At 44.4% G+C, this 230,686-nt stretch carries 204 protein-coding genes, 4 tRNA genes and 1 riboswitch (1 of these 209 cut by a window edge); of the genes, 100 read left to right on the top strand and 108 right to left on the bottom strand.

Translation table 11 applies throughout. The features are described from left to right. The 4 genes from tgt to ACYFDN_RS13520 form a co-directional block, all read right to left on the bottom strand. Window positions 1-430 carry the 5' end (the start) of a tRNA guanosine(34) transglycosylase Tgt gene (gene tgt, locus ACYFDN_RS13535; protein ID WP_152779321.1) on the bottom strand. It extends 695 nt beyond the left edge of the window, so only the first 430 of its 1,125 coding nucleotides appear in the window; its start codon is at window positions 428-430; its stop codon lies beyond the left edge, outside the window. Between the two features lie 87 nt (window positions 431-517). After that, window positions 518-1,564 (bottom strand): tRNA preQ1(34) S-adenosylmethionine ribosyltransferase-isomerase QueA, encoded by a 1,047-nt coding sequence (gene queA, locus ACYFDN_RS13530; RefSeq protein ID WP_483511558.1) that lies wholly within the window; start codon window positions 1,562-1,564, stop codon window positions 518-520. Window positions 1,565-1,641: 77 nt separating this feature from the next. Then, window positions 1,642-2,592 carry a S1 family peptidase gene (locus ACYFDN_RS13525; protein ID WP_483511557.1) on the bottom strand — a complete coding sequence of 317 codons (951 nt, stop codon included), beginning with the start codon at window positions 2,590-2,592 and terminating at the stop codon, window positions 1,642-1,644. A 4-nt stretch (window positions 2,593-2,596) separates the two neighbouring features. Continuing rightward, complete coding sequence (locus ACYFDN_RS13520; RefSeq protein WP_249483617.1) at window positions 2,597-3,250, bottom strand: SanA/YdcF family protein; 654 nt, start codon at window positions 3,248-3,250, stop codon at window positions 2,597-2,599. A 210-nt stretch (window positions 3,251-3,460) separates the two neighbouring features. On the opposite strand from ACYFDN_RS13520, the gene ACYFDN_RS13515 reads away from it, so the two are divergent. After that, a complete protein-coding gene (locus ACYFDN_RS13515) occupies window positions 3,461-3,997 on the top strand; it encodes a cytochrome b (protein WP_483511556.1) in 537 nt (178 codons plus the stop codon). 71 nt (window positions 3,998-4,068) lie between these two features. Here the strand turns inward: ACYFDN_RS13515 and ACYFDN_RS13510 are convergent, their stop codons facing one another. Further along, window positions 4,069-6,435 (bottom strand): helicase-related protein, encoded by a 2,367-nt coding sequence (locus ACYFDN_RS13510; protein WP_483511555.1) that lies wholly within the window; start codon window positions 6,433-6,435, stop codon window positions 4,069-4,071. A gap of 175 nt (window positions 6,436-6,610) precedes the next feature. Between ACYFDN_RS13510 and ACYFDN_RS13505 the strand changes: the two genes are divergently transcribed. Next, on the top strand, window positions 6,611-7,663 hold the full coding sequence (locus ACYFDN_RS13505; RefSeq protein WP_040307039.1) for an aldo/keto reductase: 1,053 nt from the start codon (window positions 6,611-6,613) through the stop codon (window positions 7,661-7,663). 36 nt (window positions 7,664-7,699) lie between these two features. Here ACYFDN_RS13505 and ACYFDN_RS13500 read toward each other — a convergent pair whose 3' ends face one another. Next, on the bottom strand, window positions 7,700-9,142 hold the full coding sequence (locus ACYFDN_RS13500) for a DUF2867 domain-containing protein (protein ID WP_483511553.1): 1,443 nt from the start codon (window positions 9,140-9,142) through the stop codon (window positions 7,700-7,702). 375 nt (window positions 9,143-9,517) lie between these two features. Beyond that, on the bottom strand, window positions 9,518-10,393 hold the full coding sequence (locus ACYFDN_RS13495) for an AraC family transcriptional regulator (RefSeq protein ID WP_483511551.1): 876 nt from the start codon (window positions 10,391-10,393) through the stop codon (window positions 9,518-9,520). Between the two features lie 91 nt (window positions 10,394-10,484). On the opposite strand from ACYFDN_RS13495, the gene ACYFDN_RS13490 reads away from it, so the two are divergent. Together ACYFDN_RS13490 and ACYFDN_RS13485 are read left to right on the top strand one after the other, a co-directional pair. Next, entirely contained in the window at window positions 10,485-12,095 is a 1,611-nt protein-coding gene (locus ACYFDN_RS13490; protein WP_483511549.1) for a glycoside hydrolase family 43 protein, read from the top strand. Between the two features lie 173 nt (window positions 12,096-12,268). Then, window positions 12,269-12,634: a hypothetical protein gene (locus ACYFDN_RS13485; RefSeq protein WP_483511547.1), complete on the top strand. Its 366-nt coding sequence runs from the start codon at window positions 12,269-12,271 to the stop codon at window positions 12,632-12,634. Window positions 12,635-12,870: 236 nt separating this feature from the next. Here ACYFDN_RS13485 and ACYFDN_RS13480 read toward each other — a convergent pair whose 3' ends face one another. Continuing rightward, entirely contained in the window at window positions 12,871-13,716 is an 846-nt protein-coding gene (locus ACYFDN_RS13480) for a hypothetical protein (RefSeq protein WP_483511546.1), read from the bottom strand. Next, window positions 13,713-14,825 carry a hypothetical protein gene (locus ACYFDN_RS13475; protein WP_483511545.1) on the bottom strand — a complete coding sequence of 371 codons (1,113 nt, stop codon included), beginning with the start codon at window positions 14,823-14,825 and terminating at the stop codon, window positions 13,713-13,715. The genes ACYFDN_RS13480 and ACYFDN_RS13475 overlap by 4 nt, the downstream gene beginning before the upstream one ends. Before the next feature lie 268 nt (window positions 14,826-15,093). On the opposite strand from ACYFDN_RS13475, the gene ACYFDN_RS13470 reads away from it, so the two are divergent. Both ACYFDN_RS13470 and ACYFDN_RS13465 read left to right on the top strand, forming a co-directional pair. After that, window positions 15,094-15,750, top strand: a complete 657-nt coding sequence (locus tag ACYFDN_RS13470) for a tRNA-uridine aminocarboxypropyltransferase (RefSeq protein WP_483511544.1) — start codon at window positions 15,094-15,096, stop codon at window positions 15,748-15,750. A 412-nt stretch (window positions 15,751-16,162) separates the two neighbouring features. Beyond that, complete coding sequence (locus ACYFDN_RS13465; RefSeq protein WP_016401263.1) at window positions 16,163-16,369, top strand: cold-shock protein; 207 nt, start codon at window positions 16,163-16,165, stop codon at window positions 16,367-16,369. Window positions 16,370-16,426: 57 nt separating this feature from the next. Here ACYFDN_RS13465 and ACYFDN_RS13460 read toward each other — a convergent pair whose 3' ends face one another. The 4 genes from ACYFDN_RS13460 to ACYFDN_RS13445 form a co-directional block, all read right to left on the bottom strand. Continuing rightward, window positions 16,427-16,894 (bottom strand): GNAT family N-acetyltransferase, encoded by a 468-nt coding sequence (locus tag ACYFDN_RS13460; RefSeq protein WP_483511543.1) that lies wholly within the window; start codon window positions 16,892-16,894, stop codon window positions 16,427-16,429. Between the two features lie 8 nt (window positions 16,895-16,902). Continuing rightward, window positions 16,903-17,778 carry a bifunctional transcriptional activator/DNA repair enzyme AdaA gene (locus ACYFDN_RS13455; RefSeq protein ID WP_483511542.1) on the bottom strand — a complete coding sequence of 292 codons (876 nt, stop codon included), beginning with the start codon at window positions 17,776-17,778 and terminating at the stop codon, window positions 16,903-16,905. Window positions 17,779-17,899: 121 nt separating this feature from the next. Next, on the bottom strand, window positions 17,900-18,457 hold the full coding sequence (locus tag ACYFDN_RS13450) for a substrate-binding periplasmic protein (protein WP_483511540.1): 558 nt from the start codon (window positions 18,455-18,457) through the stop codon (window positions 17,900-17,902). Between the two features lie 311 nt (window positions 18,458-18,768). Continuing rightward, window positions 18,769-20,940, bottom strand: a complete 2,172-nt coding sequence (locus ACYFDN_RS13445; RefSeq protein WP_483511539.1) for a bifunctional 2',3'-cyclic-nucleotide 2'-phosphodiesterase/3'-nucleotidase — start codon at window positions 20,938-20,940, stop codon at window positions 18,769-18,771. A 298-nt stretch (window positions 20,941-21,238) separates the two neighbouring features. Here ACYFDN_RS13445 and ACYFDN_RS13440 point away from each other — a divergent pair, with 298 nt between their 5' ends. Next, window positions 21,239-22,402, top strand: coding sequence for a 3-phenylpropionate MFS transporter (locus tag ACYFDN_RS13440; RefSeq protein WP_483511537.1), 1,164 nt, complete (start codon window positions 21,239-21,241; stop codon window positions 22,400-22,402). 139 nt (window positions 22,403-22,541) lie between these two features. On the opposite strand, the gene ACYFDN_RS13435 is transcribed toward ACYFDN_RS13440, so the two are convergent. Continuing rightward, window positions 22,542-24,260, bottom strand: coding sequence for a carbohydrate-binding module family 20 domain-containing protein (locus ACYFDN_RS13435; RefSeq protein ID WP_483511535.1), 1,719 nt, complete (start codon window positions 24,258-24,260; stop codon window positions 22,542-22,544). A 973-nt stretch (window positions 24,261-25,233) separates the two neighbouring features. On the opposite strand from ACYFDN_RS13435, the gene ACYFDN_RS13430 reads away from it, so the two are divergent. Both ACYFDN_RS13430 and ACYFDN_RS13425 read left to right on the top strand, forming a co-directional pair. Then, window positions 25,234-26,661 carry a YcjX family GTP-binding protein gene (locus ACYFDN_RS13430; protein WP_483511534.1) on the top strand — a complete coding sequence of 476 codons (1,428 nt, stop codon included), beginning with the start codon at window positions 25,234-25,236 and terminating at the stop codon, window positions 26,659-26,661. Then, complete coding sequence (locus ACYFDN_RS13425) at window positions 26,658-27,692, top strand: YcjF family protein (protein WP_483511533.1); 1,035 nt, start codon at window positions 26,658-26,660, stop codon at window positions 27,690-27,692. The genes ACYFDN_RS13430 and ACYFDN_RS13425 overlap by 4 nt, the downstream gene beginning before the upstream one ends. 139 nt (window positions 27,693-27,831) lie before the next feature. On the opposite strand, the gene ACYFDN_RS13420 is transcribed toward ACYFDN_RS13425, so the two are convergent. The 6 genes from ACYFDN_RS13420 to ACYFDN_RS13395 form a co-directional block, all read right to left on the bottom strand. After that, window positions 27,832-28,524 (bottom strand): aspartate/glutamate racemase family protein, encoded by a 693-nt coding sequence (locus ACYFDN_RS13420; protein ID WP_483511531.1) that lies wholly within the window; start codon window positions 28,522-28,524, stop codon window positions 27,832-27,834. Beyond that, complete coding sequence (locus ACYFDN_RS13415; protein ID WP_483511529.1) at window positions 28,521-29,243, bottom strand: ABC transporter ATP-binding protein; 723 nt, start codon at window positions 29,241-29,243, stop codon at window positions 28,521-28,523. The genes ACYFDN_RS13420 and ACYFDN_RS13415 overlap by 4 nt, the downstream gene beginning before the upstream one ends. A 3-nt stretch (window positions 29,244-29,246) precedes the next feature. Then, the gene (locus ACYFDN_RS13410; protein ID WP_221077220.1) at window positions 29,247-30,029 is read right to left on the bottom strand and encodes an ABC transporter ATP-binding protein; all 783 of its coding nucleotides are present in this window, start codon (window positions 30,027-30,029) and stop codon (window positions 29,247-29,249) included. After that, the gene (locus ACYFDN_RS13405; RefSeq protein WP_483511528.1) at window positions 30,026-30,997 is read right to left on the bottom strand and encodes a branched-chain amino acid ABC transporter permease; all 972 of its coding nucleotides are present in this window, start codon (window positions 30,995-30,997) and stop codon (window positions 30,026-30,028) included. Before ACYFDN_RS13405 ends, ACYFDN_RS13410 begins: the two co-directional genes overlap by 4 nt. A gap of 2 nt (window positions 30,998-30,999) precedes the next feature. Further along, on the bottom strand, window positions 31,000-31,869 hold the full coding sequence (locus ACYFDN_RS13400; protein ID WP_221076614.1) for a branched-chain amino acid ABC transporter permease: 870 nt from the start codon (window positions 31,867-31,869) through the stop codon (window positions 31,000-31,002). A gap of 76 nt (window positions 31,870-31,945) precedes the next feature. After that, window positions 31,946-33,133, bottom strand: coding sequence for an ABC transporter substrate-binding protein (locus ACYFDN_RS13395; RefSeq protein WP_483511527.1), 1,188 nt, complete (start codon window positions 33,131-33,133; stop codon window positions 31,946-31,948). Between the two features lie 343 nt (window positions 33,134-33,476). Between ACYFDN_RS13395 and ACYFDN_RS13390 the strand changes: the two genes are divergently transcribed. Beyond that, entirely contained in the window at window positions 33,477-34,166 is a 690-nt protein-coding gene (locus tag ACYFDN_RS13390; RefSeq protein WP_483511525.1) for a GntR family transcriptional regulator, read from the top strand. 493 nt (window positions 34,167-34,659) lie between these two features. Here ACYFDN_RS13390 and ACYFDN_RS13385 read toward each other — a convergent pair whose 3' ends face one another. Both ACYFDN_RS13385 and ACYFDN_RS13380 read right to left on the bottom strand, forming a co-directional pair. Continuing rightward, on the bottom strand, window positions 34,660-36,000 hold the full coding sequence (locus ACYFDN_RS13385; RefSeq protein WP_483511524.1) for a GNAT family N-acetyltransferase: 1,341 nt from the start codon (window positions 35,998-36,000) through the stop codon (window positions 34,660-34,662). A 42-nt stretch (window positions 36,001-36,042) separates the two neighbouring features. After that, window positions 36,043-36,531, bottom strand: a complete 489-nt coding sequence (locus ACYFDN_RS13380; protein WP_483511523.1) for a GNAT family N-acetyltransferase — start codon at window positions 36,529-36,531, stop codon at window positions 36,043-36,045. 235 nt (window positions 36,532-36,766) lie between these two features. Here ACYFDN_RS13380 and yidA point away from each other — a divergent pair, with 235 nt between their 5' ends. The 17 genes from yidA (at window position 36,767) to ACYFDN_RS13295 (ending at window position 51,068) form a co-directional block, all read left to right on the top strand. Continuing rightward, window positions 36,767-37,591, top strand: a complete 825-nt coding sequence (yidA, locus tag ACYFDN_RS13375; protein ID WP_483511522.1) for a sugar-phosphatase — start codon at window positions 36,767-36,769, stop codon at window positions 37,589-37,591. Window positions 37,592-37,923: 332 nt separating this feature from the next. Next, on the top strand, window positions 37,924-38,214 hold the full coding sequence (locus tag ACYFDN_RS13370) for a hypothetical protein (protein WP_016401275.1): 291 nt from the start codon (window positions 37,924-37,926) through the stop codon (window positions 38,212-38,214). Between the two features lie 414 nt (window positions 38,215-38,628). Then, the gene (phnC, locus tag ACYFDN_RS13365) at window positions 38,629-39,453 is read left to right on the top strand and encodes a phosphonate ABC transporter ATP-binding protein (protein ID WP_483511521.1); all 825 of its coding nucleotides are present in this window, start codon (window positions 38,629-38,631) and stop codon (window positions 39,451-39,453) included. A 26-nt stretch (window positions 39,454-39,479) separates the two neighbouring features. Continuing rightward, on the top strand, window positions 39,480-40,487 hold the full coding sequence (phnD, locus tag ACYFDN_RS13360; protein ID WP_483511520.1) for a phosphonate ABC transporter substrate-binding protein: 1,008 nt from the start codon (window positions 39,480-39,482) through the stop codon (window positions 40,485-40,487). Between the two features lie 69 nt (window positions 40,488-40,556). Next, a complete protein-coding gene (gene phnE / locus ACYFDN_RS13355; protein WP_016401278.1) occupies window positions 40,557-41,345 on the top strand; it encodes a phosphonate ABC transporter, permease protein PhnE in 789 nt (262 codons plus the stop codon). An 11-nt stretch (window positions 41,346-41,356) separates the two neighbouring features. Further along, window positions 41,357-42,055: a phosphonate metabolism transcriptional regulator PhnF gene (phnF, locus tag ACYFDN_RS13350; protein ID WP_483511519.1), complete on the top strand. Its 699-nt coding sequence runs from the start codon at window positions 41,357-41,359 to the stop codon at window positions 42,053-42,055. Continuing rightward, entirely contained in the window at window positions 42,052-42,522 is a 471-nt protein-coding gene (phnG, locus tag ACYFDN_RS13345; RefSeq protein WP_483511518.1) for a phosphonate C-P lyase system protein PhnG, read from the top strand. The genes phnF and phnG overlap by 4 nt, the downstream gene beginning before the upstream one ends. Further along, complete coding sequence (phnH, locus tag ACYFDN_RS13340) at window positions 42,522-43,121, top strand: phosphonate C-P lyase system protein PhnH (protein WP_483511517.1); 600 nt, start codon at window positions 42,522-42,524, stop codon at window positions 43,119-43,121. Before phnG ends, phnH begins: the two co-directional genes overlap by 1 nt. Then, complete coding sequence (locus ACYFDN_RS13335; protein WP_338621738.1) at window positions 43,121-44,242, top strand: carbon-phosphorus lyase complex subunit; 1,122 nt, start codon at window positions 43,121-43,123, stop codon at window positions 44,240-44,242. The genes phnH and ACYFDN_RS13335 overlap by 1 nt, the downstream gene beginning before the upstream one ends. After that, window positions 44,229-45,128, top strand: a complete 900-nt coding sequence (locus ACYFDN_RS13330; protein ID WP_472590521.1) for an alpha-D-ribose 1-methylphosphonate 5-phosphate C-P-lyase PhnJ — start codon at window positions 44,229-44,231, stop codon at window positions 45,126-45,128. Before ACYFDN_RS13335 ends, ACYFDN_RS13330 begins: the two co-directional genes overlap by 14 nt. Continuing rightward, entirely contained in the window at window positions 45,112-45,936 is an 825-nt protein-coding gene (gene phnK / locus ACYFDN_RS13325) for a phosphonate C-P lyase system protein PhnK (protein ID WP_483511516.1), read from the top strand. The genes ACYFDN_RS13330 and phnK overlap by 17 nt, the downstream gene beginning before the upstream one ends. Before the next feature lie 24 nt (window positions 45,937-45,960). Further along, complete coding sequence (phnL, locus tag ACYFDN_RS13320) at window positions 45,961-46,662, top strand: phosphonate C-P lyase system protein PhnL (RefSeq protein ID WP_483511515.1); 702 nt, start codon at window positions 45,961-45,963, stop codon at window positions 46,660-46,662. A 4-nt stretch (window positions 46,663-46,666) separates the two neighbouring features. Beyond that, window positions 46,667-47,803: an alpha-D-ribose 1-methylphosphonate 5-triphosphate diphosphatase gene (phnM, locus tag ACYFDN_RS13315; RefSeq protein ID WP_221076601.1), complete on the top strand. Its 1,137-nt coding sequence runs from the start codon at window positions 46,667-46,669 to the stop codon at window positions 47,801-47,803. Then, window positions 47,803-48,405 (top strand): ribose 1,5-bisphosphokinase, encoded by a 603-nt coding sequence (gene phnN / locus ACYFDN_RS13310; RefSeq protein WP_483511513.1) that lies wholly within the window; start codon window positions 47,803-47,805, stop codon window positions 48,403-48,405. The genes phnM and phnN overlap by 1 nt, the downstream gene beginning before the upstream one ends. Further along, window positions 48,402-49,154, top strand: a complete 753-nt coding sequence (gene phnP / locus ACYFDN_RS13305) for a phosphonate metabolism protein PhnP (protein WP_483511512.1) — start codon at window positions 48,402-48,404, stop codon at window positions 49,152-49,154. The genes phnN and phnP overlap by 4 nt, the downstream gene beginning before the upstream one ends. Before the next feature lie 16 nt (window positions 49,155-49,170). Next, the gene (locus ACYFDN_RS13300) at window positions 49,171-49,824 is read left to right on the top strand and encodes a DapH/DapD/GlmU-related protein (RefSeq protein WP_483511511.1); all 654 of its coding nucleotides are present in this window, start codon (window positions 49,171-49,173) and stop codon (window positions 49,822-49,824) included. Continuing rightward, entirely contained in the window at window positions 49,824-51,068 is a 1,245-nt protein-coding gene (locus ACYFDN_RS13295) for an MFS transporter (RefSeq protein WP_483511510.1), read from the top strand. Before ACYFDN_RS13300 ends, ACYFDN_RS13295 begins: the two co-directional genes overlap by 1 nt. Here the strand turns inward: ACYFDN_RS13295 and ACYFDN_RS13290 are convergent. The 5 genes from ACYFDN_RS13290 to ACYFDN_RS13270 form a co-directional block, all read right to left on the bottom strand. Further along, window positions 51,041-51,652: a porin family protein gene (locus tag ACYFDN_RS13290; protein WP_016401291.1), complete on the bottom strand. Its 612-nt coding sequence runs from the start codon at window positions 51,650-51,652 to the stop codon at window positions 51,041-51,043. The two genes, ACYFDN_RS13295 and ACYFDN_RS13290, sit on opposite strands and share 28 nt — an antisense overlap. Before the next feature lie 187 nt (window positions 51,653-51,839). Further along, window positions 51,840-64,550: a VCBS domain-containing protein gene (locus ACYFDN_RS13285; protein WP_483511508.1), complete on the bottom strand. Its 12,711-nt coding sequence runs from the start codon at window positions 64,548-64,550 to the stop codon at window positions 51,840-51,842. A 12-nt stretch (window positions 64,551-64,562) separates the two neighbouring features. Next, the gene (locus ACYFDN_RS13280) at window positions 64,563-65,888 is read right to left on the bottom strand and encodes an HlyD family type I secretion periplasmic adaptor subunit (protein WP_152779394.1); all 1,326 of its coding nucleotides are present in this window, start codon (window positions 65,886-65,888) and stop codon (window positions 64,563-64,565) included. A 2-nt stretch (window positions 65,889-65,890) separates the two neighbouring features. Further along, window positions 65,891-67,942, bottom strand: a complete 2,052-nt coding sequence (locus ACYFDN_RS13275; protein WP_406609051.1) for a peptidase domain-containing ABC transporter — start codon at window positions 67,940-67,942, stop codon at window positions 65,891-65,893. Window position 67,943: 1 nt separating this feature from the next. Further along, on the bottom strand, window positions 67,944-69,596 hold the full coding sequence (locus ACYFDN_RS13270) for an ABC transporter transmembrane domain-containing protein (protein WP_483511506.1): 1,653 nt from the start codon (window positions 69,594-69,596) through the stop codon (window positions 67,944-67,946). Between the two features lie 246 nt (window positions 69,597-69,842). On the opposite strand from ACYFDN_RS13270, the gene ACYFDN_RS13265 reads away from it, so the two are divergent. The 4 genes from ACYFDN_RS13265 to putP all read left to right on the top strand — a co-directional run bounded on the left by ACYFDN_RS13265 (window position 69,843) and on the right by putP (window position 76,472). After that, entirely contained in the window at window positions 69,843-70,610 is a 768-nt protein-coding gene (locus ACYFDN_RS13265) for a helix-turn-helix domain-containing protein (protein WP_406609053.1), read from the top strand. 432 nt (window positions 70,611-71,042) lie between these two features. Beyond that, window positions 71,043-74,195, top strand: coding sequence for a bifunctional proline dehydrogenase/L-glutamate gamma-semialdehyde dehydrogenase PutA (putA, locus tag ACYFDN_RS13260; RefSeq protein ID WP_483511505.1), 3,153 nt, complete (start codon window positions 71,043-71,045; stop codon window positions 74,193-74,195). Between the two features lies 1 nt (window position 74,196). Next, a complete protein-coding gene (locus tag ACYFDN_RS13255; RefSeq protein WP_483511504.1) occupies window positions 74,197-74,895 on the top strand; it encodes a hypothetical protein in 699 nt (232 codons plus the stop codon). A gap of 80 nt (window positions 74,896-74,975) precedes the next feature. After that, complete coding sequence (gene putP, locus ACYFDN_RS13250) at window positions 74,976-76,472, top strand: sodium/proline symporter PutP (RefSeq protein ID WP_016402819.1); 1,497 nt, start codon at window positions 74,976-74,978, stop codon at window positions 76,470-76,472. A gap of 112 nt (window positions 76,473-76,584) precedes the next feature. Here the strand turns inward: putP and ACYFDN_RS13245 are convergent, their stop codons facing one another. Together ACYFDN_RS13245 and ACYFDN_RS13240 are read right to left on the bottom strand one after the other, a co-directional pair. Next, complete coding sequence (locus tag ACYFDN_RS13245; RefSeq protein WP_483511503.1) at window positions 76,585-76,914, bottom strand: YggL 50S ribosome-binding family protein; 330 nt, start codon at window positions 76,912-76,914, stop codon at window positions 76,585-76,587. A 106-nt stretch (window positions 76,915-77,020) separates the two neighbouring features. Next, window positions 77,021-78,235, bottom strand: coding sequence for a DUF3644 domain-containing protein (locus tag ACYFDN_RS13240; protein ID WP_483511502.1), 1,215 nt, complete (start codon window positions 78,233-78,235; stop codon window positions 77,021-77,023). A gap of 533 nt (window positions 78,236-78,768) precedes the next feature. Between ACYFDN_RS13240 and ACYFDN_RS13235 the strand changes: the two genes are divergently transcribed. After that, window positions 78,769-81,447 carry a polysaccharide lyase 6 family protein gene (locus tag ACYFDN_RS13235; protein WP_483511501.1) on the top strand — a complete coding sequence of 893 codons (2,679 nt, stop codon included), beginning with the start codon at window positions 78,769-78,771 and terminating at the stop codon, window positions 81,445-81,447. Window positions 81,448-81,504: 57 nt separating this feature from the next. Here the strand turns inward: ACYFDN_RS13235 and ACYFDN_RS13230 are convergent, their stop codons facing one another. From ACYFDN_RS13230 to ACYFDN_RS13200, 7 genes are all read right to left on the bottom strand, one after another. Next, entirely contained in the window at window positions 81,505-82,941 is a 1,437-nt protein-coding gene (locus ACYFDN_RS13230) for a right-handed parallel beta-helix repeat-containing protein (protein WP_483511500.1), read from the bottom strand. A gap of 361 nt (window positions 82,942-83,302) precedes the next feature. Next, a complete protein-coding gene (locus tag ACYFDN_RS13225) occupies window positions 83,303-84,262 on the bottom strand; it encodes a GGDEF domain-containing protein (protein ID WP_483511498.1) in 960 nt (319 codons plus the stop codon). A gap of 218 nt (window positions 84,263-84,480) precedes the next feature. After that, the gene (locus tag ACYFDN_RS13220) at window positions 84,481-85,416 is read right to left on the bottom strand and encodes an alpha/beta fold hydrolase (RefSeq protein ID WP_483511497.1); all 936 of its coding nucleotides are present in this window, start codon (window positions 85,414-85,416) and stop codon (window positions 84,481-84,483) included. A gap of 160 nt (window positions 85,417-85,576) precedes the next feature. Next, entirely contained in the window at window positions 85,577-86,257 is a 681-nt protein-coding gene (locus ACYFDN_RS13215) for a tetratricopeptide repeat protein (protein WP_483511496.1), read from the bottom strand. Window positions 86,258-86,458: 201 nt separating this feature from the next. After that, window positions 86,459-87,631: a glycerophosphodiester phosphodiesterase family protein gene (locus tag ACYFDN_RS13210; RefSeq protein ID WP_483511495.1), complete on the bottom strand. Its 1,173-nt coding sequence runs from the start codon at window positions 87,629-87,631 to the stop codon at window positions 86,459-86,461. A 215-nt stretch (window positions 87,632-87,846) separates the two neighbouring features. Further along, on the bottom strand, window positions 87,847-88,494 hold the full coding sequence (locus tag ACYFDN_RS13205; RefSeq protein WP_483511494.1) for a tetratricopeptide repeat protein: 648 nt from the start codon (window positions 88,492-88,494) through the stop codon (window positions 87,847-87,849). Window positions 88,495-88,705: 211 nt separating this feature from the next. Beyond that, window positions 88,706-89,701, bottom strand: coding sequence for an AraC family transcriptional regulator (locus ACYFDN_RS13200; protein WP_483511493.1), 996 nt, complete (start codon window positions 89,699-89,701; stop codon window positions 88,706-88,708). A 166-nt stretch (window positions 89,702-89,867) separates the two neighbouring features. On the opposite strand from ACYFDN_RS13200, the gene ACYFDN_RS13195 reads away from it, so the two are divergent. Then, entirely contained in the window at window positions 89,868-90,437 is a 570-nt protein-coding gene (locus tag ACYFDN_RS13195; RefSeq protein ID WP_016402808.1) for a lipid-binding SYLF domain-containing protein, read from the top strand. An 86-nt stretch (window positions 90,438-90,523) separates the two neighbouring features. On the opposite strand, the gene ACYFDN_RS13190 is transcribed toward ACYFDN_RS13195, so the two are convergent. From ACYFDN_RS13190 to ACYFDN_RS13180, 3 genes are all read right to left on the bottom strand, one after another. After that, on the bottom strand, window positions 90,524-90,949 hold the full coding sequence (locus ACYFDN_RS13190) for an N-acetyltransferase (protein WP_483511492.1): 426 nt from the start codon (window positions 90,947-90,949) through the stop codon (window positions 90,524-90,526). Between the two features lie 159 nt (window positions 90,950-91,108). Further along, window positions 91,109-91,789: a helix-turn-helix transcriptional regulator gene (locus ACYFDN_RS13185; protein WP_040307408.1), complete on the bottom strand. Its 681-nt coding sequence runs from the start codon at window positions 91,787-91,789 to the stop codon at window positions 91,109-91,111. Between the two features lie 87 nt (window positions 91,790-91,876). Then, on the bottom strand, window positions 91,877-92,260 hold the full coding sequence (locus tag ACYFDN_RS13180) for a VOC family protein (RefSeq protein WP_483511491.1): 384 nt from the start codon (window positions 92,258-92,260) through the stop codon (window positions 91,877-91,879). Between the two features lie 249 nt (window positions 92,261-92,509). Between ACYFDN_RS13180 and ACYFDN_RS13175 the strand changes: the two genes are divergently transcribed. The 5 genes from ACYFDN_RS13175 to ACYFDN_RS13155 all read left to right on the top strand — a co-directional run bounded on the left by ACYFDN_RS13175 (window position 92,510) and on the right by ACYFDN_RS13155 (window position 99,644). Continuing rightward, on the top strand, window positions 92,510-94,915 hold the full coding sequence (locus ACYFDN_RS13175; protein ID WP_483511489.1) for a M48 family metallopeptidase: 2,406 nt from the start codon (window positions 92,510-92,512) through the stop codon (window positions 94,913-94,915). A 582-nt stretch (window positions 94,916-95,497) separates the two neighbouring features. After that, window positions 95,498-96,322 carry an AraC family transcriptional regulator gene (locus tag ACYFDN_RS13170; RefSeq protein ID WP_483511488.1) on the top strand — a complete coding sequence of 275 codons (825 nt, stop codon included), beginning with the start codon at window positions 95,498-95,500 and terminating at the stop codon, window positions 96,320-96,322. A gap of 35 nt (window positions 96,323-96,357) precedes the next feature. Continuing rightward, entirely contained in the window at window positions 96,358-97,080 is a 723-nt protein-coding gene (locus ACYFDN_RS13165) for an AzlC family ABC transporter permease (protein WP_483511486.1), read from the top strand. Continuing rightward, a complete protein-coding gene (locus ACYFDN_RS13160; RefSeq protein ID WP_483511484.1) occupies window positions 97,077-97,379 on the top strand; it encodes an AzlD domain-containing protein in 303 nt (100 codons plus the stop codon). Before ACYFDN_RS13165 ends, ACYFDN_RS13160 begins: the two co-directional genes overlap by 4 nt. A gap of 267 nt (window positions 97,380-97,646) precedes the next feature. Next, window positions 97,647-99,644: a BCCT family transporter gene (locus ACYFDN_RS13155; protein WP_483511483.1), complete on the top strand. Its 1,998-nt coding sequence runs from the start codon at window positions 97,647-97,649 to the stop codon at window positions 99,642-99,644. Window positions 99,645-99,703: 59 nt separating this feature from the next. On the opposite strand, the gene ACYFDN_RS13150 is transcribed toward ACYFDN_RS13155, so the two are convergent. Next, the gene (locus tag ACYFDN_RS13150) at window positions 99,704-100,084 is read right to left on the bottom strand and encodes a SpoIIAA family protein (protein WP_152779438.1); all 381 of its coding nucleotides are present in this window, start codon (window positions 100,082-100,084) and stop codon (window positions 99,704-99,706) included. 130 nt (window positions 100,085-100,214) lie between these two features. On the opposite strand from ACYFDN_RS13150, the gene ACYFDN_RS13145 reads away from it, so the two are divergent. After that, entirely contained in the window at window positions 100,215-100,625 is a 411-nt protein-coding gene (locus ACYFDN_RS13145; RefSeq protein WP_483511481.1) for a ribosome recycling factor family protein, read from the top strand. A 53-nt stretch (window positions 100,626-100,678) separates the two neighbouring features. Here ACYFDN_RS13145 and ACYFDN_RS13140 read toward each other — a convergent pair whose 3' ends face one another. Beyond that, complete coding sequence (locus ACYFDN_RS13140) at window positions 100,679-103,699, bottom strand: carbohydrate-binding protein (protein WP_483511479.1); 3,021 nt, start codon at window positions 103,697-103,699, stop codon at window positions 100,679-100,681. 597 nt (window positions 103,700-104,296) lie between these two features. On the opposite strand from ACYFDN_RS13140, the gene yiaY reads away from it, so the two are divergent. Together yiaY and ACYFDN_RS13130 are read left to right on the top strand one after the other, a co-directional pair. Continuing rightward, on the top strand, window positions 104,297-105,445 hold the full coding sequence (yiaY, locus tag ACYFDN_RS13135; RefSeq protein ID WP_152779442.1) for an L-threonine dehydrogenase: 1,149 nt from the start codon (window positions 104,297-104,299) through the stop codon (window positions 105,443-105,445). 191 nt (window positions 105,446-105,636) lie between these two features. After that, window positions 105,637-106,494, top strand: coding sequence for an AraC family transcriptional regulator (locus ACYFDN_RS13130; protein ID WP_016402792.1), 858 nt, complete (start codon window positions 105,637-105,639; stop codon window positions 106,492-106,494). Between the two features lie 322 nt (window positions 106,495-106,816). Here ACYFDN_RS13130 and ACYFDN_RS13125 read toward each other — a convergent pair whose 3' ends face one another. The 3 genes from ACYFDN_RS13125 to ACYFDN_RS13115 are packed head-to-tail and all read right to left on the bottom strand — an operon-like array spanning window position 106,817 to window position 110,174. Further along, a complete protein-coding gene (locus ACYFDN_RS13125) occupies window positions 106,817-108,766 on the bottom strand; it encodes a RecQ family ATP-dependent DNA helicase (RefSeq protein WP_483511478.1) in 1,950 nt (649 codons plus the stop codon). A 33-nt stretch (window positions 108,767-108,799) separates the two neighbouring features. Further along, window positions 108,800-109,540: a hypothetical protein gene (locus ACYFDN_RS13120; RefSeq protein ID WP_338621770.1), complete on the bottom strand. Its 741-nt coding sequence runs from the start codon at window positions 109,538-109,540 to the stop codon at window positions 108,800-108,802. Beyond that, entirely contained in the window at window positions 109,512-110,174 is a 663-nt protein-coding gene (locus ACYFDN_RS13115) for a nucleotidyl cyclase domain-containing protein (RefSeq protein WP_338621771.1), read from the bottom strand. The genes ACYFDN_RS13120 and ACYFDN_RS13115 overlap by 29 nt, the downstream gene beginning before the upstream one ends. A 578-nt stretch (window positions 110,175-110,752) precedes the next feature. Here ACYFDN_RS13115 and ACYFDN_RS13110 point away from each other — a divergent pair. Continuing rightward, window positions 110,753-112,213, top strand: coding sequence for a polysaccharide lyase family 7 protein (locus ACYFDN_RS13110; protein WP_406609075.1), 1,461 nt, complete (start codon window positions 110,753-110,755; stop codon window positions 112,211-112,213). A gap of 575 nt (window positions 112,214-112,788) precedes the next feature. Beyond that, a complete protein-coding gene (locus tag ACYFDN_RS13105; RefSeq protein ID WP_472590489.1) occupies window positions 112,789-113,286 on the top strand; it encodes a hypothetical protein in 498 nt (165 codons plus the stop codon). Between the two features lie 200 nt (window positions 113,287-113,486). On the opposite strand, the gene ACYFDN_RS13100 is transcribed toward ACYFDN_RS13105, so the two are convergent. The 6 genes from ACYFDN_RS13100 to ACYFDN_RS13075 all read right to left on the bottom strand — a co-directional run bounded on the left by ACYFDN_RS13100 (window position 113,487) and on the right by ACYFDN_RS13075 (window position 118,813). Next, window positions 113,487-114,695 carry an MFS transporter gene (locus ACYFDN_RS13100; RefSeq protein ID WP_483511476.1) on the bottom strand — a complete coding sequence of 403 codons (1,209 nt, stop codon included), beginning with the start codon at window positions 114,693-114,695 and terminating at the stop codon, window positions 113,487-113,489. 13 nt (window positions 114,696-114,708) lie between these two features. Continuing rightward, complete coding sequence (locus tag ACYFDN_RS13095; RefSeq protein ID WP_152779466.1) at window positions 114,709-114,894, bottom strand: hypothetical protein; 186 nt, start codon at window positions 114,892-114,894, stop codon at window positions 114,709-114,711. Between the two features lie 233 nt (window positions 114,895-115,127). Then, window positions 115,128-116,621, bottom strand: coding sequence for a sensor histidine kinase (locus tag ACYFDN_RS13090; RefSeq protein WP_152779468.1), 1,494 nt, complete (start codon window positions 116,619-116,621; stop codon window positions 115,128-115,130). After that, a complete protein-coding gene (locus ACYFDN_RS13085; RefSeq protein ID WP_016402779.1) occupies window positions 116,611-117,312 on the bottom strand; it encodes a response regulator transcription factor in 702 nt (233 codons plus the stop codon). Before ACYFDN_RS13085 ends, ACYFDN_RS13090 begins: the two co-directional genes overlap by 11 nt. A gap of 81 nt (window positions 117,313-117,393) precedes the next feature. Next, on the bottom strand, window positions 117,394-118,101 hold the full coding sequence (locus ACYFDN_RS13080) for a spondin domain-containing protein (protein ID WP_338621782.1): 708 nt from the start codon (window positions 118,099-118,101) through the stop codon (window positions 117,394-117,396). 13 nt (window positions 118,102-118,114) lie between these two features. Continuing rightward, complete coding sequence (locus ACYFDN_RS13075; protein WP_152779472.1) at window positions 118,115-118,813, bottom strand: spondin domain-containing protein; 699 nt, start codon at window positions 118,811-118,813, stop codon at window positions 118,115-118,117. A 436-nt stretch (window positions 118,814-119,249) separates the two neighbouring features. Between ACYFDN_RS13075 and ACYFDN_RS13070 the strand changes: the two genes are divergently transcribed. From ACYFDN_RS13070 to ACYFDN_RS13040, 7 genes are all read left to right on the top strand, one after another. Beyond that, window positions 119,250-120,038 (top strand): transporter substrate-binding domain-containing protein, encoded by a 789-nt coding sequence (locus ACYFDN_RS13070; protein WP_483511473.1) that lies wholly within the window; start codon window positions 119,250-119,252, stop codon window positions 120,036-120,038. A gap of 11 nt (window positions 120,039-120,049) precedes the next feature. Then, on the top strand, window positions 120,050-120,718 hold the full coding sequence (locus ACYFDN_RS13065) for an amino acid ABC transporter permease (protein ID WP_016402775.1): 669 nt from the start codon (window positions 120,050-120,052) through the stop codon (window positions 120,716-120,718). Between the two features lie 12 nt (window positions 120,719-120,730). Then, the gene (locus tag ACYFDN_RS13060) at window positions 120,731-121,381 is read left to right on the top strand and encodes an amino acid ABC transporter permease (protein WP_221076555.1); all 651 of its coding nucleotides are present in this window, start codon (window positions 120,731-120,733) and stop codon (window positions 121,379-121,381) included. Next, window positions 121,374-122,096, top strand: a complete 723-nt coding sequence (locus ACYFDN_RS13055) for an amino acid ABC transporter ATP-binding protein (protein WP_281423345.1) — start codon at window positions 121,374-121,376, stop codon at window positions 122,094-122,096. Before ACYFDN_RS13060 ends, ACYFDN_RS13055 begins: the two co-directional genes overlap by 8 nt. 40 nt (window positions 122,097-122,136) lie before the next feature. Continuing rightward, window positions 122,137-122,964, top strand: coding sequence for a MurR/RpiR family transcriptional regulator (locus ACYFDN_RS13050; RefSeq protein WP_483511471.1), 828 nt, complete (start codon window positions 122,137-122,139; stop codon window positions 122,962-122,964). 126 nt (window positions 122,965-123,090) lie between these two features. Further along, window positions 123,091-124,098, top strand: coding sequence for an allantoicase (gene alc / locus ACYFDN_RS13045; protein ID WP_483511470.1), 1,008 nt, complete (start codon window positions 123,091-123,093; stop codon window positions 124,096-124,098). A gap of 9 nt (window positions 124,099-124,107) precedes the next feature. Continuing rightward, window positions 124,108-124,599, top strand: coding sequence for an ureidoglycolate lyase (locus ACYFDN_RS13040; RefSeq protein WP_483511468.1), 492 nt, complete (start codon window positions 124,108-124,110; stop codon window positions 124,597-124,599). On the opposite strand, the gene ACYFDN_RS13035 is transcribed toward ACYFDN_RS13040, so the two are convergent. Beyond that, window positions 124,591-125,475: a LysR family transcriptional regulator gene (locus tag ACYFDN_RS13035; protein ID WP_483511467.1), complete on the bottom strand. Its 885-nt coding sequence runs from the start codon at window positions 125,473-125,475 to the stop codon at window positions 124,591-124,593. The genes ACYFDN_RS13040 and ACYFDN_RS13035 overlap by 9 nt on opposite strands. 106 nt (window positions 125,476-125,581) lie before the next feature. On the opposite strand from ACYFDN_RS13035, the gene ACYFDN_RS13030 reads away from it, so the two are divergent. After that, on the top strand, window positions 125,582-126,196 hold the full coding sequence (locus tag ACYFDN_RS13030; protein ID WP_483511465.1) for a class I SAM-dependent methyltransferase: 615 nt from the start codon (window positions 125,582-125,584) through the stop codon (window positions 126,194-126,196). On the opposite strand, the gene ACYFDN_RS13025 is transcribed toward ACYFDN_RS13030, so the two are convergent. After that, the gene (locus tag ACYFDN_RS13025; RefSeq protein ID WP_483511463.1) at window positions 126,193-126,735 is read right to left on the bottom strand and encodes an NUDIX domain-containing protein; all 543 of its coding nucleotides are present in this window, start codon (window positions 126,733-126,735) and stop codon (window positions 126,193-126,195) included. The genes ACYFDN_RS13030 and ACYFDN_RS13025 overlap by 4 nt on opposite strands. Window positions 126,736-127,014: 279 nt before the next feature. Here ACYFDN_RS13025 and ACYFDN_RS13020 point away from each other — a divergent pair, with 279 nt between their 5' ends. Next, window positions 127,015-128,253 (top strand): nidogen-like domain-containing protein, encoded by a 1,239-nt coding sequence (locus ACYFDN_RS13020; protein ID WP_483511462.1) that lies wholly within the window; start codon window positions 127,015-127,017, stop codon window positions 128,251-128,253. Window positions 128,254-128,308: 55 nt separating this feature from the next. Next, entirely contained in the window at window positions 128,309-128,767 is a 459-nt protein-coding gene (locus ACYFDN_RS13015) for an invasion associated locus B family protein (RefSeq protein ID WP_152779487.1), read from the top strand. Between the two features lie 98 nt (window positions 128,768-128,865). Here ACYFDN_RS13015 and ACYFDN_RS13010 read toward each other — a convergent pair whose 3' ends face one another. Next, window positions 128,866-129,954 carry an alkene reductase gene (locus ACYFDN_RS13010; protein ID WP_483511460.1) on the bottom strand — a complete coding sequence of 363 codons (1,089 nt, stop codon included), beginning with the start codon at window positions 129,952-129,954 and terminating at the stop codon, window positions 128,866-128,868. 50 nt (window positions 129,955-130,004) lie between these two features. After that, a complete protein-coding gene (locus tag ACYFDN_RS13005; protein WP_483511459.1) occupies window positions 130,005-130,676 on the bottom strand; it encodes a glutathione S-transferase family protein in 672 nt (223 codons plus the stop codon). Between the two features lie 157 nt (window positions 130,677-130,833). On the opposite strand from ACYFDN_RS13005, the gene ACYFDN_RS13000 reads away from it, so the two are divergent. Further along, a complete protein-coding gene (locus ACYFDN_RS13000) occupies window positions 130,834-131,202 on the top strand; it encodes a winged helix-turn-helix transcriptional regulator (RefSeq protein ID WP_016402764.1) in 369 nt (122 codons plus the stop codon). 1 nt (window position 131,203) lies between these two features. Here ACYFDN_RS13000 and ACYFDN_RS12995 read toward each other — a convergent pair whose 3' ends face one another. After that, window positions 131,204-132,571 (bottom strand): aminotransferase-like domain-containing protein, encoded by a 1,368-nt coding sequence (locus tag ACYFDN_RS12995; protein WP_483511458.1) that lies wholly within the window; start codon window positions 132,569-132,571, stop codon window positions 131,204-131,206. Window positions 132,572-132,737: 166 nt separating this feature from the next. Here ACYFDN_RS12995 and ACYFDN_RS12990 point away from each other — a divergent pair, with 166 nt between their 5' ends. The 3 genes from ACYFDN_RS12990 to ACYFDN_RS12980 all read left to right on the top strand — a co-directional run bounded on the left by ACYFDN_RS12990 (window position 132,738) and on the right by ACYFDN_RS12980 (window position 135,343). Further along, a complete protein-coding gene (locus ACYFDN_RS12990) occupies window positions 132,738-133,427 on the top strand; it encodes a hypothetical protein (protein WP_483511457.1) in 690 nt (229 codons plus the stop codon). 189 nt (window positions 133,428-133,616) lie between these two features. Then, window positions 133,617-134,504 carry an NAD(P)-dependent oxidoreductase gene (locus tag ACYFDN_RS12985; protein ID WP_483511456.1) on the top strand — a complete coding sequence of 296 codons (888 nt, stop codon included), beginning with the start codon at window positions 133,617-133,619 and terminating at the stop codon, window positions 134,502-134,504. 461 nt (window positions 134,505-134,965) lie between these two features. Beyond that, entirely contained in the window at window positions 134,966-135,343 is a 378-nt protein-coding gene (locus ACYFDN_RS12980) for a hypothetical protein (RefSeq protein ID WP_016402760.1), read from the top strand. Window positions 135,344-135,421: 78 nt separating this feature from the next. On the opposite strand, the gene ACYFDN_RS12975 is transcribed toward ACYFDN_RS12980, so the two are convergent. The 3 genes from ACYFDN_RS12975 to ACYFDN_RS12965 all read right to left on the bottom strand — a co-directional run bounded on the left by ACYFDN_RS12975 (window position 135,422) and on the right by ACYFDN_RS12965 (window position 137,336). Further along, window positions 135,422-136,084: a cation efflux transmembrane domain-containing protein gene (locus tag ACYFDN_RS12975; RefSeq protein WP_472590472.1), complete on the bottom strand. Its 663-nt coding sequence runs from the start codon at window positions 136,082-136,084 to the stop codon at window positions 135,422-135,424. A 149-nt stretch (window positions 136,085-136,233) separates the two neighbouring features. Continuing rightward, window positions 136,234-136,452: a DUF6500 family protein gene (locus ACYFDN_RS12970; RefSeq protein WP_016402758.1), complete on the bottom strand. Its 219-nt coding sequence runs from the start codon at window positions 136,450-136,452 to the stop codon at window positions 136,234-136,236. Window positions 136,453-136,460: 8 nt separating this feature from the next. Continuing rightward, window positions 136,461-137,336: a WYL domain-containing protein gene (locus ACYFDN_RS12965; RefSeq protein WP_051147640.1), complete on the bottom strand. Its 876-nt coding sequence runs from the start codon at window positions 137,334-137,336 to the stop codon at window positions 136,461-136,463. A gap of 395 nt (window positions 137,337-137,731) precedes the next feature. On the opposite strand from ACYFDN_RS12965, the gene ACYFDN_RS12960 reads away from it, so the two are divergent. Next, on the top strand, window positions 137,732-139,111 hold the full coding sequence (locus ACYFDN_RS12960; protein WP_483511455.1) for a glycosyl hydrolase family 8: 1,380 nt from the start codon (window positions 137,732-137,734) through the stop codon (window positions 139,109-139,111). Between the two features lie 34 nt (window positions 139,112-139,145). Here the strand turns inward: ACYFDN_RS12960 and ACYFDN_RS12955 are convergent, their stop codons facing one another. After that, complete coding sequence (locus tag ACYFDN_RS12955; protein WP_483511454.1) at window positions 139,146-140,156, bottom strand: MBL fold metallo-hydrolase; 1,011 nt, start codon at window positions 140,154-140,156, stop codon at window positions 139,146-139,148. A gap of 288 nt (window positions 140,157-140,444) precedes the next feature. Further along, window positions 140,445-143,645 carry a diguanylate cyclase gene (locus ACYFDN_RS12950; protein WP_483511453.1) on the bottom strand — a complete coding sequence of 1,067 codons (3,201 nt, stop codon included), beginning with the start codon at window positions 143,643-143,645 and terminating at the stop codon, window positions 140,445-140,447. Window positions 143,646-143,917: 272 nt separating this feature from the next. Between ACYFDN_RS12950 and ACYFDN_RS12945 the strand changes: the two genes are divergently transcribed. Both ACYFDN_RS12945 and ACYFDN_RS12940 read left to right on the top strand, forming a co-directional pair. Beyond that, entirely contained in the window at window positions 143,918-144,916 is a 999-nt protein-coding gene (locus ACYFDN_RS12945; protein ID WP_483511451.1) for an oxidoreductase family protein, read from the top strand. Then, the gene (locus ACYFDN_RS12940; protein ID WP_483511449.1) at window positions 144,909-145,871 is read left to right on the top strand and encodes a 3'(2'),5'-bisphosphate nucleotidase CysQ family protein; all 963 of its coding nucleotides are present in this window, start codon (window positions 144,909-144,911) and stop codon (window positions 145,869-145,871) included. The genes ACYFDN_RS12945 and ACYFDN_RS12940 overlap by 8 nt, the downstream gene beginning before the upstream one ends. Window positions 145,872-145,896: 25 nt before the next feature. On the opposite strand, the gene ACYFDN_RS12935 is transcribed toward ACYFDN_RS12940, so the two are convergent. Beyond that, entirely contained in the window at window positions 145,897-146,343 is a 447-nt protein-coding gene (locus ACYFDN_RS12935; protein ID WP_483511447.1) for a PaaI family thioesterase, read from the bottom strand. Window positions 146,344-146,464: 121 nt separating this feature from the next. On the opposite strand from ACYFDN_RS12935, the gene ACYFDN_RS12930 reads away from it, so the two are divergent. From ACYFDN_RS12930 to ACYFDN_RS12905, 6 genes are all read left to right on the top strand, one after another. Continuing rightward, window positions 146,465-146,755: a DUF134 domain-containing protein gene (locus tag ACYFDN_RS12930; protein WP_483511445.1), complete on the top strand. Its 291-nt coding sequence runs from the start codon at window positions 146,465-146,467 to the stop codon at window positions 146,753-146,755. Beyond that, on the top strand, window positions 146,752-147,192 hold the full coding sequence (locus ACYFDN_RS12925) for a NifB/NifX family molybdenum-iron cluster-binding protein (RefSeq protein WP_483511444.1): 441 nt from the start codon (window positions 146,752-146,754) through the stop codon (window positions 147,190-147,192). The genes ACYFDN_RS12930 and ACYFDN_RS12925 overlap by 4 nt, the downstream gene beginning before the upstream one ends. Window positions 147,193-147,340: 148 nt before the next feature. Continuing rightward, complete coding sequence (locus ACYFDN_RS12920; protein WP_483511443.1) at window positions 147,341-147,916, top strand: YdeI/OmpD-associated family protein; 576 nt, start codon at window positions 147,341-147,343, stop codon at window positions 147,914-147,916. 49 nt (window positions 147,917-147,965) lie between these two features. Next, window positions 147,966-148,466 (top strand): DUF6653 family protein, encoded by a 501-nt coding sequence (locus ACYFDN_RS12915; protein ID WP_472590463.1) that lies wholly within the window; start codon window positions 147,966-147,968, stop codon window positions 148,464-148,466. Window positions 148,467-148,483: 17 nt separating this feature from the next. Continuing rightward, window positions 148,484-148,837 (top strand): VOC family protein, encoded by a 354-nt coding sequence (locus tag ACYFDN_RS12910; protein ID WP_483511441.1) that lies wholly within the window; start codon window positions 148,484-148,486, stop codon window positions 148,835-148,837. Next, the gene (locus ACYFDN_RS12905) at window positions 148,834-149,757 is read left to right on the top strand and encodes an arginase family protein (RefSeq protein WP_483511440.1); all 924 of its coding nucleotides are present in this window, start codon (window positions 148,834-148,836) and stop codon (window positions 149,755-149,757) included. Before ACYFDN_RS12910 ends, ACYFDN_RS12905 begins: the two co-directional genes overlap by 4 nt. A gap of 745 nt (window positions 149,758-150,502) precedes the next feature. On the opposite strand, the gene oppF is transcribed toward ACYFDN_RS12905, so the two are convergent. From oppF to ACYFDN_RS12880, 5 genes are all read right to left on the bottom strand, one after another. Then, window positions 150,503-151,492 (bottom strand): murein tripeptide/oligopeptide ABC transporter ATP binding protein OppF, encoded by a 990-nt coding sequence (gene oppF, locus ACYFDN_RS12900; protein ID WP_483511439.1) that lies wholly within the window; start codon window positions 151,490-151,492, stop codon window positions 150,503-150,505. Between the two features lies 1 nt (window position 151,493). Next, window positions 151,494-152,468 carry an oligopeptide ABC transporter ATP-binding protein OppD gene (gene oppD / locus ACYFDN_RS12895; protein ID WP_016402740.1) on the bottom strand — a complete coding sequence of 325 codons (975 nt, stop codon included), beginning with the start codon at window positions 152,466-152,468 and terminating at the stop codon, window positions 151,494-151,496. Between the two features lie 15 nt (window positions 152,469-152,483). Beyond that, window positions 152,484-153,392 (bottom strand): oligopeptide ABC transporter permease OppC, encoded by a 909-nt coding sequence (oppC, locus tag ACYFDN_RS12890; RefSeq protein ID WP_016402739.1) that lies wholly within the window; start codon window positions 153,390-153,392, stop codon window positions 152,484-152,486. Window positions 153,393-153,401: 9 nt separating this feature from the next. Beyond that, window positions 153,402-154,322 carry an oligopeptide ABC transporter permease OppB gene (oppB, locus tag ACYFDN_RS12885; RefSeq protein ID WP_016402738.1) on the bottom strand — a complete coding sequence of 307 codons (921 nt, stop codon included), beginning with the start codon at window positions 154,320-154,322 and terminating at the stop codon, window positions 153,402-153,404. Between the two features lie 99 nt (window positions 154,323-154,421). Next, window positions 154,422-156,050 carry an ABC transporter substrate-binding protein gene (locus ACYFDN_RS12880; RefSeq protein ID WP_483511438.1) on the bottom strand — a complete coding sequence of 543 codons (1,629 nt, stop codon included), beginning with the start codon at window positions 156,048-156,050 and terminating at the stop codon, window positions 154,422-154,424. Between the two features lie 568 nt (window positions 156,051-156,618). Between ACYFDN_RS12880 and adhE the strand changes: the two genes are divergently transcribed. Together adhE and ACYFDN_RS12870 are read left to right on the top strand one after the other, a co-directional pair. Then, entirely contained in the window at window positions 156,619-159,291 is a 2,673-nt protein-coding gene (gene adhE / locus ACYFDN_RS12875; RefSeq protein ID WP_483511437.1) for a bifunctional acetaldehyde-CoA/alcohol dehydrogenase, read from the top strand. A gap of 120 nt (window positions 159,292-159,411) precedes the next feature. Further along, a complete protein-coding gene (locus ACYFDN_RS12870; RefSeq protein ID WP_483511436.1) occupies window positions 159,412-160,164 on the top strand; it encodes a DUF3108 domain-containing protein in 753 nt (250 codons plus the stop codon). Window positions 160,165-160,232: 68 nt separating this feature from the next. Here the strand turns inward: ACYFDN_RS12870 and ACYFDN_RS12865 are convergent, their stop codons facing one another. Continuing rightward, window positions 160,233-161,183 carry a LysR substrate-binding domain-containing protein gene (locus tag ACYFDN_RS12865; protein ID WP_483511435.1) on the bottom strand — a complete coding sequence of 317 codons (951 nt, stop codon included), beginning with the start codon at window positions 161,181-161,183 and terminating at the stop codon, window positions 160,233-160,235. 97 nt (window positions 161,184-161,280) lie between these two features. On the opposite strand from ACYFDN_RS12865, the gene ACYFDN_RS12860 reads away from it, so the two are divergent. The 7 genes from ACYFDN_RS12860 to ACYFDN_RS12830 all read left to right on the top strand — a co-directional run bounded on the left by ACYFDN_RS12860 (window position 161,281) and on the right by ACYFDN_RS12830 (window position 166,671). Then, window positions 161,281-161,499, top strand: coding sequence for a DUF1127 domain-containing protein (locus ACYFDN_RS12860; protein ID WP_483511433.1), 219 nt, complete (start codon window positions 161,281-161,283; stop codon window positions 161,497-161,499). Window positions 161,500-161,872: 373 nt separating this feature from the next. Next, window positions 161,873-162,541, top strand: a complete 669-nt coding sequence (locus ACYFDN_RS12855; RefSeq protein ID WP_483511431.1) for a PilZ domain-containing protein — start codon at window positions 161,873-161,875, stop codon at window positions 162,539-162,541. Next, on the top strand, window positions 162,538-163,371 hold the full coding sequence (locus ACYFDN_RS12850; protein WP_483511429.1) for an SDR family oxidoreductase: 834 nt from the start codon (window positions 162,538-162,540) through the stop codon (window positions 163,369-163,371). The genes ACYFDN_RS12855 and ACYFDN_RS12850 overlap by 4 nt, the downstream gene beginning before the upstream one ends. 63 nt (window positions 163,372-163,434) lie before the next feature. After that, window positions 163,435-164,310 carry a TraB/GumN family protein gene (locus ACYFDN_RS12845; RefSeq protein ID WP_483511427.1) on the top strand — a complete coding sequence of 292 codons (876 nt, stop codon included), beginning with the start codon at window positions 163,435-163,437 and terminating at the stop codon, window positions 164,308-164,310. A 68-nt stretch (window positions 164,311-164,378) separates the two neighbouring features. Further along, on the top strand, window positions 164,379-164,522 hold the full coding sequence (locus ACYFDN_RS12840) for a DUF3149 domain-containing protein (protein ID WP_152779542.1): 144 nt from the start codon (window positions 164,379-164,381) through the stop codon (window positions 164,520-164,522). Between the two features lie 72 nt (window positions 164,523-164,594). After that, a complete protein-coding gene (gene smrA / locus ACYFDN_RS12835; protein ID WP_016404055.1) occupies window positions 164,595-165,170 on the top strand; it encodes a DNA endonuclease SmrA in 576 nt (191 codons plus the stop codon). A gap of 13 nt (window positions 165,171-165,183) precedes the next feature. After that, a complete protein-coding gene (locus ACYFDN_RS12830) occupies window positions 165,184-166,671 on the top strand; it encodes a carboxypeptidase M32 (protein WP_483511426.1) in 1,488 nt (495 codons plus the stop codon). 44 nt (window positions 166,672-166,715) lie between these two features. Here the strand turns inward: ACYFDN_RS12830 and ACYFDN_RS12825 are convergent, their stop codons facing one another. Beyond that, complete coding sequence (locus ACYFDN_RS12825; protein ID WP_152779546.1) at window positions 166,716-167,624, bottom strand: LysR family transcriptional regulator; 909 nt, start codon at window positions 167,622-167,624, stop codon at window positions 166,716-166,718. 106 nt (window positions 167,625-167,730) lie between these two features. Between ACYFDN_RS12825 and ACYFDN_RS12820 the strand changes: the two genes are divergently transcribed. Next, entirely contained in the window at window positions 167,731-168,486 is a 756-nt protein-coding gene (locus ACYFDN_RS12820) for an SDR family NAD(P)-dependent oxidoreductase (protein WP_483511424.1), read from the top strand. A gap of 57 nt (window positions 168,487-168,543) precedes the next feature. On the opposite strand, the gene ACYFDN_RS12815 is transcribed toward ACYFDN_RS12820, so the two are convergent. Then, a complete protein-coding gene (locus ACYFDN_RS12815) occupies window positions 168,544-168,864 on the bottom strand; it encodes a hypothetical protein (protein WP_483511422.1) in 321 nt (106 codons plus the stop codon). Window positions 168,865-169,123: 259 nt separating this feature from the next. On the opposite strand from ACYFDN_RS12815, the gene ACYFDN_RS12810 reads away from it, so the two are divergent. Next, window positions 169,124-170,218, top strand: coding sequence for a ketoacyl-ACP synthase III (locus ACYFDN_RS12810; protein ID WP_220721540.1), 1,095 nt, complete (start codon window positions 169,124-169,126; stop codon window positions 170,216-170,218). An 85-nt stretch (window positions 170,219-170,303) separates the two neighbouring features. On the opposite strand, the gene ACYFDN_RS12805 is transcribed toward ACYFDN_RS12810, so the two are convergent. From ACYFDN_RS12805 to cobT, 4 genes are read right to left on the bottom strand one after another with little or no spacing between them, the layout of a single operon-like run. Next, on the bottom strand, window positions 170,304-170,738 hold the full coding sequence (locus tag ACYFDN_RS12805) for a lysozyme inhibitor LprI family protein (RefSeq protein ID WP_483511421.1): 435 nt from the start codon (window positions 170,736-170,738) through the stop codon (window positions 170,304-170,306). Next, window positions 170,719-171,303, bottom strand: coding sequence for a histidine phosphatase family protein (locus ACYFDN_RS12800; RefSeq protein ID WP_483511419.1), 585 nt, complete (start codon window positions 171,301-171,303; stop codon window positions 170,719-170,721). The genes ACYFDN_RS12805 and ACYFDN_RS12800 overlap by 20 nt, the downstream gene beginning before the upstream one ends. Next, the gene (locus tag ACYFDN_RS12795) at window positions 171,300-172,103 is read right to left on the bottom strand and encodes an adenosylcobinamide-GDP ribazoletransferase (protein ID WP_483511418.1); all 804 of its coding nucleotides are present in this window, start codon (window positions 172,101-172,103) and stop codon (window positions 171,300-171,302) included. The genes ACYFDN_RS12800 and ACYFDN_RS12795 overlap by 4 nt, the downstream gene beginning before the upstream one ends. Further along, the gene (gene cobT, locus ACYFDN_RS12790; protein ID WP_483511416.1) at window positions 172,090-173,130 is read right to left on the bottom strand and encodes a nicotinate-nucleotide--dimethylbenzimidazole phosphoribosyltransferase; all 1,041 of its coding nucleotides are present in this window, start codon (window positions 173,128-173,130) and stop codon (window positions 172,090-172,092) included. Before cobT ends, ACYFDN_RS12795 begins: the two co-directional genes overlap by 14 nt. Window positions 173,131-173,270: 140 nt before the next feature. Between cobT and ACYFDN_RS12785 the strand changes: the two genes are divergently transcribed. The 3 genes from ACYFDN_RS12785 (at window position 173,271) to purU (ending at window position 176,173) form a co-directional block, all read left to right on the top strand. Continuing rightward, the gene (locus ACYFDN_RS12785; protein WP_483511414.1) at window positions 173,271-174,752 is read left to right on the top strand and encodes a DUF3369 domain-containing protein; all 1,482 of its coding nucleotides are present in this window, start codon (window positions 173,271-173,273) and stop codon (window positions 174,750-174,752) included. Between the two features lie 94 nt (window positions 174,753-174,846). After that, window positions 174,847-175,308, top strand: a complete 462-nt coding sequence (locus tag ACYFDN_RS12780; protein ID WP_249483608.1) for a YchJ family protein — start codon at window positions 174,847-174,849, stop codon at window positions 175,306-175,308. 28 nt (window positions 175,309-175,336) lie between these two features. Next, the gene (purU, locus tag ACYFDN_RS12775; RefSeq protein WP_016403715.1) at window positions 175,337-176,173 is read left to right on the top strand and encodes a formyltetrahydrofolate deformylase; all 837 of its coding nucleotides are present in this window, start codon (window positions 175,337-175,339) and stop codon (window positions 176,171-176,173) included. Here the strand turns inward: purU and ACYFDN_RS12770 are convergent. Continuing rightward, the gene (locus ACYFDN_RS12770; RefSeq protein ID WP_472590446.1) at window positions 176,170-176,700 is read right to left on the bottom strand and encodes a VC2046/SO_2500 family protein; all 531 of its coding nucleotides are present in this window, start codon (window positions 176,698-176,700) and stop codon (window positions 176,170-176,172) included. The two genes, purU and ACYFDN_RS12770, sit on opposite strands and share 4 nt — an antisense overlap. 164 nt (window positions 176,701-176,864) lie before the next feature. On the opposite strand from ACYFDN_RS12770, the gene ACYFDN_RS12765 reads away from it, so the two are divergent. The 4 genes from ACYFDN_RS12765 to bamJ all read left to right on the top strand — a co-directional run bounded on the left by ACYFDN_RS12765 (window position 176,865) and on the right by bamJ (window position 180,850). Then, window positions 176,865-176,948: transfer RNA gene (locus ACYFDN_RS12765), tRNA-Tyr, on the top strand. 290 nt (window positions 176,949-177,238) lie between these two features. After that, a riboswitch (cyclic di-GMP riboswitch) is annotated at window positions 177,239-177,322 on the bottom strand. A gap of 169 nt (window positions 177,323-177,491) precedes the next feature. Then, a complete protein-coding gene (locus tag ACYFDN_RS12760) occupies window positions 177,492-179,147 on the top strand; it encodes a response regulator (RefSeq protein ID WP_483511413.1) in 1,656 nt (551 codons plus the stop codon). A 135-nt stretch (window positions 179,148-179,282) separates the two neighbouring features. Further along, entirely contained in the window at window positions 179,283-180,263 is a 981-nt protein-coding gene (locus tag ACYFDN_RS12755) for an ion channel (RefSeq protein ID WP_483511412.1), read from the top strand. A gap of 107 nt (window positions 180,264-180,370) precedes the next feature. Next, window positions 180,371-180,850, top strand: coding sequence for a BamJ family beta-barrel-assembly machinery protein (bamJ, locus tag ACYFDN_RS12750; RefSeq protein WP_016403710.1), 480 nt, complete (start codon window positions 180,371-180,373; stop codon window positions 180,848-180,850). 72 nt (window positions 180,851-180,922) lie between these two features. Here the strand turns inward: bamJ and ACYFDN_RS12745 are convergent, their stop codons facing one another. The 6 genes from ACYFDN_RS12745 to ACYFDN_RS12720 all read right to left on the bottom strand — a co-directional run bounded on the left by ACYFDN_RS12745 (window position 180,923) and on the right by ACYFDN_RS12720 (window position 186,525). Continuing rightward, window positions 180,923-182,158: a cystathionine gamma-synthase family protein gene (locus tag ACYFDN_RS12745; protein ID WP_483511411.1), complete on the bottom strand. Its 1,236-nt coding sequence runs from the start codon at window positions 182,156-182,158 to the stop codon at window positions 180,923-180,925. A 91-nt stretch (window positions 182,159-182,249) separates the two neighbouring features. After that, on the bottom strand, window positions 182,250-183,392 hold the full coding sequence (gene iadA / locus ACYFDN_RS12740) for a beta-aspartyl-peptidase (RefSeq protein ID WP_483511409.1): 1,143 nt from the start codon (window positions 183,390-183,392) through the stop codon (window positions 182,250-182,252). A 52-nt stretch (window positions 183,393-183,444) separates the two neighbouring features. Next, window positions 183,445-184,164, bottom strand: a complete 720-nt coding sequence (locus ACYFDN_RS12735) for an ABC transporter permease (RefSeq protein ID WP_483511408.1) — start codon at window positions 184,162-184,164, stop codon at window positions 183,445-183,447. A 10-nt stretch (window positions 184,165-184,174) separates the two neighbouring features. Continuing rightward, window positions 184,175-184,873 (bottom strand): ABC transporter permease, encoded by a 699-nt coding sequence (locus ACYFDN_RS12730; protein WP_016403706.1) that lies wholly within the window; start codon window positions 184,871-184,873, stop codon window positions 184,175-184,177. Window positions 184,874-184,930: 57 nt separating this feature from the next. Further along, a complete protein-coding gene (locus ACYFDN_RS12725) occupies window positions 184,931-185,695 on the bottom strand; it encodes a transporter substrate-binding domain-containing protein (RefSeq protein WP_472590441.1) in 765 nt (254 codons plus the stop codon). 59 nt (window positions 185,696-185,754) lie between these two features. Continuing rightward, window positions 185,755-186,525 (bottom strand): ABC transporter ATP-binding protein, encoded by a 771-nt coding sequence (locus ACYFDN_RS12720; RefSeq protein ID WP_016403704.1) that lies wholly within the window; start codon window positions 186,523-186,525, stop codon window positions 185,755-185,757. An 850-nt stretch (window positions 186,526-187,375) separates the two neighbouring features. On the opposite strand from ACYFDN_RS12720, the gene ACYFDN_RS12715 reads away from it, so the two are divergent. The 4 genes from ACYFDN_RS12715 to rlmA all read left to right on the top strand — a co-directional run bounded on the left by ACYFDN_RS12715 (window position 187,376) and on the right by rlmA (window position 192,977). Continuing rightward, complete coding sequence (locus tag ACYFDN_RS12715; protein WP_338621840.1) at window positions 187,376-188,917, top strand: DUF3360 family protein; 1,542 nt, start codon at window positions 187,376-187,378, stop codon at window positions 188,915-188,917. A gap of 124 nt (window positions 188,918-189,041) precedes the next feature. Then, a complete protein-coding gene (gene pflB, locus ACYFDN_RS12710) occupies window positions 189,042-191,324 on the top strand; it encodes a formate C-acetyltransferase (RefSeq protein WP_016403701.1) in 2,283 nt (760 codons plus the stop codon). A 90-nt stretch (window positions 191,325-191,414) separates the two neighbouring features. Continuing rightward, the gene (gene pflA / locus ACYFDN_RS12705) at window positions 191,415-192,155 is read left to right on the top strand and encodes a pyruvate formate lyase 1-activating protein (RefSeq protein ID WP_483511405.1); all 741 of its coding nucleotides are present in this window, start codon (window positions 191,415-191,417) and stop codon (window positions 192,153-192,155) included. A 24-nt stretch (window positions 192,156-192,179) separates the two neighbouring features. Then, window positions 192,180-192,977, top strand: coding sequence for a 23S rRNA (guanine(745)-N(1))-methyltransferase (rlmA, locus tag ACYFDN_RS12700; RefSeq protein ID WP_483511404.1), 798 nt, complete (start codon window positions 192,180-192,182; stop codon window positions 192,975-192,977). A gap of 60 nt (window positions 192,978-193,037) precedes the next feature. On the opposite strand, the gene ACYFDN_RS12695 is transcribed toward rlmA, so the two are convergent. Then, window positions 193,038-194,912 carry a carbohydrate-binding protein gene (locus ACYFDN_RS12695; protein ID WP_483511403.1) on the bottom strand — a complete coding sequence of 625 codons (1,875 nt, stop codon included), beginning with the start codon at window positions 194,910-194,912 and terminating at the stop codon, window positions 193,038-193,040. 505 nt (window positions 194,913-195,417) lie between these two features. Further along, entirely contained in the window at window positions 195,418-195,876 is a 459-nt protein-coding gene (gene yfbV, locus ACYFDN_RS12690; RefSeq protein WP_483511401.1) for a terminus macrodomain insulation protein YfbV, read from the bottom strand. A 304-nt stretch (window positions 195,877-196,180) separates the two neighbouring features. On the opposite strand from yfbV, the gene ACYFDN_RS12685 reads away from it, so the two are divergent. Together ACYFDN_RS12685 and pta are read left to right on the top strand one after the other, a co-directional pair. Further along, complete coding sequence (locus tag ACYFDN_RS12685) at window positions 196,181-197,383, top strand: acetate kinase (RefSeq protein WP_338621843.1); 1,203 nt, start codon at window positions 196,181-196,183, stop codon at window positions 197,381-197,383. A 67-nt stretch (window positions 197,384-197,450) separates the two neighbouring features. Further along, complete coding sequence (gene pta / locus ACYFDN_RS12680; protein ID WP_040307631.1) at window positions 197,451-199,586, top strand: phosphate acetyltransferase; 2,136 nt, start codon at window positions 197,451-197,453, stop codon at window positions 199,584-199,586. Window positions 199,587-199,651: 65 nt separating this feature from the next. On the opposite strand, the gene ACYFDN_RS12675 is transcribed toward pta, so the two are convergent. The 8 genes from ACYFDN_RS12675 to ACYFDN_RS12640 all read right to left on the bottom strand — a co-directional run bounded on the left by ACYFDN_RS12675 (window position 199,652) and on the right by ACYFDN_RS12640 (window position 206,022). Continuing rightward, complete coding sequence (locus ACYFDN_RS12675) at window positions 199,652-200,218, bottom strand: hypothetical protein (protein ID WP_016403692.1); 567 nt, start codon at window positions 200,216-200,218, stop codon at window positions 199,652-199,654. A 1-nt stretch (window position 200,219) separates the two neighbouring features. Then, a complete protein-coding gene (locus tag ACYFDN_RS12670) occupies window positions 200,220-200,735 on the bottom strand; it encodes an RNA polymerase sigma factor (protein ID WP_016403691.1) in 516 nt (171 codons plus the stop codon). Between the two features lie 77 nt (window positions 200,736-200,812). Next, window positions 200,813-201,718, bottom strand: a complete 906-nt coding sequence (locus ACYFDN_RS12665; RefSeq protein WP_483511399.1) for a DoxX family protein — start codon at window positions 201,716-201,718, stop codon at window positions 200,813-200,815. Between the two features lie 393 nt (window positions 201,719-202,111). Next, window positions 202,112-202,465: a P-II family nitrogen regulator gene (locus ACYFDN_RS12660; RefSeq protein ID WP_483511397.1), complete on the bottom strand. Its 354-nt coding sequence runs from the start codon at window positions 202,463-202,465 to the stop codon at window positions 202,112-202,114. Beyond that, window positions 202,455-203,252 (bottom strand): DUF1538 domain-containing protein, encoded by a 798-nt coding sequence (locus ACYFDN_RS12655; protein WP_152779585.1) that lies wholly within the window; start codon window positions 203,250-203,252, stop codon window positions 202,455-202,457. The genes ACYFDN_RS12660 and ACYFDN_RS12655 overlap by 11 nt, the downstream gene beginning before the upstream one ends. Further along, window positions 203,249-203,983, bottom strand: a complete 735-nt coding sequence (locus ACYFDN_RS12650; RefSeq protein ID WP_016403914.1) for a DUF1538 domain-containing protein — start codon at window positions 203,981-203,983, stop codon at window positions 203,249-203,251. The genes ACYFDN_RS12655 and ACYFDN_RS12650 overlap by 4 nt, the downstream gene beginning before the upstream one ends. 112 nt (window positions 203,984-204,095) lie before the next feature. Then, window positions 204,096-204,977: a class I SAM-dependent methyltransferase gene (locus ACYFDN_RS12645; protein WP_483511395.1), complete on the bottom strand. Its 882-nt coding sequence runs from the start codon at window positions 204,975-204,977 to the stop codon at window positions 204,096-204,098. Beyond that, window positions 204,967-206,022 (bottom strand): AI-2E family transporter, encoded by a 1,056-nt coding sequence (locus tag ACYFDN_RS12640; protein ID WP_483511394.1) that lies wholly within the window; start codon window positions 206,020-206,022, stop codon window positions 204,967-204,969. Before ACYFDN_RS12640 ends, ACYFDN_RS12645 begins: the two co-directional genes overlap by 11 nt. Before the next feature lie 100 nt (window positions 206,023-206,122). Between ACYFDN_RS12640 and ACYFDN_RS12635 the strand changes: the two genes are divergently transcribed. Beyond that, a complete protein-coding gene (locus ACYFDN_RS12635; RefSeq protein WP_483511393.1) occupies window positions 206,123-206,614 on the top strand; it encodes a 2-amino-4-hydroxy-6-hydroxymethyldihydropteridine diphosphokinase in 492 nt (163 codons plus the stop codon). Here ACYFDN_RS12635 and ACYFDN_RS12630 read toward each other — a convergent pair. Continuing rightward, window positions 206,561-207,274: an SDR family NAD(P)-dependent oxidoreductase gene (locus ACYFDN_RS12630; protein ID WP_483511392.1), complete on the bottom strand. Its 714-nt coding sequence runs from the start codon at window positions 207,272-207,274 to the stop codon at window positions 206,561-206,563. The genes ACYFDN_RS12635 and ACYFDN_RS12630 overlap by 54 nt on opposite strands. An 85-nt stretch (window positions 207,275-207,359) precedes the next feature. Here ACYFDN_RS12630 and ACYFDN_RS12625 point away from each other — a divergent pair, with 85 nt between their 5' ends. Next, window positions 207,360-208,262, top strand: a complete 903-nt coding sequence (locus ACYFDN_RS12625; RefSeq protein ID WP_472590430.1) for a TIGR01777 family oxidoreductase — start codon at window positions 207,360-207,362, stop codon at window positions 208,260-208,262. 6 nt (window positions 208,263-208,268) lie between these two features. Here ACYFDN_RS12625 and ACYFDN_RS12620 read toward each other — a convergent pair whose 3' ends face one another. Next, entirely contained in the window at window positions 208,269-209,081 is an 813-nt protein-coding gene (locus ACYFDN_RS12620; protein ID WP_483511391.1) for a hypothetical protein, read from the bottom strand. 101 nt (window positions 209,082-209,182) lie between these two features. After that, on the bottom strand, window positions 209,183-209,866 hold the full coding sequence (locus ACYFDN_RS12615) for a DNA-3-methyladenine glycosylase I (protein ID WP_016403920.1): 684 nt from the start codon (window positions 209,864-209,866) through the stop codon (window positions 209,183-209,185). Window positions 209,867-210,063: 197 nt separating this feature from the next. Between ACYFDN_RS12615 and ACYFDN_RS12610 the strand changes: the two genes are divergently transcribed. Both ACYFDN_RS12610 and ACYFDN_RS12605 read left to right on the top strand, forming a co-directional pair. Continuing rightward, window positions 210,064-211,038: an acetylxylan esterase gene (locus ACYFDN_RS12610; protein ID WP_483511390.1), complete on the top strand. Its 975-nt coding sequence runs from the start codon at window positions 210,064-210,066 to the stop codon at window positions 211,036-211,038. Next, the gene (locus ACYFDN_RS12605; protein WP_406609136.1) at window positions 211,031-211,759 is read left to right on the top strand and encodes an esterase family protein; all 729 of its coding nucleotides are present in this window, start codon (window positions 211,031-211,033) and stop codon (window positions 211,757-211,759) included. The genes ACYFDN_RS12610 and ACYFDN_RS12605 overlap by 8 nt, the downstream gene beginning before the upstream one ends. A gap of 209 nt (window positions 211,760-211,968) precedes the next feature. Here ACYFDN_RS12605 and ACYFDN_RS12600 read toward each other — a convergent pair whose 3' ends face one another. The 5 genes from ACYFDN_RS12600 to ACYFDN_RS12580 form a co-directional block, all read right to left on the bottom strand. After that, window positions 211,969-212,472, bottom strand: a complete 504-nt coding sequence (locus tag ACYFDN_RS12600) for a hypothetical protein (protein WP_483511388.1) — start codon at window positions 212,470-212,472, stop codon at window positions 211,969-211,971. Between the two features lie 178 nt (window positions 212,473-212,650). Further along, window positions 212,651-213,649 carry a CobW family GTP-binding protein gene (locus ACYFDN_RS12595; protein WP_338621854.1) on the bottom strand — a complete coding sequence of 333 codons (999 nt, stop codon included), beginning with the start codon at window positions 213,647-213,649 and terminating at the stop codon, window positions 212,651-212,653. Window positions 213,650-213,830: 181 nt separating this feature from the next. Continuing rightward, on the bottom strand, window positions 213,831-214,241 hold the full coding sequence (locus ACYFDN_RS12590) for a MerC domain-containing protein (protein ID WP_406609138.1): 411 nt from the start codon (window positions 214,239-214,241) through the stop codon (window positions 213,831-213,833). A gap of 30 nt (window positions 214,242-214,271) precedes the next feature. Then, window positions 214,272-214,745 carry a Fur family transcriptional regulator gene (locus tag ACYFDN_RS12585; protein ID WP_406609139.1) on the bottom strand — a complete coding sequence of 158 codons (474 nt, stop codon included), beginning with the start codon at window positions 214,743-214,745 and terminating at the stop codon, window positions 214,272-214,274. A 236-nt stretch (window positions 214,746-214,981) separates the two neighbouring features. Further along, a complete protein-coding gene (locus ACYFDN_RS12580; RefSeq protein ID WP_483511387.1) occupies window positions 214,982-216,841 on the bottom strand; it encodes a TIGR00341 family protein in 1,860 nt (619 codons plus the stop codon). 440 nt (window positions 216,842-217,281) lie between these two features. On the opposite strand from ACYFDN_RS12580, the gene ACYFDN_RS12575 reads away from it, so the two are divergent. The 3 genes from ACYFDN_RS12575 to ACYFDN_RS12565 all read left to right on the top strand — a co-directional run bounded on the left by ACYFDN_RS12575 (window position 217,282) and on the right by ACYFDN_RS12565 (window position 219,869). Next, on the top strand, window positions 217,282-218,076 hold the full coding sequence (locus tag ACYFDN_RS12575) for a transporter substrate-binding domain-containing protein (RefSeq protein ID WP_016403930.1): 795 nt from the start codon (window positions 217,282-217,284) through the stop codon (window positions 218,074-218,076). A 100-nt stretch (window positions 218,077-218,176) separates the two neighbouring features. Beyond that, complete coding sequence (locus ACYFDN_RS12570; RefSeq protein ID WP_152779609.1) at window positions 218,177-219,124, top strand: amino acid ABC transporter permease; 948 nt, start codon at window positions 218,177-218,179, stop codon at window positions 219,122-219,124. A 19-nt stretch (window positions 219,125-219,143) separates the two neighbouring features. Next, a complete protein-coding gene (locus tag ACYFDN_RS12565; RefSeq protein ID WP_040307693.1) occupies window positions 219,144-219,869 on the top strand; it encodes an amino acid ABC transporter ATP-binding protein in 726 nt (241 codons plus the stop codon). 73 nt (window positions 219,870-219,942) lie between these two features. Here ACYFDN_RS12565 and ACYFDN_RS12560 read toward each other — a convergent pair whose 3' ends face one another. Continuing rightward, entirely contained in the window at window positions 219,943-220,809 is an 867-nt protein-coding gene (locus ACYFDN_RS12560) for a LysR family transcriptional regulator (RefSeq protein ID WP_483511385.1), read from the bottom strand. A 155-nt stretch (window positions 220,810-220,964) separates the two neighbouring features. Here ACYFDN_RS12560 and ACYFDN_RS12555 point away from each other — a divergent pair, with 155 nt between their 5' ends. Both ACYFDN_RS12555 and ACYFDN_RS12550 read left to right on the top strand, forming a co-directional pair. After that, window positions 220,965-221,687, top strand: coding sequence for a sulfite exporter TauE/SafE family protein (locus ACYFDN_RS12555; protein WP_249483604.1), 723 nt, complete (start codon window positions 220,965-220,967; stop codon window positions 221,685-221,687). 188 nt (window positions 221,688-221,875) lie between these two features. Next, window positions 221,876-222,367: a VOC family protein gene (locus ACYFDN_RS12550; protein ID WP_152779615.1), complete on the top strand. Its 492-nt coding sequence runs from the start codon at window positions 221,876-221,878 to the stop codon at window positions 222,365-222,367. 57 nt (window positions 222,368-222,424) lie between these two features. Here ACYFDN_RS12550 and ACYFDN_RS12545 read toward each other — a convergent pair whose 3' ends face one another. From ACYFDN_RS12545 to gltX, 9 genes are all read right to left on the bottom strand, one after another. Continuing rightward, complete coding sequence (locus ACYFDN_RS12545) at window positions 222,425-223,279, bottom strand: DUF3626 domain-containing protein (RefSeq protein WP_483511383.1); 855 nt, start codon at window positions 223,277-223,279, stop codon at window positions 222,425-222,427. Between the two features lie 239 nt (window positions 223,280-223,518). Then, a complete protein-coding gene (locus ACYFDN_RS12540) occupies window positions 223,519-224,514 on the bottom strand; it encodes a GGGtGRT protein (RefSeq protein WP_152779619.1) in 996 nt (331 codons plus the stop codon). 11 nt (window positions 224,515-224,525) lie between these two features. Continuing rightward, window positions 224,526-225,218: an iron-sulfur cluster assembly scaffold protein gene (locus ACYFDN_RS12535; RefSeq protein ID WP_221076469.1), complete on the bottom strand. Its 693-nt coding sequence runs from the start codon at window positions 225,216-225,218 to the stop codon at window positions 224,526-224,528. Between the two features lie 131 nt (window positions 225,219-225,349). After that, a complete protein-coding gene (locus ACYFDN_RS12530; RefSeq protein WP_483511381.1) occupies window positions 225,350-225,751 on the bottom strand; it encodes a hypothetical protein in 402 nt (133 codons plus the stop codon). Window positions 225,752-225,874: 123 nt separating this feature from the next. After that, window positions 225,875-225,950, bottom strand: a tRNA-Ala gene (locus ACYFDN_RS12525). A gap of 21 nt (window positions 225,951-225,971) precedes the next feature. Further along, window positions 225,972-226,047, bottom strand: a tRNA-Ala gene (locus ACYFDN_RS12520). 143 nt (window positions 226,048-226,190) lie between these two features. Then, on the bottom strand, window positions 226,191-227,888 hold the full coding sequence (locus ACYFDN_RS12515; RefSeq protein ID WP_483511380.1) for a SpoIIE family protein phosphatase: 1,698 nt from the start codon (window positions 227,886-227,888) through the stop codon (window positions 226,191-226,193). After that, complete coding sequence (locus ACYFDN_RS12510) at window positions 227,888-228,199, bottom strand: STAS domain-containing protein (protein ID WP_016403941.1); 312 nt, start codon at window positions 228,197-228,199, stop codon at window positions 227,888-227,890. Before ACYFDN_RS12510 ends, ACYFDN_RS12515 begins: the two co-directional genes overlap by 1 nt. A 613-nt stretch (window positions 228,200-228,812) precedes the next feature. Further along, window positions 228,813-230,300 (bottom strand): glutamate--tRNA ligase, encoded by a 1,488-nt coding sequence (gene gltX / locus ACYFDN_RS12505; protein WP_406609145.1) that lies wholly within the window; start codon window positions 230,298-230,300, stop codon window positions 228,813-228,815. A gap of 229 nt (window positions 230,301-230,529) precedes the next feature. Here gltX and ACYFDN_RS12500 point away from each other — a divergent pair. Beyond that, window positions 230,530-230,605, top strand: a tRNA-Val gene (locus tag ACYFDN_RS12500). Window positions 230,606-230,686 lie beyond the last annotated feature (81 nt).

Here is a 230,686-nt window from a genome sequence, read left to right as displayed (position 1 = left end):
CATCAAAAATCATCACTACGTCGGAGCCCAAATCATTTTGGATCTCCATAGATTTTTCTGGTGTTAAGAAGATTTTATCGCCGTTTACTGGGTTGCGAAAATGTACGCCTTCCTCAGTAATATTGCGAATATCGCCCAGGCTAAATACTTGGAAACCGCCGGAGTCAGTAAGAATAGGTCCTTGCCAGTTCATAAAATCATGTAAATCACCGTGAGCTTTCATCACTTCTTGGCCTGGGCGAAGCCACAGGTGGAAGGTATTACCTAGTAATATCTCAGCACCCGTTGCACTTACTTCTTCTGGAGTCATGCCTTTTACAGTTCCGTAAGTACCCACAGGCATAAACGCAGGGGTTTCTACTGTGCCACGTTCAAACACTAAACGGCCGCGACGTGCTTTACCGTCTTGTGCCAATAATTCATATTTCATAACTTACCTCAGATCGGAAAAACAGTCCGATTCAGATTGCTTCAAATAAGCGCTTAGATAATTGTCTAATCGCCAAAATAGGGTTAACTAAGCGTCTTTACGCTCAATAAACATGGCATCGCCATAACTAAAAAACCGGTAACGCTGCTCTATAGCGGCTTGATAAGCTCTAGTCACATTATCTTTACCGGCAAACGCCGAAATCAGCATGATCAATGTAGACTCAGGCAGGTGGAAGTTGGTGACCATGGCATCCACCAACTCAAATTGATAACCAGGATAAATAAAAATATCGGTTTCGGCCGCGTAGGCTTGTAAAGCTTGCCCCTTGCCCTTGGCATCTTTAGCCGCGCTTTCTAACGAACGAACTGAAGTTGTACCCACTGCAATCACTCTGCCACCAGCGGCTTTAGCTTTAGCGATTTTAGCTACAACACCCTCGCCAACTTCGGCGTATTCAGAATGCATAACATGCTCATCTACCGACTCAACTTTCACCGGCTGAAAAGTACCAGCACCAACATGCAAGGTAACAAAAGCAATATCTGCACCCTTGTCTTGGATTTGTTGCATCAAGGCGTCATCAAAGTGCAAGCCCGCCGTTGGCGCTGCAACAGCACCGGGCTTTTCATTGTAAACCGTTTGGTAACGTTCCTTATCGGCATCTTCATCGGGTCTGTCGATATAAGGAGGTAATGGCATGTGGCCGTAGGCTTCAAGCAGTTCTAACACTGTTCGCTGGTCATCAAAGCGTAATTCGAACAAGGCATCATGGCGAGCTAGCATGGTAGCATCAAACGCGTCGGCCAAACGCAGGGCTGAACCGGATTTAGGCGATTTAGAGCAGCGAACATGCGCAAGCACTCTATGTTCATCTAAAACACGCTCAATCAGCACTTCAAGTTTTCCGCCACTCGCTTTTTGACCGAACAAACGCGCAGGAATAACCCGAGTATTGTTAAAAACCAATAAATCGTTAGCTTGGATATGGTTTAGTAGGTCTGGAAACTGCTGATGTTGTAGCTCACCAGTATTACCATTAAGACACAATAAACGACTATCACGACGTTGCTGTTTTGGATAACGAGCGATTAACTCATCGGGGAGTTCAAAAGAAAAATCGGCAACACGCATTAGGCTAAAAACTCTGTGGGCTATTCAATAATAAACAAGGCCGCAATTTTAGTGATTGCGGCCTGTAATAGCAAGGATTAGCGCTTGAAATGCTGTGCTTTGCTAGGCCGCCGCAATAGCCACAAAGGCAAGCTCAAAATCAATAGCCACCAACTGGCGCCACCACCGCTTGACGAGGGAGTATCCGCTATACTGCAATTTAAGCTGCTATCGCCAGCAATACTGGCTGTATCGGTGATCCAAGTACAAACTGTGCCTATATCGGCATACACGCCTGCACTGCCTTGGCAAGATAGATTCCCCCAACTCACCAAACCTAATAAACGATGTTGCTCTTGCTCTTCAATAAAAACCGGACCACCGCTATCACCAGAACAGGCGTCTTGGTTAGTACCATAGGCACAAAACATTTGCTCGGTAATTGAAGAAGCCGACCACTCATCTTCGCAACGGCTCTCGCTTATCAAACTCAGGTTACCTTGCTGTAACACGTCTGGATAAATTGGATTCAAAGGGTCAGTATTGGTTCGCCCAAAGCCAACCACCTGCATAAAGCCACCAATATTGAGCGCATCGGTCACCTTATTGGCATTAAGAATCACCGGCGTTACGCTTTGCGCTTCTGTTAATCGTAATAGGCTAACATCATAATCAAAAGCAGGACCAGAATCGGAAGGATTAACATAGCTTGGGTGCTGATAAACCTCGCTTACTTGCAAGGCATCGGGATGTGCACTATTGGCAAACTGATAATTGCCCAACAACACTTTGACTTCTGAAGCTGCAATCGTTCGGTTTAGTCGGCTGGAGTCAAAAGTACAATGAGCGGCTGTTAACACCCAGCGTTCGCCAATTAACACTCCACCACAGCGTGATGAACCAAGAAAAACTTGAGCCATCCACGGATAATTAGCTGGTGCATCATTACCACCAACAATAAATGGGACAATATCGGATTCAGCTTTAAGCGAAGTACTTACACCCAACAAAAAGGACAAAACCACTAGCCACACTTTTGTAATCTTCATTTGCTTATTCTTCGTTGTTTTCACGAATTGTGACGTGTTCAGGATCACCCAAAAAATGCGGTTCAGCTTGCAATACATGTAAATCAATCAAGGCCTTAGTCCTCGCTAATACCTCTCGTAATCTAACCCGCCAGTGAAAAGCTTGCGGTGCATCGTCTACCACATAACCATAAGCTTCAATGCCATATTGATTAGCGATGTATAAAGCCCGTTCCACATGAAATTGCTGCGACACAATAATTATAGCCTGTTGGCCAAACACTTCTTTAGCTCTCACAATAGAATCGAAAGTACGAAACCCTGCATAATCCAAAGCAATATGCTCACGTGGCACGTTCAAACGTAGCACGTCGTTTAACATGGTTATAGGTTCATTATAATAGCGGGTAGCATTGTCGCCACTTAAGATTAGCGCCTGAACCTTATTGGTATGGTATAGCTTAGCAGCAGCTTCAACTCGAAAGGTATAATAAGTATTTAGTCGCTTACCCACATACTTACTTGTGCCCAAAACTAAAGCAACAGGCTGAGGCGGCAGTTGTTGCATATCGCGAAACCACTGCCCGGAAACTTGGCGAGAAATGTAACGGTCTACAGCCACTAGGCAAGACAGCACCACGATAACCATTAGCAACACCACGCCAAGGAATCGTTTCACCGCATGTACTCCGACCATAATCTACAATTAAAGCCATGCTAGCATAGCCAAACTTGGCAACCCAGTGACTAGGAAGGTTTTTGTTAGAAAAAAGTTTTATCAACAATACCTTGGCAAGTTTCAAAGGCTTCGTAAAGAAGCGTAAAAATAGTTTACATAAACAGATAATTTGCTAACTTAAGCCACAATTAAAGTAATGGTATTTAACATATGAACTTAACAAATAGCCCGCAGCGCTTTGGACTTTTCAGTAAACTCATTCACTGGTTGATGGCACTACTTATTTTAAGCTTAATTGCCATTGCACTTTATATGGATACCTTGCCTAGAGGGCCAGAGAAGTTTGAACTATATGACCTTCATAAAGGTTTAGGCTTAATTGCCATAGCAGCGATAGCACTACGAATTGTTTGGCATCGCGTAAGCAAAGTACCCGCTCCTATCGGCGAAGGGATAAAGCTTAAGATGGCACATCTTGGCCACATTGCTTTATATTTGCTGATGTTAGCAATGCCTATTTCTGGCTTGATTATGTCCTTGTCTGGCGGTCATGATGTGAAATTTTTTGGCTTGTTCACGATAGCGGGTTTTGCAGAAAAAAATGAATCGCTTAACGAGATTGGCTCGGCTATTCACCATTACGGCGGCCAGCTTCTCTATGTGGTGCTTGCAGTGCATGTACTCGCAGCTTTATATCACCACTTCATTCTAAAAGACGACACGCTAAAACGAATGACCTCTAAATAGAAAACACCTTTATTAGCGACTCGCAGTTAAGCCAAACAGCTTGCTGCGAGCTTCAACTAATACCAATCACACTAAGTAAGTGCCACTCGCTTACTTGCTTTAACATAAAACACTCGCCAGCCTGCCCATGTAGGCAGCTCCCAACGTTTAGGCCCCGCCTTACGACCGCCAGAAGCATAGTGAACAATCACTTGTTTTGAGCCTGCTTTATACTCAACATCCAGTTTTAAGTCTGCCAAAACTAACTGTCGCGGGTAACGTTGCTCAAAGTCTTCGCGTTGCCATTGGGGGATCCCCTCAAAGACAAAATCTGTAGCTTCGATTAAACTAAAGTCCTCGGCATTTTCTACGCCTAATAAAGCCAATTGAGAACTCAACCACTCTAGAGAATCTACTTGGTCACCTGCTCCACCGCCGTGTTTCTCACCAAGGCTTACCCATAAGTTCCAAGCTGCAATATCTTGAATACAACCTAGTTGGCTAAAGCCAGACTGTTGATTGGCGAGGATCCGCTTAGCCAGCGCTTGGCGATAGTCTTCAGCACTTAAGGCCACTTTTTCACTACCTATCACCCTGCCTGCATACACTCGTTGCATGAGCTGAGAGCCATCAGCAGCAACACTGGTTTTGCTTTGTAGCTCGCCAAAGCGGTGTTTTGCTAACAAATCTACACTCACCGGCGCTAAGCACAAACCAATGTTGTTTAGCTGCTTTACTCCTCGCCCGGGTAAACTGTAGAGGTCAAACACCACTGCAGCCAATTGAGCATCATCAAATAAGCTTTCTCTGCCAACTTGCAACTCTGCAATTCCATTTCCCATCGCATTGGTGCGCTTTTCTCGCCTCACATATACCAGTTCTTTAGCCCCGACTAACAAGGCTTCTAGCAGTTTTTCGCGGCTATAGTTTTTTGCATAAGCAAGATCATCTAAAGCCATTACTGAACGTAGTTGCTCGGCTAACTCCTGCGCTTGACTTAAAGCGTCTTGGTTTACCGTTAGTTCATCTGGCCAAGTTTTCCCGCGTAGCAGATCTAGTGTAATGCTCATATCACAATGTAAAGGTTGCCACTGGCTCAATACTTTTAAAGCATGTTCCGATTTTGGCTTTTGATAAAGGCTACGATTAATACTTAAGGCCGCAGCCAAGTCGAGCATAGCCTCGCGCTCCGGCCCCTTGGGGACAAGGTTGACCAGATGCGAAAAATAACTGTCAATTGGTAAGTTTAATAAGCGTTGGCCATGTTCACTTAAACAGTCTTCGGTGCGCAAAGCCTGCATTCGATTGAGCCGAACACTCGCAATGCTTAATGACTTTTCAGGCAATGCTTCAAGAAATTGAAGCTTTGCTAAAGCGTGATGACAGCTTGCCGCAAATAGCATCGGCTCTAACAACTCTTCACGCTGCAATTGTGGTGGCGTTACACTTTCTAGCGGCGCAAACTCCCCCCATAAACGGTAACAATGGCCTGCACATACTCGCCCTGCTCGGCCGCGTCGCTGCTCGGCACTGGCACGCGACACCCGCTCTAAACTCAATACCGTTCTGCCGGCGCGTTGCTTGGTGCGCCGCTCTAGGCCAGAATCAATCACACTGGTAATTCTAGGAATGGTTAAACTGGTTTCGGCAACGTTTGTTGCAAGAATAACTCGCCTTATCCGTTGTTCGCTGCTGTTGTCTAATAGGGTTTTACGCTCTTGCGCGCTAATACTTGCGTGCAGTGGCAACACCTCAGCATCAAGCCCATTCAAGCTAGCTTGACAGGCTTGAATCTCTGCTCTGCCCGGCAAGAACACCAATATATCGCCCTCATCCTTTAGCAAAGCCTTCTCAACAGCCTGCTTAACTGATTCGGTAACTCGTCGGCTATCTGGTAGATGATGAGATTCTCGCGCTTCATAACTCACACTAACTGGGAACTCCCTCCCAGTAGTTTTGAGCACCTTCGCAGCCAAATATTCACTCAACTTATTGCCTTGCAAGGTAGCAGAAGTGACCACCACTTTAAGCGGTAAAGACTTAGCTAAAGCTAACAACAAATCAGAATCCCAACGGCGCTCATGAAATTCATCAATAATCAGCACTGCATAATCAGCAAGTTTATTTTCAGCTAACCAACGCAGGGCGATCCCGGGAGTGACAAAAGCAATATCAGTATTTTCATTAACGCTTGAGTGGAAGCGAATTGAATAACCCACCTTATGTGGCGAGCCGCTTAAAGCCAGCTGCTCAGAGACATAAGTGGATAACGCCTCACAAGCTATTCGCCGTGGTTGCACCACCAACACCTTACCCAAGTTAGCCGCCCACACCGGCAAACGGGTGGACTTGCCTGAGCCAGTGGCAGCTTCTACCACCAAATGATCATGAGCAAGTTGCTCAACAAAACGCGTTTGCAGGGAATCAATAGGTAATGATGAGGGTTTGTAGTTGCTCACGTAATATCCGATAGCTCATTTGAAACGTTGGCATATTACCCTTAAGCAAACTTTATCGCGAATACTAGCCATGTGAATCAGCTTATCTACCATCAAGAATTATTTGTACTTGCTTTCACAATTAGCCATCACCTAAGCTAACTGCTTGTGCGCTAACCCGATTAATGGACCTAACATGAATTTTTCTAAACTTGGCAGCAGTAACTTATCAGTTTCGCGAGTGTGCTTAGGCAGTATGACCTGGGGCCTACAAAATAATCAGCAAGACGCTAATCAACAGATTGATTACGCCCTAAGCCAAGGGGTTAATTTTATTGATACAGCAGAAATGTACGCCGTTCCACCTTCTCCAGATACCTACGGCAAAACCGAAGCCATTATTGGCAATTGGCTTGCGGCCAACAAGCAGAAACGTAACGATGTAATTATTGCGACTAAAATTGCCGGTGCTGGCTTGCCTTGGGTTCGTAATGGCGGCCCTATTAATGGTGAAGAAGTGGTAGCAGCAGTAGATGCCTCATTAAAGCGTTTACAAACCGACTATATTGATTTGTACCAACTGCACTGGCCTAATCGCTCCACTCCACACTTTGGTAAACACTGGCCGAACCATATTCAACCAACCGCGATAGATGCAGCCGACCATCAAGCGCAGATGCTAGATATTCTGCAAGGTTTGCAACGCTGTGTAGAAGCCGGAAAAATTCGTCACTGCGGTTTATCTGATGATACCCCATGGGGTATTAATACCTACCTAAAGCTGAGTGAACAACATAACTTGCCGCGAATGGTGTCAATTCAAAACGAGTTTAGCTTGTTACACGCTAAAGATTGGCCCTATTTAATTGAAAATTGTGTGCAAGAGGATATTGCTTATTTGCCTTGGTCTCCGCTAGCAGGGGGGATGCTTAGTGGTAAATATGCCAACGGTGCTCGCCCAGAAGGCAGCCGCTGGACCTTTATGCAACGCAACGGAATTTTCCGTGATACTGAACTTGCACACCAAGCGGTTGCAGCCTATGCCGACTTAGCAGCCCATTATGGCTATACGCCTGCGCAATTGGCCTTAGCTTGGTGTGACCAAGTAGACGGAGTGAGCTCTACCATTATTGGTGCCACCAGCATGCAGCAGTTAGAAGAAGACATTGCCGCATTTGCTATGCCTTTAAGTGAGAAGGCAATGGCCGACATTGGTGAAGTATTTAAACGCTACCCAGCACCTTACTAGGGTTTAAGTCCACCATTTGTCGTGATTAATGGTGGACTACTTTTGTTCTTCAGCTTGCTGATTTTGCTCTGCCAACTTGGCCATGTTTTTAGTCATCCCCCAGAGTAACCAGCTATGCCAAGGCGCAAAAAAGTACCAATATACTAGGCCCCAAAAACCGGCCGGATGCCAATACAAAGCCACTTCCAGTTGGTGTTTATTTTCACTCAAAGGCTCGATACTAATTTGCATACCGCCGCCCCCGGGCGCTTTCATACCAAAGCGCATTACTAAACATTCATCTTCTTCAACACTCAAGATGGTCCAAGAATCGACTCGCTCTCCTACCCGTAGCGTTCGATAATCACTGCGCCCGTGTTCTCTGCCTTTTCCTCCAACAGCAAAATCCATCCATTCGCGCATAGCCCACAGCACATCGAAATAAAAGTAACGATGCTTACCCCCTAGTAGATTTATTACTCGCCAGATATTTGCTGCAGAGGCATTCACCGTGACGGTTTTTTTTGCCGCTTTGGCATAAAAGCCATGCAATGAGGAAAAGTTTCTGAAGGTCGGCACGCCATCTTGCCAGCGCTTAGGGTAAGTATGTACTTGCTCCTCTTCAAATACCTGCGCAATGGCATCATCAATCGGCATTAATTTTTGAGGAATTAAGCCACGTAACACGTCTGGTTTTGCCTCTAGCTGCTCAGCTAATCCAGCAATTAAAGCCTTAGCCAAACTTTGTGGCACAGAGGTAATTAAACCTAAAACGGTGCAAGCAAGCTTAATTGGAAGACCTGGTAGCACCATAATTTTTATCGACTTATTTAAATGCTTAGCTATGCGTAACATAAGCTGTCGATAGCTTAACCATTCTGGGCCTGCAGCATCTAATACCATCCCGGCCGTTTCTGGCATATTGGCGAGTTTAACCAAGTAATGGAGCACGTTTTCCAAGGCTATTGGCGGCGCTTTAGTCTCAATGGCTTTAGGTACAAATGCTAAAGGCATATGCCCCACCAAGTCGCGCATCACCTCAAAAGCTGCTGAACCCGGTGTAATAATAATGCCAGCGCGCAGCTCGGTAACTGCAACGCCACTTGAGGCCAAAGCTTCACCAGTCGCTATACGTGCAAGCATGTGCTCAGACTTGGGTTTAACCGACACTAAGCTGCCCATATAAATAATACGCTGGACCTCGGCCGCAGCTGCTGCATCTGCAAGGTTTTTCGCGGCAATCGCTTCTAGTTCGCTATGGGCCTGACCATCGCTCATGCCATGCATTAGGTAATACACAAGATCAACGTCTTCCAGTGCATCTGGCAGGCTACTAGGCTCCAGCAAATCTAAGGTAAAGCGCGGACAACTTAACTCTGGCCAAGGCGCTGGTTTATTAGGATCGCGCGAACTAACACTCACATGATGACCAGCACCAACCAAAGCCGGCACCAGCTTTCGGCCAATAGTACCCAATGCTCCAATAACCAGTATTCGCATTAAACAACCCTAATCTACTGTTAATACCAATCGTACTAAGTAACTGTTCATTCTATCTGGTTAAAATACTCGATAACTGCGTTAGAATTTTTGATTGTAGAATAACTACTTATCGAAAAATTCTGCCTTGTTCTCGAGCATTTTTCCTGCGATATTTCTGATCCCTTACTTAGTGTGATTGGTATAAATTTGTTAACTACAGCCTAGCTGAATTTTCTCACAATTTAAGAGAAGTTTTTCTAAGCAACTAAAATAACAGTATTTTCTAGCTGGATTATGAAGGTTAACTAACAAGACTTGGAGGCTGCAACTTGCAACAGTTTAATGCTTATTGATGCACACCAAAATTATAGCGGATTAGCTATTCAACCTTACTTAACCAAAAGACAACACAGTTTGAGTAGATTGGCGAAACTGACCCGGTGACATGCCCATTACTTGCTTAAACTTGGCACAAAAATAAGCGCTATCGGAAAACTCACAAGCATAAGCTATTTGGGTAATGCTTTGTTTACTGTCGCTGAGCATAGCAACTGCGGTATTAATTTTTCGTTTAAGTAAATAATCTTTATAGTTTTGGGCAAACAAAGACTTAAATACCCGTGAAAAATGGTATCTCGACATACCACAAATATCAGCGGCTTGTTGCAAGCTTAAGTTAAGAGTTTGGTGGTTCTCTAGATGGTGAAGCAAGGGGATGATTTTTGCCAAGCCTTTGTTTTCTTTTAATACGGTAGCATTTTTTTCGGTACTAAATTGGCAACGAGATTGCTGGCCGGCCAAAAACAAAAATAATGTGCGCAATAAGCTATGCGCCAAATTCCGTCCATCATTGTTGTTATCTACGTTCTCTAACCAAGCAAACTGGCTATGTAAGTACCCTGCTTGCTGGTCATTAAGTTGCAACACTAAAGGCTTCTCTAATTGAGAGGCCACATCCAATAAGGCTAACTCGCTATATAAATATCGCTGAAACTGCAGCAGACTAAACTGTCGCTCCTCACCTTGCATCTCCATTTCGTGCATCGCCAATGAAGGAACAAATACCAGTGAATTATCGTTTAACTCTATTGATTGCCCGTCGATCCCTACCTGCCCTTTGATCTTTTTAAACAACATAACCTCGCACAACATGTGAAAGTGAGTTGGAATCTCTAAACTAGGTTCATCAATAATGTGAAAACGGCGCAAATAGTAGGATTTTCCCTGAGGAAGGTGGATGTTTTCAAAACTGAGAGGATGCGCAGCCATAATAGCAATATTTTTATACTTTAAAGCCTATAACTTACATATAAGCACAATTTAAAGCAATAAATTACCAGTACAAACTTTAGGAGTAACTATGGCTACTATTACTAACCCTATTCTTACTGGTTTTCGTCCCGATCCATCGATTATCCGCGTTGAAGACGATTACTACATTGCTACCTCTACTTTCGAATGGTTTCCGGGCATCATGCTCCACCACTCTAAAGATCTAGTGAACTGGCGAATTATCGGCCATGTACTTAACACCGTTGACCACCTAGATATGCGAGGCATGGATAACTCCGAAGGTGTATACGCGCCAGCATTAAGTTATGCCGATGGCAAGTTTTGGTGCTGTTTCTCTAACGTGCATTCTTGTCGTGGCGGTACTTGGATGTCTACTCCCAGCTATGTGGTAAGCGCCGAAGACATTCGCGGCCCATGGAGTAAACCAGTATCTATAGGTAATTATGGCTTCGACCCATCACTGTTTCATGATGACGATGGCAAAAAATACATGGTAAACATGGTGTGGGATGGCCGCAAAAAAACTGACTTTTTTGGTGGCATTGTTCTACAAGAGTTTGATGCCGAGTTAGGCCAACTAGTTGGCGAAGAAAAAATAGTATTTAGCGGTACCAAGCTGGGCTGTACTGAAGGGCCACAAATTCTTAAAAAAGATGGCTGGTATTATCTTATCACTGCAGAAGGCGGTACATCATACGACCATGCAGTCACTGTTTGTCGCGCCAAAAATGTTTGGGGCCCCTATGAGCTGCATCCAGAAAACCCAATTCTAACGTCTCGCCACCAAGATGACGCCGAGTTACAACGTGCGGGTCATGGCTTTTTAGTAGAAACCCAAAATGGCGAATGGTATTTATCGCACCTATGTGGCCGCCCAATTAGCGACCCAGAAAATCCTAAAGAGACATCAAAATATGCCCAAGGTCGCTGTACCTTAGGTCGAGAGACCGCATTACAAAACGTAGAGTGGCGTGATAACTGGCCATATGTTGTAGGCGGTACAACCCCAAGACTAGAGATCCAAGCGCCAAAACTAGCAGCTCAACCTTGGCCGGTTGAAGCAAGCCGTGATGACTTTGATGGCAACACCTTAGCGGTAAAATACCAATCACTAAAAGACCCATTTGAAGAATCATGGATATCTTTAAGCAAGCGACCGGGTTATCTGCGCCTAGCAGGCCGTGACTACTTGTACTCACGCTACAACCAAAGCATGTTGGCGCAGCGAGTTACCGCATTTAACTGTATCAGCGAAACCGCTGTAGAGTTTGATCCCCGCTCACCACGGCAAATGGCAGGTTTGGTAGCTTACTACTCACGTGGCGGACACTACTTTTTAAAAACCTCAGCTAACGATGCTGGCGAACAAATCATTCAAGTTGTGGGCGACATTGATGATAAGTACCAAGAATACACCGACGAAATCATTATTGGCCGCAGTAAACGGGTTTACATGCGCCTAGAGCAACGTACTCAGTGGTATCAATTTAGCTATTCTTTAGACGAAAAAGTTTGGCAAACCATTGGTGAGCCTTTAAATGCCACTCACTTATCAGATGAAGGCAGCAACGATGTGTTTCGCTTCACAGGCTCATTTGTCGGTTTATTTACTAGTGACCTAACAGGTAAGCAGATTGAAGCCGACTTTGATTACTTCGACTATCAAACATTAAGTTAGTCTGAAAATACCCCAGTTAGATTGCGCTATTTAGAGTACTAGCTAGTGCGATCTAACTCTTAGTTTCAACCATTGAACTAAGTATAAAACGGTTATTTTGATTTAAATCAGTATCTTGCTTTATAGAGCTTGCCACACTCGCTGCATCATTTTTAACCACTAAGCAGCACAGTATGCAATCTTCAATTCGTTGGTTTCTCGCCCCTTGTTGTATTTGTTTTCTGCTTAGTGCTGCCCACTTCTACCATGCTCACCAGCAAATTTACGTTGCGCTATGTATTATGGGACTGTGTAGTGTTTTGATTCGCCACCCAATTTGCTTACGACTAAACCAGTGTGCCATGTTGCTACTCACTGCCGAATGGATTAATACCATCGCAGAAATCTACGTTGTTCGCAGCGCCTATGACCAACCTTGGTTACGCATGGCATTCATCCTTGGTGCTGTTTCTTTATTGCACCTTGCCACAGCCTTATTGTTCCAGCATTACAAAATTCGCCGCTACTTTGGTTACCCCAGGCAGTTCTTGTTTCGCTAACGCAGTTGGCTTGATACTAGATCTAATACGGCAACTAAGGGTTAATCTACTTCTTATCGCCTCTACCGATTGAGTCGACATCAACAACCTAACAATCCGACAACAGTCGCTTAGAAAAGTGAACCAAATATCGATTCACCCATCCCCGCAGAAATTAACCCTGAAGCGTTCTGCTTCTGACCACTATTCGATGTCATTAGGCAAGCAAAGTTATGCGCTTTGTTTGCCTGTTCGTTTTATATCGTAGGTATTTGACTCACTAAGCTCAGGCCGGTATCGCTAACATCGAGTTGAATAACTCCAGACTCACCTACCAGCATTAATCCCTGCTCAGTGGCTATCACGTCCTTACAAGAAAATACATCATTAAGTGCTTGCCTAGTAAGTACGTGGCTAAATTCAGCTGATTCTTCAGGGTTTGCCTCGAGTACTAAAGGAACCAGTCCTTCGGCAGCATCACAAACATAGAGCGTCCCCTCTCGAAGTGCTAAGCCAATGGGCTCGGCTAACTCTCGGTACTCTGCCATTGATGCACTGTTAGGTCTTACACTAGAGGCACCTTCATCAATTTCTTCTTGAGTTGGCGGAACATAAGCTAGGATATCGCTAATATTTTCAACAAATATTCCATCCATAAAGGTGATTTCGTTACTACCATCTCTGGTGGTGTAATAAGCCACTCCGTCGTGAGCGATGACTGGATCATAGGCAACTAAATGACGAAGCTGTGCGATAAACTCAACGGGATTATCTAGGCCACCAGTGGAGCGATAAATGTCTACACCACTTGAATGGCCGACCATCACATGGCTATCGTCATACACGTGTAAGGTTTCAGCTATCCAAGAATAACTATCAACATAATCAGCAGATAAAAACTCTTCGGAGCGAAGTATCGAAACTTTTTGGTTCATATCTATCGCATGAAGATCGCCTTGAAATTCAACTAAAGCTGCAAGAGAGCCAACCTGCCCAGTTCCGCTATATACTACGGTGCCACCACTTGAGCTTGAATCTGAATCACAAGCTGCCATTAGTACTATTGCAATCGGTACACTAAGTCTTTTAATAAGCGTTTTCATAGCAGCTCCTCTAATGGCCAAAAGTAGAAGGATTTACCATTGGCATTTTTATAACCAATCACCAAACCAATTTCGTAATCCAAGTACACAGATTCATACTCTTCAGAACTGTCACTAAACTTTGCAAATATGGTGGCTTGAGGAGACAAGCGATCATAGTTGGGGTAATTTAAGGCGAGCTCTTGAGTAGTAATGCTGTTCAAATTATTAAAATCAATCAGAACTAAATCCGTTAAAGCAGCAACAACCAGCATGCCTTGGTGAATTAGCACATCAGAAGCACCATGCACATGAACAAAGCCTAAATATACTGGCGCTTCACGATTGGTATTATCGAAAATGTAGACACCACGCAGCTCAGAAATAATAAACATGTAGTGCTGATAGAGATAGATTTTTCCGGAATTCTCTAAGCCCGTAAACTCTTCAACCCTTGAGCCAGCATCGATATAAGCTTGTGTTAAGGCATTGCTATTTTCAGCGCTAAAGCTAACTTGCTTCTCGCCTCTAAAGCTTTCCCAGTCCAAGTATATTGGCTCAATGGCGCAAATAGCTTCGCTTTGATCTGGGTAAGTACAAATGTATCTAGCCTTTTGATCAACTGTTGGTGATTGGTAGCTACCTAGCATCATTCCACTGCCAACAACTACCGCAAGAGGGATAGCAAATTGGCTTTTCTTCGACTTAACAATTGCTTTTTGATTATGCTGAAAAAGCCAAATGGTAGAGAAAATAGTCGCCATAATAAGCGCTGCTACGTCCATCCATTCAAAATTGCCATAGCTTAAAACCCCCAATGTTTCAGTAGCTTGGCCAAACTCAAAAGCGAGATCAACAGCTAACCAACATATAGGTATTGCTAACCAACGTTTTCCTTCAGTTCCTAATAAACCTGCGGTGAACAAGCTCATGCCCACTACGTGCAGAAAACTAGGGAACCACTCTGAGGCATAGCGAGGGAGCATAATGGGATTTGCAGAAAACTTTATCCACTGATAGGCCGGAAGCGCATCAAACAGTATTTGAGGCTCCCTAAAATTGGCATAAAACAACATGCCTATTACCCCGGTAAAAATTCCCCACCAAAACAAACTGGGAGATTTAATCATAGTTACTTCCTTGTACAACAAAACTAAACAAAGCAACCTTAACAAAAAGCTCAACAAAGCCAATAAGCCCATGATTAAACGTTGATAATCATACAAGATGAATATTAAAGATGTGAATGAAAGCGCTATCAAAGCTATTCATTTAACAGGAACATTTGGAGGTACCGCTTATTTACCAATGCAAACAACAGGCAACTACCACTAGCTTGTTCGTGTTGAGCTAAGGCTTAGCGTATACTTGCTTCCTTTTACTTACGCCCTATCGCTTGTGAATCGCTTTCTAGAACTCTACGCTCAGCGCAAAGCTGCTGCCACTACCCAATTTAAAGGCCGAGGGGCACGCCGAGTGCGTTGCCAAACCTGTCAAATGCCTCAGCAGCACTGCTTTTGTGAGCAAGCTATTTTACAAGATAGTGATTGTGGTTTTGTGCTACTCATGCACAACATGGAGGTTTTGCGCCCCAGTAATACTGGCCGATTTATTGCGGACCTAATCCCAGACACCTACGCATTCATCTGGCAACGAACCGAACCTTGTGAAGATTTATTAGCACTTTGCCAGCAACAACAATGGCAACCCTATGTGGTATTCCCTGCCGCGTTTAGCCAACCAGAGAGAGTTCATTACAAGGTAGAGCTTAAAGCAGGCCAAAAGCCGCTATTCATTATGCTCGATGGCAGCTGGCGCGAGGCCAGAAAAATGTTTCACCAAAGTCCTTGGTTAGACAAGTTTCCTGTGATTTCAATTAACCCTGAACAAGCTTCCAGCTATGGGCTGCGTTCTCGGCCAATAAAGGGTCAATGGGCCACCGCTGAAGTAGCAGCTCAGTTATTAGCGATGAGCGGTGAAGCAAGCAATGGCAAACAACTTGCGCAGCGTTTTAGTCAATTTACCCAGCAAACCCTCGCAGGTAGAAACTGCTAACTCGAGTCGCTTGATCTTCTAAGCTGATTTATCCAGCAGTTTGTTGGGTATTTAATACAAGCTCGCGGCTTTAATAGGTAGCTAGGCTGTACATTCCTTGCCATGCATTAAACGACTTCACCTCGAACAAAATTCAACCACCAAGGGTGAACGGCCCCTAGTGTTAACCACCAGTTTTTACTCAATTTAACAGCGAATTAAACTACTACTTTCGTGAGATACATCACGCATTGAAAACGTTATCAAGCAAAAGTGCTTTTGCCACGTTTTGTCACTATGCCTAGGCCTTTAGTTGTTGTTATGATGTTGTCGCTTGATAAGACAGCGCATAATTTGAACAAAATTACTAAGCCCTGCAGAGCAAGCAAACTTAAAAATATAGAGTATTATTTCAATTGTTTCAGGAGACATAATGTCTAAGAGCACTGGTACCGTTAAGTGGTTTAACGAAAAGAAAGGTTTTGGTTTCATTTCTCAACAATCTGGCGCAGATGTGTTTGTACACTTCCGTGCAATTTTAGGAGATGGCTTTAAATCACTTGAAGAAGGCCAGAAAGTAGCATTTGACGTTGAAGACGGTCAAAAAGGCCCACAAGCGGCCAACGTTGAGGTTGTATAAACAACTTCTAGAAGCATAACCTTGGGATTAGGTTATGCTTCCTATTTCTTTACTGCCCTACTTTAGCTTCATTGTATAAATATGCTGTGGCCCCGCTGGCCCTCCCCGATACAATACTTCACTGTCTTTAAATCCACACTTTTTATATAAAGCCTGCGCAGCGTGATTGCGGCAATTGACCGTTAAGCATAAAAATTCAAAACCTGAATGTAACCGAGAGACATAATCCTTAAGCAGCAAACCCGCTTGATACCCATAACCTCTTCCTTGGTGACGATGGTCGATGAAAAATGACCTCAACAATACAGCCTTGTTCAGTGGCAAAGTTTGGTGATATGGATAATGCTGATCAATCACAAAAAAACCGACTAATTGTTTTTCAACCATCATCACATGTGCTGATTGTTGCTCACTCAGTTGTTGTAAAATATCTGCGATATTTTTTACGTAATTTTGCTGCTCTGGAGCAACTTGTAGCGCCAAAACCTGCGCTACATATTGTTCTGCAAAAGGCTGCAAATTCATCTCTGGCCTCATGCATTCTCCCCATATTGATTACTTTGCTCAGCCAATAACGCTTCGCGGCCCATCATTAATTGTTTTCTATCTAGCCCCCAGCGATAACCACCCAAAGCACCACTACTGCGAATAACACGGTGACAAGGGATGATAAATGCGATGGGATTTTTTGCGACGGCGCTGGCAACTGCGCGAGTCGCATTGGCCGAGCTCACTTGCTGTGCCAAAAACTGGTAAGAACACAAATTGCCGCTAGGCACTTTTAACAAAGCTTGCCACACTTGCAACTGAAAGTTTGTTCCTTTTAGCCATAACGATAAAGCTTGTTTGGGAGGCGCTTTTTGGCTAAATATCTGAGTTAACAAGGGCCTTATCGCATCATCATCATGAATACACTTGGCTTTAGGCCACGCCTTGATGAGCTCTTCCAATGGTATTTGCTGCTCTGCTTCACAGAAACTTAACTGGCAAATCCCTCTATGCGTAGTCGCAATAAATGCACAACCAAAGGGCGTGATTCCCCAACCATAATGAATAGTTAAACCTTCACCTTGAGCCTTAGCCTCACCAGGTGTTACCGCTTCAATGTTTACAAATAAGTCGTATAAACGGGCACCGCTTGATAAGCCAACATCGTAAGCAAGCTCTAATACCGAGCGTGATTCAAACAACTGCTCGCGCGCTTTTTGCAAGGTGAGATACTGCAAAAAGCGCTTTGGCGATACCCCAGCCCATTGGCTAAATAAACGCTGCAAGTGAGACTCGCTCAACCCTATGTCTTCGGCCAAATCTTTAAGTTCTGGTTGCTGCTGTTGGTGTTCAACTAAATAGGCCATTGCTTGGCTTATTTGCTGATACTCTCGATGCGATTGCAATGGACTTTGCTCCATAACGTTTCCTCACTAGCCTTTAATCGCAACTTTAACCTAATTGAATCATAGGCTCGACCCGATAATTGCAAAATAAGAGATTAGGAAATGTTGAGCAGTAAAATTAGAAAGCACCTTTTGGTTAGTAGCCAGAATTCAGCACCTGTTGTTCAGCTTGTTCGATAACTTGGGCTAACTCGCCAGACCTAAGCATCGCTTGAATCACCTCATCCACTTTCGCGACTAAGTGACGCTCTCGTTCATGAATATAATGATAGAGCGGAAACACCGCCAACGGCGCCGAATAAGCGATATGTTCGTTAAGTTTTAATCGCTTCGAAGCGACTAAACCATCAACTTTATTAGTGAGTGCCACATCTGCTCGCCCTCGGTGAACAAAGCTTAGGAGTTTGTCAGTACTACTTAATTGCTCAACATACTTGTGATTAGCAGTAACATCGGCAGTATGTTTAACCCCTCTCACTACTACCAGTTTATATCGCTCTAAGTCAGACAAGGTAGATATTGCTAGCGCTCGTTCGCTTAAGTAAAACGCGGTGGTGTTCAGTGAATAATAAGGAGTTGGCACACGAACCAATTGCGGGTTCTGCTCTCCATAACTCCATATTCGCATCACTTCACCATCGAGCATGCCATTTGATGCTTCTAACTGGGCTCGTTTAGCCGGTAAAAGGTTCACCTCTATGCTTAAACCCAATTTTTTGTAGACCGAAGTTAATACAACAATCCCAACTTTTTGCTCAAATAGATGCTCAATAGCGGCGTACTTATAAGGGCCTTCGGCAAAGACCGAAGAACAAAATAGAAAACAGAAAACAAGCGCAATTTGACGAATACCTCACTCCTTATGATTAGCGGACTTATCAAGATTAACCAATAAGTTCTCCACTAATATTAGACTAGGCTTGGTTAACCGACCGACAAAAAAAGACGCACCGTTGTGCGCCTTGTGTCATTACTGCAAGCAAGCTTTTGAGTGCTTACATCAACTTAATCGAAGGTGTAGGTAAATACCCTAAAGCCTTCATTGTCTGCCACATTGTCAAACTCTTCAGTCGGCGTAACCCGAGGCAAATAGGTATTTGCAAAACTCTCTGCCGCCTCTAGGTGCGAAGACAGAAACTCAACGGTAACTCCACTTGGACCTATCAGCGTAAAGTTATGCGCATTGGGAAACTCTAATATGTCATTAGGGTCGGCAAGATCATCAGATTTTGCGTTCAAGTAGTTGTTCACTAGGTCACGATTAGAATCCACTTCATCTTCATGAGCAATGCGCGCGTTTGCCACACCAGGCATCCAACTTTGCGATGCGCGGTAGTTATTTGTTACAACATAAAGCTTTTTAGTTAAGTCATTTTCTAACGCTTCACCAGCATACATAATGTTACTAATTCTGCGGCTGTCAGTTTGAATTAAGTTACCATTTGCATCGTAGACTAACTCGCCTATTTCGTTAACTTGGTAGCGAGGAGCTTGGCTAACATCAATGCTATAAGTGAGAAGACTATCGCCATCGGCGTCAAAGCCGCCAAAGAACACATCAAAATTGTAGCTACGGAACTGTTGGTGCAATAAGCGATCACCCTCTTCAGCAACGGTTTGGTATTGCTGAGCAACAATCACTTCCATCCACTCGATAAGATCAGCCACTGTCAACTCAAGTACAGCAGGGGTATTGTTATCAAATACGTAAAGATCTGCCACACTCGCGCGAGTTAACGCATCACCGTCGATGTTGGTATAGTCTTCGCGACCTCCGCGACCACCTTTAAAGGGAGCAGATACCGACAACATAGTAATACTTGAATCTAACACGCCATCATCTTGCCAAGACAAGCCTTGAGAATATTGCGCTTCGTTCACGATTTGCACAGAAATATCTGACTCAACGGCCGAAAAGTAGCTGTTAATTGGCTCATCAATATTGCCTATTTCTTCAGCCATGAAGTCCATGGTTCCTTCATGGTCTGAACTCACTAAATAGTTGACCATTTCATCTTGCAGATAAGGGTCATCTTTTAATGAACGTAAACTCGCGCTGCTCGATTTAACGGCCCAAGTTTCACCTCTGTCAGAGCTTCTTAAGGTTAAATCAATCACCCCAAGGTGATTCCCCCAAAAGCCTGGCATTACGGCGGGTTTACCGAAAATCTTGCCATTAGGCGCATCAACACCTTCCATACCGTCGTAGGTATTGCTTGTTGTTGGGAAGTTGTTGTGGTCATGGCCAAACATCAAGGCATCAATACCGTCAACTTGCGCTAACTGCCAAGAAGCGTTGTCCATAAAGTCTTCATCTCGATCGCCGCCAGACAAACCAGAATGCGGAATAGCAACAATGATATCAGCGCCTTCAGCTTTCATTTTTGGCACATAGTGCTCGGCTGTCATCTTAATATCAGCAAGCATCACCTTACATTCAAGGTAGCGCTTATCCCAATTCAAAATATTAGGCGGAGTGAAACCAATAACCCCAACTTTAACCGTGTAAGTGCCGCCATCTGTAGCAGTAAAATCACGCTCAAGAATTTCATAAGGCGTGAAGTAAGGTTCAAATTGCTCGAAAAATGCAGCGTAGTTACCCGCAAAGTGTTTATCGATATCTACCGCACAAGTCTCTTCATCTACAGCAACATTATTGGTTGGTTGTTTGCCTTCAAACTGATAAACGTTAGCGTTAATGTAAGGAAAATTAGCACCTGAAGTTGCTGCGGCTAGGTAATCTAGCCCATAGTTAAATTCATGATTACCAATGTTACCCACATCGTAGCCTAGGTAATTCATGGCCTTATAAACCGGGTGAACGTTTCGCTCGAGATAAGCGACTCCTAAATTAGCAACGTAATCACCCATCGGGCTACCTTGAATCAAGTCACCGTTGTCAAACAACATGCTGTTTAGCGCTTCCGCTCGCGCTTCCTTAATCAATACCGCTGTACGAGCTAAGCCATAATCTTGAGGGCTCAAGGCATTGTCTTTTGGAGAAGCGAAGTAATTATAAGGCTTCATGTTTGAGTGCAAATCGGTGGTTTCCATCAAACGAAGCTCCATCTCCAATTCATTGTAAGAATTGTTGCTGGAGTTGTCCCAACATGCAGTCAAGCTCACGGTAATGGCTGATGCAAGCAGCAGTTTATTCAGCGGAAAATGATTATCCATTTCAATCTCTAAGTTAAGGTAGTGTAAAAATCGACTACACCATAGGGACCGCAGGTTTCAGTTTTATTAATTGATAAATAAAGTATTTTTAGCATGATTGTTTTACATTTATTGGCTAGATAGCGTTACTAACTAGCTTGCAAGGCACGCCCAGCCCACACTGAGCAGACCACACAAAAGCATCAAATAATTATCACTCTGCAAATCCACCCTAAGACAAATTTCACTTTAGTATTCGCTTTGTTATTTGGAGATAAAGGCTATAATGCCGCCATATTGCAGTACAAGGTTCGGTAGTGTGTTTAAACCTAAAGCAGCCAGTTGGATAAGTTTATATTTTTCAGGATTGTTCTTTGCCTGGGGGATCTTTTTGCCGTTTTGGGCGCTGTGGCTCGAAAGTGAAGGCTTAGATCCTAGCCAAATTGGTATGTTGCTCGGCTTTAGCATGCTGGCACGTTTTCTCGGCAATGTGCTGCTTATGCCGCGAATTAAATCCGCTAAACACCTTTTGCCAGGCGTTCGCTGGGTAAGCTTTGCCAGCATTTTAGTCGTCGCTAGCTTGTGCTGGTTAAACGGCTACTTTTGGCTAACAGTGCTCACGCTTGCCGCTAACTTTTTTATTGCCACCTTAATTCCCCTCGGTGATGCTGTTGCTACTAAGTGGGTAAGCCAGCTGCAACTAGACTACGGCCGCGTTCGGGTATTTGGCTCTATTGCATTTATTGTCTCTTCTACCCTTTTAGGGCTTGGCCTCACTTACTTTTCTCACTCATTAATCTTATATGCAACGCTTGCTTCTTTGGTTGTGATGTGGGGCTTAAGCTTGCTAACGCCCGACAGCCCGTTAGTCGATGATGAAAATGACGGTGAACCAGTAAGCAGCAAGCTATGGCCGGTACTTAAACAAACACACGCACTAAAATTTGTGGCAGTAACCGCGTTAATTCAAGGCTCACACGCTGCATACTATGCCTACAGCACGCTTTATTGGAAAAGCATTGGCTATGCAGAATCAACCATCGGTTACCTATGGTCTATCGGTGTGGCATTAGAAATGAGCATTCTTATCTTTGGCAGTAAATGGTTTAAAAGCTGGAATGCCAACAAAATGTTTTTGCTTGCGGCAGTGGGCGGAGTTATCCGCTGGGGTATTTTTGGTAGCACCGAAGCATTGCCACTGATGATGCTATCGCAAGGCTTGCACGCCTTAACTTTTGCACTTACCCAACTCGCTGCGATTAAATACATCGCATCAGAAGCACCAAGCTCTCAAGCTATCCCGCTGCAGGCATTGTACTCGGCAATCGCGCTAAATATGGGAACCGCCCTACTCACCTTCCTCAGTAGCGCCTTATATGAGCCAATGGGTTCGGGGATTTTTCTAATCATGGGCGGCTTGTCTGCGCTGGCCATTCCGCTATTGTTACTTAACGCTAAGTCAGCTAAAGCCAGCAACTCGTGATTAAGCACCAGCGACAAATTAGCAATGCTGAGTAACAAAAAATCCGAGTGTAATGATTTACACTCGGATTTGTTTTTTAGCTACTGCCTAGCCATAGCTTTGACTAGCGGTACAGTAGTACTACAAAGCAAGCCTTGGTTTAAAAGCTACCTGCAGTTGAAGCACCATTACCGGTGTTCACCGCGTTGTTAGCACCCGATTGCCACTGAATAACATTGCTAGGGTCAGTTTCGTTACGAATAATACATTTCCATTCGATATCCGTCGCTTTAGGAAGCTTGATGGTACCAGTCCAAGTTGGGTAGCTTGTTGGGCTTAACAACACCGCGCTAGCAGCTTGCCAGTTACCCAATGCAGCATTATTACCAACCGCATAAACGCTATCGCCCATATTGGTATTGCCATTGTTACAAGTGAAGCTAACGTCTACTTCATCTGTTGGATCAATTACGCCACCGGTTTCTGCCAGCCACATTCTTGCTGAGCCAGCTGGAACATTCACAGTGTGGTAAGAACTGTTAACCTTAAAGCTTGAACCACTGAATACATCAACATAGTTTTTAGCGCTGTTTAAATTACTCGCGTTAATACTAATGTCTTTCGCATAGCCACATTTGTTAATACCCATTACGCCAGCATCGCCACGGCGCAAAACAATGGCACATTGATCGCTATACAGTACTTCTTCGTCGGCACCTTGAACGCCATTGTGGAATTTAACCATGGCTTTAAGGTTGTCTTGTTTGTAATCATTTACCCAACGGCCATTATCAACACCGGTCGCATCACTAAATACCATTGGCACACCTTCTTGGCGACCCATAATATAAGCGTAAGCAAGGTGTTCATTAGCTTCACTCATAATCTGGTAGCGGAAGCCGTCATTACTTGGGATGTCGTGGGTAATGGTAAAGGTAAGAGCTCGAATACCATCAATCGCTCCGCCCCAAGACTTAGGGTTAGCTAAGGCTTCTAAGCTACCGTTAACATCAAAAGCATCACGTAATGTTTTTAATAGTGGGAAATCATAAGCGCTATGCGAGGTTTCACGTAGGTAAGGTTCTAAGAAGGTATCGTAATCAGCATTACCTGCACCAGCACCAGTGATAATCTCACCAAATAAATACATATCTTGCTTGATGTTAGCGTCGAACACTTGGTTGATATGCCAAGTAGTCATGTGTTTGGCAGCATCAATTCGAAAGCCAGTAACACCCATGTTCTTAATGGCTTGAACATAGCTTTTTTGCTGTGCACGAACCCAGTCATTAGGATCTAAATCTGGTAAACCTGGGTCGCCATTACCACCACAAATACGGCCGTTCATTGATTCCCAAACATCTGTCCAGTTGGTGATACAGAAGCCGGCGTGGAAATCACCAGGAGAAAACAGGTTATTATTTAAATCACCAAACAGTTTTTGTCTATTCCAGTAATCACTGTTACTTGCATAGTTATTGAGGGTATCGCTGCCTGGGAAGTAGGTAGAGTTTCCACGCTCATTGGCCATCTGATTAATTACGATATCAGCATAGGTATTTACTCCGTGCGCTTTCAAGGCATTAATCATGTTTTGGAAATCTTCTTTATTACCGCGGTTGTTATCGATGACTCGATAATCTTGTGGCTGATAGCGTGCCCACCATTGGGTGTTGCTACTATCCGACTTCAGTGGCGGCGCGACTAAGACATTCTTGTAACCAATATCTGCGATTTCAGCTGCCTTTTCGGCTACCTCTGAATATCGCCAATCAAAGGCATGTAAAATAACATCGGCACTGGCCAGCTGTGAAAACACAGCCAATGAAGTACCCAATAGACACGTATTTATTGCATTCGCTTTAGTTTTGTATTTCATTATTAGTAAATCCTTTCCCATGATTACTATATTTAATGAACACAAAGACCAATTTATAGAATTAAATTATATTGTTACGACAACGTTTAAAACAGCAGAAGCATTCAATACATTATTTCTTAGTGCTATTTTTCTTTTACTTTAAGTGAGAGGTACAAAACCGCTCTGTAATCTTGCTTGCAAGCTAAGTCATAATATCTGCATTGTGGAGATCTCCACTATTTTAACGCTGCATCACTGGTCCTTGTGGCTAATTGAGAGTTTATAACTCTTTCGTTTACTGCCTTATCGACGCCGATAACATCAACAAAACATCAACTTCAGGTAATTTACTGACATATCGGTGTGTGTCAACGAAGAGCAAAGGAGATATTCTAAAGTGTGAAGCAAGTGCCTATTACAGCGAGAAATTATTTAATATTACCTAAGAAGAAAGTAATCAAACAATTAAAGCAAAGCTTTTACTGCTAATAAAAGCGAGCTCACCATACAATATTTAAAACATCTATAAATATTGAAATTTTTAATTACATTTATTTTTTCCAATTAAAATTATTATTCCCTTCTTTATTTATCGTTACTATCAAATTACCTCAATGGGATGTAGTGAAAAGCTTGCAAGGAAACAACACTTGCAGCTAGCCAGCCCTTAGATGAACAAAGTTTAATCTTGCCACCAGCCAAACTTTGGTACATTAGGGCCTAGGCGAAAACCAGCTGAGCTTAGCCCCCTAACTTGAATCTTGGGTGATAAGCCCTGATATTAATTAGAGCTTGTTGATCATTCGAGCTGTTATTTTCGGCAGTAAGCAGAGTCGTTTATCCAAGGCAAAGGCTTGACGTACGGTTAGCGTAAATAAGAAGCCAGTAACAGATTAGAAGTGCGCTGAAAATGATGCTGTCTCGAACTCAATTTTGCCACGAACGGTCAATAGACCCTAGTAATCACCCATAAAAGGTTGCAGCTGTATTCATGAATTTTTCTCGACTATCTAGCGTTAAAACGAAAGCCGATGACCTAGCTAAGCTAACTATGGATAAACACATGCGTTTAGCGGTAACGGGCTTAAGTGGCGCAGGCAAAACCGCCTTTATCACCTCCCTAGTCAATCAGTTGCTATTGGGTGCAGAGAACCACCAACTGCCCTTATGGAAGTTAGCCCGTGAACACCGTTTTTTAGGGGCTAAACGCACCCAGCAGCCGCACTTGCATGTAGCCAGTTTTGATTACCAAGGTGGAATGGATGCACTACAAAGCCAGCCGCCACGCTGGCCTTCGCCCACTCACGGGGTGAGTGAAATACGCCTCAAGTTGCGATATACCCCACAATCAATGCTGTGGAGAAAGCTCAACAACACCGCCACACTCAACCTAGATATTGTTGACTACCCTGGCGAGTGGCTACTTGATCTGCCCTTACTTGAGCAAAGTTATGCTCAATGGTGCGAACATATAGAAAGCAGTTTGCAGGACTCGCGCAAAACCGAACTCGCCAGTACTTGGCAAACTATGGTGCAGGACTTAGATATTCATAGCACTGCCGACGAAAATCGCATGGCCGACATTGCCAATACTTACACCGACTACTTGCACCAATGCAAACAACACCTAGGCATGCACCACATTCAGCCGGGTCGATTTGTACTACCCGGTGAGTTGGCGGGTGCGCCAGTGCTGGCATTTTTCCCGCTACCAGCAGCGCTGGCAAATAGTCCTAGCAAAGATAAAAAACAACATAAACAATCATATCTAGGCTTGTTAGAACAACGTTTTGAATACTACAAAGAGCATGTAGTAAAGCAGTTTTACCAGCAGCACTTTATCAAGTTTGACCGACAGATCGTGCTGGTGGATTGCTTAAGCCCTCTCAATAGCGGCCACGATAGTTTTTGCGATATGCAGTTAGCAGTAAACCAAATCTTGCACAGCTTTAACTATGGAAAAACCAGTTTACTGCGCCGCTTGTTTGCTCCCAAAATCGACAAACTTCTGTTTTCCGCCACTAAAGCCGACCATGTAAGCATCGATCAACACAACAACTTGGTGCAACTTCTAAGTGAAGTCGTCGCTGAAGGCAAACGCCATGTGAAATTTGAAGGCATTACCACCGACACTATGGCCTTAGCCTCTATTAAAGCCACACAAAGCGGTAAAGCCCAGCTGAATGGAGAAAGCATTTCTGCCATTAAAGGTATATTGCAAAGTGACGTAGAGAGCCAGCAACAAACCACCTTGTTTCCTGGTGAAGTGCCTAGCCAGTTACCCCAGCAAGATTTTTGGCAGCAACAAGGCTTCGAGTTTAGTCCTTTTCAAGCGCCAATCACTAGCCCTTATCAGGCTCTACCTCATCACCGTATCGACCAAGCGATTGAGTTTTTGCTAGGAGATAAATTTAAATGAATACCCCTATAAAGCAGCGCCAAGTGCTGCATACCGATGAAATCCCAAATGAACAAGCTGAAGAGACACAAGGCAAGCCTGCCCCATTGGCCAGTAAACAAGTGCTCGATGAAGAGCTAAATTGGCAAGAAGACGACACTCTGGAGCAATTAGAACCTCTAGACATTGAACTGCATCCGAAAAAAGCCAGCCCTTGGTTAAAATACGGCTTTAGCGCCGCCTTAGTTATCGCCTTTGGAGAAATGGCGCTAAGCCTTAGTGAACTTTGGCAAAGCTCGCCAACTCGCGGGGCAATATATAGCGCAGTATTAGCCAACATTGTGATGGGTTTAGGAGCAATAAGCTTTAGAGAATTAGCCAAACTACGCCGCCTTAAACACTATCAAAAAGAACACCAACTAGGCGCTGCCTTACTTGACCAAGAGAGCAGTGATGGTTCAAAAGCTAAAGCCTACTGTGAAAAGCTGGCCAAGCTACAAGGCTTAACCGACAGCCAAGAATACTTGAGCTGGAAGAATTGGCTAAGTGACGGTCATACCAACAAAGAGATCGTAAGCTTATACAGCGAAACGGTATTAAGCCCCTTAGATAATCGCGCCAAACAAGTGATTAGCAAATGGTCTAGCGAAGCGGCAGTATTGGTTGCAATAAGCCCCTTAGCACTAGTCGATATGCTAATTATCTTTTGGCGCAATATCAAAATGATTGAAGCCGTTGCCAAAATTTATGGCGTAGAACTGGGTTACTTAAGTCGAATAAAGCTTATCAAACAAGTATTTTCTAACATGATTTACGCAGCTGCGAGCGAAGTTGTAGCCGATGTAGGCAGTGACTTATTAGGCGCAGAACTGACTGCCAAATTATCTGCCAAAGCAGCGCAAGGCATCGGTGCTGGTTTGCTTACTGCCCGCCTTGGTTTCAAAACTATGGAGCAAGTTAGGCCAATACCTTGGACACTCAACAACAAACCCAAGACTCAACAGCTAAAAGGGATTTTACTGGAAAAGATAAAACAGAAAATCGCTAATTAAGCCACCATGGCCGGAAGATTTAGATCATTAGCGCAGATCGCTAGCAACTCACTCTGCTAGGTTTCTGCGCTAGTTGTTTACTCAGCTAAACTCCAAACAATAATGCGTGATGTAAGTGGGTTTAATTATGGCGCTAATTTCACTTTTCAACGGCTTGCGCATACCCACCGAGCTTAGAGGTTTTTAGTCCTAGTTTAATTAGGCTCTCTGCTAAAGATACAGCACAGCTAACCCCGTCTAATACAGGCAAATTATATTTTTTCTGCAGTTTAGTCGCCAAGTCAGTCATGCCCGCACAGCCCAAAACGATAGCTTCAGCATTATCTATAGCAATTGCTTGTTCTATTTCTAAAGAGATCTTGGCCACCGCCTGTGGGTTGTGCTTCTCTAAAGCTAACACTTCAACCTCTGAAGCACGCACATTTATACATTTTTTGCTTAAACCATATAAAGATACATTTTGTTCTAGCAAAGGAACCGAGCGGGCTAAAGTTGTCACCACAGAGAACTTATTCGATATTAACGAGGCCATATGGTAAGCAGCTTCCCCAATACCTATAACGGGTTTGTCTGTTAAACAACGTACCGCGTTAAGGCCTGTATCATCAAAGCAAGCGATGATAATAGCATCGTATGGCGGGCTACTTTTGATTGCAGCTAACATGCCAGGCACACTTAGTGCGCCATCATAATACCCTTCAATTGAAGCAGGCCCCTGCAAAGAATGCCTAGCAATTACTTTTGTGCCCTCACTAGATATTGCATTAGCAGACTGGGCAATTTTGTCAGTCATTTCAGCAGAAGTATTAGGGTTCACCAGCAAAATATTCATACTTCTCCACCTAAATAAGCTGCTTTTATTCGTTCATCATTTATTAAACTGGCAGACTCACCTTCTAGTACAACCTTTCCCGTAGATAAGGCGTAGGTTCGTTTAGAGATAGACATGGCCATTCGGCTATTTTGTTCTACCAAAAGCACGCTAACATCTTGGTCTCGTGAAATGGCAACAATTGAGCGAGCGATGTCTTGCACTAATTTAGGGGCAATCCCCAAGCTTGGCTCATCTAACAACAAAACTTGTGGTTTGGCCATAAGTGCCCTGCCAATCACCATCATTTGCTGCTCGCCGCCTGAAAGTGTGCTTGCTTGCTGGTGATAGCGTTCCCTTAATCGAGGAAAGCGCTCTAATACGCTGTCTAAAGTATTCGCTATGTCGGTTTTATCGCTACGAGTAAACGCCCCCATAAGTAAGTTATCTTTAATAGACATTAGAGGAAAAATCCGCCGACCTTCAGGTACCATCGCGATACCATCTTTAACAATACTTGCAGCGGATGTGCCATCTAAGCGCTGCCCTTGATAGTAAATGGCGCCCGAATGGATACTCGATAAGCCCGTTATAGCCCGCAATATAGAAGACTTACCGGCGCCATTTGCCCCAATCAAAGCAACTGTTTCCCCCTTATTAAGACTTATCGACACACCTTTTAGAGCGTAAACATGATCGTAATAAAGCTCTACATTTTCAAAGCGAAGTATTTCTTCCATTAGTTACATCCCAATTGCGGCGTCTTCAGAGCCTAAATAAGCTTCAATAACTTTTGGATTATTTTGAATTTCTGAAGGTGAACCCTCAGCAATTTTTTGCCCAAAGTTAATAACTACAACGCGGTCTGAAATTTTCATAACGGCTGGCATATCATGTTCAACCAACAGAACAGTCACATTGCGCTCGTCTCTTAAGCGTTTAACTAAATTAACCATTTTCATGGTTTCATCATGATTCATCCCAGCGAAAGGCTCATCAAGCAAAAGCACTAGAGGATCAGTCGCCAAGCCTATTGCCATACCTAATGCTCGCAAATGTCCTTGAGGTAAATTGGAGGCCAGTTCATCTCTAATACTGCCCATGTCCAAAAACTCAATAATGCTATCGGCAGACTTACCAAAACTTTTTTCGTCTTCACGTGCCGCTGCAGTACCCAAGAAAAAACCAAATAGTGATGCCTTAGACCTTAAGTGGTGTGCCGCTACAATGTTTTCTTTTACTGTCATTGAACGAAACACTGTTGTTTCCTGAAATGTTCTAACTACCCCTTTACGCGCCACAATATGGGGAGAAAGGTTATTGATACGCTCGCCATTTAGCAGCACTTCACCACTGCTGGTACTTAAAAAAGAAGATATCAATTGGAATAGTGTTGATTTACCTGCGCCATTTGGCCCAATAACAGACAGTATTTCACCTTGCGCAACGTCAAAGCTAACTTCGTTAACTGCCGTTAAACCACCAAATCGTTTGGTAATAGCTCGTAGTTCTAATAGCTTATTCATGTGCGCCTCTTTTTACGTTCTATAAGGCTTAATACCCCATTTGGTAATACCAACATCAACAAAATGAGTAAGCTGGAGAAAATAAGCATTTGGTATTTCCCGGCTGTAAACAATAAATCCCAACCAAAATACAGCATTAACGTGCCTAACATGGGTCCAAACACATAACCCAAACCACCTAAAAAGCAGTTAAGCATAAAGTTAACACTATCAGCCACTTGGAAGGATGATGGATAAACTGATTGCGAAATTGCCACAAAACTTGCACCAGCAATGCCACCAAAAAATGACGATATTGAATAAGTAACTACCCGTAAATATGCGGTATTAACTCCAATAGAAGCCGACAGTTCTTCGTTTTGCTGCAAGGAGCGACATAAGTGCCCGAGACGCGAATTAACCAATCGCCAGGTCACAGCAAAAACCGCTATCATTAGCGACACCGACATCATATAAAACGCTATCTTCGGGTTATCTAACTCAGCAAAACCAGGGATAATTGTTACACCCATAAGCTGAACTGCTTCAGGTAATGGAATTGAAGTGATGCCTTTAGCGCCTTGGGTAATAGGCAATGCCAGAGCGGTTAATCTCATAACCTCAGTTAATACCAAGGTTACCATCGCAAAATACACCCCGCGCAAGCGCAAAATGGGTAAACCGATAACCACTGAAAGCAATGCGCAAAAAAGTCCAGCTAACGGTAAAGTAAGCCAAAAATTTAGTTGATATTGGGTGATCAGGATTGCTGATACATAACCACCGGCCAACGCAAATGCCCCCTGGCCAATGTTTATCCTGCCAATATAGAAAGTGAGCCATACTCCGGCTGAAGCTATAGACAATAATGCTACAGAGGTAAGGGTATAATAAAAATCGCTACGACCGCTGATTTCAATTGCCAGTGGAACCACAAAATAGACCGACACAAAAAACGCAAGGCAAGCTAAAATATTATGTTTATTCATTTTTAGCCCCATGGTTTACCCATAAGCCCTTGTGGACGTATGGCTAAAAAAATCATTAATGAAACAAAAATGACAAGGTAAGTAATATCTCCATATTGAGACAATACCGATAAACCTACACTTTCGAGCATCCCCAAGATAAATCCACCCGCAATAGCGCCTGAGATAACCCCTGCACCACCAATCATGATCATCATAAAGGCCTTAATTGAAGCCGGCCCTCCCATACCAAGATTGATTCCTGTGATAGTAACCAATAAACCGCCAACTACCCCGGCCAAACTCGCACCTAAAGCAAAGCCAATCATTTGATAGCGATCTACATTCACCCCCATTAGTTGTGCAGCAACCTTATCTTGAGCTAATGCACGCATGGCTCGACCAAGTTTGGAATACTGCATAAACACAATAAAACCGATAATCATAGCAACAGCGATAAGGCCTATCACAATGCGGTCGTAAGGCATGATGATTCGAAAGTCCCAATTAAATACCCCATCGATTATTTTGGGTACTCCACGCTGTTTTTCGCCAAAAACCAGCAAAATAATAGAATCAAGGAAAAAGGCGATACCTGCCGCCAACAACATTGAACTCTCGTCTCTTTTTGACTTTTTGATAACTGGCCTGAACAAGTACTTTTCGATTAAGCCACCCACTACCGCCAAAATTACCGCTGAAAGCCCCAATCCCACTAGAAATGGGAGTTCAAATTGAACCACCACTGTATAGGTAACAAACCCACCTAATACGTACATTTGCCCATGAGCAAAATTAAGCACATTCATCAAAGAAAATATAAGTGTTAAGCCCAGTGCAATTAGCGCATACTGCGCCCCTAAATAGAGCCCATTTACAATAATCTGTTCCATCATGCCTCCTTGCTAATACACGAGCCAATACTTAAAAAATGATAAGCATTGGCTCTAGCTACTGCTGACAACGAAACTAATCAACGGTTGCTACAAACAGAGTTTCAAACTTACCGTCTTTATAAACGTTCACGACCAATGGCACTGCAACTTGGCGCTTCTGACCGAAAGAAGATGTGCCTACGTAACTTAATTTTGCTTCACCAACCATATAAGGGTTTGGCGCTTCAAAACTATCCATCGTTTTCTGAAATTGGGTAACATCTGAAATGGCTGAAGGGTTAGCTTTAAGGGTCTCAATAATGTACTCAAGTGCATAAACCTTGGTATTGGACTCATCGTTATACTCACCAAATTTTTTGGTATATCGCTCAACAAATTCTCGCATCATGTCGGAAGCCAATTCTGGCGTAGAAGCGCCGCCAACCGATACAAATCCATTTGCTAAACTACCGGCGCCTTCTTTTAGTACATTTGCATCTTGCGCGGTTTCAGTAGAAATAAAGCCTGTAAATCCAAGCTCCCTAGCTGAACGAATCAACTGGGGAGCATTAGCTGGAGAAACTCCTGATAACACCAGTAACTCAGGACGAGACTTAATCACAGGCAGCAACACGGGTGTAAAATCCGTCGTATCAACTTGATAAGTTACATTGCTTGAAACCACCTCTAAACCGAGCTTAGTTGCCGCAGCAACTCCACCATCTCTTTGGCTCAATGGATCAGACTCATTGGCAGCGACAAAGGCAACTTTTTTCACCCCCTCCTGCTTCATGAAGTACTCATAGATCGCAGGCCCAGATTGATAATTCGCCACCATTCCCAACACTGCATTGGAAGCAGGTTTGGTGTATAAGCTTTTCGGAAAAGCATAGGGGAAATACATAATGCTTTTTTGCTCAGCGACTGGCCTTACTGCCGCTGCACCATCATCAACGTTAGGCCCCACCACATAGTGAATACCTTCTTGAGCCATTTTCTCCATACCCGCTATGGCACGTTTCGGATCTTTTTGGTCATCAAAAGCTACAATTTCAATATCATAAGTAGTATCACCAATGGTTACCCCACCGATTTCATTTATCCACTCAGCACGCGTTTCCATAGAGCGTTGGTTTGAAATCCCCCAAGCGGCAGCAGGGCCAGAAGTCACCCCTACAAATCCAACTTTTAATACAGGGTTAGCCGCAAACGCAAAAGTGCTGATACTCGCACTCATTACACTTGCCATCAAAGCATGTTTAATAATATTTCGATGTTTCATTGTATGGCCTCCTTTATGGCTCACAATAACGCTTCAATCTAAACAAAAGTTAACTGACTACTATGACTCATCACATTGGTAACAATAAAAAAATAATTGTTAACAATAACATCCGACGATTGTTAACAAGCAAGCTGTATGCCATACTCCAGAAACGTTTACAGTAATTGTTAAACTAGCCACAAAGGCCTTATTCTATGGGGTTTATGCAAGACTCATTTTGGCTAGGTGTTAAGTGTCAATGAGCTAGAAGTTATAAAAATCACTTAAAATTGATTGAATATGGTGCAATGTGACTTAAAATGCGGCACTGCTTGCCAGCAAAGGAAGGTTAAATATCTCGATGGACAGCAAGAAAATGTCAGAAACAGCTGAAGAAACCATGATCGTAGAAAAAATCTACGAAGCCATTATTGATCAACGGCTATCGCCCGGTACCAAATTGTCTGAATCAGACTTATGCAAAGCTTTCGATATTAGCCGTATGAAAGTGCGTAGGGCTCTCTTAACCTTGGCAAATAGGCAGCTTGTTGTTTTACAACCCAACAAAGGAGCCTTTGTCGCTAGCCCTACAGCTAAACAAGCCAAAGACGTTTTTGAGACTCGCTTAGCGTTAGAGCCCACCATCATTCGTTTAGCGATTCAACGCTCAAGTAAACAAAGCATCAACAGTTTAGAGAACTTACTGAAGCAAGAGTTCATCGCTCATCAACAAGGCGATAGGCGTAAAGCGATTCATTTATCTGGCCAGTTTCATATTGGTCTTGCTCAAATGGCAGATAATCAAGTGATGCTAAACTTGGTTAAAGATCTGGTTACCCAATCTTCGCTAATTATTGGAATGTTTGGTTCAGCGGGCATGAATAACTGCCGAGACGATGAGCATCAGCGCATAATTGAAGCAATACAACAAGGCGATGAAGATGCCGCAGCTCAATTAATGCAACAACATATTCACCACATTAAAGCCAATATTAATTTAGACAACAAACTTGAGGCCACGCCAGACCTAGCAAGCTTATTTTTTGAATAACAATAAGATCAACCAAGCGTTTAGATCTGATGCGTACATATCCTCAAATAGCAGCCAGCAAAAAATGGATATTTATTTAACCATCAGCCACCTAGCCTTAAAGTAACTTGAAGTAAGCTTTTGCATTTTAAACCTTGGATATCTCCGTGCCCGTCACCGGAAGAATCATAGTAAGCACAAACTCTTCATAGAATACAGCGCTTTCCCACCATTGCTCGGGAAAATTACTATTTGGAGGGTTAATCTCAATTTGCTCTTTATACGTTTTGGGGTCATTAGCCCTATTTTCCGCAACAGGATCTGGCTCTGGCTAACGAACAGATGTGCAGGCCGCCAAGGTGGCGACGAGCACTATGCTGAGTAGGTTGTATCTCATGGTCTTTCCCTTGCTGTTATCGCTTTAGAAGTTTTGTGAGGCACTCAAACTATAAAAGTAATAGATTTAAACCAGCAGAGCGGAAAGCCTAAACATTAACTATTGTGTTCGGTGTAATTAAGCAAGCGCCTTAATAAACAAAAATTGGGGGTGCTCACTTAAACGTTGGTATTGCTCCGGTGAGATTGTTTTTAGTGCTTCACTAGGTTTACCTTCACTTAACTCGGTAATCACCATTTCATGATCGGTAAGCGCGGCTATCAAAGCAGAGAGCGGCCTGCGGTAAAAGCTCACCTCAACTGGTTTGCCAACCGTATCCCACATTTCTGTTACTCGCTCGGTTGCAAAGTAGTTACCACTGGGGCTCGCTTCAATATCTACCATCGGATGATGAGTAGAAAACACAAAGCTACCACCACCCTTTAGTACGCGCTTCACATCTGCAAATAGCGGATTTAGATCTTGCAGATAATGCAGCATTAAAGGGCAGATCACTAAGTCATAACTGGCATCCGCTTCCTCTAGCAATCCCGAGGCTAAATCTTGCTGATACACCTTTAACTGAGTAGCCAATTTTTGCTTTACCAAGGCCACCATCTCACTTGAACTGTCAATCGCCGTTACTTTAGCGCCTTTAGTTAATAAATACTCTGCATACACGCCTGAGCCACAGCCTAAATCGAGCACTGTTTTACCCGCCATTTCACCTAACATGGCTTGCAAAGAAGGGCGTTCGTAATGCGCGTTGTAAATGTTGTCTTGAATAGCCACATCGTATTCTTTGGCATAAGTAGAATACATAGCAGGTTTTTGAGGCATAGATTTAGCCTTTAAGTTAGCGCTTTGCTGCTGAGAAAGTTGAGGGTGAATTGAATACTCTAAAGTGCTTGAGCCACTAAACCCAAGCAACCAGTTTAGATAGGGATAATACTCTCGTTTTACTTGTTTAAAACCTTTAGCAAGGTAAAGCTTTTTGGCTCTTAGATTACTGTCGATGACATCTAAGCGCACCTTAGAAAATCCCTGCACTTGCGCTTGGTGAATAATGCCATCTAACAACATAGAGCCTAAACCCTTACCCCGGTATTCTTCTGCCACTGCGATGCCGTCCATCACCATAGTGTGCTGACTTGGTTTACGTTCAAACAAGCTAAATACTAAAGCTGCCCAAGCGCCTTTTACGTAGCCCAACAAATCAACCAAACCTTGCCAGCCAACTCCGCTGGTAAACCCTGCTTTAGGGGTTTGAAAACCCGCCACTGCAACTAAACGCCCTTGGTCGATTACCGACAGCGCATATTCAGGCTTAAAAGACTGGGCCAACAGCGCGATACGCTGCTGTTGATTGGGAACCGCCAAGCGAAATTTTTGGCCAAAGGCTTGTTCGTACAAGGCTGCGGCCGTCTTCCTGTGATGTTCTGGCCAGCTTTGTTGAACTGTAAACTGAGCTTTTTCCATAACCCGATTCCTAAAACAATACCCACCTAATAAGCTTTCTAGCTACAACACCAATGCCATTACCCAATCGTCCATAACATAACCTTGGCCAATATCGGTGCATTGCTCAGCTACTTTAACAAAACCCATTTTTTGATATGCAGCTATAGAGTCATGATTATGTCGGTTTACTGTCAGCGTTATTTGCTGCAAGCCAAATTCATTGGCAAGTTGTTTGGCAAAATTCATTGCTTGTTTAGCAAAACCTCGACCTCGAAAACGAGAATGTACGTAAATCTTACTTAAAAATAGCTGCTGTTCCTGTCGCTGAACCCCTAGGTAACCTAGGTTTTCACCTTCACTCTGCAACAGATAGTAATAATACTGCTCGGTCTCAATTTGCTCAGCTACGCGGGTAGCAGAGTGAAAAGTCCTAAGCATGTACTCCACCTGCTCAACACCAATAATCGGCGTATAATGCTCTAGCCATATCTCTCTGGCCAACTCTGTAAGCTGTTGAATATCATGTTGATTACTTACTTGATGAAACACCCTACCTCCTTTTTTCAACGAATATAGCTACGATTAATCTCACTTAATTATCCTAAGCGCACCCTAGCATGAGAACCAAGGCCTACCAAACAGCAGCAAAAACACAAAGCTAAGGGTAGATTGATCTAAATTGCACCAATGTCACAGTTTTAAGGTAGAATCGCCGCTCATTTTAACAACGTTAGCTGTTAGCCTACTTCGGCTTGTTTAGCACTCACTAAAGGTTTGCCCATATATGATTAAACTTATCGCCCTAGATATGGACGGCACACTTCTCAATGACGAGAAAAAAATCACTCCGCGCACTTATCAAGCTATTCAGCAAGCTAAGCAAGCGGGTGTAAAAGTAGTACTTGCATCGGGTCGTCCGCTAGAAGGTTTACGCCCTTATTTAGAGCAACTTGAGCTAACCAGCGAACAAGATTTTGTTATTTCCTATAACGGCTCTTTAGTACAGCGTGTAGGCAGTGGAGAAATCATTCATAAAACCACGCTCAACGGCAGCGATGGTACACAGCTAGCCAAAGTAGCTGAGCAACTAGGTGTTTTTATTCATGCCTTCTCTGCAGAGCATGGCCTTATTACTCAACAGCACAATCCTTGGACTGATATAGAATCTTCTATTAACGGCATGGATGTAAGTGAAGTTAACTTTGCCTCACTGCAAGCAAACGATGCACTTACCAAAATTATGTTTGTAGCTGAAGAAAGCATTCTCGATAAAGCGATTGCCAACTTGCCTGCTGAGTTACGCAAACAATACACAGTAGTGCGCAGTGCGCCGTTTTTCTTAGAGTTTTTGCACCGTGACAGCAACAAAGGTGTAGGTGTAGAGCAGCTAGCCAATATCTTGGGTTTAAATGCATCTCAGGTAATGTGTGCTGGTGACGCCGACAACGACCGCCATATGCTGCAATACGCGGGTTTAGCGGTTGCGATGGCAAACGCAGATCCTGAAATTAAAGCAATGGCTAATTACATAGCCCCAAGCAATAAAGAAGATGGGGTTGCTGTAGCCATTGAAGAAAATGTACTAAGTACGCTTTGCCCAACCAGTTAAGCTAAACGGTAAGTAAACAGTAATAAAGGCGAAGCTAAAACCCTTAGCTTCGCCTTTATCTATTAAGTACCGTTCTCATTCCTAGCAAAAACAAGTCCTAAACCTTCCATTTAAAACCTGCTTGACTAATTTATAAGTTTTATAAAAACAACAGCAAACAAACACCATCACACAAGACAAATAAGTCATAAGCCTTACAAAAGCCAATGAATTTTTTTAGCTATTTTAGTTATACGAACAGCAAACAAGCATCCGATTCTCGGCATATTGTTATTAGTTTTACCGATGCTATATTTCGCGCTCAGATAACTGATTAATAAGGAAATTCTAAAATGAGCACTAAGAAAACCGTAGGTATCGTTGTGGCAGTAATTGGTGTGATTCTAATTGCTATTGGTGGCTTTAGCCTTAATGACATCGCAGTCGCAGAGCAACAAGCACAAGCCTTAGGCGGTTTATTTGGTGGTGCTGGGAATGATTTACTGGGCGGGCTAGGTTTAGATGCGGCATTAGAAGCACAAAAAAACAAAGCTTATGGGTTTATTGTATTTGGTATAGCAGCCATTGTAGGTGGTGTTTACATGCTAAAAACCGCCACTGAAGAAAACACCAAAGCAGCTTAATTTAAATCAACAATGCTCACTTAATTCCGTTTATCTAGAGAGCATGCTATTAAGTAAGCCCAATAATAAATCCGAGTGACTAAGCCCACTCGGATTATTCAATAAACTCAAAAAAGACCTTTCTGTTGGTCCTTATAAACAAGCCCTCGATATTTAGTAGAAGCATTTAGGAACTAACTCGTCATTGTTTAACCCTCAAGCTGCAACTTCCTCTTTGGTTTAACACCACAAAACGGTTTTTTATTGCTCATAAGCAAGTTCTAAGAAAAATCTTCCAGCCTACTTCGCCAACTAAATCCTGAACACTTTGTAACCAAATCGCCACAAATAAGTCACCCAACTGACATGTCTAGATAAGCTAACTGTCACATTACAAGCCTAAGTTATTGTTCAAAACAACGGCAGGATCCTGTAATGAACAATCAAGTAATCACAGTCAAGCAGCTGAACAAACACTTTGAAAACAACCACGCCCTTAAAAGCGTAGATTTAAGTGTTCAGCAAGGTGAAATGGTGGCATTACTTGGGCCGTCAGGCTCAGGAAAATCAACTCTATTACGCCACTTAAATGGCTTGGTTAGCAGTGACAAAAACAGCAAAGGCTACATCGAAGTTCTTGGCATGCCAGTGCAACGTGACGGCAAGTTTTGTAACACCGTACGCAAAAGCCGCAGCCAAACAGGTTATATATTCCAGCAGTTTAATTTGGTTTCACGCCTTAGCGTTTTGCAAAATGTTTTGATTGGCGCACTAAGCGCTACTCCCAGCTGGCGCAGCCTTACTGGCCGTTTTACTTTTGAGCAAAAGCGCCAAGCTTTAGCAGCTTTAAAACGCGTAGGCCTTGAGCAATTTGCTTTACAGCGCGTTTCAACACTATCTGGCGGTCAACAGCAACGCGTAGCGATTGCTCGCGCCTTAATGCAACGCGCCAAGATCATTTTAGCCGATGAGCCGATTGCTTCCTTAGATCCAGAGTCGTCGCGCATCGTGATGGAAATACTCACCGACATCAATAAACAAGAAGGCATCGCAGTAGTGGTGACCTTACACCAAGTTGACTACGCCAAACGTTATTGCCCACGTGTTGTGGCGCTAAAACTTGGCGAAGTATTTTACGACGGACCTAGCGAGCAATTAAACGAAGCCAAACTTGCAGCGTTATACGGCTCGCAAGCTCAACTAACAACCACCGAAAATCAAGACCAAGCAGTACAACAACTTTGGCCACAGATGGCCTAAACCCAATTAATAAGGAGATAGATGGCATGTTAAAGCTAATCAAGCAGACAGCCTTTGCAACCGCAGTTGTTGCGACAGCGTTAAGTTCAACCATGGTTTCAGCTGCTGAAAAAGCGATGGACACCATCAACTTTGGGATTATTTCTACTGAGTCTCAGCAAAACTTAAAAACCACTTGGACACCGTTTTTAAAAGCGATGGAAGAGAAAACTGGTTACAAGGTAAAAGCATTTCTTGCTCCAGATTACGCAGGCATCATTCAAGGCATGCGTTTTGATAAAGTAGACGTAGCTTGGTATGGCAACAAATCAGCTATGGAAGCAGTAGACCGCGCCGGTGGCGAAATCTTCGCACAAACCGTTGATGCTACAGGTAACCCTGGTTACTGGAGCGTATTAGTTACGCATAAAGACAGCCCGCTTAACAGCCTTGAAGATGTTATCGCCAAACGTGGTGACCTTACTTTTGGTAACGGCGATCCAAACTCAACATCTGGCTTCTTAGTACCTTCGTACTACGTGTTTGCGCAAAACAACATTTCAGTGTCTGACTTCAAACGCAGCATGAACTCTGGCCACGAAGCGAACGCTTTAGCCGCTGCAGCGAAACAAGTAGATGTAGCAACTGGCAACACCGAAAACATGGATCGCTTAAAAATTACTGCACCTAAAAAGTTTGAGCAGTTAAAAGTTATTTGGAAGTCACCACTTATTCCTTCAGACCCAATTGTATGGCGTAAAAACCTACCAGAAAGTGTGAAAGGCGAAGTATATGACTTCTTCATGGAGTACGGCACCACTGGTGATGCTCAAGAGCTAGCAGTATTAGAAGCGCTACAGTGGGCCCCGTTCAAAGCCTCTAGCGACCTTCAACTACTACCTATTCGTCAATTGGTATTGTTCAAAAACCGCATTGTTACAGAAAACGACACCAAGTTGTCGAAAGCCGAAAAAGCCGCTGAGCTAGCAGTGATTGACGCCCAACTTGCTGACTTAAATCGCCAGCAAAGCGCCATTACCGCAATGGCCCAATAGCGAACGACAAGCTGGGTGCAAACCCAGCTTTTCTTTAGGCAACTTATCTAGACATGTTGAGAACTTTAAATGACTACCGAAGCCGCAATTCTTAACCAAAACTCCAAACCATCTTGGTTAAGTCTACTTTTTTGGGCCATCGCTATCGCCGGTTTAACTTGGAGCTGGCAAGGCGCCGAAATTGCCCCGATGAAGATCTATAACGATGCCGGCAACATGGCCGAGTTAGCCAGTGACTTCTTTCCACCAGATTTTACCGATATCAATTACTACCTCGAAGAAATGTTAGTGACCCTGCACATCGCCATTTGGGGCACCATTTTCTCAATTTTTTTATCAGTTCCTTTTGGTTTGATGTGTGCCGAAAACATGGTTCCAGCATGGGTGTATCAGCCTATGCGTCGACTAATGGATGCAGCCAGAGCAATTAACGAAATGGTATTTGCCATGCTGTTTGTGGTTACCGTTGGCTTAGGGCCATTTGCTGGCGTAATGGCCTTGTTTATCCATACCACGGGCGTGCTGGCTAAATTGTTTTCCGAAGCAGTAGAAGCCATCGACCCCGGCCAAGTAGAAGGGGTAAGAGCTACTGGCGCAAACAAGCTGGAAGAAATTGTTTATGGGGTCATTCCGCAAGTACTGCCACTGTGGATTTCATTCTCCTTATACCGCTTCGAATCGAACGTTCGCTCAGCCACCGTTGTAGGCATGGTAGGCGCTGGCGGCATTGGGGTAATTCTGTGGGAAAGCATTCGCGGCTTTATGTTTCCCCAAACCTGCGCAGTGATGATCATCATTGTAGTCACCGTAAGTCTGCTCGACTTTATCTCTCAACGCGTTAGAAAACTGTTTATTTAAGCGAGCTTAAGATGCCCCGTTACCAAGAAATCGCGCTAAGCCTAGAAAAAGAAATTAGCCACGCTTACCAAGCAGGCCAATACTTGCCGCCCGAGCAACGCTTGGCAGAACGCTACCAAGTAAATCGCCACACCTTGCGTCGCGCCATCGACGAACTAGTGCTTAAAGGTTGGTTACTGCGCCAGCAAGGTAAAGGGGTAATGGTATTAAGCAAACCGGTTCGCTACCCACTTCATGCCGGGTCCAAGTTCACCGACAACTTGCTAAATGCCGGGGCAAAACCGATTAGCCGAGTACTAAGCTTTGGCCGCGCCAACGCCAATCAGCAGGTGGCTAAAGGATTAAACATTGAATTAGCCAGCCCTATTTTGCAGCTCAAAACATTGCGTTTTATCGACCAAATGCCCATTAGCATTGTTTTTCACCACTTGCGCATGGGCGAGCATGAAAATCATTTAAGCCAATATCAGCAGGGCTCACTGCACGGTTTTTTACAACAGCATTGCCAGCTTGAATTACTCCGACACCACACGGTAGTGGGTGCGCAAATGGCTAATCGAGAAGACTGTGCCTGTTTGCAAATTGATGGCAGCACGCCCTTGTTAACCCTACAAACGGTTAACGTAGACCAGCAGCAACAGCCTTTCGAATTTTCAATCTCCCATATTAGAGCCGAGCTCGTAGAGCTAAGCTTGGAGCACCCCCAATGACTACCCAACAATCTACCCAAGCGGCAGATGTAGCCGCGCGCCAACACTGGATGGCAGTACTCGCCAAGGCTTCTTATCAAGACTTATCTAGTCGCTGGCAACAGCTAAAGCTAGACCCAGAATGTGAAATTATTCGCCAACCAGAGATCGGTTTAGCCAAATTGCAAGGCCGGGTCGGTGGCAATGGCGAACGCTTTAACCTAGGTGATACCACCATCACTCGCGCTGCTGTGCGCTTAAGCGATGGCACTTTAGGTTACGGCTATTTACGCGGACGGGCCAAACAACACGCCCTGCTTTCAGCCTTAATTGATGCCTTAATGCAAAACGGCGAGCATGCGCCCAGCTTACACGAAGCTGTAATTCAGCCTTTGGCTGAGCAACAACAAGCAGAACAAGCAAAAACTGCCGCTCAAGCAGCAGAATCAAAAGTAGATTTCTTCACTGTGGTTCGAGGAGAAGACTAATGCAAACAATTGAAGCGGGCTTTCCTAACAGCGTACACAACGCTCAACAGTGTTTTAGACAAATACTCAAAGCGCTTAGTGAACCAGGCAGCCAAGTAACACTTGAACATCACTTAGGTTTTGCGCCGCTAAATGCCGCAGCTAGCCAAGTTATTATGAGTTTATGTGACCAGCAAACTGCGCTTTACCTAAGCCCAGCTTTAGCAAAAAACGCAGAGCATCCAATCGAACAAGCCTTACACAACTTAGCCTTTCATAACGGCCTTAGCTCGGCGCCCATTAATCAAGCCGATTTTGCTGTAGTTGACGCCCAAGAAGAGCTGGATTTAAGCCAGCTAAAAGCCGGTACAGATTCCAGCCCAGAACAAAGCGCAACCGTGTTAATTCAAACCAACAGTTTGCGCACCGGGCCGGTCTTTCAACTATCTGGACCAGGTATAAAACATAAGCTTGACCTGCAGTTAGGCGACCTAAGCACCAGCATCGTTGATTACCTGCTAAAGCCAAGCCACCGCTTTCCGCTAGGTCTCGATTTCATGTTTTGTCATCAACAATCACTGGTGGCAATTAGTCGCACCACCAAGCTGGAGTTACGCTAATGTATGTAGCAGTAAAAGGTGGCGAAAAAGCCATTGCCGCAGCACATAAACTGCAAGCTAAACGTCGCCGCGGCGACACCAATGTTGCCGAGCTTAGCGTTGAGCAAATTAGCCAACAACTTAGCTTAGCGGTAGAGCGAGTTATGACCGAAGGCGGCATTTTTGATCGTGAATTGGCGGCCCTGGCAATCAAACAAGCCAGCGGTGACCAAATAGAAGCCATTTTCTTACTTCGCGCCTATCGCACTACGTTACCGCTGTTAGCCACTTGTCTCCCTTTAAACACCGGCAACATGCAGGTGCAACGGCGAATTTCGGCCACCTATAAAGATTTACCGGGCGGGCAGCAGTTAGGCCCAACCTACGACTATAGCCACCGCCTATTAGATTTCAGCTTATTGGCCGAGCAACAAGCGGAGCACAGTCAACCAAGCCAACACTCAATCTCGCAACCAACACCAAGCGAAGATGAAGCCTTAACAAGCAACAAGCAGCAAGCGTTTAGCAAAGTGTTTTCGTTGCTAGAACAACAAGGTTTAGCCGAGCCTGAATCAGACAGTGGCGCAGAGCCCGCCGACATTACCCAGCAAGCGATTAGTTACCCTTGCTCACGGGCTGCACGTTTACAACAGCTAAGCCGCGGAGACGAAGGATTTTTACTCTCTATGGCCTACTCCACCCAACGTGGATATGGGCGTAACCACCCCTTTGCTGGCGAGATTCGTAGCGGCGAAGTAGCCATCGCGATCTGCCCAGAAGAGTTAGGGTTTGAGGTTGAGATAGGCAGCATTACCCTCACCGAATGTGAAATGGTCAATGGCTTTGTTAGCCCACAAGATAAAGACGCTCACTTCACCCGAGGTTATGGCTTAGCCTTTGGTTTTAGTGAACGCAAAGCTATGGCGGTTGCCCTACTCGATCGCTCTTTGCAAACCGAGCGCTATAACGAGCCGGTAAGCAGCCCAGCGCAGGATGAAGAGTTTGTGCTAGCCCATGCCGACAACGTAGAAGCCGCCGGCTTTGTTTCTCACCTTAAATTGCCCCATTACGTCGACTTCCAATCGGAACTAGAACTGCTACGAAAAATGCGCCAGCAAGGAGCCAGCCATGACCAGCTTTAGCCAACAGGCTACTGCACTAGATGATAGTAGCCAGCAATACAATTTTGCTTACTTAGACGAGCAAACCAAACGCATGATCCGCCGCGCCATCTTAAAAGGTGTCGCCATTCCTGGTTATCAAGTTCCCTTTGGTGGACGCGAAATGCCAATGCCTTACGGCTGGGGAACCGGCGGCATTATGCTTAGTGCCTCTATTCTTGGTCAGCAAGACGTACTTAAAGTGATTGACCAAGGCGCCGACGACACTACCAATGCGGTATCTATTCGTCACTTTTTCAGCAAAGTTTGCGACATTGCCACTACCGAAAAAACCGAACAAGCCAGTGTTATTCAAACCCGCCACCGCATTCCAGAACAAGCCCTAAGCAATAACCAAATTCTGGTTTTTCAGGTGCCTATTCCCGAGCCGCTGCGCTTTATTGAACCGCGCGAAACCGAGACAAAAAAAATGCACGCTTTGGAGGAATACGGTTCGATGCAAGTAAAACTGTACGAAGACATTGTGAAGTATGGCTACATCGCCACCAGCTACGCTTATCCGGTAACAGTGCATGGGCGCTACCTTATGGACCCATCGCCAATTCCTAAATTCGACAATCCAAAGCTACATCAATCGGAAGCCTTAATGATTTTTGGTGCTGGGCGAGAAAAACGTATTTACTGCATTCCTCCCTACACCGATGTGCACAGCCTCGATTTCGACGACCACCCCTTTAGCATTCAGCAGTGGGATGAGCCTTGCAGCCTATGTGGTAGTCACGACACCTTTCTTGATGAAGTGTTGATCGATGACCAAGGGCAACGCATGTTCATTTGCTCAGACACCGACTACTGCCAAAAGCAACAAGCCGCGCAACTAGGAGCTGAACATGACTCAGTTAGCTAAGCAACTTGAAGAACCTCGCGCAAACGCCGCGAACCAAGCCGAGCCAGCCCTACTCCAAGCCCAAAACTTGAGCATGCTGTACGCGCCAGGCAAAGGCTTTGAAGACGTTAACTTAAGCCTTTATCCCGGTGAAGTGTTGGCCATTGTGGGTGAGTCGGGCTCTGGTAAAACCACTTTGCTCAAAACCTTATCGGGTCGCCTTGCTCCACAAACCGGTAGCATTAGTTTTCAAAGCGATAGCAACACCGCAGAGCTATACAAAATTAGTGAAGCGGAACGTCGCAGCTTAATCAGGCAACACTTTGGTATTGTGCATCAACATCCGCTAGATGGGCTTCGCCCAAGGGTGTCCGCGGGCGGCAACATTGGCGAGCGTTTAATGGAAAACGGTTGGCGCAATTACGCCGAGATCCGCCAGCAAGCACTCACTTGGCTAAAAGCGGTAGAAATAGATCAAAGCCGAATTGACGATATGCCCCTCACCTTCTCCGGTGGCATGCAGCAACGCCTGCAAATCGCGCGCAATTTGGTTACCCATCCGCGTTTGGTATTTATGGACGAACCCACAGGCGGCTTAGATGTATCGGTGCAAGCGCGCTTATTAGATTTAGTTCGTAATCTCGTCACCGAACTGCAACTCGCAGTGGTTATTGTTACTCACGACCTAGCGGTAGCAAGGTTGTTGGCGCACCGAATCATGGTGATGAAGCAAGGCCAAGTGGTAGAAAGCGGCCTTACCGACCGAGTATTGGATGACCCTAGTCACCCCTACACGCAATTGTTGGTTTCATCGGTTCTTCAACAATAAACGCCTAGCTTACAAGGATTCATCATGAAACCCGTCATGATCGCTAAAAACATCAATAAAACCTTTGTATTACACAATCAAGGGGCTGCGCGTTTACCGGTTTTACGCCAGCAAAATCTAGAGATTTTTGCCGGAGAGTGTGTAGTGCTTAACGGCAGCTCAGGTTCTGGTAAATCTAGCCTATTACGTTCCCTTTACGGCAACTATCAAGTTGATGAAGGTGAATTGCTGATTAGCCAAGGTGAGCAGTGGCTAGATTTAGCTACCGCTCAAGCAAGAGAAATTATTGCTTTACGCCGCAATACCATTGGTTGGGTAAGCCAGTTTCTAAGGGTTATTCCACGTTTATCGGCCTTAGATATCGTAATGCAGCCGATGTTAGAAAACGGCATTAGCGATAGCCAAGCTAAAACTAAAGCCGAAACCTTATTAAGCCACCTAAACGTGCCAGAGCGCTTATGGAGCCTAGCACCCGCTACCTTCTCTGGTGGCGAACAACAACGGGTCAACATTGCCCGCGGTTTCGCCCTCGATTACCCAATATTGTTGCTAGACGAACCTACCGCCTCATTAGACAAACACAACGCCCAACAAGTGGTTGAATTAATATTGGCCGCCAAGCAACGCGGCGCAGCCATTGTTGGCATATTTCACGATGTTTGGGTGCGTGATTTAGTCGCAGACCGCTTACACAACATGCAACAAGCAGCACAATTAGCAGGATAGTGTGATGATTATTACCAATGTAAATATGGTTCTGGAACATGAAGTAGTAACAGGGTCACTAGAAGTTCGTGAAGGCCGCATCGTGGCGCTTAGTGATACTCAAAGCCAACACAGTAGTGCCATAAACGGCGACGGCGCTTACCTGCTGCCAGGCCTTATTGAATTACATACCGACAACTTAGAGAAGTTTTTCACCCCACGGCCTAAGGTTAGCTGGCCCAGCGGTTCGGCCATGGCCAGCCACGATGCCTTGATGATTTCCAGCGGTATCACCACCGTGCTTGATGCCATTGCACTGGGCTACATTAACGACCACGGCACTCGCCTTGCCAACCTTGAGCGGATGCTACACACCATTGTGAATAGCCAGCAACGCGGCGTTAATCGCGCAGAGCACATGCTGCACTTGCGCTGTGAACTGCCGAATGCCGATACCGCCAACATATTCGAAACTTTGGTTGAGCAAGGACCAGTAGCCATGGTGTCGTTAATGGATCACACACCAGGCCAACGCCAATTTGTAGACAGCGAAAAGTATCGCACTTACTACATGGGCAAATACGGCTTAAACGATAAAGAAATGGCAGCATTTGAAGCCGAGCAAACTGCCGCGTCCGAGCAGTGGTCAGACGCTAATCGCAAACACATAGCGGCCTCTGCCCGCGAGCGAGGCATTGCCTTAGCCAGCCATGACGACGCCACTCTTGAACACGCCCTAGAGTCTGCATCATTAGGTTGTGCCGTTGCCGAGTTCCCTACCACTGTTGCTGCGGCTAAAGCCTCGCATGAAGCGGGTTTACAAGTAATGATGGGCGGACCAAATATTGTGCGTGGCGGCTCTCACTCAGGCAACGTAGCCGCGGCAGAGCTGGCTCGCGAAGGCGTGCTGGATATTTTGTCGTCTGATTACTACCCTGCCAGTTTACTCGATGCCGCATATATGGTGGCTAACATGGAAGATAACAACTACGATCTTTGTCAGGCCATTCAAATGGTTAGCCTAACTCCAGCACATACCTTAGGCATGGACGACCGAGGCAGTATTTGTGAGGGTAAACGGGCCGACTTGGTATTAGCCAAACCCAATGATGAGCGCTTGCAAGTGTTGCAAGTATGGCGTGAAGGAGAGCGAGTATTTTGATGACTTCGCTAACTGCCAGTGAACTAAACGGCGAAGCCAAGTTGTTTTACTTGGTGGGGCCTTCTGGCTCAGGTAAAGACAGCATAATTAATGGCTTACGTAGCCAGTTGCAAGCGGACAGCAACCTGCTGATTGCTCATCGCTACATCACTCGCGCGGTAGATGATAGCGGTGAAAATCACATTGCCTTAAGCGTGCCAGAGTTCACCCATCGTAAACACAGCGGCTTATTTGCGATGGACTGGCAGGCCAACGGCTGCAATTACGCCGTGGGTAACGAAGTAAATACTTGGTTGAGCATGGGGTTCTCGGTGCTTTTCAACGGCTCTCGCCAACAGCTCCCCTTGGCTGAAGAGTTATTTGGGGAGCGCTTGCGAATAATTGCCTTAGAGGTAGATCCCAGCATATTGGCCGAACGCCTACGCAAGCGCGGTCGTGAATCTGAACACGATATCTCAGCACGGCTGCGCCGCAGCGAACAATATCAGGCTTCTCTACCAGAAGAGTGTTGGCGCTTAGACAACAACCGCAATCTAGACAGCACCGTGAGCAAGCTGCTCAAATACATTGAAACCGAAACGACCGAGTTATATATCCAATGAAACTAACCCTACTTGGCACCGGTAATGTCACAGGCTGCCCAGTGTACGGCTGCGATTGCCTCGCCTGCCAGCGAGCGAGCTTAGACCCCAGCAAAGCAAGATTACTTTGCTCAGCGGTGCTAGAGGTAAACGGCCAACGAATACTTATCGACGCCAACCACCCGCAGTTACAAACCCGCTTTCCAGCGGGGTCTATTGATGCCATGTTACTCACCCACTTTCACATGGATCATGTACAAGCTTTATTTGAATTACGCTGGGGAGTAGCCGAGCCAATACCGGTTTATCACCCAGATGATCCCTTAGGGTGTGATGACCTATTTAAGCACCCTGGTTTACTAGATTATCAGCCCGCTAGACAGGCCATGCATAGCTTTTCGCTAGCCGGTATCAACATAACTCCCCTAACGTTAAATCACTCAAAACCTACTCTAGGCTACTTGTTCACCAACGAAAATGGCCGGATTGCCTACTTAACCGATACCCTAGGGATCCCAGACCAAAGCTGGCAACAATTACTGCGCCAGCCGCCAAAGTATGTAGTGATTGATTGCAGTAACTCTCCCCTGCATCGTTCAGGCAATCACAATAACCTCAGCGACGTGCTTGAGTTAGCACATGCTCTGCCCGACAGCACTTGGGTGCTCACCCACATTGGCCACGATTTAGACGAATACCTCATGCAACACCCCAACTGCTTACCTAGCAATGTGCTGGTTGGGCATGATGAATTATGTCTAAGCCTATAACTTCAAGGGAATAACCATGGCGATAGTAGACCCCGGCGCAATTTTAAACAGCCAGCCCAGCGTAGCTAATAGCAGTAAGGTAACCAGCTCTGAGCTAGGTAGCTGGACTGAAATTGGCGAGCGCTGCCTATTAGACAACGTGCAATTTGGTGATTACAGCTACGCCCAAAACGACGTAGATATTGCTTTATGCGAAGTAGGAAAATTTGTCTCTATTGCTTCAAGCGTAAGGGTAAATCCCAGCAACCACCCGTGGTGGCGGCCAAGCCTGCACCACTTTAGCTACCGCCCGCAAAAGTATGGAATGGCAGCAAAGGTAGACAATCAGGTATTTGATTGGCGTGCAGATAACAAAGTGCAGATTGGTCACGATGTATGGATTGGTCACGGCGCGATTATTATGCCGGGTGTAAACATTGGTAATGGCGCCATTGTTGGCTCTGGCAGTATTGTCACAAAAGATGTACCCGCTTGGCACATCGTGGTGGGTAATCCTGCCAAGGTATTAAGGCCGCGCTTTGATGAACCAAGCACTGGCGAGCGCCTAGAAAAACTCGCCTGGTGGGATTGGTCGCATGAAAAACTTGCCGAGGCCCTGCCATTATTCCAAGAAGACTGCTTAAGCTTTCTAGAGCATTATGAGAAACAACTGTTAAGCGAAAGCGTTTAGTGGCACTAACCCCAACGAAAGTTCGCTTAGCCACTCATGGAATGGCCATTGCCCAAACACTGCTTTGGGCATGCCTTTACTATAGCTTTCCTGCCACGCTGCTCACTTGGCATCAGCAGCTTGCTTGGTCGATTGCCGATGTCTCGTTAGCATTCACGATTTGCTTAGTCGCCTCTGCGCTTTGCTCGCCATTTATTGGCCGTTTAATCGACAAAGGGTTTGGCCCACGGGTTTTAAGTTGCAGCGCTCTGCTGGGTGGAATGGCTTTGCTGGCCGTTAGTCAAGTGCAGAACTTATGGCAGTTTTATGCTGCTTGGTTAGTGCTAGGCTGCGCTAGCGCTGGGTGTTTATACGAACCTTGTTTTGCTTTTCTTACCCGTTATCGCGGGGACAACGCTAAATCGGCGATCACCAAAGTCACCTTATATGCTGGCTTTGCAGGTACCTTAAGCTTTCCACTTTGCCATTACCTTATCGACCTCTTAAGCTGGCGAATAACGTCCGTGAGTTTGGCCTTGATTGTTTTGCTCATCGCTACACCATTGCTGTTTATTAGCGCCAAGTTAATTCAAGCGGCCCAAAGCTCAGAGCTTGGCAAAACGAAAACCATCGCAAACATTAAGCAATCGAGCGCGCCAAATGCTCAGCTTAAAAACGCAGTGTTCTGGTTTATTGCCTTAGCCTTTTCTCTTAGCGCACTTAACCACACGGTATTAGTCAACTTTTTACTACCAAGCATGCACGCTCTCAACTTTAGCGCAGATAATGCCGTGTTAGTCATGGCGATGATTGGCCCAATGCAAGTGCTTGGGCGCATCGCAATGATCAGTGTAGATAAACGGCTATCGAATACCCTTATAACCATGCTGTGTTTTGGCAGTTTGCTCGTTGCCGCCGGTTTATTGTGGCAGCTCGAACAACTTCAGCACCTTATTTGGCTGTTTGTCGTATTACAAGGGAGTGCTTATGGCATGACCAGTATTTTGCGGCCAGTGTTAACCAAACAATTACTCGGTGAACAAGGCTTTGGAGCGATATCGGGAATGTTGGCCGTGCCCTATTTACTCGCCAGCGCAAGTGCCCCGTTTCTTGGTGCTTTTGCTTGGCAGTTAAATCAGCAGCAGGGTATTTTTGGTTTAGTCAGCCTTAGTGCAGGCCTAGGTTTTGTGGCAATGGCAGCCTGTTGTTTGCAACAAACTGCCAAAATAACTCGCTATCAGAAGTTAACAGCTAAACCTAAGTAAGCGCCGCTATTACTGGTGCTGTAGCTACGTGTTGCAATATCTTCGTACTGGTAACCGGCAGAGATATCAATAGTGCTCGCCACTAAATCAAACAGTTCGTAGTTAACACCCGCGCGGAAACGGTTAGCTTTGTAATCTTCATCGGTAAGCGACAGTTTTAAATCACTTTCCAAACCTAAACCAGAACCAGGGAAACGCCAAGCCACACGCCCTACAGCGTATACTTGCTCACCATCATCAGAGCCAGCTAACGCAGTGTTGGCACTGTCCCAACGCTCGTAACCCGCACCCACATCTAGATAAAGGCCAGCAGTATCAAACAAGTTGTAATACAACTCACCTTGGTAGCTAGAACCATCTGCCGCATCACCTTGCTTACGTTTGTTAGCACCTACTGCCACATTTGGAATAAGCGGAATAGGATGCTTAAAACGCAGCTCCAAATCACCTTGCCAAGCCGACGAGGCTTTTGGGTCAGTATTGGTTTGAGCGATATGGCTAGCCAGTGTTAAACCTAGTAGATCGGCTTGAGCAGGAAGAGCAGCGAACATAGCAGCGCCAACAACAGCGAGGCGTAATTTCATGTTGAGTCCTTTAACTAAACAACTTCATATGAGGGTAAGGCGGCATTTTGCCACGCCACTTAGTGAACACCAAGAGAAAAAACTACCTCACCATCCCCTTTCAGTTTATTTTGCTAAGAATTAACATATCGCCTTATTTTAGTGCAATATTTGATATTACATTTAGCTCAAACAAAATTCGATATATTTACCATTGATTGTGCATATTGTTGAGCGCCGAATGCAACAACTCATCATCATGACTATCCACAGCCGTATTATCATCAACAAGTTGGCTATGGCTATGGCTATGGCTATGATTATTGTCTTGGACATCATCAAGTTGATGATGTTGGTCCTCACCTTCAGCCAATGGATTGTCAAACGGATCCGACGATTGTAATGCTAAATCATCTGCATCAGCTAAAGGGTTGTCTACGTTAAACTCCTGTAGTAAGTCTGTTTGGCTGCCAGCTAAAGATTCAGACGGCGCATCATCTCTGCTCATTCCCAACATTTGAAAGTAGTGGTCTACCGGAGCAATAGGATCATTGAGAACTCCGGTGCTTGCCACGTTGGATAAATCCGCATCAACATTTGAACTAAAGGTCAGCGTATCTGTTTCAGTGTCACTTTGTGGAGCATCTGATTGCCCTATTCCGGCCAGTACAGGTGCCGCTAGTACATCAACTCCAATAGTTTGACTAACCGAAGCCTGTTCACTGCCATCATGACTAATTGCTGAAACATTTAAATCAAAATGGCCATGAAAGTCAGCTTCAGGAATAACTTTGAGGTTAGTTAATTCGCTTTGTTGTAGTGTCCATATGCCGTTATTTTCAGTCCCCGCAGATAGCGAAGCCCCTGGTGGAACGCCTGTGATTTCAACTGTGAGCGTTTCATTTGTATCTGGACTGGATACGTTAATATTAAGTGCTAAATCAGAATTTTCATTCCCTGAAATCGCCATAGTATCGAGTGGCGAAGCTAAATCACCGACATGCTTAGTAAATATCATGGTAGGAGTATCGGCATCAGGCGACACATGAATCGCCATAGTGTTATCTATCGCTACATGACCATCGGTCACCGTATAATTTAAGCGTAATTCCCCATTATAATTTACCCCTGGATTAATAACCCAATGGTCACCTTGTTGGGTGATAGTACCACCACCGACTATTGATAAATGGCTTACATCAAGCACATCTTTAGCGTCTGTATCGTGAACGTTAGCAAGTAAATCAGCTTTACTCAGAGTGAGCAGATGATCTTCAACAACCGTATTAGCAAGGGCATGACCAACAACAGGTACATCATTGGTACCGATGATCACTAACTTCATGGCTTGGTCTACGCTGTGACCAAGAGAGTCGGTAGCGGTCACCATTATTGTTTCTTCAAGTCGCTCACCCTGAGCCAAGGCCTGCACACGAGCCGAATCGTTGTGGGCCTGATATTGCCAACTGCCATCGCTACTTAAGGTTAGGTCACCGTATTGCGGACGTGTTCCGGCTTGCAATGCCCAGGTGACACCGCTGGCGACTTTGACATCACCAACTAATAAATCGAGTAAACCGTGCGAGCGTGTGACTTTATCTTCGGTAACCACAGACTCGGACGCGCCGAAAATTTGCGGCCCGGTTTTACCGTCACCAATATGCACGGTCAGATGTTCTTCTCGGCTCTCACCGCTGCCATCGGTAACTTTGAGGGTGACAGTTTCGGTATGAATTTTACCTGCAGCCACCTCCTGATTGAGTTTGTCTCGTTCTGGACCACTGTGGCTAAAGGTAAAATCCCAGCGACCGTCAGCATCAATATTAAAGTGACCAATGCCCTGCACATCAATTTTATTGCGGTTGCCTGGCGTGAAATCCAATTGATGGTGACCACCTTGACTATCTATGTACTCGACGTTGAGGTTGTCAGCGTTATCAATGTCATCAATATTGATATAGCCGTAAGAATGAGTGTTAGTCATTGAGCCCGTGGTAATTGAACGGGATATCTCAAAGGTGCCTGTTAGTAGAGGCGCGTCGTTGGTGCCATGGATACCAATATTGACCACGGCATGCTTGGTGTCGCCATGGTTATTGGTATAACTGATGAAAAAGTTATCTGCATGGGTATCGGTTTGCCCCATTTGCTGAATCGCAGCTGTGTTATTGTCCAATGTGTAGTTATAGCTACCATCGGCGTTCATGTGTAAGGTGCCATAGTTGCCTTGTAGCACTCCGGTAGTGGTCACGGTTTCACTGGCGCCAACAGCAAATAACGTTCCCGTCGCAGTAGTCTTACTGTCTTCCTCGACGGCCTGAGTTTGTACCAGCGTACTGAGATCAGCTGAAACCACCAGTAGCCTCTGTTCATGAGCGCTATCGCCAGTTGCTGTAGCGACAACCTCAGCATGAACTTGATAGGCGTTGTCGCCAATATTGGCAACTTGGTTGGCAGGAATGGTCAATTGCCAATGGTTATTGTTAACGCTGGCGCTATAGTGTGTACCTGCGACAATCACATCAACCGAATTGCCATCAGCCACATGGGTTGTGGCACCTGTAATAGTTAAATCCTGCTGATGGTCATGATGATTTACCCAATCGTCATTGGAGATAGGGTCGATAGACAGCGTTGGTTTAGCAGTATCTATAGTGATTTTATGATGGGCTTGGGCATAGCTGCCATCAGGTTTTACTTCAAATACGGTCAGCGTATAGGTACCATCGGCACGATCTGTTGCGCTGACATCCATTTTCCAATGACCATTTGCATCTACAATTGCTTTAGGACCGCTGAGAATCCCACTGCCCATGATAGTGCTACCGGGCTCGCCAGTTCCGTATAAGATTATGTGGCCGTCGCTAGTAACAAAGTCACTGTCACTGACCCCAGTATCTCGCTCTAATCGGGTAATTGCCAAAGGCGGCGTGACATCAATTATTGCGTTAGCATCAATAGTATTATGACCATCGCTGATTTTGAAACTAATGGCTAAATCGTTACCAACAAAGCCTGGATTTGCAGTAAAGCTATAGCTGCCGTCAGAATTGGTTACTACAGTTCCATGGGGGGAGGATAGTGAGCCTGCTACAATCGATAATCCCGCGGCACTGGTATCGACATCGGTAACATTAGCAAGTAAATCTGATGCTTGGAAGTCGTGGGTGTGGCCAGATTCAACCTTGCCTAAATCGGTGGTGACGGTGGTTGGGGCGGTGTCGCTACCGATTAAATTTACACTGATTTCATGTTGGGTGCCGTCAGCCGTTCTAACTGTGACAATATCCGTGGCACTTTGGCCCTGTGACAGCGCTTGTGCAGCTTTGTTAGGCGTATATTGCCAATGACCACTGGTATCGATACTAAATTCCCCATGGCTGCTAGGCAGCACTTGAGCGATGAAGTGATCTTGGTTGGTATCGGGGTCGGTCACCGTAAGTTGACCCGAAACGGCATGGGTTTCGTCGGTAGTTAGCTTGCTATCGCCTGTGATGCTGGCATTCCCTACTTGAACTGTAAGGTGCGCAGGTAGTGTTTCTTGCCCATCGGTCACGTCGACTTCGATTTTCAATTCACCGCGATAGTTGGATTGAGGGGTAACGGTCCAAGTGCCATCACCATTATCGTGAATCGTGCCGTGATTCCCAGCAATGGATACGTGGGATACCGATAAGGTGTCACCATCAATATCAGTGGCTTGGTTTAAAATATCATCTTGATTGATGGTAAAGCTTTGATTGACGTTAACTGTTGCGTGAAATTGGTCGTGGTCTATTTGATCGTACTTATGTAGCAGATCATTCAAGTTACTTGCTGCAGCAAGTGCTTTAATTTGTGCAGGAGAAATGACCTGATCAAACACCGCAAAATTATCAAAAGCACCATGCAGGTTACCATCTTGTGACCAGTGGCTCTTGCCAATGAAATTTTGACTTCTAGCGGTAGCGGGAAGCTCTGCGCCGCTATCGGTTTCCCCTAATAGCTGGCCATTATTATACAGTGCCATATGACCATCATGACTAATGGTCGCGGTCAGTTTCATCCATTGGCCCGGGGTGACCCCATGAGGCACCATTAGGTCATGCTTTTGACCCGCAGCGTCGATGAATTCGAGCTGTAGTGTATCGGTGGTGCCACTATGGGTGAGCAAAATGTTGTCTTTGGCTTGGCCATTACCAAAATCAAAGACTCTGGAATAACTGTCAGTTATTGAGTCAAATTTTACCGTGGTGGATACCGTAATACCTTGGCCATATTGTAAATCCGGGACTTCGATTTTTGCGCCGCTATCACCATGAAATTGCACTGCTGAATCTGGCGTGCCATCAGCACCTGTGGTGGCGGTGATGGTGCCACTTAGCACAGCATGATTATTTCGGCCTGATAGATCGGTGCCTTGATTACCCGAAAATTCGTAAGCCGCTGAGATGGGCAGTGATGCAAATTGCCCACCTGCTAAGAAAGTTGGCGCATCGTTATCTGCTGAAATGTGGATTGCGCCAGTGTACTCTTTCGAGTCTAGGCTACCATCGCTTACTGAGTACTTAAACGCAGACTCGCCATTAAAATCTGTTACCGGCGTAAAGACCAATTTATCAATGTTATCAGCATCAATTTGCTGGCCTGCAACCACTGCTCGACCATCTAATAACAAACTACCGTGTGTAGGGTTGGGCAGGTGAGTAATGGTAATGTGCTGCAATGTATCGCCCGTATCAACATCAGCAAAACTGAATTCATTTTTACTGAAAGTATGGCTGTGGTCTTCAACATCCCTAACACTTAGATGAACTGAGGTCGGCGCATCATTTCTTGCTGCAATCTCAATTTCAGCCGTTGCCACCGATGAGCTGTCATGGCCATCATTAACTGAGTACTTAAAGTTAACTCTACCGTTAACGTCTTGTTCAGGGGTAAATATCAGGTTAGCAATATCCGTTTGGCTAATGACTTGGTTAACCGTTACGGCAGCACCATTTAGATGCAGCACACCTAAACTGGCAGCGGGTAATTCCGTAATGGTGATACTGCTTAAACTGCCGCCATCGCTGTCAGTAAAACCAAAGTCAACATCAGTAAAGTGATAACTAACATCTTCAATAGCATGGATGACTTGTGTCGCAATCGTTGGTGCTTCATTGCTACCTTGTACGTCAAAGTGCATGGTGTGAGTTGTTTGACCACCTGCATTATCGGTAACGACTACATTAAATGTTTCGGTAACGTGTTGCCCTTCGGTTAAGGCTTGAGTAGCAGCTAAAGCATTATCAAGTTCGTAATGCCAGCCACCATTGGCTGCAATTGTAAAGTGTCCATAGGTGCCCAATACATCGGTTTGTTCAGTAATGCTATGGGTGTCTCCAGTATCTGGATCGCTGATACTTAGCATGCCTGAAGTGCGAACGTGGTCATGTCCGCCGTCTTCAATAACGGTTTTAGGTGCTGCGAGTTCAGTAACGATTGGGTTATCGTCACGACCATCAATGTTGATGGTTATTTGGTGTTGGGTGCCATCAATACTAGAAACGGTATAGGTTTCGTGTACCTGATCATTTTTGGTTAACGCATTAGCGGTGGCATTCGGTGTGAAAGTCCAATGACCATTGCTTGACATATCGAGGTGGCCATAGGTGCCATCTAGAGCAGCAACATTAAAGTGCATTTGCGCGGTATCTGTATCTTGCACACTTAGCACGCCAGAGATGCTGGTATCTTCATCAGTATTGGCAAGATCATCACCACCAATTTGGGCATTGGGAACTGGTTTGGTTGGATCCAGAACTAATGCCTGAAAATGGCTGTCTATCGCTTGAGTATTGTCTGGTCCTTGGGTGGTGACAATGAGTCCTATATTCATATTGTGACTATCGCCACCAGGCAATTGTGCAGTTAAATCGGCTAACGACCAATCTTTAACATCGACTTTATCTGTCATTCCATTAATAGTGTGACTATGCCCATGTCCATCACTGATAACAGTACCTTTTAGTAATCCAGTAATCTCTGTTTTGACAATTTTGTCGTCAGTATCGGTAGGGGGAGTGATGACAGGATTTAAGCGAATGAGCGCATCAGGATTTGGTGGGACCAAGGTGCTGTCGACTTGCACGACTTCTGATATCACTCCAGTAGCTGTTGTTGTGATTTGATGATGGCCAGTAAGATCGCTCGCGACCCCATTTGCCATCCTAATATCAATAACCAAGCCATTATTTTTATCCACAACGCTATTTAACGGGGCTTGTGATAATAAGCTGGCATCAACGGGATGATTAGTGACCATTGCAGCACTGAATATTTGCCCATGGAATGCATCTTTGGGCTGAAAACCATGATTTTGATGGTGGCCATCCTCATGGACTAAGTTGCCATCTTGATCCTGCGCTAGCGACAGCATCCCCTTACCTGGCATCGTATCACCTTGATGGACATTATCTTGGGTGAATTTTACTTTACCATCTTGCAATACTTGTAAGATGCCAGAGTGGGAGTCCCACAATAGTGTGTAACGGTGGGTTAAATTGTCAGCAGTAGTGTTAATACCTGTCGCATACTCAGTGCCACAAATCGATACGGTTAGATTTGATGGTTTCCAAGCGTAAAGTTCGTTGGTGGAATGGCTGTTCCCATAACTAATAAACGTTGCCCCATGTATACCTTGTGTAGCAACCTGATTGCCACCGATGACGTTGAACTCCACGGCAATATTGGAGATCGTGTCGCCTGTTTGTAGTTCGCCATTGTTCATTACCGAACCTTGACCACTACTATCAAACTTCATTACCTGTTGTTCAGTGGTAAAGCTTAGTGTTGCATGAGCGCTATCGGTCACTGAGGTAATATCAATACTTGCATGCGCAGTGCTCTGGCTGGTGCCATCGGTAACTTGGTAAATAATATCGACATTGTCGCCATGAAAGTTGGCAGTAGGGGTAAACGTGTAGCCGTGAATTGCGTCGCCACTAAAGGTTCCGTGGGATGAAGTTGGGGTACCAACAATCTGCAGTGAACCGTCAGGATCCGACAAATGTTCAAGTAGCTGCGCCTGTGTAATATGAATCGAATGGTCTTCATCCGTTGTGCCTAAATTGCGGGCACCACTGTCAGTTAATGGGTCATTCACTGCTGCGATATTGATGGATGCCTGAGCGGGAGCGGAATCGGCATGGCCATCATTCACGGTATAACTGAAATGAACATCACCATTAAAGTCTTTCGCTGGAACAAACTGCAGCTTACTGATATCTCCGGCATCGATAATCTGATTTACAGACACATCACGTCCATCAAGTACAAATTTACCTGCTGCTAAGCTTGGCAAGTTAGTTAAGGTAATAGCCTGTAAGGTGTCGCCAGTATCAATATCAGTAAAGCCAAACTGACTTGCTTGCATCTGGTAACTGACATCTTCAGTACCACTGGTTAGATGCACTTGGTTTACAGTGGGTGCATCATTAGTCCCCGTGACATTAATATGAAGATCGTAGGGTGTACCATCTTTACTATGTACGCGATATATAACAACTTCAGTTTGACCTTCAGCTAGGTATTGTAGCTTTGCGTTATCAACATGATAAGTCCAAGTACCAGCGCTATCGATACGTAACAAGCCATTATAAGGGTCATGAATTTTTGTTTCACCGAATTGGCTAAACTGGAATGAGTTTTCACCAGTGTCAGGGTCAACCACAGTAAGTGAGCCCGTTGCTAACTCCGTTACTGTTCCTCCATTACTGCTTCTATGAGCCCCATCTTCAGTAATGCTCCCAGTGCTGACTTCAGTGATAATTGCGCTATCTTGAACTGCCGTTAATACTGTTGTCGCGCCGGTGTGGGTGGTACCTCCATGAGCATCTAAGACGTCATAGGTGAAATGTACTTGGCCGTTATAGTCTTTTTCCGGTGTGAATGAAAAGCTACCGTCTTGATTGTGTTTAATTGAGCCATGGTCTGCATGCAGATTCTCAATGGTCAGTAGTCCTGCGTCATTATTATCGACATCAATTGTATTGGATAGGAGTTGTGCTGCAGTGATGGTTTGGCGAGTATCTTCTGTGCCAGCATTGAGAGTCACCTCAGATGAACAGTAAGGGCGATCATTACTACCGTGAATGGTGATCACTATATCGTGAGCTGTACCATCTTTTGAATAGATAGTTACTGTGTCGGTGAGTGTTTCTCCTTTACCAAGTTGATCAATTGCTGTGCCTCTATTAGTCGCATGTCCACCTTTAATTCGGATGTTGCCAGCATCTGCATAATATGACCATGTTCCATCTTCTCGCAGCATTAAGTCACCGTATTTACCGGCATAATTAAATCCTAGGCCGCGAGAGTCAAAGGTTGCCTCACCTGCATCAAGATCGGTAATGGTCAGTGCACCACTGACATAAAGCGGACTGCGTCCAAGAAGGCTCATACCTGGTTGAGCTTGATCTGGTGACATATCAAGCCCTGCGGTGCCTTCGGTGACATCACCAATATCAACGCCACCAATAATCGCTTTATCATCACTGCCATTAATTGTAACTGTAATGGATTTTTCTGTGCCATCTACGGCGCGGACGATGATGGTATCTGTGAGCGTATCTTTGCTGGTGAGCGCCTGAATATTAGGGCTATTATTATCAACAACGTATTGCCAATGGCCGTCATTATTTATTGAAAATTGACCGTAAGCAGCGTGATTAACATCCACAATAAATTGGGATTCACCGTGATCGATATCAGTGGCGACTAGCTGGCCTTGTGCGACTAGATTTCCTCGGTGGCTATGAATGTCTTCTTGAAGCACTGCAGAGGTGTCGCCGGTGATCTTAGCGATGTCATTGCTGCCATGTATATTGACTTCAATTTTGTGGCTGGTGCCATCAATTGAGTGGACCACAAATACTTCTTTAAGCGCTTCTGTTTGAGACAGTTGCTGTATCTGAGGTTGATTGTTGTTAGCAATGTACTGCCATTGACCATTATTACTAATAACAAGTTGACCGAATTGCCCTTGTTGTAGTCCTGAAGGGAATAAATCTTGGCCATTATCTATATCGGTAATGGTCAATTGACCTTTGGTTATCAGTAGGCCTGAACTCAGTTTGTCTTCAACGACAACACCCGCATCTACCCCATTTATTTTGGCTAAGTCATTGGTTCCAAGTATTTGTATTTGAATACCATGTGGAGTGCCATCGTGACCTTTAATAAAGAACAAGTCATCAACGGTTTCGCCACTTTTAAGACTTTGAACTGCTACACCTTGATTATTGAGCGCATAATGCCATAGCCCTTTGTCGTCGATGTGTAATTCGCCATATTTGCCTTGTAGCGTTTCAGGCTTGAAATGCTCATCGCCAGTATTAGGGTCGAGAATGTTCAATTGTCCTGTCGCTGTTTGTTTAGTGCCGTCTTCTTTAAATAGCGCAACATCAGTACCTGTGATGATCGCTGGCGTGTTATCACCGACAATGGTGGTTGAGATAGTATGCTCGGTACCGTCTAAGGATTTTACGGTAAAGCTTTCGGTTAGCTGCTGCCCATGGGGTAACTTGATCACATTAGCATTGTAATGATCGACTGCATATTGCCATTCACCATTTGGCTTAATCGTTAAAAAGCTCCCATAAGCACCTGCTATTACTTGTGATTGAAAATGTGCTTCTCCTGTATCAACATCAGTGATGTGAAGTTGACCATTAGCGTACAAAATATTTGGTGCGCCAGAAGCATTTGAAATTACCCCAGTATTTGTGCCTGAAATAACTGCATTATCATTGGTACCATGAATATGAACACAGAGAGTTTGTTCGGTGCCATCAGCAGTTTTGATTATGACCGTATCGGTAATTTCATGCCCTGCATTAAGAGATTGTATTGCCGCTTGTTTGTTGTTTGAGGTGTATGTCCAAGCGCCAGAAGGGTCGATAGTAAAATGGCCATACTGACCAGTGAGAGTACCAGCGATAAATTGGGCTTCACCTAAGTCGGGATCTGAAACATTGAGCTGACCATCTGCTCTCAACTGTCCTTGGAAAAGGTTTTTATCTTCAGTGACATCTAATGTGGATGAACCTGAGATAACTGCTTTATCATCTTGACCTTTGATGATGACTTTTATTTGATGTTCGCTGCCATCGATAGATTTAACAACTATCGTATCAATTAACGACTCACCTGTTTTGAGTTGATTAATTGCAGGTTGATTATTATCAGCGGTATAAGTCCAATGACCATTATTATTTATGGTTAATTCGCCAAATAAACCTTGTGAAGCATTGGCCTGAAACTGGTTATCTCCAATATCAGCATCTTTTACTGCCAACATACCGTCTGCATGTAAAAAGCCAGCGTGTAAGTTTTTATCTTCAACAAGTGAAACGCTTGATACACCACTGATGAGGGCTTTATCTTCGGTTCCATTAATATTTATCTTAAGAACTTTCTCTGTGCCATCAATCGCATGCACATATAATGTTTCAGTTAGCGTGGTCCCAGCTTTTAAGCCTTGAATGGCGGCGCTGTTATTATTAGCAGTATAGACCCAATGGCCAAGCTGATTAATCGATAAGTAGCCGTAATTACCTTGATAGCTATCGGCAACAAATTGGTTTTGGCCGTTATCGATATCAGTAATGGTTAACGCACCATCAACCCTTAATAATCCTGAGTGAACGTCTTTATCTTCAGTGAGTGTTGCAGTTGAAGTGCCTGCAATCACTGCTTTATCTTCACTACCGTTAATGGTGACGGTGACTTTTTGTGATGTACCGTCAATCGAGTGAACCAATACAGTATCCGTAACCGAGTCACCCGTTTTCAGGCCTTGAATGTTGGCTTGTGAGTTATCGGCGATATAGGTCCAATGGCCGAGATTATTGATAGTCAGTGTACCGAATTGGCCTTGCAGGCTCTCGGCATTGAACTGGGCTTGGCCGTTGTCAGCATCGGTGATGTTAAGTGCGCCATCAACACGCAGTTGACCACCATGCACGTCTTTATCTTCGGTGAGCGTAGCTGTACTGGTGCCTGCAATCACTGCTTTGTCATCAGTACCGTTAATCGCGACAGTGATTTTTTGTTCAGTGCCATCGACGCTGTGAACCAATAACGTATCCGTAACCGAATCACCCGTTTTTAGACCTTGAATCGTGGCTTGTGAGTTATCCGCTGTGTAGGTCCAATGGCCGAGATTATTGATAGTCAGCGTACCGAACTGCCCTTGCAAAGCCGTTGCTTGGAACTGGGCTTCGCCATTGTCTGCGTCAGTAATTGTTAACGCGCCATCAACGCGAAGCTGTCCGCTATGAAGGTCTTTGTCTTCGGTTAATGTGGCGGTTGCAGTACCTCCTATCACAGCTTTGTCGTCAGTGCCGTTAATGGTCACCGTGATCTTTTGCTCAGTGCCATCAACTGAATGCACCAACAATGTGTCGGTGAGTGACTCGCCACTGTTAAGGCCTTGAATGGCAGTCTGAGAATTGTCAGCTGTGTATGTCCAATGGCCAAGTTCGTCAATAGAAAAGCTACCAAACTGCCCTTGTAGCACATTGGCTTGGAACTGGTTTTGACCGCTATCCAGATCCGTAACTGTTAATACACCATCTGCGCGCAGTTGCCCTTGATGAACATCTTTATCTTCGCTGAGTAAGCCACTATACCCTCCGCCAATGATCGCCTGTTCATTAGTGCCAAGAACTTGAATAGTTAAGTCTTGCTTAACTACTTCACCAGCACTGTCGGTTACACTAACAACAAAGTGCTCAACCCCCTTTTGCCCTTCGATTAACGCAAGGGTTGCAGGTTGCTTATTATCAAGCTGATATTGCCACTGCCCATTATCAGGGTTAATAGTTAATCGGCCATATTGACCTTGAGAGTGGCTAACTGCCCATTGTAGTTGCTCATTGTGGTCTGGATCTTTAGCGAATAACTGACCATCAACTTCAGAAAGTGCAGCCATCTCAGTAACGTTGGCATGGTACAAACCAGAGATTTGGGGTTTATCATTACTACCCTCCACCTCTATTGAAACCACCATTTTGATTTGATGCTGCAGATTGTCTTTAACTAAAACAACAAATTGCTCACTATGGTGCTCTCCTTCAGCCAAAGCATTGGTCGTAGCTAGTACATTATCCAACTGATAACGCCACTGCCCAGTATGAGAGTCTACAACCAGCTGGCCATAAACCCCACTTCCTGCCTCAACTGACCAGCTTACTTGGTTAGCGTCAACACCAGCAACATGCAACTGACCGCTCACCTCGCTCACTTTATCTTCTTTTACTGATCCGCTTTGTTGCTGAGCCCCTTCAGCATGAATAACAGGTACTTGCTGCTGGTCAGTTTGAGAGTGATTAACTTTAGTAAGCTGTTGTACTGTCACACTGGGCTTATAATGATTACCCTCAACATTTACCAACTGGTTGCTCGTTAAACCCTTAACCCCAACATGATTAAGAAGTGAATGTGCAGCAAACCAATGAGAGTTGGCACTGCTACCCCCTCCTTTACCCACTCTTGCTGTCGCTTTGCTGCCATCAATTAAGGGAGCTTCCACCAAAGCAGCGCCAGCAACGGCTTTTAAAGTGTCATCGGATTCGGAGGATTTAGCATTAGCAGATTCCCCACCTTTACCAGTTTTCGAAATTGTCTCTGACGGATTTGTGGCTTCTGACAATAACCCCTCATCTGGTAAAGCCTGCTGCTCACTTAGCAGTTGCTGATGAGATTTATCAGCAACTAAATCTTGATTACTTAAACCTACGGTTTTTCCATCCCGGAGTTCTTTGGCTTTAAGTCGCGCAACATCTTCATCAATACGCTTGGCTTTTTTTAGCTCCTTACCTTTGTTGTTGCTGTTACTACCTAGAGAGAGTTTGCCTTTGGCATTTGAGGCTGATTTATCTTGCTGCTTAGTCATAACAAACCTCTCTTAACGTTCGCCAAAGGCAGTGGTTATGTTGGTAAATACTGGCTTCCATAAGTATTGAAATACCGTTTTATCCCCCGTCACAATATCCACCTCACCAGTCATCCCAGGAATAAGGCCAAAGCGCTCAGGGTCATCGTTAAAATAGGGTTTATCTATGCTTATTTTAACTTTGTAAAAAACGCCCCCTTTCTCATCGGTATCTGTAGAAGGAGAAATCCTTTGCACAATCCCATCTAATGCCCCATATCGGCTGTAATCAAAGGCGTCTATTTTCACCCTTGCAGGTTGTCCTTCGGTAACAAAACCAATATCACGTGGAGATAGTTTGGCTTCGATTAGCGCTTCCTTGGTAGTGGGAACAATTACTGCGACAGTTCCGCCTGGTGCAATTACGCTGCCTGAGGAGGTAGTCGGAATAGATTGCACAATCCCATCGACCGGCGCCAAAACAGTAGTTTGAGAAACTTGTGAACCGGAAGACTTTAAACGCGCCTCAACCCCTAACAATTCGGCTTGAGCCTCAGCCCGTTTTTCGCCTACTTGATTGAACAAAGCCGCATTTTTCTGATCTAGTTGCTTACTTAGGTTAGTTAGACTTTTACTTAAAACTTGTTCTTTACCCTCTAAAGATTTTAGCTCTCTTATGTAAGAGTCGAGCTTTTGTTGAGCTTCTAGTACCTGTAATTTAGAAACCACCTGAATGCCACCTGGTGATTTCATCATGTTGATAGTTTTACGAGAAGCCGCTATTTGATCACTTAATGCTGGCACTTCATTCTCTACTGCTGCTAATTCTGCCTTAGCTTTAGCTATCTCCGATTCTGTTAATGCTGAGGTTGCAGCTAACTCAGCATTCATCCTTTTAAGCGCTGAAACATGCTGCGCCACCAATTTAGGATACTCTGCTTCAAATGCCGAAAAGTTAGCTTGGCGCTGCTCAACAAAGGCGTTATAACGCTCAATACGTAATTCTAAGTTGGCTTGTTTGCTGGCTAATTCTTCCTCTAAAGACTGGCTATCAATGGCCACAAAATTTGCAAGTACATCGCCCTGCTTAACCACGTCACCTTCCTCTACACTCACAGAGGCTAAAGTTCCACCTAGCTGGCTTTGAATAACTTGTCGGTGACCCAGTGGCACTACCTGCCCTTTGGCTTTAGCAATTTCTTCCACAGTGGTAAAAATTGACCACAACAGCATTCCCAATACTGACAACGCAATAAACCACGCAATACGCCTAATCAGCGTTCTCTCCGCGGGGGCTTCAATGGCATCAGTAAATTCATGTTCTGGCCAAATACGATTAGACAATTGACGCTGTTCCATATTTACTGCTCCGTATCACTGTTGGTTTGAGGCTGCTGTGAAGGAATAGGTCCAACATAAGCGGCTGTACCTTTGTCTAAAATTATTACCTTGTCGGCTAGTTGAATTAGCTCTTGATCATGGCTGGTGAAGATAATTGTGGCTTTGCCTCGCAAGCTTTCTAAGGTGCGAATAAATTGGCGTTTAGCATCTGGGTTTCGGTTTGCTAAAGGCTCGTCTAACAGCAAGTACTGAGCCCCTTTTAGTAGTGCTCTTGCTAAAGAAATGTAGCCACCTTCTACCGCCGATAGCATGGCACTGTCATCACCTGCAATTGGCGCATCTAACTGTTCATTTAACGCGCTAAATAACGCTTGCCCACCAGCAGCCAACAACGCATCAATTAATTGTTCATCACTGGCATCAGGATTTGCTACTCGTAGGTTTTCAGCCAAAGTGCCCGGAAATAAATCTGGCTCTGCCGGGCAATAAGCCGCCCATGAGCGCAATAGCTCCGGATCGTACTGGCGAATGTTTTTGTTGTTTATTGCTACATAACCGGCTTGAGGTTCAATTACCCCTAAAGCTGATAGCAACAATGAGGTTTTACCACAGCCATTAGGGCCAATGACTGCTACTATTTCTCCAGCGTCTATTTCAGCATTAACGGCCGATAATGCCGGCTCCATTTCGGCTCCATAACGCAAGGTTAAATGTTGAAAAGACACACTAGGTGCGCAGCTCATATCGGGTACATCTAAACGCAGTTCGCTATTTTCGGTTTTCACCTGCATAAATCGGTCAAACTGCTCAGCGGCCCCCTTTAGCAAGGTGAACTTTTGGGTGGAGCTAAACGCTAGTTGCGCTGGGCCGGTAATTCGCCAAATCAGCATGACACAGGCAATCAACGCCCCAGCAGATATTGACTGGTTAAGCACCAAGAAAATGCCACAGAAAACAGTGACCAAGGCAGTGGATAGACTTAAAGCATGAGCAACGGCAGCCATTAGCCCATTGCGCGCCGCATAACGAAAGTTCTGCCGGCTATTCTCACGGCATAAACGGGCAAACTTAGTGGTCCAAGCATCGACTTGCCCGGCCGCTTTTAATTGGGTGAGATTTTTAGCCAACTCGTTAAGCGCATTTTGATACTCACCAGATACCGTAGGAGAAGCGCTTTGAATGTAGCTGCGCATTAGTCGCATAAGTAGGTAAAACACCAGTAACATCAGCAGTGGAACCAGCACCAACCAACCACTCAACAAAGTAATGGTCGCTAAGGCGATGAAGGTAAAAGGTAAATCGATTAAGCCACCTGCAGCAGGACCAGATAACACAGTGCGAACTTTTTCTGCATTACGCATACGCGCCACATGATTGGCAATGCCCACTCGCGATAACACCATTAACGGCATGTTCAGCAAACGGTGAAAGGTAAGTTCAGACAAATCTCTCGCCATGCGATTACTCGCTGAGGACATCACTCTTGCTCTAATCAAGCGAGATGCAACTAAAATGCTTAAGGCCAATGCCGCACCTAAAGCAATACTGGGCAATACCTCAGGTGTTTGACCGCCAATTACACGGTCATAAACTGCCATTGTAAATAGCGGCACGGCTAATCCCGTCAAGCTAGACAATAAACTGAGCCAAAATACCGGCCGATACCATTTACTTCGCTTGCTCACTTGCTCGGCAAAAGCTTTCGCAGAAGATCCCTGCTGAGGCAAGCGCTCAATCATAATTAGATGCGCGTCTTCACCGATAGTTGCGGGGTCACAGGCTTGCCACTGCTGCTCAAACTGTTCAAGTTGCTCACCATGGCGACGCAACAACTTAGGAGCATGATGATCAGATATCAGTACAAAAGGATGAGCCGCTTGAGAAACTAAGGAAGGCAAATGACGATGCACCGAATAGGCAATATGGTGTTTTTTAAGCAGCCCCACAAAGCCCATAACATCTAGCGAATCTATGCGCTGGTCTTGTTCTATATTGGTTGCTTGAGAGTACAAACCAAGTTGCTGCAACAAACTAATTAAGGTGGGTTTTAAATCAGGATTTTGCTGCTCCATGTTAAGCCCCCCTCTGTTGTTTTAACAGCTTGACTAAGCCATCTTCTGCAATTTGCAGTTGTATGTCGCAATGGGCTTTTACTTCGTCAAAATGCGAAGCGATCATCACCGTCATGTCATCGCCTTGCTTACTTAGCAAGGCCAGTAAACGCTGCTGAGCATCAGCATCTAGAGACAACATAGGCTCGTCTAGCAGCAATATCGACGGTTGCTGCGCTAACGCGCGCACCAAAGCGATAAGTTTAATCGCTCCTTTGTTAAGCATTTGATTACCGCTGTCTCCCACGCGGGTTTGATAACCGGCTGGTAACAAGGAAATGGCAGCACTCAAACCCAACTCTTCTGCTAACACCATGGCATTAGCTTCTAATTCAGGCCGAAACAAGGTCATGTTTTCCATCAAACTGCCGGCAAACAAGGTAGGCCACGGCGCTAAATACACCACGGATTGGCGATACTCATTTGCGTCATGCAGGCCAAGTTCAACACCAGCAATATTAATGCTGCCTTGTTGCAACTGATGAAAGCCAGCCAGCGTACTTAATACCAAACTGGCATGGCTAAGAGGATTAGATTGCACTACCACCATGCTGCCAGCGGGCAGGCTAAAACTCGCGTTTTCAATACAGCCCACCGAAGTTTTAGCACTTAGATGGCTGTATTCAATGGGCCCTGCTGGTAACTTTTGCTGATAGCAATGTTCGGCGCTAAAGCGTTCTCCCTCTAAACTTGTCAACTGCTTTACTTGTTGCATCGCAGACTTAGCGGTAACCATTCGAGAGCGCAGGCTAATAATGGCGCTTAAAGGAGCAACCGCTCGACCCGCTAATATAGAACAAGCCGCTAAGCCACCAGTGGTTAACTGTCCATCTAACACCATTAAACACCCCAACAATACCAATACTAAGGTAGTTCCCTGAGAGGCGCCTTGAATAAACTCTTGCAGCTTGGCTGATAACCAATCAACCCGCTGTTGTTGTTGCAAACGCTTATAGTTAATTTTTCGGTAATTTGCGGCAATGCCACTTTCTAGAGCTAAGGCTTTAGTGGTGGTTAGCCCAGACAATACGTTAATCAACAATCGTGAACGTTCAGCCTCGCTAAGCGCTAAATCTTTAGTGGCTTGGGCTAACTGCTTGCCAAGCAACAATACAAGTAAGCTACTTAACCCCCATACGGCAATCGGAATAAAAACTAAGGGCCCACCAATGTAAGCCACTAAAGCTAAGAAAATAACAACAAATGGGAAATCAATCAGGGCTAAGGCCGCTTGACCAGAATATAGGTCTCGCATACCTGCTATTGAACTTAAGCCATTAAATACCCCGCCCCTGCCAAGTTTCGCAATAGGTTCGAAACTGCTGGCGAGTAGCGCTTTCACCGCATCAATAGTGGTATGCAACTCAAAGTTAGCGGCTGCAGAAGCCAATAACCAACTACGTATATATCGCAACACTAGCTCTAGTAAAATAGCCACCGCTACACCGAGCATAAGAACCGTAGCCGTGCCGTAGCCTTGGTTGGGTAATATGCGGTCGTAAATCTGCAACATGGCAAAAGGCAAAGCGAGCGAGAGTAAGTTTATAAATGTAGAAGAGAGCAATACATCGATTGCTGACCGGTTTCGAAACAATAGGCTTAACGCATACCTCATTTAGCTGGCTTCCTTTCTCAATAAACACTGCGATGAGTTATTGATAAGCCTAGCAAATAATCGAAGTTTTTCTTTTTTGGTGAGTTTTTAATTTAGCCTGCGAATAAGTCCCAACATATTCATTAACAAAATTGACACAAATACAAAACTAATTCACTATCGATGAGCGTCAATCTAGCTCATGATTTCAGCATTGCTGTATATGTTGTCATTTAAATCTATTTATTACTTTTTAAACAAACAGATATGAATGAATCAGCCAACTTAGCTCAAGTGCTGGCATTACCCAGCCACTCTCACCACCATAGCCATCAGTATTTTCAGGTGGTGATTGGCTTGCAAGGACAAACCGAGTTTGACATTCAAGGTCAAGCTAATTTGGTGGGGCCAGGTCAAGGTTGCTTAGTGCCCGCCTCTGCGGATCATGCCTTTACCGGGGTAGGCAGAAATCAAATCTTGGTTATTAATCTGGCCGATACTCAACATGCTAGTTTGCAGACCAAAATCGAGCAGTTGTTCGAACATCAATCCTACTTCAAGCTAGCCAACCAATCGCAAGTTCTCGTCAATGCACTTTGTCAGGAAATGCTAACTAAGCCGCAAGACACCATGCTAGCCGAGGCCTGTGCCAATACCCTGTTGTGTGTATTGCAAAATCACCTAGCTCAAAGCAAACAACATCAAGCTAAGGTCACCCGCCTGCAAATGGAGCATATCGACCGCTACATTCAACAACACTTGCAGCAAAAAATTACCGTGGCGCAACTTGCTGGTTGTGTGTTTTTAGCCGAAAGCCAATTTCATTTATTGTTTCGCCAACAAACCGGATTAACCCCACATCAATATTTGCTACGCAAACGCTTTAACGCGGCTAAACAGCTTTTAGCTACACCGCAATTAAGCATTGAACAAATATCGCATCGCTGTGGTTTTGCTAGCCAAAGTAGCTTTACCAGTGCCTTTAGCACTTTTTATGGCATCACACCGGCTCGCTACCGTAAACAAGCCAGCTAAAACATCCACGTCGCCTTCGCTCGCCCCGCCTAGGCTGACTACACTATAAATAAGCAACATGAATAACCTGAGCTCGGGATAATAAACCGATTTCTAAGGGCTATTTTTACTTAGTTCTAGGTGAAGCCACTTGCAATAAGATAACTATTGGCGCGCAGCTTCACCTAGAACTAAGTAAAACTATCTCGCCAGAAACATAAAGCTAGATTAAGTAGTGGGTAGTAGAGTTATTGTCATTCCCTTATCGCGAGTTCAGGTTAAATAGATTGTTAAACGCTTGCTTCGCTTTTTGTTCATCAACAGAGAATTTCGAAAAAAACGCGGAGTTTTTCGAAATACGCGACGCCCAAAGCGCTCTACAATCGGCCTCTAAATAACAAAGCCGTAACATCCTCTGTCCCCTCGCAGAGGATGGCAACACGAGGACCCAGCATGCACAACACTATGCAACTCGATGCTAAGGCCATGACCCAAGCTTCGTTTATTGAGCAGCCCTTAACCAAGGTTTGGCAATACATTTCGCCGCTTTACGCTGTAAACGAATCAAGCTGGTTAAGCCAACTTATCCCACTCGCTAAACCTAGCCCAAATGAATTAACCCAAACTACGGTATTGGCCACTCAACTTATCGAGCGAGTTCGCGCCGACAAAAATGCCGTGCAAATGATCGACGCCTTACTGCTTGAATACAGCCTAGATACCCGCGAAGGAATTCTGCTGATGTGCTTGGCAGAAGCGCTAATGCGCATTCCCGATAGTGCCACCGCCGACGCGTTAATTCGTGACAAAATGAGCGTGGCAGACTGGAAGTCTCACCTCAAAAACTCAGACTCACTGTTTGTAAATGCTTCTACCTGGGGCTTAATGCTAACTGGCAAAGTAGTGAGTTTAGATACCCCGCAAGATGGCCAAGCCAGCAAGGTGCTCAACAAGCTAGTAAACAAATTCTCCGAGCCAGTGATCCGCCAAGCCATGCATCAAGCCATGAAAATAATGGGGCATCAGTTTGTACTAGGCCGCAATATTCAAGAAGCCTTAAACAATGGCGAGCCTTTGCAACAACAAGGCTTTGCTTATTCTTTTGATATGCTGGGCGAATCGGCCCTTACCCGCCAAGATGCTCAAAAGTATTTTAACGACTATCACCAAGCTATTAGCGTTGTGGCTAAGCAACGTTCAAGTACTAGTGAAGCTCATCCTGCGGCCTCAGTATCAATCAAGCTCTCGGCTTTACATCCTCGCTACGAAGCAGCCAACCACGAAAAGGTACTACAAGAGTTGTTTGATACGGTTTTAGCACTGCTAAAACATGCCCGAGCACAGGATGTTGCCATTACCATTGATGCCGAAGAAGCCGACCGCCTAGAAATATCCTTAAAGCTATTTGCCAAGCTCTACCAGCACCAAGCTGTTAAAGGCTGGGGCAAATTTGGTTTAGTGGTGCAGGCCTACTCAAAGCGGGCATTAGCAGTAATTACTTGGTTGGCTACACTGGCCAAGCAGCAAGGCGATGTCATTCCCATGCGTTTAGTAAAAGGTGCTTATTGGGATAGCGAGTTAAAGTTGTCTCAACAACATGGCCACCACGGCTACCCAGTATTTACGCGCAAAGAAGCCACCGACGTAAGCTACTTAGCTTGTGCTCGACTGCTACTTAGCGAGCATATTCGTGGGCTTATTTACCCGCAGTTTGCCAGCCATAACGCACAAACTATTGCGGCGGTGTCGGCGATGACGACTCACCAAGACTTTGAGTTTCAGCGCTTACACGGCATGGGCGATGCGCTATATAGCCATGCCAAACAACTGCTAAATAGCGAAGTACGCATTTACGCCCCAGTGGGCGGCCATAAAGATTTGCTGCCTTATTTGGTGCGCCGTTTGTTAGAGAATGGCGCTAATAGCTCGTTTGTTCATCGCTTAGTAGATGCCCGTTGTCCGGTCACTGATTTAACCGTGCATCCGGTAGATTTATTGCAGTCACGCAGCTGCTTACATAACCCGAAAATAGCCCTGCCTCCACAATTGTTTGGTGAGCAAAGGCAAAACTCCCAAGGCATCGCCACCGACATAGAAAGCGAATGGCAGCCCTTTGAGCAACAAGTCAGCCAGTTTTTAGGCAATCACCAATGGCAAGCCAGCTCAATTATTGAAGGGCAAACTCAAAGTGGCGAACACCATCTTATAACAGCGCCTTACCAACGAACTCAGCAGGTTGGAGAAGTAAAGTGGGCCAATGCAGAACAAGCCTTGCAGGCAATTAATGTAGCAGAACAAGGCTGCCAACTATGGCAACAAACACCAGTAAGCCAACGTGCCAACTACTTGCTGCACTTAGCCGATAAGCTAGAACAAAACATGCCAGAGTTAGTGGCCTTGTGCCATCGCGAAGCGGGCAAAACAGTTTTAGATAGCATTGACGAAATTCGCGAAGCAGTAGATTTTTTACGCTACTACCCGCAGCAAGCCATTCAACACTTTAGCTCACCTATGCAGCAACGCTCGTTTCGTGATGAAGCGCAGCATGTCAGTTACCAAGGGCGTGGCATATTTGTGTGTATTAGCCCTTGGAATTTCCCATTAGCCATTTTTATCGGCCAAATATCTGCCGCCTTGGTTGCCGGTAATTGCGTCGTCGCCAAGCCTGCCGAGCAAACCAGCCTTATTGCTGCTCGCTGTATCGAGTTACTACTAGAAACAGGTATTCCTAAGCAAGTTATCCAACTCATACTGGGCAATGGCGCGTTGCTAGGGCAAACCTTATGCAGCGATAAACGTATCGCAGGTGTTGCCTTCACTGGCTCAACGCCAACCGCGCAAGCCATTAACAAACAACTGGCTAAACGCGATGCCTTACCTGTGCCGTTTATTGCCGAAACCGGCGGCCAAAACGCCATGATCGTTGACAGCACCGCCCTGCCCGAGCAAGTAGTAAGAGATGTACTACGCTCAGCTTTTGCCTCGGCAGGCCAGCGATGCTCTGCGCTGCGGGTATTGTTTATTCAAGAGGATATTGCCGAACGCGTCTATTCGCTGATTGCTGGTGCTATGCAAGAACTGGCCATTGGTAATCCAGAAAAACTAAGTACCGATGTAGGCCCGGTGATAGACCCACAAGCTCAAACAAAACTGCAGGCTCATGTTAGCTGGTTAGAAAAGAACGCTCAGCTCATTTACCAAGTAGCGCTTCCAGAAGATTGCAGCAAAGGCAGCTTTGTTGCGCCGTGCGCTTATCAAATCGAAGACATTGCTCAATTAACACAAGAACACTTTGGCCCTATTTTGCATGTGATTAAATATCAATCAAATCAACTTGATAGGGTGATCGATCAAATAAATCAAAGTGGATTTGGTTTAACCTTGGGCGTGCATAGTCGTAATGAAAGTACCTATCGGCATATCGAGCAGCGTGCTCGAGTGGGTAATTGCTACGTAAATCGAGATCAAGTAGGTGCCGTTGTAGGGGTACAGCCTTTTGGTGGTCAGGGTCTTTCTGGCACTGGTCCTAAAGCGGGTGGCCCGCACTATTTGTACCGTTTTGCTAAGGCGAACATAAGCACTACCCTTGCCCAGCAGGAGCACTAATATGACCACGACTAACAAGGTATTAAAACAAAGTCTTGCAGTGCAAGATGCTTGGCAGCAGCAAACAGTGGCTCAACGTAGCGAGTTACTACTCGCTTGGACACAACTGCTTAGCCAACGAGACCAAAGCTACGCAGAATGCGCCGCAATGATCCGTTTTCAATGCCAACAAGCCCTAGCGCTTATTGCTAACGAGCATGAGCTACAAGGGCCTACGGGCGAAAGCAACCAGCTATATACCGCTGGCCGTGGCTGTTTTTTGTTGGTGGCCGATGAAACAGCCAGCAACGAAGCCCTAGTAGGTTTAATGGCCGCAGCGTTGGTGGCTGGTAATACCGTTATTTGTTGTGCTGCAAATAGCCCGATAGACGAAGTACTGAGCGACCTACTACGTGCAGGCTGCCCAGATAGAGTGGCGCAGCCCTTGGCTTATACCTTGGGACCGCAACTTGCACAAAACAGCCTAGTTGCGGGCATTGCATTAGCAGGCACTAAGCAAAACTGCATCCACTACAACCAGTTGGCGGCAGAGCGAGATGGCCAACTTGCGCAGTTCGTATATGAAACCGATATGCGCAACCTTAGCCAACTCAGTGAACCAACACTTTGTTTGCGCTTTATTACCGAGCGCACACGAACCATAAACATTACCGCCGTGGGTGGTAACGCCAGCCTGCTTGAGCTAGGCAGCGGCGAATAAACCTAAAGGCCTGGTTAGCCATTAGCAGCGACAACCCAAATAAACCAACATGCTGAACTCAGCAATAAAAGGAAAAAGGAATGATTGAAAATAGCTTTGCTATCAGTGCTACATTTATAGCCTATCTAATCGTTATGCTATCAATTGGCATTTACGCCTATAAACGCACCGCCAACTCAGAAGATTACTTCTTAGGTGGTCGCTCACTAGGCCCATGGCCCGCAGCCTTATCGGCTGGTGCATCCGATATGAGTGGTTGGTTACTGCTTGGTTTACCTGGCTACGCTTACGCAGCCGGTATCGAGGCCATTTGGTTGGCCGGCGGCTTACTCGTTGGCACCTGGTTAAACTGGCTGATTTGCGCCAAACGCCTACGCACCTACTCCATCGTGATGGATAACGCCTTAACCATTCCTGAGTTTTTTGCGCGCCGTTTTGAAGATAAATCTAAATTACTGCAATCAATCTCAGCCTTCTTTATCTTGCTGTTTTTCTTGTTCTATACCAGCTCTGGCTTAGTGGCTGGCGGCAAACTGTTTGAAACAGTGTTTGGTTTAGACTACACCACAGCAGTTATTGTCGGCACCATTTGTGTGGTGTCTTACACCTTATTTGGTGGCTTTTTAGCAGTATCTTGGACCGATTTAGTGCAAGGTTTATTAATGGCCGCCGCCTTAATGATAGTGCCAATTGCCGCAATGGAAGGCTCTTTTGGAGACTTAAGCCAAGCCCTTACCCTTAAAAACCCAGAACTACTTAACCTATGGACCGACGTAAAAGGCGAGCCTTTATCGGCCATTGCCATTATCTCGCTAGTGGCTTGGGGTTTAGGTTACTTTGGTCAGCCACATATTTTGGCGCGTTTTCAGGCCACTCGAAGCAACAAAGACATCGGCACAGCCCGTCGCATCGCAGTAAGCTGGACAGCCCTTTCTATGGCTGGCGCACTACTCATTGGTGTAGTGGGCATTTTGTATGTAGATTCTCACCTAGGTGGCGATATTAAAGATGGCGAAACCATCTTCATGCTGTTGGTAAATGCCATTTTCCACCCTGTAATTGCCGGCATACTATTAGCGGCTATTTTGGCTGCAATTATGAGTACCGCCGACTCGCAATTATTAGTATCTTCGTCTGCCTTAGCCGAAGACTTCTACAAACAAGTCTTTCGCCCACAAGCCAGCCAACAAGAGATTGTTAAGGTTGGCCGTATCGCTGTAGTCGCATTGTCGATAGTGGCTTTAATTCTGGCCATGAACCCAGAAAGCTCGGTACTAGGTTTGGTGTCTTACGCATGGGCAGGATTTGGCGCAGCCTTTGGCCCTGCCCTACTACTTAGCTTGTTCTGGAAAGACATGAACCGCAACGGCGCACTCGCCGGCGTAGTGTTAGGTGGCGTAACCGTAGTAGTGTGGAAACAATTAAGTGGCGGCTTGTTCGACATTTATGAAATTGTTCCCGGCTTCCTGTTCGCCAGCATTGCCATTATTGCAGTGAGCAAAGCCACAGGTGGCGCAACACCAGCAATTCATAGCATTCACGCTAAATACGAAAAACAGCTGGTTGAATTAGACTAAGCCGTTAACCACAAGGCAGCTAAATACTGCTAAACAAAAAGCCGTTTACCCAAGGGTAAGCGGCTTTTTTATAGCAATGCGATTTGGCTGTTAATACCAATTACAAAACCGGCTACATACCGTAGTTGGCATCAATCAACTCCCCCACTACAACCTTAGAAGTACGAGCTTGGGCACCTAACCATTGCTCAACAGCCTGTCGGTCTTCCTCAGTAGCCGAGCCATAGCGTTGCTGCGAAGCAACAAACGCAGCGAATTCCTTAGCTGAGCCTCCACCGCCAATAATAAGCCCGCGCGCTTCAACCACTTCGACAAGTTCATCTAAAAACACATCAAAACCAGCTTCTGTTTCATCTAACTCGCAAGCGCATTCAAATCCAAATACTGCGAACTCTTCAAGATATAGCTTCTTGCGCAATCTGCGACTTGTTGTTTTAGTCATGATGTTCTTTAGGTGTAATGCCTTACTAATGGGCACATAAATGCTTGGCTAAAATTAGTGAAGAAGGAGCACGAGCCAAGCGTTTTGCGTCCTTTTGAGTTACTTATTAGATGGCTTGTGCTTTCACCTCTGCCACCTTTTGTTTGTTCTTTAATTCTTTAATTAGAAATTTCACCCACTTCATTGAATATAGGTAATGATCAAACCCTTCAATAAAACTTGAGTACTCACCTTTAAATCTTGCATCGACTTCTCTTGGCCTTGCCTCGTAAAACTTCCAGCACTTTGTATGCAAGGTCATGTTAAAGCCTTTAATCTTCTTCTCTACCAACTCAACCACCTTTGAGGGTTTCAATTTAAATGGATTCTCTATGCCTTTTATAAACGCAACACCTTGCTCATAGTTTTCTATTTCTTCATCACTCAAGTTGTTTACGTTCAAAAACTCTACCGCGATATCTGATGATTTTGCATGATTTCCCAATTTAGGTACTAAGAATGCGCGAATCCGATATTTTTGATTCTGAACAATATCGTCGTTCAGATCATTTCTATAAGTTTCCATATATTCACGAACAATCTTATAGTTTTCTTTTTGAAGTTGTTTTAACGAATCAACCTGGGCTTGCTCGCTAATCCTAGTTAACTGCATTGCAATAGCTAAACTAGCAGTTAGAGCGTGCTCGTCACCGAACTCTTCAACAAGCAAGGTTTCAAAATTATTTAGCGCAGACTGACACTCCCCACATACAGCCAAATCAATTGCAGGTAAGCTACGATGTTCAATCTTATTTCTTAAACCAACTAAAAATTTGATATTGGCTTTTTCTGCATTTGTCTCGCCTTGCCAAAACACATCACAACACTCACTTAGCTCCCAAGCTTTCTCTTCACCATCGATAAATATTGGCTCACCATTTTCTTCTAAATGGAAGTAATTAGAACCACGCTTTTCGAAAATCGCATGAAAAAGTGAAGTGTAAGCAATAACGATGTTTACGATAAAACCATAGGTCTTAAATTCTGTATAAGGGTTGTTGTAAGTTGATACGGCAAGTAAGGCGAATTCTTTTGCTTTATGAACTAGGATTCCTTTAGTTGAGAAATCTTCGGTTTTTTGAAGTTTTTGGCTATGTACACTTCGAAATTCTTCTTTACTTAAATATGAAATCCCTGAACTTGAGTACTGAGTTCCATCTTTTGCTACATATTGATGCCATCGTTTAGAGGGGTAAGTACTGCAGGTACCTTTGCTCCACCCTGTAGCTTCTGCTAACTGAGCAATTGTAAAAGTTTCAGTTTCTTTTTCTTTGGCTACCAAAAACTTATAAGCTAAATCAACTTTATCATATCAGCTCATTATGCGATTCCATTTGCCATTCAACAGCTTATCAGAGGAAAACTTCATTGTTTAAACAAAGAAATTGTCTTGCTTTCACCCATTGTGAAAAACTCAGCCTAACAGCATTTATATGACCAATCAGCAATCTAGAACAAAAAATTGATAAAAAAGTCAGCACAAAAGGATGCAAGCCTTTGTAGAAAGGAGGGATTGAATTACTGAGGTCTAAATAGCTTAAGTCTCAAGCGCTTACAACTACCCATCCGCCTTATTCTTTCAACTCAATCCCCATCTATTTTGTACTACTTATAAAGAGAAATATTTGAGTAAGCGTCAACTAAGCATGAACAAAGCTTTCATCTAAAGGCTTAATAACCCGAGCTTAATCACCAAATCTTTATATGTATTATTAAAATATATTAATACGATCACTTTTTATTGATAACTATTGAGTAAAATGTCGCTTATTGCTTTACCCGCTTACCATTAACAAACAGTGAAAAGGAGATCCCATGTACTTTAAGAAGTACCTGCCAGTTGTTCTTGGCTTAATAGTTGTTGGATGTAATAGCAGTAGCGACTCCCCTGCCACCCCGCTAGACCCAACAGAACCCGTGGACCCGCCGGTAATTGTTGATCCACCAGTTGCCCCAGATCCCACCCCAAACGAGCCTAGCTTTGGCCTACCAGAAGGTGTGTTAACTGTTGCTAGCGTAAACTGTACTCAGGTATTTTTTTCCACTTCGGCCTTAGTAGATGCAGCTTCTAAAGAAATGGACGCAGGAACCACGCTTTGTTTAGCTGATGGCGAATACAGTGGTGATTTTCAACTTAGTTTTGGTGGCAAAGGCACCTTGGAGCAGCCTATTAAAGTAGCTGCCGAACATCCTGGTAAGGCCATCTTAAAAGGCAGTGAAGTAGCGATAAATATGGGCGGCAGTTATGCCCAGTTGCAAGGGCTAATTTTTGATGGCGTGGAATACGGAAGCAACTTAATTGCTACCCGTTTTGGCACCAACGATTTATGCCACAATTGCCGAATTAGCGAAATCGCAATTATTGATGCCAAAGCGCAAGACGACTACGGGATTTTAGTACATATATACGGCAAAGATGTATGGTTAGACCATAGCGTAATTAGCGGTAAAACCGTGCAAAACCCGATGATTTCATTCAACCGCTGGGTAGATGATAGCTGGGATGAAGCCACTAAACTGGCCGAACTTGCTCAAGGCATTGTGGTGTATAACAACTACATTGCTAATCGCCCGCCCGCCAACAACAAGATGTATGCGGGAAGTAGCGACAACGATTATGAGGCCATTCGCACCGGCTTAAGCTTTACCCACCATTACCCTGGTAATTCATTTATTGTGCGCAATGTATTTGAGCGGATCCAAGGTGAAGCCGAGGTTATCTCTAACAAAGGTTCTAATAACGTTATTGCTTACAATACCATTCGCAATAGCTATGGCTCGTTAACTAACCGCCATGGCAACAGCAACAAAATTGAACACAACTTTATTTTAAGTGAAGACTACCCACTAGCTGGCGGCATACGTATTGCCGATGACGGCCACTCGGTAGTGAATAACTACATTGAAGGCGCACGCTACCAAAATACTAGCCACCACGGCGGCATAGTATTATTGGGATACGACGGCGCGGGCGATGGTGATAACGGCTACCAACAAGTAGAAAATGTGCACGTAGCTAACAACACCATTGTTGATAGCGTAAACAGCTTAAATATTGACGGCGGCGGCAAACCGCAGCAGCCTAAAACGGTTTATTTGGCCAATAACCTTATCGATAAAGCCATTGGGCCGGTGATTACCCAAGCTGAGCGCGGCATGCTGCCTGATTCAACCGTGGTAGGAAACATCTTCCACGGGCAGGCCTTTTCTGATGACGACGCGGTGCCGTTAGGCACTGCCGGCATTGAGTTTTACTCGGCAAACTTACAAAGAGGAACTGATGAGCTATATCGCCCTTCGGATAGCTCGCCTAACTTAGATGCAGTAAGTGACTACAGTAAAGGTGATTTTGCTGACGTTAATCTAGATATGGATGGGCAAACCCGCACCGAGCCAAGCAGCGTTGGCGCAGATCAACCGCTAACAAGCAGCGTTAGTTTAAAAGCGCTGAGTTTTGCTGATGTAGGGCCAAGCAGTTATCAAATCAGCAAGCCTCAAGCCACCATGTTAGAAGCAGAGATTATTAATCCTGCCTTTGACGATGAGCTAAACGCCTGGACTAACAACGGTGCTCAAATCGCCGAGGCGAGTGAATCGTTCTCGAGAAGTGCTAGCGCCCAACTTAGTGGCAGTAGCAGCTTAAGCCAAACAGTTCAGTTAAAGGCTAATACCCGATACGCTCTGTCGGCATTTGTAAAAGGCAGTTATCAGCTGGCCTTGGGTGACATAGCAAAGCAAGCAGGCGTAGTTACCGGCGATGACTATAAATGGGTAAGCAGCGAGTTTAACTCTGGCGATGCTACCGAAGCGCTACTTACTTTAAGCCTCCCCGACGCAGTAACCACCGATACCGATTTGGTTGATGGAAACTTAGGTGAATTTCGCAGCAATAGTGGTTCTAGTGATGCTTGGGTACAACACGAAGATAGTGGTGCCGGTTTAGGCGATGTTGGTAGCTCTGGCGATAGCGCATTTAGCGACAGCGGCTCTACTAGTAGTGGCTCGGCGCGGATCCGCTTCAAAAACTCGGCCAGTAATCACGATTTTACTGCCACCCCAGGTTTGAGCCAAACCGTTGCTAATATTCCACTAAACAACGATTTAGAGTACTCGCTGTATTACTGTGACAACAAAGGTGATAGCTCTTTAAGTACCTTACATTACGGTGCAAAAGACAGCACTGGTGCAATAATCGCCCAAGCCTTTGCCCACGTGAAAGACTTAAGCAACGCACCACAAGGCAGCGTTAAAAGCTGTTTTAAACAAGTAACCTTAAGCTTTAACTCTTCTGCACATAGTAGCGTAGAGGTATTTGCTTACATGCAAATTGACACTGCAAGCTACAACGACGCTGCAATTTATGCGCATGAGCAATTTACTGACGACGAATTAGAAGTGCGGATAGATGAGTTTAAACTTAGCTATTCAGCAGCGCCAGATGCTGCTAGCGAAGCTTTTTTTGATGACATTCGATTAATGAGTCGCGAAGACTAACTGCAAAATAAAACAAAAAAGCAGCACCTAGGTGCTGCTTTTTTATTTTAGCTAAGCCTATTGGCAAGTATAACCTGATACAACGTTACCGTTTTTGTCGTAGTACTGCGGCGCATTGCCGGTGCCGTTAAACGAGCTTTGGTTGTAACGAATATTGTTGTTAGTACCGCGTGCAGTGCTAGTACTTAAACCACAAGGCACGTTGTAAAAAGACGCCGTTACTTGGTAAGGGTTACGCGTTGTAAACTGCGAGGCATTATTGTCTTCAACCACTAAGTTAGAGAAGCCAAAGGCTAAAATGGTGTTCTCACCCGTTCCTTTAAAGATGTTTCTAACCAAAGTAATGTTACTGCTAGCTTGAGCATGGTTTAACGGCGCGTGGTGATCTTGAAAGGCCAATACGTTAATACCCGTAGCAAAGTTGCCTGAAGCACCCACGGTAATGGTATTGCTATCTACCACAATATCGCGGCTGTTATGTTCAACATTGATGCCTGCTGTGAAGTTATTCTCGATATCGTCAGACGAGTTAATATCGTCTTCTGTTGTACTCACTGTGTTACCCGCAACAGTTACGTTAGCCACAGTAGCCAAAGCAATGCCAAACTCATTAGCCCCCTCTACAGTGTTTGAGTTGACTTGCGAGCCATTGGCAAACACGACCGGTTTATCACTAAAATGAGCACGGGCTGCTGCATCAAAAAACGGAATATTGGTAAAGCTTGGCGGCACGTAAACCCCGTCGTTGCCGGCATCTACAGAGATCCCTAAACGCACTCGATTACCACGAATACGGTTATTTGAAATGTTTAGTGTTCCGCCGTTAAGCACTACGTTGTTGGCACTTACATTCCACACGTTGTATACCCGGCCAACATCTCGTAGCAGTTCGACACTGCGATTCACTTTAATAAAGTCATTGTTGGTAATCGACAAATTACGTGGAATTAAACCAGAAGACGCTACGCCAACAGCGGTGTTTTCAAAGGTATTGTTTTCGATGGTGATGTTAGCAATTTGCTGGTAAGCATCTTCGTAAGGAATGTTTATTAAGCGCGCATTAGAGTGGTCGTTCCCTGCTTCACTGGCCACTTGGGTATTAGTATTTTGGCCCTTCTCGTCAATTAGCAGCAAATTACGAATAGTCACATTCGAGCTTTGAATATTAAACAAAGGTTGAAAACCATCGTCAGAAGTACGAATGATACGGCTTACGCGAAACCCAGCTGCACCTTGAATAGTTACCGGAGTTTGAATATCAATTTGCTGATCGGTAAATATGCTGCCTTGAATGGTAATCACATCTACGCCGGTGCCGTTGTTGGCTGCATCGTGCAAACGCGCACTTAACTGGCTGGCATTGCTGGCCGTATAGTTAGCGGCATTTGCGCCGCTAGCCAAAGCAACGGTTGCTAGAACCGCAATGGCCGAAGGCTTTAACAAAGCCACTAATGATGATGAAACCTTCCTTGAAGCTTGGTGGCGCTTTAACATGAACTGCATCTCCTTGAGTTAAATTCAAGGCAAAGCTAACACCACACATCAACAAATAAAACACAATTGGATTACCAATTTGATCTTTTGTTAACCTGTCTGCATAAATTTTTATTTGTCTATTGCATTAAAAAATCTGAGACAAGGATCACTATAAAAATCTAAAAACAATGCCAAGAAAAGCCTTTCTTTGGCAATTAAAGCTGCATTAAGCCAGCTTTAAACAATAACACTTTACATTTTTAAGAGGTAATACCAGAGGAGCCGCGTTAGAGATCGACAAAATATTCAAACATATCGATTTAAGAAAAGTCGAATATTTAACAATCAAACAAGAAATTGGTTAACCGCGAGGATATTTCTAGCGCTGGCAACTTTTATGACGATACATTAACTGATCAGCTTGCTCTAACGCGCTGTCGATAGAAGGATATTGAGTAAAGTCCACTTCCAACAGACCGTAACTAAAACATAGTGGGTAAGCGAGCTTATGCTGCTTGGCAGCCGCGCTAAGATCGCTGGCGAATCGTTGTAGTATTTCGGTTGCATCCGCTTCGTTGGTATCGGTAAACATTACTACAAACTCGTCTCCACCCATGCGGGCAAACAGATCAGACTCTCGAAATGAAACACGCATTTGCTCGGCAAATAAACGCAAGGCATTGTCACCTTCAGCATGACCATATTGATCATTTATGGGTTTAAACTGGTCTAAATCCATATAGGCAATAGTAAGTGGGATAACTTGCCTGCGGCACATGGCGAAAGAGTAATGTGCTAGCTTCATAAAGCCACGACGATTAGAAATACTGGTTAATTCATCGGTAATCGCCATTTGCAGTGCAGCCAGTTCTTGCTCCACCATTACCGCTAAATCATCCAGTGCAATTAGGTCATCTTTAGTTAGGCTTTTTGGCTTAGTATCGATAATGCATAAGGTGCCTATCTTCTCTCCATCTGGAGTAGTAAGTGGGTGCCCGGCATAAAAACGAATGTGCGGGTAGCCAGTTACCAGTGGGTTATCTGCAAAGCGCGGATCTGCTAGGGCATCTTCAATTTGAAAGGTATCGTCACCTAAAATGGCGTGACCGCAAAAAGAGATGTCACGAGGCGTTTCACTGGCATCTACACCAAAACATGATTTAAACCATTGGCGGTTTTCATCAACCAAACTCACTAAAGCAATTGGCACATCAAATAGCCGTTTGGCCATTCGAGTAATCCGATCAAAACGCTCTTCTGGCATCGTATCCAAAATATCGAGATCTTTTAAAGCTTTAAGGCGACTTGCTTCGCCAATAGGTGTACTTGGTGCTTGCATAGCTAACTTCTAGTAGGGCAAAAAGTAAACTATAAGTTGATAAATCAACGCTCTAGAAACTTTGTTGCCGTTATCAAATGTTCAAATTTAGTATCTATGGCAATGCTATAAATGGCAAGTTTATAAATAACAAATGTATCTTCATTCGATAACAAAAGTATAAGAGAAGGCGCTCTGACAGCGCCTTCTATAACGAAATAAATAAACCAGCTTGGTGGCTATTTAAGCTTGTTGATAGATGCTAAAAATGTAGCAATGTGCTGATTAACTTGCTCGCTATATTCATACTGCAAAGCGTGTCCTGCCCCTTCAACAGTGACTAACTGACAATGCTCGCCTAAGGCTTTTTGAACCCCCTGCGCTTGGCGATATGGCAATACTTTGTCGGCATCTCCCCACACAACCAAGCTAGGTATATTAGTTTTAGCCACAGCAAAATAAGCATCTAGCATTGGCTCTTGCATCAAACCTCTTACGGTTGCCAGCATTGCTTTTCGGTAGCCCTTGTAGCGCATTTGAGGCTCGAACTGTGCCACCCAATCAAGTGCTTTTTCTAGGTTAGATAAATCGTCTAACTGTCGTTTAGGCAAACTAGGTATCACAAAGCTATAGGCCACATATTCACCGATAATCGGTATAGGCAAAGGCGCAATTTTGGGTGTGGTGGTTAAAGGTGCAAGTAAGATAAGCCCTGCGACTCTATCGGGGTACAATTCAGCAAACCTTACGCTAATCGCCCCGCCCATAGATAAACCTGCTAAATACACTGGTTCATCTATTTGCTGGTCCTCGAGCAACTCCTTTATTTGCTCCACAAACAGCTGCCGAGTATAAGCAGTATTTGGTCTAGCCGAATAACCTCGCCCATATAGATCAACGCTAATCACTTGGTAACCCTGCTTAAGCAGACTATTTACGTTGCGCTCCCAAACATAAGAAAATGCAGAGAATCCATGAATTAGCACAACAACAGGCGCAGTGCGTTGCCCCTCTCGATGAAAGTGAACTAAACCATGGCTAAGTTGTAGGTGTTTTCCGGGAAGGTCGTCGGCGTCAATATCGGCAATTTCAAACACTTCTTGATTGCGATAAAAGGGTAAGGCAAGGGCTGCCACTAGCAGTAAAAATAACAAAAACTCTATTAAATATAGCATCGTCATTCCTCCACTTAAGGGGTAGTTCAACTATACAATAAAGCACTGTAAAAAGGAGTTAGTATTGACGAATATTTGACCGACTTAACCTTCAATCAATACCAACTCACTATTATTGTGATGACAGTAAGTTCATCTAAGATTTAGTAGCGCATTACGCCTACCAAGGCACCTCGATGCCCATTTCTTTAATTAATCGATCTACTTCTTTCCAAGCCGCTTTTTTTTGCGTCATGTCTAGCTCTTCGCCGATTAAGAAGTCGCGATCGCCAGGTGCATTACCATGGCCTAACAGCGCAGCAATCGACATCCACACATAGGCTTGCTCTGGATCTTCATCCATGTTTTCGCCTTCGAAGTAATACAAACCTAATAGGTAAGCAGCTTCTTGGTGTTTGTTTAATGCAGCTTGGTTATACCAAAACTCGGCTTTGCCAAAATCTTGCTCGGTGCCTACGCCATTCCAAAAGTTTTCTGCTAACAGAAATTGCGCTTCTGCATCTTGCTGCTTAGCAGCAACCATTAGCCACTCAACCGCCAGCTCAGGCATACTGCCTTGGCTAGTTAAGCCCTCTTGGTATAACACCGCAGCTTGCGTCATGGCAGCTACATTACCTGCTTTGGCAGCTTTTAAATATTCTGCCAAGGCTGCATCGTAGTTTTGCTCTACGCCGTCACCGTGGTGTAGTTGCTGAGCACGAGTAAACTCTTGCTCGCCACACACGCCGCTACATACAACTGCGGCTGGTGTTTCACTAGTACTAGTTTGATTGTTGCTGCTACAGCCAACGATAAACGCGGCGGCAATACAACTTGCTAAACAATAAACTGATTTTTTCATTATTATTCCTTTGTTGACCACTGCCTAATGACCAAAGAAGGCAGCGGCAGCAACGCTACCACACAATCGCTCGAAGAAAATAGTGAATAATTATTTTGTTGCGATTAATCAATTGCAGGGGAAATACAGAAAAAAGTGCTATTGCGATCACAAAGTTGCTGCTAATACGCATTAACAGCAACAGTTCGATGAATATAGTGACTATTTTATGCAGTTATCGAAGAAGGTCACAGTGGCTGGCCAATCAGAAAATACGCCAACTAACTCAAGATCTTTTTTAAGTACATTAAGTACTTCAAATTCGTGCATAGAGGTGTACTTGCGCTCGATGGTCCAAGTAATTAAATCTAAACCCGCTTCTTTTAGCTGCTTGGCATAGTCGGTAGCAACTACTGCTCCATCTTGCTCTTCAACAAGAGCAGTATAAATGGGCGCAACAATATTGATGTTTTTAGCGGCAATTTCTGTTGGGCTAGGCACACCATCAAGCAAGTAAATAAGGTAAACAGCCTGCTCCCCAAACTCTGGGGTGTTGGCAACCCAGTATTCAACATCGTCAATTGAGAAAGATTGAGCGTAAACCTCGCTAGGCTCGATGCCTGCTTCAATGTATTCATCAATCATTTTTTGGGCAAATTCTTGCTGGGTAATCCCTGCTGCTGCTAGGTCTTGCGCAGCGGGTGTTTTAAGCTCTGGGGTCATTTTTACGCCTAGCTCCTTAAACAAGGCGATACTCTCTTCATGCGACATTAATGTGCCAACCTCAGCGTAAAGATCGGTACGGAAACTTGGCGTTGCGTCCATGTATTCTTCAACTGTGGTTGCTTGTTTATTAGCCGCGTCCATTTTACCGGTCAGGCTTTTATATTCAGCCAAGGTAAAGTCTGAGGTACGACACTCAGCAGTGGCCTCTACGCCATTAGCAGTGTCTGCCGGAGTGAAGGGAACTGAACATTTAGCAGCTAACTCTGGCACTGCCAGTACGTTGGTGGTGGTGTGTAAATCGGCATGTGAGTGGCGGCAAACCAGTTCGCCATCTTTAGTAAAGGCTACATCACACTCAAGCACACCTGCTCCCATGCGCGCGGCAGCCATATAGCTTTCTTTGGTATGCTCTGGGAACATGAGTGGCGCGCCACGGTGACCAATAGAGAAGTCACTTACGCTGTAAGTTGTCATGTCATCTACACACGCTTGCAAGCTTGTTTTTAGCTCTCCGTCGGCGAGCTGATCAACCAAGAATGCTGGACGAGGCCCTAATTGCACTTTTGATATAGCCCCAGTGTTGGCCGCTTGAATAGGATTGTCGTCGTCGCTACAGGCACTTAATAGTACAAGTGGGCAGAGAAATAGCCCAAGCTGAGAGAATTTCATTGGTTAACGTCCTTATTGTTGGTGAATAACATCGATTTAAGAGCTAACCAGTAAAGGTTCATCGGGTGACAAAGTGATGAAAAATTGATGTTAGATTTATGTCACAAAGATGAACGGCTTGTAAAAGCAACAAAGCCAGCAATAACTATGCTGGCTTTGTTGATTTTAGTTGATTTTAGTTGATTTTAGTTGATTTTAGTTGATTTTAGTTGATTTTAGCGATAATCGGGAATGCTTCGATTCCAGGTCACTAACTTTTTATCATTAGCTTTGTTGCGCCAATAACTGGCTAAGCGCGGGTTAGGTTCGGTGGCCAAGCCTACTTTATAGTAGTAAGCCAAAGTACTAGCAGCAGGTTTAGAACCTTTATCAGCAGCCAAGCTAAACAGTTCAAAGGCTTTGTTATAATTTTGCTCAACTCCACGACCGTAATGGTACATGCGGGCCAGAGCCCAAATAGCTTGTGGGTTACCCTGTTCGATAGCCTGTTCAAATAAGCGCTGCGCTTTTGCGAAATCTCGCTCACCACTTATTCCATGGTAGTAGAGCAAACCCAATTCACGGCTGGCTGCTGGGTGCATTTCTTGGCTGGCTACTTGGTAATAACCAAGCGCCTTAGTTAAATCGGCTGCTTCAAACATGCCTCTTGCACTAGCTTTACCTATCCAATACGCCGACTCTGGCCTGCCTTGCTCTGCTAACTGCTGGTGTAAGTTATAACAACTCTGCTGTTTTTTAAGCTGGGTGCACCAAGCACTTAAACGCTGATCTTCATAAGTAGCGTTTGGCTTTGCAGAAGCCACAAAGCTATTACTCAAAGCTAGGCTTAGCCCGGCCACACACCAAACAAGTAATTTTTTCATGATTTTCATCCTTGGCTTATTACGACAACTTAGGAGTTAAACCCACTCCTTTGTGATCTATGTCGCATTTTGTATGCCAAATATAAAAACCATATATTTCAAAGTAATGACAGAATCTAAATTCCAAATCACACCATAATGAAGCAATAATCACCAAATTGAGTCACCAAATCAGTAATTATGAAAAACAATAATAAAGAAAACAGATTTGTTAATAGCCTTTCGCCGATTTACGCCATTGCAGTGGCGTTTGCTTGAACCACTTTTTAAAGCTGCGGATAAAAATGGCCGGTTCTTTAAAACCCAGTTGCAAAGAGATATCTGCAATTGATAGCTGACTATCAACTAAAAATTCCACTGCCATGGTTTTTCTGGCGTCTTCTAACAAGCTTGAATAGCTAGTACCTTTGGCTTTTAAGCGCTTTTGCAACACCCGAACATGTACTCCAAATAACTCCGCTACATGCTCAATACTGGTGTTTCCATCGTAGATTAATGGCGGCAAAATCTGATAAATAAGGTCATCCAAGTCTTCAAGCCTCTGTAAGGTTTCGCTACTTTGTTTACGCAATGCTTCTGCAGGGTAAACTTGCGCGCCAGTAACGTGGGCCCAACGCTGTTCAAACACAATGGCATTAATCGCTTTATTGTCTTTTACCGGGCAATTAAGAAGTTGGGATAGCTCTTTAGTGTGACTAAAACTGTGCATTAACCACACTTCTGTCGCTCGCCATGACTCTCCAAACAATGTTTGGAAGGTTTTAAACAAGTTACACAGCATCGCCCTATGCAACGAATCACAACTAAGTTGATCAGCAAAACGTAAACTAAATTCGGCTCGAACTAAGTCCCCTTCCTTCACTAAATCTAAATTAGTTCCGCTCGACTGAGCATTCAAGAATGCTTTCAACATTTGGATCATCGCTTCTAGATTAGGCATGCTTTGAACCGCAATGGCTAGTACCCCTTGCTTACGCAAAGGCATCGACAAGCCACAACGTGCGCTGGCCAAAGGCTGTTGACTAACGCGATCTGCAGCTGTCATTAACTTTGCCACTTTAAGCTGGCTAATTAAGCCGCTGGTTTGACGCAATAAACTCGGCGAGATATCTGCTGCGGCTAACAGTCGGTGCCTGTCTAAACCTTGCTGCTCCAATATGTCTACAACCCACTTTAAGGCTGGTAACTGAAATTGATATTCCTGCATCTCGCCGCCACTTCCCAATGAACCATAATCATCATTTTTGCACTTGTTCGCAAAATGTCAATTTACTGCCATGATTTGATTAAAATAGCAGCAAGTTGAAAGGCCGAGTTGTATTTCAGATTGTTAATTTTTGCTGGCCATACCCAGCACATATTTAGGATCAATAATGACAAAATCACTTAAAGCTATTTTCGCCATCGCACTATTAAACATGACTATTAGCATGCCTGCATTTAGTAAAAGCGCAGCAGAAGAACGTGCAGAATCAGACCAAATGGTTCAAGAAACCTTGGTAGACTTTAAGAAAGAAAATAGCGACATTGCCGGTAAAATCAACGGCGCTGTAGGTTACGCAGTATTTAGCAATGCCGGTATCAACTTGTTTGTTATCTCTGCTGGCGGCGGCCATGGTGTAGCCATCGATAATGCAACTGGCAAGCGCACTTACATGAATATGGGTGAAGCGGGTGTAGGCTTTGGTGCTGGTGTTAAAGATTTTAGAGCCTTAATGGTGTTTAATACTCGCGAGTCTTATGACAAATTTGTTGAGTCTGGCTGGTTATTTGGTGCTCAAGCGGATGCCTCAGCTAAAGCTGGCGATAAAGGTGGCTCTGCAGAAGGCGAAGGTGCTATCGGTGACGTAGATATCTATCAAATGACCGAAGCTGGCTTATCGTTAGAAGCGACCGTAAAAGGCACTAAGTTTTGGAAAGATAAAGACTTGAACCAAAGCTAGACTTAAATAAGTAAGCAAACAAATAACAAAAAAGCTTGGCTCAATTGGCCAAGCTTTTTGCTTTCTGCCTTTTACTTTCTGCAGCTCTAGATACCGGTACTCATGGTGTATTCTGGCAAACCAGTATGTGGGTCTGTTTGCTCTTTCACTAAACTAAAACCCTGAGACAAATAGAACTGATAACTAGCGGTGTTTTGCTTATACACCGACAAAGTTAAAACACTGCGCTGTTGCTTGGCATGAGCAATGAGCTGTTTTCCAATACCCTGCCCTTGTGAATCGGGTGCCACAAAAATAGCCGCTATATGTTTTTCATCAAGCGCATAAAACCCAAGTACTTGGTTGTCTTGCTGATATACATAAGTCTCGGCATTAGGCAGATAGAGACTACGCATATTATCTACTTGCGAATGCCAAAAACTGGCATCTACAAAATCGTGCGCTTTTATCGAAGCGGCCAGCCATATATTCAATACTGTTTCAGTATCACCTGATTGATAAGGTCGGATCATTTTGAATGCGATATTAGTGACAAGATAAACAATGATACCGCAAACAAACAGAGAAAGGGCATGTCAACTAAATGATAGTTTGATGAAGGTTAAGCTAGCTGCGAAAAATCTGATTCGAGCTCTGAAATATCAAGAGACCAATAACAATAAGGCATAAATTTAATGCCCTTCTTGCTCCATTTTCTCTACAAAGTCATCTAGCTCTTTTCCGGGGCTGTGGCTAAACACCCGTTCTTGATGATGTAATTCGGTAATTCGATCAACCCGAAAGCTGCGAAAATCATCGCGCAATTCGCACCACGCAAGCAAGGTCCAGGTGCCTCGCCAAAAATAAATGGCCAGTGGGCGAATTTCTCGTTTGGTGCAGTCAGCCTTGGCATCTTGGTAGCAAATCTCTAGGTATTCACGCTGTTGCGAAGCAATACGCAAAGGATCTAAGTATTTGAATTGGTCGCTGTCGATATAAAAATCGGGGGCAAACATTAAAGATTGATAGGCTTGTAGGCGTTGTGGCAATACCGCTTCTACTTTAATCATTGCTTGCTTGGCAGCCGAAGACAGTTCTTTGCCTGCCCAGGTTTGCACCATTCGCATGCCAATTTGAATGGCCTCTAGTTCCGCTTCATTAAACATTAGCGGTGGTACGCTAACTTCTTGGCGCAACAAATAGCCTACGCCAGCTTCTCCTTCAATGGGAATGCCACTTAAACAAAGATCTTGTACGTCACGGTAGATGGTGCGGGTTGACACTTCTAAACGGTCGGCTAAATCTTGGGCAGTGGTGAGTCGCCGCATACGCAGAATTTGTACTATCTGAAAAAGTCTGTCTGCCCGTCTCATAAATCATCCCTGCCAAAGTGCAGAGCAAACACTAGCCCAGCTTTAAAGGCTGGGCTAGCTAAATTTGCTTGCATAACAACGTCGATATTACTGGAACTTAGACCACAGACCTATTTTATTACCTTCACTATCCACAAATAAGGCGAAGTAACCATGCTCGCCATCTTGAATGGCAGTAACAGGCATTAGGATTTGCACGCCCGATTGAGTAATTTTATCCACCAATGGGCTAAGTTTTTCGCTTAAATGCAGATAAATGGTGCTGCCATCCATGCTTGGCTTCATCATTTCATGCTGACATAAACCAAAACTAGCAGCCTCTGGATCTTCGGTTTCTAAAATGGCCATATCCATATCGCCCATATTCTCGCGGCGAAAGGTTAGATCAAAGTGCTCGGCGTAAAACGCTAACGCGCGGTCCATATTGGCAACGGCGATCTCTGCCCATACTAAAGGTGCAACTGCTAACATAACTATCTCCTTGCTGTTACCGGCTAGCCCCCATGGCCAGCCAGTGAGATAACTATAGTCCCCCCCTACTGACAACTACCTGTCAGTAGGGTTTCAGTAGCAGCGTTTTATTTTGTGACCAGTAATCTGCGCTAGCTCGAATAGTTTGCAATTTGCTCTTGTACCCTAAAGCCAAGCTATTGAATCTGATTAGCTTATTTGCAAAAATTCTGGCGACAAATTTATCACTATAAACACAAGGAAATGTGAGTGGCTAAATATGAGTTAGTGAGTTTAGGCGCTCAAAATGGAAATACTCGCGATAACCATGTGGTACATAGTCTGTGTAAAGCCTTAGATATCACACCCGCTACAGCTCAAAAATACTTGGTTGAAGGACATGTCCTTAAAGAGAGCCTTTCACTAAGTTTGGCAAAAAGCCTTGCCGCAGTATTTAGCGAGCATGGCCTACGAGTAGAGCTAAGGGAAATGGCAGTGCTTGAAACAAACAGCGCTGCACCTACTGCCTCTCATAGCAAAGCTCAACAAAATAGTGCGCCTAAACTAAAAGCTGACTTTATTAAACTGCTTAGTGGAGAGTTCCCTCGCTCTAGCGTAAGCCGAGAGTACAGAATTGGCATGATATGCACGCTACTTATTAGCCTAATTGCTCCGCTTATTTACTTGCTGATGTTAGTAGGTTTAATCAGTTTTTCGGTGTTTTACTTCTCGGTGTTAGTTGAAAATATCGGTGATTTTTCTGGAGGCATTGCTAAGCAATTTCTCCTCGTTGTTCCTTATTTTATTGTTATTGTGCTGTTTCTATTTTTGCTTAAACCTTTATTTGCCACCTACCAGCAACCCAAACTATATCGCCTACAAGCCAAAAGAGCCCCGGCATTATTCAATCTAGTTGATGTAATGTGCGACAAACTAGCGGTTCCTCGCCCAACAGAAATTTGCTTAGACACCCAAGTAAATGCCTCTGCCGGAGGCCTAAACGGCTGGCTTAGCCTGCGTAAAGGAGAGTTACGCCTAACCATTGGCATGCCCTTACTAACCGGCATGAATATGCGCCAGTTAAGTGGCATTTTGGCGCACGAGTTTGGCCATTTTGCTCAAACCCAGGCGATGCAAACCCGCTATATTGTGCAAACCGTTAACCATTGGTTTTATAGCCGAGCCTACCAGCCCGACGAATGGGATTTACGCCTGCAAAACTGGGCTAAGCAAGAACACATGCCCTTTGTTATGAATATCGCAATTATTGCCGCTCAGCTTTCTATAGGCCTTACTCGATTCATTTTTAAAGGCTTGTTTAATCTCAACTTTAAGCTCACTCAATATATGTCTCGCGCAATGGAGTTTGACGCCGACAGCTACGAAAGCCGCTTTGTGGGTAGTGATCAGTTTGAGAACACCGCCATTGAACTGCGTAAGCTGGCCTTAGCCGCGCAAAAAGTAGCAGACATCAATAAACTAGCCTGGAATGACAACAAACTACTGGCGAATATACCGTTGGCGGTTGCTAATTTAGCCAAGCAAACCAGCAAAGCGCAGATGAGCAAAATAGAACAGCAAATGCAGCGCACAGACAGCTCAACCTGGGATAGTCACCCTGCAGATAAAGATCGTATTGCTTTTGTTACATCACGAGGCGACCAAGGTATTTTTAAATCTGAATTACCTGCAGCTTTGCTAATCGGTGATATCGACACCTTAAGCGAGTCGGTAAGTGCTTTTTTCTATACTCAGCAAGGCATAAAACAGCCCAGTAAATTTACGGTGAGCAACGACAGTTTAATTGAGAATGAGCAACAAAAACAACAAACTGCCGAGTACCTAAAGCAGTTTTTTGGAGAGATCTACAGCGGACGCTTTTTCCATCTTTCCAATCTTGTCGACAATAAACCCAGCGGTTTAAGCGACTGTATCGCGCAGATTAATGCCCAACATCTACAAATCAACAATCAGGAACAGCTCTACTTTAAGCAGCTAGACACCTTGCGTGTCGCCTCTTTAGTAAAGCTTTATTATGAAGCTAACTTAAATATAGCGCCGGAAGAGTTTGACCTGCCTGCGAGTAATCGAGTTGATGTTGGTAATTTAATCACCGAATCTACGGCGGCAATAAAACAGTATCAAAATGAATTTAAACCCTTTGATAAACTGTTACATCACCGCATTATGCTGTGCCGTTCGTTGATGTCGAGCCAACAAAGTGCCCGGCTAGATAGCTTATTAAACGCTCTCCAAGGCATGGCTAAGCTGGAGCCTATTATCAATAACTTAGAGCGTTTTCACTTTATCCTCGATACGCTAATCAACCTAGACGATGAATGGCAATCAAAAATTCATTCTCGGCTATTAGCGCAAACAAATTTGTGCGCCTTGGAAACTAAGCGTTTAGCCATTGAAGCGAAAAACATTAGCCTGCCAGATCCTAAATACCCTAACTTGGCTGAGTTTATCGAAGGCTGGAATGGCGGCGTACTGGACTTCTCCCCCACTATTCAACCCTCGCAATACATGTTCATTTGTGAACAGAGTTATAAGGCAGCAAAATACAAACACTATTGGTTATGCGCCGAACTAAGCCAACTATGTATGGAAGTTGAGAGCAGCATCGATACTCAAGCACTAAATGAACCCGCCGATGAGCTCGCTTTGGTTTAGAGCATTATCTCGTCCAGAGCACAGTTTTCCACGACCAGCTGAGTAACTAGGGCCTGTTGATCTTTGCTGAAGGTTTTTACAGCAATTTATTAGCCATATAGGCAAGGCAGTGAGTGTGAAGTTAAGTGGGCTTAATAATCACTCGCTAACGCTGAATAAATGGCTAAGAAATGCTGCCCGAAGGGTTCAGATAAGCGAACATTACTCTTCGTTGAACACTTTTCACTTAGCCCACTAGGTTTCAAAGTGCTCGCCGCGATTAAAGCACGCTTATCTTGAATAAAATTTCAACACCAAAGATCAACATGCCCTAGCACTTACTCAGCAAATTAAGCCCAAAGCGAACAATTTTGTACAAAACCTTCTGATAAATCTGCGCTATGATGACAGCTTATACCAATCACACTAAGTAAGTGATCAGAAATAGCGCAGGAAAAATGCTCGAGAATAAGGCAGGATTTTTCGATAAGTAGTTATTCTACAATCAAAAATTCTAACGCAGTTATCGAGCATTTTAACCAGTTAGAATGATCAGTTACTTGGTACGATTGGTATTATTCCGGCCAGTAAGGAGGCAAGCCAATGACAAAAGAACAAGCACGTTATCAGCTTGCCGACGAGTTAGGCGGTATAGAAATACTGAATGCCCGCTATCAACAGCAAAACTTTTCACGGCATAGTCACGAAGGCTACACCATTGGTGTGATTGAAAGTGGCGCGCAACAGTTTTACCGCACCGGTGGCAACCATATCGCCCCGCAAGACAGTATTATTTTGGTGAACGCCGATGAAGTACATACTGGCTGCTCGGCCTCGAAAGGAGGCTGGTCTTATCAGGCCATGTACCCCACTCCTGAACAATTTGAACAACTCAGCCAAGATCTAGGCATTAAGCAACAAGGCGCTCCCTATTTTAGCCAAGCAGTGGTGCAAGACTCGGTGGTTGCTGGCTCTTTACGCACTACCCTTGCATTGCTGGCTAACTCTAACAATCGTTTACAACGTGAGAGTATGGTGTACGCGAGCCTGAGCTTACTGATGACTCGGCACGCTAAAACTCGCCCAACAAGCACATCTACCTTTAATGAGCGCAATCACCTTAGTTTAGTGAAGCAATTTTTGGATGAGCAGCCTCAAGCCAATGTCTCTCTCAGCGAACTGGCTAAGTTAGTCAATTTGAGCCCTTGTTATTTAGTGAAGCAGTTTGTAAAGCGCTACGGTCTTCCGCCACATGCTTACCAAATTCAAGCGAGATTACGCTTAGCCAAACAACTGTTGCGCCAAGGTAACAAGCAATTGGATGTCGCCTTAGATTGTGGCTTTCATGATCAAAGCCATTTTAGCCGCCACTTTAAACGCGCTTTGGGTGTTTCTCCTGGCCGTTATGCCAAGGAACTTGCAGCTTAGCTGCAGCCTGTCGCTTTACCCTCTCAAGGAAAATTGTGAACAGTACAAACTATATAAACCATCTAACTTGGTCTAATAAACTCACCGCATTTGCCAAAGGCACCTTAGCGGTATTACCGCTCACCATAGCCGTTGTGCCTTGGGGAATATTAGCGGGATCTTATGCAATGGAGGCGGGCCTTAGCCCTTTGCAAAGCCAAGCTATGTCGGCCATTTTATTTGCGGGTTCAGCCCAATTGGTAGCTACCGGCATGTTTAAGCTGGGAGCTGGCCTGTTAAGTATGCTGGTTACCACCATGCTAATTACTTCGCGCCATTTTCTGTACAGCATGGCTATGCGCCCCAAAATTAGTGGCTTACCGCTAAAGTGGCGCCTATTACTGGGTTATTTGCTTACCGATGAATTGTTTGCCATTGCCAATCAAGACAAAGCTGAACGCTTTGACCGCTGGTACGCATTAGGGGGCGGCTTAAGTTTTTATCTTGGTTGGAATATCGCTTCTGCGGTGGGCATTGTGGCTGGCGCAAATATCGAAAACCTAGACAGCTGGGGGCTAGACTTCGCCATTGCCGCTACTTTTATCGCCATTGTTGTGCCAAACATAAAACATGGCTCGGGCTTACTGTGTGGGCTTATCGCTTTAGTGAGTTCGGTAGCGTGTGAACTTTATGCAGTGCCTGGAGGCCTACTCATTTCGGCTCTGCTGGCTATGGGTTTAGCCACAGCTTACGCTAAGTGGCGCGGAGAAGAGCAATGATTTGGTTTACTATTTTAGCCATGGCCGCAATTGTGTTTGCCAGCCGTTACCTGTTCTTAGAGCCAAAAATTCCGCTTAGGTTGAACAAGACAACGTTACAGTTTTTAAGCTACTCAGCCCCTGCAGTGCTAACGGCCATATTTGCTCCGATCGTTTTTATTCAGGATAAACAGCTGGCTCTGTCTTTCGATAATCCCTATCTATTGGCCGCTATACTCGCTGCGCTATTAGCCTACTTCACCCGTAATGCACTAATAACTACCGTGGTGAGCATGGCAATATTTTTATTTATTCATTAACCTTTAGCTAGTGGTAAACACTTTAAGATATCTACAAGGAGGTAGATCAAAGCATAATATAGCAACACTGTGTTAGTGTGCTGGCCTCCAACGCACATGTAAGTTTGGTGTTTTGCTGTGGCTAAATACCAAGGTGCTTTTTTGGCTGTTTACTTGGCATGGTTTGTAACATGCCCAGCTTACACATTTGCAGGCTAACACCTTGCAATAATTAAGCAGTCATCGCGCGTCAGTTGGGCTGAACACGCGAACTAACACAGAGTTTTTATGAATATCACTAGCAAGATAAACCCTCCTGTTTTTTATTCTTCTTTAGTTATAGCCTTATCCATCGCACTATTTTCAGCATTGTTTCCAGATATTTCTGCGAGCAACTTTAACCAAATACAAACTTGGCTTAGCACCAATGTAAGTTGGATTTACGTGCTATCAGTCGCCATATTCCTAATATTTGTAGTGTGTGTGATGGTAAGTCGCTTAGGCGATATTAAACTTGGGCCTGACCATTCAGAACCCGATTACAGCAACTTATCGTGGTTTTCGATGCTGTTTTCTGCCGGTATGGGAATTGGCTTAATGTTCTTTGGCGTAGCCGAACCAGTTATGCACTACATGTCACCGCCTTTAGGTGATGCGATGAGCATAGAAGCCGCCAAAGATGCCATGCGTATTAGCTTTTTCCATTGGGGCTTACACGCGTGGGGAGTATATGCAGTAGTTGCGTTATCGCTCGCTTACTTTAGCTACCGCCACAAATTGCCCTTGCTACCACGCTCTGCCCTTTACCCTTTAATTGGTGACAAGATCCATGGCCCTATTGGTCATGCCACCGATACCTTTGCAGTAGTGGGAACCATATTTGGTGTGGCTACTTCCCTAGGTTTTGGGGTACAGCAACTTAACGCTGGCCTTCATTACTTATTTGGCTTGCCGCAAACCGAGTGGATTCAGCTAGCCCTTGTAGTGATTGTTATTGCACTTGCTACGGTCTCGGTAGTGCTTGGCTTAAACGGCGGCATTAAGCGCCTTTCAAACCTAAATGTAATTTTGGCATTAGTGCTAATGGTAGCCGTATTGCTATTTGGCCCAACTGAGCTATTACTGCAATCCTATGTGCAGAATACCGGCACCTACATGAGCGAGTTGGTAAGCAGTACATTTAACCTTTACGCCTACGATAGAAAAGAAGATTGGATTGGCGGTTGGACCTTACTCTACTGGGGTTGGTGGGTGTCTTGGTCTCCATTTGTGGGCACCTTTATTGCCCGCGTATCGCGGGGGCGTTCGATCCGTGAGTTTATTGTTGGCGTATTGTTTATTCCTGCTGGCTTTACCTTCCTATGGATGACTATTTTTGGCAACACCGCAATACATATGATTGCCGGTGATGCTATGAGCTCACTAGCCGTGGCGGTTAATAACGATGTAGCAACGGCAATTTTTGTATTCTTTGAGCAACTGCCTTTATCGTCGGTACTATCACTGATTGCAGCACTACTAATTACCACATTTTTCATTACTTCTGCCGATTCTGGCGCTTTGGTTATTGATACCATCACTGCTGGCGGCGAGAGCAATACACCCTTGTGGCAACGTATTTTTTGGACCTCAATGATTGGTTTTATCGCCGCTGCATTATTGTTTGCAGGTGGCTTATCGGCACTACAAACCTTAACCATTGCTTCTGCTTTTCCATTTATGTTTGTATTGCTTTGCTTTTGTTATGGTTTGTTTAAAGCGCTTAAACACGACTACATGCTGCAAAACAGCGTACAAACTCACAATACCTCGGTGCAATTTTCTAAAGCCAACATATCTTGGAAAGAGCGCTTAGATGCTTTGCTGGTTCACCCTTTAAAACCAGAAGCAGAAAGCTTTTTAAGCCAAGTAGCTCGCCCAGCACTCACTCAATTAGTCGAACAATTCTCAGCCAATGGCTTAAGCGCCAAACTGATAGAAGACAGCGACAAAATTAGGCTAACGATTTACAAAGAAGAAGCTGAAAACTTCGCTTACGGGATCCGTTTACGTCACTTTGTGATGCCAAGTTATGCTGACGAACAGCACAACAACTATTACCGAGCCGAGGTATTTTTATTGCAAGGCGGCCAGCAATACGATGTGTTTGGCTATACCGAAGACCAAATCATTGCCGACGTAATTAGCCAATACGAGCGCCACTTACATTTCTTGTATTTAGCTAGTTCAGAAATATTGGAAGAAGAGGCTAGCCCTATGCAACAGGCACAGCAGCAAAACACCTAATCGCTTAAGCCTATAAACCTAACAGCCAGAGCCAAGCTCTGGCTGTTAGCCTAGTGTGTTTAGCTTTCTAACCAAACCAACGCGCTTTGCTCGTCTTCAAATACCTGTACTTCACCTGCGATAAACCAATTCCCCACTTTTGAAGCCCACTCTAACCACTGTTGATGGCCTAAAATAGCCACTCTTTCAAAATCCTGACCGTGTTTTAAGCCGAGTTTTAAATCGTCCCACGCTGCCCTTAGCTCCCAACCTTCTAGCTCGCTAGCATCAAAAAAAGCGCGTATTTGAGGATGTTCAACCTCTGCTAAGGCTGATTCGAGGATCGGTGTAATGGTTTGATAGTCTTGATGAGTGAGTGTACCGCAGGCTTTAAACGAGACTAATAAGCGCGTTTCTACACGCTCGATGCCCACGGTAATGCCGTGTCTGCGAATCGTCATATTGAGTTCCTTGTTAGTCCAAACTTGCCTTACCAGTATGGTTGAGATTTGCCCACTCTCAAGCCTAGTTGAGCAGTTTTAGGGCCAATAAGTTGCGCTTCACTTGGCGATTGTATTTAGATAGCTTTGAATGCAAAATTCGCCTATGAAAAACAAAGACTTCGCAATCACCGTCGCTCTGCCTTCGCTGATTCACCGCATTGGTGGTGACAATACCAAACAAGCCAAACAGCTGGCTCTGGAATCGGCTTGCCAGTTAAAACGAATACGCCGCTCTAGAAACTGGCAGCTAACCGGCGAAGCTTCTGCCCTAAGTGCTTTATCAACACGTATTAAAAACCTAGAAAGTGACAATTTTGCTTATTTGCTCACTAAACTTGAGCTGCGTTTAGCTGCCTACCAAGAGCAATTAGAACCTAAAAGCGAACGTCTCGCCCGATTAATAAAAGAAAAGCCTAACATCACCTTGGCGGAGCTACTTGAGCAAACCGATTGTTCATTAGCCGAAGCCCGACTAGCCCGTTTTGATGCAGAGCTATAAATAACAAAGCCACAGCATAACGCCGTGGCTTTTTAAGGTTTAAGCTAACCAGATTATTGCTTGGTTAAGGTGAATTTGTCAGCATTCCACTGCCAAGAACCAGCTTCTCCTACTCCCATAATGCGAATAGTGTGTTGGCCCTCACTCAAGCTTATGTTGTTGCTCACCAAGTTACTCGCAAATACATCCCAAGAACCGGTATTGGTAATGGCAGAGCTGGCTTGTGACTCACCATCTACCCATACCTCTATGCCAGTATTCGCTAAGTTAGTACCCGCTTCGATGCTCATGCTATAAGTGCCAGCTTGCTCAATCGTTACCAGATAATCGGCATAATCTCCGGCCTGATTAAAGTTAATCGCCGAGCCACCGTTAATAGCATATACCTGAAAACCATCGTAGCTGCCGCCAGTATCAGCAAAGCTTTCGGCTTCAACAGAAATAACTACTTCACCGGGTGTAGGGTCTGGGTTAGTAGAACCGTTGTCGGAATTAGGGGTAAATACCAGCTTGTCGGCATTCCATTGCCAAGCATTATCTGCCCCCACACTGATTAAGCGAATGGCTTGCTCACCACCAGTGGCTACCACTAAATTGGCGGCAATCACACGGCTTTGGAAATTATCCCATCCACCGGTTGGGCTAATGCTGCTTACCGCAATAGATTCACCATTTAGTATTAGCTCTACGCCAGCATCATTCATAGGCGTAGCGGCGTACAAACTTACGCTATAGCTACCTGCTGCAAGATTTACTGTGTAATCGGCATAATCACCGGTTTGGTTAAAGTTAATGCCTTGCCCACCGGCAATATCATAAACTTCAAAACCACCATTTGCCCCGCCAGTAGCAACAAAGCTTTGAGCTTGTAGCGTTACAGCTGTTGGGTCGGTGCTGCCATCACCAGGATCGGTACCGCCATCACCAGGATCGGTACCGCCATCGCCTGGATCGGTACCACCGTCGCCAGGGTCTGTGCCGCCGTCACCTGGGTCTGTGCCGCCGTCACCTGGGTCTGTGCCGCCATCACCAGGGTCTGTGCCACCGTCACCTGGATCGGTGCCGCCATCACCTGGGTCTGTGCCACCGTCGCCTGGGTCAGTGCCACCGTCACCTGGGTCTGTACCGCCGTCGCCGGGATCAACATCGCCTTCTAATACTTGAACAAAGTGGGCGCGCGCACCATTCCACTGCCAACCGGAGCTGCCCGAGCTCATAATCCGCACGGTATGCGTACCAGGCTCTACTTCGAAAGACCCAGCTAAATCGGTTCGTTTATTAACGTTCCAATTTCCAGATGAAGCAATATCACCACTTAGCACCTCAACACCATCAATGAATATGGTAGCGCCGATGCCACTGGCGATGTCAGTACCAGCAGAAATACCTGCCATGTAAGTGCCACCACTGCCAAAGTCTACATCAAAGAAGTCGCCATAATCGCCGCGGGTATTAAAGGTAACCACACCATTACCAACACCCCAGCCATAAACGTTATCGTTCTCTACTTCGTCCCCTTCTTTACCAGTAGCGCCATAGTTAACCAGCTCTAGGTCAAAACGCTTACCAATTTGCAGAATATCTGCGGTAACACTAATGGTTTGATTAGGAAGATCTGCATGTGAACCCGTGAAGGTTACACTGCCTGCTGCTTTCGCACTAACCATGCCTGAGCGGTTGATATCAGCAATACTAGGGTCGCTAGACAGCCAATTCATTTGCTTGTCGGTAACGTTGCTTGGGGTAAACTGCGGCACTAATACATAAGGAATATCGCTTTGAATCTCGATATGGCTTTGCTTAGCGGCGATACCTTGCAGCGTTACCACTTCAGGTGAGCCACTAACCGGATTCCCCCACTTCTCGCGATAAGCTTCAGTGCCACCATATTCGGCTGCAACTCGGTTTTCACCGGGTTTACCATTTAGGCCATCACCGGTTTTAATGGTTGGGTCCATAAAGTAACGACCGCGCCAGTTTTGCTCTGTTTCATCGTTAGTCCATACCCTCACGTACTCAATTTGGTGACCAAAATCGAGCTCATTTGCACTAGGCATACCAAACCAATCGGGCATGGTTTCGGTATCTAACAACAAATATAGTGGCGTGTGGTAGTAACGGTTTTTCATTGAACGGATCGGTTTGCCGTCAAAGTACCAAATAATTTCTTCAGGCCCCCAGTAAAAACCGTACACATGGAAATCGTCCGCAAAATCAATGTCGGCTTTCCAGTGACCACCGTTTTGATAAGCGGTGTACTCATTACCTTCTTCATTCACGTAAGACATTTCTTCGCCCTGGTGAATAAATACCCAAGAGTTCATGTTGTAGTAAGGTGCCCACTCTGAGCGACGACCCGATTGCTCGTAAACATCTAGCTCAAGCTTGCTTTTTACATGTCCGGGCTCATTAAACTGCGATAGGTACTCTTTATCTTCCAAGGTTTCGGCATACAACCAAAAACCACTAGAGCCAATGCCCACTTTAGATTTAACTTCAAAGTAGCCATAACGAATAGGGTTTACGTTTTGAACGCTGGCCGAAGTCCAGCCGTAGTACCATTCATTCCAAAACCCATGTGGAGTATAAGACTCATCATTGGCAATACTTAGGTGCAGTTTACCGCCTTCTTGCTTCACATTTTTAGGAGCAAAAACAGCAGGTGCTCGACCGCCCCAAATATGGTTGTTAGGCAACCATTTGCCATTTTCTTTCCCCATCAAGTTGTATTCATTGAACTGCGGGCTATCAAACTCATCGCTGAGTTCTTCAACCATCGTCCAGCCACCTTGGTTAGCTAAATCAGATAATGGGTAGTTTTGATGTTCTGGGCTGGTGCGCTTAATTGCATCAGCTGGATCCCAAGGCGATAGGCCGTTCCCTGGCACTTGTTCGGGTTCTTCATAAGCTTCTTCTACTAGCTGGCCATCAACATCATAGTAGCTATCGGGGTATTGATGGAAAGAGCCTTCCCAAGGTGTATAAATTGCCTGTACCGGTGCACTGCTAAAAGCCAGCGCTAGCGCGCTCGACATAGCCAATGCAATTGGCGACTTAGGCCATTGTGTAGACATGATTTTCGTCCTTAAATATCACCGCTTCTTTTCTGCGGTATAAATGAATAGTGCACACTTACGCAGCACCGATTAGCTCACCCGAAAGTGAGATCAGTTAGCACTAAACCGGTAGCTCAATAGGTAGCCACCGAAGAACGATGTATTTAGGAAGAACTATGCAAGCTTGGTGAATATCCACCCAGATTGAAAAGCTAGTTGACCTATTACTATGTTATTTTTGTTTTACGCCGAGCTTAATAAACACCACTTGAAAGCGATATCAAATCACCAGCAATGACCTTTTTACCAACAATTATTTATTTTATGAACAAAAATATTAATAAGATTTAATGGAATAAAAATTCAAATATATTATTAAATTAGCAGTATATATATGATGAAAATATGAAGAGTCACTACTGAGCATACAAAACCCTACGTGAAGACGCCCATCACATTTTACAAAGGTTTTGTTGCTCGCAACCTGCACGCAAAGCCATTACTAAAAAACGAGCTACTTTTTTAAAAGCTGAGCTAGTTGCAAATTCGGCCTGTTGTTAGCATCCATTTCCAGAAGATCATAAAACAATCCAATAACTTTTGTGGAGCTATATCATGCCAAGTACTTTCTATATTCCAGCAATAAACCTAATGGGTGCAGGCTGCCTTTCTGAAGCTGTTGTTAATATTAAAGCATCTGGTTTTAAGAGTGCGTTAATCGTTACCGATGAAGTTCTTAATAAGATAGGCATTGTAGGCAAAGTAGAAACCATGCTTGCTGATGCTGGCGTTTCTGCAGTGGTTTACGATCAAACCAAGCCAAACCCAACAATTACCAACGTTAATGAAGGTTTAGCGCTACTAAAGCAAGCCAATTGCGACTGCGTTATCTCTCTTGGCGGTGGTTCACCACACGATTGTGCAAAAGGCATTGCACTGCTTGCGGCTAACGGCGGCGAAATCAAAGACTACGAAGGCGTAGACCAATCAGAAAAACCGCAGCTTCCGCTGATTGCGATCAATACTACAGCGGGCACCGCTTCAGAAATGACGCGTTTTTGTATCATTACTGATGAAGCCCGCTACATTAAGATGGCCATCGTTGATAAAAATGTAACCCCATTACTATCGGTAAATGACCCAGAATTAATGTTAGCAAAACCCGCTTCTTTAACAGCTGCAACCGGTATGGATGCCCTAACCCACGCTATTGAAGCCTATGTTTCAACTGCTGCTACTCCAGTAACTGACGCTGTTGCCATTAAAGCCATTGAAATGATTCAAGCTAACCTACGTACTGCAGTTGCAAACGGTAGTGATCTATCGGCACGTGACAACATGGCCTATGCGCAATTTATGGCAGGCATGGCATTTAACAATGCTTCTCTAGGCTATGTACACGCTATTGCTCACCAACTAGGTGGTTTTTACGACCTGCCACATGGTGTATGTAACGCTATTTTATTGCCACACGTTCAGCAATATAACGCGCAAGTAGTACCAGAGCGCCTTGCCGACGTAGCCAAAGCAATGGGCGTAGACATCGCTGAGCTAAGTGCCGAGCAAGCTGCAGAAGCAGGGCTTGAAGCGATTCGTCAACTATCAAAAGACGTAAACATACCAGCAGGACTTGAAGGTTTAGGCGTTAAGGCTGATGACTTTAAAGTACTGGCTGAGAACGCACTCAATGATGCTTGTGGTTTTACTAACCCTAAACAAGCTAGCCATAGTGAAATCGTAGAGATTCTTGCTTCAGCAATGTAACGCAAAATTAGCTTGATGCTTAGGCATCAGCAAAAACAATAAGCGGCGAATTTCTTGGTAACTTCGCCGCTTTTTAGGTTAATCCCCCACCCCATACTGCTACTTTACGCCCGCAATCTGGCTAGGATCAAAAAGCCAATTCAACGATCGGTATATATTTCGTACTCTATTAACCGAGGCAGACGCGAACTATGCACAGAATCAACAATTTTAGTCGGATCGCCGAACACGAATATGCGCTCTCAACAGATAGCCTAAACATGTTGTTTTATGCCTTGCCCAAACACTTTTCTGACCAGTACCGCTCTTACGATGCACCCCGTTTGTGTACAATTTTAGACGGAGAGAAAAAGGTGAGTGTGAACCAATCAGAGAATTTTGTTTACACAAAAGACCAGTTTATCCTCATTCCTCCACACGCTAGCGTACACATGACAATGCCAGAATCGACTAAAGCATTGGTATACGAGTTTGGCGATCAAATCATTGACTATGTGGGCCAAAGAGTCGCTGACAACCTGCAATTAGATCCTCCCCAACAATTTAGTGATTCGACCTTTGCACTTAGCGCTTACTCAGAAAGAACAGCGGTACTGCACCAGCGAATTCAAGAGATTTTGCAGGATCAGGATAAGAACATGCGCTTTCTTATCGACCTAACTTGCCAGGAAATGGTCTACGAGTTGATGAAACTTGAAAGTTGTAATGAAATTATTCAGCACCACAAAAATCATCCAATAAATATCGCCATTCGTATCTTTGGCTCTAATGACAATGCCGGCATATCTGTGTCACAGGTGGCCGAAGAAGTGGGAATGTCTTTATCTAACTTCAGTCAAAAATTTAAGCAAACGACAAACTATACTCCGAAGGAGTATATGACTAAGCTGCGACTAAAAAGATCCAAGCTTCACCTTAAGAACATGTCGGTTACAGATACCGCTTTTGAAACAGGATACGACAACATTTCTCACTTCATCCGCCTGTTTAAAAAGGAATATGGTATGACCCCTAAACAATACCAATTAACAGGGAGAGACCACCATTAAGCACTCTGCTGAATATTAGAGCTTGAATGTAGAGGGTTAGCCAAACGCACCGGCCTAGAAGCTAACTTCCATTGCAATTACCCATTAGTAAAACATATTCCAAGATGGTGAGTGGGCAATACTGGAATGGAAAGATCCCATCGGTTTACGAGGATGCGGCTTCTTTCAATTTGAAAACGGCTTAATCGTGTTACAACGCGGCTACTGGGACAAGCTTAGTTTTCTTAAAGCACATAAGCTTCCTATTCCTAGTGAGTAACGCTAAAACGCCTCGAGCTAAAGCACCATCTTTGCCTTAGCGCTCCGCTGTTAAGCAAGCTTATTAACCAAGCTGCTCCCACAATCTCTCTACTTGCTGCAAGGTATTTGCGTATGGCTGTTTTTCACAGCAGGCAAACCCAGCCAGCTGGCGAAGTTTAAATTTTGTAGACCACGGACTGGTCACCCCAGTTAAAAATCGACAGGCCATTATGGGGCTAAGCAGCGCTTGTTGGCTGGCACTTAAATGTTGTTTAAGCTCTTGTAAGTAATTAAACACTTGAGCATCGTCTAGCTGCTTAAGCGGCGCAGAATAACTCAACTTAGCCACTTGCCCGCGGCATACACTACAATGGCCACATTGTGCAGGCGCGTTGTGGTCATCAAAGTAACGCGCTAACTGGTAACTTAAGCAAGAATCTAGTTCAAAGAAACGAACCAACTGGGCAATCCGTTTAATCTCTTTAGTTTGCGTATCGTTGAAGTACTGGCTTAAACGGCTGGCAAGTTGAGGGTCGGCCAAACCCGCTGCGTTTACTTGATATACCTCGGTAATCTTCTTGGTTTCTAACTCGATTAAGCCCTGCTCTGCCAAATACTCTAGGGCGGCCACTACTCTGGAGCGCTCTGCTTGATACTGCTGATACAGGCCATCAAAGTTAAGGCTTCCCCATATTTTTTTCATTTGGGTATGAGAGAAAATCGCTTCAATAAACTGTAAGCGTTCGCCAGAAAAGCGCGCTAGCACTGCGCTTTTGTCTACTAAGAACTTGTACTTAAAATCAGCATAATAGGCATATAAAGGCTTAATAAGACCTTGAATCTCTAATTGCACCAATAGCGTTTTAAGTGGCAGTTGGCGAATATTAGTAAGGCTAGACAGGCTGTTGATTTGCACTTCCCATTGCTCGCCTTGAGATTCAGCCTGAATGTTTGCCAACAAGGCTTCTATGCCACTTTGCTCGGGCGTATCGCCGTATACAAAGTTCTCCACCGTGGTTAAACCGTCTAAATTCGCCAAGGTTAAACAGTGCGAAAGCTGACCATCGCGCCCTGCTCGGCCAATTTCTTGGCTATAGTTTTCGATAGACTTAGGCAAATCAAAATGCACTACAAAGCGAATGTCACTTTTATCTACTCCCATACCAAAAGCTATGGTGGCTACCACCACCTGCACCTTACCCGCCATAAAATCATCTTGCGTTTGCTGGCGTTGCTCATTGGCAAAACCTGCATGATAGGCAACCGCGTTTATGCCTTGTTGCTGTAAAAAGCTTGCCACCTGTTCAGCGCTGTTTTGCAAAGTAACGTAAACGATGCCAGCACCCGTTTGTTGGCGAATAAATGCTAATAGCTGTTGCTGCTTATCGTTGCTACTGCAGGCTTGCACACTCAGATCTAAGTTGTTTCGATAAAAGCCTGTTTGCACGATGTCATCTTCTGCTATAGCGAAGCGCGCAGCCATATCGAGTTTTACTTTTTTGGTGGCCGTGGCGGTTAATAGCAGCACTAAAGGAATGTTAAGTTCTTGACGATATTGCGGCAGCTTTAAGTAGTCGGGGCGAAAGTTATGGCCCCACTCAGAGATACAGTGCGCCTCGTCTACCACCAACATAGACACAGCTACCGATTCAATAAACTGACGAAAACGCTCGTTTTTAAAACGCTCTACCGAGACCATTAATATTTTAGTTTTGCCGCTGCGCACCTCACTCATTACCTGCTTACTTTGTTCAGCAGTTAAGGTGGAATCTAAACTGGCTGCAGCAATGCCTTTAGCCTGTAAAAAAGCCAGCTGATCTTTAATCAAAGCCAATAACGGAGACACCACCAAAGTAAGATGCGGCAGTTGCAAGGCGGTAAATTGATAACATAGCGATTTACCCGACCCTGTGGGAAAAATCGCTAAACAAGAACGCTGAGCCAATAAGCGCTCCACCACCGGTGCTTGCCCTTGACGAAAACCGTCAAATCCAAAATGTTGTTTTAACTGAGCAGATAAATTTTGAGGCATGTAGGTAAGCTCTTAGTGGTTAAATAAATTAAACTATAGGGCGTGGTATAAGGCATGTGCAGCCAAGCCAATAAACACGCTGGCGGCAACACTAAGCAAAGTACCCAGCATTACATATTCGGTAAGTTTTCGGTCGCTATGATCTTTTAGGTCGCCAAAACGAAAAATCGATTTGGCGGTAACAATAAAGCCAATTGCGGCAAATTGATTGAGCAATACACAAGTGAGCACCAAGCTACGCTCAACCATGCCAATCGCCTGCCCAGCCATCGGTAAATTTTGCTTTGGCTGTTCAGTAAGTGGGCTCCAGCGCTGCAAGATTAAACCAAGCACCTTTGAACATGGCCCCCAAATAAGTAAATAAGCAAAAATAATTACTAATACTTTGGCCTGCATCGCTTGCTCGAAGAGCACACTCACTAGCGGCCAGGCTTGGCTTAACTCCACAACCAATAGCAACAATACTGCAAGCTGGGCTAGTTGCTGGCCAAGGTAATAACGGCTTCTATCGGGCAAGTAAGCACTTACCCCAGCAATTAACACACTGGCGATAAACAATGCCGCTATAGCTGCTAACAAAGGGCCAAGTGCTGATACAAACAACATGCTTATACCTGCAAACAACACCGTGATAAGCAGCGCGCGAAAATACAAACCACCAGCTGCAAACTTGCTTTGCTGAATGGCTTCTAGCCAAGAGTTTGGTAAACAATAAAACTCTAACAACAGATAAGCTAAGCCAATACTAAGAGCGAATTGCGCCAGTGTTTCCATAATAAAACTCTTCCATAAGTTGGATAAAAAACAGTTTATATTCTTCTAGCAATTGGTACTGAGACTGATTGAGCAACTTGGTAGCATTAACCCGTGAACTATTAAGTTGCGCCGCCAGTGCTGCGTGGCTTGGCTCAGTTAGCTGCCAGTATAACGACAAGGCTTGCGCTTGTTTAATGGTAAGTTCTTGCACTTGATGGTCGGCAAATTTGGTGAGCAATTCAATACGTTGCGTAAACTTAGTGTCGTTGCTAAATATTCCCAAATAGTGACGTTTAAGACTATCTAGCCCGCGCCCAGACAATACAAAGGCTTCACCATTTGAGCGTGACACAAATTCTGCCAAAGGATCTATCTCGCCAATACCAATTCCAATACGTGCATCAAAGGCTAAGTGTTTATCGCCAGACGCTTTTAAATCTAAACGAATTGCTAAGGCACATTCTAATGCTTGGCGTGGATCATTGAGCACCAGCTGAAAAGCATCACCGCGAAAAATTTCGTAGCGACATTGGTAGCGTTCGCTGGCTAAAGCCAAACTAGCACTTAATCGCTGCAAAATTTTTGCAAAATCTTGGCTGTTTAACTCACTAGAGCCAACTAAGTCCCCAGTAAGAACGGCTACCTGCTGCATAGTATTATCCTCTTCATTGAGAACAAAGTAACCCAAATTAGTTACTTTGTAAAATGTAACCCATATAAGTTACATAAAGCAAAGTAACTTGCTTATTACCCGCTAAGCACATCGACCAGCATTCAACAAACTTAAAGCCCATATAAATCATACAATTTTAGGTTTTTGTATAGGTGACAAAAGAGCCTTCAGCTCAAACTTAACCAGTAATCCAGCTCAAAAAGGCTAAAAACCCACCAAATAAGGCTAAAAATGGTAAACCTTGCTTTAGCTTAAAAAACAAGCAAAGCAACATTTAATTTCATATTTGTATGACTAGTTCACAAAATAACAACAATTGTATTATAAAAACACATTATTGCAGTTCATCGCTGATTTTTTCATCATCAACAAAGCTAACATCAAATTTCATAAACAAATCATCACGTTTATGAACGCTGTTGGTCATTTACTTTTAAGCAGTTGGTAAGCCGTGGCCTGCAGAAGGCTGGGCAACTAAGGATAAACCCGCTCGTCTTAGTCTGCCTTAATGTAATTTCACAATAAGCAACAAGGTTTTAAAAATAAGGAAATGAGTAATGAAACCTATTGATAAATGCACTGATTCGAACAAGACACTCGTTAATGGTAAAGCACTAAAAAAATCACTTTGCTTTGTTGTTCTAGCGCTATCTTCTTCGTTGGCGACTGCTGCAACTTTCAACATGCAAAAAATGGAAACGGGCTACTCAATTGATGGTAACGGCGGCGCTGTTGAAGGACAGCAGCTTTACCTATGGACAACCAAAACCACCAATGTAAATCAAAACTGGGTACAAATTAGTCATGGAAGTGGTTACTACTCTTACAAGAAAGAGGGTACTAGCCTTTGTTGGGATGGTGGAACGGGTGGCGCTAAGCGTCAAGCCGTTACCTTAGAGGTATGTGATTCCAGCAACTACGACCAACACTGGAAGAAAGTTAAAGTAACCAGTGGCACCGAGATCTACCGTTTTGAAAAACGCAATGCACCAGGCTTTTCTATCGATGGCAATGGCGGCGCCGCACTGCGCCAATCACTCTACCTTTGGACATCAAGCAGCGGCAACATTAACCAGCAATGGGAGCTAACCAGAACCGATGATACATCTGGCGGCGGTTCAGGTGGCGGTAGCGGCGGCGGTGACCACAATCTTGATGCGTCTAAAGCACCTTCTGGCAATTTTGATCTATTGGACTGGTACCTAAGCATTCCTGTAGATGAAGGCGACGGTTACGCCACTTCAATTAAAGAAGTAGAGCTAGCGGCAAGTTACGAAGATAGCTACTTCTACACCGGTAGCGACGGCGGTATGGTGTTTTACACGCCAGTTAAAGGGGTAACAACCTCTAGTGGTACCAAATATGTACGCACCGAATTACGCGAAATGCTACGCCGCGGAGATACCTCGTATTCAACTAGCGGTAAAGACAACAACTGGGCATTTTCAAGCATACCAAGCAGCAGCCAAAGCGCCTTTGGCGGCATCGACGGTGTACTAGACGCCACCCTTGCGGTAAATCACGTCACCACAACAAGCTCAAACAATGAGCAAGTGGGCCGAATTGTAATTGGGCAAATTCATGCAGAAGGGAACGAACCTATCCGCCTTTACTACCACAAACTACCGGGTAACAGTAATGGCGCTATTTACTTTGCCCACGAAACGTCGAAATCAGACGGTGGTAACGAAACCTGGTACAACCTACTAGGCAGCATGGTGAGTTCAAACGGTGATTTAAACAGCACCTCTAACCCATCAAACGGTATCGCCTTGAACGAAGAGTTCTCTTATACCATTACGGTGAATGGTGACTCACTTACTGCCAAGATCAGCCAAAATGGCAGCCAGCTAGCCAGCAAAACTATCAACATGTCTGGCAGTGGTTACGATGATTCCAGCAACTACATGTACTTTAAAGCCGGCATCTACCTGCAAGACAACAGCAGTAACGATAGCGACTACGCAAAAGTCACTTTCTACAAATTGACCAATACTCACGATAACTACAACCCATAAGTTGAGTTGTCAGAGTATCTAACAAGCAGACAAAGGCCGCTAATTAAGCGGCCTTTTTTAGTATTAGTGTCTTTTTTCGTAGGACAATAAAGTTTGAATAACTCAATGTTTTTGTCTCAAAGCTAGTTAAGGTGTTGCTATTTTCCTTTGGCCGTGGTGCCGAATTTCGCCTCTCGGCGACGTCATTTTTCTTTGGCGACCAAAGAAAAACGAAGCAAAAAGAAAGGTCGCCCTGCATTATCTTTATCCTTCGTTGCTCAGTGGCAAGCGCGCCTGCGCAACTCGCTACGCTCAAACAGTGCTCAGCTTAATCGCTTGTCACTTCCGCGACTCGGCGATAATGAAGGAAGGAATAAAGCATGTCGTAATCTTGATCTAACTCTGTTTTTCGTTGAGCTGGCTTACTGTATGGCTTTTTCTACAGGTTTTGATGTTTGCTAGTGCGGATTTACACTGCCCCAAATTTTGCAAAGTAGATTAAGCTTTAAAACCCCAAATAGACAGATAACCCCACCACCAAAATCGAACCATGAAGTTAAACATGCTATGATTATAGCTTTAAAAGAGAATTAACGATGTACGATACAGAGGTTGCAATATTTAACAACAAACCAAAATTCGATGGTGATATGAGCTATTTATCTGAGAACGTAGAACGATATGATGGAAACGAATTGGCAGACATACTAATTACCAATATTGCAGCTTGTTTATCTGAATATGATGATAATCAATTTGAGTATGACAAGGTCTATGAGTTTAGTCATCTCCAAACAGTATCAATTTTAAACCAATTAACTTTTCTTCCAAATAGTTATGTATTGTTTAATAAAATGCTAGAAGTCACATCATATCAATGCGCAAGAGAAGGCTGCAATGCCGACTATTTTGTAAAATACTATTTTGGAGAAAGTGGAACCGTTCGTACACGAGTAGTAAAAGCTCAAAACAGTGAGTACATTTGGTTGCCAGAATTTGACAAGTTCTATACGTTTACTTCGGCAAAAGAATGCTTTCAAATCCTTTCTTACCTAAATGACTTTTATTCAAACTACTTGAGAAAGACCATTTAACGCTTTAAAACGGACTCCCTACACAGCGCGGAATTGATTTACATTTTGGCTTCGGTATTTATGACACAATCGTTTAGATTTAATGATGTGTTACTCACAACTAATTAGAGCATTAAATTCTTATATGCAAGGGACTGCGTCAACTCACTACTGTCCAACAAGACGTTTGGAAGTGGTCAATCTTTATCCCCCCTCCAAGCTTAACTCGCAGTTGCCAAACGCATTACCGGTTTGTCATCAATCGGCAAATGAATTAATGCTGCGATAAAAGCTAGTGCCACAGTTGACCACCATATAGGTTCGTAAGAGCCGTAGTAATCGTAAATACGCCCACCTACCCAAGCACCTAAAAAGCTACCAATTTGATGCGTAAAAAACACTAAGCCATACAAGGTGGATAAGTAGCGAGCGCCAAATATTTGCCTAACCAAACCCGAGGTAAGCGGCACAGTACCTAACCAACAAAAGCCAATAGCGCCACCAAATAATGCCGCTGTGCTCTCGGTCACCGGCAAACTGACAAAACCCGCGATGACCACTGTTCTCATAAGATACAAGGCAGACATAACATGGCGCTTGCTAAATCTGTCGCCCATTACGCCCCAAAAATACGAGCCAAAAATATTGAAGATCCCCACATAGGCTAAAGCCATGGCCCCGGTTGTGGCACTTAAGTTTTTATCAGCGAGGTAACTCGGTAAGTGAGTGGCAATAAACATCACATGAAAACCACAGACAAAAAATCCAGCATGAATAAGCCAATAACCTTTATGAGAAAACGCCTCTTGTAAGGACTCTTTAAGGGTTTGCTTTTCGTCTACTACCGCTTGATCTGCAGTGCTAGGTTTAGCGGTTTTCATAAACATAGCAAACGCCACCATTAAGGCGCATAACAAAGCAAAAGCTTGCAGGGCTTGCTGCCAGCCCATTTGGCTTAGCATAAGTTGCGCGCCGGGAATCATTGCAAACATACCAAACGAGCCTGCCGCAGTAGTTAAGCCAAAAGCCTTTGCAGCATGTTTTGCTGGCACAACTTTAGCCACTGCGCCCAATACAATCACATAGCTCGTGGCACTAAGCCCAAGCCCTACTAATGCACCCAAAGATAGATACAACATGCTAGGCAGCGTGGCGATTGAGCTTAAATATAAACCCAGTGCATAAGCTGCCGCTCCCAGCACTATCACTCGTTTTGCTCCCCACTTATCTGCAGCCATCCCCACAAAAGGTTGGAACATGCCAAACAACAAGTTTTGCAAGGCAATCGCAAAGCTAAAAAACTCTCTACCTAATTGAAAGTGCTCTGATACTGGCATCATGAAAATACCAAAGGACTGGCGAATACCAAGCGAGATAACCAAAATGCCAATGCCTAGCCAAACCAATGCCGGAAAGCGAAAAATACTCATGCAAGCCTCTTACTTAATGATGAGAATGGTGGTGAGAGTGATGCTGCGATGCATCGTCATTAATTTGGTGGCAGCCGCTATTCATAGCCTGTTCAGCCAACAGCTTTAATAAGCCTGGTGAGTGATGCACAACTAGCAGCGTTAAGCTTAATAACAGCAGTATTCTCAGCATTTGAGCCAGAATAGATTGCGAAAACATAGGGTAATTTATTTGCTGGTAACCAAAAGAAGCGCGGAGTGTACGCAGTTCTGTTTCCTCAAACTAATGAATTTAACTCAGGAGATATATGCACAGAACGCATAGCTTAATCAGTAGTTGTATAGAGCAAGAAGCAGCCACAACAAGAAGTTAGAAGCTGCACAAACCAGCGCCTATCTATCAACATTCACTGGGCTACACCGATAAGCGCCAGCCCAGTGAAAAATGCAAAATTACATAGGTTTATCTAAGGTAAAACAAAAACGGGTGCCTTCGCCTAAAGTGGACTCAACACTAATTGATGAACGATGCAATTGAACAATACGCTTGGCAATGGCCAAACCTAAACCACCATGCGAGCTTTTATCTTTAGCTCGATTAGCTGCTCGATAGTGAGCGTCGAAGATGTGTGGTAAATCATCACTGGGGATCCCGGTGCCAGTATCACTTACGGTAATGGCTAATTTGTTGCCCTGCTCTGCTTGGTCGATTGTTACTTTAATCTCGTCACCTTCGCTGCAGTGTCGAATTGAGTTCTCCAACAAGTTGGTAAACACTCGCTCAATACGTTGAATATCGGCGCAGGCGACTAAGGATGGATCTTGCGGCTCTACACTCATTACCACCTGCTTTTTCTGGGCAGCTAACTCGAGCTTTTGAATTACGTCCTGGGCTAATTCAGCAATTGCGACTGACTCTTCATTAATCGTAGCTTGGTCGCTATCAAGGTGGGCCAGCTCAAATAGCTGCTCCACTAAGCTAGAGGTTTTACGAGCACTGCTTAATGCCACTTTAATTAACTGCTCACCTTCTTCTGGTGATAAGTCACGGTGTTTTAACTGCCAGGTTTCTAAGTAACCTTGCAGTGATGCTAGCGGTGTTCTCAGATCGTGAGAAACATAAGAAATAAGCTCTCGACGCAGTTGGTCGGTGTCTTTAACCTTTTGATATTGGCCCTTAATGGTGGTGGCCATATCACTAAAGGCAGCGCCTAGCTTTTGCACCTCATCGTGAGAGTTATTTTGCCAATGCCCTGCAATGTTGGCGGTTTGCTCCAAACCAACATGCTGAAACTGATCAATATCCTTGGCTAGGCGACGCAGTGGTTTGGTAAGCAAACCGAAGATAAGAAAAACCACTAACAAGCTAAAACCTAAAATGAACAAAAGCCCCAGCATGCTTAATTTCATAATGTGGCTGCTTTGCAGCAACTCGGCAACACTATCGTAGATCTCGCCGCCAATGATGATGTACAGATAACCTTTTAAGCTATTGCCTTCGCGAATTTCGGCTACCGAAAAAATCTTACTTCTTGAGGGAGAACGAGGGTCATCGCCAATAATCGGCATGGCTCTAGAACCGTCGATAAAATCTCGAATTGGCTTTAGATCTAATTGCCTGCGTTTGATTTTGCTGGGATCGGCTGAGTAGGTCACCACCTTGCCAGCGGTATCAAGAATGTAAAACTCAAAACTTGGGCCTAAGATCATCATCGAATGAAAAGCCTGCTTAATCGCTTTAGGATCAAGCTCTCCATCTTTAAACAATTGGCTTTCGTAGACTAAATGTTCGGCTAATTGTAAATGCAGTTTTTGTTCAATTTCGTTTTGATACTGCTGCGAGCTTTGATGAGCCAAGCCCAGTAATAAGCCACCCGCTAAAATAAAACACACCACCACGGCTAACATTAACTTGCTGTAAAAAGAACTGATAAATCTAAACATCATTAAACTTGTACCCTACTCCCCACACAGTTAGCACGTATTCAGGATTAGAAGGGTCGCTTTCTAACTTGGTGCGTAGTCGATTGATATGCGAATTTACGGTGTGCTCATAGCCGCTGTGTTTATAGCCCCAAACTTGGTCTAATAACTGAGCTCGGCTGAATACTAAACCCGGTGATTTGGCCAAATGCAGCAGTAAATCAAACTCGGTAGAGGTAAGCTCCACCGCCTGATTGCGCACCGATACTTGGCGACGACCAATGTCGATGGATAAGTCTTTCCACTGCATGGTAGTGGCATCGGTTTGTTGCTGGCTTTGCACTAGCATATCAACGCGGCGCAACATGGCTTTCACTCTTGCTTGCAGCTCTCGCACGCTAAAGGGTTTAGTGAGGTAGTCATCTGCGCCCATTTCTAAACCCACTACCCGATCGGCCTCTGAGTCGCGTGCGGTGAGCATTAAAATTGGCGTGTTGTGTTGTTGGGCGCGAAGTTGCCGACAAATGTCTAAACCGTCCATGCCGGGTAGCATTAAATCAAGCACGATTAAGTCGAAGTTATCGCTGCTGGCTTTGGCGTAACCTTGCGCGCCATTCTCGCAGCTTTCTACTTGATACATCATGTCGTTTAGATTCATGGTGATCAGGTTATTAATATCGTGGTCGTCTTCAATGACCAGGATCCGCGGGGACATATAGGCTCCTTTCCTTGCAATGAACGACCACAATGAGTAAAGCACTCACCCGCACCTGGTACGGGTGTAGTGTTCTCTGCGCTAGTTGGTACGAGTAATCACTACTCTTCCCACTGTGCCAGACAATCGATGATCTGGCAGCAATACTGACGCAGGGTCGTCGGCTTGTGTAACTAGACCGGGATGACGCGAAACTTTATTCATTACATCATCACGGGCCGCGTTAAACCCTTCACCGCCATCAGCTGGGCCAGGAATCGTTCCCACCGCTTCGCTGTTTTGCTCGGTTCCTGCATCATAGGCTGGCAAGCTATAGGTCATGCTATCACCCACCATTAAGCCACCAATATCAATACCATTTAGCCCAGTAAATGCATCGTTAGTATTTACCATCATAGTGGCTAGTGACAACTGCATATCGCTACGCTCAGAAGCACTTATCATTAAGGTTTCATAAGCACCTGGGCCAATAGCGCCAGCACCTGTAACAGCAACATTATCATCGGTAAACATAGCTGCAATGTCAGAGGCGTCACCACCTTCGGCCATGGTTTCTAAGGGCACGCTGGCAGAAGTTCCCAATGTCCATAAACTCATGGTTGCACTATGAATACCCACTACAGCTGGTGATAAGGGCTGCGCCGAGGTGTCGTTGTAAATGGTTACTTCATACTCTAGCGTATCTGGCGGAAGAATAACGATTTGTTCATCATCACTGCCACATGCACTTAGTCCTGCCGCCATTACCGCTACGGCCAAGGCTCTCTTACTAAAACTTGAGATAGCCATAGATCCTCCTTAATTACTTAACGGTAACAACCACTTTTGCAACTGGGTTTAACCAGCGGTGAATACGGCTGTCTAGGTCACTCATGCCGCCCGTTGCATCTTGGTCACCCACATTACCAGGGTGAATATGAATGTTGGTATTGCTTGATGCTGTAGCTACGCCACTGCCGCCAGTTCCACCATTCATGCCAGGGTTTGCAGGAATACCAGGAGTACCAGAAGCTCCGCCGCCGTTTACAATCTCATCGTTGGCTTCGGTGCCAGCGTCGTAACCATTCATGTAGAAGGTATAAGTGCCTGCTTCACTTGGAATTTCCCAACTGTCTTTACCTACAAAACCATCATTGGTTGGCAGTAACATAGCCACAATACTTAAATGGGTGTTGCTGCCAGTATCTAGGTCACTCACCATTACGTAATCGGTTGGTGCCAATAAACCAGCCGCTGGATTGGCTGATGACACTGCGCCAATACCATCAGCAATAGTGACTAAACCAGAGATGTCTCCACCTTCTGCCATCATCTGTAGGGCTGGCGATGCCGCAGAACCTACTTCAAATAGGTGGGCGTCAGAAGTGTGTGCAGTTACTAATAAAGGGGTGTAGTAAATACCTTGCGTTAAGTTAGTAATTTTAACGTCTACTACCGCGGCTTGGCTTAATGTACTTACAGCAATAAACGGCATTGCTAACAGAGATGACTTGAGATCCATGGTTCGCTCCTTTTGCGGTCCTTATTTAACAGTCAAATCCAGTATAAGAAGCACATGTCCCAACCAATTCACGAACTTATCACTTTTCTATCACAGGCATTAAAGCCCATTTAAAACAAACAGTTAAACTTAAAAAATTGTTTGAAAAAACGAGATTTAGACAAATATTTGCGATTTGTTTCAAATAAACTCACAGATACCACTTTAGTAGTAATTTATGCACCAAACAGATCCCGAACAGCACCAAGATGGGTAAATATTAAACACCATTCGCTAGTTCATCTTCACACCCCTATCAAGTTGCAAGCTATAACCTTATGTATTTAAAGGAATTATTAAATACTTACCTAACCGCCGTCTTGATGGCTCGTACGTTGCAGATAAAAAACAAAAGATTCATTCGTTTCACAACAAGTAAACTCGCTAAGGAAGCTTTATGTATACCTTCAAAAAACTATTTGCTAGCGCAGCCATTTTACTTTGCGCTCTAAGCAGCACCGTAAGCCATGCTGACCAACTAGCTACTTTAATGGAGCGCGGCGTATTAAAAGTAGCCGTGCCACAAGATTTCCCTCCGTTTGGCTCGGTGGGGAGTGATTTACAACCCATGGGTTACGACATTGATATGGCCCGCTACCTAGCTGAGCAGCTGGATGTAAAACTAGAATTAGTGCCAGTAACTAGCGCTAACCGCATTCCCTACTTACAAACCCGCAAGGTTGATTTGGTTATTTCTAGCCTAGGTAAAAACGCCGAGCGTGAAAAAGCCATCGACTTTAGTGACGCATATGCACCATTTTTCCTTGGTGTATTTGGCGCCGCAGAGGTAAGCGTTGATTCTGCGGAGCATCTGGCAGGTAAAACCGTTGGTGTTACCCGTGGCGCAGTAGAAGACATAGAGCTAAGCAAATTGGTGGATAGTTCTACCACCATTAAACGTTTTGAAGACAATAACACCACCCTGTCAGCTTACTTATCTGGCCAAGTAGAGCTTATTGCCACTGGTAATTTAGTTGCCACAGAAATTGCCAAACGCGTTCCAAACCGTAAGCCAGAGACTAAGTTCTTACTTAAAAACTCTCCGTGTTATGTAGGTGTACTTAAAGGCGAGCCAGCACTGGTTGCCAAAGTAAACGAGCTAATTGCTAAAGCAAAACAAAGTGGTGAGTTAGAGAAACTCTCGCTTGCATGGTTTAAAACATCGTTACCTAAAGAGTTGTACTAAAGGAGCGCGCCATGAGCTACCAACTAGACTTTAGTGGCTTACTGCCCTACATGCCTGAGCTTGCCAAGGGCTTACTCACCACTGCCGAGCTCACCTTGTATTCAACCTTTGCTGGGATCTTACTCGGTACTGCGGGGGCTGCAGGTAAAATAAGTAATAAAGCTTGGTTGCGCTGGCTCATAAGCGCCTATGTAGAAGTAATTCGCAATACACCGTTTATTGTGCAGTTATTCTTCATCTTTTTTGGCTTGCCAGCCTTGGGGGTAAAACTAAGTGCTTGGCAAGCAGGCTGTTTGGCCATGGTGATTAACCTAGGCGCCTACCTCACCGAAATTATTCGTGCAGGTATAGAAGCCACCCCTAAAGGCCAGTGGGAAGCGGGTAAAACCTTAGGCCTAAGCCACTGGCACATTTTTAGCCGCATCGTATTACCCACTGCGTTTCAACGTATCTATCCGGCCTTAGTTAGCCAATGCATTATCGTGATGCTGGGCTCAGCGGTGGTCTCGCAAATCTCAGTAGAAGAGCTCACTTTCTCAGCCAACTTTATTCAGTCGCGTAACTTTTTAAGCTTTGAATCTTACTTGCTCACCGCACTGATTTATTTGCTGCTAGCCATTGCCATGCGCCAACTATTTGAGCTGGCCGCTCGTCGCCTTTTCAAAAACCCTGCATTGTAGGAGTAGTTTAATATGATGCAATTTACCGATTGGGACATCTTACGCAACCTGCTACTGGCAGCGCGTTGGACGGTTTTGTTATCACTCATTGCCTTTGCCAGCGGTGGCTTAGTTGCCCTACTGCTAACCTTTATGCGCATAAGCAAAAACCCCGTGTTAAGCGCTTTGGTTAAAGGCTATGTAGAGCTGTTTCAAGGCACGCCACTGTTAATGCAGCTGTTTGTTACCTTCTTTGGTTTATCGCTAATTGGCATTGACGTGAGCGCTTGGAGCGCTGCCATCATTGGTTTAACTTTGTTCACCAGTGCCTTTTTATGTGAGATTTGGCGCGGCTGTATCGAGTCTTTACCCAAGGGCCAATGGGAAGCTTCTCGTACCTTGGGTTTGAGCTTCTTTCAAACCATGCGCTACGTTATTTTGCCGCAAGCACTCACCGTAGCCATTGCTCCTACCGTAGGCTTTTCGGTTCAAGTGGTGAAAGGCACTGCACTCACATCCATTATTGGTTTTGTAGAGTTAACTAAAGCCGGCACCATGCTTAACAATGCCACCTTCCAACCCTTTAAAGTGTTTGCCTTAGTGGCAGCGCTGTACTTTTTGTTGTGTTTCCCGCTGTCTTTATACAGCAAGCATTTGGAGAAGAAGCTCAATGTCACTGGTTAGTATTGAACAAATTCATAAGTATTACGGCCAACACCATGTGCTAAAAGGCATAGACTTAAAAATAAAGGCTGGCGAAGTTATCTCTATTATTGGCCGCAGCGGTTCTGGAAAAAGCACTCTATTGCGTTGCATTAATGGCTTAGAACCCTTTCAAAGTGGTGCCATTATTGTAGATAAACAAGCAGTAAGCGAAGACGAAAAACAGCTTAGGCTACTTAGCCGTAGTGTAGGTATGGTGTTTCAAAACTTTAACCTCTTCCCCCATATGACCGCTGGCGAAAACATTATGTTAGCGCCCAAGTTAGTTCTGGGTAAAAGTCAGCAAGAATGTCGCGAGCTAGCAAAAGAAGTGCTGGAAAAAGTGGGTTTAGCCGACAAGTTTGATCAATACCCCACTAGCATGTCGGGCGGCCAGCAACAACGCGTGGCCATTGCCCGCTCTTTGGCTATGTCGCCTAAAGTATTGCTGTGTGACGAAATCACCTCGGCCCTCGACCCTGAGCTGGTAGGTGAAGTACTCAAAGTTTTAGAACAACTAGCCGCCGAAGGCATGACGCTAGTTTTAGTCACCCACGAAATGAACTTTGCTCGCGACGTTGGTGATAGAGTGGTCTTTATGCACCAAGGAAAGGTGTGGGAAACCGGCGACAGCAAACAGGTATTTGCTCAGCCCCAAACCACCGAGTTACAAAGCTTTATTTCTGCAGTGTTATAAGCTGTAAGCAATAATGAAATTAAAAGGACCTTAAGTAATCATGACAAAATCGGCCTGTGCATTTAACCAACGTATTGTTGAACACTATCCGCAGCTTTCGGCCAAAGCACGGGTAGTTGCAGATTACTTGCAGCATCATCCCGATAAAGTATTGATTCAATCAACTGCCGAAATCGCTAGCGCTTGCCAAGTCTCCAAAGCCAGTGTGAGCCGTTTTTTCCGTCAACTAGGTTACCAAGATCATCAACAAGTCTGTGACGAGCTTCGCCAAGAGCGCGAGTGGGGACAACCACTGTTAACCAGTGAAGCGAGCGATACTAGTGAACACAGCGATTTAGCCGCCATTAGCCAGGTATTTAAGCAGCTAGAACAGACTGATTGCGAGGCTTTAGTTAAGCAAATTAGCCAAGCCAAACGGATAACCATTATTGGCTATCGCAACAGCTATCCACTGGCTTTGCACTTTCGCCAGCAATTAATGCAATGTCGCAAACAGGTGTATTTATTACCGGTTCCGGGTCAAAGCATTGGTGAGGAGCTCGCGCAACTTGGCGATAAAGACTTAGTGATAGTGATAGGTATCCGCCGCAGACCCAAATTGTTTACGGCACTTATAGAGCAGTTACAAAACCTTAATTGCCTGCTAATTACCGACCAAAGTGGCCAGTGCTATCGCACTCAAGTGAGCCAATTATTGGTCTGCCCGATGAGCAATCACTCAGCCTTAGACAGCTATGCCGCGCCGATGAGCTTGCTCGCCCATTTAAGCAACAAGGTCTACGATTACTTAGCGCATTCAGCCCAAACCCATAGCAACCAAGTCAGCAATAATTATCAATTACTTGATGAGCTCGAAGCTCACCACTAAACATTTACCTCACTGTTGTTTACAGAACCCAATAAGGGGAAGCACTAAGCAGCAGTGAAACAATTGAACCAAACAAGTAGACGATGAGCCAATTAGCACATTCTCTCAACAAATTTAAGGATAACTATGAGCCAAGCTATAACTGCCCCTGCCGCCACCGATGCGCCAGCCTTTAGCCAGCAATGTGTGAACTTAGCTGACAACCGTTTAGGCAGCCAAATCATCGCAGTGAGTGACGATTTTTTTGCCAAAGCCGAGCGCATGCTCAACCACTTGCCAGCTCTGTTTTACCCAGACAAATATGATGATAACGGCAAATGGATGGACGGGTGGGAAAGCCGCCGCCGTCGTGATGCAGGCCACGACTGGTGCATAGTAAAACTAGGGGTTGCCGGCAAGGTTAAAGGACTACAACTAGATACTAGCTTTTTTACCGGTAATTTTGCCCCAGCGGCCAGTGTTGAAGCTTGCTACTGTGAGCAAGATACACCACCAAGTGATACCCAATGGCACAGTATTCTTTCTGCCAGTGCTTTAAGTGCCGATAACCACCACTTTTTTGCAGTAGACACTGAGCAGCCGATTAGTCATCTTAGAGTTAACATCTTCCCCGATGGTGGCATTGCCCGTTTACGGGTATTTGGCCACCCTATCCCACAACATTCAAGTGAGCAAAGCATTGATCTAGTTGCCCTTAAAAATGGCGGCAGAGTCATTGGATACAATGATGCGCACTACGGCACGCCCAGCAATCTACTTGCGCCAGGCAAAGGCGTTAACATGGGCGATGGTTGGGAAACCCGCCGCCGCCGAGAGCCGGGTAACGATTGGTGCATTATCGCTTTAGGCCAAGCTGGCGAGGTTGATAAAATTGAAGTGGCCACCACTCACTTTAAAGGCAACTTCCCCGACAAACTGTCGATACAGGCAGCCAATGTTCAAGATCCTAACGATTTAAGCTTGATCAGCCAAAGTATGTTTTGGCAGGAGTTATTGCCCGCTAAGTCACTTAGCGCCGACAATGACCATCACTTTAACGAGCTAAACTCGCTTGGCACCATCACGCATATTCGAGTGAATATTTACCCCGATGGCGGCATCAGTCGCCTGCGCTTATGGGGTAAATCAGCTTAAGGAATGGCAATGAAAAAACTCAGCTTACAACCGCTTACTCAAGCGGCCTTTGCGCCCTTTGGTGATGTAGTGGCCTGCGACAGAGTTTCACCTTTTGCAATCAATGGTGGAACCACCAGTCGCTTCCACGACTTGGCCGAGTTGCAAGCCAGCGGCAGCCAAGCCAAGCTGATTGTCTCGATATTTCGCGGCCAAGCCTTTCAGCTGCCATTAGCCATAGATATGCTGGAACACCACCCCTATGGCAGCCAGCTATTTATGCCCTTGTCCCAACGCCCCTACGTGGTAGTGGTGGCAAAACCTGGTGAGCTAGATGAAGATAGCATTTGCGCCTTTTGGGCACAGCCTTACCAAGGCGTTAACTACCACAGCGGGGTATGGCATCATCCCTTGATTAGCTTGCAGCAAACTAGCGACTTTTTGGTGATTGACCGAAGCGGCGAAGAAGCCAATTGTGTAGAACAGCAACTAAGTGAAAGTATAGAATTACAGCTAGCTTAGCTGCTCGGCCAAAAAGTCATACACCATACGCAGTCGTCGGCTGGTATTTAGCTCTCGATGAACCACCAGCCAAGATTGTGTAGGGATTGCAGCTAGAGAAGGAAAGGCGCGCTCGACCAAGGGCTCGCTGTCGCCTACTTGCTCTAACATAAAGCCAATACCAACGCCCTGTTTCACCAGCTCCCACTGCACTAAATGGTTGCTCACTACCGCCGGAAAGTTACTTTGTTTAAGCGAGAAACCTAGCTTAGCCAGCTCATTAATCAATTCATCGTTTTTATCGAAAGCGAGAAATTTTGCATCAGCAAGACTTTGAATAGTGCGAGGCTGTGGCCACTTAGCTAAGTAGCTTTTAGCCGCATATAAATGCACATCAATATCCGCAACGCGGCGGGCGATTAACTCCAATTCGGTAGGTTGATATGCCCGAATGGCAATATCTGCTTCTCGGCGTAATAGGTCACTAGAATCATTGCTGGCAATAATCTCTACCCGCACACCTGGGGCGTGTAACCGTAGCTTCTCAACAATACTCGGCAAAATAAAAGCTGCCACGGCCTCCGAAGCCGAAATGCATACGTCACCTTCAATGGCTTCTGCCCTACCAGAAGCAGATAAAGACAAGTTATTAGCCGCTTGGCCCATGGCTTGAACGTGTGCCAATAACTCTACACCACTGGTGGTGAGGCTTAGCCTGCCCCCCACTCGCTCGAACAAGGAAACCCCTAGCTCTTGCTCTAAGGCCGCCACTTGGCGACTTAATGTAGGCTGAGTCATCGCTAATGCTCGTGCAGCTGCAGATAAAGAGCCCTCTTCAGCGGTGACCAAAAAAGCCCGAGCCCTATTCCAATCAAAATTTATAGAACGTCTATCCATACAAATACGTATACCTAAGATGCATTATTGATTATTGCTACCTGTTTTAAGCATGATTACTATTCACTCAATCAGCGCTAAACGCAACTCATTAGGGAAAATGTTGATGGATACTCGCAATAAGTTTTGGGACAAACATGCTAGCTCTTACGCTAAGCGCGCTATTTCAGATATTCCCAGCTATGAGAAAAAACTGGCACTTAGCCGCGAGTACTTTTCTAAAGATGCTACGGCCATTGAAGTGGGCTGTGGTACCGGCTCAACTGCATTACTACATGCCCCTTATCTAAAGCACATACTCGCCACCGATATCTCAGCAGCAATGTTAGATATTGCAGAGCGAAAACGCCAAGAACAGCAAATAGACAATCTAAGTTTTCAGCAAGCAACGGTCGAAGAATTAGTGGTAGATGAACCGGTAGACATCGTCTTTGCACTTAACCTAATTCACTTATTGGAAGACAAAGAAACCGCTATAGCGACCATAAAAAGTTGGCTAAAACCAGGTGGAGTACTAATTAGTAGCACCCCTTGTTTAGGCGACAGAATGAAATTTTTTAAGCTAATTGCCCCAATTGGTAAAGCACTAGGCCTGATGCCTTTAGTAAGAGTGTTTACCGAGCAAGAACTGCTGGATAGCATTCAACAGCAAGGCTTTAGCATCGACACCAAGTGGCGACCAGAGAAAGCCCTATCAGTATTTTTGGTGGCGCGAACTTAAACCGCCTGTTTAAGTGGCGAGTTGTTCAAACATTCTGCCACCACTTTTTGCAGTAAAAAGGTCTCGCGCTCAACCGACATACCCGCTTTAGGATTACTGGCGATAGTTTCTAGGTTATGGGCGATGGCGCTATGAATGTTCAACCAGACGGGCTTCATTCCATTGCTGATTTCGTGGTCTTCTAAGGCATTTTCGGCAAGTTCATTATCAATTTTGCACAAGTAGCAGTAGGACAGCATATGCATGTAATCAGCATCATCTTTATACCAGGGGCGATATTCTTCATAGCAGCCAAAGGACTGAATATCGCGCACATTTTGTGCACCAGTTTCTTCACTCAGCTCCCGCTTTAAGCCTTCAATCAGGTTTTCGCCTTGGTCAACACCGCCGCCAGGCAAGGTATAATCATGATAACGCTCGGTATACATTAACAAAATCTCTTCCCCCTTCAGCACAATTGCTCTTGCAGCAACTCGCTCCAAAGCCTTCCCATCAAGGGAACTGAGATCAGGGTGAACAGTAGACTTTAATAAACGCATAGCACCAAACGGTAGAAAATTGGCTGGCGAATTTAGCAACAAAGCAGGTTACAAGCAACTGATACCTTACCGAGGCTTATCAAGCATTGTATTTATAAACTTTTATGTCGATAAACTTTACAACTCATACTTTAGAGGTCCAACCAATCGAGCATAACCTTATGAATTACAAAGACTAGTTTGGATAGGCTTGATTTTTGCAGTTAGTCGTTCCGAAAATATTATTATAAAACATTAGCTTAACTAAACATCTTTGTACCACTTTAAAGGAATATACTTGTGCAAAAGACATCTTTGGCGTTATTTACAACAGCCAGCATACTACTAGGCTCCTTTGCAGCTCAAGCCACTATGTTAAGTGGGTTTGGCGGCGATGCCGGCTACGGCGAACTGGCGATGGACAGAAACGATGATGGTTCTTCTAATCAACTAGACCTACCGTTCGAAATCAATTATTTCGGTAACAGCTATGATCAGTTTTTCATAAACAATAACGGCAACATTACTTTTGAAAGTTCGTTATCTGGTTATACCCCAATCCCGTTCCCTATCGCTGAACAGCCAATAATCGCGCCATTTTGGGCAGATGTAGATACTGGTTGTGACAGCTGTGGTGAAGTATACGTTGGTAGTCCTAGTGACGGTGTAGTTGCAGTGACTTGGGATAACGTTGGTTACTACGACGAGAATAGCGACAAATCGAACAGCTTTCAGGCTGTACTGATTGACCGCTCTGACACTGGCGCAGGCAACTTTGACGTAGAGTTTCGTTACGACAAGCTGGAGTGGACAACTGGTGATGCGTCTGACGGTGAAAATGGCTTAGGCGGCACACCTGCTCAAGCTGGCTATGACGCAGGAGACGGCGAAAACTTTTTTGCATTGCCGGGCTCATTCAGTGAAGACATTTTAGACTTAGTATCTAGCTCAAATACTGGCGAAGACGGTGTTTGGCGCTTTGCGATACGCGAAGGCGCATTACCTGGCGCTACGCCAGAGAACCCAATTATGCCAGTAGTTGTAGATGGCGGTTGGTCATTCGATTTCAATGTAAATGCTAATGAACAAGTGTTTATTGATCCAGACGTTGCCGTGGGTTACGACTACATCGTTGATCAAGGTCCAAACATCCGTACAGTGACCTTACCGATTGGTTTTGATGACGATATGTTCTTTATTTGGCTTTGGAATGGTGTTGAATGGGAGCAAGTTGCTAATGTTGCAGCAGGAACCGCCTATGACTTTGGTATTGATGGCGTTGACCGTTTCCGCGTTACTGGTATCGATATTAGTAACGAAGTAGATCCAACAGACACCACTGCTTTTGTTACAGGGCTAACCTTTACCGAAGACGGCAATGTGACAATGCACCAACTGCCAATCGTAGAGTTTGTTCCTGGGCCGGGTGCTTCAGTACCAGAGCCTAGCACTTGGTTATTGGTGTTAGTCGCAGTAGTATTGTTGCTAAGCTCTCGCAAGCGCAGCAAATCTGCACCATCAACTCTATTGCCAGCATAAGATTGATGTTCTAAACAAGGGAGCAAATAGCTCCCTTTTTTGTTATGGAAAACTGATGAAATATCTAATCTTAATTCTGTGCTCTGCTTTAATATCTTTTTCTAGCTATGCTGAAGACTTTGAAGCTTGGACAGTAAAATGCCCAGTAGGAAAGCCTTGTGTTATTACCCAAATGGTGATGAAGCAGCAAGGAGATGCAGCGGATGTAATCGCAGGCATAAGCTATTTTGATCACAGTGAACAACCTATTCTAAAAATTAGAATTAGTGCCAAAGCAGACCCCAAAAAAGGAATTGGTTTAAAAATAGATGAACAAAAACCATTACATCTGCCCATTACAAACTGCGATAAAAAACTGTGTGAGGTAAATGTTGTAGCGGATAAGAAACTAATAGAAGATTTACAAAGTAGCCAAGTAATGTCGGTGGCTTACATTGTTAAAAGCAGCCAACAACAAACTGCATTTCCAGTGATTCTTAATGGTTTTCAACAAGCCTATCGCTCGATTCAATAACACAAAAAAAGGCCTCGCACGCGAGGCCAAACACCACAGGGAATTGTGGACTTGCACAAACATTTCTTGCTTCAGCTTTTTCGCAAAGAAATGAAAACTTAAGAGCTTACACTCATTAGAAAGGGGTAATCGGTATAACCTTTCGCTCCACCACCATATAAAGTGTCTTGGTCCAACTCATTCAACTCCGCACCTTGTTTAAAACGCTCGGGTAAATCAGGGTTGGCAATGAACGGGGAGCCAAACGAGACGAGATCGGCGCTGTCTTCTGCAATGGCTTGTTCTGCACTGTTAGCGCTATAACCACCATTTGCCATGTATGCGCCCGCGAAGCGGCTGCGCAACTGAGTGAAGTCGAAACCTTCGCTGCTTGCTCCAGCAAAATTCTCTACAACGTGAAGATAAGCAAGCTTCATGGGACTAAGTTGCTCAACCAAGTAGTTGAACAAAGCTTGAGGATTACTATCAGACATAGAGTTAAAAGTGCCGGTTGGCGAGATTCTAACTCCCACTCTACCCGCTCCCCATACCTCGGTCACTGCTTGGCTTACTTCCAAGCTTAAGCGCGCTCGATTTTCTATCGAACCACCATAGATGTCGTCACGCTGGTTGGTTCCGTCTTTGAGAAACTGATCCAGTAAATAGCCATTGGCAGCATGAATTTCTACCCCATCAAATCCGGCCTTTTTAGCGTTAATAGCGCCTTGTCTAAACTGCTCAACTATTGACGCTATTTCTTCTGTTTCAAGCGCTCGTGGCGTTTCAAAATCTAAAAATCCCTGTTCGGTAAAGGCTTGTCCTTCTGCGGCTATCGCCGACGGCGCAACCGGCAATTCACCATTTTCTTGAATAACCGAATGAGAAATACGGCCAACATGCCAAAGTTGCAGCACAATTTTTCCGCCCTTGGCGTGCACAGCATCCGTAATTGTTTTCCAACCGGCAATTTGTTGCTCGCTATGAATACCTGGCGTAAAAGCATAGCCCTTGGCCTGAGCGGACACTTGCGTAGCTTCGCTGATAATAAGAGCAGCACTCGCTCGCTGTGAATAGTATTCCACATTAAGCTCATGAGGGTAGTCGCCCGGTTGGGCAGAACGAGAACGGGTAAGCGGCGCCATAACAACACGATGTTTCAGTTCGATATCGCCCAGTTTGATTGGTGTAAACAGTTGGCTTAGAGACATATCTTTATCCTTTAAGATCATTAAAAGTAATAAACAAACGTTTTAGCGAGCTACTTAGTAAGCCAACTCTCGGCATTACCTAAGTAATCGGCAAACAGTGAGTTAAAGTTCTCAACTACCGAGCCCGATACTTCCGGCAAGGCTAGCAAGCGTTGCCCTAGCGCCTTTAGCTTGGGAAAGCTTGCAAGTAAATCGCGCTCAAACAAGCTTTCTATCGCCGCAAAACGGGTAAACAATGGCGCTAATGCGGTGTCGATTAAGGCTAAGTCTTCGCCATTAAAAAAGCCCTTATCACTGGTTAAAGCTTCTAGACGCGAGAGCTTGTCGTTTAGCCCGGCTTCTGCTTGAGCAAAGTCATCCTGATTTTTGGCTAATGAGGTTTGATACTGCGCCATTAATACTTGGCTTGAAAACTCTACCCATGCGCGATCTTTGGCTTTTTGTAGAGGGTCACTTGGCATTAAAGAACCTTCGGTAATTTCATCCAAGAATTCGTTTATCACCGCAGACTCAAACAAGACATCGTCGCCGTACTTAAGCACCGGCACTTTGCCTAAAGGAGACAGCGCTAAAAACCAGTCTGGTTTGTTGGCCAAATCAATGTACTTAATCTCAAACTCGATACCTTTGTGTAATAAAGTAATCACCGAGCGTTGTACAAAGGGGCAAAGCTTGAAACTTATCAGTTCAATAGTTTGGTTCGGCTTATAAATGGCTGACATCGAGTGATTCCTTGTATAAATTAACAAATATGCGCTTGGCCAATCGATATAACTTTTGTATCCAAACGAAACATAGTATCTTTTGGTAACTATAAGAACGCTTTTAGCGAACTACAAGTACGCACTAATTAGATATTTAGTTTCCTCGAGGTGCCTAATGTTGGATTCAGCGGCTTCTAGCCCAGAAAAAAATTGTGAAGTTTCTTTGACAGAGCAAAAGCATGAATGCCCTGTTTCAACTGCCATTGAAGTAATTGGTGGTAAATGGAAGGTGATTATCTTGTATCAACTACGTGGTAAAACGCTACGTTTTGGTGAACTAAAACGAGAGATCCCCAAAATCACTCAAAAAACCTTAACCCAACAACTGCGTGATTTAGAAAAAGATAAGCTGATAGAACGCAAAGTATTTGCCGAAGTGCCACCAAGGGTTGAGTACACCCCAACCGCTTTAGCCGAACAATTAAATCCGGCCTTAGATTTGCTTTGTGACTGGGGAAAAGCCTATCAAAAGGCCCACGAGTAGCTTAAATTCGCCGCAGCAAAACATCACGAATTAAACCCAGCGCCTGTTTTAGATCGGATAGACTTTGTGTGGCCATTAAGCTAATACGCACTGCCGGTCGCTGTTTACCCTCGAAGCTAAAATGCTGCTCACCACTTACATGGATATGATGCCCGAGCATTACCTCTACAAAGGCTTGGCTGGTCCAGCCCTGTGGCAGATATAACCACAGGTGGTAAGCACTATGTTCAGCCAAATGCTGATTAACAAACTCTAGTTCATTGAGCATTGTTTTTGCCAAATTCTGTCGCGCCAAGGCTTGACGCTTCTGCCATTGGGTTATTTTGGCTACAGCTCCACTGCTAATTAACTGACAAGCTAGCTGCATAAGTAAGGGGGAAGGCAACCAAACCGTTGTTCTTACCAAGTTAATATAATCGTCACGACTACTTTTAGGCACCACTAATAACCCCAAACGTAAGCTCGGCGATATACACTTAGACAAACTCGTTAGATAAATGCTTTGCTGCGGGGCAAAATGAAAAAAGGGTTTGATCTCTTCTGCAGCCAAAAAGCCATAAATATCGTCATCAATCACTTGAATAGCGCAGCGCTTAACCACCTTAGCCAGTTGCTCACGCCGCTGATTTGGCATTACCGTTCCAGTTGGGTTTTGACACGAAGCCACCAGCATTAACGCCCGTATAGTTTGTTGCTCATGCTGCCGCTCTAAAGAGTTGGGCACTAAACCCTGCTCATCAAGCGCCACTGGCACAGGTATTCTGCCTGTTTGGCGAAGCACCGAGAGGATCCCCGGATAACACAAGCTTTCTACAGCAACCCTATCCCCTACTTGAGTACAGGCCAATACTGCAACCAATAAAGCATGCTGCGCACCATGGCAGACAATCACTTGGCTCTGTTCACAATCAATGCCTTGAGTTTGCAGCCATTGATGCAGAATGGCCAACTGCTCTGGGTTACCGGCATCTGCCTCATAATCGCAATAGGCACTTAAATCAGCATGGGAAAGCGCACTTAGCTGAACGCTTAAAGGTTTAAGTAAGGGGCCATTTAATGGCGCTACCAAGGAAAGGTTAAGCTCATTTTGAGTACGTCCTTTAATGCCAGCACTAAGGTTTACATTAAATGAAACAAAGGTGCCTTTGCCCACCCCAGAACTTAACAAAGCTTTGTTTTCTAATTCTTGGTAAGCCTGACGCACCGTTACGGCACTACTGCCAATTTCGCTGGCGAGGGTTCGGTGCGATGGCAGTTTTTCTTTATAGGCTAGCTGGCCCTTCAAGATAGCGTTCTCGATGCATCGAGCGATCTCAAGATATAGAGGTCGAGATTTTGGGTTAAAACCTAGCAATATTGTGTCTAGCAACTCTGCGCTCTCTCACTTGTTTACGATTATCTGAATATAGCTATCTGCATGATATTTATAGAACAAGCACTTTTCAAAAAACTCTACCTTAGAGCAGCACTATTTATTGCCACTCAGCAGGCTATTAATAACTACAATTAGCTCTATTACCTCAGAAGGAGGCTTTATGTGCAAAGAAAAGACCCAGCTAGAGTTTCTTACAAACTATTTGCTGCAAGCCCGTGTTGATATTGTGAGTGACAAACTTGCACTCACTCGTATCACTTATATCAAGGTTGCACTTTTTGGTTTACTACTTACCCAAGTATCAGAGCCAGCTGGAATGTTTGCGGTCATTTTCCTTCCTTTTGCTTTATACATTGTTGATAGCATCCACTTAAGCAAACTAAGACAAATATTTGTGCGCTGGCAATACATAGTTGAACAGCTCATTCCACAAATAAGTAAATTACAAACAACTCTAAAGCTAGATTCAGACTTAGTTTACTTAGAGCAGGAGATAGTCGCCAAGCAATCGAAATACTTTATAAACGAAGCCTTTCAAAGGACCCTGTTTCAAGTTCCAGCTCTGTTTAATTCGCTAATTTTTTTGCTCGCGTTTTGCCATCAAAACATTGAAATGTCAGCGTCTCAAGCATACGAGGTCGCCTATTGGTGGTGTTTTCTAGTATTACTGTTTGCGGGTATGTTCTTTTTACACAAACGTTTTACCGGCCAAGATTCCTGTATTTATCGATGGCGCTGGATAGTTCTAGGTAGTGGGTTAACGCTAGTGTTCATATCCTGGGACTCAATGATCACCAATCGTAATCTATTACTTGAACTAAGTAAGTACTTATTGAAGTTCAACGCTTAATGGCGATGGCTAAAGGATTTACGGCCTCTCGCGTTAAAGCAAACAGATTGAACTAGCAAAATAAGTCAATTTTTAGTTAATAGTTCAATCAAGGCACAAATAATTGCCAATGAACTAGTTCAATGCAACTATCGTTAATAAATCAGCACAGGTTGCTGCACTTAGTTTGACTTGTTAAGGACAACCGTTATGACATCACCTTCAATTACCGTTGCGTTTATAGGCTTAGGAACAATGGGCTTTCCTATGGCTGGTCACTTAAGCCAACAAGGCTACCAAGTGGTGGTTTATAACCGCACCGATACCACCGCTAAAAAGTGGCTAGCCAAGAACCAAGGTAAACAAGCATTTACCCCGGCAGAAGCCGCTAGCCAAGCAGATGTTATTTTAAGCTGTGTAGGTAACGATCAAGATCTGCAGCAGATTTATCTTGGTGAACAGGGCATTATTGGCGCTGCAAAACCAGGTAGCATTTTAGTTGACCATACCACTGCCTCGGCAGAAATTGCCAGTGAGCTAGATAGCGCGGCCAAAGCCCATCAACTTGAATTTCTTGATGCGCCGGTATCTGGTGGTGAGGCCGGCGCTGTTAACGGCTGCCTAACAGTAATGGTAGGTGGAGAGCAGTCCACTTTAAGCAAAGTAGCAGCTGTTTTTGATTGCTATGCAAAGGCCGTTAATTTAATAGGGCCGGTAGGCTATGGTCAGCGCTGCAAAATGGTTAATCAACTTTGTATCACTGGAATCTTGCAAGGTTTATCCGAGGCCTTAAAACTAGCGGAAGCCACTAAGCTAGATATAAACAAAGTAGTGGAAGTGCTACAGCATGGCGCAGCAGGAAGCTGGCAACTGAGCAATCGGGCCAGCAGCATGACCGCCAATGAGTTTGACTTTGGCTTTGCCATTGATTGGATGAGAAAAGACTTAGCAATATGTTTTGATGAAGCCGACAAACTGGGCGTTGCCTTACCATTAGCCAAACAAGTTGATAATGAATATGCCAAGTTACAACAGCGTGGCTATTCTCGCGCCGATACTTCGGTACTAATCAAACAGTTCGATGATGAGCAGCGCTAGCTGCCCTTTCGCTGCTTATCATTAAGCAGCAAACTGCAGACAAAAAAAACCTAAGGCCAGTGGCCTTAGGTGGGAGTCACGCGAGAACGTGAATACTTAAAAACAATAGAAGTTCAAAAAAACGAAAAAGAGCGCGACAACTCATACCCGCAACAACACCAAAAAGTATGTTTGGTAGCTACCAGTATGCTTGCATCTGTCTTGCCTAGCGCAGCGGCTCAAACTGACAACTTTTTCGCTAGCACCGTCTAATATTAACCCATCTCAGGCAAAGCAAGCTCAATTGGCAAAACTTGACTGTAAGCTTTGATGTACAGTGATTTATGCTAGTACAAAAATAGCTAGACTCTCAGCTTTAGCTTGCGCCAATGCGGCAGCTAGACTAAGCTCGCGCTCAAACAGCTTGGCATAAAAATATTGCCAGGCTGAATCCAATTACTATTTTCCACTAGGTACTTAAAATGACTGTTATCTCTGTTCCTGATTTAGCCAAACCACAAGTTAAAAGCCACCATAAAGCCCGCCACCTAAAAAAGATGGCGATTGGACCTTTCGCACAAACCTGTGCCGAAATCCGTTTTGTAGCAGACATTGAAAAATTTGATGAAGTAGATGCTGAGCTAGCCAATACCCAACAACAGCAAGGCTGGGAGCTGTTTATCGCCTACTTTAACGAACAGTACCATGTAGCGATTAACTTTTTCACCGAGCAAGCAGAGTTAGATGCGGTGATCGAGCTGGCCAATGCCGCCATTGTTAAAGTACTAGGTGACGTTGAGTTGCAAGTTCTTGCCGGTGACGCAAACTACGGCGATTGGGATAGCTGCTACAGCAACTAAGCCAAACAAAAAAGGCGTAAGTTTTTACTTTACGCCTTTTTGCTCTCGACTCGCCAAATATTAACAGCTCGCTTCCAGCTAATAACTAAATTCAAGCTTTCTAATACTGTTTAGCTGATTTAGCGCTCGTAAGGTCATTTTAAGCGGAACCCAAACGAAATATGCTGAGGCAATAATCACCATTGCCGGATCAGCATAAACAGCAAATGCAGCATAGGCGCTTTTGCTTAGTAGCATAGCCACCACAAAACCGAGCAGCACCGCCCCGCTTATCACACTGTCCATTAACCATTGTTTCGCTTCTGCATCCAGTAGCAAAGAGTGTTTACTGGCTTTTGTTAGTATCAGGTAAGTCGCGACACAACCAACAATATTAAGCAGCCCGAACACCAAAGCTAAACCGGTGTCCACATCGCGGCCCCCATTTACTATAGCCAAAACTGCAGATCCAAATGAAAACAAACACATAGCACTAATAGCCAAGCCTTTGAAGGCCACAACCGCCGGCTCTATCATTAATGCTTTATTGGGCTGCTCTTCAAATACAGGGTGTTTTCTAAGCGCTAGGGAGCCCAGCGAAACTAGCGTTAAGGCTAGGCTCACCAATGAATAGGCACCATCAAATACAATCACTAAAGAACCGGCCCATAAACCAAGGCTGATACCGAGTAAAGCGAACAAAAAGGAGGAAAAACTAGAAAAACTTAACAGCGTTTTTTCTGTTACAGCGGAGCGAAACATTTAACTACTTATGACGCCTTTTGGCACCACAACCTTCTATCAAACAATAAAAGTTCGCTATTGTAGTGGTTAAATAATCCACATTCAAGCCGAACTCTCCACTAGAAAAACAGCAGTAGAGAGCCGAAATACAAGCCTACAAGTGAGCGTTAATTCTCAGACTCAACTAATGCTTTAATTTTATGCGCTTTTTCGAAATGATCGAGCTGATGAGTTTCAATCCACCACCTAGCAGCTTCCATTAGCAGCTCGGGATTATCATTTTTATTGGCAAAAAACGCATAGAAAGACAAACCTACATTACTGCCCTTAGCGTCAATTTTACTTTGGCAAATCTTAATAACATGGCTGCGTAAGCTTGCTCTCATCGTTCTTGTTAATCCTCTGACTGCCAACCTGGCGCAATACTTAAGCCAGATACATTTGCCAATACCTTGCTGTCTTTTAAGGCTAATTGATATTCACCACCACTCAAACTGTGTTGTTTTGAGCAATCAACATTCCATTGGCGTAACAAATACCCCGCCAACGCAGCGCGTACTTCAAGTTTAAGCGCCCCTTCATGCATCGCATAATCAAGTTCAATAGCCTGTGGGTACTGCAAACTTGGATGAGCAACCAGCTCCAACTCCACAATGTGATTCCACTGTTTGTCATAATCACGAGCTTCTAGCGTAGCAATTGACTGATCGAGTACTTCGAGTTGGGTAAAGCGAGTACATACAAAATCTCTAAAGCTCCCACTTACTCTGTCAAAAGCTCTAACATGCCATCGGTGACCATTGTTCACTAAACTGTGAGGCACTATTTCTCGGCTGCTTTCGCCAGACGATATAGACAGGTAGCTGCATTTTAGCGGCACGCGGTGATGAATAGCGCGCATAATCGAGGCAATATAATCGGCCTTTGGGTGCACCAACCTCACCGCATCAAAGCACGTATCGCTGGGCTCTAGAGGAAACGACAAGCCATCACCAAAGCCATGAGACAGCCCCGTTAAGATCGCTTCTGGATTATGAGAAAACAAAGGAGAGAATTTATCTCTGCGTAAATACCTGCGCGCCTTATGGTCTAAAAAAGCATTATTAGGTGCAAGTTGCTTATAGCTGGCTAAATCACGAGTTGCAGCTGCAAGGCCTGTTTTAAATCGACTAATTAAGTCGGCACGACTCACTTCGCCAAAGTACTCTAGGCTAAAATCAATAAAAGCTAGTCGGCTTCTTTGTCCATGGTTCAGTTCGTTCAAATCCATTTTTCACTTCGCTCTGTTCATCTTAAAAAGCAAATATTAACAAGCACTTCAGGCATAGGCAATCATTATGATTAGGTATAAGGATGACTGTGATATAAACCGATTTTTAAGTAAAAAATCCCTTATAAGACGAAGCGAACAATTATTTTTTTTCACAAGCTAAGTAACTATTTTTTAGCAAATAGCTTCCAGCCTCTCAAAAGCAGCAAAGGCCATGAAATAAATCAATCCTTTTTTATCAACAACTTAACAAATTACTATCAACCAATGTCACACATCTAGATCACATTCACTAAGACCAAAGCGCATCCTGAACACTTTTTGATCAGCACAAAATATAAACTATGACTGTTAGCGCTAACAAAAATAATAATGATCAATTGTAAGGATGAACAATGACAGTTTTTTCAACTACGCGCCCCTTGCTCAGCTGTGCATTAATCAGTTCGGCATTAATGTTAGGTTGCGCCAGTTTTTCGGCCAGTGCGGCATTAACTAAACAGAATTTAGCGAACTCTGGATATTGGGGCGGTATTTTACTCCCCAACAACACAGCCATTAACGCATCAGAGCTAAACACCATATATAACCGCTTTGTAGATAACTACATCGTTGAAGCCGGCACCAATATGGCACGAGTAAAATGGGGTTCGGGTGGAGCACTGCGCGATGGTAGCGGCAATGTAAGTAAAGATGCCTACGCAACGGCCTCTGAAGGAATGGGTTACGGTATGCTAGTTACGGCCTACGGTGACGACAAAACTCGTTTCGACAAACTGTTCCGATTTTATCGTAAAGCCTTGGATGATAACAATGCTGATCTAATGCCTTGGTTAGTTTGGGGTAATGCCTCTCCAGTAACCAACCAAATTTGTTATGGCATTGTTGGACAAAACCAAACCTGTTTTGGTGCAGGTGGCGGTGGCCCAGCCACCGATGGTGATATTGATATCGCAATGGCACTGTTTGTTGCCGCTGATAAATGGGACAACCCAGATATTGATTATCGCGCAGAGGCGATTCACATAGTTAATGAGCTGCACGATAACTGGTTACATTGGTGCGCCGATGACGGCGGCACGTGGGTGGTAAAACCTTATCAAAAATCAAATTTCGACCCGTGTAAAGATGAAATCGATGCTTCTTATTCTATACCAGCTTTTTTCCGCTACTTTGCTGAAGTGGCTTCGGTAGACAGCTCGGTAAAAAATGCCAATGACCGTTGGAATTCAGCCGCACGCGATCTTTACAGCAAGTTACTCGACAAACAAAAAGCAGGCCCAAATGGTGATAAAACCTTTGTTCCCGATTGGATGAAGTTAGATGGAAGCGCGGTAACTGGCAGAAGCACTAACTATGGCTCAGATGCCTCTCGCATTCCTTGGCGAGTAACCATGGACTATGCCTGGTATGGAACCAGTGAGTCGCAAAACTGGACTCGCCGTTTAATCAACGACTTGGTAAACAACTCCAATAATGGCGACATTACCGATATTAAAGCAGATATTTCCCAATCGACCGGTGACTCCGCTGGTTATAACGGCCGTTCTTTCTCTGGAGGATTTGCAGTAGCGGCAATGCTCTATAACTGGTATCCAGACAATGCTAACAATTACACCGAGCATTGGGTTGATGAAACCTTAAATGGCAGCCTGCCTTGGAACATTGGGGCTAACGGTTATGAAAATGCCAATAACGATTACTACGGGATGGCACTTTCGGCTCTATACGCGCTAACTCTAACCGGGAACACCTATAAACCAGCGCTAAATTAGGCTTGAGTACTAGGGTTAGTTTAGCGGTATAACCCTAATCCAATAACAAGGTCTCACCCATTTTCATGGTAATAAACGGTGCCGTTGTGGCTTGTTTGGCAGTTAAATCTTCTAACAACTCGGCAGGCTCCATAACCGGCTCCGCTGTAAGCGGATACGTTCCCCAGTGCATGCCAATCGACAGTTTAGCTTTTACATCTTGGTGAACTTTAATCGCTTCAGGCACGTTAACGTGTTGATCTTTCATGAAGCCACGAGGTGAATAAGCACCTATAGGAATAAAGGCCAAATCGATTTCTTCCGCTCGCTCACCTATTTCTTTAAAGTCATAGGGGTTATAACCCGTATCTCCTGCAAACCAATAGCGCTTGCCTTTAAACTCAATTAACCAACTCGCCCAGTGGCTTTTATTGCGATCAAACAAGCCACGTGCCGACCAATGTTGGCTAGGCGTAGCAGTGATTAAGGCCTCGCCCTTTTGCTGCGAGCCCCACCAAGGCAGTTCAGTAATATTGCTTGGTTTAATATCCATTTTTTCAAACCAAATACCCAAGCCTTCTGGCACAAAGTAATGAGTAGAATTACCAAAGTGCTTAATGGCTTTTTTATCCAAGTGATCATAGTGATTATGGGAAATCACTACAAAATCGACACTGGGTAGGTCTTCTGGTTTAAAGGTAAGTGGAACTAAGCGTTTTGGCCCGGCAAAACTCACAGGCGATACCCGTTCACTAAAAACCGGATCTGTAAGAAAGGTCAACTCTGGCAGTTGCACTAAGAAACTAGAATGACCTAACCAAGTCACCTTTGTACCTGCGTGCTCATCTTTAAGTAGCTCTAGATCAACATCTTGGCGTGGTACGCGGTAAGCTTCGGCCGCTTGATCAGACCAACGAGTATCACCAAAAAATCGAACATAAAGAAACTTAAAAGGGTTTTTAGCGATCGGCTCAAGATGGTTATTTTGGTATTCTTTATCTGATGAACTACAGGCGATGACTAAGCCCACAGCGGCCAAAATCAACAGCTTTACAATTAACTTCACGCTTTACATCCCTTAAATCTTTTCCAAGAAAGTCCACTCTAGTGTCTAGTAACAAGCTTTGGCAAGTCGTTATACCAATCGTAGCAAGTAACTGTTCATTCTATCTGGTTAAAATACTCGATAACTGCGTTAAAATTTTTGATTGTAGAATAACTACTTATCGAAAAATCATGCCTTATTCTCGAGTATTTTTCCTGCGTTATTTCTGATCACTTATTTGGTGTGAGTGATATTAGGCAATAAAAAAGCGCTGAGGTTTACCAGCGCTTTCTCGCAATACTGTTTTATTTAGTCCAGCTCAAACTCTTTGCTTAAACTCATAACACTCACCCGCCCTTTGCCCTCTGCTTTCGCGCGATATAGGGCTCGGTCAGCTTGTTTAAGTAACCAATCCTCACTTAAATCATTGTGCTCTACACCACCGCAATCGGTAATACCGATTGAGCAACTAAGATCGGGTAAGTTGTCCACCAACTCTGGTTTTTCTGCCCAAGCACGTAACTGCTCTTTAAAATAATGTTTCTTGTGCAGGTTGGCCAACAAGCGTTCAGCAGTGAGCTTGGCTTGGTCGTGTTTGGCACTTGGGAAAACCACGACAAATTCATCACCGCCCCAACGAGCAACAATATCGCCAGCGCGCATGGTGTCCACTAATAAAGCTGAGAAAGCCGAAAGCACTTTGTCACCAACATCATGGCCTAGCAAATCGTTTACAATTTTAAAGTTATCTAAATCGATATAGGCCAAGGAACAGTGATAAGTGCCAGCTTGTTGCTCAAACATCACCAGCTCTTGCTCTAAACGCGCTAACAATGCTTGTCGATTTAGCAGCCCTGTAAGCGAGTCGGTGGTAGACATCTTAAGCAGGTTTTCTCGGTGTTTAAGCTGCTGTAACTGGCTACCTAACTGGCGACTAATTAAATTAAGTGTGTCTTGGTCTTGGCGGTCAAAATAACGATTACTGTTAAAGTTACAAAGGGTTAAGGCGCCATATAAATGTTCATCTACAAATATTGGTAAGCAGGCAACCGAGTTATAGGTCGCTCGTTTGCCATCTTCACCTTTTGAACTAAAGCTATTGTTTATCCAAGTGCTCTGGTTATCTTTAACATGCGCTAGGTATTGATCAACTTGTTCTTTGCTTAGCAATTTACCTACATGCGCCCATTCTTCCCATGCGTCACTAGCTAAGTGGTGCACCATTCCCACTTGCACAGTGAAGTTACCACAAACCAGCTTTAAGCTTTCAACAGCTAAATCTACGGTACTATCAAATCGCTCAGGCAACGATTGCATGCGGCTAATTAATTGCATTTCACGCAAGCGCTGCTGAACTTGGCGAAGCTGTGTGTCTTGTTTGGCACTACGCACTAAATCATCAAGATTAAGGTGAATCGGCGCAAGCTTATAGCTATCAATATCTTTAGCGTAAAACACTTGGCGCTTATCAATGATGCTTTTAATACTATTAAAGATCTCGGTGAATCGCGGCAAAATAAGCACTTCACACATGGCTAAACTGTGGTTTAGCAAATTGTCACAGGCTTCCCATTTACCGCGGCGGCTATACACTTCTAATAACTCGGTGCTGCACTGCGGCAACAAACGGCTATCCATGTCGACCACTTCACCAAGTAAGGCCGGCGCTGCTTCAAATATCTCTTCAGCTTTATTTAAGCGACCATCTACTACCTCAAGCGCACCTTGCAACAAGGCTTTTAAAAATGCGCCGGTACCAGAGGGCTTAAAAGGCAAACCTTGCATACGCTCTAAACATTGCTGAGCACGAGCACGCTCGCCGAGTTTAGAATGACAAAAACCCTTTAAGCTAAATACGTCGTAGAGGTTTCTAAAGGGGAAGTGAGTCATTTGTCTAATTCGACAAATTCTTACCAATTGCTCCAATACATCACAGGCTTGTTGGTAATCGCGGGTGCAAAAATATAACCAGGCAAAGTTGTACAAGGTCACTACCAGCTCCGAGTAATCACCAGTATGCCGAGCAATATCGTAAGCAGCCAAGTACTGCTCTTGGGCTTCTGGGTATTTCTCTAAGAGAGTATTAAAGTAGCCGGTGCCGTTATACATGCGTACCCGCTCACTGGCTTCCCCTAGCTCTTCTCGAATACGCGAGCTAATACCAAAACAGCGGAAGGTGGCGTGGTAACGGCTGATATAAGAATAAATAATGCCCTTACTATGATAGCTAGCTGCAATACCTTGTCGATGACCAATTCTGCGCGCAAGCTTTACTGCTTTTTGAGTAAAATCTAAAGCAATGCTTGAATCTAAATCTTCGTAAAAACGCAAATAGGTGTAATAGTTACGCAAGGCATAAAGCCGTGAGCAGTCCATGTTGTATTGCTGCAGCTCACTGTCTAAATGGGCAAATTCAGCCAATTTTAGGGGCGTAGATGATTTATCATGAGCATAAAAGTTTACGAACAAGGATTGCGCCACCAAATGACCATTTGTGGCTTGGCCTGCAAGCTCTAAGGCCGCTTCTGAGCATTGCATTGCTTCTTCAAAACTTTGCTGTTGCACCAAGGTAACGCTGAGCAAATTTAACAAGCGCACCTTGTCGTAAGTATTGTTTAAAGACTCTTGGAAAACTTGAAGAAGTTCTAATTCGGTTACCGCCGTATTTAATTCGCCTTGATACAACAGCGCTTCTGCCAAGAATAACTGTAGTCTTACTTTTAAACTGCTTTCTAAATCTGTGGTTTCTAGCATTAAACGGGCGGCAACTTCGGCCTCTGGCCACGCCATAAATGCTATGTTTTCAGCAACTAACAATTCTGCACTTTTTACACAGTCTCGATATTGCCAATGTACTTTTAATGGTGATTGGCTAGTAGGCACGTTATGCAACAATGTCGTGTCATCGAGCCAATCTAAGAAACCTTCCCAGGCTTCATCGTCTTGGCGATTAGCCAGAGCATATTGGGTATCAACAGAAGTAAGCACTAAAACAGGAATACTAAGTTCACTAGACACCAAGGCTTGTAGCATTTTAATCGCCGAAGCAGAGGCAAAGTGCCAACCACTTACTACCACAATAGCGGGCTCTACAAATAACTTATCAACTAAAGCAATAATCGCTTTTTCAATAGACTGTTGCTCGAAATAAAGATCATCAACCAACACCAGCTCACTGCGTTCAAAACGTTCGCCTTTAAGCATTGCGCTTAAATTTTGTTGCAGCGGTACAAAGTCGGTCACGCTGGCCGCAAGCTCTTCTGCACTAAAGTTGGATTGTTCAAAACGGCGAATAAGCAAGGCAAATAGCGAGCTATAAGGGGAGTAAGCACTCAAATTATTGAGGCTTATCATGTATAGAGGAGCGCCCTGTTGTTCTGCAAAATCAGAGGTACAACGGGCCAAATTGTCGGGATCCGAGCTTTGAAAAAAACTAAAGCTGGTTGCTCCCCCTAAGGTGCGCTGCCAATCAATCGACAAACGCTTCGCAAAACTGTCCATTTGGGGCATGGTTGAAATCGCCCTCCTAGGCTAAATTTACCGCTAATATACTAAATTATTTGCCTAGATTTCGATGCCAAGATGGTCACATAAAATGGCTGGAAAATTGTTAATAAACAGGGATAAGGCAAAATCTGATAAGTTGGTCAATATTCTTATACTATAAATACCTACAAAGCGGAATTAGGCAAGATTATCTCGCTTAAAAATCTTAGTGAAAAACTCGATACGTCAACTCGCTTGTCGTACCATGACCATTCATACCAAACAGCGCTATTTTAATGTCTTTATCTGAACGACAACAAGCAAAACTTAAGCAACTAAATCAAGCTGGAAGCATTTCTGAGGTAACAACTATTCAATCCCTCTGGGGAGGCTATGGCGAACTACTTAGAGTGAAATTTAAGCATGGTATTCGCCCAAGTTTGGTAGTGAAAAACATAGCTTTTCCAGAGCAAACGAAACATCCGCGAGGATGGAATACCGATCTCTCACACCAACGTAAAGTTCACTCCTACCAAGTTGAGTTGGCATGGTACCAACAGTTCGCCCAAGATTGTGACCAACACTGTTATATGCCCCAACTTATCGATTCAAGCCAGCATGATGACCAACAAAGCATCGTATTAGAAGACCTACATGCCTTGGGTTACAGCGAAATAAGGCAACAAGTAAACTTCAAGCAAGCTTTAGTTTGTATCCGATGGTTAGCCTATTTTCATGCCCGTTTTATGCAACGCTCAGCCTCTTCACTTTGGCCTCAAGGCGGCTATTGGCACTTAGCGACTCGCCCCGACGAACTCGCTGCTATGGCCGAGTCCCCCCTTAAACAAGCAGCGTCGGCAATAGACCAACATCTGCAATCAAGTGATTACTTTTGCCTTATTCATGGCGATGCCAAGCTTGCTAACTTTTGCTTTAATCAAACACTTAGCCAAGTTGCAGCAGTAGATTTTCAGTACGTTGGCAAAGGTTGTGGTATCCAAGATTTGGCCCTGTTTGTAGGTAGTTGCCTCAGTGAACAACAGTGCTTTGAGCAACAACAAAGCATTCTTGACTACTACTTTGAAATGCTACAACAAGCCCTTGAACACCATGCTGTTCCTGAAGTTAACTTTACAGAGCTGGAACAACAATGGCGAGATTTGTATCCTTTTGCTTGGGCCGACTTTGAACGTTTTCTCGAAGGCTGGAGCCCAGGTCACTGGAAGCTAAATAGTTACAGCCACCAACAAACCCAGCTGGCTCTCCAAATTTTGGCAGAAAATAGCAATGACTAAGTCTAAGATAAATTGCCACTTTAGTTCAGCTCAACTGCAACAGTTTGTAGGCCTTGCAATAACTGCCGCCAAACAAGCTGGCGAATACATTGCCGCTTACCCAAGAGATCAACTAGAGGTAGAACATAAATCCCAAGATTTGAGTTTAAGCGCGCAAGTGGTTACTGAAGTAGACCGACATTGTGAAAGGATAATTTTAAACACGCTTAAGCCAATCACTCAGTTGCATCAACTAGCCACTCTAGCCGAAGAGAACACCGAAGGCTTCGATTTAACACAGCACCCGCGGTTTAACAGTGAAGCTTTTTGGGCAATCGACCCCTTAGATGGCACCCTGCCCTTTATCGAAGGAGGCGATGGTTGCGCAGTATCAATTGCTTTAGTGAATAAAGCCGGTCAAGCACTTCTGGGGGTATGTTACCTACCCTTTAGTAACACGCTCTACCACAGCTACTTTAACCCTGACTCCCAGCAACACCACTGTTTTAAGCAACGGCTTGCGTTTGAGCAAAAAACACCAAGCAATATATGCGACTTAGGCTCCACTTCGCTAACATTCTATTGTGATAGAAGCAGCCTTAAACTGCCTTACTTTGAGCAACTTAAGGTGCAATTAGAACAGCTTGCCAAACACTTAGGCTATTCTGAACTGCTAATTAACAGTAGCGCTGGAGCCGTAGTAAACGCTTGCTCAGTAATTGATGAATCGAACGCCTTTTATTTAAAACTCGCCAAACGAACACAAGGTGGCGGCAGCATTTGGGATTTCGCCGCCAGCTCATGCATCGCCCACGGCTGCAATGCTTGGGTGAGCGACAGCAACGGCCAAGCCATAAAACTAAATAACCCAACCAGCAGCTTTATGAATCAAAAAGGCGTGTTGTATGCCAGCAATGCCACCTTAGCCAAGCAGATTTTAGCCCTTAAACTCAACAAGCAATTTAGTGATGCATAATCAGTTGTTAATGGTAGATCCTTCTTCAACAATCACTTGAAAGAAATGAACTCGATGCACTAGCGTTGGCTCGCATAAACTTTGCCTTTGCTGAGGCATAAATGCATTGTTCGCAATACAGTTTACTAGATAGCGTAAACACCCCTCTTATACTGCTAACTATATCTGCGCTCAGTATAACTTCGTGATTAACTGGAACTGGTTTAGCAAACCGAATATGTAAATCAGCAGTCATTGCTTCCACCCCCTCGGCGAATAAACGATGCGTCATTGCGGCATCGAGCAGAGTAGAAATAATACCGCCATGCAACACCCCGCTATATCCCTGATACAGCCTATTTAAACTAACTGCGGCTTCTACACCACCAGCTTTGCTGCGAACAAAGCGTAAGTTTAAAGCTGTACTAAAAGAGTCATTCGTTCCACAGGCAAAACAGTGCTTATGTGAATAAGGAATAGCAATGTCCATCATTAATTCTCAAGTGTAAAAACCTGTTTATTTATAGCATATGCCAAAAATAAACATCAATGAATTATTGGCATATGCCATTAATTTATCTATAGTGAAAATGAACTTAAGCTTAGGAGATAACATGGCCAGACCCAAAAAATGCCGCCGCATTTGCGGGCGACCAGCACATAACTGCTTTAAACCCAATGGCGTACCTATGAGTCGTTTAAGTCAGCTAGAAATTCTACCGGAAGAGTTTGAAGCCCTACGACTTGCCGACCAACTCAAGATGAGCCAATTAGAAGCAGCCACAGAAATGGGCGTTTCCCGACAAACCTTTGGGAATATAGTTAGCCAAGCACGCTTTAAAATAGCGACATGTTTGGTAGAAGGAAAAGCCCTTGTTTTTGCCGATGAGGAATCTGAACTATGATTTATGCCGTTCCAAATAACCAAGGCCAAGTAGCTAACCATTTTATGAAAGCACCAAGCTTTAGCGTATTTAGCGATACCGAGTTACTCGATGAAATTACTCACCAAGCTAACCATGAGCTGTCATGCAACAGCAAAATAGCCATCTTTGAACAGCTATGCCAGTTAAACGTAGACGCTGTTATTGTTAAAAATATTGGAGAGAAAGCTTTAAATAGATTGCTTGCAATGGGGATTAAAGTGTTTAAAACCAACGCTCGCGTGGCGTCGAATACCGTAAGCCAAAGCCCAATGCTAGAACTTAAATCCCTAGAGCTTGCTCGCCCTTCCCTACAACATTCAAAAAAGCATAGCCATAAAGCGTGCTGTAAAAACTCTATAAAGCAAAAACGTAACAACAATTGCTGTTCAGAAAAACAAAAATTCCAACACAGCTAATACCAATTGCTTACTTACAAAAACACGCTATTTAGGCAGTTACCTTATGCTACATTGATTGTTTTGTTGTTATAAAAATCACGTTAGTGCAATTTGAGCACTGCAAAAATTGCACTAACGATCATGTCGTTGAAGAGAGCCAGCCAACATGCCTAAACCAGATTTAAGCAAAGTTATTACCTTTACAACGCTGCAAGAGCTTGGTCGTTGGCTCGAAATTAATCACGCAATCCAAACTGAACTGTGGATCAAAATATTCAAGAAGAAAACAAACCTAGCAAGCGTAACTTGGGATGAAGTAGTAATTGAAGCTCTTTGCTGGGGTTGGATTGACGGAGTAAAAAAGTCGATTGACGAGCATGCATATTTACAGCGAATTTCTCCCAGAAAACCCCGTAGCACTTGGTCGAAAAGAAACAGAAAACACGTAGAGCGGTTAATAACAGAGGGCCGAATGACCAAACCCGGCCTATTGCAAGTAGAGGCAGCTAAAGCTGACGGAAGGTGGGAGAATGCCTACGCGGTAAGTGAAATGAAAGTCCCCGCAGACTTTTTAACGGCATTAGCGCTAAAACCACAGGCACAACAGTTTTATGAAACACTGACTAAATCAAGTCGCTATGTTATTGCTCACGGCTTACTTAGTGCCAAAAGGCCCGAAACCAGACAAAAGCGCTTTACCAAATACTTAGACATGCTTGCCGATAACATAAAGCCAATTTGAGTATTAAAAGGATGCTTATATAACGCTGAAGCATTAACCGGAGTCTTACTTGAAACTAGATAAAGCCTTATCCAAACTGTTCCTTCCCAAAGACGAGAGTTGGCTAAAACATGCAAACCCTTGGTCTGTATGGACAAGATTTGCCACATTGCCATTTATTGTATTAGGCATTTGGTCACGAGTTTGGATCGGCTGGTACTGCCTTGTCCCTATTTCAATACTTATTTTTTGGCTTTGGATAAACCCAACTTTGTTCTCTAAACCAAAGGATTACAGCAGCTGGGCAGCCAAAGCTGTGTTGGGTGAGCGCATATTAATCAACCGTAAATCTAAGCCCATTCCAGATTCTCACGCAACAGCTATAAACATACTAAACATCCTGCAAGGGATCAGTTGTTTAGTCCTTATCTATGGCTTGTGGAGCCTAAATATAAGCGTTACATTGCAAGGTGTTGTCTATATCTACCTCACTAAAATGTGGTTTTTAGATCGTATGGTGTGGTTATATGAATCCAGCCATTTAAACCAACAAAATGATTCTAAGAGTTAACACTCGGAGAGCAGAAAATGAAAGTAAGTACCTTGCGGATCCCTTGCCGATGCCTCATAGAATCAGAAAAATTCTATACAGAAAAACTCGGGCTAACCAAAGTGTTTGGTGCGGTATCAGAAGGCTACATTGGGTTCCAGCTAGATAATGCTCAACTATTGCTAGAGCTCGAAGAAAAAGGTGAATTTGAAAGTGCTAGATTTTTAGGATTCAGTATTGAAGTATCCAACATTCTTCAACTTTACAACACATTAACCGAACGCGGTGTTGCATTAACCGGCCCCCCAGAAAAGCAAAGTTGGGGAGGATTGATGACTCACATTATTGATTGTAATGAGAATACATTTTCATTTATACAAGGCAGTTCATGAGCAAATGCTACGATATAATTGGTGCGCCTTTTAATCAACTGGGCTACGTCACCACCAAACAAAATACGGTGGACGGGCTTCGATGCTTAAATCAGCAGACTTGGGTTGGATTAAGCGAATGGATAAGCGTTAGAAACACCCGCTGGAATTGTGATATCCAAGATCTTGGTGATGTAGCAGTATCGGCAGAAGTATTGTCTTTAATCGCTGCAGGTAAGAAAGAAGCAGCTTTATCAGCCTATAGTGCTGAGTTGAAAACCAAACTGCTGGCCAGTTATAGCGCTGGACGCACACCTATCACTATAGGCGGCGACCACTCGATCGCAGTAGGTACGCTGCAAGCAACAATGGAGTATTATCAAAAACAGCAAGGCAAGAAGGTGGCTGTGATTTGGGTTGATGCCCATGCCGATTGTAATAATAGCCTTGCCAGTAATTTGCATGGCAAACCATTAGCCATGTTAATGGATAAATATCCGCACAATGGTTGGTCAATTAACCCCGAGATTGCAATAAAGCCAGAAGACGTTTTTTATGTGGCGATACGAGACTTAATGCCAAATGAGCACCAGCTTATCAATGACCATGGGATCACCAATTATGATATGGCGAGTATTGACCGCCTAGGCATCAACACAGTTTTAAAGGAACTAAGCTCACACATCGAAAGCCATTATGATCACCTCTATTTATCTTTTGACTACGATGCCTTAGAGGGAAGTACTTTTAGAGCCTGCGCTACTCCAAATGTAGGGGGGTTAAGCGCTAGAGAAGCCATTCACCTTGTTCATACTCTAGCTTCCAGCAGTAAATTTATTGGCGCTGATTTTGTCGAGTACATGCCTGAACTAGACAATAATGGTGTTTCTAAAGAGCTTATGATTAAGCTTATCGACGCGACTTGGGGCTTTAGAAGCTAATACCGATGTTTACTTTTTAAGTGGACCATCAAATTTCTTCTCGAAGGGTTGAAGGAAACTGCAGCACTATCAATGGCCTAAACTTTTTCTACTAACTGATGTCATTTGCTAAGATAATGGGGCTTAAGCTCCTATAAGTTCAATTGCTGCTTGCCCTAGAATGCTCTTAATTAGATGCTTTCTTAGTTCTGTATAGATGTATTAGCCACGCAGAGATGAAGCACAATGAAGCATTAAACCAGCAAATAATGACCAGGACAGTCTGCCGATAATGACTAGACCCTTTTAAACCAGCCTCATTCAAAAGCACCTTAGCTTTAAGTAGGTCGTACTTCTTTTTATCTCCTTCAAGAGTCTCGACATCGAAAAAAAGCATAGATTCTATCTGATACAAAACCGACTCTGTTGTAACCTTTAATATGGGGTACTTCAGACCAGTGTGCATTGGAATAACTGCACATACCAATCCCCAGAAAACCAGAACAAACTTAATCCACTTCATTGTATTCCTGACACTTTATATGGGCAATGAGGTAAGCCTCAAGAGCGATGCTATGGCTAATCTTTATAACTCATAAAAATCCCCAGAATTAAGCTCATGTTGCTACTACATCAGCAAAATGGCTCAAAGTAATAATATACTCATCTTTCTTATGACTTAAGTCCATCCTTAACTTGTCGAAGTCAACATCTACGTACAAAAAAGCCAGGGCTAGCCTGGCTTCAAATTAACTCAATCAAGCAACTACACAGAAGTGTGTAAACAGCTTACCGAGTGCTCATCACTACCCGTTAACGCAGGCTTAGTTTTAGCACATTGCTCGGTGGCTATGGGGCAGCGCGTGCGAAATACGCAACCCGAAGGTGGACTAATTGGCGAAGGTAAATCGCCCTCTAGCAGTTCAATGGTTTTGCCGCGCTCTAAATCCGGATCGGGAATAGGCACTGCAGACATCAACGCTTTGGTATAAGGGTGTGTGGGTTTATCAAACAGGGCCTTAGCCGTGCCTAATTCAACCGAGTTACCCAAGTACATTACCAATACGCGGTCGGAGATGTGCTTCACTACCGAAAGGTCGTGAGCGATGAAAATAAGGCTTAAGCCCATTTCTGCTTGCAGCTCTTTAAGTAGATTAACCACCTGCGCCTGAATCGATACGTCGAGCGCCGATACAGGTTCATCACAAATGATCATCTTCGGCTCAAGGATTAACGCTCGCGCAATACCAATACGCTGACACTGCCCACCCGAGAATTCATGCGGATAACGGTTGATTACGTTTGGTAACAAGCCCACCCGCATCATCATTTTTTGCACTTTTTGTTTTACTTCAGCTCTGCTGAGGTTTGGGTAAAAAGTACGTAATGGCTCGGCAATAATATCGCCAACCGTCATTCTTGGGTTTAGTGATGCTAGCGGGTCCTGGAAGATCATTTGAATCTCTTTGCGCTTTTCGCGCAGATTCTTCTGATCAAGCTCGGTTAAATCTTGGCCCAACCATACCACTTTACCCGCTTCTGCTGGCACTAGGCCAATCACTGCACGGGCGAAAGTAGATTTACCACAGCCCGATTCGCCAACTACCCCTAACGTTTCACCTTGGTAAAGCTTTAGCGACACGCCGTCTACTGCTTTTAAGGTGGCAGCAGGTGTCCAAGGTAAGGCTTTGGCATTCTTAATTTTGAAATAAACTTTTAAATCCACTACATCTAGCAATAAGGCTTTATCACTCATCTTATTGGCCTCCGCTTAAGTGGAAATCATTGTGACAAGCACGCTGACGCTGGTTAGCAAAAGTGCTTAGTTCAGGGCTTTGCTGGCGACAGTGATCGCTCACTCTATGGCAACGCTCTTGGAACGGACAGCCCTGTGGAAGCTTAAGTAAGTTAGGAGGATTACCCGGAATAGTCGGCAATATTTCGCCTTCGGTATCCAAGCGTGGGATCGCTTTTAACAGACCTTCGGTATACGGATGACTCGGTTGATAAAACACTTCTTTAGCCGTGCCATATTCCATGGTGCGGCCAGCGTACATAACCAATACTTTGTCACAGATCCCGGCAACTACACCTAGATCGTGAGTAATCATAATAATTGCTGTATTAAACTCACTCTTCAGTTCGTTTAACAGTGTCATTATTTGCGCTTGAACCGTTACATCTAAGGCCGTAGTTGGCTCGTCAGCAATTAACAGCTGTGGTTTACACAGCAAAGCCATAGCAATCATGACTCGCTGACGCATACCACCCGAGAACTCATGGGGGTACATAGCCATACGTTTTTCAGCTTCTGGCATTTTAACCGCGTCAAGCATACGAACAGCTTCAACGTGGGCTTCACGATTACTCATACCCTTGTGTAAACGCAATACCTCTTTTAGCTGTTCACCCACTTTCATGTAAGGGTTTAGCGAGGTCATGGGATCTTGGAAAATCATCGAGATTTTCTCGGCGCGTATGGCGTTTAACTGCTGTTCTGGCAAGTTAAGAACTTGCTGGCCGTTAAACAAGGCTTCGCCGCTAATAGTACCGTTTTTTGCCAGTAAGCCCATTAAGGCAAAAGCGGTTTGGCTTTTACCTGAACCAGACTCACCAACAATACCCAAGGTTTGCCCTGCTTCCAGTGAAAAAGTTAAATCGTTCACTGCGGTTACGCTGCCTTCGGGGGTAGAAAACTCTACACGAAGGTCTTTCACATTTAATAAACTCATTACTCTGCCCCTGCCTTAGCGATCTTTTGGATCTAAGGCATCACGTAAACCGTCGCCTACATAGTTAAAACTAAACAGCGTGACCACCATAAATGCAGCTGGATATAATAGCTGCCAAATGGCAATTTCCATGGTTTGCGAACCGTCTTGCAACAAAGCGCCCCACGAGGTCATTGGCTCTTGTACACCCAAACCTAAGAAGCTTAAAAACGATTCGGTAAGAATCATTTGTGGTACTAGCAGCGTGGCATATACCGCAACAATGCCTAATACATTAGGCACAATGTGGCGGGTAATAATTTTCCATTTGGATACCCCACACACTTCGGCAGCTTCAATAAACTCTTTGTTTTTAAGACTTAAGGTTTGGCCACGAACAATACGCGCCATGTCTAACCAAGACACTGCGCCAATGGCAACAAACACCAAGAAAATATTGCGGCCAAAAAAGGTCACCAGCAAAATTACAAAGAACATGAACGGAATGCCGTAGAGGATCTCTAGCAAACGCATCATTACTCGGTCTACTGTGCCGCCTAAAAAGCCAGAAGTAGCGCCATAAAGGGTACCAATAAGTACCGCGACAAAAGCGCCCATCACACCTACCAGCAATGAGATTTGTCCGCCCAATAGGGTACGAACAAACATATCTCGGCCTAACGAGTCGGTGCCAAAGTAATGACCACTTTCAATAGATGGTCCATGGTGCATGGCGCCCCAGTCGGTATCGTCAAAGGCAAACTCACTAAGGTGAGAGCCAAACATCACTAGCAAAGTGATGAATACCAATATGCCTAAACTTACCATCGCAGCGCGGTTACGCATGAAACGCATACGCGCATCTTGCCACAAACTGCGGCCTTCAATTTCTAACTTATCTGCGAATTCACTAATAGCGTCGCTGTTTTGTTTGTTATCTAACATTGCAGCCTCCTAGTAGCGAATTTTCGGATCGATGAAGGCATACAAGATGTCTACAATCGCGTTGAAAACAATGGTAAAGGTACCAATTAAAATGGTGAGACCTAACACTAAGGAGTAGTCTCGGTTAAGCGCTCCATTCACAAACAACTTACCAAAACCAGGCAAGCCAAAAATGGTCTCAATCACTACCGAGCCAGTAATAATGCCAACAAAAGCTGGGCCCATGTAAGACACTACTGGTAACAAAGCAGGGCGCAGCGCGTGGCGCACAATAATGTAACGATATGGCAAACCTTTCGCTTTAGCGGTGCGGATAAAGTTAGAGCTTAATACTTCAATCATGCTGCCGCGCATAATCCGCGCAAACGAAGCCACGTAAAGCAGTGACATGCCTAACATGGGTAGAATAATGTATTGCCACTGCCCACCGTTCCAACCCCCTGCGGGTAACCATTGCAACTTAATTGCAAAGATATAAACCAAGGTGGGCGCTAGCACAAAGGAGGGCATCACCACCCCGGCCATTGCCGTGGACATAATGCTAAAGTCCATCCAAGTGTTTTGTTTTAGTGCTGCCAGCGTGCCTACAGACACCCCCATCAACACTGTAAAGATAAAGGCAATAGAGCCGATTTTTGCTGACACCGGCAGGGCTTGCGCCACAAGTTCATTCACGGTGTAGTCTTTGTATTTAAATGATGGCCCAAGATCGCCTTGTGCCAAGTTGCCTAAGTAGGAGAAGTATTGCTCCAGTACCGGTTTATCCAAACCGTACTTAGCCTCGATATTGGCTAAGACTTCAGGCGGAAGTGAGCGCTCACCAGAGAATGGGCTTCCCGGGGCAAAACGCATCATAAAGAAGGTGATAGTAATCAATACCAACAGCGTAGGTATTGCTTCTAGCATTCGTTTTAAGATGAACTTAATCATTCGATTTTCCAGCTTATGTTTATTGCTGTAATTGAATTAGCGTAGCTAACAACAAAATAAGGCACCTTAAGCATAAGGTGCCTTACAAAAGACCATCAACTATTTGGCAATAATGTATAGATCTTTAGTGTAAATTTTGTCTTCTGCGTTGTTCATTGGGTAGCCACCAACTGTTGGCTTAACCAAACGCGCATTTACGTAGTGGTAGATTGGAGCAAGCGGCATGTCTTGAGCAAGTTGTGCCTCTGCTTGGCGGTAGTTATCGCCACGAACAGCATCATCAACCGCTGACATAGCGGCATTCATAAAGCCATCGTAAGCTGGGCTGTTGTAGAACTGATCGTTGTTACCGTTATTGCTTTGCATTAACGATAGGAAGGTTGACGCTTCGTTGTAGTCACCACACCAGCCGGCACGGGTTACATCGTAGTTACCGTTACGACGGTTATCTAGGAAGGTTTTCCACTCTTGGTTCTCTAGGTTTACTTTAACACCAAGGGTTTTCTTCCACATAGAAGCTACTGCAATAGCGATCTTCTTGTGGTTTTCGCTGGTGTTGTACAACAAGGTAAACTCTAGAGGCTTATCTTTACCGTAACCTACTTCGGCTAGTAGCTCAGCAGCTTTTGCATTACGCTCTTTTTGCGACCAAGTAGCGTAATCTGGCTTATCTACTTGTAGGCCAGCCACTTTTTGGTGTGCAAAGTTGTAAGCAGGTAGCTCACCTTTGCCCACGATAAACTTAGCTACTGCGTCACGGTCAATGGCGTAAGACAAAGCTTTACGTACGCGAACATCATCAAATGGTGCTTTTTTGTTGTTAAAGCCGTAGTAGTAAGAGCATAAGTAAGGCGTTACTTTTAACGAATCTGGCTGCTCTTTTTGCATGCGCTTAAAGTGCTCGTTAGCCATTTCGTAAGTCATGTCAATTTCGCCCGCTAGGAAGCGGTTCATGTCAGTAACTTGGTTTTCAATCGGCAGGTAAGTCACTTTGTTGATAACAGTTTTGTCGTTATCCCAGTAGTTTTCGTTACGCTCCATAACGATTTTTTCATTCACTACCCATTCAGATACTTTGTATGCACCGTTACCCACAAAGTTAGCTGGTAAAGTCCACTTATCACCGAACTTTTCAACAGTAGCCTTGTGCACTGGCTTCAGCGTAGTGTGCGACGTCATCGCAACAAAGTATGGTAGAGCTTGCTCTAGTTTAATTTCTAAGGTGTAGTCATCAAGAGCTTTAACTGCTAATTCAGAGGCGTCTTTCTTACCATTGATAATGTCTGCAGCATTTACCATGGTGGTCATTTCTAGGTACCACGAATAAGGCGCTGCGGTTTTTGGATCAACCGCGCGTTTGAAACTATATTCAAAATCGTGGGCGGTTAATGCATCGCCATTAGACCATTTTGCATCTTTGCGAAGGTGAAATACGAAGGTAAGGTTATCTTCAGTTTCCCAAGATTCTGCTACGCCAGGTACCAGGTTTCCGTCGCCATCTTGATTTACTAAACCTTCAAGTAGCTCACGAATCACATTAGATTCTGGCACACCTTCGGTTTTGTGAGGGTCTAGGGAAGCAGGCTCGGTGCCGTTACCACGTACTAGTTCCTGTACTGGGGCAAGTTTAACGCCAGCAGGAACATCAGCAGCAAAAGAGGCAGTGGTGAAAGAACTTAGGATCGCAGCACTAACGAGGCTGGCAGCTAAAGTTTTAGCAGTTTTCATTTTCATCTCCATATTGACACATTTGGCTATAACTAGGCCGTTTGTGAAATTTCCATTCACTTTACATGAATATTAAATCAGTACAATATTCTAATAAAACGCACATCAACGCCAGATGCTACACCCGAATCAAAGAAACAACAAATAATAAGTTGCCTTTTATTAGTGAAGATTCCTGATTATTCTCAAGAATTATTGGGTTTTTATTGTTAATTCACTAGGTTAAGCTAGCATCTAAAAAATACGTCAAAACTTACTGTTAACGTAGATAAGTTGAGAAGAAACTACAAATTTGATCGGAGTAGCAAAATTGGTAAAAAATTTACACTTTTTGCCTGAATACTGATTGATTCTGTAAAATTAGCCGAAAATATTTCGTGATTTTTTTACATTTGTAACTTAGCAACACATGATCTGGATCAAGTTGTACCACTAAAGGGCTACCTATAATTGCTGGTGAAAGTTAATTACTAAACCACTAGAACGGTGATTTACGGTCTATACTGAGGCGGATTGAACTATCAGTGTTGGTTTACTAATTAGTTTTAGTTTAAATGAGGAGAACAGGATGCCTGTAGGTAATATTGATGAGTTAAACGCAATGGTTGCTCGAGTGAAGGCGGCGCAAGCTGAATTCGCATCTTACAGCCAAGAACAAGTGGACAAGATTTTCCGCGCTGCGTCACTCGCTGCTTCTACAGCACGTATTGAACTAGCTCGTATGGCGGCTGAAGAGTCTGGCATGGGCATAATGGAAGACAAAGTGATCAAAAACCACTTCGCTTCTGAGTTCATCTACAACAAATACAAAGATACTCTAACTTGTGGCGTTATCGAACGTAACGACGAAGGCGGTACTATTACTATCGCTGAGCCAGTAGGTATTGTTTGTGCCATCGTACCAACCACTAACCCAACTTCTACCGCTATCTTTAAAGCGCTAATTAGCCTTAAAACGCGTAACGGTTGTATCTTCTCTCCACACCCACGTGCTAAAAACGCAACTAACTTTGCGGCTAAATTAGTACTTGATGCTGCTATTGCTGCTGGTGCGCCAAAAGACATTATTGGCTGGATCGATACTCCTTCTGTAGAACTATCTAACGCACTAATGAAGCACGAAGACATCGCGCTAATTCTTGCAACTGGTGGTCCAGGTATGGTTAAAGCTGCTTACTCTTCTGGTAAGCCTGCAATTGGTGTTGGTGCTGGTAACACGCCAGTAGTAATTGACGAAACTGCAGACGTTAAACGTGCTGTTTCTTCTATTCTTATGTCTAAGACTTTTGATAACGGTGTTATCTGTGCTTCTGAGCAAGCAGCTATCATTGTTGAATCTAAGTACGACGAAGTCATTGCTCGTTTCGCTAAATACGGCGCAGCAGTACTAAGCAAAGCAGACGCAGATAAAGTACGTAAAGTACTTATGATTAACGGCGCGCTTAACGCTAAAATCGTTGGCCAACCAGCATACAAAATTGCTGAGCTAGCTGGCGTAACTGTACCAAAAGCAACTAAGATCTTAATCGGTGAAGGCCTAGAAGCATCTTACGATGACGAGTTCTCACACGAGAAACTATCTCCAACTCTAGGTGTTTACAAAGCGACAGACTTTGAAGACGCTGTTCGCCAAGCTGGTATCGTATTAGACATCGGTGGTGTTGGTCACACGTCTGTGCTTTACACAGACCAAGACGCAAACGCTGACCGTATCGCTTACTTTGGCGACAAAATGAAGACTGCACGTATTCTTATCAATACGCCTTCTTCTCACGGTGGTATTGGTGACCTTTACAACTTCGAACTAGCACCTTCTCTAACGCTAGGTTGTGGTTCTTGGGGTGGTAACGCGATTTCTGAAAACGTGGGTCCAAAACACCTTATCAATAAGAAAATTGTTGCGAAGCGAGCTGAGAACATGTTGTGGCATAAACTACCTAAGTCAATCTACTTCCGTCGTGGTTCATTACCAATCGCAATGGACGACCTAGACGGCAAGAAACGTGCAATGGTTGTTACTGATAACTTCCTATTCAACAACGGTTACATCGACGACCTACGTGCCATCCTTAAAGAGAAAGGCATGGAAGTTGAAGTATTCCACGATGTAGAAGCAGATCCTACTCTGTCTATTGTGAAGAAAGGCGCTGAAGCTTGTCACAACTACCAGCCAGACGTAATTCTTGCTGTTGGTGGTGGTTCACCAATGGATGCTGCGAAGATCATGTGGGTAATGTACGAGCACCCAGAAACTGACTTCGAAGACCTATCAATGCGCTTTATGGACATCCGTAAACGTATTTACAAGTTCCCTAAAATGGGTTCAAAAGCTGAACTAGTATGTATTACTACTACTTCAGGTACTGGTTCAGAAGTAACACCATTTGCGGTTGTAACAGACGACACTACTGGCCAGAAATACCCACTAGCTGACTACGAACTAACGCCTAACATGGCTGTTGTTGATGCTAACCTAGTAATGGATATGCCTAAGTCACTATGTGCCTTCGGTGGTTACGATGCGGTTACTCACGCTATGGAAGCTTACGTTTCTGTACTAGCTAACGAATACTCAGACGGTCAAGCTCTGCAAGCACTTAAGATGCTTAAAGAATACTTACCAAGCTCTTACCAAAACGGTAAAGCTGACCCAGTAGCTCGTGAGAAAGTACACAATGCTGCTACTATTGCTGGTATCGCGTTTGCTAACTCTTTCTTAGGTGTGTGTCACTCAATGGCTCACAAACTAGGTGCAGAGTTCCACGTACCACACGGTTTGGCTAACGCATTGTTGCTAACTAACACAATTCGTTTCAACGCGACTAATACGCCAACTAAACAAACTGCGTTTTCTCAGTACGACCGTCCTAAGGCACGTGCTCGTTACGCAGAAGTTGCTGAGCACTTAGGCTTCCGTGAAGGTAACACTGAAACTAAGCTTAATGCCCTTCTAACTTGGTTAGACGAGTTGAAAGTTGAATTGAACATTCCTCTATCTATTAAAGATGCAGGCGTGAACGAGGCTGACTTCCTAGCTAAAGTTGACGAACTAGCGGTAGACGCGTTTGATGACCAATGTACTGGTGCAAACCCACGTTACCCACTAATTGCTGAATTGAAACAAGTTCTACTTGATTCTTACTACGGTCGTCCATACACCGAAGCATCAGATAGTGCAGAAGCTGAGTCTCAAAAAGCTAAAAAACCAGCTGCTAAAAAAGCGACTAAAGCAAAAGCTTAATCTAAATAGCACTGAATACTAAGGCTCCTTTACGGAGCCTTTTTTTTATTTTCATTTTCGCGCTAAGCTTTGTCATACTATGGCGGCTATAATTAGTCGAAGATGTTTGGGGTTAATGTTATGTCGTATTCAAAAGCTATAGCACTTTCAGCTTTGTTAGTTGCCACCACCAGTATTGCTGAGGTACTGCCCTTTGAGGCCGAATACCGCGCAGATTTTAAAGGCATCCCCATTGCCAAAGGCTATCGCCAACTGATTGATTTAGGTAACGATACCTTTCAAATTAAAAGTATTGGTACAGCCCTCGCCGGCGGCCTGAAATACGACGATACATCTCGCTTTACCTATCACCAACAAGATGTGAAAACCTTAGGCTTTGTACTTAAACAAAGTAACCTATTTTCCACCACACGAGTTACCGGCCACCCAGACCGTAAAGGCGGTTTAATCGTTGATGTTGATGGTGAAAGACACCATTTTGAAGCACCAGACAACGTGCACCAGTTAATGGATGCAGCAGGCTTCTCGGTGCAATTACAAAACGACTTAAAGAAAGGCTTAAAGGATTTAGATTATCACTACAATGTGATTGATGAAGTGGATAACTACCGCTTCACCGTCGTCGCTGAAGAAACCGTAGAAACCATACTCGGTACTTTTGAAGCGCTAAAAGTGGAGCAGAAAAAACGAGAAGGCCGCAGCACCTGGCTATGGTTAGCGCCTGAATTAGATTATCACTTGGTTAAAGCTGAAATTATCCGCAACGGTAAAAGCTGGGCTACCCTAGAGGCCACCCGCATTGATATTGTTGAACCAGAAAAACCAATGTTAGCTAAGCAAGCCGCTAACAACGAAGCAGAGTTTAGCAACTAACCCACCTTGCGTTTGCAATTATAAAGCCTTGTTAATCACAAGGCTTGTTGCTGCAGATAGAGCTGTATTCAATTTTTTATTAGTGGCGCCTTAACAATTTTGCTTTTACTTCGCTGCGCCTCCCCCTCTAGCCAAAACTGCTGAGCTTGCTGATTAATCCACTCACTAAATTGCTTTATTTTCTCTCGTTTAAAATAAGGCTTTGGCGCTACCAAGTAATAACGATAACGAGGTTTTACCTCTACATTGCCCAACTTAACCAGTAAACCTTGTTGGATATACTTCCACGCCAAGCTGTGCCGCACTAAAGCGATACCTTGAACAGCTAGCGCGCCTTCAATCACTACATGAGCACCTTGATACAATAAGTTAGCCTTGGGCACACTAGAGTTAAAACCAGCTAGCTCTAACCAATACTGCCAATTCATATCAGGCCTCGCATCATCAATCAGCGTGTGTTTACTCAAATCGTTTAAACACACCTCTGGATGCTGTTCTAAATACAATGGATGACAAACAGGATATAGATGATCATCCATTAGCTTAGCGGCCTGTAAACCTGGATAATCTCCCAAGCCATAACGCACACATAAATCGACCCTATCTTGGCGAAAATCTATCAAACTATTTTTTGGCATTAGCATTACCGATAGATTTGGGTGTAGCTGACTAAACTCACCTAAACGAGGCACTAGCCAGTGCTGGGCAAAAGACGGCAACACCGACAAAGACATGCTGTTTGGATCGGGATCAAGGCTTACTTGGCGAACGCCGTCCTGTAGGGTTCTAAATGCTTGTTTAGCGTAATGATGCAAGGTTTCACCCTCAGCGGTTAACACTACTCTACGATGTTGACGCTCAAACAGCTGCACATCAATTCTCTCCTCTAACTGACGGATCTGCTGGCTCATAGCCGCGGCACTTACAAATAACTTTTCTGCAGCTGCTTTAAAGCTGCCCATTTCTGCTGCCAAATAGAAGTAATAAAGCCCTTGCAAGGGAGGCATCCGGTCGCTCACTTAAGTTTTCCTTAACTAAGAGTCAATTTAAGTCGTTTGTCACTGACCTCCAATATAGCGTACTTTTTAACCGTCAGCAGCCAAAAGGAGTTTTGTTATGAACATTATTAGCCAAACAAAAACAAGCCAACAACACCAAGCTTTAACATCACCTAAACTAAACTTACGCAACATGCTTAGTAAATTGGATATGCTATTGGCGCGCCGAAAAAGCCGTCGTGAATTAGCTAAGCTTCCCGACTATTTGCTAAAAGACATTGGGGTGAGTAGAGCAGATGCGTTACGAGAGGCCGAGAAATCATTTTGGCAGTCTTAGCGCCACTTAAATCGATCAATAGGGGGGTATTGCCAAAGCTTGACTAGCCCTAGCTTTAAATTGTTAGCGCGACTTGAAGCAAGCAATAGCCCCTATTCTAAGCTCGCTCTAAGTAATCTTTTTGATGAAGAATAGCTTGCTTAATAACTACGCTAATAACCTTTCTAGCCTCTACTAATACTAAGGTGTTGATGTAGCTAAGCTTTATCAAGGCCTTTCAACTATTGACTTTTAAGCTAATAAAACTTGTTCACTCCAATGAATTTTCAAGATGTTTTTTTGACAATTAATCCGCTAGAATCTGCGCAACTGATCACACATCAAAGTGGTCGAACCTGAATGATCGCACAAACGGATTTGAAGTTTTACCCTTATGGATCAAGTACAGTTTCACAAAGTGCCGCCAAATTGCGGACTAAGCCTTAATATTACCACTCGCTTTAAAAAAGCAGCCGATTACAAAGGCTACTGGATAGGCGTAGACAAAAAGAGCTACATTATTTGCCGCCTTAATGGTGCCGATTCAAGCACTGGCATCAACCTTATTAGTGAAAGCTGTGAAGTAAATGCGCGCTTTCATTGGGACGGTAAACTCATCGCCTTCCGCTCAGAAATTGTGGCGTTGATTAATGAGCCCGCTCGTTGGATGATTTTGCAATATCCACAAAACGTCATGTCTATGCCACTGCGTAAATATGACCGTTATGAGTGTTATCAGCCAGCAACCCTGCACCTTGATTCAAAACACGTGTTACGTGGAGTGCTAAAAGATATCTCTGAACGTGGTTGTAAGTTTGTGCCAAGCGCTGCCAACAAGTTCAATATCAATGTATTAAAAGACAAGAACTTACAGCTACAAACCCGCTTTCCTAAGCGCGACGAGCCAGTAATTCTTACCTGCCAAATAAAAAATACCCCTAACGAGCGAAATGAATTTGCACTGGGCTGTCAATTTGTTCAAGATTACGAACTTGTTAATCAACAAATTGAATACCAACTTGTTGATAAAGCCTACGAAAAGAAAATACAGGGCATTGCTTGAGCAAACCAATCAACAGCATTTTAATCACCGGGTGTAGTAGTGGCATTGGCCTTTATTGCGCCAAAGAATTACAACAGCGCGGCTACAATGTTATCGCCTCTTGCCGTAAAGACGACGATGTGAAAACGCTACAAACAAGTGGTTTGCAATGTGTAACACTTGATCTAGATAGCGAAAGCTCTATTGAGCAAGGCTGGCAACAAGCGCTAGCCTTAGCTAATGGTAAAATAGATGCTTTGTTTAACAATGGTGCCTATGGTCAACCAGGGGCGCTAGAGGATCTGCCCACTCAAGCACTTCGCCAACAGTTCGAAACCAATCTATTTGGCTGGCATCACTTAAGCCGTTTAGCAGTAGCTCATATGTTACAGCAGCAACACGGGCGGATTATTCAAAACAGTTCGGTACTTGGCTTGGTGGCGATGAAGTATCGCGGAGCCTACAACGCCAGTAAGTTCGCCCTAGAAGGCTACACCGATACCCTACGTTTAGAATTAGCCAATACCCCGCTACATGTTTCGCTCATTGAACCAGGCCCTATTACCAGCTTGTTTAGGCAAAATGCTAAAGCCGCCTTTGAACAAAACATTGATGCCAACAATACCCGCCACCAAAACGCTTACCAGAAAACGCTAAAACGCTTAGAGCAAGAAGGCCCAAGCAGTAAATTTACGCTACCCGCTAGCGCAGTGTATAAAGCCCTATTGCACGCACTTGAAAAACCAACACCTAAAGCGCGTTACTACGTAACCTTCCCTACCCACTTGTTTGCTTGGCTTCGTCGAGTATTACCGGTTTCTTTGCTCGATAATATCCTTAAAAAAGGCTAAAGCTGCTCGTCAGCTAAGCGACTCATGCTAAAGTAGTTTTCTGTTCCTAAGGATGGATAAACTATGAAACCTTGGCTTAATCGCTTAAGCACTTTATTGCTGCTGTTCTCTAGCAGCCAAATAGCTGCAGAACCCTCTCTTTGGCTAGCCAGTAAAGACCAGCAACAGCTCTACTTGTTTGGCTCTATTCATCTAGGCAGCGAAGCATTTTATCCCTTACCTAAACCCTTTATTGATGCCTTTGAGCGCAGTGAGCGCCTAGTGATAGAAATGGACGTATCGTCTGTTTCCAGCAGCGATCAACAGCTATTGCAGCACGCTAGCCAATTGCCAGGCGGTGAGAAATTAGCGGACAAAATAAGTGCTGATTATTTAGACCAACTTAAGCAACGCAGCCAACAGCTTGGGATCTCACCTTCTATTTTCGATAACATGCAGCCCTGGTATGTAGCAGTGGTTCTTAGCCAGTTGCAAATGCAAGCCCTCGGCTTTGAGCCAGAATTGGGGCTTGATCTACATTTCATTCAGCGGGCGCAACAAAACCAGCTGTCGATCCATCAACTAGAAAGCTTTGCCGAACAAATAGAAGCTTTAAGCAGCCTAGCCAGTATTCAAGTACCTTTGTTGGAGCAAACCTTGGATGACTTTGAGCAAGTACCTAGCTTGTTCAATCAACTCGTAAGCCACTGGAATAACGGTGAAAACCAAAAGCTACTGGCATTACTTGAGGACGACCCGATGTTCCAACACGATGCAGAATACGTATTGGAAAAATTGCTATTTGAGCGCAACCACAAATGGATGCAACAACTTACCAACTTAAGCAATACCAGTTTTGTGGTAGTTGGTGCTATGCACTTATACGGAGAACAAGGTTTACTCGATGAGCTAAAAAAACTGGGTTACTCAATCCGTGAAGTTGATCCGGCGACAAATTGACCAGCATCAATTTGACCTTTACTTGAGCAATTTATGCTAATTACTCCTACTTAAAAGGAGTATTAGCAATGGAACTTTGGTTAGACTTACTCTTTGGTAATAGCATTGGATTAATGTCGGTGACGGTGATTGCCACCACCATTGCTTTGATGGGATTTTATACATTTTATTTCTTGAAAAAAATCCGCCAAAGCGACCCTCAGCAAAAATAAGCTTACGCAGCGGTTGCACCGCTGTCTGCTCTCATCTATAAAGAAGGAACTTCGTTGTTCAGGAGTTCTTTTATGTCTGATGAATTTGATCTGTTCCAGCAGGAAGTGGCTGGAATAAAACCCTTAAAGCAAGATGCCGTGGTGTCGGCTGGCGACAGCCTTAACGAAGCGGCCAAAAAAGCTAGACAACAGGCCGCTGCAGAGCACCTTGCTACATCTCAAGATTACCTTTCTTTAGAGAATGTTACCTTACTGCACCCCGACGATGTGGTGTCTTTCAAAAAGTCAGGCTTACAACAAGGCGTGTTTAAAAAACTACGCTTAGGCAAATATGAAATTCAAGCCAAATTGGATTTACATAAATTTCGCTTAGAAAAAGCCCGCAGCGAAATAATTAGTTTTATTAAGCAATGCCAAAAGCTCAATATCCGTAGCGCACTAATTATTCCGGGTAAAGGCCATAACAGTGACCCACCAGCACTACTAAAAAGCTATGTGAGCCAGTGGTTACCGCAAATAGACGCGGTGTTGGCCATTCACAGCGCCCAAACAATGCACGGTGGTACTGGCGCCATTTACGTACTACTCAAAAAAAGTGAGTTACAAAAACTCGATAACCGTGAGCGTCATGCTCGCCGTTTAGCCTAAGCTAGGAACAACTATGACTAAGCAAACTGCTTATCAACAGCTCTGTGAGCACTTTAAACACCTGTCAAAACTCTCTCACTTAAATTCGATTTGTGGCTGGGATCAGGCCACCATGATGCCAGATGGCGGTAACCAAGCTCGCGCCGAAGCCTTAGCAGAACTAGCGGTGATTATTCATGAGAAGTCCACCCGCCCAGAAATGGAGCAATGGCTAGAACAAGCACAGCAAGAAAGCCTTAACCCAATGCAACAGGCTTCGCTTCGAGAAATGTCCCGTAGCTGGCGCAATCAAACCGCCCTTCCCGCCGATTTGGTTAAAGCTAAATCGCTCGCCACTGCCCACTGTGAGCATGCTTGGCGTGAGCAGCGCGGTGCTAATGATTGGAAAGCCTTCCAAGTTAACTTGCAAGCAGTAATGCAGCTAGCCATTGAAGAGGCGCAAATCCGGGCAGATAAAACCGGCTTAAACCCTTACGATGCCATGCTCGATTTATACGAACCAGGCATGCAAATGCAGCGCTTAGATAAAGTATTTGGTGAGCTGCAATCTTGGCTACCACACTTAATAACTGAAGTAGTCGACAAACAAGCTAATTGGCCGGAGTTAACGCTAAATGGCCCCTTCCCTAGTGAACAACAAAAGAAACTAGGTTTAGCGGTGATGGAAAAACTGCAATTTGACTTTAAGCATGGCCGACTAGATGTAAGCGCTCACCCGTTTTGTGGCGGAGTGCCCAGTGATGTACGTATAACCACGCGTTACGAAGATGAAGATTTCACCCGTTCATTAATGGGCATTGTGCACGAAACAGGTCATGCAAGGTATGAACAAAACTTACCACTAGATTACCTTGATTTACCGGTGGGACAAGCCCGTTCTATGGGTATACACGAGAGCCAGAGTTTATTCTTTGAAATGCAATTAGGCCGCAGCCAAGCCTTTGTTGAGCAACTATTACCCTTAGTTAATCAGCACTTATGCCAGCAGCAGCCAATGCAACTTGAAGAACTTAAGCAGCACTATTTAAGTGTTAAGCCGGGTTATATTCGAGTAGACGCCGATGAGCTGACTTATCCTGCCCATGTGATGCTGCGGTATGAGCTAGAACGCGACCTAATCAATCAAGATATTAAAGTGGCAGATATCCCCGAGTTGTGGGATCAAAAAATGCAGCAATATTTAGGTTTGTCTACCAAAGGAAATTATCGCGATGGCTGCATGCAAGATGTGCATTGGCCAGCAGGGTTAATTGGATACTTCCCTTCTTACTCGCTAGGCGCAATGTACGCCGCACAATTCCACGCGGCTTTAGTTAAAGCCAAACCCGACACACCGAAAGCGGTGGCAGAGGGCAACTACAATGAAGTTTTTGCTTGGCTGCAACAAAATATTTGGTCACAAGCCAGTATTTACGACACCGATGAGCTGGTAAGTCGTGCTACCGGAGAAACCTTAAACACCCGTTACTTCGAGCAACACTTGCGCCAGCGTTACCTTTAAGCTCTATATGACTGCCTGACGACCGTCAGGCAGTTCTCTCTTTTTCATATCAAACTGCTTGCTGCTAGACGCTTCATCAAATCTTGTAGCCATTCCATAAACAAACTTAATCGCTGCGGCAACTGTCGACGTGACGAATAGAGAATTGAGACCGGCATCGATGGAACCTCAATATCTGGCAAAATACGTTGTATGGCCCCACTTTTAAGCTGTAAGGCCGCTCCCATAGCCGGAACTTGAATAATGCCTAAGCCAGCCTCACATGCTGCCATATAAGCATCGGTGCCATTTACTGCCAGCCTACTGGGCATTTCAAATACTTGGCGCTGTCCTTTATCAAGGTATTCAAACTCGGCAGCGCTATTGCCCATTTTAGGCGCATAATCGATTAAATAATGCTTGGCTAGTTCACTAAGCTGCTTTGGTACTCCATAACGCTGCAAATAACTGGGACTAGCACAGTTGTAGATTTGATAGTTACATAAGGGTTTTGCAATGAGTTGGCTATCTTGCAGCTCTCCCACTCTAATTAAACAATCAACGCCCTCTTTCACTGGGTCGATTTGGTAATCAGCACTGCTTATCTTGATTTTTACTTGTGGGTAACGCTCTAGCCATTCGGCTAAGTGAGGCAGCACAATGGTGCTAGCAAATCGGCTAGGCATATCCACCCGAAGGACACCGCGTATTTCATCCGCTTGACGAAATTGGCTTTCTACAGCGTCTAACTCCCGCAAAATAGACCTACACTGCTGAAGGTAAACTTCACCATCCTGAGTAAGCGTAACGCTGCGCGTGCTGCGATGAAGTAAGCGAGTTGCCAGCTTTTTTTCCAAGAATTGCACCGCATTGGAAATGCTCGACTTAGGCAAATCAAGTAATTCTGCTGCTCGCGTAAAACTGCCACTTTGTGCAACCGCCACAAAACGTTGCATTGCCTCAAATTTATCCATAAGCCGCTACTGTTCGCCAAAAAGAAACAATGATATCTATTTTAGTGTGTTTTTCACTAACAGTATTTTTTCTATCCTGCATGTCGATACAAACAGGAGAGACTTTATGAACAACTTATTATTGGTGACAGGTGGGAGCCGAGGCTTAGGGCGCAGTGCTGCTTTAGCCTTAGCGAAAAGCGGAGTGGATATAGTCTTCACATACCATAGCCAACAAGACAAAGCCGAGCAGCTAGTGAGTGAAATTCGCCAATTTGGAGTAAACGCCGCGGCCATTCAACTTGATCTGGCAGATAGTAGCAGCTTCCCTAGCTTTATCAGTAGATTAAGAGTGACCTTACAGCAACAATTTGAACGAGACTCAATCAACTACCTGGTTAATAACGCAGGAATCGGCATTAATAACAGCTTTGCTGAAACTACCGAGCAACAGTTTGATCAATTAATGAATGTGCATTTAAAAGGCACTTTCTTTCTTACTCAAGCTTTGCTACCAATGATTGAAACAGCAGGACGAATAGTCAATATCTCTACCGGATTGACGCGCTTTAGCATGCCAGGCTTTTGTGCTTATGCCATGATGAAGGGAGGATTAGAGGTAATGACTCGCTACTTGGCAGCAGAACTAGGCTACAAGCAGATTAGGGCAAATACGCTCGCGCCAGGAGCGATAGAAACGGACTTTGGTGGCGGAGTTGTACGTGACAATGCCACACTTAATCAGCAACTAGCCCAACACACAGCGCTAGGCCGAGTAGGTATAGCAGAAGACATTGGCGATGCCCTCTCCATGTTACTCAGCGACCAAGCCTCTTGGGTAAATGGGCAGCGGATAGAAGCTTCGGGAGGAATGTTTTTATAAGCTTAAACCAATAAGGCTTTGCCCAATATGCCTTGGCTAAGCCTTATCTCTATGGCTTTACTGATCGTTTGCGTTCAGCAATAACCAGTCTTGTGGCTTAGGATTTACTGGGGCTTCTACTTCATCGATAGCAGAAAATGTCCAAATAAACATAGATTTGAAAAAGGCTTCTTCATTATCTATTTGGCCATTTACAGCCACCAGTTTTTTAGGTGGAAGGTTACCAATAACATCGCCACCAAAAGCTAAAAGGCTTAGTGAATCCGCGTAGAAATCAACGGTTAATTCAAAAAAACGCGTATTATCAGTAAAACTAGATATTTGAGTATTATCATCACCAGGTGGAGACAATACAGAATTGTGTTGTTGCGCAGTCATAACAGACCCCATTTACGTAATTCAGAGAGTAATTGAGCGTCCCTGTTACATAAATTGACCTACATATTATTAGGTCTAGTCCATCAATATGAACTGATTATGGCACAACTTGACCAATAAAACACCAGCTAAAGCTAAAATGTGAGCTTTAGCCACAAAAAGCCACTGTTTGAGACTAATTCTTGTTCTAGTTTGGTTATTTGCAATGCATAAGGCATAATCCTTGGCAACTTCAATTAGCCAGAGTTTTAAGCACGCTATGTACAATGCTGAAATTACCGGTTGGGGCAAATGTATGCCACCAGCACGACTCACTAACCACGACTTAAGTACTTTTCTCGACACATCGGACGAGTGGATTAGTAGCCGAACAGGCATAAAAGAGCGCTGTGTTTCTCATGTAGATATTGCTGAACTCGCTGCTACCGCTGGCTTACAAGCTTTAGCTGCTGCAGGGCTAAAAGCAGAACAACTCGATGCCATTATTTTGTGTACCTGCACCCCTGGTACATCGGTACCTAGCAGTGCCAGCCGTGTACAACAACTACTTAAAGCAGAACAAGCCGCCGTATTTGATATGAACGCCGCATGCTCAGGTTTTGTTTACGGCATGCAAACAGCCTCTGCCTTAATTCAAACCGGAGCGATGAAACGCATTCTGTTGATTGGCGCCGAGCGATTAACTCAATTACTCGACTGGACCAAACGCGATACTGCAGTATTGTTTGGCGACGGTGCTGGCGCAGTGATTCTAGAAGCAAACGACCAAGCGGAAAAAGTAGGATTTCTAGCCGCAAAACTAGGCTGCGATAGCGAGAAACGTGAGATCCTGTTTATTTCAGATTTTGGCACTAACCGTAAACGTTTTTCAGGCGTAGATACGCTTTACAACTTTCAGTTCGAAGGGCCTGAGATTTTTAAACGTGCGGTAAAAGGCATGGGTGAAGCAGCAAGTAACGTATTAGAGCAGGCTAACATCGCCAACAATGAGCTCAACTTCATCGTGCCCCACCAAGCCAACTTACGCATTATTGATGCCCTAGCCAAACGTATTGATGCTCCCTATGACAATATTATGGTGAACATTGAAAAATACGGGAACACTTCAGCGGCCACTGTTCCAGTAGCCTTATGTGAAGCCTTAGAGCAAGGCCGAATCAAGCCTGGTGACAATGTATTGCTAGCCGCTTTTGGTGCTGGACTAACATGGGGAGCGGCTGCGATTCGCTGGGGTCAGCGTGTTACACCTATCGCCGAATCAGATGCTAGTTTAAGCCCTTGTGAGCAAACCGCTTTGGAAATTTTGGCCCCCGCCATTAAAGGTTGCCAAGAAGCTCGCGCTGCCGAAGCGTAAATGCCCAAAGGCTGTTTATCTTTCGCGACAGTTTACCAACAAACAGCCCGCTAAAAGCGGGCTGTTTGCTATCTAAAACTCAAGGTTACCACTGGTGCAAACGGCTTAACCAATGCTGGGTAAGCTCTATCTCACAACTTAAATACTGGCTAGCCGAACCGCTGCCACCAGCCATCATTAAGCTTTCCCAAGCACACAAAGATTGTCGAAACTCACTAAACTCTATTTTGGCTTTTTCTAAAGCTTGAACTGCGCCTTGAGCCCCTTCACTAATAGACTCTAAGTCCATAGCTTGCTTATGCAGAACTACCAAGCGTTGCCTTACTTGGTGGTCAAGTTGGGCTAGGCTGTTCTCTAAACATGTATTCACCTCTGGCTTGGTAGCACGCTGCCAGCACTTACCAATAATGTTTACTTTAGGTTTATTGGCCAAGGTATTTTCTTCACTGGCTTGAGCTTGCCCCAGAGCAAATGTTAAAGGCACACATAAGATAACAAGTTTAGCGATTAAGGTATTCAATGGCGGCTCCATTAGAGGCAAATGTTATACAAGTTAAGGATCCAAATTTTAGTGCTATTTTGCTGGACTCAGCCACAGGTAAAGCTTGAATATCACCAACAATGGTACGAATAACCCCAGCATGAGTAAACCACACGTGGGTGGTATTTACTTCGCTAGTTTTAGATAACTGAGTTTGCCAAAAGCCTAGTATGCGTTGGCTAAACTCAGCAACGGTTTCGCCAGATTGACCAAGGCGATAGCCCTCTATATTATCAGCCCAAGCGTCCAGTTGATTGCGGGGAATGTCATCCCACTTACAGCCTTCCCATTGACCAAAACTTATTTCCTTCAGCGAATCTTGATACGCAATATCCTCCGGCACAAAAAGGCTTTCGGCCAACTGACTACAACGTAACAAAGGGCTAGCACACACTTCTGCTACCGAGTACTCGGCCAATAATTTTTGTAATCGTACTGTGGCTTGTTGCAGTTGTTCTGGTTTTGCTGGCATATCTAGCTGGCCGTAACAGCGGTTACTAGCAATATCTGGTTGGCTGTGGCGCACCAATAGCACTCGATTCACAGAATCAGGCCTGTATTAATAGCTGCAAGCAAACTGATATAAATGGCCACTTCGCTCAACTGCTGCTGTGCCCCTAAGGTATCCCCTGTATAACCAGCCAACTTAAGCTTTAGGTAGCGAGCCCACAATAGCGTGACTAGCAAGCAACTTAGCACCGCAAAAGCTAACATATTTAGCTCTAATAAAGCTGCTGGCACCGCAACCCAAAACAAGGCTAAAAGAAGCTCTTTGGAACCAATCGACTGAGCAACAGCTTTGGCCTTACTCGGCTCAGACGGCTCACGAACATAATCAAGTTTCCAGATAATAAGCACCGCGCTAAAGCGACTTAAGCTATGCGCTAGCCACAGCACCAATAAGAGTTCGGTGCTAATTAACGCCTGACTAAGGCTCAATAAGGCGCTAAATTTAATCGCCAATATGCTGCACAAACCTAGCACTCCGTAAGTGCCTAGGCGGGAGTCTTTCATAATTCGCAGCATTTGCTCTGGAGTATAGCCACCGCCAAAGCCATCACAGCAATCGGCAAAGCCATCTTCGTGAAATGCACCGGTGAGCCAGCAGCTGGCCGCCATCGAGAGCAATATAGCTAAGGGCGCGCCAAGTATGGGCATAAGCAATACAATGAGCCCAGCGCTAACTAAACCAACAATCCAGCCAACCAAGGGGAAATACGCCACACACTGGCTAAGACTTTGGCCACTGTATCTTACATTTTTCGGAACCGGGATCCGGCTAAAAAAACTGAGTGCATTAAACACTAAGTTCAGCTCATGTTTAGCGCGTTCAATCACGCTCACGACTCACGCCAGCAGAGTCAAACGAGGCCATTTCTTTTAAGAACACCAGCGCAGACTCAACCAGTGGATAAGCCAGCACGGCGCCACTTCCTTCACCCAAGCGCAGTGCTAAATCCAGCAAAGGCTTGGCCTCTAGTGCTTTAAGCAAGCGCTGATGAGCATGCTCTGCACCTTGGTGACAAAAAATCATGTATTGTGTTACCAAGGGGTTTATCTGGCTGGCCACCAAGGCAGCCGCAGAGCAAATAAAACCATCTACCAAAATAACGATGCGCCGATGAGCGGCTTCTAGCATCGCTCCCACCATGGCAGCAATTTCAAATCCGCCTACTTTGGCTAGCCATTGCTGCGCGCTGTATTCACCTTGATGGTATTGCATCGATTGTTGTAACACTGCCGTTTTATGCTGTAAGCCTTGATCATCTAAACCAGTTCCGCGACCAACACAGTCGCTAACATCCAGACCCAAGCAGCCGGCCATTATGGCAGCAGCACTAGCGGTGTTAGCAATGCCCATCTCGCCAAAAGCCAACAAATTCGAACCTTCACGTGCAGCTTGGGCAACCCGCTCAGCGCCAACGTCGATGGCTTGAAGGCATTGCTCTTTGCTCATTGCATCGGCATTCAAAAAACTCTTGGTGCCGTTTGCTACCTTACACAGTTGAACCCCTTGCTCAGACAAAAGCTGACCCACCCCAACATCAACGATCTCGAAGTCCAAACCATGTTGACGGCAAAATACGTTGACGGCGGCTCCACCATTAACAAAATTTTGTACCATTTGAGCAGTAACTTCTTGTGGGAAGGCGCTCACACCCTCAAGCGCAATACCATGGTCCGCAGCAAATACAATCATTTTAGGCTGGCGGATTTCAGGCTCTAAGGTCTGTTGAACTTGCCCTATTTGGCAGGCCAAACTTTCCAGTTGGCCAAGAGAACCTTGTGGCTTAGTTTTTAAATCAATCTTATTGATTAAGGCTTCAGCTAAGCCATGGTCTAGCGCTTCAATGACGAATTTATTATGCAAAATCAATTTCCTAGCAACATAAGTGCAATTGCTTAAGCTTAGCGTGTTTAATATCCAGTTTTAAGAAAAATATCCTAAGAATCGCTAGTAATTTCCTATACTGATGATAGAGGCCTTATTAACGAGTGAGGACAGTAGCAATGGATGATAGTGCTGAACTATTCCTGTTTGATGAAGAAGACGATACCGCTACCGAAACCCTAGAGCCAGCTCCCTGGAAGGTGCTAATTGTTGATGACGACAGCGAAATGCATACCGTCACGAAATTAGTATTAAACAACTTTTCTTATCAAGATCGAAAACTCAGCTTTATTGACGCCTATAACGCTGCCGAGGCTTATCAATTACTCAGTGAACACGGCGATGTTGCGATTGCATTAGTAGATGTTGTCATGGAAAGTGACGATGCGGGCTTATTGCTTATCGATGATATTCGCCAACGCCTTAACAACCACAAAATAAGACTAATTTTGCGCACCGGGCAACCCGGCTTAGCGCCCATTAGAGAGGTGATTCGCCGCTACGATGTGAGTGACTACAAAAACAAAACCGAGTTAAGCGATGTAAATTTAGACACTTTAATGTGCGCCTCCCTTCGTGCTTACCAAGAAATTACCGAACTGCATTCACAACGTAATAACCTGCGTGCGGTCATCAATTCCTCCAGCCATATTGAAAACTGCAAAAACGAGCAAAACTTGGCTATAGGCGTGTTTCATGAGCTAATTGACTTATTAACACAGCAAGATGCCAAACTTACCCTCAGTGGCTTAGCCTTAAGTGTTTACCGCTCCAAGCTTAAAGTACTGCATAGCGAAGGGAAGCTGGCTTATTTAGAAGAAGTTCGCAGCTTACATGAGCTACCAAGCCGAGTTCAGTCATTGCTTAACCAAGCGCAGCAAAATCAACAGCACAGTTTTGGCGAGAACAATGCGGTGTTTTATTTGCAAAATACTGATAGCGAACCTTTGATGTTCTACCTAGAAGGATGGAGCGACACCCAGCAGTTGCAGCTAGAACCACTTAACTATTTGATTCAAACTACGGCTGTGCGTCTAGAAAACCAGCACTTGCAAAAACAACTGGCTCACGGTCAACTTCGTCTGGTGGAGTTAATTCATCAGGCCATTCAAACCAAACAGTATAATACCGAGCAGCTTAGCAATATAGAACGCTATTGCGCTAAACTTGCTGCGGCTTATTCGCTCAGCGACCAACAATGTGAAGCATTAAACCAAGCCGCTAGCTTTTATGACCTAGCTAACCACGGCTTACCCGACGTGCTGCTTAGCTGTAACATGTTAAGCCAAGGGAGTTGGCAGCGCATTGCCGAACATTGCGAGCTACCAGATGCACTTAAAGATCCCGCAGTGCAACAGCAAATCGATGCAGCCCTTATCGTAGCTAATCAAAGCCAAGAACATTGGGATGGCAGTGGCCGACCACTAGGCCTAAGTGGTGAAGCCATTCATGTCTACGCCCGTATTGTCGCTTTAGCGGTATTTTTAAGTGAACAAACAGACCAGCAAGCAAGTTTGGCTCAGCTTGATTTAGCCAACAACCCACACTTTGATCCTCAATTAACCACATTTACGGTTAAGCACATGTTAAATCCTGATTAATAAGGCCAATTTGGCCAAACTATCACCAAGTTTCAGCTGCCTTATCGGCAGCTTCTTGCTACACTTCGCCCTTAGTCAAATTTGAGGTTTCCCTGTGTTAGTTTGCCCCTGCGGTAGCGGCAACGATTTTCTTCAGTGCTGTCAGCCCATCATCACCGGTGATTGCTTACCAACAAGTTGTGAGCAGTTAATGCGTTCTCGCTACACCGCGTTTACGCTGGGCGATGCTAGTTATTTATGGCAAACGCACCACTCGGACTATCGACAAGGCGATGCCCCACAACCTTCAACTAAAGAAGATTTAGGGCAATGGGAAAAGCTACAAATAATTTTTAGCTGTGACTTTAAAGATGGCCAAACAGGCATAGTGGAGTTTAAAGCTCATTATCGCGAACAGGGTCAACGACAAATTTTGCACGAGCGCTCTAACTTTAAGAAAGTTAATGAGCGTTGGTTTTATACTGATGGAGAGTTCGCCCCAAAAGCCTTGGCGCGTAATTCAGCTTGCCCCTGCGGAAGCGGCAAAAAGTTTAAACAGTGCTGTAATAAATCTTAACTTTAAAACTGAATAAATCGAAAACACAATGGAAAGAAAAATTCTATTAACCGAATGCCCAGACGCAAAAGGTTTAATCTCAAGCATTACCAATATATGTGCTAAGCACCAGCTTAACATTATTAAAAACAACGAGTTTGTTGATAACGATGCCAATCGCTTTTTTATGCGTACAGTATTAGAAGGCTACTTTAACGACCAAACTTTACTTGCCGATTTAGATGGCGCACTTCCAGCTGGAAGCACCCGTCGGCTAGAAAGTGCTGGGCGCAAACGTATTGTTATCATGGTAACCAAAGAAGCACATTGTTTGGGCGATCTACTCATGAAAGCCGTTTACGGTGATATGGATGTAGAAATTGCTGCAGTTGTTGGTAACTACGATAGCCTACGTACCTTGACGGAAAAATTTGATATTCCTTTCCATCATATTAGCCATGTAGATTTAAGCCGCGAAGAGCATGAGCAACAAGTTATTAAGGTAGTGCAGCAGTACCAACCAGACTACGTAGTACTTGCCAAGTACATGCGTATTCTTACGCCAGCTTTTGTTGAAGCCTTTAGCAACAAAATCTTAAACATTCATCACTCGTTTTTGCCAGCATTTATTGGTGCTAAGCCTTATAAACAAGCTTACGACCGAGGCGTAAAAATTATTGGTGCCACCGCCCACTTTGTAAACAACGATTTAGACGAAGGGCCAATAGTAGAGCAACATGTAATCCATGTTGATCATACTTACAGCGCCGAAGAAATGGCCAAAGCTGGCCGTGATGTAGAAAAAGCAGTATTAAGTAAAGCACTGCAGCAAGTGCTTGATGAAAAAGTATTTGTATACGGAAACCGTACCGTGGTGTTTCGTTAATTAAAGTACTTAACGCTAAGTGGCTTTGAGTAATCGAAGTCACTTAGTAGCTTGTACATGTCAGTACCCTTCACTTCCTTATCTATTTCTTGTTGCTGATCTGGCTTAGCCACTTGGTGTTTTACCCGGCTTAACAAATCCACGTTGTTCATTACCTCGTGAGGTAAACCGTCGACACTGTCTTCTGCACACGCCGCATAGCCGCCTAGAGCCTGTTCTAAACGAATTCGCGACGGCTCACCAGCATGTAGGTGCTTACTCCAATTAGCTTGCACTGGAAACTCATCATCTAGCGCTTTAAGAGCGCGAGCTTGAGCCAGTTGAAACTTATCACGTAAATCTTGCTGAACTTGTTCATGCTGTTGCTTTTGCATTGAAAACTGAGCTTGATCGCACACGTTTTGGCTAAGCATGCTAAGCAATAAATGAAAATGAGCCTGATCACCCTGCAAGGCACTTTGGTTAAGCGTATCGCCCAACTGCAGTTCATCACACAAGCTACTTTGTCTAATTTGCTCAACTAACATATTGCTCCTCCATTACCTTTATAGCTATCGGAAAAGCAGGCCAAAACTTTAGCAAATTTCGGCCAAATGCACAGATAATAAGCAAACAGTTATCTACCAATAAAAATGTCGCTGTTTTTGCTTTACAGCCCACCAAGTTCTGGTAATATGCCGCTCCACAAGCAGGAGGGGTTCCCGAGTGGCCAAAGGGAACAGATTGTAAATCTGTCGCGAAAGCTTCGGTGGTTCGAATCCACCTCCCTCCACCATATTGATAAAAAAAGACATCTTAGGATGTCTTTTTTTATACCCGAGATTTGCCTTAAGTATGCAATTAGCGCACAACAAAAATATTAAGTTGAGGCAATAACCAATAGATTTAAAAGTCTTAGGAGCAACAGCATTTAGAAACAAATGCTTAACAAGATAAGGCTGCAGAAACAAATACGCCAAGCTAATTTTAGCTTGGCGTTCCAACCAAATACGGAAAGTAATAAACGGTAAATAGACTAACTTACTAAGTAGAAAGATGTACATTGTGCAAATCTAACCACTCAACTAAGGCGGTCCAGCCATCTTAAGGTTGCCCTAAAGACCTGTAACTTTCCGACCTTGGATCACTCCAAGTTTGGCTTTGACTCAGCGCTGATGAGACCAAAAGACTCATCAACACCTCAATATTAAATCAAGCTTAGCTGTTTTTGCAAGGTTTAATAGCAGATACTACTACTGCGCTAACTGTCTATACTTACACTACTTTATCGCTTGGTAACTTATGCTAGGATAAGCCAAAAGGATTAGAACACTCAGTAATGGCAACGCAATACAATTACAGCGACAAGCAAATACTCATCGTTGATGACCAGCGAGCCTTTCAGGTTATGCTTAAGGCCATGTTGCAAAACTTTGGCGCAACCGACGTTTATTTCGCAAACACTGGCGAAGCCGCTGTAAGGGCGTGCAAAAAACGAAAATTCGACATCCTTCTAGTAGATTATAACCTTGGCACTGGCAAGAATGGTGGCCAGCTTTTAGAAGAGCTTCGTGTTAGCGAGTTGTTAGAAGTTGATGCTCTGTTTTTTATTATTAGTGGTGACAATAATAAAAGTATGGTGCTTAGTGCTCTAGAAATGGAGCCAGACGAGTTCATAACCAAACCATTTTCTCAGTTTCAGTTACACAACCGCCTAGCAAGAGCCCATGTAAAGCGTCAAAGTTTACGCGAGGTTTATCACGCATTATCAAAAAAACAGTATCAGCAAGTTATTGAACTGTGTGACAAACAGATTGAAGCCGAAAGCCGTTACAGCAACTATTGCCGTAACTTACGCGTTGAAGCGCAAATAGCCTTAGGAGAATACGCGGCAGCTAAAGAAGCACTAGAAGCCATACTAGAAGAGCGCAAACAAACCTGGGCGAAAGCCACCTTAGGTCGTGTTCACCTGTTACTAAAAGACAATAAAAGCGCGATTGAAACACTTAATCGTTCTATTGCAGAAAGCCCATTACTGCTCACCGGCTATGACTGGTTAGCTCGCGCTTACCGAGCAGACGGCGAGTTAGACAAAGCCTTAGAAACTGTACTTAAAGCCTCTAAGTTGGCGGTAAATAGTATTGAGCGCCAACAGTTGTTAGCCGAGCTTGCTATGGAAGCTGGCGATTTAACCCTAGCCAAAGAAACCTTTTCTACCATTTTGCAGCTTGCTAGGCGTTCTATACATCGTGGCCCTCATCATCTATGTAACTATGTACGCAGCCTAATAGATGAAGCGCAAAGTGAAGATGATTTGTATCGAAAAAATCGCTTACTGCAAGAAGTTAACTCTGTGCTATTTCATGCTAGGCGTGAAGAAGGCAAAGACGATGACTTTAACTTTGATGCCTTTGAAGGCATAAGCCAGGCTCGCGTGCACGCCACTAAAGGTGAGCTAAACAAAGCCAAGCGATTGCTATTTGATAGCCACGACGGTTTGTTAGATGCACCCAGCAAAGTAAGTGGTGAACTATTGCCCGACACCTTCTTAACCCTAAACTCTGTAGGCGAGTTTGAATACGCAATGCCCTTTGCCGAAGAACTAGAAAAACGCGATGACATCGATCCCATGTCCTTGTCCTCTGCGCACAAAGTATTAAAAGCTGAAGATTTTGAACTCAAACTTGGCCAGTTTCGTGAATACAATAAAATGGGCATCGAAGCATACGAAGAAAATCGCTTTCACGAGGCGACGAGCTATTTCGATAAGGCGTTACAAGTGGCCCCTGGCAACACCGGCGCAATCTTGAATAAAATCCAAGCCATACTAAAACAGCTTAATCAATCGGAAAAAGGGCTTAGCGGACAGCTTTTAAGTGACTGCAAAATTACCATTAAGTTACTCGATGGTCTTAAGTTAAACGACAACCACGCCGAGCGTTACTCAACATTAAAAAGTGAGTTCCAGCAACTCGGTAGCGGCAACAAAAAGTAGCAAGCAAGACTTGTTAGCCCCACATTTTAAGGCTGCTCGCAAAATCCTCCAATTGAAATACACTTAGCTTAAAGCCAGTGAATAAAACTGGCTAATAATCAAATTGTTGATTAATAGCTGGAGCGTTAGCCAAATATGGAGAAGTGCGGTCAATGTCTGTATCAAGATAGTTCTGGAGCCAACTGCAAGGAACCTGCTTTAGAAAGCGGGTTGTGTTTTTGGCATGATCCAGACGAGGACAAATGCGGCGAAGAAATCAAAGAGAAGCTAGAAAACCATGCTAAAAACGGCGGCATGCTTCAAGGTATCAGCCTAAAAAAAGCCAAACTAGCTGGTATTGATTTAGTTCGCTACAACAGCAAGCAAGGTTACGACCTTTCTGGCGCTGATCTCTATCGAAGTGACCTGAGAGGGGCACACCTTTTTAATATCAACCTGCAAAGCGGTAGCTTAATGAAAGCCGATTTGCGAGGAGCGAATTTAAATCATGCCGACCTAACAAAAACCAATTTGCTTGGTGCCAAAATGGACCAATGTAAATGCGATAGTCTGTGCGTTGGTGAAAGAGTACTTCAAGAGCAATTAGGCAGTGCCGCTGAGCAACAGCAAGATAATGAAGCCATGGCCGACTACTACCAACAAGCCGAGGAAGTGTATCGCGGCCTCCGTAAAACAGCCGAATCGGAAGGCTTGTTTACTACTGCTGGTGTGTTTTTGCGTAAAGAGCTCACCATGCGACGCTATCAAATGCCCAAATTCTCTTACCGGCGCGGAATATCCAAGCTGGTTGATTTGGTATGCGGCTACGGAGAACTGCCGATCCGCGTGGTATACACCTCTCTATTAATCATTTTGAGTTGCGCTATTATTTATTCGTTTACCGGGATTCATTTCAACGGAAATATCGTTTCACTCAGTGTTAATCAAAGCCTTGGGCAAAACGTTGTAGCGTTTTTTGAATGCTTGTATTACAGCGTGGTCACTTTTACCACCCTTGGTTATGGCGACTTTACCCCGGTTGGACTTTCCCGCATGTTCGCAGCCATTGAGGCCTTTAGTGGCAGCTTTATTATTGCCTTGTTTGTTGTGGTATTTGTAAAAAAAATGACCCGCTAGTGCTGTTAAGGCGAGTTTTCTTAGATAAGCAGTGCTTTTTAACTAGCACTTTCGTAAAGTTAGATTAACATTTATCTTTTACTCAACACCCTAGTAAGGAATCGACTTTGAAATTTGTGGTTCTCGCTCTACTCGCTATTTTTGTGATTGTATTTATTCTCCGCGCCAATAATAACGCAAAAGCGGTTAAACAAAACCGTCAGTTAGGCCACGACTTTCTTGCTGAAAACGCTAAAAAAGACGGTGTAATAACCACAGAATCTGGATTGCAGTACCTAATCCTTGAAGATGTTGTAGAAGGCGCTGAGAAACCTTCTGCAAACAGCACAGTAACCGTTCATTACCATGGAACTTTGTTAAGCGGCTTAGTGTTTGATAGTTCAGTAGAACGTCAACGCCCTGCTCAGTTCCCGCTAGGGCAAGTTATCGCGGGCTGGACCGAAGGCTTACAATATATGAGTGTGGGCGAGAAATTCCGTTTCTTTATTCCAAGCCAATTGGCTTACGGCGACCGCAGCGTGTCATCAATTCCAGCCGGCTCTACCTTAATTTTTGAAGTGGAGTTGCTATCAATAGATAGTAAGTAAACTTATCGGATACTTCAGGTAAATGTAAAAAGCCTTGGCGTGACCAAGGCTTTTTTGTATCAGCTTTCTTTACTAAGAACTGGCTAACGCTTGCTCAAAGTCCTTGAGTAAGTCTTCAGTATCTTCAATACCAATTGAGCAGCGGATCATTGTTTCACTGATTCCCGATGCTTGACGTGCCTCTAAGCCCATTTCAAAGTAAATGGTTTGGGCAACAGGCAAGGCCAAAGTTCGGTTATCCCCTAAATGGGTCGCGTTAATTACGATATTGGTTTTATCCAAAAACTCTGTGCTGTTGATACCATCAACTAAATCAAAGCTCACCAATGCGCCATAGTGCTTAAACAAGTCACTTGCTCGTTGATGCTGAGGGTGAGAAGCCAAGCCTGGGTAATACACCTTAGCCACTTTAGGGTGTTCATCTAACATCTTGGCTAAGGCCAAGGCATTAGCACATTGGCGTTCCATACGCAGGGCCATGGTCTCTGCCCCTACCGACAATAAATGCGCAGCTTGCGAGCTCAAAGCGCCTCCAAAGTCTCGCAGGCCTTTTTTCTTAATTTGGTTAATGCCCCACATCTTAGGGTCGCCACTGCGATAACCTTCAAAAATATTGGGGTAAGCACTCCAATCAAATAAACCTGTATCACTTACCGAGCCACCCAATGCATTACCATGGCCGCCAACATACTTTGATAACGAGGTAATGATTAAGCTGGCGCCTACAGACTTAGGCTGAAAAAGGTAAGAAGAGGTTAAGGTATTATCCACTACGTAAACCAAACCTCGTTGCTCACATAGCTTTCCAATCCCTGCTAAATCAACTATCTGGGTGGCAGGGTTAGCAATGGTTTCGACAAACACCATTTTGGTGTTGGCTTGGCAAGCCTGCTCTACTGCGTCACTGCTTGTGGCATCCACTAAGGTCACTTCAATGCCATAACCTTTTAGCGTGCCAAATATGCTGCTGGTGTTACCAAATAAAAAACGACTCGCTACGATGTGATCGCCAGCCTTTAGCAAGGTTAAAAACACCGTACCAATGGCCGCCATACCGGTACCAAATACTAAGCTGGCAACACTCTCATCAAGCATGGCTATTTTGCGTTGTAAGTAATCGAGAGTAGGAGTTGATTGGCGCGCATAAGCATGGCCAACTTGCTTGCCTTGAAATACATCCACCAAGTCTTGAGTGGCAGCGTATCCATAAGGTACCGAGTTATGAATTGGCGCGTGAACAGCGCCTTCCTCTACGCCAGCTAAACGGTCGCAGTGAACCAGCTGTGTTGTGAATCCTTTAAAGCTCATAGGGCTACTTCTAGTAAAAACCAAGTGCCGCTATTATGCCTTAGCCAAGGTCTAAAAACGAGCAGCCCTCAGCCAGTGGCTCTAGCAAATTCTACTCAGCCCAAATACTTTGGCCTTTGGCAAACACTTGCTTGATCGCTAAAGATTGCTGGTCAAGAACTACTAAATCGGCGTCAAAGCCTACTGCTAATTGACCTTTATTTCTTAAGCCCAAAATCTTAGCAGGGTTACGACTAATCACCGACAGCGCAATATCTAAAGGCACTTGATAAGACTGAACAGCTTCTTTAGCAGCCAGGTATAAACTCTCTAGTTTTCCCGCTTGCATCCCCACTAACTCACCAGCATCATCAAACAGCGGTAAACTCGCATTAGCATCTGAGCTAAAGCTCACTCGTTGCCAATCTAAGCCCTTATCAACAATGGTTTTAAGCGCTTGAGGGCAGCTTACCTCGCCTTCTTCGATAAACTGCGGAATAGTGCTAGTAGTGAAATCGATAGCACCGCCCTCACTCAAAAACGCTAGGGCGTCGTTAAACAAGGCCTGATTACGATTACAATGGGTAGGATAGAGCTGGGTGATTGATAAATCAGATTGCTTAACAATCTCTCGCAGTAGATTTAATTTTCCTTTTCCATCACCAACGTGGAAAAAGCTAATACCCTTTTTACCCGACAATAGTCCGGCTACGCGCGCCTCGGCGGCCACTGCGGTAAAAGCTTGTACCGAGGCCTGACTGGCTCGATGATCAGCAATGGCTAGCTCACCTACACCTATCATCTCAGGAATTAATACAATGTCTTGCTCGATGCTTCCGGTGATGGTTTTAACCGGCAGATGATAGGAGCCGGTGTAGCAATAGCAGCTTAAGCCCATTGCACTTAATTCTCGTGCTTTACCTAATACTTGCGCTGGAGTGCGGGTAACACTATCGGTACCTAATGCGCCTACTAAAGTAGTAACACCAGTGGGTGCGGCATTTTCAAAACTAAGCTCTGCAGTGCGATAAGCAAAGCCCCCTTCACCACCGCCGCCGGTAAAGTGGACTAAGGCATCAACAAAACCAGGGGCTAGGATGCTACCTGATAAATCAATACTGTCTACTAAGCCATGACTGGCCTTAAGCTCAATATTCGGTGCAAGCTGCAAAATGCTACCATTAGCCAACAAAACATCCATTAAGCCTAGAGCTTCAGGTGCGTACACCTGTGCATTTTTAAGTAAAGTGAGCATAGCTATCTTCTTAATCCCAAACAAAAAAGGGGCCTAGGCCCCTTTGTAAAACTTAACTTAGCGGCCGTAAATGGCGATGCCAGCGTTTTTCCCAATGCTTAAAGCCATATACCAGCAAAAAGGTCACCGATAAGTAGATAAGCGCTGCAAAGGTAAAGGCTTCAAAGGGTGCGTAGTATTTAGCATATACATCACGAGCAGCACCAGTAAGGTCAATAATAGTTACCACACTGGCAATCGAACTAGCGTGCAGCATAAAAATTACTTCGTTGCTGTAAGCGGGCAATGCTCGGCGAAGCGCACTTGGCAAAATGATCCTGCGCATCGCCTTACCATTAGACATACCGTAAGCTTTGGCAGCTTCGATCTCACCACGTGGCGTTGCAACAATCGCACCTCGGAAAATCTCGGTGGTATATGCCGCAGTGTTCAATACAAAGGCCAATAAACAAGGATAAAACGCTTCTCGCACTATCGGCCAAAACATTGAATCTTGAATACCCTCAATATAGGTCACGCCATAGTAGATGATGTATAGCTGAATCAGTAAGGGAGTACCACGAAATATATAGGTAAATACCCAGACACTGCGGCTAATTAAAAAGTTGTCGGAGGCACGCATAATGGCAAGGGGAATTGCCAGAATTAGGCCTAATATTAGCGACAAAAATACCAATTGAACGGTCATCACTAAACCGTCCCAGTACCCTAACACGGTGGTTAAAGTAAAAATGTCATTATTGGCGAGTATGTTCTCGATAGTTTCATACATAATTAAGCGCTTACCTCACCGTACCAGCACTAAAACGAATTTCTAATCGTTTTAGGAAAATTTCAGAAACACTAGTAAGTGCAAGGTATACAAAGGCCACTGGAATAAAGAACAAAAATGGTTCGTGTACCGCGCCTGCAGCTTCTTTGGCTAGGCGAACCATATCAGCTAGACCAATTACCGAAACCAATGCTGTCGTTTTCACCAATACCAACCAATTATTACCAATGCCCGGAATAGCGTGACGCATCATTTGCGGCACGGTAATACGACGAAATACCTGCAAGCTACTCATACCATAAGCTTTACCGGCTTCAATCTGGCCGTTATCTACAGCGAGAAAAGCACCGCGAAAGGTTTCCGCCATGTAGGCACCAAAAATAAATCCAATGGTGGTTACACCCGCCACAAACTCATTGATATTGATGTAATAATCGATGTCAAAGTTGTCGTATAACCAATCAGAAAACACATTCATCATGATTTGCGCGCCAAAGAAAATAAGCAGCATTAACACTAAGTCGGGCACACCGCGAATAACGGTGGTGTAAACCACGGCAACGCCATTAGCAATACGGTTTTTTGATAAACGCGCCACCGCTGCCAACATGCCTAAAATTAGCGCTACAGCCAATGATAAGAAGGCAACTTCGATAGTGACAATCGCCCCCATAAATATTGAAGGGCCGTAACCATGAAGATCTAACATAATGAGTCTCTTAGAAAGTTAACCCGAGCTGGGCTCGGGTTAATGGTAGTGCAAGGCTTACTTCTTGATACTGTAATCGAAGTATTTTTCGTTGATTTTGTCGTATACACCGTTAGTTTTAACGGTAGCTAAGGCCTTGTTGAACATTTCAATTAGTTCGCCATCACGCTTACGTGCAGCAACACCTACACCTTCACCTAGCTGTACGTTGTCGCCTAACACTTTAAAGTCTGCGCCTTTCTCAACTTCAATAATCGTGCTAATGCCTACAGGGAAATCGATAACTACAACGTCTAAACGGCCACCGTGAAGGTCAACCACTAGATCATCACCGGTAGTGTAACGTTTAATATCAGCTACTTTTGAGTAGTTGTCTGTTGCGTAAGTATCTTGAATAGTACCGCGCTGAACACCCACACGTAGGCCTTTAAGAGTTTCTGGTTTAGCTGGGTCAACTTCGCTTGCTTTAGGGCCAAAGAAACCGGTAGGTGTGTTGTAGTAAGGTTCTGAGAACAATACCTTTTTCGCACGGTCTTCGTTAATAGACATAGAAGAGAAAATTGCATCGTACTTACGTGCTAGTAGGCCAGGAATGATTCCATCCCATGCTTGAATTACCCACTCACACTTAACTTTCATTTCTTCACAAACCGCGTTACCTAGGTCAATTTCAAAACCAGTTAGTGAGCCATCAGGAGCTTTGTACTCAAACGGTTCGTAAGGCACATCTACTGCTAAACGAACTACTTCCCAGTCTTTTGCTTCAACTGCTGTAGTACTTAGTGCAATTGCACCAATCATCGCGACTAATGTTTTTTTCATTTTTTACTCCGTGTTGTTTGCTTTAAGCGAGTTAACGCTTGTCTTCCATAGTTATAATTTTAGTATTTTGGGGCTAGAAATTGTTTCATGCGCTCAGAATCTGGATTTTCGAATACTTTTTGTGGGGAACCACGCTCTTCCACTATGCCTTGATGGAGAAATAACACCTGATTGGATACGTCACGCGCAAAGGCCATTTCGTGAGTCACAACCAACATCGTGCGTCCCTCTTCAGCCAAACTACGCATTACTTTAAGCACTTCACCCACCAATTCAGGGTCAAGTGCGGAAGTTGGCTCATCAAATAACATAACTTCAGGGTTCATTGCCAAAGCTCGAGCTATTGCAGCCCGTTGCTGCTGTCCACCCGACATATGGGCTGGGTAGTAATCTTTTCGGTCGTGCAAACCTACGCGCTCCAACAGGCCTTCAGCTTGCTCGATAGCTTCTTTCTTGGGGATGCCCAATACATGAACCGGCGCTTCAATTATGTTTTCTAATACGGTCATGTGTGACCAGAGGTTAAAGCCTTGAAACACCATCGAGAGTTTAGAGCGAATTCGTTCAACTTGCTTATTGTCAGAGGGTAAACGCTCACCATTGCGTAGGTGCTTAAAGCCAATTTTTTCACTGTGAAGTGCGATATCCCCTTGGGTTGGGATCTCAAGTAGATTCATGCAGCGTAAAAAAGTGCTTTTGCCAGAACCAGAAGAACCGATGATAGAAATCACATCGCCTTTGTTTGCGGTAAGGTCAATACCTTTAAGTACTTCGTTATCGCCAAACACCTTGTGGATATTTGATGCTTCTAGTGCAGCCACATCACTCATATTTTATGTTTACCTTGTTAATGACTGCCTAAGCAACCAGCCTTGTTTCCTAAGGCGCGTAGTTATTGTTAAATAATTTGTTACACGTTCAACCCAACGAAAAGTATCATCGCGAAAGACAAAACTCAACATTTTATGGGGCAATTGGCGCTCTTATGATTACAAAACACCCTATTAAGCTAATTTATTAGCATCTTTATATTCAACCAGTCTGCATAGATACGCTATATAACGCCCGCGCAACGAATTTAATTTCAGTTTTAGAATTTTAGCTCGATATACATCAATAATAGGCCTTTTAGTTCAGTTTGCGGTTAGCGCCGCAATTGCTGTTGCGTAATTGTAAAATAGCACTCTAAGATTAAGCGTAAATAAGTGAGCCAGCTCTCATTACTAAGCCCACTATTTTAGTAAGTAAATTACAGAATAAAGCCCATAACTTCGACTATGTTTCGCTTTACCCTGCAAATAAGTAGTAAAATTACACAAATTATGGGCTTTTTTGACACAGATCAAATTCCGAATCTTGCTTACTTTGATACAATTTTGCTATCAAAAGTAGCAGGTAGAAGTTGTGGTTAAGAACTACAAAACAAGCGGCCTAAGTATTACTAACAACAATATTCAAAATTGCCGAATTTTGTGTTTCTTTCATATTTCTTTAATACAGTTAATCACAGCACTTTCTAACTTTAGCTGCATACTGTTAATTCACGTTTTATACTCACTATCCTTATATGTTGTTCGTCCCATTGAGACGATTATCGCGAGTGAGAAGGATCTCAGGCTTAGTAACACCTAATAAGCACCTGCGATTTACCGGTTTTTATATTTGTTTTTTGAGGAAACTATGTCTAGTAACAACCACCAGTCTCAAGACGAAGAACTGAGCTATTCAGAAGCACACCGCCCTGCTTCTGAGTTTGAAACTCGTTCCGACTACTTAGACCACGAACTAAAAATCATGAAGCCTCGCCGCTGGGGCTTAAATTTGCCAGGTCGTGACTTCCGCTTCGAATGGGAAGATTTGGTGCCAGCCATTGCCGGTACTATTGGCATTATTGCAATGTACTCTGCAGTAATGATGGCATGGGCAGATGGCCTAACCGAACGTTGGGACCACATTAATCTAGGTACCGAGTTTGCTATTGAAGTAGCTCGAGTAGAAATGCTTATCCCTGCGTTACTTTTCTGTGTATTAGCTTCGGGGATATTTAACCCGCGCGCTAACCTTGCAGGTAACCATGGTCCAATGATTCCATTGATTGGCGCCATCGCTTTAGCAGGTGCTCACCCACTTGCATTAGCAATCTTACTTGGTGTGTTTGGTTTACTTCTTAGCTTCTTTAAAGGTGGCTCTAAACTGGTGAACTTAACCAGTGAAGGTGTTGCTGGCGGCTTGCTGGTATTCCTTGGCTTTGGCGGCACCATGTCAATGATTGGTGACATTCAATCTTGGTCTAAAGGTCTTGAATCTGTTGATGCAGGTATTGCTGCAGGCGAGATGGGCTATGTAGGCTTAGTTGTTTTAGCCGCTACCATTGTATTGTATGCATTCTTGGCAAAAATCGGTAAACGCTGGTTAGCGATTCCAGCCTGTGCGGTTATGGGCCTAGCAATTGCCTTAGCATTTGGCGCAGGTTTTGACCTTACCTTTAAAACAGAGATGGGCCTACCTAACCTAAACCCAGTTTACTGGTGGGGCTCTACTGAGCAAGGTTGGCAGTTAGGTTTACCTAACATGGAACACTTTATCGCTTCACTACCGTTTGCAATTTTAGCTGTAGCGATGTGGTCACCAGACTTCCTAGGTCACCGTATTTTCCAAGAACTAAACTACCCACGCGGTACAGACAAAGTATTAATGGATGTTGATGACACCATGACTACTTGTTCAGTTCGCCAGATTGTAGGTACAGCTGTAGGTGGTGGTAACATTACATCTAGCTGGGGTACTTACATGATTCCAGCCGCTATTGCTAAACGCCCAATTCCTGGCGGTGCAATTTTGCTTGGTTCACTATGTATCATCATTGCAATTTTAGGCTTCCCAATGGACGTTGCGGTTTGGCCTCCAGTAATGAAGATTGCTCTACTAGTAGGTGTGTTCTTGCCGTTACTAGAAGCAGGCATGCAAATGATTAAAGACACTAAAGATTCACAATCTGCTGGTATCTGTATCTTTGCTGCAGCGGTAACTAACCCTGTGTTAGCTTGGGCACTAACTATGTTGTTAGATAACAATGGCTTAATTGGTGATAAAGAACGTCCGAAGAAGCTGTCTTTTGCAGACCGCATTATTATCCCTGCTACCGTATTATTGATTTGTTTTGTAGCCATGATGGCTGTAGGTATGCTGGAAGGTAAATACGGAATTCCAGCACTGTTGTAATTTAAATTTTTACCCCTTGGAACTAGCACTATACTTGTTCCAAGGGCTTAAGATAGTGGCTCTTTAGCTATCTGATAAACCATAGAATATTTATTTGTATACCAACTTATAGGTGGGACAAGAAATGGCAGAGAAGAACGATGTTTTTGCTAGTGCCTGGTCAGGTTTTAAAACCGGCGAATGGCAAAATGAAGTTAACGTTCGTGACTTTATTCAAACTAACTACACTCCATATGAAGGCGATGAGAGCTTTCTAGCTGGAGCAACCGAAGCTACGGATAAGCTTTGGGACAAAGTTATGGAAGGCATTAAAGAAGAAAACCGCACTCACGCGCCGGTAGACTTCGATACTTCAGTAATCTCAACCATTACTGCTCACGACGCTGGTTACATCAACCAAGATCTAGAGCAAATTGTTGGCCTACAAACTGAAGCGCCACTAAAACGTGCGATTATCCCTAACGGCGGTATTCGTATGATTGAAGGTTCTTGTAAAGCTTACGATCGCGAATTAGATCCAATGGTAAGCAAGATTTACACTGACTACCGTAAAACCCATAACCAAGGTGTATTTGACGTTTACACTGGCGCTATCATGAAGTGTCGTAAGTCAGGTGTACTAACTGGTTTGCCAGATGCTTATGGCCGTGGCCGTATTATTGGTGACTACCGTCGCGTAGCACTTTACGGTATCGACTTCTTAATGGCTGACAAAGTTAAGCAACACCGTTCTTTGGAAGGTGACTTTGTAAACGGTTCTGACCTAGCTTCTACTATGCAGCTTCGCGAAGAAATCAGCGAACAGCACCGTGCACTAGGCCAAATTAAAGAAATGGCAGCTAAATACGGCTGTGACATTTCTCGCCCAGCAGAAAACGCAAAAGAAGCAGTACAGTGGACTTACTTCGGCTACCTAGCTGCTGTTAAATCACAAAACGGCGCTGCAATGTCGTTTGGTCGTACGACTACTTTCTTAGACGTGTACATTGAGCGTGATATCGCTGCTGGCACACTAACAGAAAGCGAAGCGCAAGAATTAGTAGACCACTTAGTAATGAAGCTACGTATGGTTCGTTTCCTACGTACGCCTGAATACGATGATTTGTTCTCTGGTGACCCAATCTGGGCAACTGAGTCTATCGGTGGTATGGGTACTGACGGTCGTACGCTAGTAAGCCGTACAGCTTTCCGTTTCTTGAACACGCTATACACAATGGGTCCTTCTCCAGAGCCGAACATTACTGTTCTATGGTCTGAGCAACTACCTATTAACTTCAAGAAATACTGTGCCAAGGTATCTATCGATACTTCATCTATCCAGTATGAAAACGATGACCTAATGCGTACCGACTTCGACAACGATGACTACGCAATTGCTTGTTGTGTATCACCAATGGTTGTTGGTAAGCACATGCAGTTCTTCGGTGCTCGCGCTAACTTAGCTAAAACACTGCTTTACGCAATTAACGGTGGTATGGATGAGAAGCTTAAGATCCAAGTAGGTCCTGTTTCTGACAAGATCACTGACGAAGTTCTAAGCTTTGACGACGTAATGGGTCGCCTAGACACCTTTATGGATTGGCTAGCAGAGCAATACGTGACTGCACTTAACTGTATTCACTACATGCACGACAAGTACAGCTACGAAGCTTCATTAATGGCACTTCACGATCGTGACGTTCGCCGTACAATGGCTTGTGGTATTGCTGGTCTATCAGTTGCAGCTGACTCATTGTCTGCTATCAAATTTGCTAAAGTTAAGCCAATTCGTGACGAAGACGGTATTGCTACCGACTTTGAAATTGAAGGTGATTACCCTAAATTTGGTAACAACGACGACAGCGTAGATGATATTGCCGTTGACCTAGTAAACCGCTTTATGACTAAGATCCGTAAGCTTAAAACTTACCGTAACGCGATCCCTACTCAGTCAGTTCTTACTATTACTTCTAACGTTGTATACGGTAAGAAAACAGGTACTACTCCAGATGGTCGTAAAGCAGGTGCTCCTTTTGCTCCTGGTGCTAACCCAATGCACGGCCGTGACGAAAAAGGTGCGGTAGCGTCTTTAACATCAGTAGCTAAACTACCATTTGCTAACGCACAAGACGGTATCTCTTACACTTTCTCTATCGTGCCAAACGCACTAGGTAAAGATGACGATACTCAGAAGTCTAACTTAGCTGGCTTAATGGACGGTTACTTCTACCACAACGCTGACGTAGAAGGTGGTCAACACTTGAACGTTAACGTTATGAACCGTGAAATGTTAGTTGATGCGATGGAAAATCCTGAGAAATACCCTCAGCTTACCATCCGTGTATCTGGTTACGCAGTGCGCTTTAACTCGCTAACGCCAGAGCAACAACAAGACGTAATCACTCGTACTTTCACACAAAGTATGTAATTGAACGTTAAGTAGTTCTGCTTAGCAGAGACTACGGTTATAATTAACCTTGCCCAAGTTTTTGGGCAAGGTTTTTTTTTGGAGAAACAAATGTCAAAGATTGGGCTAATTCACTCTACTGAGTCTTGCGGAACCGTTGATGGACCAGGGATCCGGTTTATTGTATTTATGCAAGGTTGCTTAATGCGTTGCCAATACTGCCACAACCGCGATACTTGGGATTTACACGACGGTAAAGAAGTTAGCGTTAGCGAGCTAATGAGTGACCTTACCCCTTATAGACGTTTTATGAATGCCAGTGGCGGCGGTGTAACAGCCAGTGGTGGAGAAGCGATACTTCAAGCTGAGTTTGTGCGAGACCTATTTCGAGAATGTCAGGCTCAAGGTATTCACACCTGCTTAGATACCAACGGTTATGTGCGCAAGCATACCGAGGTCATTGACGAGCTACTGGAAGTGTCAGACTTAGTGATGCTCGACATTAAACAAATACATGATGATGTGCACCAAGATTTGGTAGGTGTAAGTAATAAACGTACTTTAGATTTTGCTCGCTACTTGCACAAGGTAGGTCAAAAAACCTGGATACGTTATGTTGTAGTGCCTGGCTTTACCGACGACGAACAATCAGCACATGACTTAGGTGAATTTTTAGCGCCTTTTGATAATGTAGAAAAAATTGAATTATTACCCTATCACGAGTTAGGCAAGCACAAATGGACGGCCATGGGCGAAGATTACCCACTTGCTGGCGTTAAACCACCTAGCAAAGACACCATGGAAACCATTAGCGGCATCTTAAAGCAGTATCACGATAAAGTGATTTACTAATAGCCTCTCGAGAATAAGCTATACATGATTATTTGCCCTATATGTCAAAGCGCGTTGAGCCTTCAAAATAAACAATGGTCCTGTGATAAGGGCCATTGTTTTGATCAAGCTAAAGAAGGTTATACCAATTTACTGGCGGTTCAGCATAAACACTCTAAACAGCCAGGAGATAGTAAAGCCATGCTGCAGGCTAGGCAGCACTTTCTTAATCAAGGGCACTTTGCGTTTTTGGCAACAGCCATCAATAAGATGCTTAGCCAGTATTCTGCCCAAAACATTGTGGATTTAGGCTGCGGAGAAGGCTATTACACGCAAACTATTAGCAAACAACAAAGTAATGCCAACAGTGTTATCGGTATTGATATAGCAAAAGATGGTATTCGCATGGCAGCCAAACGCTGCAAGCAAGCACAGTTTTTTGTGGCGAGTAACCATCGCCTTCCTATTGCTGATAACAGCATCGACTTTACCGTAAGAGTGTTTGCCCCCAGCGACAATCAAGAGCTATTGCGTATCAGTAAGCCCAAGGCTTACCTACTAAAAGTAGTCCCAGGCGCGATGCACTTGTCTAAGCTACGCACGCTGTTATACAAAGACCTACAAGCTCACTCTGAACAAGCAGAAGACATGCCCGGATGGCAATTGTTAGAACAACAAAAAATTGCGCAGCTAGCTACCTTAAACCGTCCAGATATGAACGCCCTGTGCATGATGACTCCCTTCGCGTGGAAGAAAAATAAAGAGTTAGAACAGCACCTTAATTCGCAGGATGATTTCGAAATTAATTTTGAATTTGTGCTGCAAGTTTATCAACGGCAATAACATCAGTATAAACTAAAGCACCCACCCGAGTTACAAGCCAGATGGGTGCAATAACCTACACTACAAACACTGGCTTGTGCCACACATGCATATGCTTGTTGCCGACTGGCTGTTTAAACAATCGGTTGCCTGACTGCCAAATTCGTTTCGACACTGTTGAGTGTTATTACACTGATCAACACTCACGTTGCTTACCGGCACAAACTCAATCCAATTTAGGTTAAGTGCCCCCGTTTCCATATGTACCCGTAGCTGCTGATTTGGCTCTCCTGAAATAAATACATTCTTCAAGGTTTGCGTCTGCCAATTCTGCCAACCGTTGGTAGCTTTAAAGTTCACACTACCTAAAGCGTTGCCGTCTATGTTTAGGCTAACCGATTTATCGCTTGTACCAGCCGCGGCAAGCCTAAGGTTTACATCGTAATGGCCTTGAGTAACATTACTAATGGTGTATTGCAGCCACTCTCCAGCTTCTACCCAACCAACAAATTGCCCTCCTCCAATATCTGCAGCATTGCCAATATCAACACCGTCATTACGGTATTGGCCACCCAAATTACTGGTATTGCTATCAGAGTACCCTACTCCTTCGCCGCCATTATCATAATCTTCGGCTTGAATTAGACCGGGTATAGCATGCGTTTTGTAGGCTGTTCCGGTATTGCTCTCGAGTAACTCTGCGCTTAGCCAATTTAGATTAAATAGGTAGCCGCTTCCTCCAGTGAAATCTAAAGACAGCGTTTGCACTCCCTTGGCCAAGGTCACTTCCTGCTCAATGGTTTGCCAGTTTTGCCAAGCCCCAGTGCCCATCACTACCAGTGAAGCCGATGTGGAATTATTGGTTTTAATCACTAAGTTTCCACCATTGGTCGCCGAGGCAACTCGAAAACTAAGCTTATACTTCCCAGCTTGGGCAACATTAACTTTATATTCGGCAACGTCACCATTTTCGATATATCCAATATTGTCACCACCGCCACTGTCTGAGGTGGGTTCGACTTGAATTCCACTTTGGTTAGAAAAATGTTCAGCCTCTATTTTCCCAGGAATCGAATGCTCGGCAGTAACTGGCGGCTCTGGCTCCCCAGGCACCAACTTCCATGTTTTAACCCAATCAACTTTCATCGCATTACGAGAATCATCTTTAAGCGATTCAATTGTTGGGTAGCCCACCCATTGAGATGCTAGCGTTTCAGTATCAAAAATCATGTGTAGCTTTTCTTTAAAAGCCACCGATGGCTGGATCTCAAACACTTTTACCCCGTTATGGTAGAACCAAAGATTATTGGCATCTTTCCACCATAAGCCATAGCGATGGAACTCATCTCTACCTCGAGTCGCCATTTTGTAAGACTCTGGAATAGAAGCGCCAGATTGCTCACCATAAACGTGGGTATTAGCTTCATATAAAAAGGATTTAGTCGCATCAACATTTCCTTTGGTTGCGCGACCAATATGTTCAATCACATCAATTTCTGAGTATTTACCTATACGAAACCAAAATGATGAACTCATTGCTGTGTCAGAAGCTTTCATAGAGGTTTCATAGTACCAACCAGGCTCGGCCAATTTCTCTTTTGATACCACCGCTGCCGCATCAACCCAAACCCTAGATTCAGGATCGGCTAATGGGGTATCTATTTGACTAGTGCTGCGTAAAAACAACACGCCGTCTTGCACAAAGGCATTCCCCTTTTTAAACCTTGAAGGATATCGGCCAGACCAAACTGGATGATAGTCATACCACTTATTAGAATCTAAGGTGTTTCCATTAAAGTTATCTGTTAATGCCTCTACCATTTCCCACTTGTATCCAGCAGGTGGTTCGACAGAAGGACTAGCTGGTGCTGGTTCCGCAATCACGTTACTAGACACTAATAGTGCACCAATAAGTGTGATTGATTGAGAAAAAGCACCGACGAATTTGGCTTTCATTGTTATAGCGCTCCGCTATTGTAGTTTTAGTTACCCTCTGCTTATTGGCCAGCCTCATCAGTATTTATTGATATGTCATACAATGTTAAAAACATTAACAAGTAATAAAGTGAATGTTGATTAGCCTAAGCAGCACCCAGATTCACCTAAAGCAAAAATGACAAAAACATCAATATAATTTGTTAACTTAACGCAAGAGATGAGAGCTAGATTAAATAATTCGACAGCCGAATAAATATTTACAAATAGCGACTAATGATATGTCCAAAAGGCAGTTTCTTGGTATTTAGCGATACACGTAAGCTGTTGATATTATTGTATAGCTAGCTAACGGAATTTAGGGAGAAAATGAACTAGAGGAATGAATATAAAAACACAATCAAGGAAGAAAAAACATACAAAGGAAATAGGCTCTGAAATTAGCGACAAAAAACCAACTGAACAAGAACAAAATACACTAGCGATCTTGCTCAATAAGCTCGAACAATTGTATTACAAATGAAGGCTAGGAATTATCGTTAAAGTCGTCTGCTAACACAAAGCTTTTATCAAAGCGTTTAAAGGCTTTTCGCAGTAAATCTGCTAATTCTGCATAACGGGGCTGAGTAACAGCCGGTGCAATAGTTTCACCCGCTTCGGCCAACTTGTGATGGAGGTCACGATACCAGGTCGCCAGGCTCGGTGGCAATTGTGAGTTAGCACGTTTACCTAGCCAATATAATCCGTGCAAAGGCATTAAAAATATCACCATCGCCATCATTACTGATTGTGGTAATATTTCAGTCAAATTAGCCATGTACGGCATCATTACCGTAACAACGGCAATCGCAGGCATAGTTTTCATCGCCAGTGAAGTAGCAAAAATAACGCGATTCTCAGGAAAGATAGGGGCCAGTACACGCTGATTAGGCCAGCGTTTCATGTATTCACGACCATCATTTAACATTTCAGAGAATTTGCCCATGGGCACCTCAACACTCAAAATTGACTTAAACCAATAAACTAGTAATTTTTTTACATTTTTGGCTAGTTATTAGTATGACATATATGAATAAAATTTGCTTTCGGTTATCATTGGTCCGGCAAACGGTTTCATATAAATCAGCTTATTTGTTAAGTGTAGCTTGATTGAGACCAAGGCACTAGGTCAAATCTAATTTGCCTTAGTCAGAGACTGAAAATCTGAAACAAAAAACGTGTCTCGCAATGCCCGACGTTTTTTCTTTCACTGTCTATAATTGAACAAATTCAACAACAGGTGTCTATAAATGAGCAACAAGCTGGTACTCGTTCTTAACTGTGGTAGCTCTTCACTTAAATTTGCAGTTCTTAATGCGTTAAGTGGCGAAGAGATTATTTCTGGTTTAGCGGAATGTTTTAATTTAGAGGATGCGCGCCTTAAATGGAAAGCGCAAGGTGAGAAAAACGAATCAAGCCTAGGTGCTTACGCAGCTCACCGCGAAGCCATCGAGTTCATCGTAAAAAATATTCTAGAAGCTAACCCTGAAATACTAAACGACATTGTTGCTATTGGTCACCGCGTTGTTCATGGTGGAGAAAAATTCACCAAATCAGCTATCATCGATGAAGCGGTTGTAGAAGGTATCGAAGAATGCTCTGGACTTGCGCCATTGCATAACCCTGCGGCTCTAATTGGTATTCGCGCAGCACAAGCTTGTTTCCCTAAACGCCCACACGTTGCAGTATTTGATACAGCTTTCCACCAAACTATGCCAGAAAGCTCATACTTGTACGCTCTACCTTACAAGTTGTACCGCGAAAAAGGTATCCGCCGTTATGGCATGCACGGTACTAGCCACCTATTCGTATCGCGTGAAGCTGCTGCAATGTTAGAACAGCCGATCGAACAAACTAACGTTATTACCGCTCACCTAGGTAATGGCGCATCAATTTGTGCAGTTAAAAACGGTAAGAGCTTTGATACCAGCATGGGCTTAACTCCGTTAGAAGGCTTGGTAATGGGTACTCGCAGCGGCGACATTGACCCAGCCATTATCTTCCACCTTGTTGATCGTGAAGGTTACACCCTAAAAGAAGTTAACAACATGCTGCACAAGCAGTCTGGATTAATGGGCCTAACTGAAGCAAGCAGTGATTGTCGCTACACCGAAGAAGGGTATGGCGAAGGTAAAGAACCAGCCATTCGCGCGATGAATGTGTTCACTTACCGCTTAGCGAAAAGCATTATGTCTTACGCTGCGTCAATGGACGGTAAGCTAGACGCCTTAGTATTTACTGGCGGAATTGGTGAGAACTCAGCGCTAGTTCGTAAACTAACCATCGAGAAACTAGCCCTGCTAGGCTTTAGCCTAGACGAGCAAGCAAACTTGGATGCACGTTTTGGTAATTCAGGTAATATTGGCACTAGCTCAAGTCGCCCAATCTTAGTTATTCCAACTAACGAAGAAATGGTAATCGCACAAGATGCAGTGGCATTAACTCAAGCTTAATGCAGATTCTTATCAAGGCTGAGTAATACTCAGCCTTGTTCTATCACTTAACTTAAGAGGTACAGCCGTGGCTCGTACAATTATGTTAATCCCAGTTGGCGTTGGTGTTGGTGTAACATCCGTCAGCCTTGGTATGGTTCGCGCTATGGAACGTAATGGCGTAAACGTAAACTTTTTCAAACCTATCGCACAGCCTAAAACCCGTGAGAAAGGTGCAGAACGTTCTACCGCTATTATCCGTCAAGCTTCAAACATTATTCCTCCAGAGCCCTTCACTCAGGCTTACGCAGAAAACCTCATCAGTGCCAACCAAATCGACGATTTACTCGAAGGCATTGTAGCGCGTTTTAACTCTGCAACTTCTGGTGCCGAAATTGTCGTAGTGGAAGGTTTAGTGCCTACCTCAGAGTCGCCTTACGCAACCAACGTAAACTACGGTATTGCTAAAGCGCTAGACGCAGACATGGTGTTTGTTACTAACCCTGGTAGCGATACTTCTCAGCAGCTAAAAGAGCGTATGGAAATTGCCTGTAATAACTTTGGCGGTTTGAAGAACAAACGCATTATCGGCTGCATTATTAACAAAGTTGGCGCGCCAATCGACGAGCACGAAATCACTCGTCCAGATCTGACTGAAATGTTCGATAACAAATCAGATCACTCTACCAACCTTGAAGTGCTGCAAATGTTTGGCAAGAGTCCATTGCGTATCTTAGGTTGCGTGCCTTGGAATGCACCACTTGTTGCGCCACGTGCTCGCGACTTAGCTAACCACTTAAATGCCACCATTATTAATGAAGGTGACATGGATACCCGCCTAGGTCGTGTGACCTTCTGTGCGCGTAGTATTCCAAACATGGTTGAACACTTTAACGCAGGCAGCTTGTTGGTAACATCTGGCGATCGCTCAGACGTAATTGTATCGGCCTGTTTAGCTGCCATGAACGGCGTTAAGATTGGTGCCCTGCTGCTTACTGGCGGTTACCAACCTGAGCCACAAGTACTTAAGTTATGTGAAGGTGCATTCGCGACAGGTTTACCTGTTATGCTTATCAATTCAAATACTTGGCAAACTTCATTAGCGCTACAGAGCTTTAATGCAGAAATCCCAGTAGATGATTCTCAACGCATCGAGTTAGTACAAGACTACGTTGCTGGTCACATCGATAAACATTGGATTGAGTCACTTACCGCTATCTCTGCGCGTGCTCGTCGGTTATCGCCACCAGCCTTCCGTTACCAGTTAACCGAAATGGCGCGCAATGCTAACAAGCGTATCGTATTGCCAGAAGGCGAAGAGCCTCGCACTATCGCTGCTGCAGCTATTTGTGCCGAACGTGGCATTGCTCGCCCAGTATTGCTAGGTAACCCAGAAGTGATTCAGCGCATTGCTAGCCAACAAGGCGTAGTGCTTGGCGAAAGTGTTGAGATTTTCAACCCGGTTGAAATTCAAGGCAAATACGTTGCACCAATGGTTGAGTTACGTAAAGGTAAAGGCCTTACCGAAGTAGTAGCCAAAGAGCAATTAGAAGACAACGTAGTACTAGGTACTATGATGCTAGCTAACGACGAAGTAGACGGTTTGGTATCTGGTGCGGTTAACACCACAGCCAACACCATTCGCCCGCCGCTACAGTTAATTAAAACTGCGCCAGGTTACAACTTGGTGAGCTCTATCTTCTTCATGCTGCTACCAGATCAAGTATTGGTATATGGTGACTGTGCAATTAACCCAGACCCAAGTGCAGAACAATTGGCAGATATCGCCATTCAATCTGCAGAGTCTGCTGTTGCCTTTGGCATCGAGCCACGTGTTGCAATGATTTCTTACTCTACCGGTAGCTCTGGCTCTGGCTCAGACGTAGAAAAAGTACGTGAAGCGACCAAAATTGCTAAAGAGCGCCGCCCTGAGCTAATCATTGATGGCCCGCTTCAGTACGATGCCGCAATTATGGAAAACGTAGCTAAGAGCAAAGCGCCTAACAGCCCTGTAGCTGGTAAGGCTACTGTGTTTATCTTCCCAGATTTGAACACCGGTAATACTACCTACAAAGCCGTTCAACGTAGTGCTGACCTAATCAGTATTGGTCCTATGCTGCAAGGCATGGCTAAACCTGTAAACGATTTGTCTCGTGGAGCATTAGTAGACGACATTGTTTACACCATTGCACTAACTGCAATTCAAGCAGGCCAAAGCAAGTAAGTTATTGCTTAGCAATAAAAAAGCCGATCGTAAGATCGGCTTTTTTGTATCTGTTTGTTAGCAGGCTAGATAGCTAACCCGATAAGTAAGCCCTTTTCTTGCCAAACTTTTACCTTAACACCATCCACTTCTAATTCTTTTTGCTTAGTAATGTTTAGCCACTCTTCAGGCAACTTAGCTTGATAGAAGGTGTGTACTTGCAGGCTTTGACGGTTTCTTACTTTTAACTGAGCGGCAATGCGGCCATCAATACTGCAGTAGCGTCCCCCCATTAGCTCCCATTTATCTTTATCTAATAATTGAGATTGAATGAGCTTAAAATCCAAACGGTTAAGATGCTTTTGAATATCATTAATTGACGAAGACATAACTTCCATTTGCATTTGGCTGTTATGGTTATAGGCAATCTCTTTAGAAATAGCGGAATAGTTGATGCCGGCAAAGAAGGCCAAATAGATAGTTACGGCCAGCACACAAGAGACCGCACTGGCCCAAGCCCATTGGCTAGCATCCATTTGCTTGCTTTTGGCTAAGCCCTGTAATTTGTTCACTTGCTTCTTAGAAAGCTGCAGCTCTTGAAAGTAATCTCGAGTAAGTTGCTTAAAGCTGCCATCTTGCGCGCTAAAACTCATCTTAAGACACCTCCTCAATTAAGTGACCAAACTCATCACTTAAACGCTTTTTCAAGCGGGAAACGCGTGATAACAAGGTGCCTCGAGCAACTCCGCTAGTGGTGGCAATTTCTTGAATACTAAAACCTTCTACCGCCCATAAGTATAAGAGTTCGCGTTCATCTTCAGACAAACGCTCCATCACTAAACCAACATGTTGCTGATCTATCAGCAGCAACTCCATGTCTTGTAGACTCTCTTCAACAATACTGGCATCAATGTATTGGTCCTCATCCACCACCAACTCCAGCTTTTTACGACGAAAGTTGTCAATGAACTCGTTGCGAATAACTCGCATCATAAAGGGTTTAAGAGGTTCTGGCGGAGGATCTTTCTGCAGCACTTTTTCGCAGCAACTTTGCAATAGGTCATAAGCCTGCTCACTATTGTGACATAGTGAAAAACTATAGCGATATAACTGGTTAAGCAGCGCGTCCGAAAATACCGGTCGGGCTTTACGTTTAAACAATTTCAGCATGCTATCTTACTGCTAACTATCCAGCAGACATTCCTTTGTTATTCAAGTAACACGGCGCTTTCACGCCGAACAAGCTATCACTTACTCACTGCGCGGTTAAACAAGTAGTAAGATTTCACTCTTAGCAACATGTCTTGCAAACTAAAGCGGTTTCCTCCACCTAGTTTTACCAACACTATGGCTGCCGCTGCTAAAGCGAACTCTCGTTTAACTCCATTTAAGTTCTTAATCAGTGACTTATCGATAGAGAACTTCTGAAGCATAAACCAAATCATCACTAATACGCAGGCTACAGCTCCCATTTTTAGAGTTTTACCATGAGCAAAAATAAAAATTAGACCCAAAACCATTAAAACTAGCTGATGAGTAGCAAAACTAGGGATTTTTGCATAGCCCGAGAAAAAGCCTGCGACGATAAAGGTCATACCTAAAGAAAAGCGTAACAACAGACCTAGCGTTTGCCAGTCTTGGGAATTTTTGCTCGCTACCCCACGTTTACTGCGCAGCCGTTCATCAATGCTCAGCGCACCAGCGCCTAGGTTAAACAACACAAACATCATACCCGACAGGGTAATGTCTCTAATCTGCACAAATATCGCCGGTGAAGTATAAGTACTCACACCTACCGATGCCCCTGGTACAGTATCAACAGGCAGTGATACCACAAAAGTCCATAGCAAAAATCCGTAAAATAAGCTTAAAGGCCGAACCAAAAAACCTGCAGCCAAAGCCACTCCCGACAATAACTCAAAAGCCGATAAAGTAGTTAAAAATGCCCAAGGGCTAAGTAATCCTGCAGAAAACAGGTAGTCTTGAAATAACTCATTAATATAACCGGTAGTCCCCATGTAGTTGGCAACCATTGCCGCTTCGGTGCTGGAGTCTAATAACAAGCCTAGTTTCGATGTACCACCAATAATAAACACCAACCCAAGGCCTATACGCAACCATAATGCTGCGCTGTCTAATTGCTTTTGTTCCATCTTATTCTCTATTCCATTAATGACTTTACTTAGCAGTAACGAATCAACGCCACATTTGATTGCAGCTTTTAGATTATTTTTTTATTTATCATTAAGAATAGATGTAGCTTCAAACTTTATAGACAGTGCGGAATAGCCACTATCACATTACAACTCGGTAATTCGTCTACAGTTTTCTAAAAAATGCAACCACTAAAATGGCATCACAAAGCATCGCTTCTTTTTTAGACAACATTAAAAAGTCATATAAAACAATAAGATATTTACAAACAGTGGTTTCATACACACTTTAATCCACAGAATGTGTGGATAAAAAAATAAAAAGACAATAGTTATACACAGAGGAAGGTGATTTTTGAGCTCTGCATAACTATTTATTCACATTAATCCTGCTTACTCTTCATCTGTAGGTACTTTGTGAATTAAGGCCTGAATTTGATGAGCAACCCCAACGGCTTCTTCTACGTCTAGCAATACAGCAATTCCCCGCCCTTCTTCTTGGTCAAACTCAGCCACTGCACTAATGGTATTTAAGATCGGTTTGGCAAGGTGGCTTTCCACAACAAACAGCAACACGTCTCGTTGTGCTTCTAAATTCAATCCAAAGAAGGTTTTTTTGCGATGCACGCCTTCACCTCGCGCATTGTTTATTACCGTTGCACCGGTAGCACCGGCAGCACGTGCGGAATCGAGCACCAAGGTGGTTTTTTGGTCATCAACAAAGGCAAGAATCAATTTAAATTTCATCGTCATCTCCTGACAAACTAGAACTTGCTAAGAAACTAGTAACTTGCGCATAGGCAAGCACCGAAATGATGGGGAATAAGCTGGCAAACGCAATTAAGCCAAAGCCATCAAGCAAGGGGCTTCGCCCAGGTACCGACTCAGCTAAACCTAAACCCAGTGCGGTCACTAAAGGCACAGTAACCGTAGATGTGGTCACGCCTCCACTGTCGTATGCCAAGGGCACAATCGCTTTAGGAGCAAACAGGGTTTGTATCACCACCAAAATATAGCCTGCAATAATGTAGTAATGCAGCGGGTCGCCTACCACTATTCGATAACTGCCTAAGGCCAAGCCTAAAGCTACACCTATGGCTACAGAGATCCGCAAACCACCTATTGATACTGCCCCGCCCGACACGCCATTAGCTTTGATGGCTACCGCTAACAGAGAAGGTTCGGCAATCGTAGTGCTAAAGCCAATAGCTGCAGAAAACAGGTAAATCCAAGCGTAAGCCGCCCAGTGTTCCGACACGACATAAACCGCAGACTCATCTAAGCCCAAAAATTCTGCGCTGGTGAGTTGTTTTGCCATAGACTCACCCAGTGGAAATAGTGCCTGCTCTAAGCCCAACAAAAATAACACCATGCCCAGCACAACAAATAGCGTGCCCAGTAGCAGCTGCTTTGGCTGACTAATCGGCCGCTTAATCACCAAATACTGAAAGACCAATATGGTCACAACAATGGGGAAAATATCCCCTAACGTGCCAAACAGCGTCTCTAAGAAATTTAGGCTTGCGCTAATCAATAGACTATCCCGTAGAGCATCACAAACATCATGGGGGTTAACGAAGCTAAAGCAATTAAACCAAAGCCATCAAGCAAGGGGTTACGGCCTTTAATGGCCGAAGCTAAACCAACTCCAAGGGCGGTGACTAAAGGTACGGTGATAGTAGAGGTTGTCACTCCACCAGAGTCGTAGGCAATACCAATGATTTCTTGAGGGGCAAACATGGTAAGCAACACAATCAACAAATAACCGCCAATGATAATTAGATACAGCGGCCAACCTTTTATGATGCGAATAACGCCAATCACAATTGCTAAGCCAACGGCAAAGGCTACACTTAAACGCAGCCCAGCGGCATACTCCTGCATACTGGTTTCGGTGTTTTCAATATGCTTGGCTTGTGCGGCTACCTCTGCGGCCTCTTTAGCAACAGCCACTAAGGCAGGTTCGGCGATGGTAGTGCCAAAGCCCAAACAAAAAGCAAAGCTAAGCAGGGCTAGCAAACTACCTTTATTGGCAAAGGCATGGGCAAGGTTTTCGCCTATGGGAAACAGTCCTAGCTCTAAGCCCATCACAAAAAAGCTTAAACCCACCACCACCATCACAGCACCACTTAAGATGCTCAAAACATTAGGTAAGCTGCTGTCTAGCACTCCCCATTGGAAAAACAACACAACCACAACTATCGGCGAGATATCGCGAAGACTTTTAAGCAGAGAGGAAAATAGGTGAGAAAAACGAAACCCCATATACGCTCCTTGTATTAAACCTTTGAATTAAAGGCTTAATACAAGCTTAGCAGAGCGTTGGGAAACGCTTAGTAGCGAAGCCCAGTAAAGCGCTAAATTGTGATATTTGTAGCTAAGGCTGATTTTGGAAGATAAGCACTTTTAAGCCATCATCTGGGCTTTTTTCCATTACCGCATCAGGCCTTTCCAGCGTTTCAATAAGCTTTAATTGTGGAGCTTCTGTAGCAATGGCATCGAGCAAAAAGGTACGCCCTAACCACGGCGCATTTAAACACAACATGGCTATGCCATTCTCAGTGAGCAAACTAGGCAGTTGGCGAATAATCCGCGGGTAATCTTTTTCAACCAAGAAACTGCCCTTTTGCATTGATGGCGGATCAGCAATCACCAATTCATAAGGGCCGTGCTTGCGCAGCTTACCCCAAGATTTAAACAAATCGTGGCCAAAGAAACGGGCTTTTTTGTCATCCAGCTGGTTTAGCCGCAAGTTGTCGCGGCCAACACTTAACGCTGCTTTACTCATATCAATATTAACAACCGACTTAGCACCACCAGCAATCGCCGCTACGGCAAAGCCACAAGTATAAGAGAACAAGTTAAGCACTTGTTTTCCTTCGGCTTGCTGCTTTACCCATTCTCGTCCTTTGGCCATATCTAAAAAGATCCCAAAGTTTTGATGAGTGCCAACTTCAACCTTATAGCGTAAACCAAGCTCACTCACTTCACTCGGCGTTTGCTCACAACCCCATAAGTGGCTCACTGGAGCCATGGCTTGGTCACGCTGTTGCAAAAACACGCCCTCAACCAAAAGCTCTGCACTCAATTGCTCCACTAACTGGCTCACCACCTCTTCACTGAGAGGCGCATAAGCCACAATCAGCATGATTGGTGGCAGCCATTCAATATTGAAGGATTCAGCACCTTCTACGCAGTGGCCGCGACCATGTACAACACGTAATGCATTATCACTTAGCTGCGGAAGTTTAAGCTTCATCTACAGGTTCACTCTCTTTCTTTAAATCATCAGGGTGGCTAAGAATACGCGAGAACCAGTGGCCACTGTTACTAGATTCCAAGCCAATTTTGATAATCATGGTCAAGGGTACCGATAACAACATGCCAACACTGCCAAACAACCAGCCCCAGAATATTAACGACAGCACCACCACCAGCGAAGACAAACCTAAACCTTTGCCCATAATACGTGGTTCAACTATGTTGCCCATCACCAAGTTTACGCCCACATATAACCCCGCCACAGCCAAAGCTTGGCTAGGCCCCAATTGCAATAAGGCTAATAATACTGGTGGAATGGCAGCAATAAGCGAACCCACATTAGGAATATAGTTAAGTAAGAAGGCCAAAATTCCCCACAAAATCGCATAGTCTAGATCCAGCAAGGTCAGCACAATGGTGATAGGAATCGCGGTAAACAAGCTGATTAACGTTTTAACTGCAATGTAGCTGTTAACCGCTTTTAGAAACTTATTCACCTGAGACATACGCACGCCAGGATTATGAATCGCATCGTGCATTCGCTGTGGCATGGTATCGGCTTCTAGCAACATAAAAATCGTCACTAGCAAAATAATGAAGATGTTAGCCGCTGCTCCGCTTAAGCCAGTTAAGGTATTAGCAAATAGCCCCAGTATAATGCCAGGGTCGAAGTAATCGGTCACAATGCTCATCGACAAGTCGATATCAAAACGCGCTGCAAATGCGCTTAAACCCGCCAATTGCACCAGCAGCTGCTCTCGATATATCGGAATTGAGGCCCTAAAGTCGCTAATCGAGCTACCTACAACGCCTGCTAACAGCATGATTAAAAATACAATTAGCAACAGCACCATCATTACCGACAATACCCGTGGAATTCTTAGTCGGGTTAAAAAATTAACAATGGGACTGGCAATAATGGCGATAAACATCGACATCAAAAATGGAATTAATACAGGTGTTGCAGCTTTAAGCCCTGCCAGTAAAACCACTAAGGCAGCGGCTGTGACTAAGCCATGGCGCATCGAGGTGGGTTGATTCACCACTCACTCCTAGAAATAACTGATTATGCTCAGCAGTTTAGCTTGCATAAGCGCTGGCGAAAAGGCTAAATAAAATCCAATAGCAAACGGGAGTAACCAGATGTTTTACTTATGCAGCCTTGGGAGCAACATTCGGCCACTCGAGCACCTTCCTGCTGCGCTATGCCAACTTAGTGAACGCTTGCATACACTTACCATTAGTTCGTTTATCGAAACCACACCTTTTGATATTAAAACTGAACATAAATTTGTGAATGCCCTAGGCTGGTTTGAATCGAAGCAAAGCCCCAGCCAACTTAAACAGTTTTTTAATCAACTTGAAGCTAGGCACGGTCGCAATCGCAACGATCCACTATCTAGCGCTAAAGACCGAAGCTTAGACATAGATTTAATTGGGCCGGTAGAGCAGCAAGCTGCCCTTGCCTATTTAGCGATCGACCCTTTTTTGCTCGCGCTCCAACTGCAACTATTTACCACCGCAGCAAAAACGCTTCCTCAAGCGCTAGATATAAACCTGCAACTAAGCCCACAACAATGCCTACCACTGGGTAAGCGACCTACCACCATCCACTTTAATCGAGCATCCAGTTAGGAACTCATTGTTAATCAGCAACTCAATGGTTTGCCAAACCGGCGCTATGCCGCCTTCTTTAGCTAAGGGGGTTTGCACCAGTACCCGCTCACGATGTTGTTGATCATGCTCATCCAAAAATAACATCGGCCCTGGCTCTACGCCATTTACTCTCACCTCTGGTGCCCAATGGCTAGCATAAGCTTTTAGCATATTAGCTAAGCCCGCTTTAGAAGCGCAGTAAGAGCGAAATTTAGAATGTGGTTGTTGAGCATAAATGTCGGTCATCATTACTACGCAACCTTTGGCCCTACATAATGCACTATGCATAGTCTCGTTAATTAGCTTGGGGGCTAACATGTGCACTGCATACATTGCATCAAAGAACTCAGCTTGCTCGGCAGGGCTGTGATTTGGCTCATCGCAAACAAATAACGAAGCGTTATGTATGAGTACGTCCAAGCTGTCGCAAAGCTGTGGTAGCTGCTCCACAAAGCCTAATAGCTGAGTGCGTTGGCTAAAATCGGCTTGTACTAATGTAACCCCTAAGTCTCTTAGCTCAGCTAGTTCGGCGCGCTCACTTCGATATTGACCAATAACCCGATAACCTAAGCCAACAAACTGATGCACAAGAAAAAAACCTAAACGCCGACCAACCCCGGTAATCAAAACCGTCTTCATCTTGCTTTCCATCCTATAAATCTCTGCTATTGTTAACTAAATCAAAGAGTAACATGGCTAGCCCTGACAAGGACTGCTCAACATTATGAAAATACTACTTACCGGTGGAACTGGCTTCATCGGCAGCCGCTTAGTAAAACATTTACAATTTAGTCATGAACTGACGATATTGTCACGCAACCCTATTCGCGCCTATCAAAAGCTAGGGCATAACTTACTGGCCATTCCTTCTCTTAAAGATCTCAATAACCTTAACGAATACGATGCCGTTATTAACCTAGCAGGCGAACCCATCGCCAACAAACGTTGGACCGAACAACAAAAGAAGCGTATTTGCGATAGCCGCTGGGCACTCACCGAGCGCCTAGTAGAGCTATTTAAACAAAGTGAGCAAGCACCAGAAACCTTTATCAGTGGCAGTGCCATTGGTTATTACGGCGAGCAAGGCCAACAAGCCTTAGACGAAACCAGCATCATAGAAGACGACTCCTTCCCCCATCAAGTATGCAAAACCTGGGAGCAAATCGCATTAAAAGCGGCTAACGAGCATACCCGCGTATGTGTTTTGCGCACTGGCGTGGTAATTGGCATAGAAGGTGGGGCATTGGCAAAAATGTTGCCAGCCTTTCGTTTAGGTTTAGGCGGCCCAGTGGCCGATGGCCAACAGCAAATGTCGTGGATCCACATTAGTGACATGGTAGACGCCATTATATTTCTGCTCAACAATCAGCAATGCCATGGCGCTTACAACTTAACCTCTCCTAACCCAGTCACTAACCAACAATTTAGCCAAGCGCTAAGTAAGCAACTTAAACGCCCATGCTTATTTCGGGCACCAGCTTGGGTGTTAAATACCGCAATGGGCGAAATGGCCAGCTTAATTACTGGCGGGCAAAAGGTGCTGCCGAAACGGCTAAGCGGAGAAGGCTTTAACTTTCGCTACAAAGAGCTAGACCATGCCTTTAAGGAAATACTGCTGCGCCGCTAAGAACGTCTAGGGCTCAATCACTACCGAGCGCAACGGCCTTTTCTGCTCTTCATCAAACATTTGTTGGCGCTTTGCATCGAGGAACTGCTGTAACTCGGCTTCAGGCTCACAACGTAAAGTGCCGCCAAATAAACCCGCGGCGATAGTCGCAGCACGCTTAGCCGAGTTGCTGCAATCCACCTTAACTTCTAGGCTATGCTTAAACTGCTGCTCTGCGCTCAAGCTGGATTTGTGCTTTTTGGGATTAGCTGTAGCCGGAGCGTTTTTTTGTTGCTCAAAGCGCTTAGCCCGCTGCGTGGCAAGTTTGTCCAGTTGCCGCTGTTGGTAACGTTCTAGATATGACGCTGCTGAGCGCGGCTGTTGCGGGGGAGCAGTTCGTGGAACTGGCGCTTGAACAACACTTTTACTTTTAAAGGCTTGGGTGACTATATCGTCCCGTTCAGTTGGTTTTAAGTTTGCTGTGGGGCTTTCTGCTGGCTCTGCACTGCTAGGCTTGTTAGCAGGTAGCTGACTGCCAGAGTCGCTTTGCCGATTACTTGGTTTATCGGTAACTTTACTCGAGTGCCGTTTAGGTTCTACCAACAAGTTGCCATCTTTAGGGGCTTCAAGTGTTTGGATTTGCTTAGCTTCTTGCTGCGTAGTCAACGCCAGCCTTGGTGTTTTGTATAAACTGGCTTGAATAATCGGGCGAGAGGCCTTGGCTGGCTTACTCTCGCGAGTATGATACAAGTGATTCAACAATACATATATCAGCCCCACATGCGCCAAGGTAGAAACTACCAGCGCCGAATTCCAAAAGCTGTTGCTACGCTTTGCCATCCCTGAAAGCCTATTACCCACAAAAACCAATAGACTGATGGCAAAGCGCTTAGTTCAGCAGAGTTTGTGTTGATTCTGTCAGCAGCAAATTGCCCTAGGCTCTATAAGTTGTTTTCACCGATAGAATAGGCCACGGTTTGGCTAATAGCTGCTAAAGGTAAACTGCTTTGTAACTGCCAACTATTAAACACCTCTTGCACTGCTTTTAGCCCTTTAATACTGGTAGGCGCTTTATTAATCACCCCTCGGTTAACCAAGTAAGCCACCACATCATTCGACAACATAAAGGTATCTTTACCCATGCGACGCAAGGTATAAGAGGCAGAGTTACCACCAAGGCGCGCTCCTTGCTTCTTAAGAAGTAACCATAAACCTACAATGTCATCACAAGGCCACTGCGCAACAAACTTGGCAAAGCTGCCATGCTCGCTGGCAAGGTCTAAAATCATCTGGGCGTTATGTGGCACGGTGATGATTTTTTGGCGATTACGAATAATGCTGGCATCGTTACATAAACGTTCAATATGGCTGTCGTCCAGCATCAGCATTTTTTCTGGGTCAAAGTCGAAAAAGGCCCGCTCAAAATCTGGCCACTTATTTTCTACCACTCGCCACACAAAGCCAGACTGAAATATGGTTTTAGTCATGGCCGACAACCAGCGGTCATCACTAATGCCAGCTAAATGTTCACTACTTAAAGGGGTAGTGAGTAAATGTTGTAACGCAGCATCGCCACCTTTACGCTCCGCGGCTCGTTGCCAAATAGAAGAAAAGTCTTCAACCACAATCAATCCTTATTTGTTAAATCAGAGATGCCTAAGTGAGAATCATTCTATACCGCTTAGCCGTATTGACTAAAGCCTGTTGTTTAGCATTTTTTAATAGCGACTGATTCGACCACACTGACAAAAATATTTAACATTAGAAACCTGTAACATAAAAGCGTTATAGTTTTCATAAACCTAAACGAAGATAGCGAAATATGCCCAGCAAACTTAAACATGATTTTGAGTTTGAGCCAGACTACGGATACACCTTAAGCCAACTTAAAGCGCTGCATCCCGATGATCGACCCAGAGGTTTTAAAAGCTTTTGGCAAAACAAATATCAGCATGCCCTGCAAATTAGGCCCGACGTCGCTATTCAAGATTGCCACCAAAACACTCCCAACTGGCGCATTTTTAAGTGCTATTACAACTCCACTAAGCAAATGCGTTGCGGCGGCTGGCTGCTACTTCCCCACTCGGGTGTAGTAAAACAAGCAATCATTAGTGCCCATGGTTATGGTGGTATCGAACAAGTAGACTGCCCAGTATCGCTTTATAACACAGCAGTGTTAATGCCCTGCTCACGGGGCATTGGCTTAAGTGCCAAAGCACCTATTTCAGACAACCCCATGTGGCACGTACTGCACAACATTCAAGATAAAGAGCGCTACATTATTGGCGGTTGTGTTCAAGATTTATGGTGTGGAGTTAGCGCCCTGTTACGCCTATTTCCACAAGTTACTAATAAAATAGGCCTAATGGGCAGCAGCTTTGGTGGCGGACTGGGCATATTTGCTAGCGCCTTTGACCCACGCATTCAGCGAGCTCATTTTCATGTGCCCACTTTTGGTAATGTAGCGCTGCGTTTAAAGCTGGCTACCCACGGCAGTGGCAAAGCATTACAAGACTTTTACCAACAGCAACCCAAACTCGCATTAAGTACATTACGCTATTTTGACTCAGCCACCGCAGCCACGTACTTAAGCTGCCCTAGCCATTGGGCCTTGGCTTTATTTGACCCTTTTGTCGCGCCACCTGGGCAGTTTTCGGCCTACAATAACGCTCCTAAGCCTAAACAACTTACAGTGCTAAAAGCAGGCCATTTCGACTACCCAGAGCAACAACAGCAGCATCAACAGGTTAATCAACAATTGGCTACATTTTTTGGTGAGCTCACTAAGCATGAATAGAGAATATCATCGTTGGTGGAGCCCCAATTTACATCGCGATATGGAGCTGTTGGTATTTGGTCACGCAGGGGCTAAAGTGCTGGTATTTCCTACTCGCGGCGGGCGTTTTTATGAATACGAGAACCTAGGGCTAGTTAACTCAATCGCTCACAAAATAAATGCCGGACAGCTGCAATTATATTGTGTAGATAGCATCGATATAGAAAGCATGTATTGTTTTTGGGCCCACCCTGCTGGGCGTATTCAGCGCCACCAGCAATACGAAGACTACATTCTGCGCGAAGTACTGCCCTTAATGGCGCAGAAAAATGACCACCCTTGCACCATCTCTCACGGATGCTCCTTAGGTGCTTATCACGCCGCCAACATTGTATTTCGCCACCCTCACTTGTTTAACAAGCTGGCAGCTTTTTCGGGCCGTTTCGACCTTACTTGGCAGGTTGAATCTTTCAGTGATTTGTTCGAAGGCTTTTATAACGACAACGTCTATTTTCACACACCTACCCACTACCTAGTAAACCTAAACTGCCCTCAACGTTTAGCCGAGCTAGCCAATACCGATTTACTGTTCATTATTGGTAATCAAGATCCCTTCCTGCAAAATAACCACACCCTAAGCCATATCCTTAATCACAAAGGCTTAAATCATCGAATGATTGAATGGCAAGGCCGCGCCCACCGCGGACGTTACTGGCGACAAATGGTGCCGTTGCATTTGTAGAGAAGGTACAGCAGTTAAACATAATTCTGTAAAACTTCACAAATAGGCTTCACTTTCCAAGTAAATGGCTTTTGAGTATAAGCTCCAATCAACGAATTGGCATTTGCTTTAAACTCAATTTATTCATGATGCTTTATTCATTCTTAACGCTTCACGAAAAGTAAAAACTACTGAGTAGTTATATTTCAAAGCATGAATAAAAAGGGGTTTTAATTAAAAATAATGCCTTTTTTTAGCCGGCCTACCGAAGACTCTCTATTCTTATACAGCCAATATATATATCCTGCCCACAAAGCGAAATTTGATATAATCACCCACAAACGAGAAGTAGCCTGATTATAGCTTCTATTAGCATATTTATAGTAATGTTTTCCAGAAACCACTACATCCCAAACTTCTACATCATAAAAAACTCCCCACATTTCTGTGGAGTGGGTTCTTATCTCAGCACTTTTTCCAACCAAGGAAAGTACCTCTTTATAACCTTTAAAGCACGGTAAACTAAGGTAGTTTGACGTGTCTGAGTCTAGCTTCACCCCAAAACTACAACTGCTCTTCTTTCCAATTGAATTTGATTTACGAGTAGATAAAACCTTACCTTGATGAAGCTCGAGTTGATTAAAGCTAGGAATTGGAAGGTTGCTCCTTTGATAGTGATATAAACTAAATAAAAAAAGCAAAAAACCTGGTAGCAGTTGACTCATCAACTTCATTACACATCCTTGTATATGGCCAGCGAAAGGCCATAAATAATAGATATATATTTAAAACTATCAAGCAATTAATTTTTTTATCACTTAAGGATGCAAGGATGTAACATTTACTTTCAAACAACTAAACTAGGAATGTAAGAATAGTATCCTAGCATAGCTAAACTTCGCCCCCCCTTACCTACTCTAACAAACACTCAAGCAACCTTGCTTCTAAACCATCATCTAGCTGATCTGCGATCACTTCTATGCGGCTTTCTAGGCAGTCATCTAGCTCAGCTTCGCTTAGACCATCGCTGGTGTAGTTGTAGCCAAATACGCCGCTGCTAGTGATAAATACGGCTTTAATGCGCTCTACTTTTAAGCTTAATAGCAGCAAACACAGCTTCTCGCGGTCGAATACTTTATTAGGTGAAAAACGCCATCCTATACTGTTAAACCCTTCGCCTTGGTTGCTGGCTTTTAAGTAACCACTCTCTGGAATAACTTGCTCGGAAGCTAGAGGTTTATCGTGCCCATGATGATGATGTTCATCAGGTGCATAGCTACCCGCCGTAACGCCTTGCAGGCAGCTAATGTCCATCTGGCCGTTTTTGCTAAACAGAACTTGCGCACCTTTGCGCCCGTGTTGAGCAACATATTCACGTAGCTGTTGCTGCTCATCTGTTTGATAAAGGTCTAACTTATTGCCTATCACTGTATCGGCTATTGCGATTTGTTGGTTGAAAGTTTCGTGGTTAGTGTAACGGGCATCACTAAGGTTTCTGGCATCCACTAAGGTTATGGTTTTGTTTAGTGCTAACACTTGTTGGTAATACTTGGATGAGAGCACTTGTAACACTTCTTTGGGATGACCTAATCCGGTAGGTTCGATGAGTAGCCTGTCTGGGGTTGATTCACTTAACAATTGATTTAATGCGATTTGCATTGGCAAGCCCGCAGCGCAGCACATGCAGCCTCCTGGTACTTCACGAATATACACTTGTTGCTGCTGATGTTGGCCTTGTAGTAAGGCGCCATCTATACCAATTTCGCCAAACTCATTTACGAGTACCGCCCAGCGTTCGTTTTCTGGTTTATTGCGCATTAGCTGCAAAATAGCTGAAGTTTTACCTACACCTAAAAAGCCAGTGATGATATTAGTTGGTACGGCGCTAATGGGCTGGCGCTTACTGCTCATGGTTTGTGTTCCAATTAATTAATAAGGTAAGCATTGCTGCAAAAACTAAGTATTGGTTATAGCATTACTTAACTGAGGAAAGAACGTTGATTACTAGACTAACTCAACCAAGCCTTTAAGTTTAAGACTTGGTTTAATGATGGGGCTAAACAAGTAATACAGGTTAAAAAAGCTGAAAGACTTAATGCTCTGGGCAATCGCAATTGTTGTGATCATGCTGGTGACACAAACGATAGTTCATCCAGTGGCCAACAGCTACTAACGTTGCGCCTAACAAGGTAAGCGATTTTTCGCCAATTTCCCCAATACGGTCTTCACCAAGGGCGACTGCCAAAATCAATAGAGCCAAACCTGCAATACCCCATAGCAGCACTTTGGTTCGTTTGTGTTGTTTACACCCCATGGTGAGTGCATAAGCACTAATGGGTATAACCGCTACGACCATCCAAAGGTGAAAAGCCTCGTTGTGTAAAGGTAGCGCAACCATGCTGGGAACTAAGACAAACAACAGAGGTAACACCAAACAATGAATGGCGCACGCAAATGATAAACCGATGGCGAACTTATCGCCGATTGCTTGAGTGACTTTCATTAACTTTCCTTGTTTTAAATGTTGATTAAATTAAGCCGCTTGCTGAATACAGTCTTCGCATAGGCAGTTCATTTCCAGTTGCTGGCTAACTAAGGTAAAACCAGCCTGCTCAGCATTTTGTTTTAGCTCATTAATGGTTGAAGCTGCGATGCTGATTTCTTTTACTTTGCTGCACTTACCGCATATCAAAAATTGCGGTACCCCATGGCTATGGCTGCAGCAAATATGCGCACAAGCGACATATTTATTGGCCAAGCTAAGTTTGTGCACAAGGTGCTCGGTTTCTAGAAAATCAAGGATGCGATACACCGACATGGCAGGAATGCTTTGGTCGAATAGTTGCTTACAATAATCGGTGAGTTCATAAGCAGAGAGCGCTTTGTTTGACTGCACCAAGCCAGATAACACCTGTTTGCGTTTGGTGGTTAAGCGAACACCTCGTTGCTTGCAGTGTTGCTCGGCATGTTGAATAACGCTATCAATTTGCATCATAAATTTGCTCACATTTTGTTTTACTTGGTTAAAAATAACCCGCCGACAAATGTTACGTTATATCATAACTGTAATTCAAGGCTTATTTTGATTTTATGTTCAAGGTAAATTGCAATGGCCTTGTTAATAGTAAAACCAGTTTGACCAACCAACCTTTAGGCGCTTTATAAGTAGGAGTAAGAAAGAGGCTATATGTTGTATCACTTATAGCCTTTTTAGAAATATATTCAGAGCAATAACAAAAGACATTAACGCCGAATAATGATTGAAGCTTCTAACTGGAAGCTACGCCCAAGCTCTTGTTCAATGCGCGCTTTAAGCCCATCTAATTGTTGGTCGTTTAGTGAATGTTCACTAACCAACTGCAAATGTAAAGTGAGCGGCACGGTGCTTTGGGCGCGCACTGTTCGCAGTAATACCTGGTTAAAGGTTTTACCTTGTAGACGCTGCACTATTTGTGCTTCTTCTGATAGGCGGTTAAAGCTAAATACCAAAGGAATACTCACAAGGGTCACTGCGACTAAAGCGATGCCAAGCCCCTTTTTGGCGCGGGTAAACGGGGCAAAACCTAAGGCCAAAAACGTTAAAGCGGCCGAAAATACAATCCCGGCTAAGTTAGTTAAAAACAACAAAAAGGCGCCAGATGCCACACCAATATTAAGCCAGCCTAAGCCTATGCCAGTTACCGCTAAAGGCGGCACCAACGCCACCGCAATAGCAACGCCTGCCAAGCTTTTGGCCGCATCAATTCGCGCATGGGCATAAGCACCGGCAATGCCGGAGATAATTGCCACTCCTAAATCAAGTAAATTGGGGCTTAGGCGCGCCGAGATTTCGGGCGTAATCACTTCCATTGGAATAATAAAGCTGGCGCTTGCAGCAAAGCCCAAGGCCACACACAAGCCAGTAAACAAAGTACCTAAACTGGCGGTCATTAAACTGGGATCTTGGCGAGTAAGCGCCATAGAAAGCGAAATAATCGGCGCCATTAACGGCGCTAAGATCATCGCACCAATTATCACCGGTGCCGAGCTGGCATATAGGCCAATGGTAGCTAACAACGTAGATAATACCATTAAGGTTAAAAAGGCCGGCGAGGTAGTGGCGTTGTCACGTAACAGCTGGTAAAGGTCTTTGAATTCTTCTTTGGCAGCATGGGCAATCCAAGGCAATGGCTTAGCTGCTAAGGCATTTATCGCCTCGCCCTCCGGCAAGTTGGCAATTTTGCGGCTCTCTTTTACTGCAGCGGCGCTGTCTTGGCAGAGCATGTCTGCAGAGGGCAATATACTCAAGGCGCGGTGTTCGCAGTCAATGGTTAAGCTATTGGCTTTTGAGAGGATGCCATCGTGCCAGTACTCCAGTTCACTCTCACCGCTAACCTGTATCGATTTAGACTTAATTAAACTAAGAAAGCGCGGCTTTTTAACCACTCGGCCAAACATAGCAAGTACTAAAAAGCGGAACATTTCCATTATGCTGCGAGGTGCTAGCAGCATGCTTTCTAACATGCCGTCGTTACAGTGAGTATCGGTGAGTATTCGTTTAGATAACATTGAGCCTTGGGCATGTTCAATAATGACTAGCCCCACTAACGAGGTTTCTAAACAGGTGTCACTGCCAGTGGTTAAGCTGAGTTTTTGCGGTTTAATATCGCCAATTTTTCGAATATTTTGCCAAGTCTGGGCAATGCGCTGTCGCCACGAGGCATTGTGCCCGCCAGGTCGCAGGTTAAAGCTATGCCCTACCACTAAGTGATTTAACACTACTTGTTGGTTACAACGCAGCACATCTACTTTTGTGGCTTCGGCTTGCTGAAACTCCGCCAATGCTTTCTCTGGAGAGTTAGCCAAACTAAAAGCCCGGCGGGCATGGTTTGCTTTAGGGTGAGGCAATACCGCAACCACCCATTGTTGCTCCACAGCAAGCCCAATGACAGTAGTTAAGCTTTCATCACTGAGATAACAATAAACCAAGCTTTCGGCTTTAAACTCGGGCGGTTGGTTCGCATCCCACATTTTTGGCAATATTACATCATCGAACAGCGGAACGAGCTTTTGACTCACCATGTCGCTGGCGTCGGGCTCAAATAATAAAAAACTATCAGCCATTCCTGTTTCCATACAAGAGTTTAGATCTTACCTCAGCATGGGGGCTGTCGCTTAAAACTGCAAGTAACAGCCCTACCAGTTAGTACCTATTTTTTAGCGTTCTGCTCATTTAGCACTGCCTAAATATTCTACATTTAGCCTTGATAACCATAGATTTTCTTTGTGGCTTAAAATTTTTTTATCGTTAATAACAAATAAAACAGTTAAACAAGCAGCACGACTAAAGCCTTAATTTGCGGGCATTTAGACGTCCATGCGGCTAACTAAACTTGAAAGCATCGTTTATTTTGTAAACAAGATGCAAAAAACCGCCGCTATTTTTTTCTAGTGTATTCTGCTATAACTTCCCTGAAACACTAAGGGTTCACGCTGTTTTGCAAGGATAGTGCAGAATATGAACTCAATAAAAATAACGAATTAAAAACACAACAAGGACCATTATGAAACGTGTCATTCAATCTGCGATTGCCGCAGTAACACTGTTATCAAGTGCTGCTTTTGCTCAGCAAACATTGCTACAAGAAATCACCGAATCTGGCGAGCTACGCGCTTGTTTTGATGCGGGCTACATGCCATTTGAAATGAAGGCCAAAAACGGCCAGTTCATTGGTTTTGATATTGATTTAGGTAAGCAAATGGCGCGTGCAATGGGCGTTAAATACGTACCAGTAAACACCGCTTGGGACGGCATTATTCCTACCCTACTTACTGGTAAGTGTCACCTAATTATGGGCGGCATGACCATTACGCCACAACGTAACATGCAAGTTAACTTTGCAGACCCATACGTAGTCATTGGCCAATCAATCCTACTTAGCCCTAAATTAGAAGGCAAAGTAACCAGCTACCGTGACCTAAACAGCGACCAATACACTGTGGTAACTAAATTAGGTACTACTGGTGAAGGTGCAATTAAGCGCTACATTCCTAAAGCTAAAGTAAACCTATTTGAAACCCAATCTGAAGCGGTACTAGAAGTGACTAACGGCAAAGCCGATGCCTTCATTTACGACTTACCGTTTAACGCGATTTACGCGGCAGAAAACCAAGGTCAACTAACTCACCTAGATCAACCGTTCACTTTTGAACCACTAGGTTGGGCTGTTCGCCAAGGCGATCCTGATTTCTTAAACTTCTTGAACGGTTACTTGCGTCAAATTAAAGGTGACGGCACCTACGACCGCATTTACGACAAGTGGTTTAAAGACGACGCTTGGTTAAAACAAGTTCAATAGTAAGACTTAAGTGGCTGCCCTTAGCAGCCACTTTTCTTTACTAAGCGCGCCTTAAGCGTGCTTAGTAAAGTAAAACCAAATTTTAATAAAAGAGCTTCAGATGCAAACTCAAGCAAGCAAAATTCTGTGGAATGGTGTTTTTGTTGCCATTTTACTTAGCCTATGCGGACTCATTTATCTGTCGGGCGAAAAAATTGACTATAACTGGAACTGGCAACGTGTTGTTCCTTACATCGTAAATAACGAAGCAGCCAGCATTACTGCGCCGCAAGACGGCAGTATTGAAAGTAATGCAGCAGGCCAGCTGCAACTAGTGTCTGATGGTGGCGAGGTATTAGTAAATCTCGCTGAGTTTGAAAACATCTCAGTATACGAAGGTGACCTAGTATTTGAAGGCGACCAACTAGCCTCCTCTGAAGAGTGGCGAATTGGCCCGCTCACCGAAGGCTTAATTGTTACGATTAAAATTTCATTATGGTCATTGGTATTTGCCATTTTGCTTGGCTTAGTGATTGGCTTAATGCGTATCGCCGACAACCCAGCGCTACGTAAGCTGTCTATCACCTATATTGAAATTATTCGCGGCACACCACTGCTGGTACAAATTTTCATTGTGTACTTCTTCATTGGCACCGTATTCGACTTAGAACGTTTTACTGCAGGTGTAATTGCTTTATCGGTGTTTACTGCTGCCTACGTAGCCGAAATCATCCGCTCAGGTATTCAATCTATTCCTAAAGGCCAAATGGAAGCCGCCCGCTCTTTGGGTATGAACTACCCACAAGCCATGGTGAACGTGATTTTACCGCAGGCCTTTAAGCGAACCTTGCCACCAATGGCGGGCCAGTTTATTAACCTGATTAAAGATTCTTCATTGGTATCAGTGATATCCATTACTGACTTAACCAAAGCCGGTCGTGAAGTAGTTAGCGGTAGCTTTGCACCTTTTGAAGTATGGTTTACTGTAGCCCTACTTTACTTGGTACTTACCAGCAGCCTGTCTTGGGCTATTCAACGCTTAGAAAAGAGGTTAGCTGCCAGTGACTAAAGATTACCAAGGCAACGACATGATTGTTGCAAAGAACATAAACAAAATTTACCCCAATGGCTGCCACGCATTAAAAGACGTATCGGCAACGGTAAACCGTGGCGAAGTAGTGGTGATTGTGGGGCCTTCTGGCTCGGGTAAGTCAACGTTTTTGCGTACCTTAAACCAGCTAGAAACCGTAAGCAGCGGCACCATTCATATTGATGGTACCGATATGTACGCTAAAGGCACCAACATTAATAGCCTGCGTGAAGAAGTAGGCATGGTGTTCCAAAACTTCAACTTGTTCCCACACAAAACAGCCTTAGGCAATGTAATGTTAGCGCCACTTAAAGTGGCCAAACGCCCCAAACAACAAGCCGAAGACGAAGCCAAAGCCTTGCTACTTAAAGTAGGTTTAGCAGATAGAATGGGCAACTACCCTTCTCACCTATCTGGCGGCCAGCAGCAGCGCGTGGCGATTGCACGAGCTCTGGCGATGCAACCTAACATTATGTTGTTTGACGAGCCCACCTCGGCGCTTGACCCAGAAATGGTAGGCGAAGTATTAGATGTAATGAAAGGCCTCGCTGCCGACGGCATGACAATGGTGGTAGTTACCCACGAAATGGGTTTTGCCCGTGAAGTGGCAGACCGAGTATTGTTTATGGAAGATGGCGAGCTCTTAGTAGAAGCTACGCCAGAAGCCTTTTTCGATAAGCCTAGCCACCCAAGGCTGCAGCAGTTTTTGTCGATGGTTCTTTAACGAGAACTTGAATTAAGCGACTAAAAAGGGAGCTTAAGCTCCCTTTTTGTTTGCCTGTCTTACACCAACATCTTCAACTAAATTGCTGCCAAAACGCCCGCACAATCTCTTTATCTGCGCGCTCACGCAACTTGATTAAATAAATGGGCACTTGGCTACTATAAGCAAATTGCTCTACTTTCAAGCTTACCAATAAGCCCTGCTCTAGCTCTTGCTGCACAATATGCTCGGGCATTCTTGCCCAACCTAAGCCCGCTAACAGCAACTCCTTTTTCAGATGATAATCATTAACATACCAGCGTTGGCCGCCAGCAATCACATTAATATTGTCTGAGCGAGCCTCGGAGCCAGAATCAGCCAATAAAATATGTGGTTTGTTACGCAACATGCTTTGTTTAAGCACTTGCTCGCGCTGCTCAAACAAATGTGGTGCCGCTGCCGTTATCATGTCAACTTTGCCTACTTCTACAAAATCAAAGCGGCCATCTAAGCCTATGTTGGGTGCCAAGGCTAGATCGGATTGTTGTTTTAACAAGGCCTCTAAAATGCCCGATAAATGGCCAGAGTCTAAGTTAAGTTGCAACTTACTGTAGTGTTTTGAAAAAGCTTCTATTTTGCTTACCAGCGGTGGCAAATAGCACATTGGGCTTAGGGTGAGAGCAAGCTCCGGATCGGCGCCTTGCGCAAGCTCATGGCCTAACAGCTCTAACTCATTAGCTTGTTTAAGCAAACTTTTGGCTTTAACTAAAAATCGCTCTCCTTCTGCGGTAAGTGTGGGGCGATAACTAGAGCGATTAAACAGTGTAATAGAAAAATGCTGCTCTAAGCTTTTAACCGAAGCGCTCAAGGTAGGTTGAGTTTTATTTAAATGCTGCGCTGCTGCCCGAAAACTTCCCAGTTGGGCAACACTCACAAAGGCGCGTAGCTGCTCATGATTCATACTCACTCTCGATATAGATACCCTTACAAACAGCTTAATCTATATAGATAAATACAATCAAGATTATCCAAATAAGTGATTATTTATCTTTCATGGCATTTGCTATTCTGCGCAGCACATTCACAAGCTCAATGGCTTACATTGAAAGAGGTAAAGTGGATAGCACAATCATCATCTTGCACCTAGTTGCTTTATTAACCGGAATTTCTAAATTCTCTATTGGAGGAATGGGCGCACTTATCTTGCCCTTGTTACTCATCGCCTATCCCGATGGGCAAGCACTGGCGATACTCATCCCAATGTTTTTACTCACCGACATTCTCACCATGGCGGTATATCGCCACAAAATAGCATGGCGAATTCTACTGCGTTTGTTGGTATTTATGGTGTTGGGCTGTGGGCTTGGTGCACTGCTGCTCTCTTATTTGGACCCTGGCGAATTTACCCTAGCTATTGGCTCTATCATTCTTGGTATGCTGGTTTTAAGTATCTACTTGGAACGCAGTAACTCACAATGCATGAAAACACCCGCGGTAGCTGCTGGCAGCGGCGTATTTGCCGGCTTTATTAGCATGACCGCCAATTCTGCTGGTCCAATAATAAGTTTATATATGATGCAGCAACAACTAGGTAAAACCAGTTATGTAAGCACTCGCGCCTGGGTAGCAGGCTTAGTTAACGTAGCCAAGGTTCCTATGCTAATCAGTATTGGCTTGCTCAACATAGAAACAGCAAAAACCAGTTTAAGTGCACTGCCTAGTCTGCTAGTTGGTTGCGCCTTGGGTTTTCTTATACTCAAAAAGATAAACTTAAAACAAATGACCTGGGCAATTAGAGTGCTTATTTTGTTTGCCGCGATAAAGCTGCTATTCAACTAAGCTAAACACGGCTAGATTCGCCCCCAATAACTCTACAACGCGGCTTGTCTTCCGCTTCAAATTAGATAACAAAAAATTATCAAATTAATAATTTTTAATAATTTCATAAAATTTGCCGAGCTGCATATACTTTCTCCATCGAAGCAAAACAACGCAACAGTTTACAAATTAAGGTTTGGAGAAGAATTATGAAAATGAATCACGTAGGTATCATGGTTGGCGATATGGACAAAGCGGTAGAGTTCTACACTAAAGCGCTAGGCCTTCGCATTGTAATGAATAACACTAAAGTAATTGAAGAGCGCGAATCTGCAATCGGTCGCATGTGTATCGCAGTATTTGGTGAAGGCTTCAAAGGTTTTAATATTGCCCACCTTGTGACTTCTGACGGTATTGGAGTGGAACTGTTTGAAATGAAAGAGCGCGATGAGCGTCACGAAGTAGACTTCTCTCGCCTTGGCATCTTCCATTTCTGTTTACAGCTACCCAAAGAGCAGTTTGATTCAGCAATCAAACGTGTTGAAGAATTTGGCGGTAAAGTGCGCATGGACATTCACCGTTATCACCCAGAAGATGATTCTAAGCAAGCACAAATGGTTTACCTAGAAGACCCGTTTGGTAACCTATTTGAGTTCTACTCGCACTCTTACGAAGACACCTATGCCTCTGATTACGAGTAAGTTATATAGGTACCAAAAGGCTTAGCAGCGATGCTAAGCCTTTTGCTTGTTTAACTACTACGCAGAGGTAATGCTTAAAGTAGATGAATACCCAAACCTAGCAAGGTAGTGCCAGATTTTCTTTATGTCTTGTTCGTCGTAAGCCTGTTGAGTTATCGCTAGCCCTAGCAACCTTGGGTTAATAATCCCGTTCTGCGCAATCTCTTTAGCTAGCTCAATAAAACGCTGTCCTCGATAATCTGGATAAAGACTCATACTCTCAAGACTCAGTTCAAAGCCTTTATGCCATTTAACGGGAACACCTAGCTTTAAGGCATGCTCTTCAACAACGCTAGAGTGATAACAGGGATCAAGTACCAAACATTCAATATCATCTTTTATCGATAGAACTCCGTGAATGTGCGCTTCGATATAATCATCAAGCAAGTCGTCATTTGAGGCATTCGCTTTGTCGATAAGACTATCTAACTGGCTACACACAGCAAAGTCTTCGGGAGTAAAGTAGCTGTCGGGATAACAAAAGGTAGTGCGTTCTAGTACCTGTGGCTTTAACTCAAAATAGGCAGAGCCAAATCGGCAAGAAGCACCTGTTTGATACTCTCGAAAGTTAAGTGCGCCATATTTAGGCCTAAGACTATTATCGGCGTTATTATAAGCGCCATCAAATGCCTTTTGCTCCCATAGCCAGCGCTCGCCGCCCTTATAAGCACTAAGCCCGCCGTTGCTAGTTGCCGTTTCAAACTGAGATTTCAAACAGCCATCTTGAGCGATTGCAAGCAGTAAAGGGATACCTGTGGTGGTATAACGATCGGGATGAAAGTTTATGGTTACTCGGTAGTTACCTGGTGTGGAGTGCCCTTTAGACTTCTTTCTGACATTATCGATTGCTTGCTCTACAACTTTATCGCTCATTCATTCTCCAATTATCATTTTACAGCCTTCACTCTATCGCTAAGCAAGCGGCAATAAAAAGGGATTAAAATCAATCAAACAATTATGGCATACCCCAAACTAGCTCGATTAGCCTTTTGTTATTAGCGTTCAAGTTTCTTATGTGCACTCGAACGAAACAAAATATTTACTAGCAGTTCACTAACACTAAAAAGCCACCCAATAGGTGGCTTTAATATAATTTTTGCGGAACCTGCCGTTTACTGCGATTGCTCTACCGCCACACTCACCGCAACACTAGCCCCCACCATAGGGTTGTTGCCCATGCCGACTAAGCCCATCATCTCTACATGCGCCGGTACTGAAGAAGAGCCCGCAAATTGAGCATCACAGTGCATTCTACCCATGGTATCGGTTAACCCATAGGAAGCTGGCCCTGCACCAACATTATCCGGGTGCATGGTTCGCCCAGTACCACCGCCAGAAGCTACAGAGAAGTATTCTTTGCCCAGTAACAAGCGCTCTTTTTTGTAGGTGCCCGCAACCGGATGCTGAAAACGCGCTGCGTTGGTAGAGTTACCAGTAATTGATATATCCACGCCTTCGTGATGCATGACTGCCACACCTTCAACCACGTCGTCGGTGCCATAACAGCGGATAGTGGCTCGATGGCCTTTACCAAACACTTTTTCACGAGTGATATTGAGCTCGCCGGTTTGATAATCAAACTGCGTTTGCACGTAAGTAAAACCGTTCATACGCGCAATCATATAGGCGGCGTCTTTACCAAGGCCGTTAAGAATCAGGCGCAGCGGTTTGCTTCTTACTTGGTTTGCATATTCAGAGATTTTAATCGCCCCTTCTGCAGCGGCATAAGACTCGTGGCCAGCCAAGAAGCAAAAGCAATCTGACTGAGTAGAAAGCAAGCGAGAAGCAAGTTGGCCATGCCCTAAGCCCACCTTACGTTGGTCGGCTACCGAGCCTGGCACACAAAAACTTTGCAAGGCCTCACCTATAGAGAGAGCAGCTTGCTCAGCGGTTTTATCTTGCTTTTTAATTGCAATGGCTCCGCCCAATACATAAGCCCAAGCGGCATTTTCGAAAGCAATTGGTTGAGTGGTTAAGGTAATGTCATGTGGGTCAAACCCGCGAGACTGACACAGCTCTCGAGCCGCTTCCAACGATTCAATTTGATACTGGGCTAAGGTTTGCTCAATCCGCTCAATTCGGCGCTCTTTTCCTTCAAATTCTGCCATGATACTGCTCCCTATACCTTTCGCGGATCAACATATTGAACGCCATCTTCGAAGCGCCCATAATGAGATTTGCTGTCATTTAAGGCTTGATTCGCGTCTACACCATCGGCAATTGCACTCATCATTTTGCCCATTTGCACTATCTCGTAGCCGATGATTTCGTTGTCTTCGTCTAAGGCCATACGTGTAACATAACCTTCTGCTAGTTCTAAATAACGAGCCCCCTTCGCTTTGGTGCCATAGGCTGTGCCTACTTGCGAACGCAAGCCCTTACCTAAATCATCTAAGCCGGCTCCAACAGGCAGGCCCCCTTCAGAAAACGCGGTTTGACTGCGTCCATAAGCGAGATTTTCAAAAATAGAACGCATAGCGACATTAATTGCATCACAGACCAAATCGGTATTCAGGGCCTCCAACAAGGTTTTCCCGGTCAAGATCTCTGATGCCATTGCCGCTGAATGGGTCATACCAGAGCAGCCTACAGTTTCAATTAAGCATTCTTCAATGATGCCGTTTTTAACATTTATGGAAACCTTGGTTGCCCCCTGATGAGGCGCGCATGTACCCACCCCATTTGATAAACCTGAAATATCGGTAACTTCAATGGCGTTCACCCACTTTCCTTCCATTGGGATCGGTGAGTTTCGATGGTCGGGCCCGCGAGCAATTGGACACATTGACTCGATGGTATTGGTAAAAGACATACTTAACACTCCTCAATTCACACGTCTTATCAAGAGGATAGACGATAAGTAAACAAGTAAGCGGTCAATTCCTTAGCTAAGAAGAATTAACCGTTTTAGCGATGGTATTGTTTGGTTTTTTTTGTGAGATGTTAATAGGGCAAACGTGAGCAGTCGTTGTCACTTTGAATGGCTTGATACAGTGAGTCTCCATTGCTAGCGTTTATCACCAGTTTAACTCTTACCCCACGATACAAAGACTGCTGGTCGACTTTGCAGATATCGGCCCTTATTTGTTGGGCAAGCAGTTCGATGTCTTTAGCACTAGAGCCTTGTTCGGCTAAAGTAAAGTGGTAGTGAACCAAGTCTCCTTGAGCGCTGGCAGTAGCATTAACCGACTCAATCATGAACTGGCGTTGCTGCTGGTTATAACTTGCTGCTAAAGCTTGTGCAGCTTGGTCTCGAGTGGGTAGAGGTTCGGCTAAAGAGGCTGTCGTAAAGGCCGCTAAACCAGCGACCAATAAGCATGGTAAACCAAGATTGCGGATAAACATAAGCGGTACTCAAGGTAATACATCAGACTTTGAGTGTAGTAAGTAGCGGCTTAAAGCAACAATAGATAGCAACAGAAAATTACAACTACTGTTAGTTGTTCGATACAGAATAAGAAGGAAAATTGGTGGAGCTACGCGGGATCGAACCGCGGACCTCTTGCATGCCATGCAAGCGCTCTCCCAGCTGAGCTATAGCCCCGATATACGGTAGGGTGTGAATTGGTGGAGCTACGCGGGATCGAACCGCGGACCTCTTGCATGCCATGCAAGCGCTCTCCCAGCTGAGCTATAGCCCCAAAATCACACTGCTTTCAACACAATATCTGCCGAAAGCGAGCAGAATTCTAAGCAGCGGGAACTAGAGTGTCAACCGTTTTTACTAAGAAACGAGCCACTTGCTCATTTAGCCAACAATTCAAGACCATTTATAGAATTTTGTTTAATGTTGGCAGCGGTAAACCGCAGTAACGCAGTTGCCTTGCGGATTAAACGTCATGCTTTCGCAAAGAGACTCAACCAAACGCAAGCCTCTGCCCGAGTATTGCTGTTCAGCACTTTTTTCAGCAACTTGTGAGGCTTCAAACCCATTGCCACTGTCAGCAACTTGAATAGTGAATTGTCGAGTCTGCTTTCCATCAAATTCAATCGCAATGTTTACCGAGCCTTCGGTAAGTTGTTTGGCTCTGCGTTTACGCTGGCGATAATACTCTTCAAAACCACTAGCAGAAGTTTTTATCGCCGAATCTAGCCCTAATACGCCATGTTCAAAGGCGTTATTAAACAATTCACTGACTACGGTAAATAAAATATTGCGGTCGGTTTGGTGTACCGACAGCTCTTGCAAGGTGGTCATCAATAGGGGGATAGGCGTAAATTTTTTAAGACTGATAGCGTCTAACTCTAGTTGCCAACTCCATTGCCCTGCAGCCAGTGGACCAGCGTTATAAGTATCGGCTGCGTGTTGGTTTGGCCTATTTAATAAGTCGGGCACTTCTACCATGCTGATATCATCGAGTTGCTCAGCACCTTCACAAAATCCTTCTAGTGCATGCTGAATACTGGCAATAAAAGAGGGATGGCTCGCCTTATCAGTAATTGCATTTATTAAACGCTGTTCGCCAAACATCTCGCCACTAACACTAAGCGCTTCGGTCACCCCGTCACTTAATAACACCACATGGTCATAGGGTAACCAAGGTAGCGTTTTAAGGTTGAGTTCTACTTCGTTTTGAATACCTAGAGGAATTGATTCAGATCTTAGGCGCTCACGAATACTCTGTTGTTGAGTATTGTAAACAAGTAGCTCTGGCATGCCGCCATTCCAAACCGTTAAAGATTTTTGCTGAAGCGAGAGCTCTACAAATATACCGGCCATAAACATACCAGTGGGTAATAAGCGATGCAGGCGACGGTTAATTTGCCGAAGAATGGCTTCTCCAGTGTAACCTTTGCGGGTCATGCCTCTAAAAATATCGGCAACTGGCATTGCACCTATTGCTGCTCGCAAACCATGCCCGGTAAAGTCACCCAGCAAAACATGAATGTCGCCATTTGGGCGATACTCTGCAAAAACAACATCTCCGGAAAAGGTAGACGCGCTATCTAGCGATACAAGCAGTTCTTGGTCGGCACAATGTGAGTTAGCCACCGCGCTACTAAATACTCGCTCGGCTAGCTCTTCTTCCTCTTGAAGCTGGTTATGCAGTCGGCTTATTTCATTGTAAATAGCTCTAGTACGCTCAAAGCCAAGGGCTTTTGCTTTGAGTACCGCTTGATGAACAGGCTTAAATAGAATGTCGTCTCCGCCACAGGCAATGCACTTAACCAATGCATCCACTTCATTTTGCGCGGTAACAAATAAAACTGGGGTAAATTTTTGAGTACTTAAACGTTTAATTTCGGCGGTTGCTTGATAACCATCCATTACTGGCATCAATACATCCATGAACACAATATCGATATTTTGCTGCTGAAACAGCTCTACCGCTTCTCGGCCATGTTCAGCAAATACCACCTGATAGCCAATATCACTAAGTATTTTCCCCAACAACAAACGATTTATGCGGGTATCGTCAACCACTAGGGCTGTGCCTTTAACCGCCTTGTTAAGAAAACTTAGCGTATCAACTTCAAACACTAATTTTCGATTTTAAGTAGTTTATCGAAGTTGGCTATTTCTAAAATTTTTAAAATTGCCGGTGAGGGTTTACGAATAGTAAGGGCTTCAGCTTGGCTTTTTTCAGCATGTTCTTTGAGCAATAACATCATACCTAATGCAGAACTATCCATATAATCAGCACTGCTTAAGTCAAGAATGAGCTGAATTCCCTCTACCGATACATGCTCGTAGCAAGCTCTAAAGTCACGGTGCAAAGAATAATCAAACCTACCGGCCACACTAATAATAAGCTGACCTGAATCTTGATCTAACTGACTACTAATAGACATCGAATCTCCTTGTAACGATCACTATTGGTTTATGCTAAAAACCAAATTTAGTTGATTTCACTTAACCAAGTGCTAAAGCGTTCCTTGCTTCAAACTTATTCATGTTCACTCAGTCATAACTTATTGCTTAATATCCACAATCAAGCTTAGTGCAACCACAACAATAGCAAAAAAAAAGCCAAATACTAGATGCTCAAGACTTTATTTATAAATAAGTCATTTGTGAATAAGCATCTTACAAATAGGCTTAGCAACTTTGGCTCTAAACTAGGCTTTCAGCATGTTATACCATTGTGTCAATTTGGTTACAAAATTGGCATTGAAACGCAATGTAAATGAGATCTAAAGAAGGTTTTTAATGTATAAGCACTGGTCAAAAAACAAACTGTGAAGCAATTCAAGGTAATCGCTACAGTGCTTGATGCAAGATGAGTTATCTACTGATGCATAATATAGGAACACGATGAGTATTAGACTTCAATTGCAGTTCTTGCTGGCACTAGGTTTACTGCTTGCGGCTTGTGGCAGCATGTTATTGGTATAAACAAACTATTTACGCTAAGAAATAAAAAAGCCAACGCTTAGCGTTGGCTTTTTAAGTATTAACGGCGGTTTACCAGCTAGCTTTGTATGCGCGATATGCTTTATCTAACGACTTAGCTTGCTTCTTACTGACGCCAATATGGCTTAGTGCAAAGCGTAAACGTGCTCGGCTCATGTCTGAACCAAGAATAGCCATAGCATCAACTACCGAGGTAGAACTGGTTTTGCCAGTAACTGCCACAAAAATAGGCTCTAAGAAATCACGAATTTTAACGTCTAGATGAGTAGATAATTGCTTAGCTACCGCAAATACCGTGTCTTTGTCCCATTGACGCTGCTCTTCTAATTGCCAAATAAACATCTGCAACAAACTACGAACTTGCTCTTCTTCAAGTTTACCTGCGGTAAGCAGCTCAGGTGCATATTCTGGAATGCCCGATACAAAGTGCCCAGCAAGCGGTGCTAAGTCACTTAATACATCTAAACGCGCTTTTGCTTGCGGAATAATGCTCATCAAGGTTTCTTGGTTGTAAGCCCACTCAACTAAACGTTGAGCTAACTGCTCATCGCTTAGCTCTTCACGGATCCACAAACCGTTTAACCATTTCAGTTTTTCTACATCAAATACTGGACCGCCAAGCGATACACGCTTCATATCGAAATGCTCAATCATTTCTGCCAAGGTGAATTTTTCACGCTCATCAGGCATAGACCAACCCATGCGGCCTAAATAGTTAAGCATTGCTTCTGGCAAGAAGCCCATCTTGCGATAGTAATTTACGCTGGTTGGGTTTTTACGCTTACTTAGCTTGCTCTTATCCGGGTTACGCAACAACGGCATGTGACCAAGCACTGGCGCTTCCCAACCCAAGTCTTGATATAACTTCAGCAGTTTTGGCGCAGAGTTTAACCATTCTTCACCGCGGAATACGTGGGTAATGCCCATTAAGTGATCGTCTACAACGTTAGCCAAGAAGTAAGTTGGTAAACCATCGGCTTTAAGTAGCACTTGCATATCTACCTGTTCCCAAGGGATCTCAACTTCACCACGTAAATAGTCGGTAAAGCTAAAGCTACCCGACTCAGGTATTTTCATACGCACTACGTAAGGTTTGCCTTCTGCTAGGTTAGCAGCAATTTCTTCAGCGCTAAGTTTTAAGCCTCGGCCATCGTATTTAGGCTGTAAGCCTTCTGCCATTTGCTGCTTACGCATTTCATCAAGCTCTTCTGACGTAGCAAAACAGTAAAACGCTTTACCTTCATCAATAAGCTGTTGAGCGTATTTCTTGTATATGTCACTACGCTCGCTCTGGCGGTATGGGCCAGCGGCTCCGCCACAATCTGGGCCTTCATCCCAGTTCAAACCTATCCAGCTTAGGCTGTCGTAGATGGCTTGTTCAGATTCGCGTGAACTACGCGCTTGGTCGGTATCTTCAATACGTAGAATAAATTCGCCACCATGTTGCTTGGCAAAACAGTAGTTAAATAATGCGATATAGGCGGTACCTACATGTGGGTCACCCGTTGGTGAAGGTGCTACGCGAGTACGAACTGTCATGTTTATTCTCTAGTTAAATAGTTGACCGAGTTGAATGGCGCGGATTTTACCACACCCAACAAAATTCGCTAGCTAAGAGCCACACTCAAAATACGCTTAATTTGCTAACATTCTGGCCAATACAGCGGCCTAAATAGGCATTTTGACGAGAATTTGTGCAAGCAGTCAGTTTCCTTAAAATTTGCGTTGACACACACGCAGACCACCCTATAATACGCCACCACAAGACGGTCGCTTAGCTCAGTTGGGAGAGCATCGCCCTTACAAGGCGAGGGTCACTGGTTCAAGCCCAGTAGCGACCACCATATTTAAAGTAAATGGTTCTTTGAACGGTTTGCTAGTAACACAAAATTCGGTCGCTTAGCTCAGTTGGGAGAGCATCGCCC

The sequence above is a fragment of the Agarivorans sp. D1326 genome (assembly GCF_056958115.1).
Note: the sequence above shows the minus strand (reverse complement) of the source record. Positions and strands in the feature narration are given on the sequence as shown.

Excerpts from the sequence above, each read along its gene's own strand:
- ACYFDN_RS13000 (WP_016402764.1), top strand. The coding sequence starts at position 130,834 with ATGTTGGATTCAGCGGCTTCTAGCCCAGAAAAAAATTGTGAAGTTTCT.
- phnG (WP_483511518.1), top strand. The coding sequence starts at position 42,052 with ATGACTACCCAACAATCTACCCAAGCGGCAGATGTAGCCGCGCGCCAA.
- ACYFDN_RS12735 (WP_483511408.1), bottom strand. The coding sequence starts at position 184,164 with ATGTATGAAACTATCGAGAACATACTCGCCAATAATGACATTTTTACT.
- ACYFDN_RS13155 (WP_483511483.1), top strand. The coding sequence starts at position 97,647 with ATGAATATCACTAGCAAGATAAACCCTCCTGTTTTTTATTCTTCTTTA.
- ACYFDN_RS12930 (WP_483511445.1), top strand. The coding sequence starts at position 146,465 with ATGGCCAGACCCAAAAAATGCCGCCGCATTTGCGGGCGACCAGCACAT.
- ACYFDN_RS13445 (WP_483511539.1), bottom strand. The coding sequence starts at position 20,940 with ATGGATAATCATTTTCCGCTGAATAAACTGCTGCTTGCATCAGCCATT.
- ACYFDN_RS13270 (WP_483511506.1), bottom strand. The coding sequence starts at position 69,596 with ATGAGGTATGCGTTAAGCCTATTGTTTCGAAACCGGTCAGCAATCGAT.
- ACYFDN_RS13420 (WP_483511531.1), bottom strand. The coding sequence starts at position 28,524 with ATGAATATTTTGCTGGTGAACCCTAATACTTCTGCTGAAATGACTGAC.
- ACYFDN_RS13285 (WP_483511508.1), bottom strand. The coding sequence starts at position 64,550 with ATGACTAAGCAGCAAGATAAATCAGCCTCAAATGCCAAAGGCAAACTC.
- ACYFDN_RS13095 (WP_152779466.1), bottom strand. The coding sequence starts at position 114,894 with ATGTTTTCGCAATCTATTCTGGCTCAAATGCTGAGAATACTGCTGTTA.
- queA (WP_483511558.1), bottom strand. The coding sequence starts at position 1,564 with ATGCGTGTTGCCGATTTTTCTTTTGAACTCCCCGATGAGTTAATCGCT.
- ACYFDN_RS12550 (WP_152779615.1), top strand. The coding sequence starts at position 221,876 with ATGAAAATGAATCACGTAGGTATCATGGTTGGCGATATGGACAAAGCG.
- ACYFDN_RS12815 (WP_483511422.1), bottom strand. The coding sequence starts at position 168,864 with ATGACTGCGCAACAACACAATTCTGTATTGTCTCCACCTGGTGATGAT.
- ACYFDN_RS13080 (WP_338621782.1), bottom strand. The coding sequence starts at position 118,101 with ATGGCTATCTCAAGTTTTAGTAAGAGAGCCTTGGCCGTAGCGGTAATG.
- ACYFDN_RS13275 (WP_406609051.1), bottom strand. The coding sequence starts at position 67,942 with ATGGAGCAGCAAAATCCTGATTTAAAACCCACCTTAATTAGTTTGTTG.
- ACYFDN_RS13410 (WP_221077220.1), bottom strand. The coding sequence starts at position 30,029 with ATGAATAAGCTATTAGAACTACGAGCTATTACCAAACGATTTGGTGGT.
- ACYFDN_RS12975 (WP_472590472.1), bottom strand. The coding sequence starts at position 136,084 with ATGTTTCGCTCCGCTGTAACAGAAAAAACGCTGTTAAGTTTTTCTAGT.
- smrA (WP_016404055.1), top strand. The coding sequence starts at position 164,595 with ATGTCTGATGAATTTGATCTGTTCCAGCAGGAAGTGGCTGGAATAAAA.
- ACYFDN_RS12825 (WP_152779546.1), bottom strand. The coding sequence starts at position 167,624 with ATGGATAAATTTGAGGCAATGCAACGTTTTGTGGCGGTTGCACAAAGT.
- ACYFDN_RS12685 (WP_338621843.1), top strand. The coding sequence starts at position 196,181 with ATGAGCAACAAGCTGGTACTCGTTCTTAACTGTGGTAGCTCTTCACTT.
- ACYFDN_RS13495 (WP_483511551.1), bottom strand. The coding sequence starts at position 10,393 with ATGGCTGCGCATCCTCTCAGTTTTGAAAACATCCACCTTCCTCAGGGA.
- ACYFDN_RS13100 (WP_483511476.1), bottom strand. The coding sequence starts at position 114,695 with ATGAGTATTTTTCGCTTTCCGGCATTGGTTTGGCTAGGCATTGGCATT.
- ACYFDN_RS13490 (WP_483511549.1), top strand. The coding sequence starts at position 10,485 with ATGGCTACTATTACTAACCCTATTCTTACTGGTTTTCGTCCCGATCCA.
- ACYFDN_RS13150 (WP_152779438.1), bottom strand. The coding sequence starts at position 100,084 with ATGACGATTCGCAGACACGGCATTACCGTGGGCATCGAGCGTGTAGAA.
- ACYFDN_RS13115 (WP_338621771.1), bottom strand. The coding sequence starts at position 110,174 with ATGCAGCAGGTAGCCGTTCTTACTGGGGACTTAGTTGGCTCTAGTGAG.
- ACYFDN_RS12620 (WP_483511391.1), bottom strand. The coding sequence starts at position 209,081 with ATGGCAAAGCGTAGCAACAGCTTTTGGAATTCGGCGCTGGTAGTTTCT.
- ACYFDN_RS12830 (WP_483511426.1), top strand. The coding sequence starts at position 165,184 with ATGACTAAGCAAACTGCTTATCAACAGCTCTGTGAGCACTTTAAACAC.
- ACYFDN_RS13005 (WP_483511459.1), bottom strand. The coding sequence starts at position 130,676 with ATGTCAGCCATTTATAAGCCGAACCAAACTATTGAACTGATAAGTTTC.
- ACYFDN_RS13075 (WP_152779472.1), bottom strand. The coding sequence starts at position 118,813 with ATGGATCTCAAGTCATCTCTGTTAGCAATGCCGTTTATTGCTGTAAGT.
- putA (WP_483511505.1), top strand. The coding sequence starts at position 71,043 with ATGCACAACACTATGCAACTCGATGCTAAGGCCATGACCCAAGCTTCG.
- phnF (WP_483511519.1), top strand. The coding sequence starts at position 41,357 with ATGCCCCGTTACCAAGAAATCGCGCTAAGCCTAGAAAAAGAAATTAGC.
- ACYFDN_RS12720 (WP_016403704.1), bottom strand. The coding sequence starts at position 186,525 with ATGAGTGATGTGGCTGCACTAGAAGCATCAAATATCCACAAGGTGTTT.
- ACYFDN_RS12630 (WP_483511392.1), bottom strand. The coding sequence starts at position 207,274 with ATGAAGACGGTTTTGATTACCGGGGTTGGTCGGCGTTTAGGTTTTTTT.
- purU (WP_016403715.1), top strand. The coding sequence starts at position 175,337 with ATGGAAAGAAAAATTCTATTAACCGAATGCCCAGACGCAAAAGGTTTA.
- adhE (WP_483511437.1), top strand. The coding sequence starts at position 156,619 with ATGCCTGTAGGTAATATTGATGAGTTAAACGCAATGGTTGCTCGAGTG.
- pflA (WP_483511405.1), top strand. The coding sequence starts at position 191,415 with ATGTCAAAGATTGGGCTAATTCACTCTACTGAGTCTTGCGGAACCGTT.
- ACYFDN_RS13485 (WP_483511547.1), top strand. The coding sequence starts at position 12,269 with ATGCAATCTTCAATTCGTTGGTTTCTCGCCCCTTGTTGTATTTGTTTT.
- phnM (WP_221076601.1), top strand. The coding sequence starts at position 46,667 with ATGATTATTACCAATGTAAATATGGTTCTGGAACATGAAGTAGTAACA.
- ACYFDN_RS12545 (WP_483511383.1), bottom strand. The coding sequence starts at position 223,279 with ATGAGCGATAAAGTTGTAGAGCAAGCAATCGATAATGTCAGAAAGAAG.
- ACYFDN_RS12860 (WP_483511433.1), top strand. The coding sequence starts at position 161,281 with ATGAACATTATTAGCCAAACAAAAACAAGCCAACAACACCAAGCTTTA.
- ACYFDN_RS13140 (WP_483511479.1), bottom strand. The coding sequence starts at position 103,699 with ATGTCTACACAATGGCCTAAGTCGCCAATTGCATTGGCTATGTCGAGC.
- ACYFDN_RS13265 (WP_406609053.1), top strand. The coding sequence starts at position 69,843 with ATGAATGAATCAGCCAACTTAGCTCAAGTGCTGGCATTACCCAGCCAC.
- yidA (WP_483511522.1), top strand. The coding sequence starts at position 36,767 with ATGATTAAACTTATCGCCCTAGATATGGACGGCACACTTCTCAATGAC.
- ACYFDN_RS13235 (WP_483511501.1), top strand. The coding sequence starts at position 78,769 with ATGTACTTTAAGAAGTACCTGCCAGTTGTTCTTGGCTTAATAGTTGTT.
- ACYFDN_RS12635 (WP_483511393.1), top strand. The coding sequence starts at position 206,123 with ATGTTTTACTTATGCAGCCTTGGGAGCAACATTCGGCCACTCGAGCAC.
- ACYFDN_RS13460 (WP_483511543.1), bottom strand. The coding sequence starts at position 16,894 with ATGAATTTGCAGCCTTTTGCAGAACAATATGTAGCGCAGGTTTTGGCG.
- pflB (WP_016403701.1), top strand. The coding sequence starts at position 189,042 with ATGGCAGAGAAGAACGATGTTTTTGCTAGTGCCTGGTCAGGTTTTAAA.
- ACYFDN_RS13105 (WP_472590489.1), top strand. The coding sequence starts at position 112,789 with ATGTACGATACAGAGGTTGCAATATTTAACAACAAACCAAAATTCGAT.
- ACYFDN_RS12675 (WP_016403692.1), bottom strand. The coding sequence starts at position 200,218 with ATGAGTTTTAGCGCGCAAGATGGCAGCTTTAAGCAACTTACTCGAGAT.
- ACYFDN_RS12770 (WP_472590446.1), bottom strand. The coding sequence starts at position 176,700 with ATGTTAGTTGAGCAAATTAGACAAAGTAGCTTGTGTGATGAACTGCAG.
- ACYFDN_RS13225 (WP_483511498.1), bottom strand. The coding sequence starts at position 84,262 with ATGCAAGCACCAAGTACACCTATTGGCGAAGCAAGTCGCCTTAAAGCT.
- ACYFDN_RS13070 (WP_483511473.1), top strand. The coding sequence starts at position 119,250 with ATGTATACCTTCAAAAAACTATTTGCTAGCGCAGCCATTTTACTTTGC.
- ACYFDN_RS12760 (WP_483511413.1), top strand. The coding sequence starts at position 177,492 with ATGGCAACGCAATACAATTACAGCGACAAGCAAATACTCATCGTTGAT.
- ACYFDN_RS13040 (WP_483511468.1), top strand. The coding sequence starts at position 124,108 with ATGAAAAAACTCAGCTTACAACCGCTTACTCAAGCGGCCTTTGCGCCC.
- ACYFDN_RS12570 (WP_152779609.1), top strand. The coding sequence starts at position 218,177 with ATGCAAACTCAAGCAAGCAAAATTCTGTGGAATGGTGTTTTTGTTGCC.
- ACYFDN_RS13405 (WP_483511528.1), bottom strand. The coding sequence starts at position 30,997 with ATGAATAAACATAATATTTTAGCTTGCCTTGCGTTTTTTGTGTCGGTC.
- ACYFDN_RS13455 (WP_483511542.1), bottom strand. The coding sequence starts at position 17,778 with ATGGAGCAAAGTCCATTGCAATCGCATCGAGAGTATCAGCAAATAAGC.
- ACYFDN_RS12845 (WP_483511427.1), top strand. The coding sequence starts at position 163,435 with ATGAAACCTTGGCTTAATCGCTTAAGCACTTTATTGCTGCTGTTCTCT.
- ACYFDN_RS12725 (WP_472590441.1), bottom strand. The coding sequence starts at position 185,695 with ATGAAAAAAACATTAGTCGCGATGATTGGTGCAATTGCACTAAGTACT.
- ACYFDN_RS13190 (WP_483511492.1), bottom strand. The coding sequence starts at position 90,949 with ATGATCCGACCTTATCAATCAGGTGATACTGAAACAGTATTGAATATA.
- ACYFDN_RS12645 (WP_483511395.1), bottom strand. The coding sequence starts at position 204,977 with ATGAAGCTTAAACTTCCGCAGCTAAGTGATAATGCATTACGTGTTGTA.
- ACYFDN_RS13015 (WP_152779487.1), top strand. The coding sequence starts at position 128,309 with ATGAAATATCTAATCTTAATTCTGTGCTCTGCTTTAATATCTTTTTCT.
- ACYFDN_RS12575 (WP_016403930.1), top strand. The coding sequence starts at position 217,282 with ATGAAACGTGTCATTCAATCTGCGATTGCCGCAGTAACACTGTTATCA.
- ACYFDN_RS12970 (WP_016402758.1), bottom strand. The coding sequence starts at position 136,452 with ATGAGAGCAAGCTTACGCAGCCATGTTATTAAGATTTGCCAAAGTAAA.
- ACYFDN_RS12965 (WP_051147640.1), bottom strand. The coding sequence starts at position 137,336 with ATGGATTTGAACGAACTGAACCATGGACAAAGAAGCCGACTAGCTTTT.
- ACYFDN_RS12950 (WP_483511453.1), bottom strand. The coding sequence starts at position 143,645 with ATGCCCCAAATGGACAGTTTTGCGAAGCGTTTGTCGATTGATTGGCAG.
- phnH (WP_483511517.1), top strand. The coding sequence starts at position 42,522 with ATGCAAACAATTGAAGCGGGCTTTCCTAACAGCGTACACAACGCTCAA.
- ACYFDN_RS12905 (WP_483511440.1), top strand. The coding sequence starts at position 148,834 with ATGAGCAAATGCTACGATATAATTGGTGCGCCTTTTAATCAACTGGGC.
- ACYFDN_RS12925 (WP_483511444.1), top strand. The coding sequence starts at position 146,752 with ATGATTTATGCCGTTCCAAATAACCAAGGCCAAGTAGCTAACCATTTT.
- ACYFDN_RS13180 (WP_483511491.1), bottom strand. The coding sequence starts at position 92,260 with ATGTTAGCAGTTGCACCTTTAGTATGGGCAGAGATCGCCGTTGCCAAT.
- ACYFDN_RS12610 (WP_483511390.1), top strand. The coding sequence starts at position 210,064 with ATGCCCAGCAAACTTAAACATGATTTTGAGTTTGAGCCAGACTACGGA.
- putP (WP_016402819.1), top strand. The coding sequence starts at position 74,976 with ATGATTGAAAATAGCTTTGCTATCAGTGCTACATTTATAGCCTATCTA.
- iadA (WP_483511409.1), bottom strand. The coding sequence starts at position 183,392 with ATGCTCACTTTACTTAAAAATGCACAGGTGTACGCACCTGAAGCTCTA.
- ACYFDN_RS13220 (WP_483511497.1), bottom strand. The coding sequence starts at position 85,416 with ATGCTATATTTAATAGAGTTTTTGTTATTTTTACTGCTAGTGGCAGCC.
- ACYFDN_RS13120 (WP_338621770.1), bottom strand. The coding sequence starts at position 109,540 with ATGGAAACACTGGCGCAATTCGCTCTTAGTATTGGCTTAGCTTATCTG.
- phnE (WP_016401278.1), top strand. The coding sequence starts at position 40,557 with ATGACTACCGAAGCCGCAATTCTTAACCAAAACTCCAAACCATCTTGG.
- ACYFDN_RS12945 (WP_483511451.1), top strand. The coding sequence starts at position 143,918 with ATGTCTTTATCTGAACGACAACAAGCAAAACTTAAGCAACTAAATCAA.
- ACYFDN_RS13125 (WP_483511478.1), bottom strand. The coding sequence starts at position 108,766 with ATGCCTCAAAATTTATCTGCTCAGTTAAAACAACATTTTGGATTTGAC.
- ACYFDN_RS13230 (WP_483511500.1), bottom strand. The coding sequence starts at position 82,941 with ATGTTAAAGCGCCACCAAGCTTCAAGGAAGGTTTCATCATCATTAGTG.
- ACYFDN_RS12625 (WP_472590430.1), top strand. The coding sequence starts at position 207,360 with ATGAAAATACTACTTACCGGTGGAACTGGCTTCATCGGCAGCCGCTTA.
- ACYFDN_RS12810 (WP_220721540.1), top strand. The coding sequence starts at position 169,124 with ATGTACAATGCTGAAATTACCGGTTGGGGCAAATGTATGCCACCAGCA.
- ACYFDN_RS13200 (WP_483511493.1), bottom strand. The coding sequence starts at position 89,701 with ATGCAGGAATATCAATTTCAGTTACCAGCCTTAAAGTGGGTTGTAGAC.
- phnP (WP_483511512.1), top strand. The coding sequence starts at position 48,402 with ATGAAACTAACCCTACTTGGCACCGGTAATGTCACAGGCTGCCCAGTG.
- ACYFDN_RS12560 (WP_483511385.1), bottom strand. The coding sequence starts at position 220,809 with ATGAATCATGAGCAGCTACGCGCCTTTGTGAGTGTTGCCCAACTGGGA.
- ACYFDN_RS13160 (WP_483511484.1), top strand. The coding sequence starts at position 97,077 with ATGATTTGGTTTACTATTTTAGCCATGGCCGCAATTGTGTTTGCCAGC.
- ACYFDN_RS13500 (WP_483511553.1), bottom strand. The coding sequence starts at position 9,142 with ATGCGAATACTGGTTATTGGAGCATTGGGTACTATTGGCCGAAAGCTG.
- ACYFDN_RS12565 (WP_040307693.1), top strand. The coding sequence starts at position 219,144 with ATGATTGTTGCAAAGAACATAAACAAAATTTACCCCAATGGCTGCCAC.
- phnK (WP_483511516.1), top strand. The coding sequence starts at position 45,112 with ATGACTCAGTTAGCTAAGCAACTTGAAGAACCTCGCGCAAACGCCGCG.
- ACYFDN_RS12665 (WP_483511399.1), bottom strand. The coding sequence starts at position 201,718 with ATGGAACAAAAGCAATTAGACAGCGCAGCATTATGGTTGCGTATAGGC.
- ACYFDN_RS12855 (WP_483511431.1), top strand. The coding sequence starts at position 161,873 with ATGGATCAAGTACAGTTTCACAAAGTGCCGCCAAATTGCGGACTAAGC.
- oppD (WP_016402740.1), bottom strand. The coding sequence starts at position 152,468 with ATGAGTTTATTAAATGTGAAAGACCTTCGTGTAGAGTTTTCTACCCCC.
- ACYFDN_RS13400 (WP_221076614.1), bottom strand. The coding sequence starts at position 31,869 with ATGGAACAGATTATTGTAAATGGGCTCTATTTAGGGGCGCAGTATGCG.
- rlmA (WP_483511404.1), top strand. The coding sequence starts at position 192,180 with ATGATTATTTGCCCTATATGTCAAAGCGCGTTGAGCCTTCAAAATAAA.
- ACYFDN_RS13030 (WP_483511465.1), top strand. The coding sequence starts at position 125,582 with ATGGATACTCGCAATAAGTTTTGGGACAAACATGCTAGCTCTTACGCT.
- ACYFDN_RS13525 (WP_483511557.1), bottom strand. The coding sequence starts at position 2,592 with ATGAAGATTACAAAAGTGTGGCTAGTGGTTTTGTCCTTTTTGTTGGGT.
- ACYFDN_RS12605 (WP_406609136.1), top strand. The coding sequence starts at position 211,031 with ATGAATAGAGAATATCATCGTTGGTGGAGCCCCAATTTACATCGCGAT.
- ACYFDN_RS12985 (WP_483511456.1), top strand. The coding sequence starts at position 133,617 with ATGACATCACCTTCAATTACCGTTGCGTTTATAGGCTTAGGAACAATG.
- yfbV (WP_483511401.1), bottom strand. The coding sequence starts at position 195,876 with ATGGGCAAATTCTCTGAAATGTTAAATGATGGTCGTGAATACATGAAA.
- ACYFDN_RS13515 (WP_483511556.1), top strand. The coding sequence starts at position 3,461 with ATGAACTTAACAAATAGCCCGCAGCGCTTTGGACTTTTCAGTAAACTC.
- phnN (WP_483511513.1), top strand. The coding sequence starts at position 47,803 with ATGACTTCGCTAACTGCCAGTGAACTAAACGGCGAAGCCAAGTTGTTT.
- ACYFDN_RS13480 (WP_483511546.1), bottom strand. The coding sequence starts at position 13,716 with ATGAAAACGCTTATTAAAAGACTTAGTGTACCGATTGCAATAGTACTA.
- alc (WP_483511470.1), top strand. The coding sequence starts at position 123,091 with ATGAGCCAAGCTATAACTGCCCCTGCCGCCACCGATGCGCCAGCCTTT.
- ACYFDN_RS12530 (WP_483511381.1), bottom strand. The coding sequence starts at position 225,751 with ATGTTTATCCGCAATCTTGGTTTACCATGCTTATTGGTCGCTGGTTTA.
- ACYFDN_RS13035 (WP_483511467.1), bottom strand. The coding sequence starts at position 125,475 with ATGGATAGACGTTCTATAAATTTTGATTGGAATAGGGCTCGGGCTTTT.
- ACYFDN_RS13210 (WP_483511495.1), bottom strand. The coding sequence starts at position 87,631 with ATGAAATTCTCTCAGCTTGGGCTATTTCTCTGCCCACTTGTACTATTA.
- ACYFDN_RS13170 (WP_483511488.1), top strand. The coding sequence starts at position 95,498 with ATGACAAAAGAACAAGCACGTTATCAGCTTGCCGACGAGTTAGGCGGT.
- ACYFDN_RS13425 (WP_483511533.1), top strand. The coding sequence starts at position 26,658 with ATGAATACCCCTATAAAGCAGCGCCAAGTGCTGCATACCGATGAAATC.
- ACYFDN_RS13110 (WP_406609075.1), top strand. The coding sequence starts at position 110,753 with ATGAAACCTATTGATAAATGCACTGATTCGAACAAGACACTCGTTAAT.
- oppB (WP_016402738.1), bottom strand. The coding sequence starts at position 154,322 with ATGATTAAGTTCATCTTAAAACGAATGCTAGAAGCAATACCTACGCTG.
- ACYFDN_RS12580 (WP_483511387.1), bottom strand. The coding sequence starts at position 216,841 with ATGGCTGATAGTTTTTTATTATTTGAGCCCGACGCCAGCGACATGGTG.
- ACYFDN_RS13185 (WP_040307408.1), bottom strand. The coding sequence starts at position 91,789 with ATGAGACGGGCAGACAGACTTTTTCAGATAGTACAAATTCTGCGTATG.
- ACYFDN_RS12880 (WP_483511438.1), bottom strand. The coding sequence starts at position 156,050 with ATGAAAACTGCTAAAACTTTAGCTGCCAGCCTCGTTAGTGCTGCGATC.
- yiaY (WP_152779442.1), top strand. The coding sequence starts at position 104,297 with ATGCCAAGTACTTTCTATATTCCAGCAATAAACCTAATGGGTGCAGGC.
- ACYFDN_RS12600 (WP_483511388.1), bottom strand. The coding sequence starts at position 212,472 with ATGAAGTTGATGAGTCAACTGCTACCAGGTTTTTTGCTTTTTTTATTT.
- ACYFDN_RS13385 (WP_483511524.1), bottom strand. The coding sequence starts at position 36,000 with ATGGAAAAAGCTCAGTTTACAGTTCAACAAAGCTGGCCAGAACATCAC.
- ACYFDN_RS13300 (WP_483511511.1), top strand. The coding sequence starts at position 49,171 with ATGGCGATAGTAGACCCCGGCGCAATTTTAAACAGCCAGCCCAGCGTA.
- ACYFDN_RS13245 (WP_483511503.1), bottom strand. The coding sequence starts at position 76,914 with ATGACTAAAACAACAAGTCGCAGATTGCGCAAGAAGCTATATCTTGAA.
- ACYFDN_RS13465 (WP_016401263.1), top strand. The coding sequence starts at position 16,163 with ATGTCTAAGAGCACTGGTACCGTTAAGTGGTTTAACGAAAAGAAAGGT.
- ACYFDN_RS13010 (WP_483511460.1), bottom strand. The coding sequence starts at position 129,954 with ATGTCTCTAAGCCAACTGTTTACACCAATCAAACTGGGCGATATCGAA.
- ACYFDN_RS12695 (WP_483511403.1), bottom strand. The coding sequence starts at position 194,912 with ATGAAAGCCAAATTCGTCGGTGCTTTTTCTCAATCAATCACACTTATT.
- ACYFDN_RS13330 (WP_472590521.1), top strand. The coding sequence starts at position 44,229 with ATGACCAGCTTTAGCCAACAGGCTACTGCACTAGATGATAGTAGCCAG.
- ACYFDN_RS12990 (WP_483511457.1), top strand. The coding sequence starts at position 132,738 with ATGTGCAAAGAAAAGACCCAGCTAGAGTTTCTTACAAACTATTTGCTG.
- ACYFDN_RS12840 (WP_152779542.1), top strand. The coding sequence starts at position 164,379 with ATGGAACTTTGGTTAGACTTACTCTTTGGTAATAGCATTGGATTAATG.
- ACYFDN_RS12535 (WP_221076469.1), bottom strand. The coding sequence starts at position 225,218 with ATGTCTTTTACCAATACCATCGAGTCAATGTGTCCAATTGCTCGCGGG.
- ACYFDN_RS13085 (WP_016402779.1), bottom strand. The coding sequence starts at position 117,312 with ATGTCCCCGCGGATCCTGGTCATTGAAGACGACCACGATATTAATAAC.
- ACYFDN_RS12935 (WP_483511447.1), bottom strand. The coding sequence starts at position 146,343 with ATGATGGACATTGCTATTCCTTATTCACATAAGCACTGTTTTGCCTGT.
- ACYFDN_RS13370 (WP_016401275.1), top strand. The coding sequence starts at position 37,924 with ATGAGCACTAAGAAAACCGTAGGTATCGTTGTGGCAGTAATTGGTGTG.
- ACYFDN_RS13475 (WP_483511545.1), bottom strand. The coding sequence starts at position 14,825 with ATGATTAAATCTCCCAGTTTGTTTTGGTGGGGAATTTTTACCGGGGTA.
- ACYFDN_RS12650 (WP_016403914.1), bottom strand. The coding sequence starts at position 203,983 with ATGGGGTTTCGTTTTTCTCACCTATTTTCCTCTCTGCTTAAAAGTCTT.
- ACYFDN_RS12510 (WP_016403941.1), bottom strand. The coding sequence starts at position 228,199 with ATGTCTATTAGTAGTCAGTTAGATCAAGATTCAGGTCAGCTTATTATT.
- ACYFDN_RS13025 (WP_483511463.1), bottom strand. The coding sequence starts at position 126,735 with ATGCGTTTATTAAAGTCTACTGTTCACCCTGATCTCAGTTCCCTTGAT.
- phnC (WP_483511521.1), top strand. The coding sequence starts at position 38,629 with ATGAACAATCAAGTAATCACAGTCAAGCAGCTGAACAAACACTTTGAA.
- ACYFDN_RS12730 (WP_016403706.1), bottom strand. The coding sequence starts at position 184,873 with ATGTTAGATCTTCATGGTTACGGCCCTTCAATATTTATGGGGGCGATT.
- phnD (WP_483511520.1), top strand. The coding sequence starts at position 39,480 with ATGTTAAAGCTAATCAAGCAGACAGCCTTTGCAACCGCAGTTGTTGCG.
- ACYFDN_RS13065 (WP_016402775.1), top strand. The coding sequence starts at position 120,050 with ATGAGCTACCAACTAGACTTTAGTGGCTTACTGCCCTACATGCCTGAG.
- ACYFDN_RS13090 (WP_152779468.1), bottom strand. The coding sequence starts at position 116,621 with ATGATGTTTAGATTTATCAGTTCTTTTTACAGCAAGTTAATGTTAGCC.
- ACYFDN_RS13505 (WP_040307039.1), top strand. The coding sequence starts at position 6,611 with ATGAATTTTTCTAAACTTGGCAGCAGTAACTTATCAGTTTCGCGAGTG.
- ACYFDN_RS13280 (WP_152779394.1), bottom strand. The coding sequence starts at position 65,888 with ATGGAACAGCGTCAATTGTCTAATCGTATTTGGCCAGAACATGAATTT.
- ACYFDN_RS13130 (WP_016402792.1), top strand. The coding sequence starts at position 105,637 with ATGCACAGAATCAACAATTTTAGTCGGATCGCCGAACACGAATATGCG.
- ACYFDN_RS13255 (WP_483511504.1), top strand. The coding sequence starts at position 74,197 with ATGACCACGACTAACAAGGTATTAAAACAAAGTCTTGCAGTGCAAGAT.
- ACYFDN_RS13050 (WP_483511471.1), top strand. The coding sequence starts at position 122,137 with ATGACAAAATCGGCCTGTGCATTTAACCAACGTATTGTTGAACACTAT.
- ACYFDN_RS12820 (WP_483511424.1), top strand. The coding sequence starts at position 167,731 with ATGAACAACTTATTATTGGTGACAGGTGGGAGCCGAGGCTTAGGGCGC.
- ACYFDN_RS13335 (WP_338621738.1), top strand. The coding sequence starts at position 43,121 with ATGTATGTAGCAGTAAAAGGTGGCGAAAAAGCCATTGCCGCAGCACAT.
- ACYFDN_RS12595 (WP_338621854.1), bottom strand. The coding sequence starts at position 213,649 with ATGAGCAGTAAGCGCCAGCCCATTAGCGCCGTACCAACTAATATCATC.
- ACYFDN_RS13395 (WP_483511527.1), bottom strand. The coding sequence starts at position 33,133 with ATGAAACATCGAAATATTATTAAACATGCTTTGATGGCAAGTGTAATG.
- ACYFDN_RS13390 (WP_483511525.1), top strand. The coding sequence starts at position 33,477 with ATGGACAGCAAGAAAATGTCAGAAACAGCTGAAGAAACCATGATCGTA.
- ACYFDN_RS12980 (WP_016402760.1), top strand. The coding sequence starts at position 134,966 with ATGACTGTTATCTCTGTTCCTGATTTAGCCAAACCACAAGTTAAAAGC.
- gltX (WP_406609145.1), bottom strand. The coding sequence starts at position 230,300 with ATGACAGTTCGTACTCGCGTAGCACCTTCACCAACGGGTGACCCACAT.
- ACYFDN_RS13290 (WP_016401291.1), bottom strand. The coding sequence starts at position 51,652 with ATGAAATTACGCCTCGCTGTTGTTGGCGCTGCTATGTTCGCTGCTCTT.
- ACYFDN_RS12590 (WP_406609138.1), bottom strand. The coding sequence starts at position 214,241 with ATGAAAGTCACTCAAGCAATCGGCGATAAGTTCGCCATCGGTTTATCA.
- ACYFDN_RS12785 (WP_483511414.1), top strand. The coding sequence starts at position 173,271 with ATGGATGATAGTGCTGAACTATTCCTGTTTGATGAAGAAGACGATACC.
- phnL (WP_483511515.1), top strand. The coding sequence starts at position 45,961 with ATGAAACCCGTCATGATCGCTAAAAACATCAATAAAACCTTTGTATTA.
- oppF (WP_483511439.1), bottom strand. The coding sequence starts at position 151,492 with ATGAGTGATAAAGCCTTATTGCTAGATGTAGTGGATTTAAAAGTTTAT.
- ACYFDN_RS12870 (WP_483511436.1), top strand. The coding sequence starts at position 159,412 with ATGTCGTATTCAAAAGCTATAGCACTTTCAGCTTTGTTAGTTGCCACC.
- ACYFDN_RS13415 (WP_483511529.1), bottom strand. The coding sequence starts at position 29,243 with ATGGAAGAAATACTTCGCTTTGAAAATGTAGAGCTTTATTACGATCAT.
- ACYFDN_RS12540 (WP_152779619.1), bottom strand. The coding sequence starts at position 224,514 with ATGGCAGAATTTGAAGGAAAAGAGCGCCGAATTGAGCGGATTGAGCAA.
- ACYFDN_RS12745 (WP_483511411.1), bottom strand. The coding sequence starts at position 182,158 with ATGAGCTTTAAAGGATTCACAACACAGCTGGTTCACTGCGACCGTTTA.
- ACYFDN_RS12940 (WP_483511449.1), top strand. The coding sequence starts at position 144,909 with ATGACTAAGTCTAAGATAAATTGCCACTTTAGTTCAGCTCAACTGCAA.
- ACYFDN_RS12960 (WP_483511455.1), top strand. The coding sequence starts at position 137,732 with ATGACAGTTTTTTCAACTACGCGCCCCTTGCTCAGCTGTGCATTAATC.
- ACYFDN_RS12910 (WP_483511441.1), top strand. The coding sequence starts at position 148,484 with ATGAAAGTAAGTACCTTGCGGATCCCTTGCCGATGCCTCATAGAATCA.
- ACYFDN_RS12670 (WP_016403691.1), bottom strand. The coding sequence starts at position 200,735 with ATGCTGAAATTGTTTAAACGTAAAGCCCGACCGGTATTTTCGGACGCG.
- ACYFDN_RS13145 (WP_483511481.1), top strand. The coding sequence starts at position 100,215 with ATGCAAAATTCGCCTATGAAAAACAAAGACTTCGCAATCACCGTCGCT.
- ACYFDN_RS13430 (WP_483511534.1), top strand. The coding sequence starts at position 25,234 with ATGAATTTTTCTCGACTATCTAGCGTTAAAACGAAAGCCGATGACCTA.
- ACYFDN_RS12660 (WP_483511397.1), bottom strand. The coding sequence starts at position 202,465 with ATGAAATTTAAATTGATTCTTGCCTTTGTTGATGACCAAAAAACCACC.
- ACYFDN_RS13435 (WP_483511535.1), bottom strand. The coding sequence starts at position 24,260 with ATGAAATACAAAACTAAAGCGAATGCAATAAATACGTGTCTATTGGGT.
- ACYFDN_RS13205 (WP_483511494.1), bottom strand. The coding sequence starts at position 88,494 with ATGAAAAAATTACTTGTTTGGTGTGTGGCCGGGCTAAGCCTAGCTTTG.
- ACYFDN_RS13195 (WP_016402808.1), top strand. The coding sequence starts at position 89,868 with ATGACAAAATCACTTAAAGCTATTTTCGCCATCGCACTATTAAACATG.
- ACYFDN_RS12755 (WP_483511412.1), top strand. The coding sequence starts at position 179,283 with ATGGAGAAGTGCGGTCAATGTCTGTATCAAGATAGTTCTGGAGCCAAC.
- oppC (WP_016402739.1), bottom strand. The coding sequence starts at position 153,392 with ATGTTAGATAACAAACAAAACAGCGACGCTATTAGTGAATTCGCAGAT.
- ACYFDN_RS13060 (WP_221076555.1), top strand. The coding sequence starts at position 120,731 with ATGATGCAATTTACCGATTGGGACATCTTACGCAACCTGCTACTGGCA.
- ACYFDN_RS13215 (WP_483511496.1), bottom strand. The coding sequence starts at position 86,257 with ATGAAAAAATCAGTTTATTGTTTAGCAAGTTGTATTGCCGCCGCGTTT.
- ACYFDN_RS12920 (WP_483511443.1), top strand. The coding sequence starts at position 147,341 with ATGCCTAAACCAGATTTAAGCAAAGTTATTACCTTTACAACGCTGCAA.
- ACYFDN_RS12715 (WP_338621840.1), top strand. The coding sequence starts at position 187,376 with ATGTCTAGTAACAACCACCAGTCTCAAGACGAAGAACTGAGCTATTCA.